Consider the following 223,429-nt stretch of genomic DNA (forward strand, 5'->3'; position numbering starts at 1 on the left):
GGATGTTCTCAAAGACCTTGACAAACAAAAACAGGTGTTGAACGGCTACCGAGGCAATCCTGCGATTGCGGAAGGTGTGCTGGACAAAGTGATTGCCCAGTTGGACCACTGCTTTACCTCCCTGAACGGACTTACCGGCAAGGCAGGTCAGTCGCTCACCGAGAATGACTGGCTCATGAGCATACGCAGCCGCGTCGGCATTCCGGGCGGAACCTGTGAATTCGATTTGCCCGCCTACTACGCGTGGCAGCACCGCGACGTATCGATCCGCCAGGCAGACCTGCAACGCTGGGCCTCCACCCTGGCCCCGCTGGCCGAATCCATACATTTGTTGCTGAAAATGCTGCGCGACTCCGGTGCCCCGCAAAAAGTGGTGGCGGTAGCTGGCCAGTTCCAGCAGAACCTCCCCCAGGGGCGCACGTTCCAATTGCTGCGCTTGGCGCTGGACCCTGCGCTGCAGATGATTCCCGAAATCAGTGGGAACCGGCTGATGGTGTCGATCCGCCTGATGCGCCACGACGCGGACGACCGTCTGCACTCCAGCGGAGAAGATGGCGCGTTCGAACTGACCTTGTGTTCTTGAACTGAGATTGGCAGGCCATGGCCCAGATGGAGACACCCAAGATCGTGCGCTGCCCCCAATGTGGCGGTGACAGCGTGTATGGCCCCAGCAATGTTTATCGCCCGTTTTGCAGTGAGCGTTGCAAGAACCTGGATTTGGGCGCCTGGGCCAGTGAATCGTTTCGCGTGCCCACAGAAGCGCCACCCGACGATCAGGTATTTGGCGACGCCAAACTGCAGTGAGACAGAGGCCATATAGGCCTCTAGCCCCCTAGGAATCTGCGCTAGCAGCTATGAAATGTGTAGCGCCCTGGTGCCCGCGTTCTGCGGCGAACCAGTCCAACACCGGCACTGTGCCGGGTAAAACCGGTTGCACCTGCACCGGCAACTGCTCCCAAGAACAGCTTTGTGCCTCACGCATTTGCAGTTCACCTGACCAATCAAACACTTTGCAGAAATGCAGGCGCACCAACGCATGGGGATAGTCAACCAGCTCCACCTTCCAGGGTGTGGCCGCGGCAATGGTGATGCCAATCTCTTCCTGCAACTCGCGGCGCAAGGCCTGCTCCACGGTCTCACCCGCTTCCAGCTTGCCACCCGGGAACTCCCAGTAGCCCGCATACGCTTTACCTTCAGGCCGCGACGTCAGTAGAAAGGCGCCATCGTCGCGCACCAATACGCCCACGGCGACCTCGACAGCCTTGCGGTCGGGGCCACCGTCACGCGCTGAGCCAGGATCAGCCACCAAAGGTCCGCTCATACGGGGTCGCGCCCCGCAAAATCCTTGGCGAACTGATAGGCAACCCGGCCACTGCGCGATCCACGCTCCAGCGCCCATAGCAGGGCCTCGGCACGGGCCGCGGCAATGCGCTCCTGGGCAATCCCTAACGCGCTGAGCCACTGGGCCACGATGGCCAGGTATTCGTCCTGGTTGAATGGGTAGAAGCTCACCCATAGGCCAAAGCGCTCGGACAGCGAAATTTTTTCTTCCACGCCCTCGCCTGGGTGCACTTCACCGTCTTCAGTGTGCTTGTAGGTCAGGTTCTCGGACATGTACTCTGGCAACAGATGCCGGCGGTTGCTGGTCGCGTAGATCAGCACATTGGGCGTGGCCGCGGCCACGGAGCCATCGAGTACCGACTTAAGCGCCTTGTAACCCGCTTCGCCTTCGTCAAAGCTCAGGTCGTCACAAAACACGATGAACTTCTCGGGTCGCTGCGCCACTAGATCTACGATGTCGGTCAGGTCGATGAGGTCGGCCTTATCGACCTCGATGAGTCGCAATCCCTGGGTCGCATAGGTATGCAGGCATGCGCGAATCAAGGACGACTTGCCCGTACCACGCGCACCAGTCAGCAGCACGTTGTTGGCCGTGGCACCGCGCACAAATTGGGCGGTGTTGCGTTGGATTTTTTCCTTCTGGTCGTCGATTTTTTTCAGATCGTCCAGACGCATCGCGCCCACATGCTGCACGGGCGTGATCGCGCCCTGGCCGGAGCGGCGGCGGCGGTAGCGAAACGCAATGGATGCGTCCCAGTCCGGCTGCTCCACGCTGTGTGGCAAGGAGGCTTCCACCCTAGCCATGAACAGTTCAGCACGTGCCAGAAAACTGGCCAACTCTTTGGTCAGGGTGTCGGTCATGGGGCGTCGCTCAGGAGCGGTAGTCGGCGTTAATGGTGACGTACTCGTGGCTGAAATCGCAGGTCCACACGGTCTCGGTAGCAGCACCCCGGCCCAAACCTACGCGCACAGTGATTTCGCTTTGCTTCATCACGCGCTGGCCGTCCTCTTCGCGGTAGCCGGGGTTGCGCCCACCGCGTGTGGCCACATAGACATCGTCCAGGTACAGCTCAATGCCTGTCTGGTCCAGATCGTCAATGCCGGCATAGCCCACGGCTGCCAGAATGCGCCCCAGGTTGGGGTCGCTGGCGTAGAACGCGGTCTTGACCAAAGGTGAGTGCGCAATCGCATACGCCACCTTGCGGCACTCTTCGGCGGTGCGCCCACCTTCGACCTGCACGGTGATGAACTTGGTGGCACCTTCGCCATCACGCACGATGGCTTGGGCCAACTGGCGTGCCACGCCAAGCATGGCAGCCTTGAGTGCCTGACCATCGGTGGACTGCAGCGAAGTAATTTCGGGGTTGCCGGCCTTGTTGCTGGCAATCACCACCAAAGAGTCATTGGTAGACGTATCGCCATCCACTGTCACGCGGTTGAACGAGCCCTCAGCCAATGCCAGCGACAGTTCATGCATCACGGCCTGACTCACGCAAGCGTCAGTGGCAATAAAACCCAGCATGGTGGCCATATTGGGGCGAATCATGCCCGCGCCCTTGCTGATACCGCTAACGCTGATCTGCTTGCCACCCATGGTGATCTGCGCACCGTAGGCCTTGGGCTGGGTGTCGGTGGTCATGATGCCCTCCGCCGCCTTGAGCCAGTTGTCCAGGCGCGCATCGGCAATCGCTGCATCCAAGCCCGCTTCGATGCGGTCAATTGGCAGTGGTTCCATGATCACGCCCGTAGAAAACGGCAGCACCTGCTGGGCCGCAATCCCCAGCTTGCCAGCCAAGGCCACGCAGGTACTTTGTGCACGGGCCAAGCCATCGGCACCAGTGCCCGCATTGGCATTGCCAGTGTTAATCAGCATGGCGCGCATGGACTGGCCGGACGCCAAGTGTTCACGGCACAGCTGCACCGGCGCCGCACAAAAGCGGTTCGAGGTGAACACGCCTGACACGCTGGCCCCCTCGTCCAGCAGCACCACGGTCAGGTCTTTGCGGCCAACCTTGCGCACACCCGCTTCGGTCACGCCAATGCGCACCCCGGCGATGGGAAACAAAGTAGCCACATCGGGCAGAGGAAGGTTCACAGGCATGGGGGCTCTCTCAGGTCAATTGGCCGTGGCAGTGTTTGTACTTTTTCCCGCTACCGCAAGGGCAGGCATCGTTGCGGCCCACGCGCGGCACATCGCCAGCGCTGGGTTTCACAGTCGTGTTGTCCACCGTAGTCTCTACCTCACCGGTTTCGGTAGGCGCGCTGTAGGTCACGTTGGCAATGCTCTCGCCACGGGCTTCCATGGCATCGGCGGCCTGCTCCAGTTGCTCGTTGGACTGGATCTTCACTGTCATCAGCACCTTGGTGACTTCGTGCTTCACCGAATCCAGCAACTGGCCAAACAGTTCGAAGGCCTCGCGCTTGTACTCTTGCTTGGGCTGCTTCTGGGCGTAGCCGCGCAGATGGATACCCTGACGCAGATAATCCAGCGCGCTCAGGTGGTCACGCCAATGGCTGTCGATGCTCTGCAGCAGCACCATGCGTTCAAACTGGGTGAAGTTCTCGGCCCCCACCAGATCGACCTTGACCTGGAATGCCGCATTGGCCGCTTCCACCACGGTTTCAGCCACTTCTTCATCCGTGATGGAGCTGGCTTCAAACACTTTTTTCTGCAAGTCCAGCTCCAGCTGGAAGTCATCTGCCAACGACTTCTCCAAGGCAGGTACATCCCACTGTTCTTCGACAGACTCGACGGGCACATACTGGCGCACCAAGTCTTCCACCGCACCTTCGCGCAGCGAGGTGATCTGGGCGGTCAAGTCTTGTGCATCGAGGATCGCATTGCGCTGCTGGTAAATCACCTTGCGCTGGTCATTGGACACATCGTCATATTCCAGCAGCTGCTTGCGCATGTCAAAGTTGCGCGCTTCCACTTTGCGCTGCGCGCTCTCAATGCTGCGCGTCACGATCCCGGCTTCGATGGCTTCACCATCGGGCATCTTCAGGCGGTCCATGATGGACTTCACGCGATCACCGGCGAAGATGCGCATCAGCGAATCATCCAGGCTCAGGTAGAAACGCGAAGAACCGGGGTCACCCTGCCGGCCCGAACGGCCACGCAACTGGTTGTCGATACGGCGTGACTCATGGCGTTCGGTCGCGATGATGCGCAAGCCGCCCAGCGCCTTGATGGCCTCGTGGTCTTGTGTCCACTGGGTGCGCACGGCCTTGATCTTTTCTTCCTTGGCAGCGGCATCCAGGCTCTCGTCGGCTTCCACCGTCTGGATGTCTTTTTCGATGTTGCCACCCAGCACAATGTCAGTTCCCCGACCCGCCATGTTGGTGGCAATGGTGATCATCTTGGCGCGGCCAGCCTGGGCCACGATGTCCGCTTCGCGCGCATGCTGCTTGGCGTTCAGCACCTGGTGTGGCAGTTTTTCTTTCTCCAGCAGCTGCGCGATGATTTCGGAGTTTTCGATCGACGTGGTGCCCACCAGCACGGGCTGGCCACGCTCGTAGCATTCGCGAATGTCCTTGATCGCCGCTTCGTACTTCTCGCGCGTCGTTTTGTACACGCGGTCCAGTTGGTCATCGCGGCGGCTGATGCGGTTGGGCGGAATCACCACGGTCTCCAGACCGTAGATTTCCTGGAACTCGTAAGCCTCGGTGTCGGCCGTACCGGTCATGCCCGAGAGCTTGCCGTACAGGCGGAAGTAGTTCTGAAAGGTAATGGAGGCCAGCGTCTGGTTCTCTGCCTGGATCTGCACACCTTCCTTGGCTTCCACGGCCTGGTGCAGGCCATCGCTCCAGCGGCGGCCCGTCATCAGGCGTCCGGTGAACTCGTCCACGATGACGATCTCACCTTCTTGCACCACATAGTGCTGGTCGCGGTGGTACAAGTGGTTGGCCCGCAGCGCAGCATACATGTGGTGCATCAGCGTGATGTTGGCCGGGTCGTACAGCGACGAGCCCGCAGGAATCAACCCCAACTCAGCAAAGATCTGCTCAGCAGACTCATGGCCTTGTTCGGTTAAAAAGACCTGGTGGCTTTTCTCGTCGAGTGTGAAGTCGCCGGGTTTGGTCACGCCCTCACCCGTGCGGGGGTCGGCTTCACCCTCCTGCTTCACGAGCTTGGGGATGGCCTTGTTGATAGCGATGTACAAATCGGTATGGTCTTCAGCCTGGCCGCTGATGATCAGGGGCGTGCGAGCCTCGTCGATCAGAATGGAGTCCACCTCATCGACGATGGCGTAGTTCAGGCCACGCTGCACGCGGTCTGCCACCTCGTAGACCATGTTGTCACGCAGATAGTCAAACCCGTATTCGTTGTTGGTGCCGTACGTGATGTCGGCGCGGTAGGCGGCCTGCTTGTCTTCACGCGGCGCCTGGGGCAGGTTGATACCTACGGTCAGGCCCAGGAAGTTATACAGGCGGCCCATCCACTGCGCGTCGCGGTTGGCCAAGTAGTCATTCACCGTAACCACATGCACACCCTTGCCACTCAGGGCATTGAGGTACACGGGAAGCGTAGCAGTCAGTGTCTTGCCCTCACCGGTGCGCATTTCCGAAATCTTGCCGTTGTGCAGCGACATGCCCCCCAGCAGCTGCACATCAAAGTGCCGCATCTTCATCACCCGCTTGGAGCCTTCGCGCACGACGGCAAAGGCTTCGGGTAGAACGGAGTCCAGTGTTTCACCCTTGGCGATGCGGTCCTTGAACTCCTGCGTCTTGGCACGCAGACCGTCGTCGGTCAACTGCTCGAACTGCGGCTCCAGCGCGTTGATCCGCACCACGACGGAGCGGTATTGCTTGAGCAAGCGGTCATTGCGACTGCCAAAGATTTTGGTAAGGATATTGGTGGCCATGCATGCAAGACTGGCCTGGTCCCCACCATGGGTTCACAGAACAGCGCAGTCCTTTTTCTAGTCTGGGTGAAATGGGGGCATTCCGGCAAAAGACAACCGCCATAGCGGACTGTCCGGCACCAGGAAAGCCAAACCCCGGATTTTAGCGTTGCGCGGCAGGCGCTTTGGCCTGCGCGACTTGGGTAGCCGGCAGATGGCGGCCCGCATTGAGAAATTTTTGTGGATCCTGGGGAACACCCTGCACCAACACCTCAAAATGCAGATGGGGGCCAGTGGAACGACCCGTGGTTCCTACCTCGGCAATTTTCTGCCCGCGCTTGATCAAATCGCCCTTTTTCACGAACACCTTGGAGGCATGGGCATAACGGGTAATGAGGTCGTTGCCATGGTCAATTTCGACCATATTGCCGTACTGCGAGTGGAATTCTTGGGTGACCACCACCCCGCCGGCCGCCGAATAAATCGGCGTGCCGGGCTCTGATGGGAAGTCCAGACCTGTGTGCAGCGCCGATCGGCCGGTGATCGGGTCAATGCGCCAGCCAAAGGTGGACCCCAGGTTAGCGTCGTGCACTGGCGCCTGCGTGGGCACCATCATCTTCTTGATTTTCTGTTCGAACAGACGTGACTCGATCACCGTCATGACATCAGTGCGCTGGTTCGCCAGCAAATCCAGGTCGGCCAAAGTAGCGTCCAGTTCCTGCAAGGTCAGGTCGCGGCCATTGACCAACGCGCCGCCCTGCCCCGGCTTGATTTTGATGTCCGCGGGGTTCACACCTGCCAAACCAGACACACGCTCGCCCAGCGATTCGAGCTGCAGCATCTTGGCCTGCATCTCGCCCAGCTTTTTGGCCAGGACCTCGATGTTTTCGCGCATGTAGCGGTCGCGCTGGGCAAACTCGTCTTTCACCACCAAGCGTACCAGCGAGCCCACAATGGGCCAACCTTCGCGGGCGCCTTTGAGAAACACCCAGTGGTATAGACCCGCAGAAACGAGCATCAGAACAAACGACAGCCCCAGCAGGGACAGAATCAGCTTGGCGCCACTCAAGTGGAAAGCCCGGCTCTTGGCCATCCACGCGTCCGTGATAATCACTTGCATTGATTCAAAACCTTTTCTCTTCCAAGCATGATCCGAAACCATCGCGCCGTCACGGTGTTGCAGGCGACCCAAGAGTCGCCCACACTGGCACGTTTGGCCGACATGGCCATGGAATCGTCCGCCAGACTGAAAAGCCTAGAAACCTTGATTCCGCGCGCACTGCGCCCCGCGATCAAAGCGGGGCCGATTGATGGCCCGGTATGGTGCCTGCTACTGGACAACAACGCGGTTGCGGCCAAAGTGCGGCAATTGCTCCCTGCAATGGAAGCGCATCTGCGCTCCAAAGGCTGGGAGGTTAACTCAATTCGGTTAAAGGTCCAAATGACGCCGACTGCCATACGGTGAATGGCAACGGGTGGGGGAATGGTGCCGCTTGTCGGATTCGAACTGACGACCTACCGCTTACAAGGCGGTTGCTCTACCAACTGAGCTAAAGCGGCACGGGCTGGATTCTACATCACGCGCAGAGCAGGTTTTGCCTGCCAGGCGCTTATTTCACACGTGTGAGCGAAGGACGACCACCAGAGGGGCGCGGCGTATCCGGCCCGCCATCGTCGGGCTTGACGGGCACGGGTGCAAGCGCCGAAGGTTTGGGCTCGATTGCCGGCGCCTTGGCTTCTGTTGCCTCTGGCAATGCCGACACGGGAAATGCCATGCCCTGCCCGTTCTCGCGCGCGTAAATGGCCAACACCCGGTGCACCGGCACCAGGATGTCGCGTGCCACACCACCAAAACGGCCCTTGAACTCGATGAATTCGTTACCAAGCTTCAGCGCACTGGTGGCGTCAAAGCTCACGTTCAGCACGATTTCGCCATCCTTGACGAATTCGTGGGGAACGCGCACAGAGTCGTCCACCTGCACAGCGATGAAAGGCGTGAACCCGTTGTCCGTGCACCATTCGTACAAGGCGCGAATGAGGTACGGGCGGGTGGAGTTAGTGTCTTGGGCGTCCATCATGGCAGTGCAGCGGCCGAGTTACTTGCGCATGACCTTTTCAGACGGCGTCAGCGCTTCAATGTACGCGGGGCGCGAGAAGATGCGCTCAGCGTACTTGAGCAGGGGCGCTGCGTTCTTACTGAGGTCAATGCCGTAGTAGTCCAGGCGCCACAGCAGGGGGGCAATCGCCACGTCCAGCATGGAGAAGTTCTCACCCAGCATGTACTTGTTCTTCAAGAACACGGGAGCCAGTTGCGTCAGGCGGTCACGGATGTGGGCGCGGGCTTTTTCCAGCGCTTTTTCGTTACCCTTGGAGGCACGGGCTTCCAGGGTCGACACGTGCACAAACAGCTCTTTTTCGAAGTTCAACAAGAACAAACGCACGCGGGCACGGTCCACGGGGTCACCGGGCATCAATTGAGGGTGTGGGAAGCGCTCGTCGATGTACTCGTTGATGATGTTGGACTCGTACAAGATCAGGTCCCGTTCCACCAAAATCGGCACTTGCCCGTAAGGGTTCATGACGCTGATGTCTTCGGGCTTGTTGTACAGGTCCACATCACGAATCTCAAAGTCCATGCCCTTCTCGAACAGAACAAAACGGCAACGGTGGGAGAAGGGGCAGGTTGTTCCTGAATACAGCACCATCATGGCGAGAGACTCCTAAAAAATGAAAAAGAGTGGGTCGCCTTGGCAAACCCACTCTGACACCATCACGCGCGGCCCAAAAGCCACGGGACAGTACGAACAGCAGTTATTTAACGTCTTTCCAGAACGCTGCGTTCAAACGCCATGCGAACAGGGTCAACACTGCCAAGAACAACAATACCCACACACCTACACGCACCCGGGTGTTCTGGGCAGGCTCGCCCATCCACTGCAGGTAGTTCACCAGATCGCCCACCGCTTGGTCATACTGAACCGACGTCATCGTCCCAGGGGTGATCTGCTTCCAGCCCGTGAACACATGCACTTCGTGGCCGTGTTGTTCCACGGTCTCGTACTGGGGTTCACGCTTGCCCTGCAATTCCCACAAGGCGTGCGGCATGGCAACGCTGGGGAATGCCATGTTGTTCCAGCCGGTGGCCTTGGTGTCGTCGGGGTAGTAGGTACGCAGGTAGGTGTAGAGGTAATCTGCACCGCTGCCGTTGGAGCCTGCGCGTGAACGCGCGATCACGGTCAAGTCAGGCGGGTTGGCGCCAAACCATTCCTTGGCTTGGCGGGGATCGATCGCAGCCTTCATGGTCTCACCGACTTTTTCAGTCGTGAACAGCAGGTTGTCCTTGATCTGCTGGTCGGTCAGGCCGATGTCTTTCAGGCGGTTGAAGCGCATGAACGCGGCCGAGTGGCAGTTCAGGCAGTAGTTCACAAACAGCTTGGCGCCGTTTTGCAGAGAGACCATGTCGTTGGTCTTGACCGGAGCCTTGTCCCAGGCGATACCGCCAGTGTTGGCCTGGGCACCAGCAACCAGGCCGAACGCCATGGCGAGTGTCATCAATACTTTTTTCATCTGTCTTTTCTCCGGCGCTCAGTGGGCAACGTAGGTGACGCGGGATGGCACGGGCTTGGCTTCACCCAATGCGCTCCACCAAGGCATCAGCAGGAAGAAGCCGAAGTAGCCAAAGGTGAACAGCTGGGACACGCGCTGCGCGACGTCCTGACCAGCCAAGCTGCCCCACACACCAGGTGCCTGGATACCGAGGTACCCCAGAATCGCAAACATGAACACAAAGGCACCATAGAGGTACTTGTGCCAGTCCGGACGGTAGCGGATGGACTTGACCGGGCTGTTGTCCAGCCAAGGCAGGAAGAACAGGATGATCACAGCACCACCCATTACCACCACGCCCCAGAACTTGGCGTCGATGGAGAGCATCAGCACGGCCACGACCACGGCAGCGCCGCCAATCAGTCCCTTGAAGATGGTGGGCATCTTGACCTTGAAGATGCCAAACGCTGCAGCACCCAGCACACTGGCGATCAATGCGTACATCATCTCGCTGGTGATGGCACGCAGCATGGAGTAGAACGGTGTGAAGTACCAGACGGGCGCAATGTGCGCGGGTGTCTTCAGCGGATCGGCCGGGATGAAGTTGTTGTACTCCAGGAAGTAGCCGCCCACCTCGGGTGCGAAGAAGATAATGGCAGTGAACACCATCAGGAACAGGCTGACACCGAAGATGTCATGCACCGTGTAGTAGGGGTGGAAAGGCACGCCATCCAGCGGGTGACCAGCTGCATCGCGGGGAGCGTCGGGGCCTTTGATTTCAACGCCATCGGGATTGTTGGAGCCCACATCGTGCAATGCCAGCAAGTGCGCCGCCACCAGGCCCAGCAGGACCAATGGCACGGCAATCACGTGGAAGCTGAAGAAGCGGTTCAGCGTAGCGTCACCCACCACGTAGTCGCCACGGATCAGCAACGCCAGATCAGGACCGACCAGAGGCACAGCCGCAAACAGGTTCACGATCACCTGGGCGCCCCAGTAGGACATTTGGCCCCAAGGCAGCAGGTAGCCCATGAAGGCTTCGGCCATCAGGCACAGGAAGATGGCGCAACCGAAGATCCAGACCAGCTCACGCGGCTTGCGGTAGCTGCCGTACAGCAGGCCGCGGAACATGTGCAGGTAGACCACCACAAAGAAGGCAGAGGCGCCGGTGGAGTGCATGTAGCGGATCAACCAGCCCCATGGCACGTCGCGCATGATGTATTCGACCGAACCGAATGCCAGCGCGGCATCGGGCTTGTAGTGCATGACCAGAAAAATGCCGGTCACGATCTGGATCACCAGCACCAGCAACGCCAGCGAACCAAAGATGTACCAGAAGTTGAAGTTTTTCGGAGCGTAGTACTCCGACATGTGCACCTTGTAGGCATCAAAAGCGGTGGGGAACCGGTTTTCAAACCAGTTGGTCACCTTTTCGCCAGCCGAGGCATTAGGAGAGATTTCCTTGAATGTCGCCATGTCTATGTTCCTCAGGCTTTCTTGTCTTCGCCGATCAGCAGCTTGCTGTCAGACAGGTACATGTGTGGTGGCACTTCAAGGTTGTCGGGCGCGGGCTTGTTCTTGAACACGCGGCCCGCCATGTCGAAGGTGGAACCGTGGCAGGGGCAGAGGAAGCCGCCATGCCAGTCATCGGGCAGCGAAGGCTGGGGGCCGACCTGGAACTTGTCCGAAGGCGAGCAACCCAGGTGGGAGCAGATGCCTACGGCCACGAGAAACTCGGGCTTGATGGAGCGACCTTCATTGCGGGCGTACTCGGGGGTCAGCTCACTGGGCTTGCGCTCGGATTTGGGGTCGGCCAACTGAGAGTCTGCACCGGAGAGGGCGGCCAATTGCTCAGGCGTGCGGCGCACGATCCAAACGGGTTTGCCGCGCCATTCGACGGTCATTTTTTCGCCGGGTTTGATGCCCGAGATGTCCACTTCCACGGCGGCGCCGGCGGCTTTGGCGCGCTCGGAGGGCTGAAAAGTGCTCACAAAGGGAATGGCGGTGGCAACACCGCCCACTGCGCCGGCGCAGCTGGAAGCTATCAACCAGGTCCGTTTGCTGGAGTCGATCTTTTTGCTGTCGACAGGAGTTTCACTCATGAGAATCCTCAATGAACATCGCTAGTAAGGGTAAGCCGGGATTGTAGCTGACGGCAGTAGGGGCATTCAACGTGGCGTTTGGCCCGGACACTCGCTTGGGACTCACTTTTGTGGGTAATACTGCGGGTCTTTCAACCTCAATGGAGCCAAGCGATGGGAATGATTCAGGAATTCAAGGATTTCGCGGTCAAAGGCAATGTGATTGACTTGGCCGTGGGTGTGATCATTGGTGGTGCGTTTGGCAAGATCGTGGACTCGGTGGTCGGTGACCTGATCATGCCGCTGGTGGGTGCCGTGATTGGCAAGCTGGACTTCTCCAGCCTGTTTGTGGTGCTGGGCGCCGTGCCGCCGGGTACTGATGCCACGCTGGCAGGGCTGAAAAAAGCCGGTGTGCCCGTGTTTGCCTACGGCAGTTTCATCACCGTGGCGGTGAACTTTGCGATTCTGGCGTTCATCATTTTCCTAATGGTTAAACAGATCAATCGCCTGAAGAAAGAAGCCCCAGCCGCCGAGCCAGCCCCCGCGGTGACGTCCGAAGACGTGCTACTGCTGCGTGAGATCCGTGACAGCCTGCGCAAGTAAGCATTCTCATCTGCGCAAAATGCTATTAATTCAGTAGCTGCCAGCGCAATGGATACGGGGGCTAGCGCCCCTTTTCTTCTTAAACGCCAGCTCCGCAGAGCTGGCGCGCCATGCGAATGGCAGCCAGCATGCTCGATGGGTCGGCGCGGCCCGTGCCTGCGATATCGAACGCCGTGCCGTGGTCCGGGCTGGTGCGCACCAGCGGCAAGCCCAGCGTCACGTTGACGCCCTGCTCCACCCCCAGGTACTTGACGGGGATCAGTCCCTGGTCGTGGTACATGGCCACCACCACATCAAATTCCCCCGGGTGCCCCGCCGCGTGGCGGGCACGCATGAACACCGTGTCGGGCGCGTAGGGCCCAAACACCTGGCAACCCTGGACCCGCGCGGCTTCCACCGCCGGAATCACCCTGTCCAGCTCCTCGCGGCCAAACAGGCCGCCCTCCCCCGCATGCGGGTTCACGCCGGCCACCGCAATACGTGGCACGCGGCCCAGCGTACGTGAGAGCGCGGCGTGGGTGATCAGAATGGTTTGCAGCACGTTGTCCACGGTGACGGCGGCCAGCGCGTCACGCAGCGAGACATGGATGCTGACCAGCACGGTGCGCAGCTCGTCGTTGGCCAGCATCATGCGCACGGGCATGGCATCCACCGCCACGCCGGCATGGCGCGCCGCGGCGGCCTGCAACATCTCGGTATGGCCCGGGTAGGCGTCGTAGGGTGCACCAGCGGCGGACAGAGCCTCCTTGTGCAGCGGCGCCGTCACCAGCGCAGCCACCTCGCCACGCATCGCGGCATCAGCCGCCCACAGCACGCAGCGTCCCGCAAACTCACCAGCGGCGGCGCTGACCTGGCCCCAGGCCACGGGCGGCAGGGCCTCGCCCACCTGCAACACGGGCAGGCAACGCGGGGGCAACTGCAGCACTTCGGCAGGGAAGCTGATCTGCACCACGGGCAGCGACACAGCGCCCTGCACCACGGCGAGTGCGCGGCGTATGGCTTGCACATCACCAGCTACAAAACAACCCTGCAGCATCTCGGGCTCGCGCAGGAACGACTGGGCGATGATTTCAGGGCCAATGCCGGCGGCATCGCCCAACGTCAGTGCAATGGGGAGAACGGCAGCATTCATGCGGGGTTGTCAATATCAATGAAGGCGTGGGCCAGGCCCAACTCAGCGGCCACGTGAGCGGCGACCGCGGGGGCGCCATAGCGCTCACTCGCGTGGTGGCCGCAGGCGATGTAGGCCACGCCGCATTCGCGCGCGTAATGGGCCTGGGGTTCGGAAATTTCTCCGGTGATAAAGGCGTCCGCTCCGGCGGCAATCGCGTCTTCAAAGTAACCCTGGGCACCGCCGGTGCACCAGGCAATGCGGCGCAGCGGCCGCGTACCACCAGGCACCAGGGTGACGGCACGGCCCAGCGCGGCTTGCACATGGTCGGCCAGCGCCTGGGCTGTGCCAAGGGCTGCAGGCACAGCGCCCAAAAAGCCCAGCTGCTGTTCGCCAAAGCGAGCGTCCGCCTGCAGGCCCAGCACGCGGCCCAACTGGGCGTTGTTGCCCAACTCGGGGTGCGCGTCCAGCGGTAGGTGGTAGGCAAATAGGTTGATGTTGTGCGCTAACAGCAGGCCCAGGCGCTGGCGCATCCAGCCCGTCACCCGGCCGTCGTAGCCGCGCCAGAACAGGCCGTGGTGCACGAGGATGGCATCAGCCTTGGCCGCAATGGCTGCCTCGATCAGCGCCAGGCTGGCGGTGACGCCAGACACCAGCGTGCGCACCTCGGTGCGGCCCTCCACCTGCAGACCGTTGGGGCCGTAGTCTTTGAAACGCTCGGGCTGCAGCAGCGCGTCCAGCGTGGAGAGCAAGGTGGTGCGGTCGGTCATGGGGTGATTGTCGGGGAGGATTCGGGCTGTAGCGTGCTGTCGCAGCCCTGCCCTGCTGCCACCCAGCGGCGCGCGGCGCGGTGCAGCACGGCCGTGGCCAGCGGCTGCACCCAGCGCAGGCCGCGGCGGCCAGCCCAGGGCAGCGCCGCTTGCACTACGGCTGCGGGCGCGGTGATGGCGCCACAGCGGTAGACGGCATCTGCCTCGTTCCAGCGCAGCGCGTCGCACGCACCGTGGCGCTTGGCGGACAACAGCATGCCCAGCGGGCAGGGCTCGACCAGGCAGCACACGCCACAGCCATTGCAGGCCGCGCCCAGTGCGGGCTTGCGCGGGGCTTCGGCATGGATGTGGATGGTGTGAGTGGGCGTTGGCATATGTCGTGATAGCACTGTAACGCGGGGGTGCTTGCCGCCTACAATTTGCCCCGTGCGGTGCGCCTGTGTGCTGCCAATGCTGGATTTACCGATGAAACGTCTCTGGTTGCTGTTTTCTCAAACCGCTACGGTGCTGCTGGCAGCGTATTTTGTGGTGGCCACGCTCAAGCCGCAATGGCTGGGCCACACGCCCAGCGTGGGCGGTGCGATTGCGCTGCTGGAGGCGCCGGCACTGGCACCCGGCGAAATCCCGCCGGGCAGCTTCCGCTTGGCAGCGCAAAAGGCGTCCGCGGCGGTCGTCAGTATCAGCACTAGCAAGGCCGCGGCCAAGAACCCGAATGCCAACGACCCCTGGTTCAAATTTTTCTATGGCGACCAGGGTGACGAAGCCCAGGGCGGCCTGGGCAGCGGGGTGATCGTCAGCACCAGCGGCTACATCCTCACCAACAACCATGTGGTGGAAGAGGCGGATGAGATGGAAGTGTTTCTGAACGACGGCCGCCACGCCAAGGGCAAAGTGATCGGCACCGACCCTGATAGCGATCTGGCCGTGGTAAAGATCGACCTGGACCGGCTACCCACCATGGTGCTGGGCAATTCCGACAACCTGCAGGTGGGCGACCAGGTGCTGGCCATCGGCAACCCGTTTGGCGTGGGCCAGACCGTGACCAGCGGCATCGTCAGCGCGCTGGGGCGCAACCAACTGGGCATCAACACCTTTGAGAACTTCATCCAGACCGATGCGGCCATCAACCCCGGCAACTCAGGTGGCGCGCTGGTGGACACCAACGGCCATCTGCTGGGCATCAATACTGCCATCTATTCGCGCTCGGGCGGCAGCATGGGCATTGGCTTTGCCATTCCCGTGACCACCGCCAAGCAGGTGCTGGACGGCATCGTAAAAGACGGCCGGGTCACGCGCGGCTGGATTGGCGTGGAGCCCAACGACCTGTCACCCGAACTCGCCGAGACCTTTGACGTGAAGACCAAAGAAGGCGTGATCATCACCGGCGTGCTGCAAAACGGCCCGGCCGCCCAAGCCGGCGTGCGCCCCGGCGACGTCATCGTGAGCATTGCCGACCGGCCGATCGCCGATGTGACGCAGCTGCTGTCAGTGGTGGCCTCGCTCAAGCCCGGCACCGCGGCACCCTTCACCATCGAGCGCAAGAACCAGAAGGTGCAGCTGAATGTGACCCCCGGCGTGCGGCCCAAGCCCAAGGCAGCGCCCCACTAGACGGCGCAGGCCCCATGCAAAAAGGCGACCCTGGGGTCGCCTTTTGCTATGAATTCAGGAGCTGCTCGCGCAATGTCTACGGGGGCTAGCGGCCCAAAAGGCTTAAGAACCCGGGGTGGGTGCCTCTTCAGGCGGTGCCTGGGTGTGCTTGATGAAAATCTGCGCCGCCCAGATGCCGATCTCATACAAGATGCACATGGGAATGGCCAACGCCAGCTGCGACACCACATCGGGTGGCGTAACGATAGCGGCCGCCACAAACGCCACCACGATGAAGTAACTGCGAAAGCCCTTGAGCTTCTCGATGCTCACCAGCCCCATGCGGGCCAGCACGATGACGACGATGGGCACCTCAAACGCCAGGCCAAAGGCCAGAAACATGGAGAGCACGAAGTCCAGGTAGGACTCGATATCGGGCGTGGCCGAAATGCTCTTGGGCGCAAAGCTCTGGATAAACTTAAACACCTGGCCGAACACGAAGAAGTAGCAAAACGCCACACCAATGAAGAACAGCAGCGTGCTGGAGATCACCAGCGGCAGCACCAGCTTTTTCTCATGGCTGTACAGGCCTGGCGCCACAAAGGCCCACACCTGCCACAGCACCACGGGCAGCGCCAGCAAAAACGCCGTCATCAGCATGATCTTCAACGGCACCAGAAACGGCGAGATCACCGAGGTGGCAATCAGCTTGCCACCCGCGGGCAGCGAGGCCACCAGTGGCGCGGCCAGGATGTCGTAGAGCGCGGCCGGACCGGGGAAGATCGCCAGCACGGCCAGCGCCACGCCCACGGCGATGGCGGCCTTGACCAAGCGGTCGCGCAGCTCCATCAAATGCTGCACAAAGGGCTGCTCGGTGCCGGCAAGCTCGTCTTGCGGATTGTTGTCTGATGCCATGGGGGAAGTTGGTGGTGCCGGTCAGCGCACGCGCGGCGGACGGAACCGTGCCACGCGGGCAGCGCCCGACTGCGCCCGGGTACGCACGCCAGCGCGCGCCTTGTACCACTGGGGCATGGCGCCTTGCTTGAGGCGCCAGTTCTTGTTCGGGTGCTTGTATTGGGGGGCTTGGGGCTCTAGCGCGGCGTCGGTAGCGTCGGACCACGATTTTTCGAAGTCGCTGGCCTGCGTCTGGATCGAGTTTTCCACGTCGCGGGCGGCACCCTCCACCGTTTCGCGCATCTTCTTGAGCTCGTCGAGCTCCATGGAGCGGCTGACCTCGGCCTTGACGTCGGCCACATAGCGCTGCGCCTTGCCGAGCAAGGCGCCTACGGTGCGGGCCACTTTGGGCAGCTTCTCCGGCCCGATGACGATCAACGCCACCGCGCCGATCAGCGCCATCTTCGATATGCCGAGGTCAATCACGCAGTGCTATCGCTTCAGTTTTTTTGCTTGGCTTCCACGTCGATCGTGGTTTTTTCAGAGGCGTTGGCCACTTGCTGTGCGGGGGCTGCAGGCTTGTCGTCAGCGGCAGATGCCGAGCCGTCCTTCATGCCGTCCTTGAAGCCCTTGACCGCGCCGCCCAGGTCAGAACCGATGTTCTTGAGCTTCTTGGTGCCGAACACCATGACCACGATCAGCAGAACGATCAACCAGTGCCAAATAGAAAATGAACCCATGATTTACTCCTAACGATGTATTGAATTCTAGTCGCCGTGTGTGAACGCAATTTTTCCGTGGGGCCACACTTCAGCCGCGCAGCCATGGACGTGGACCGCCCATGACATGGAAGTGCAGGTGGTGCACCTCCTGCCCACCCTCCACACCGGTGTTGGTCACCATGCGGTAGCCGCCTTCGGGATAGGGATTGCAACCCTCCTGCAAGGCCAGCTTGGGTACCAAAGCCATCATATGCCCCAACAGCGCAGCATGCTCCGGCCCCACGTGCGCCATGCTGGCGATGTGGGCTTTGGGCACCAGCAAGAAATGGACCGGCGCCCAGGGGTGGATGTCGTGGAAGGCGTAGACCTGCTCGTCCTCGTACACGGCTTTGGAAGGAATCTGCTTGGCGATGATCTTGCAGAAAATGCAGTTGGCGTCGTGCCCCGGAACGTGCTCGCTCATGGTGTACCTATCTCCTGGCCCTTGTTCATGGCGATGAAGCCGCTGATGATGCGATAGAGGAACCACAGCGACACCAGCCCCCAGGCGATATAGCCAGGAATGATGAGCAGCAGCCACAGGGGGGTGGTGACGATGTACAACAGCCCGGCCATCAACACCGAGCGGATGCGCCAGCGAAAATGCGAGGCGTGCCAGGTGCCCACCGCATCATCGCGCTTGACCATGTCCAGAATCAGCGCCGCCAACAGCAGAGCCACACCAAATTGACCACCAGGAATGAATGCGCTCACCGCCACGATCAGGTGCAACACATAGCTGATGGTGCCCACGGTGTTGAGCGACTGCAGCTTTTGCAAACTGGCAGCGTCGTTGGGGGTGGTGAAATTCTGGCTCATGCGCACTCCTGGTTCAGGGTTCGGCTTTGGGCTCCGCCTCACGCGCAATGACTTTGCGCAGGGCTTTTTCTTCCAGACCGCTGGTGCCCACCCGGCGCTCCAGCTCGGCAATCACGTCGGCGGGCGACAGGCCATAGTGCGACAGCGCCACCATGCAGTGGAACCACAGATCGGCCACTTCGTAGACGATCTTGCTGGCGTCACCGCCGTGGTCTGCGTCCTTGGCGGCCATCACCACTTCGGTGGCTTCCTCGCCAATTTTCTTCAAAAAGGCGTCGGGGCCCTTGTGCAGCAGGCGGGACACATAGCTGGCGTCCGGGTCGCCGCCATTGGCGACCTTGCGGCTTTCAATCACAGCAGCCAAGGCAGCCAGGGAGTCTTGAGAGATGGACATGTTTCTAACCCATTACTTATAGATGGACTCGGGATCTTTCAAGACCGGATCGACAGATTTCCACTCGCCATTTTCCAACACGCTGAAAAAACAGCTGTGGCGCCCGGTGTGGCAGGCGATCCCGGGCTCGTGGCCCAGCTGGGTCACCTTGAGCAGAATCACGTCGTTGTCGCAGTCCATGCGGATTTCGTGCACCTTTTGCACATGGCCGGACTCTTCACCCTTGTACCAAAGCTTGTTGCGCGAACGGCTGAAGTACACAGCCTGGCCCAATTCGGCCGTCTTTTGCAGGGCCTCGCGGTTCATCCAGGCGAACATCAGCACATCGTTCGTGCCCTGCTCCTGGGCAATCACCGGCACCAGGCCCTTGGAGTCCCAGCGGATGTGTTTGAGCCAGCTCACAGGCGGTGTGGGGGTGGGTTCCATGTGCTATCCAATTTATAGCTGCTCGCGCAGCGTTTACAGGGGCTAGAGGCCTAAAACGCTTAAATCCGCACGGGGATGCCGCGTTCGGCCATGCGGGCCTTGGCCTGGCCTACGGTGTACTCGCCGTAGTGGAAGATGCTGGCGGCCAGCACTGCATCGGCCCCGCCCTGCTGCACACCGTCGGCCAAGTGGTCCAGATTGCCCACGCCGCCAGAGGCGATGACGGGCACGCTGATGGCATCGGCCACGGCGCGGGTCAGCGCCAGGTCGAACCCGCTCTTGGTACCGTCGCGGTCCATGCTGGTGAGCAGGATTTCGCCCGCACCCCGGCGCGCCATCTCGGTGGCCCAGGCCACGGCATCCAGGCCGGTGTTTTTGCGGCCACCATGGCTGTACACGTCCCAGCCGGCGCCACGGGTGGCGGCGTCTTCGTCGGAACGGCGCTTGGCATCAATGGCCACCACGATGGCCTGCGAGCCGTATTTCAGCGATGCGTCTTCAATGACTTGCGGATTGGCCAGCGCCGCCGAGTTGAAACTCACCTTGTCGGCGCCCGCATTGAGCAGGCGGCGCACGTCCTCCACCACACGCACGCCACCGCCCACGGTAAGCGGGATGAAGACCTGACTGGCAACGGCTTCGATGATGTGCAGGATCAGGTCGCGCCCATCGCTGGTGGCGGTGATGTCGAGAAACGTGAGTTCGTCGGCGCCCTGGTCGTTGTAGCGGGCCGCGATTTCTACCGGGTCACCGGCGTCGCGCAGTTCCACGAAGTTGACACCCTTCACGACGCGACCGCCGGTCACGTCCAGGCAAGGAATGATGCGTTTGGCGAGCATCAGCCGTTGAGCTCGTCGGCGCGCGTCTGTGCAGCAGCAAAGTCCAAATCACCGCTGTAGATGGCACGGCCGCAAATCACACCTTCCACGCCTTCGTCTTCCACGGCGCACAGGGCTTCGATGTCGGCCATGTTGGACAGGCCGCCGGATGCAATGACGGGAATGGTCAGGGCCTGGGCCAGCTTGACGGTGGCGTCGATATTGATGCCCGACAGCATGCCGTCGCGGCCGATGTCGGTGTAGATGATGCCTTCGACGCCGTAGTCTTCAAACTTCTTGCCCAGGTCCACGACGTCGTGGCGGGTGAGCTTGCTCCAGCCATCGGTGGCGACCTTGCCATCGCGTGCGTCCAGGCCCACGATGATGTGGCCGCCAAACGCGGTGCAGGCGTCTTGCAAAAAGCCGGGGTTTTTGACCGCGGCGGTGCCAATGATGACGTAGCGCAGACCAGCGTCCAAGTAGCGTTCGATGGTGTCCAGGTCGCGGATACCGCCGCCCAGTTGCACGTCGATTTCGTTGCCCACTTCCTTGAGGATCTTGCGAATCGCCATCTCGTTTTTGGGATGGCCGGCAAACGCGCCGTTCAGATCGACCAGGTGCAGACGCCTTGCGCCCTTGTCCACCCAGCTGCGGGCCATGACCGCAGGGTCCTCGCCAAACGTGGTGGATTGGTCCATATCGCCTTGTTTGAGGCGTACACAGTGGCCGTCTTTGAGGTCAATCGCAGGAATTAAAAGCATGGTGCTTCAGGGTTGGGACGAAAAGAAAAGTCGCTTTACCAGCCGCCAAGGGACGGAGGGGAAGGTGAATCAAGGATTCCAGTGCAGGAAGTTACGGTAGAGGGCCAAGCCATGCTCAGCGCTTTTTTCAGGGTGAAACTGGGTTGCGAAAATATTATCGCGTGCAATCGCCGCTGAGAAGCGCTGGCCATAGTCCGTCTCACCTACGCTGTGGCGCGCATCAGACGGTTGGGCGTAGTAACTGTGTACAAAGTAGAAGTAGCTGCCATCGGGCACTTCGCCCCACACCGGGTGCCGGGGCGTGCCGGCGTGGCTGGTCTGCCAGACCTGGTTCCAGCCCATTTGCGGCACCTTGTAGCGGCTGCCGTCGGGCTGGATCTGCCCGGCCAGCTCGAATTTCACCACCTTGCCGGGGATCAGACCCAGGCTGGCAGTGTTCAGCTCATCGCTGTGGTCCAGCAGCATTTGCATGCCCACGCACACGCCCATGAGCGGCTTGTTCGCCGCGGCGTGCATCACGGCGTCATACATGCCGGAGTCGTGCAGCTCGCGCATGCAGTCGCGCATGGCGCCCTGGCCCGGCAGTACCACGCGTTCGGCGTCCATCACCTCTTGCGCGGTGCGAGCCCAGACCACGTCTACGCCGGCATCGGCCGCCACGTGCATCACCGCCTGGGTGACCGAACGCAGGTTGCCCATGCCGTAGTCCACCACCGCCACTTTTTTCATTACAGCGAACCCTTGGTGGAAGGAATCACGCCCAGGGCACGTGGGTCGAACTCGATGGCGGCGCGCAGCGCCCGCGCAAAGGCCTTGAATACGGTCTCGGCCTGGTGGTGGGCGTTTTCGCCCTTCAGGTTGTCGATGTGCAGGGTCACAAAGGCGTGGTTCACAAAGCCCTGGAAAAACTCGTGGGTGAGCTGCGTGTCAAACGCGCCGATCATGCCGCTCTTGAAAGGCACGTTCAGCTCCAGCCCTGGGCGGCCTGAAAAGTCGATGACCACGCGGGAGAGCGCCTCGTCCAGCGGCACATAGGCGTGGCCGTAGCGGCGGATGCCCTTCTTGTCACCAATCGCCTGGTGGAAGGCCTGGCCCAGCGTGATACCTACGTCTTCCACCGTGTGGTGGCCGTCAATGTGCAGGTCGCCATCGGCCTCGATGTCGAGGTCGATCATGCCGTGGCGGGCGATCTGGTCCAGCATGTGGTCGAAGAAGCCGATGCCGGTGGACAGGCGGCTCACGCCAGTGCCGTCCAGGTTGACGCGAACCTTGATCTTGGTCTCGGCCGTGTTGCGCGATACCTCGGCAATGCGGGGCGCGTAGGTCTGGGGCACTTCGGTGATGGGGTAGTTGGTAGTCATAGGGATTCCTGCAGGGCCTTCAACAGTTGCGCGTTTTCGGTGGCGGTGCCAACGGTGAGCCGCAAACATTGGGCCAGCAATGGGTGCATTTTAGAAACGTTCTTGACCAGAACGCCGCGCGCCTTGAGGCCATCGAACACTTTTTGCGCAGGATCGCCCTCGCCCGCGATGCGAACCAGCACCATATTGGCGTCGCTGTTCCAGGCCTTGACGCCCGGCAGCGCCCGCAATGCTCCTAAAAGCGTAGCGCGTTGCGCACATATTTCGCGGGCTTGGGCTGCAAAAGCCTCTTGGTTCTCCAGCGCAAATAATGCGCACTCGTAGTTCAGCACGCTGATGTTGTAGGGCGGGCGCACCTTGTCCACCTGGGCGATGAGCGCCTTGGGGCCCACCATATAGCCAATGCGCACGCCGGCCAGGCCGAACTTGCTCATGGTGCGCATCAGCAGCACGTTGGCGTTGGCGGCCGGGTTGGCGCGGATCACGTCCAGGTAGGTGCGGCTGGAAAACGGCTGGTAGGCCTCGTCGATGGCGACGATGCTGCCCGCGGCCTGGGCGGCGGCCACCACACGCACCATGTCAGCCTCGGCCCACAGGTTGGCCGTGGGGTTGTTGGGGTAGGCCAGGTAGACGATGGCGGGCTGGTGGGTCTCAATCGCCTGCACCATGGCCGGCACGTCCAGCTCAAAGTCGGCCGTGAGCGGCACGCCCACGAAGTCCAGCCCTTGCAGCTGCGCGCTCATGGCGTACATCACAAAACCCGGCAGCGGCGCCAAGATGGCGGGCTTGGGCTGACCGGGCGCAACGGGCACGTCGCAGGCCATGGCCAGCAGGCTGATGAGCTCGTCCGAGCCATTGCCCAGCATGATGTCAAAACCTTCGGGCATGCCTGCGTAGGCGGCCAGCGCCTGGCGCAGGTCGTTCACGCGGCCATCGGGGTAGCGGTTCAGTGCCAAGGCGCCCAGGCGGCGACCCAAAGCCTCTTGCAACTCTGCGGGCAGGCGGTGCGGGTTCTCCATGGCGTCGAGCTTGACCATGCCTTTGGAGTCCTGGACGTTATAGGCGTGCATGGATTGCACGTCCTGGCGGATGCGGCGCTGAATCAGCGCGTTCACGGTGCTATCGGTGGAAGCGGTAGAGGTCATGCGGGGACTTTCAAAGCTAAAAACTAGTCGGCCAGCGCCACATCGGTGGGCGTGGCGTGCAAGGGGCTGAGGATGGTGACGCCATCGATCTGCTGGCCGTGCTGCAGGTCCAGCGACAGCACATGGGTGGCGCCGCTTTGCGCAGCGGCGGCCACGATAAGGGCGTCCCAATACGGCAGGCCAAAGCGGGCCTCCACGCCCCAGGCGGTTTCCACGGTCTGGTGGTCGATCTGCCAAGGCTGCCAGAGCTGATAGCGGCGCAGCTTGGCGCGCGCATCGCCCTGGGGCATGGCGAAGTGCTGGGTGGCGCCCACGTAGTAGGCGTTCAGCACCTGGGTGCTGACCCGCCCGGCACGGCGCTGCCACAGCGCCTGCAACCAGTCGCGCACGCGGGCCTGGCGGGTGGCGTCAAAGGCATCGTCGGCCGCCAGCAACACATTCGTATCGACGAAAACAATGGCGCCGGAGGTGTCTAGCGGGCTAGCCATTTAGAGCCTCCCGCTGCGGGTAAGGCTTGCCGCCCGAGCTGAACGACGAAGTGTCCGCCACCCAGTCGCGCTGCGCGCGGGCGTAGGCGTCGTCGTGCTGCATCTTGTCGGTCAGCATCTCCCCGACCAGCCGCGACACGCTGGTATTGCGCCGGGCCGCTTCGATCCGCACCCACTCCAGCGTGGCGTCTTCGACGGTGATGGTGACGTTTTTCATGTTGAGGCCAGTTTACACGAATTTCGTGTTGCACTGAATTCGTGTGAATTAAAGTTAGCTGCACAAACCGGCAACGCCCAAACGACCCGCGCTATAGTGCGGCGAAAGTAAAGAACGGGAGGGTAGAAAAATGATGGCGATCCAAGCGCCAAAGCGCGCCCGGACTCTGCCGGGTTTACCGCTATCTTTATATGAGCAGCTTGCGCATATTCCACGGGGGCTGGAAGCCAATTTGGCGGGTAACCTTGCCAGAATATCCGGCAAGGCTTTGCGGTCTGCATTGCGTAGGCAGTAAGGATGACTTCTTGTGCGTGACCATTTCGAACACTACCGCCCACCCAAGAGCCGCGCCGAGCTTGAGAAGCGCTATGTCTTGGGGGAGCGCCGCTTTCCGAATACTGAGCTGAGTGACGCCGATCTGTCCGGCGTGGCGCTAGATGGCGCAGACTTTGAAAAGCACTCGTGGTTCGCTGATACGAATTTCTCGGGCGCCAGCTTGCGGGGCACCAGTTTTCGGGAATGCAACGTTAAATGCGCCAACTTTTCAAACGCTGACCTTACGGGCGCCATCTTCGAACTCGCCGCAATCGAGTCGATCAAGGCAACAGGTGCCATACGAGATGGAATTAAGGTCAAAGGCGCAACCTTCTACGGCTGCGAACTGGCCGAAGGCGACGAACTACCGTCATGGGAGCGGTGATGAGTGCGACGCAGCCCGCCAGGTTCTTCGAATGGTCCAACAACGGCGGCAAGCGTGGTCGCCATTCTTCAATGTTAAGTGCGCTGTTGTTGCCCACTCCCGGCCAACGTTGAGTTGCAAAGATGTCTCGTCCACGACCTCAAATATCGCCGCAACAGAAGCAGAATCTCGCGAACTTTTCGCGAGCGCAATCGCATGATGAAGCCGCGAGACGCAAACTTGAGGCAATGGGTCAAGAGTTGAACCGGAGTTTCGCCGAGGCAAGGGAGACTCTCGATAAAAATGCGGATGTGCTCGCCAAGCATTACGCTTGGTCCAATCGATACGGGCACTGGCTTGCCCGCGTGGCACTCCTTCCAATTGTTGTCTTGGCAATTGGAATGGTTGTTGTCGTGATCCTTGGCCTTTGGAATGGAGAAATCAAGGAGCTTCAAAAATACAGCAAGCTCCATGTGACTAGGACTGGCAATCCTATTGCGTATTGGGCGTCCGTGATTTGTCACAGCGCCCTCGCATCGTTCATTACCTGGATCACCGTGGTTGTATTTCGGGCGGCACGATTAGGGCGGAAAAATGCAACTTAACAGGTTTGGTGCGGACGTGCAGCAGCAAAAGACCGCTGCGTGGTGTGTGCTGCACGCCGGACAACGCCGACATTGGACGTCAGACGATTCGCTGGAGATCTGGTGTGGTTGATTGGATTGAGGTCAGCCGGGCCGCCCATCAGCTGAGCATTGATCACAGAGCTCGCGCGCATCTGTACGCGGCAAGATTGGCTGAAGAGGCTCGCCACAAACAAGAGTCAGATGATGCGAATTTCTGGGACGCCGTTGCAAAAACATTGGCCCCGCGCGAGACAGGTTCGCATGGCTAGTCCATTTGAATCGCCGCAAGCGCTGGCGTTGAAGTGCGATCACTGCACCTCGCCCGACTGGACATACCAGCGGACCGTCTACGCCGGCTACCGAATTTCAACACACAAGCCATGAAAAACTCCACCCATATTGCCTCCGCCATTCGAGTCGTAATCGCCTCACTACTCATGCTGATCCCGATCGTCGCTTTGGCTCAAACCGAAGAGCGGGCTCTGAAGATGGTGCAAGTACTGCGGCTCGGCGACAACCTGTCTGACATGACTTACCAGTTTGCAAAAAATACGACGACCTACAAAATTGTGGAAAAAACACTTGGGCCACAGAAAGCAGATGAACTACTTCGGGCGGAAATCGCAGTGGCTGTGCCGAAGCACCAGGATGAGTGGAATCACACTCTCGCTCAGGCATGGGCACCGCTGATGACAGCCGAAGAGTTCGATTCAGTGGTTTCAGAAAAACAGAAGTCGCCTTTTGCGCCCAAATTTATGTCTTTACAAGGTCAGGCCGGAGCGACCATGAAGGTCAGCGCCGAGCCACTGTTAAAAACAGTGTTGATGGAGGTGCTGACAGGCATCTTCGAAAAGTCTATGCCCAAAAAATGAAAAGTGCGCTTGCCTATTACTCAGCGTTGACAGGTCATTTCAGTTTGACACCTGAACACACCCGCGAAAGTCGACGTTGGCCCCGTGGAGGAATCGTGCTTGGCAAGCTGCTGGTCGTCGCGTGCCTATGGCCCCTTCCAGCGCTGGCGGGCTTGGACGTCACAGCCTACGAAAGACTGAGCATCGTCCCATCGCTGCAATTCGATAGCGATGGCGAACTAGAAGGCGAAAACCAGGTCCATTTGGCGCCGGGCCCGTTTCCTGAGCGCTTTGCAGGCCTGACGGCAAGCAAGGTATACCGCTACGAATCGGCCTTCGGATTTCGAGGCGGCCCCTACTCTTGGTACAACTACTGGAGAAATGAGTTGGCAAAGCTCGCTGGCAATGCGCAGACGCTATACAAAACATTCGATGGAAAAACTGAACTTCGGTACGACGCTACCGTTTGGAAAAACAAAAAAGGGCCATTCTGGGAGCTGATCGACTTCTCTGACTCCGAAGGCGTGATCGGCCCCATCGCGTGCAAACGGGTTCACAAAGACTTCGTTCAGTACCAAGACGCTGCCTCAAAGCACCCTGACGAGTATTTCCGGGCTTCCTACCAAGACTGGATGAAAGCGTTTTCCAAGTGCGCCAATGACGGAGCTATCGTTTTTCATTGACAACGCCTCACCCCATCACCCCACGTCGACCTCGCCTAGAAAATCGCGCCAGACCGACAAGTTAAAACATTAACACCTGAAATTTGGGCATGCTGTATTTGATCGTTGCTGTTCTGGTTCTTTCGGTCGGACTAACACTGTGGTTTGTCGGATCACTGGTGGCAGTGTTGACCGCTCTGGGGAATAAGCAATGGTTTTGGGGTATCGGAATGCTCTGTTTTTTGCCGTCATCCATTGTCTACTGCTGGGTCCAGAGAGAGATAGCGGCATACCCCCGAAAACTGGTTTCGATAGGATGGGCACTGGTTTTGGCTGACGCATTGGCAGTCCTACTTTGGCAGGCCGGAATAAATTGATCCGACGCTCCAACCGCGTACACCTTGGTCACGCACAGGAACCAATACCCCGCGCTATAGTGCGGCGAAAGCAAAGAACGGGAGGGTAGAAAATGATGGCCATCAAAGCGTCAAAGCGCGCCCGGACACTGCCGGATTTACCGCTATCTTTATATGAGCAGCTTGCGCATATTCCACGAGAGCTGGAAGCCAATTTGGTGGGCAACCTTGCCAGAATATCCCGCAGTTTTTGCGGCAAACATTAAGTTATACCGATTCCCAATGACTGCAGAAATTCACGCCACTCGTGGCGACATCACGAAGATAGGGGTTGAGGCAATTGTGAACGCCGCCAATTCATCACTGCTTGGCGGTGGTGGTGTTGATGGTGCGATTCATCGCGCGGCCGGTCCGGATTTGGTGCACGAGTGCCGCCTGTTGGGTGGTTGCAAAACCGGTGATGCAAAGCTCACGAAAGGGTATCGCTTGAGCGCCAAGTACATCATTCACACGGTCGGACCTGTATGGCGTGGTGGCACAAATGGTGAACCTGAGCTCTTGGCTTCGTGTTACAGCCGCTCGATGGAGATCGCGTCCAAGAAGGGTATTCCCAGTGTTGCTTTCCCAAGCATTAGCACAGGGATTTATGGATATCCGATTGAGCTGGCAGCTGAAGTTGCAATCGCCACAGTGAGATCAGCGACCCAAAAATTCGCCAATATTCAAGAGGTTGTGTTCTGCTGCTTTTCCGACAGTGATCTTGCTGTTTACCAAGGACTACTTCATGCCCCATCTGTATAACTGGTCGGCCCACGCGGACACACAGCAGCAGGTTGCCGCTACGCGGCGGTTGCTGCGTGCCAGTGGCCTCCAACGTTGAGGTTGTAAAAAAACCTTTTCAGAGAAATTCCCTATGGATCGCACCAAAAGTCGACGCATCAGAACGACGTATACGCCACGATATCAAGTAAGGGAAGGGTTCGAGTACCCCCGTAATCGGGATGTCGCTACGCCCGCGATGGTTTGTTTACAGCCTCATTAGGGAGCCTCAATGACATCCGTCGCCAGAGGAACGGCCTTCGAAGACAAAGTCTTTGCAGCAGTTCAACGAGAGCTACAAAGCGATCGCCTGGGTATCTCCCCTGCCCTTTCGAGGCCGTTCAAGAAGAAGGGCTACTACTCACGCGATCGAGACGCAGAGATCATTGTGGATGTCTCCGTTGAAGTCTGGCTACCAGATGCCGATCGATGGTCAATATTGTGGGTATGCGAATGCAAGGACTACGCAAGCTCTGTCCCAGTAGATGACATAGAGGAGTTCAAGGCGAAGCTTGATCAAATTGCTGGCGCAAACAAGAAAGGCGTTGTGGCGGTATCCGGAGCTCTACAAGCAAGCGCGCTCAAGTTCGCTCGTGCAAACGGCATAGGTGTCGTCCGCCTTCTACCAAATGCACAGGTTCAGAACGTGCTGTACCAACTCCCGATCGGGGCTACCAAGCACGTCGAATCATTGAATCCGGAAGAGTTTCAACGGGCATTCGTAGAACCAGATTTCGTCGGTCTGAACCGAGCCTTCTACGCTGAGCAAGAGAATCGCGTACTCGGAAGCTGGTCAGCCCTACTAAAGAGCAGCATTGGTACTGAGCCGCCAGCGCCCTAACTCAAACGTAAAACACCCATGCGGTCAAAACTCGCCACGCTAGTCATCTTCACATCCCCACTTCTTGCGCTTGCAGGCCAATGGGAAATTTGCGACTACACCGTCCAAATAGAAAGCTCTGCGCTATCGGGCGTGCGCGCCACAGTGAAAGAAGCCACCCTCAAAAATCCGGAGTTGTGCGAAAAAATCGGCACTAGCCTGAGCTTCTCGCCCGAGTCTGAGGACTACCAAAGCGTGCTGCCGAGAAAGCGCTGGCCCAAGGTGGGGACGATTACAGCACTGCGATACCGTCAGTTGACGGGGTTTTGCAAGCGTGACGGTGATACCCAGCCGTGCACGATCCGGCACTACTCCGTCTTGACCCGCACCGCACAGGTGCCCAGAAGTTTGACGCGCTGGTAGGCGAGCACGCGCGCATTGGCGCAAACGCCGCCCTGGGACCAGGAAGTTTCAACCGCCTGAGTGTTGCAATTTCTTACTCTCCGCGGCCGGTTATGGACGCCATCGCACAGAACGCAAAGGCAGAAAAACTCACAGTAGGCGGGTGTTTCACTCTCTCTACAAGGAAGCCTCTGCCATGCAACCTTTCCAATCTTCCTCGCCCTTGCGGCGCACAGCGGGCCTGTTGCTGGCCGCCGCCGCCCTGGTATCCAGCGGCCTGGCCCTGGCACAGAACACCACGACATCCACGGATGGCACTAGCGCCAATTCAAGTTCAGGCTCCGGCCTGGGGTGGAACAACATGCGTGCGCCGGGCTCCAGTTATTTCGGCCTCAATGCCGGTACGGCTGACCTGTCACGTCCGATCACCGGCTTTGGCACCTGGGGGGGCAGCAACCAGTCCAACGCCTACGGCCTGTATCTGGGCAATTACTTCAACAACCGGAATTTCGGCGTCGAAATCGGCTACACCGACTTTGGTTCGGTCAACCGTTCCGGCGGCACCACCAAGGTGGATGGCATCAACCTGAGCCTGATTGGCCGTGCGCCCATTAGTCCGAACTTCAACCTGCTCGGGAAGTTAGGGACCACTTACAGCCGCACCGACGTATCCGCCAGTGCGGCCTCCGGTGTGCAGACTGGCACAGAACGTGGTTTTGACTGGTCGTACGGCGTGGGCGCTGAATACAAATTCACCAGCAATTGGTCTGGCCTGCTGCAATACGACGAACACTATGTGAAGTACCCCGGCAAGACCGAGCGTGTGAGCGACACCACGCTGGGCGTGCGCTACAACTACTAAGCCCCGCCTTACCCCTATGCGCTAGCAGGGGTAGACGGTGGTCAGCGCATTGGTCAGCACCAGCTGCACCGGCATGTCGGCTTCATAGAGGTCGGCGTTGCGCTTGAGCTCGGTGGTGTACAGGTTCTTGGCCATGCTGGGTTCCAGGCGGCGGCCGTTCAGGCAGATGCTGGGTTTGGCGCCGTTGCGCACGTCTTGGGTGTGGGCCTCGATGGCGCCCTCCATGACACCGACCAGGTAGTAGTCGGTGTAGGTAGCGCCTTGTTTCTCAGTCTTCTCCAGGGCGCGCATCTCGCGGATGGTCATGGCGTTGGCGGTGACCATGCCAGCGGCAAGGAGGGCCAGGACCGTGGCGGCCCGTTGGAGAGAGGTGCGGGGTGAATGGATGTGCATGGGATTTAGTCGTCCGTCTGCACGCATTCTTACTTCAATCGCATTTCCGCCGCACGCGCGTGGGCTTGCAAGCCTTCACCATGCGCCAGCACCGAGGCAATCTGCCCCAATGTCTGTGCGCCCTGCTCGCTCACCTCAATCAGGCTGCTGCGCTTCTGGAAGTCATACACACCCAGGGGGCTGCTGAAACGCGCCGTACCGCTGGTGGGCAGCACGTGGTTGGGGCCGGCACAGTAGTCGCCCAGACTCTCGGACGTATAGGCACCTAGGAAAATGGCGCCGGCGTGCTTGAGCAATGGCTCCCACTTGTGCGGAGCGTTGCTGGACACTTCCAAGTGCTCGGGCGCAATCCGGTTGCTGATCTCGCAAGCCTCTTCCATGCTGCGCGTGTGGATCAGAGCGCCGCGGCCGGTGAGGCTCTTGGCAATGATTTCGGCGCGTGGCATTTCGTTCAGCAGGCGGTTGATGCTATCTTGCACTTGGGCGATGTAAGCCGCATCAGGGCACAGCAAAATGCTCTGCGCTAGTTCGTCGTGCTCGGCCTGGCTGAACAGGTCCATCGCCACCCAATCAGCGGGCGTGCTGCCGTCGGCCAGTACCAGAATCTCGCTGGGACCGGCAATCATGTCGATGCCCACGGTGCCAAACACGCGGCGCTTGGCGGCCGCCACATAGGCGTTGCCGGGGCCGGTGATCTTGTGCACGGCGGGAATGCTCTGCGTGCCATAGGCCAGCGCGGCCACGGCCTGCGCACCGCCGATGGTGAAGGCACGTGTGACTCCGGCCACGTAGGCGGCGGCCAGCACCAGCGCGTTCTTCTCACCCTTGGGGGTAGGCACCACCATGATGATTTCGCCCACACCGGCCACGTGAGCGGGGATCGCGTTCATCAATACGGACGAGGGATACGCGGCCTTGCCGCCGGGCACATAAATGCCCACGCGGTCCAGCGGAGTGACCTTTTGGCCCAGCAGCGTGCCGTCTTCGTCGCGGTAGCTCCAGCTCTCGCCACAGGCCTTCTTCTGCGCCTCGTGGTAACTGCGCACGCGTTTGGCGGCGGATTCCAATGCCGTGCGTTGCGCAGCGGGAATGCTGTCAAACGCTGCCATGAGTTCGGCCTGCGTCAGCTCCAGCGCCTGCATGTTCGGCACGGTCAGCCCATCAAAGCGGGCGGTGTACTCCAGCACAGCGGCGTCGCCGCGCTGTTGCACGTCCGCCAGGATGTCGGCCACGCGCTGCTCGATGGCCGCATCGGTGTCGGCTGACCAGTGCAGGCGCGCCTTGAATTGGGCATCAAACTGGGCGTCAGCCGTCGTCAACAGTGCGGGAGCAGCTACAAAAGTCATAGCAAATTGAATGAGGGGGTTACTTGCCCACCGCGCCAGCAAAGGCGTCGATGATCTTGCGGATGGGCTCTTGCTTAAGCTTGAGCGCGGCCTGGTTCACCACCAGGCGGGAGCTGATGTCCATGATGCGCTCCACCTCCACCAGGTGGTTGGCCTTGAGCGTATTGCCGGTGGACACCAAGTCCACGATTGCATCGGCCAAGCCCACCAGGGGCGCCAGCTCCATGCTGCCGTAGAGCTTGATCAGGTCCACGTGCACGCCCTTGCTGGCGAAAAAATCGCGTGCAATGGCCACGTATTTGGTGGCCACCTTGAGGCGCGAGCCCTGCTTGACGGCGGACGCATAGTCAAAGTCGGCGCGCACCGCCACGCTAATGCGGCACTTGGCAATCTGCAAATCCAGCGGCTGGTACAGGCCCTGGCTGCCGTGCTCCAGCAGCGTGTCCTTGCCGGTGATACCGAGGTCGGCCCCGCCGTACTGCACATAGGTAGGCACGTCGGTGGCGCGCACCACCAGCAAGCGCACATGCGGCTGGTTGGTGGCCAGAATCAGCTTGCGCGATTTCTCGGGGTCGTCCAGCACCTCGATGCCGGCGGCTTTGAGCAACGGCAAGGTTTCTTCAAAGATGCGGCCTTTGGACAGGGCCAGGGTGATCATCTCGGCTGCCATTACTTGATTCTTTCGATATCTGCGCCAATGCCGCGCAGCTTGGCTTCCATCTGGTCATAGCCGCGGTCCAGGTGGTAGATGCGGTCCACCACGGTTTCACCGTCGGCCACCAGACCGGCAATCACCAGGCTGGCAGAGGCGCGCAGGTCGGTCGCCATCACCGTGGCGCCGGACAGTTTGGGCACGCCCTCGATCACCGACACCTTGCCGTCGATCTGGATGTGCGCGCCCAGGCGCACCAGTTCGTTCACGTGCATGAAGCGGTTCTCAAAAATGGTCTCCGTCACCTTGCTGGGGCCGTGCGAAATGGCATTGAGCGCCATGAACTGGGCCTGCATGTCGGTGGGGAAACCGGGGTACTCGGTGGTGCGGAAGCTCTGTGCCTTCAGTCGGCCTTGCGACTTCACGCGGATACCGCCGTCGATTGCTTCCACCGTGGCGCCTGCATCGCGCAGCTTGTCCACCACCGCGTCCAAATGGTCGGCACGGCCGTGCTTCAAAACGACGTCACCACCGGTGGCCGCCACGGCGCACAAGAAGGTCCCGGTCTCAATACGATCAGCCACCACCTGGTGGGTGCAGCCATGCAGTTTTTCCACACCCTGGATGCGGATACGGCTGGTGCCATGGCCTTCGATCTTGGCGCCCATCTTGATGAGCATCTCGGCCAGGTCAGGAATCTCGGGCTCTTGCGCAGCGTTCTCCAGAATGGTTTCGCCCTCAGCCAGCGCAGCGGCCATGAGGAAGTTTTCGGTGCCGGTCACCGTCACCATGTCGGTGGCAATGCGCGCGCCCTTCAGACGTGTCCAGCCTTTGGGCAACTTGGCGATCATGTAGCCGTGCTCGACCACAATTTCGGCGCCCATGGCCTGCAGGCCCTTGATGTGCTGGTCCACGGGGCGCGAGCCAATGGCGCAGCCACCAGGCAGGGACACCGTGGCCTCGCCAAAGCGCGCCAGCAGCGGGCCCAATGCCAGCACCGAGGCACGCATGGTCTTCACCAGTTCGTAGGGCGCTTCAGGGTTGGTCAGTCCGCCCGCGTTCGCCAGCACCGAGCCATCGTCGCGCCGCTCGATCTGCACGCCCATGTTGCGGATGAGCTTGAGCATGGTGGACACGTCTTGCAGGCGCGGCACGTTCAACAGCGTGACCGGGTCGGCCGTGAGCAGCGTGGCACACAGTTCGGGCAAGGCGGCATTTTTGGCGCCGGAGATCAGCACCTCGCCTTGGAGTTGGCGGCCACCACGAATCAGGAGTTTGTCCATAAGAAGTCTTTTAAGCGGATTGCGCTGCCCATTCGGCAGGCGTATAGGTTTTCATCGACAGGGCATGCACCTCATCGGTATGCATGCGGCTGCCCAGGGTGGCATAGACCTGCTGGTGGCGCTGGATCAGGCGCTTGCCCTCAAACGCGCTGGACACGATGGTGGCATACCAATGGCGGCCATCGCCTTCGAGCGTGCAGTGTTCGCAGGCAATGCCCGCGGTAATCAGGGCTTGGAGTTGGTCAGCGGTCATAAAAATCAGTGGCGGATCTTGTAGCCGGTGCGCAGCAGGTACACGGCCACAGCGCTGGTCACGGCCAGCGCGATGCCGACGATGCCAAGGCTGAGCCAGGGCGATACGTCGCTCACACCGAAAAAGCCGTAGCGGAATCCGTCGATCATGTAGAAGAAGGGGTTGAGGTGGCTCACGCCCTGCCAGAACGTGGGCAGCGAGTGGATGGAATAGAACACGCCGCTCAAAAACGTCATGGGCATGATGACAAAGTTCTGGAAGGCGGCGAGCTGGTCAAACTTCTCGGCCCACAGACCGGCAATCAGCCCCAACGTGCCCAGCAGGACAGCACCAAAGATTGCAAACGCCAGGGCCCACAGGGGCGCCACAAAACTAATGGGGGTGAAAAATGCGGTGACCACAAACACCCCGGCGCCCACCACCAGTCCCCGCGCAATACTGGAGCCCACATAGGCGAAGAACCAGTTCCAGTGCGACAGTGGGGTCAACAGCAAAAACACCAGGTTGCCCATGATCTTGCTCTGGATCAGCGAGGACGAGCTGTTGGCGAACGCGTTTTGCAGCACGCTCATCATCACCAGACCGGGCACCAAAAAGGCGGTGTAACTGATGGTGTCGTACACCTTCACATGGTCGCCCAGCGCATGGCCGAAGATCATCAGGTACAGCAGGGCCGTGAGCACGGGCGCAGCTACGGTCTGAAAGCCCACCTTCCAGAAACGCAATGTTTCCTTGTACAACAGGGTTTGCCAGCCGTTCATGCGCCCACCTCTTCCGTGTTGCCCATCACGTCCAGGAACACGTCCTCCAGGTCCGCCTTGCGGATCTCCACATCCTCCACCGTCACACCGGCCTGGCGCACGGCAGCCAGGTACTGCTCGATCTCCAACGCGTTGTGCGCGGGCAGCTGCACGATACGGCCCGTGATGCGCGCGCGCGCCGCCAACTCGATAGGCAGCGCATCACCCGTCTTGAAGCGCAGCACATTGCTGCTGGCAGCCTTGAGCAGATCGCTGGTCTTGTCCAGCGCCACGATGCGGCCGGTCTTGAGCATGGCAATGCGGCCACACAGGGCCTCGGCCTCTTCCAGGTAGTGGGTCGTCAGCAAAACGGTGCTGCCCTGCTTGTTCAGGTTGGCCACGAACTGCCACAGCGTCTGGCGCAGCTCCACGTCCACACCGGCAGTGGGCTCGTCCAGCACAATGACCGGGGGCTTGTGCACCAGCGCCTGTGCCACCAGCACACGGCGTTTCATGCCGCCCGAGAGCTGGCGCATATTGGCATTGGCCTTGTCGGTCAGGCCCAGTCCTCCGAGCAGCTCGTCCACCCAGGCGTCGTTGTTCTTGACGCCAAAGTAGCCGGACTGGATGCGCAGCATTTCGCGCACATTGAAAAAGGGGTCAAACACCAGTTCCTGCGGCACCACGCCCAGCTTGCGGCGCGCATCGGCATAGTCGGTCTGCACGTCGCTGCCCAGCACCGTGACGCGGCCGCTGCTGGCGCGGGTCAGGCCGGCCAGAATGCTGATCATGGTAGTTTTGCCCGCCCCATTGGGACCCAGCAAACCAAAAAACTCACCCTCCTCGATGTCGAGGCTGACGTGGTCCAGTGCTTGGAAGGTGGAGCCTTGAGGCCCTCGGGGGGAGGGGTAGGCTTTGGAGACGGATTGGAATGAGATGGCAGGCATGAGAGCCCGCGATTTTACGCTGAGGGGCTCAGGAACCGGCCAGCAGGCCGTCAATCCCGTACAAAGTAGCTAGATCGCGCAACCGGGCTGGCAGGCCCTGCACGGCAAACTGCTTGCCGATGCGTGCGCACTCGCGGCGCAGCTCCAGCAATACGGCCAGCGCCGAGGAATCAAAACGCTGCAAGGACGCACCGTTCACCACGATACGCTCTGGCTCCTGACCCAGCCCCGAGCGCAATTCGGCCAGACAAATCTGGGCAACGTCTTGCGTCAAGGTGGCGGGCAGGTTCAGCACATCAGCCTTTCTTGGCGGCATTGGCCTTGTTTTGCTCGGCCAGCGCGTCAATCAGGCCGTCCAAGCCCTTGGTGTTGATCTGCTGTGCGAACTGGCTGCGGTAGGTTTCCACCAGCCATACACCGAGCACATTCAGGTTGTAAATTTTCCAACCAGCACCCACGCCGGGCGTTTTCTCCAAGCGATAGTCCAACTGGATAGGATCACCGTGCCCTTTGACCTCGGTGCGCACAATCACTTCCTTGTCCTCGGGCGCAGCGCGCAGAGGCTTCATGGCAACGGTCTGGTCGCTGACCTGGGCCAGGGCGCCTGCGTAGGTTCGCACCAGCAGGATCTTGAATTCATCTTGCAGACGTTTTTGCTGCTCAGGGGTGGCCTGACGCCAGCCGGGGCCGACCGCCGAAGCCGTCATGCGCTGAAAGTTGACATTCGGCATGATGCGGTTGTCCACCAGCGCCACCACCTTGGCCATATCGCCTGCGCGAATGGCTTTATCGCCCTTGATGGTGTCCAGCACATCCACCGACAGGCGCTTGATCAGGGCATCCGGTGCCTCGTCCTCGGCGCGCACCAAAGGCGCCCACGTCAGACTTCCGGCCACCAAAGACCAGGCCATCGCTGTCAATACACTTCGCTTGTTCCACATGGTTGGGTTCACTCCTGTCGCACGATTATGTACCGCACTGCCCCTTTTGTATCGGCATGGCAGAACAGCCCCTTAAGGCTCGGTGCCATCTTCCTCGGGCGGGTTACCGTCGTATTGTTGGTTGCGCTGACGCTGAAAATATGCGTCGCGTGTAAAGCTGTAGCGGTCCAGCGCCGCACCTTCCACCACATCGCCCGCCCGCAGGTACTTGGCGCGGGTATCCACGGCGTTCAGGACGGTCAGCCCGGTGCGCGTACCTTCGTCTGGAATTTGTGACACCAGGTTGCCCTGCTGGTCGACCGGAATCGCGACCACCTCGCGCAAGGTGTACGACCCCAACAAAGGCAGCACCACATACGGCCCGGGCCGCACGCCCCAGCGCCCCAGCGTAAGACCAAAATTACCCGGGTGGCGCTCGATATTGAGGTCACTAGCTACGTCAATCACACCGCCCAAGCCAATGGTAGTGTTCACCATGAACCGGCCCAGGTTATCACCCATGTCACGGCCACGTAGCTGCAAGCCGTTGTTAATGGCGGACCAGAAGTCTTCCAGGTTGCCAAAGAAATTGCCCACGCCTTTGCGCACCAGCTCTGGCACCACGCCGCGGTAGGCTGTGGCTACCGGCTTCAGCACGGCCTTGTCCACCACATCGTTGAAACCGAACATGCTGCGGTTGAACGACTCAATGGGGTCACGTGGGTCCGGGTTCTTGACCGTGGCGCAGGCTTGCAGCAGCACAACACAGCCCAGCAAGGACCACAACGCGACACGGCGCAAGGAGATGCCCAGGGTCATTTGGCTGCCTTCTCCGACGAGGGACCATCCGCGGCCTTGCTGTACAAGAACTGGCTGATCAGGTTTTCCAGCACCACGGCCGACTGGGTGGTGCCAATGCTGTCGCCCGCAGCCAGGTTGGCCGAATCGGCACCCGCTTCGATGCCGATGTACTGCTCGCCGAGCAAACCACTGGTCAGAATCTTCAATGAGCTGTCTTTGGGAAAGGCAAAGCGCTTGTCCATGGACAACACCACTTTGGCCTGGAAGCTCTTGTCGTCAAAGCTGATGGAATCCACGCGCCCCACGACGACGCCGGCGCTTTTGACCGCAGCCTTGGGCTTCAAGCCACCAATGTTGTCGAACTTGGCGCTGACCGCGTAACCGCGTTCGAAGTTCAGCGACAGCAAATTGGCCGACTGCAGGGCCAGAAACAACAGTGCCGCCGCGCCCAGCAGCACAAACAGGCCCACCCACACATCTTTGCCAGAACGTTGCATTTGCAATCCCCTAAATACTGAACATCATGGCGGTCAGGACAAAGTCCAGACCCAACACGGTCAACGACGCCACCACCACGGTGCGCGTGGTGGCATGGGCCACGCCCTCGGGTGTGGGCTGGGCCTCATAGCCCTGCAGCAGTGCAATGAAGCTCACCGCAAAACCGAACACCGCACTCTTGAGCACGCCGTTGCCCACATCCAGCCACACATCCACCCCACCCTGCATTTGGCTCCAAAACGAACCAGCGTCAATGCCGATCATCAAAACACCCACGACCCAGCCGCCAATAATGCCCACCGCGCTGAACACAGCCGCCAACAACGGCATGGCAATCACGGCGCCCCAGAAGCGTGGCGCCAGAATCCGCTGCACCGGGTCCACGGCCATCATCTCCATGGCACTGAGCTGCTCGCCCGCTTTCATCAAGCCAATCTCGGCCGTGAGGGACGTACCTGCCCGGCCTGCGAACAGCAAGGCCGTAATCACCGGGCCCAGTTCGCGCACCAGGCTTAGCGCCACCAGCAGGCCCAAGGCCTCAGACGAGCCATAGCGTTGCAGGGTGTAGTAGCCCTGCAAACCCAGCACAAACCCCACAAAGATGCCAGACACCGCAATGATGGCCAGCGAGTAATTGCCCATGAAATGGATCTGGTCGCGTACCAGGCCCGGGCGCCGCACCACGGTACCCACAGACGCCAACAGGCGGCAAAACAGGCGCGCGCCATAGCCCAGGTCCGCCAGCTTGGAGCGAACGGCCAAGCCCACATCGGCGGGGTGGTACCAGCTCATCGTCCAGCCCCTAGAGAAAAATCAGCATCCACACTGGAGCCCGGGTAATGGAAACGCACCGGCCCTTCGGGCAGCGCGTTGACAAACTGGTGCACCAACGGATCGGTGCTGTGGCGCACCTCGTCGGGCGTGCCCTGGGCAGCAATCTTGCCGTTGGCCAGGATGATGACTTTGTCGGCAATGTGGAAGGTTTCTTCGAGGTCGTGCGAGACGATCACGCTGGTCAGGCCCATGGTGTCATTAAGCTGGCGGATCAGGCGGGCCGCCGTGCCCAGCGAAATCGGGTCCAGCCCGGCAAAGGGTTCGTCGTACATCACCAGTTCGGGGTCCAGGGCAATGGCACGGGCCAGCGCCACACGGCGGGCCATGCCACCGGAAATTTCGGCCGGCATCAGATCGCGTGCGCCGCGCAGGCCCACGGCGTTGAGTTTCATGAGCACGATGTCGCGCACCAGCGCGGGGGACAGGTTGGTGTGCTCGCGCAGCGGAAAGGCCACATTGTCGAACACACTGAGGTCGGTAAACAGGGCGCCAAACTGGAACAGCATGCCCATGCGGCGCCGGGCTGTGTAGAGCTGTTGCGCGTTGGCCAAGCCCATGTCTTGCACGTCCTGCCCCTGCTGTGCGCCGTGCAAAAGCAATTTGCCTTTTTGTGCCCGGTGCTGGCCGCCGATCAGGCGCAGCACCGTAGTCTTGCCACCTCCCGAGGCGCCCATGAGCGCCGTGACCTTGCCACGCGGGATGGACAGCGTCACGCCGTCCAGGATCAGGCGTTCGCCGTAGCCAAAGGACAGGTCCTGGAGTTCAACAAGAGAATCAGTTGGGTTTTCGGCCATACAAGCAACAAGGCCGGGATTACCCCGGCCTTGGAATCATAAGGGATTACCCGGGATCAACGGGGCAAGTCGCTGAAGCCCATCAGGAACTCGTCGACCGATCGCGCGGCCTGACGGCCTTCGCGGATCGCCCACACCACCAGGCTCTGGCCGCGGCGCATGTCGCCAGCGGCAAACACCTTGGGCACGTTGGTGGCATAGCCGCCGATGAATTCGGTGCTGGCCTTGGCGTTGCCACGGGCGTCCTTGTCCACGCCAAACACGTCCAGGATGGTCGCCACCGGATTCACAAAGCCCATGGCCAGCAGCACCAGATCGGCCTTGAGCACTTTTTCGGTACCAGGCACATCGACCAGTTTGCCGTCCTTGAACTCGACCTGCACGGTCTTCAGGCCGGTGACCTTGCCTTTTTCGCCGATGAATTCCTTGGTGGAAATCGAGAACACGCGCTCGCAACCCTCTTCGTGGCTGGAGCTGGTGCGCAGTTTCAGCGGCCAGTACGGCCAGGTCATGGGGCGGTTTTCTTCTTCGGGTGGCTGAGGCATGACCTCGAATTGGGTGACGCTGACTGCGCCATGGCGGTTGCTGGTGCCCACGCAATCAGAGCCGGTGTCGCCACCGCCAATGACGATGACATGCTTGCCATCGGCGCGCAACTGGCCCTTGAGCTTGTCGCCCGCGTTAACCTTGTTTTGCTGGGGCAGGAACTCCATCGCGAAGTGGATGCCGTCCAGGTCGCGGCCGGGAACGGGTAGGTCACGCGATTGCTCAGAGCCGCCAGTCAACAGCACGGCGTCAAAGTCTTTCTTCAGCTGGTCCGCAGAGATAGTTTCCTTGGCCCAGTTGGTGACCTTGGAGCCCTTGGGCATCTCCCCCACCAGCACGCTGGTGCGGATGGTCACGCCCTCGGCCACCATCTGCTCAGCACGGCGGTCGATGTGGGACTTCTCCATCTTGAAGTCGGGAATGCCATAGCGCAGCAGGCCACCGATGCGGTCGTTCTTCTCGAACAGCGTCACGTCGTGGCCGGCGCGGGCCAGTTGCTGGGCCGCGGCCATACCGGCAGGGCCGGAACCCACCACGGCCACCTTCTTGCCGGTCTTGACCTTGGCGGGCTGGGGCTTAACCCAGCCTTCCGACCAGGCGCGGTCGATGATGGCGTGCTCGATGGACTTGATGCCCACGGCGTCGTCATTCACGTTCAGCGTGCAGGCGGCCTCGCAGGGCGCGGGGCAGATGCGGCCGGTGAACTCGGGGAAGTTGTTGGTGCTGTGCAGCGTGTCAATCGCTGCCTTCCAGTTGTTCGTATAGACCAGGTCGTTGAAGTCCGGAATGATGTTGTTGACCGGGCAGCCGTTGTTGCAAAACGGTGTGCCGCAGTCCATGCAGCGCGCAGCCTGCTTGTTGGCCTGTGCATCGTCCAGACCCACCACAAATTCCTTGTAGTGCTTCAGACGCTCGGTGACGGGTTTGTAGCCCTCTTCGAGGCGCTCAAACTCCATGAAGCCAGTGACTTTTCCCATGATTTTTCCTTCTTACTTGGCGGGAGCCGCTTCTTTTTTGATAGCTGCTGACGCAGATTTGACGGGGGCTTTGGCCACTTTGCGTGCATGGATCTCGCCCAGGGCACGTTTGTACTCGTTGGGGAAGACCTTGACGAACTTGGCGCGGGAGGCATCCCAGTTGTCCAGCAACTCGCGGGCACGCTTGCTGCCGGTCCAGCGGTTGTGGTCTTCCAGCAGCTTCTTGAGCTGGGCTTCATCGCTCTCGCTACGGTGCCACACAGCCTTGTCGATGCTGGCTTCCTGCTCCTTGGCAGTCAGCACTTTTTCCAGGCTGACCATGGCCGTGTTGCAGCGCTTGGCGAACTGGCCGTCTTCATCAAACACATAGGCAATGCCGCCGCTCATACCGGCTGCAAAGTTGCGGCCGGTCTTGCCCAGCACAGCCACAGTGCCGCCGGTCATGTATTCGCAACCGTGGTCGCCTGTGCCTTCGACCACTGCGGTGGCACCCGACAGGCGTACTGCAAAGCGTTCGCCACCGACACCGCTGAAAAAGGCCTCACCCGCGGTGGCGCCGTACATCACGGTGTTGCCCACGATGGTGTTGCGGATGGCTTCGCCGCGGAAGTCGATGCTGGGGCGCACCACTACGCGGCCACCGGACAGGCCCTTGCCGGTGTAGTCGTTGGCATCGCCGATCAAGTACAGCGTAATGCCGCGGGTCAGGAAGGCGCCAAAGGACTGGCCGCCTGTGCCTTCGAGCTGGATGCGGATGGTGTCATCCGGCAGGCCCTCGGGGTGCACCTTGGTCACTGCGCCGGAGAGCATGGCGCCCACCGAGCGGTTCACGTTGCGGGCCACTTCCATGAACTGCACGCGTTCACCCTTGTCGATGGCAGCGCGGCTCTTGGCGATCAGCACGTTGTCCAGGGCTTTTTCCAGACCGTGGTCTTGCGTCAGCGTCTGGAAGCGGGGTACATCGGCGGGCACTTGCGGCTGGGCAAACAGGCGGGCAAAGTCCAGGCCCTGGGCCTTCCAATGTTCAATGCCCTTGCGGGTGTCGAGCAGGTCCGAGCGACCAATCAGGTCATCAAACTTGCGAATGCCCAACTGGGCCATGATCTGGCGCACTTCTTCGGCGATAAAAAAGAAGTAATTGACCACGTGCTCGGGCTTACCCGAGAACTTGGCGCGCAACACGGGGTCTTGTGTGGCCACGCCCACGGGGCAGGTGTTCAGGTGGCACTTGCGCATCATGATGCAGCCTTCGACCACCAGCGGTGCGGTGGCGAAGCCGAATTCATCGGCACCCAGCAAGGCACCAATGGCGACGTCGCGGCCGGTCTTCATCTGGCCGTCGGCCTGCACGCGGATACGGCTGCGCAGGCGGTTCAGCACCAGGGTCTGCTGGGTTTCGGCAAGGCCAATTTCCCATGGCGAACCGGCATGCTTGATGGACGACCAGGGCGAGGCACCAGTACCACCGTCGTGCCCGGCGATCACCACGTGGTCGCTCTTGCACTTGGCCACACCGGCGGCAATGGTGCCCACACCGATTTCAGACACCAGCTTCACGCTGATGGAGCTGTGGGGTGCCACGTTCTTCAGGTCGTGGATTAACTGGGCCAAATCCTCGATGGAGTAGATGTCGTGATGCGGCGGGGGCGAAATCAGGCCCACACCAGGCACCGAGTGGCGCAGCTTGCCGATGTAGTCGGACACCTTGCCACCGGGCAGCTGGCCGCCTTCACCAGGCTTGGCACCCTGGGCCATCTTGATCTGAATCTGGTCGGCACTGTTCAGGTACTCAGCCGTCACACCGAAGCGGCCGGAGGCGACCTGCTTGATGCGGGAGCGCAGGCTGTCGCCAGCGTTCATGGGGATATCCACTTCCACCACGTCTTTGCCGATGATGTCGGCCATGGTCTGGCCCTGCTTGATCGGGATGCCCTTGAGCTCTTGGCGGTAACGTGCGGGGTCTTCACCGCCCTCACCCGTGTTGCTCTTGCCGCCGATGCGGTTCATGGCAATGGCCAGCGTGGCGTGGGCTTCGGTAGAAATCGAGCCCAGGGACATGGCGCCGGTGGCAAAGCGCTTGACGATTTCCTTGGCGCTTTCCACTTCGTCCACCGGAATGGCTTTGGCAGGATCGATCTTGAACTCGAACAGGCCGCGTAGCGTCAGGTGGCGCTTGCTCTGGTCGTTGATGATCTGCGCGTATTCCTTGTAGGTGTTCCAGTTGTTGGCACGTGTGGAGTGTTGCAGCTTGGCAATCGCATCGGGCGTCCACATATGGTCTTCGCCACGCACACGCCAGGCGTATTCGCCACCGGTTTCCAGTGCGTTGGCCAGCACAGGGCTGTCGCCAAAGGCCAGTTTGTGGGTGCGGATGGACTCTTCGGCGATCTCGAAGACGCCGATGCCTTCCACACGGCTGGGCGTGCGGGTGAAGTACTTGTCGATGGTCTCGGTGTTCAGGCCAATGGCTTCGAACAGCTGGGCACCGCAGTAGCTCATGTAGGTAGACACGCCCATCTTGGACATGATCTTGGACAGGCCCTTGCCGATCGCCTTGATGTAGTTGTAGATGGCCTTGTCGGCGCTCAAGTCGCCAGGCAGGTCCTTGTGGATGCTGGCCAGGGTCTCCATCGCCAGGTAGGGGTGCACGGCTTCTGCGCCGTAACCCGCCAGCACGGCAAAGTGGTGCACTTCGCGGGCCGTACCGGTTTCCACCACCAAGCCTGCGGTGGTGCGCAAACCAGCACCGACCAGGTGCTGGTGGATGGCCGACAGGGCCAACAGCGCGGGAATCGCCACCTGGGCGGCCGACACGCCACGGTCGCTGATGATCAGGATGTTCTTGCCACCCTTGATCGCGTCCACGGCTTCGGCGCACAGCGACGCCAACTTGGCTTCCACACCCTCGTGGCCCCAGGCCAACGGGTAGGTGATGTCCAGCGTGTGACTGCGGAACTTGCCCTGGGTGTGCTGCTCGATGTTGCGGAGCTTGGCCATGTCGGCAAAGTCCAGAATCGGCTGCGCCACTTCCAGCCGCATGGGCGGATTGACCTGGTTGATGTCCAGCAGGTTGGGCTTGGGGCCGATGAAGGACACCAGCGACATCACGATGGCTTCGCGGATCGGGTCGATGGGCGGGTTGGTCACCTGCGCAAACAGCTGCTTGAAGTAGCTGTACAGCGGCTTGTTCTTGTCGCTCAACACGGCCAAGGGGCTGTCATTGCCCATGGAGCCAATGGCTTCTTCGCCAGCACTGGCCATGGGGGCGATCAGGAACTTCAGGTCTTCTTGTGTGAAGCCGAATGCCTGTTGGCGGTCCAGCAGAGACACTTCGCTCTCGGAGAAAGAGGCAGGCTCACCGCCGCCCTGCACGTCGTCCAGCTTGATGCGCAGGTTTTCAATCCACTGCTTGTAGGGCTTGCTGTTGGCCAGGTTGGCCTTGAGCTCTTCGTCGTCGATCATGCGGCCCTGTTCCAGATCGATCAGGAACATCTTGCCGGGCTGCAGGCGCCATTTGCGCACGATCTTGTTTTCGGGCACGGGCAACACGCCGGACTCGGAGCCCATGATGACCAGATCGTCATCGGTGATGCAGTAGCGCGAGGGACGCAGGCCGTTGCGGTCCAGCGTGGCTCCGATCTGGCGGCCGTCGGTGAACACGATGGAGGCCGGGCCGTCCCAGGGTTCCATCATCGCGGCGTGGTACTCATAGAAGGCCTTGCGGCGTTCGTCCATGGTGGTGTGCTGCTCCCAGGGCTCGGGGATCATCATCATCACGGCCTGGCTGATGGGGTAGCCCGCCATGGTCAGCAGTTCCAGGCAGTTGTCGAAGGTCGCGGTGTCGGACTGGTCGGCAAAGCTGATGGGGTAGAGCTTTTGCAGGTCAGCGGCCAGCACAGGCGAGGACATGACGCCTTCGCGCGCCTTCATCCAGTTGTAGTTGCCCTTGACGGTGTTGATTTCACCGTTGTGCGCCACATAGCGGTAGGGGTGGGCCAGCGGCCACTCGGGGAAGGTGTTGGTGGAGAAGCGCTGGTGCACCAGGCCCAGGGCCGACACGCAGCGCGCATCTTCGAGGTCCTTGAAGTACACGCCCACCTGATCAGCCAGCAGCAGGCCTTTGTAGACCACGGTGCGGCTGGACATGCTGGGCACGTAATACTCTTTGCTGTGCTTGAGCTGCAGGTTCTGGATGGCGGCGCTGGCGGTCTTGCGGATCACGTACAGCTTGCGCTCCAGCGCGTCCTGCACGATCACGTCATTGCCACGGCCGATGAAGACCTGGCGCAGGACGGGTTCCTTGGCGCGCACGGTGGGCGACATGGGCATGTCGCGGTTGACCGGCACATCGCGCCAGCCGAGCAGCACCTGGCCTTCGGCCTTGATGGCGCGTTCCATTTCCTGTTCACAGGCCAGGCGGGAGGCGTGTTCCTTGGGCAGGAAGATCATGCCCACGCCATATTCACCGGGTGGTGGCAAGGTCACGCCCTGGGCCGACATCTCCTCGCGGTACAGCGCGTCGGGCAGTTGGATCAAAATGCCAGCGCCATCGCCCATCAGAGCATCGGCTCCCACGGCACCCCGGTGGTCCAGGTTTTCGAGAATCTTCAGGGCGTTCTTGACAATGTCGTGGCTCTTTTCACCGCGAATATGGGCCACAAAACCCACGCCGCACGCATCGTGCTCATTGGCGGTGGAATACAAACCGTGGTCTTTGAGGTGTTGGATTTCGGCTGCCGTGGTCATGGCGCACTCCTGAAAATTACAGTGGAAGCGAAGAATACTGCAATGCAACAAGAGTGCCAAGCACAATAAATGGGGTCAGATTCCAATTATTTGTTGAACGTTTTTATCGAGAAATAAATAGGGACATATTAAAAATGATAGCTATTAGCGCAGCAAATACGGGGGTTAGAGTCCGATTTCACACCTAACTTTCGGCGCTGGACGGTCTACCAGGACTGCTTTTGCTTAGCCGGCGGGGTGTTTTCTTTTGAAGTTCAGACAGAAACCCCTCCTCGCCCAGCGCCCAACCGCGCAACACTGCGTCGGTCAACGCCGCCTGTTGCCCCTGGCTGATGCCGTCTTGCACCAATTGGGCGTACGCAGCCTCGCGCGCAAACGGCGTGTTGCCAAGGTTCCAAACCAAGGGGTGGGGGGTGACCAGCTTGTCGGCCTGCAAGCCGCTGTAGTGACCGTGGCTGGACCAGGGATAGTCCCTCGCCTGCGCTACCAGGCCGGCTCGCACGGGGTTGAGGTCGATATAGACCATGCAGGCCAGCAAATAGCGGTCTGTCTCGATCAGGGTGGACTTGTAGCGCCCTTCCCACAGGGTGCCGCTGCGCTGGTAGCGGTCGTTGAAGTAGCGCACATAGCTGCGCCCCACGGCCTGCATCATCTTGGGCAAGGCTTCGTCGGTAGACGGTGTGGCCAACAGGTGGAAGTGGTTGTCCATCAGCACATAGGCGTGAACAGACACGCCGAACTTGCGCGCGTTCTCGTAAAACAGCGTCAGCAGGAACTGGAAATCTGCCGTGTCCAAGCAGATGGGCTGGCGGTTATTGCCCCGCTGGATAACGTGGTGCGGGTAACCCGCCAGGGTCAAACGAGGAAGCCGTGCCATCGCATGAGTTTGCCTGAAAACAAGCGGTAGCCATTCAAAGACGGGCGTGCGGCAGCTGGTACTGGGGAGTCCCCATCAGATCAATGCCGCAGGACAAGGTCTCCAGCCAGTCCAGCAACTGGCCAATCGCCTCCCCTTTCAGCGGTGCTCCGTGTTGGGGCACGATCATGGAAATGTCCAGATCCCGCACCATGCGTACCCAGAGTTTCAGAATCTTGTTGCTGACCATGTAGCGGCGGTGAAATGCCTCCATGCCCGGCGGCATAGGCGCGAGGCTGGTCACGCTCTGCTGTGCCTCGTAGCCGCTGACCAGAGAAACACCAAGGTCACCGGAGAACAGGATTTTGCTGATGGGGTCGTAGAACTGGAAGTTGCCTTCGGAGTGCAAAAAGTGGGCAGGCAACAGCCACAAGTCCGCCTTGCCATACCGCAACCGGCCTCCCTCGTCAGGGATACCGATGATGCGGTCTTCGGTCTTGCCGATCTTGCAGAAATGCGGAGCAAAGCGGGCCCACAACTTGGAAATCACCAGCTTGGCCTGGGTGGACGTCATCCAGCGGTCCAGCGAGGCAATGATGTCTGGGTCGGCGTGCGAGGCCAGGATGTAGTCCAGATGCTGCGGCGCGATGTAGCGTCGCATGGTGAGATTCAGCTCGTTGTACGTCATGTTGCCCCCGGGATCGAGGATGACGCCGGAGCCGTGGTTGACGATCAGAAACTGGTTGGCCTGCACGGCCTCGGTTTCATCGGACACCAGATCGGTGAACATGACGCAGCAGTGGTTGGCGTCTCGGTAGAGCTCTATCGGCATACAAGGGGCCCAAAACACAGCGAGCGCACCCGTGCGCTCGCTTAGCCCCGATTGTGGGACGCCGAACTGGCGGCGGCCTTGATCTACGTCAGCTTACTTGGGCGCCTTGGTCACGCGCACCTTGCCACCGGTGGTGACGATGATCACAGAGTCGCCAGCCGCGAGCAGCTCACTGCCCTTGGCTTGCACGATGGCACGGCGATCGCCGCCCTTGAGTTGCACGAGGATTTCCACCGCGTCTTCTTTGGTGGAAAAGCGCTCGATGGCATTGCCCGCGGCGGCACCGGCCACACCCGCGAGCACGCCCAGCACCTGGGCTTCGCGCGACACGCTGCTGCCGCTGTAACCGCCAATGGCACCCACCACACCACCAACCGCAGCACCCGCGCCAGTCTGGCTGCCATCCACCACCACATTGCGCACCGACAGCACCACGCCGTCTTGCACCTGGGCCATGCGCTGGGCGTCGCCGCGCTGAACCACATCGGGGCTGCTGGTGGCGCAAGCGCCCAAGACTGCCACCACGGCCAGGGTACCCACCAATTTCATCCAAGTTTGCATTGATCTCTCCAAATCTTTCATTCCAAACGCAATCTGCCCATAACGCCTCAGGCGGGCAATGCGTTGTCTTCCAGATTGTCTTCTGGCAATGTAAACCGTGTGTCAAGCAGGGCCAACAGGCCAAATTCCTCCAATATGGCGCGCAAACGCTGGGCCGCGGCCCGCTTACGCTGCCCGGTGTAACGGGCCAGGATGAGCTCATTCTTCATGCTGTGCTCCCAGCCCACCAGCTCGGTCACAGTGACCTGGTAACCATGGGCCTCCAGGTACAGGCAGCGCAGCACATTGGTGATCTGGCTACCCATTTCACGCGTGTGCAGCGGGTGGCGCCACAGCTCGGCCAGCGGTGTGCGCGTGAGCGACAAGGCCTTGCTCTGGCTCAGGTGGCGCGCCACTTCGGCCTGGCAGCAGGGGACGAGCACAAAGGCGCGCGCTTTCTTTTGCAGGCCAAAGGCAATCGCGTCGTCGGTGGCCGTGTCGCAAGCGTGCAGCGCGGTCACCACATCGATCTGGTCAGGCAAGGCCGCGGACTGCGTGGATTCGGCGACGCTGACATTCAGAAACGACATGCGGCCAAAACCCAGCTGCTGGGCCAGGGCCCGCGACTTGTCCACCAGCTCGGTGCGCGTCTCGATGCCATACAGATGGCTGGTCGGCAGGTTCTTGAAATACAGGTCGTACAGGATGAAGCCCAGGTAGGACTTGCCGGCGCCATGGTCGGCCAAGGTGAGCGCACGCCCCTCTGCGGCGGGCAGCTCCAGCATCAGCTTCTCAATGAACTGGTAGAGGTGGTAGACCTGCTTGAGCTTGCGGCGCGAGTCCTGGTTGAGCTTGCCCTCACGGGTGAGGATGTGGAGTTCCTTGAGCAACTCCACCGACTGGCCGGGACGCACCTCATCGGCCAGGGGATGCGCGGCGGGATTTTGCGCGGCGGTGGCCTTGGGCGGGCGCTTGGCAATGTTGGGGCGGGAGGTCATGGAAAGGCTTTCTCAGTGGACGCCGGGCGGGGTGTGCAAGCCCAGGGCGGCCCAGCCGGCGTGGCCCAGGTCTTCCAGCGTCTGCATGTTTTTCTCGAAGATCGCTTCGGCCTCGGGGAAGGCTTGTACGGCCCGGTCCAGACTGTCTTCGCGCAGCAAATGCAGGATGGGGTATGGCGCGCGGTTGGTGTAATTGGTAATGTCGTCCGGCTCGGTGCCGGCAAACTGGAACTGCGGATGGAAGCTGGCGATTTGCAGCGTGCCCACCAGCTTGTGCCGACGCAGCAGCGCATCGGCCGAGGCCAGGAAGTCGTTGAAATCCAGAAAATCCGGGTGCAGGGTCGGCGCGATCAGCAGGGTCGTATCCCGCTGCTCCGGGTCGGCCGCGTGCAGGGCGAGCAGCTCAGCCTCGAGCTGGTCCAGCACCGTTTGCGCATCACTGCTGTCGCAGACCACGTAGTGGATCTGGCCTTTGACATGCACGGCCTTGGCAAACGGGCAGAGGTTCAGGCCAATGACGGCGCGCTCCAGCCACTGCTGTGTCGCGGCGACAACTGTGTCTGGCGCTTCCTCGCGGTCTTGGTTGCTCATGCCCTACTCCACCAACAGGCGCCGCCCGGTCAAGCGTTCATGCTCACGCAGCGCAAACCGGTCCGTCATGCCCGCAATGTAGTCGGCAACGGTGCGATGGAAGGCACTGGCATCGCCCGCGGCTTGCTGGGCAGCCAGGGCGTGGGCACCGGCACCGCCCTGCATATGCGCAGGGGTCTGGCCGTAGGCGTCAAAGAGTTCGCGCACCACCTGCTTGGCCGCGTCCATGGTCTGCACGACCTGGGGGTGGCGGTACAGCTGGCGAAACAAAAAGGACTTCAGCACCTTGGACTGCGCCCGCATGTCGGGGCTGAAGCCGACCAGCGCACGGCCAGCCCGCACGTCCTGCACGCTTTGCGGCTTGTGTTCATCGATGGCCGCCTGCGTGGCCGCCATCACGTCGTACACCTGGTCACTGAGCATGAGGCGGATGGATTCGTACAGCAGGCGGCGCGCCTGCCCAAGGTCTGCCAGCGAGGGATGCTGGCGCAGCGCCGCCTCGCAATAGCCGTCAAACAGCGGCACCTCGCGCATCTGCGCCAAGGTCAAGAGGCCGGAGCGCACGCCATCGTCAATGTCGTGCGCGTTGTAGGCAATTTCGTCGGCCACATTGCACAGCTGCGCCTCCAGGCTGGGCTGGGTGTGGTTCAAAAACCGCTGCCCCACTCCGCCTGCGCCATCGGCAAACGCGGGCTCCTGGGCCTCCAGCAGCTCAGCGTTGGTGCGGGAGCAGTGTTTGAGAATGCCCTCGCGCGATTCGAAGCTCAGGTTCAGACCGTCAAACTGCGGATAACGCTCTTCCAGGTGATCCACTACGCGCAGGCTTTGCAGGTTATGTTCAAACCCGCCAAACGGTGCCATGCAGTCATGCAATGCGTCCTGCCCGGCGTGACCAAACGGCGTGTGACCCAGGTCATGGGCTAATGCAACCGTCTCCACCAAATCCTCACTCAGGCCCAAAGTGCGCGCGATGGAGCGGCCCAGTTGCGCCACCTCCAGCGAATGGGTCAAGCGCGTGCGAAACAGATCACCCTCGTGGTTGATAAAAACCTGGGTTTTGTAGACCAAGCGGCGGAATGCCGTGGAGTGCACGATGCGGTCGCGGTCACGCTGGAACGCGGTGCGCGTGGGTGCCTGCGGTTCCGCAAAGCGCCGGCCGCGCGACTGGGTCGGATCGCAGGCATAGGGCTGCAGGTTCATAGAGAAATCAGGCCCTAGCCCCCATGGACATTGCGCAAGAAGCTATCATAACCATAGCAATCAGCCTGCACAGCAAGCATCGATCACCTCACGCACCAGGGCATCAGGCGCACCGCGTACCGATGCGCGCGCGGGACCGTCGATCACCACGAAGCGGATGTCACCCGCCTCGGACTTCTTGTCCAGGCGCATCAGCTCCAGGTAGCGGCCCGCGTTGTCCTTGGCGTCCAACTGCGGCCCCACGATGGGCAGGCCCGCCTTTTTGACCAGCTGCGTCAGGCGCTCCACAAAGGCGGCGTCCACCAGGCCCAGCTTGTGCGACAGATGCGCCGCCATGACCATGCCACAGCCCACAGCCTCCCCGTGCAACCATTCACCATAGCCCAGGCCCGCTTCGATGGCATGGCCAAAGGTGTGTCCAAAGTTCAGAATGGCGCGCAGGCCGGCTTCGCGCTCGTCCTGCCCCACCACCCAGGCCTTGATCTCGCAGCTGCGGCGTACCGCGTGGGCCAGCGCCACGGGGTCGCGGGCCAACAGGGCATCCAGGTGGGCCTCGATCCAGTCCAGGAAGGCCATGTCGGCAATCGGACCATACTTGATGACTTCGGCCAAGCCCGCACTCAGTTCACGCGTCGGCAAGGTCTTGAGCGTGTCCAGATCGCAGACCACCAGCTGGGGCTGGTAGAACGCGCCGATCATGTTTTTGCCCAGGGGGTGGTTGATGCCGGTCTTGCCCCCCACCGAAGAGTCCACCTGCGACAGCAGCGTCGTCGGCACCTGCACAAACGGCACACCGCGCATGTAGCTGGCCGCGGCAAACCCGGTCATGTCCCCCACCACACCGCCGCCCAGGGCAAACAGGATGGTCTTGCGGTCACAGCCTTCGGACAGCAGTGCATCAAAAATCTGATTCAGGGTTTGCCAGGTCTTGAAGACCTCGCCGTCAGGCAGCGTGACTAACTGCACATTGGCGTAGCGCGGCTTCAACGCTGCGAGCAGCGCCTCGGCATACAAGGGCGCAACTGTGGTGTTGGAAACGACCACGGCATGGCTGGCTTTTGGCAGTGCGACGTACACATCAGCCGTGCCAAGCAGGCCGGTGCCCACTTGAATAGGGTAGCTACGCTCGGCCAAAGCGATATCTACGGTGTGGAAATTCGGGGATGTCATACCCCCGAGTTTAGAGGTTTGGAACCAAGGGATGGTTCATGCACCAGCCATGGCACACGTGTGCTTTTTCAGCAGGTAGGCAAATGCCCTGACAGTTCGAGCTGCATCACCACCATATTGACCAAAGTCGCAACCGAAGGACGCCCAGTCTCTAACGTGAAATGGGCCGTTTCACGGTACAGCGGGTCGCGGATCGTAAAGAGTTCGCGCATGCGCGCCAAGGGATCCGCCACCTGCAGCAAGGGACGGCTCACATCATGGCGCAACCGTCGAAACAGCTCTTCAGGTGTGGACTTCAGATAAACCACATGGCTTCTGCCATGCAAATGTGCGCGATTGCCCTGCCGCAGCACGGCACCTCCGCCCGTGGAGATCACGCACGCAGGATCTTGGGTCAAGGTCTCAATCACCTCTTCCTCAATATCGCGGAAGCGGGCTTCACCTTCGCGATCAAAGAACTCGCGGATGGAACACCCCAGTCGCGCCTCAATCGCCTGATCAGAGTCCACAAAGGGCAACCGCAACCGGCGCGCCAACTGCCGTCCTACGGTGGTCTTGCCCGAACCAGGCAATCCCACAAAACTAATGCGCAACTCCGAATTCAAACCATCCATCCAACCCGCATCAACGACCGATGGCCTTGTCTGCCAAGGTTTTGGGCGTGATGAAAACCAGCATTTCGCGTTTGGTGGTCGAACGCGCACGGTTGCGGAACAACACACCAAGGCCAGGCAAGTCCCCAAAGAAAGGCACCTTGGTCTCGCTCTCAGTCTGATCTTCGGTAAAGATGCCACCGATGACGACGGTGCCGCCGTTTTCCACCAAGACTTGCGTTTGGACGTGCTTGGTATCGATAGCGAAACCAGCGGGCGTAGATTGACCGACCGTGTCCTTGGTGATATCCAGGGCCAAAATAATGTTGCCTTCTGGCGTAATTTGAGGCGTCACTTCCAGCTTCAAATTGGCTTTGCGGAAGGCAATGGAAGTTGCACCACTCGAAGACGCGACTTGGTAGGGGAGCTCTGTACCTTGTTCGATCAACGCTTTGATCTGATCGGCGGTGACTACGCGAGGACTGGACACCACTTTGCCTTTACCGTCAGCCTCCAATGCGGAGATTTCCAGATTCAAGAATCTATCAGCAGCAGCTCCAAAGATCGAGAACGCGATCTGTCCTGGTGTACTCGAACCCAATGCACCAGTAGAAGGTAAGTTAACAAAATTACCCGAAGTGGTTGCTGCAGAACCCACTACGTAACTGGAACCAATCGCTATACCTGGCTGATCGCCTGAAGCAGCGGCAGTGCCTCCGCCCCCCAACTTCACACCCAATGATTTACCGAAACTATCAGATGCCTCAACGATGCGCGCTTCAATTAACACTTGGCGTACGGCAATATCGATTTTGGCAATTAGTTGTTGCACCTGCTCCAACTTGCTGGGTATATCCGTCACAAAGAGTTGGTTAGTTCGGTTCTCATAAATCACACTGCCTCGGTTGCTGAGAATACGACTAGGAGTAACGCCAGCACCGGGACCAGAGCCAGCTGCAACGAGACCGGCCGCAATATCCGAAGCTTTGCCGTAGTTGATTTGAAAGGACTGTGTTCGCAAGGGCTCTAGGTTCTGCACTGCAACCACAGTTTCCAAGTCCAACTTTTCCTTGGCGGTGATCTCGTCTTTAGGGGCGACCCAAAGTACGTTGCCACTCTTGCGCATGCCCAAGCCTTTTGCCTGCAGAATAATATCCAGTGCCTGATCCCATGGGACATCCTGCAATCGCAGGGTCACTGAGCCCGACACTGAATCCGACGTCACAATGTTGAAGTTCGTGAAGTCGGCAATGACTTGCAACAGCGAGCGAACCTCAATATTCTGAAAATTAAGCGACAGTTTCTGGCCGTTGTAACCCGTACCCTGGGTCAACTTCTTCGGGTCTACCTTAACTTCTTTCACTTCAATAACAAACTGTTCATCACTTTGATAAGCACTGTGCTCCCACAATCCTTGGGGCTCGATCACCATTCGAACGCGATCGCCTGATTGGGATGACGTAACCGTCTTCACCGGAGTTCCAAAATCGCTCACATCCAAGCGACGACGCAAACCCTCTGGCAACGTGGACTTCATGAATTCAACCACCAGGGTTTGCCCCTGCTGTCGAATATCCACACCAACTTGGTTGTTTGGCAAAGAGACCACGATCCGCCCGGCACCATCGCCGGTGCGGCGGAAGTCCAAATCTTTGATAGGTGCCGTGTCTCGGCTACGGTTCTCAGCAAATGCCGTGGCGGGTGCGACATTTGTAGACACAGCGGTTTCCAGAGAGACAAGCAGCGATTTACCTTGAATTTCAGCTTTGTATGCAGCAGGCGTCTTGAGATTCAAGACTACACGGGTCCTATCGCCTGCTTGAACGACGCTCACCGAGCGTAAATTACCTTGGTTAATTTCAATTGTGGAGCGGCCCATAGCATTCGCTACACCGGGGAAGTCCAGCGCAATCCGAGCCGGCGACTGAATGGCGAATCCTGTAGGTAGGGCTGCAAGCGGTTGCGACAAATCAATCCGTACAACTTCCGCGCCGCTCTGGACGGTGCCAGTAACAGATTCAATAGCGGTTTGTGCGTGCGCAAACCCATTGAGACACAACAGCAACGCAACCCACAAACTTCTGAACATTCCAAATCCCTGCAAAAAATTCTGGTTCATCATTTCGACCTCTCTTGCAACTCTAGTGTTGCAGCGCGTTCAATCCATTCGCCTGCGGCGTCCTGCACGATTTCACGCAGCGTCACGACGGTCTCGCTGATTTTGGTAACTCGCCCATAGTTTTGTCCGAGATAATTACCTACCTTCACTTGGTAGAGCAAGTTGTCGACCTTGATCAAAGCCACGGGTTGCCCAGCTTTCACAAGACTTCCGACAAGAGCGGCGGAATCCAAGGGGAAGGCCTCCAACGGTTCCTTGCGTCTTGCCAATTCAGGCGCAACAAGAGCACCATTCGCAACGGTCTGCGATGAGTCACGCTTCAGCGCTTGGGTCAACTTCTGGTTGCTAAACGGCTCAACAGATGCATTGCTGCTATAAGCCTCTGGAACAAATTGCTTGGGTGCAGGTATCGGCGCGACTTTAGGACGCGTTTGATTACGTTCATCGACCATCCATTGCCGAATTTCGTCTTCACTGGAAGATCCACATCCAGCCAACAACGCAAGCAAAAAAAGGGAAATTGATACCCGTACAAGCATCATTTTTTTGCCCCTGTTGTCGCCTTGCGCTGCGCATTCACTTCATCTTTATCCAGGTAGCGGAAGGTCTTCGCAGTGGAGTCCAGAGTCAAGGTATTGTCTGGTCGAGGTGCAATTGTTAAATTGTTCAAGGTCACAATACGCGATAAATTCGCGATGTCTGATGCAAAAGCGCCAATATCATGGTATCGCCCAGTGACTCTGATTGTGATCGGCAGCTCCGCATAATATTCTTTCACTGCAATTTGGCCTGGTCTAAACAGGTCAAATTGCAAACTGCGCCCAAGCCCCGCTTGATTGATGTCCGACAACAAAGCGTCCATTTCCGCTTTGCTGGGGAGTTGCTTCTCAAGCTGCGTCACATACTGCTGCACTTGTTCACGCTGCTTTTTCAGGACATCCAAATTGACCGCCTTGGTCAATTTCGTTTTGTAGTCGTCACGCAATTTAGTCTCTTTTTCTTGCTCCTGCCGCAAAGTCTCTTCAGAGCCACCAAGCCATGCAAACCAGAGAGCGACAACAATCACTACACTGGTAAACGCAAACAATGCGTACTTGGGTATCGTCGGCCAAAGCGAAGGATCTTTGGGATCTAGATCGCGGAACTGATTCAACAGTTTTTCTTGGAAAACTGCGAAATCAAAAGACTTGGGGAGACTAGTTGCCATAGCGGAGTTTTCTATTTTTTAGCATCTAGACTGGCCGAAGCTGCTGCCGTTGCCATGGGGGTAGAAGATGCCGTGACTGCAGTTTTTGCAGCCTCACTGGAACGCACCAGCCGAACTTTGATTACAAAATTGGCAACCCGCTTTTGCTCCTTGGCAGATACCGCCACAGAACCAGAAACAATCTCAACCAACTCAGGCTTGGCGAACCAAGGGGTGTTATTCGCCAAATTCCTCAACAATTCAGACACTCGCTCATTGGATTGCGCTACGCCGTTGAGAGTGACCGACTGATCAACCTGGGCCATCTTGTTGATATAGACGCCATCTGGCAACTGATTAACCAGCTCGGTCAACAAATGCACAGGAAGGTTCCGATCAGACTGCAAATCCTCCACAGCCTGTTGGCGCGCTCTCAGAGCAGCAATCTCCCCTTCCAAGGTAGCAATATCCTTGATCTGACCTTCCAGCTTTTTAATCTCGGTTTCGAGAATCAAATTGTTCGACTGCTGCGAAGCTATGGCCGCTTGGTACCACAGGAAAATAGAGCCCGCAACCAGTCCGCCCAAGAGCGCAGAAGCCCCCAGAGAAACATTGAATACATCGCGCCGCTTTTTGCGCGCAGCCTCGCGGTGCGGCAGTAAGTTAATCAAGATCATTGCGAAAACCTCCGCAATGCCAGGCCACAAGATGTGAGATAGGACGGTGCTTCACGGGTCATGCGCTTGAGGCGCACGCCATCGCCAATTTCCATACCATCAAATGGATTGAGCAGGCTGCAGGGGAAGGTCGTATGCTGGGTAACCACCGTGGTTAGCCCAGGCAGGGCTGCGGAACCACCGGCTAGCATGATGTAGTCCACCTTGTTGTGCGGCGTACTGGTGAAAAAGAATTGCAAGGCACGCCCCAACTCCTGCACCATCGTGTCGATAAACGGTTTCAGGACCGCAGACTCATAGTCCTCCGGCAACTCGCCACTGCGCTTCTTGCTTTCAGCCTCTTCTTGTGAAAAGCCGTATTGACGAACAATCAGCTGCGTCAGTTGGGCACCACCAAAGGCTTGATCGCGGTCATACAGTACTTCTTCATCGCGCAACACCTGCATGCTGGTCGTTAAGGCGCCGATTTCGAATAAGGCAACGATTAAACCTGCACCTTTGCTGGGCAAGTTCTCAATCAACCGGCCCGCTGCCAAGCGGGACGCATAGGACTCCACGTCAACAATCACTGGAACTAAACCTGCAGCTTCCGCAAGTCCCTGGACATCCTGAACCTTTTCGCGGCGAGAAGCGGCGATGAGAACTTCAATGTCACCAGCAGAGGAGGCGCTGGGACCAACCACACAAAAATCGAGACTCACCTCATCCAAAGGGAACGGGATGTATTGATTGGCTTCCGACTCCACCTGGGCTTCAAGATCCAAATCGGTCATTCCGCCTGGCAGAATGATTTTTTTGGTGATCACTGCGGATGGCGGCAACGCCATCGCCACATTTTTTGTTTTAGTGCCGCTTTTCTTGACCAGACGGCGAACCGCATCGGCGACTTCATCGAACTTTTCGATGTTGCCGTCGGATATCCATCCGCGCTCCAAAGGCTCAATGGCGCAACGCTCCAACACCAAATTCCCCGCTTTGTCACGGCCCAGCTCCACCAGCTTGACACTGGACGAACTAATGTCCAACCCCAACATGGGAGCTGGCTGTCGACTGAATAACGACCCCAATGAGATCAAAACGGTCCCCTGAAACAGCCCGACAAATGGCCAGGCAAACTTAAGAAATCACTTGAATGCTATCAGTAAGATCCTTGTCCGGCAAAGGTTTTTCGGAAATTTGATTTATAGGAACGTTGCCAAAAGCAGACGTTTTCTGCTCCTTTTTACATAGCGGTCGTCGAGAATACCTGTGACCGTGGCTTGCAGCCGACTTTGGGGTGCATGGCATTTGCCACCCGCCCGGCCCTCGCCCAAAAGCGCATTTTTATAATGCCTACGCGAACTTACCGAATGTTTTATGTCCACCTCCAGCCCCTCTAACGAAAAAAGTAGCAAGCCAACTCCTCCACGCAAGGCATTGCACTGGTCGGTGCGCATCCTTTTGTGGATCGCGGGGTTGGGCTTGGCAGGGCTGGCATCCGTGCTGATCCTGGTGGCATTGGCTCTGTCGATGGCGTTTCCCAACCTGCCGGATATCTCGGACCTGTCGGACTACCGCCCCAAGTTGCCATTGCGGGTTTTTTCTGCGGACGGTGACCTGATCGGAGAATTTGGCGAGGAACGTCGCAACCTGACGCCCATCAAAGAAATCCCCAAGGTCATGACCGACGCTATCCTGGCGGTGGAAGATGCCAGGTTCTACCAACACGGCGGTGTGGACTACCTCGGAGTGATCCGGGCCGGCCTGGCCAATGTGGGACGGGTCAAAAGCCAGGGCGCCTCCACCATCACCATGCAGGTGGCGCGCAATGTCTACCTGTCGTCCGAGAAAACCTTTACTCGCAAGATTTACGAAATCCTGCTGACCTTCAAGCTGGAACACGCACTGACCAAAGACCAGATTCTGGAAATCTATATGAACCAGATTTTTCTGGGAAATCGGGCGTATGGCTTTGCAGCCGCGTCCGAAACCTACTTTGGCAAGCCGTTGAAAGACATCACCGTGGCCGAAGCAGCCATGCTGGCCGGCCTCCCCAAGGCACCATCGGCCTACAACCCAATCAGCAACCCCAAGCGGGCCAAAATCCGCCAGCAGTACATCATCGACCGCATGCTGGAGAACGGCTTTATCAACGACCAGGAAGCGGAGACTGCAAAAAAACAGGAGTTGAAGATCAAGACCGGGCCGGCAGCCAACCAAGTGCATGCCGAATACGTGGCCGAAATGGTGCGCCAGCTGATGTTTGCCCAGTACGGCGAAGAAACCTATACCCGCGGGCTGAATGTGCAAACCACGCTGCGCACAGACCAACAGATCGCGGCCTATAAGGCGCTGCGCCGCGGCATCATGGATTTCGAACGGCGGCAGGTATACCGCGGACCCGAAAAGTTCATCAACCTGTCCAACAACCCGCAAGAAATCGAAGACGCGATCGATGAGGCGCTTGACGAGCATCCTGACAACGGTGACGTCATGTCCGCCGTAGTACTTGAGGCTGACACCAAGCACATCAAAGCCATCCGGCAGAACGCAGAATTGGTTGAAATTTCGGGCGATGGCCTCAAGCCCGCCCAGTCCGGCCTGTCTGAGAAAGCGCAGCCCAATATCAAAATACGCCGCGGCGCCATCATCCGTGTTGCCAAGACGGTTAAAGGCACATGGGAAATCACCCAGTTGCCGGAAGTCGAGGGCGCATTTGTCGCGATCGACCCCCGTGATGGATCGATCAAGGCCTTGGTCGGTGGCTTTGACTTCGCCAAGAACAAGTTCAACCACGTGATCCAGGCGTGGCGCCAGCCAGGCTCCAGCTTCAAGCCTTTTATCTACTCGGCATCGCTGGAAAAGGGCTTCACGCCAGCTACGGTCATTAACGACGCCCCACTGTTCTTTGACGCGGGCGTGACCGGAGGACAACCCTGGGAGCCCAAGAACTACGACGGCACCTTTGAAGGCCCCATGACCATGCGCCGCGGCCTGGCCAAGTCCAAGAACATGATCTCAATCCGCATTCTGCAAAGCATTGGCACGCAGTACGCCCAGGACTGGATCACCAAATTCGGCTTTGATGCAGAAAAGCACCCGCCCTACCTGACGATGGCCTTGGGCGCCGGCAACGTGACGCCTATCCAGATGGCCGCTGGTTATTCGGTGTTTGCCAACGGCGGCTACCGCGTCAACCCCTGGCTGGTGTCCAAGGTCAGCGAGCAGCGCGGCAAGGTATTGGTGGAATCCACCCCGCCTGTGCTGGCCGATTCAGAGCGCGCGATTGACGCGCGCAACGCCTTCATGATGTCCAGCCTGTTGCAAGAAGTCACCCGCTCGGGTACCGCTGCACGGGCACAAGCCACGCTGAAGCGCCCCGACCTCTACGGCAAGACGGGTACCACCAATGACTCCATGGACGCCTGGTTTGCGGGCTACCAGCCCACGCTCACCGCGGTGACCTGGATTGGCTACGACACACCGCGCAAGCTGGGCGACCGGGAAACTGGCGGAGGGTTGAGTCTGCCGGTATGGATCAGCTTCATGGAAACCGCGCTCAAGGGTGTGCCCGTGATGGAGCCTGTGGCGCCTGAAGGCGTAGTGCACCTGGGCAACGAATGGTTTTACGAGGAGTACGCCAAGGGCGCTGGCATATCCAGCCTGGGCTTGAGCGACAAACCGGAAGAAACGCCTGAGTCTTTGCCAGCGGCCGATGAAAAGAAAAAGATCATCGACCTCTTCAAAAACTAATCAGGCTGTGAAAACCAATGCCAAGCCGCTCTGCGCGCTGGCATTGGAGGTCAAAGCCGCAAAGAACTCGCCCTGCCCCTTGGTGTCCTGCCACTGCCCGTCTACCCAGCGGTAGTGGTAGCCGCCGGATTTGGCAGCCATCCACACTTCATGCAGTGGTTTTTGCAGATTGATGATGATCTGGCTGCGGTTGGCAAAGGTCAGCGTGATCATGCCGCCGACGCGCTGGTTGTCCACGTCAGCATCGGAATCGTCGTTAATGCGGTCGCAACACTGCTCCACTGCCTTGAGCAAGGTTTCTGCGCGGTCCATGAATTCCGGGTCGGTCATTACAATTTCACCATGTTGAAAGCAACGCAAATTCTAGTCAGTCGCCTTGTCCTTGCCGCCAGTGTGCTCACTGTGGCGGCCTGCGGGCAGACGGGCTCGCTGTATTTACCCTCCTCACAAGCTGCGCGCAGCACCAAGGCCACTGCGGCCCCGGTAGCCGCACCTGCAGCCACCAGTACCACCACGAACACCACCCCATGAGCCAGCCCACGCTTCCCGGACACCCCCATATTCACTACGCCAACGGCCAGCTCCACGTTGAAGGCACTGCGGTCGCGCAGCTGGCCCAGCAGCATGGAACGCCTTTGTTCGTGTACTCCAAAGCTTCGATGTTGGCTGCACTGGCGGCCTATCAAAAGGGCTTTGCCGGTCGCAATGCGCAGATCTGCTACGCCATGAAGGCCAACTCCTCGCTGGCCGTGTTGCAGCTTTTTGCCAAAGCCGGCTGCGGCTTTGACATCGTTTCGGGTGGCGAACTGGCCCGCGTGCTGGCGGCCGGCGGCGATGCCAGCAAGATCATCTTCTCGGGCGTGGGCAAGACCCGTGCAGAAATGCGCGAGGCCCTGCGCGTGGGCATTGGCTGCTTCAACGTGGAAAGTGAAGCCGAGATCGACGTGCTCAACGAAGTGGCTGTGAGCGTAGGTACCCAGGCACGCATCAGCATTCGCGTGAACCCCAACGTCGACCCCAAGACGCATCCCTACATTTCCACCGGGCTCAAGGGCAACAAGTTTGGCGTCGCGCATGAGCGCACGCTAGCCACCTACCAGCGCGCGGCCGCCCTGCCCGGCCTGCAGGTCGTGGGCATTGACTGCCACATCGGCTCCCAGATCACCGAAGAGACGCCCTACCTGGACGCCATGGATCGCATGTTGGATTTGGTGGAATCCATCGAGGCCGCAGGCATCCCCATCCACCACATCGACTTTGGCGGTGGCCTGGGCATCAACTACAACGGCGACACCCCGCCCGCTGCCGATGCCCTGTGGGCCAAGCTGCTGGCCAAGCTGGACGCACGCGGCTTTGGCCAGCGCCAGCTGATGATCGAGCCCGGTCGCTCGCTGGTGGGCAATGCGGGCATCTGCGTAACCGAGGTGCTGTACATGAAACCCGGCGAACAGAAGAGCTTCTGCATTGTCGACGCCGCCATGAACGACCTGCCCCGACCCGCGATGTACCAAGCGTTCCACGGCATCGTGCCGCTGGACGGTGCCAAGCTGGCGACCCCGGGTAGTGAAGTGTTTGATGTCGTAGGCCCCGTATGTGAAAGCGGCGACTGGATTGGCCACGACCGTGCGCTGAACGTGCAGGCCGGCGATCAGTTGGCTGTGCTGTCGGCAGGGGCCTACTGCATGAGCATGGCCAGCAACTACAACTCGCGCGCCAAGGCGGCAGAGGTCTTGGTGGACGGCGACCACAGCCATTTGATCCGCGCACGCGATACCCTAGCAGACCAGATGCGGGGCGAGAAGCTGCTGTAATTTGCTACAAATTCAGTAGCTACTCGCGCATATTCCACGGGGGCTAACGCCGCTTTTTCTTTATAAACTGCACGAGGCGCCAACCCAGCAACGTACCCAGGATGGCGGCATACACCGCCACCTCGGCAAAGTTGTGCTTGCCAGCACGCATCCAGAAGAAATGCAGAATGGCCAGCCCGGCCACAGCGTACACCGACCGATGCAGGGCCTGCCAGCGCTTGGCGCCCATGGCCTTGATCACGCGGTTGAACGAGGTGGCGGCCAGTGCGGTCAGCAGCAGCAAAGCTGTGAACCCCACCAGAATGAAAGGCCGCTTAGCGATGTCAGCGGCAATGTCTGGCACGTCCAGCCCCATGTCGAACCAGCTGTACGACAGCATATGCAGCACCGCATAGGCAAAGGTCCACAGCCCTAGCATGCGCCGCAGCCGGGCCAGTGAGGGCCAGCCCGTGATAGTGCGCAGCGGCGTTACCGTCAGCACCACACACAGCGCGCGCAGGGTCCAGTCACCCGTGGCACGCACCAGCGCTTCAGCGGGGTTGGCGCCCAGACGATCGGCAAACGCCGCGTACACCAGCCAGAGCAGCGGCAAAGCGGCAAGGCAAAACACCACCGGCTTGGCCGCGCGGTGGGCCAACCAAGAGTTCACGATCGCCACGGGTCAGTAGAACTTTTTGAGGTCCATGCCGGCGTACAACTGCCCCACCTGGGCCTCGTAGCCGTTGAACATCAGGGTCTTGCGCTTCTTGGCAAACAGGCCATCTTCGCCAATGCGGCGTTCGGTCGCCTGACTCCAGCGCGGGTGGTCCACATTGGGGTTCACATTGGAATAAAAACCGTACTCATTGGCCGCGGCCTTGTTCCAGGCCGTGCCGGGCTGCTTCTCGGTAAAGCGTATCTTGACAATGCTCTTCCCGCTCTTGAACCCGTATTTCCAAGGCACCACCAGGCGCACCGGCGCACCGCTCTGGTTCGGCAACACCTCGCCATACATGCCAAAGCTCAGCAGCGTCAGTGGGTGCATGGCCTCGTCCAGGCGCAGGCCTTCGGTATACGGCCAATCCAGAATGCGGGAACCCACAAACGGCATGGTCTTGGGATCGGCCAGCGTTACAAATTCCACGTACTTGGCGTTGCCCAGCGGCTCCACTTTCTTGATCAGCTCGGCCAGCGAGTAACCCACCCAGGGGATCACCATGGACCAGCCCTCCACGCAACGCAGGCGGTAAATACGCTCCTCCATGGGACTGAGCTTGAGCAGGTCCTCCAGCGCCAACTTGCCCGGCTTCTTCACCAGCCCTTCGATCTCGACCGACCAGGGCGAAGTCTTCAGAGTGTGGGCATTGACACCAGGGTCGGCCTTGTCAGTGCCGAATTCGTAGTAGTTGTTGTACGAAGTGGCGTCTTTGTAGGCCGTCACCTTCTCCATGGCCAGCGCGGCAGCCACGGTAGACGGCTTGGAAGCCAACGGGGCCAGCTTGCCAGGGCGATCCCCCCAAGCACTGCTCTCGGCCAGTGCCTGGCGCGAAGCCCAACTGGCCATGCCAGCGCCCGCCACCCCTAATGCCATCTGCTTGAGCAGTGCCCGGCGACCTTCGTAAGCCCGTAGCGGGGTGATGTCACTGCTGACGGCGTGTTGAACGGGTTTTGATCAGCATGGGGACTCCTTGTGTGGTCGTTGGTCGTCCGACAGCGCTTTTTCTTACAAAGTTCCGTAGCTGTGCAATCCGCTCAGGAACATATTCACACCGATGAAGGCAAACGTGGTCACCGCCAAACCACCCAGTGCCCACCAAGCTGCCACGGTACCGCGCAGGCCCTTCATCAGGCGCATGTGCAGCCAGGCCGCGTAGTTCAGCCAGACGATCAGCGCCCAGGTCTCTTTCGGGTCCCAGCTCCAGTAACCGCCCCAAGCTTCGGCCGCCCACAGCGCGCCCAGCACGGTGGCGATGGTGAAGAAGGCAAAGCCCACGGCGATGGACTTGTACATCACGTCGTCCAGCACCTCAAAGCTCGGCAACTTGGCCGCCAGGCGTTTGCGGCCAAACAGGATGCTGGCCACGATCAGCGCAGAAATACCAAAATAAACCGCCCAGTAATCGCTCATACCCAGCACCGCCGACTTGCGGAACACCACCGGCTCAAAGCACAGCACCACGCCCAGCAACCACAGCGGTGCCAGCTTGTACCAGCGCGACTCCGTGGCCTGCTGTTTGATCAGGTAGGCAAACGCCACCATGGCCGCCAAGGCAAAGGTGCCATAGCCAATGAAGTTGGCGGGCACATGCAACTTCATCCACCAACTCTTGAGCGCGGGCACCAGGGGTTGAATCTCGTGCGCCTGACGCACGACGGTGTACCAGAGCAGGAAGCCCACCGCCGCACTCACCACCAGCATGACGAACGCACCGAGGGCGCGGGTTTTGTACTGGGCTTCAAAGTACAGGTAAAAGGTGGCGGTAAGCCAGCAGAACAGCACAAACACTTCGTACAAATTACTGACGGGGATGTGGCCGATATCGGCACCCAGCAAGTAGCTTTCGTACCAGCGCACCATCGTGCCCGTCAACGCCAACGTCACAGCGGCCCACACCAAACGCGAGGCCACGCTCTCCACGCCATCGGCCCGGCCCTTGGCAAACACGCCAATCCAGTAAAACGCGGTGGCCATGAAGAACAACATGCTCATCCACAAGATGGCCGACTGGCTGGACAGGAAGTACTTGAGCCAAAACACCGTCTCAGCCCGCTCCAGTGCGCCCTGGTAGGACGCAATGCCCAACAGGGAAAGGCCCGCTACGGTCAGCATCAGTACCTGCAGCGGGCGCCAGAACCAGCCCATCCAGATGGCCGCTGGCATGGCAGCCAACAGAATGCCTTTTTCGTAAACATCCATGCTCTCGTGGTAGCGGCCCAGGGCAAACACGCCGCCAGCCACTACGATGAGCGCAAACAACCACTCGCCCCAGGCCCGCTGAGAAAAGTAGCCGGCGTTCAACGTCACGCTCGCGCCGGGAGTTGCCGTGGCGCTATTTCCAGAAATCGTAGTCATTCAGAGTCCTTCAAACCTAACAAGCGGGATTTCAAATGCTCGAACTCCCGGTCTCCATCCATGGTTTTGCGGTTGGTAGAAAGCGCCATGGTCGCCTGAACCTGATCGGACGATTGGACATCGGGTGCCAACCATACCCACAGCCGCCGCTCCCGCACATAGAGCATGGCAAACACACCCAAAATCAACAAGGCACAGCCCAGATAGACAACGGTCTTACCAGGCGCGCGCGCCACCTGGAACACGCTGGCCTGTACCTGCGTAAAGTCCGACAACAAGAGCGCCACCGGTGCAGGGTACAGCGGCACGTCGCTAAGCGCCAGCACGGCCTGTGTCATGAAGGCCTGGCCACGCGCATCAGGCTCGAACGCGGGCAGGTCGGCTTTTTCCCGTGCCACCTGCTCCAGTTCAAACAGCGTCCCATTCAGGATACGCACCAACACCTCGCCGGCCTTGTTGCGCTCCGCCTCGGGAACATTGGCCTCAATGAAATCTGCAATGGCCTGCAAACCGGCCACCGGCTTGGCCGGGTTACGGTTCTCCAGACCCGCGAACAGCGCCAGCGCGCGCGCGGCAGATGCGCTGAGTTGTTGCGCCAATTCGGGCCGTTTGGCATCCACGGCTTTGGAGGCATAGCGTTTCACCGCCTTGTCCCTCAGGGCGGCATCTGACAGGGCATTGCTCAGACGCACGAACTCGTCGGGCGTACCCTTCTCATCTGCAGGAATGCGCAGGTAGCGGAACGGCTCGGCCGGGCTCTCACGCATGCCCAGCAAGAACAGCGGCACGCCATCGCCCATATCCACCGGCAGCATGTAATTGTTGAACTCACGCGCCTGACCTGCTGCATCGCGCAGCTTGTAGCTCACGCTGGGCCCCACATTGCGCAGGTTTTTCTTGTCTTTGGTTTTGTTGGCCGCCCCCAGTTGGGCATCCATGGCCGAGCGCAAATCCACGGCACGCACATCGGTACCCGCAGCGGGGTCACCTGCAAAATTTTCCACGTTGATGACGCGCAGCCCGGTGTACTCCACAGTCAGCGCCTGCGCGCCAGCACCCTTGGTCAGCTGCGATGCGCCGCCCACGGTGCCCTCCAGCTCGAAAGGCTGCACCTGGCCATTCAAAGACATGGCGTGCAAACGCAGGCTGGAGCCGCCGTCGTCAAAGCTCGACTGGTAAATCTCGACCCCGCGGTAACTCGCGGGGTGGTTCACCTCCACGCGCGCGGGGATCTTTTCACCGGTCTCTTTGTCGTGGATCACGATGTCACTGGCAAACAGCTTGGGCATGCCGGTGGAGTAGTACTCCACAATGAACTTCTTGAGCTCTACGGCAAAGGGCAGCTCCTGCAACAGAATGCCGTCCGACTGGTTCACGATGGCCGTGCTGGACTGGGTGCCCTCGGCGACCAGCAAATTGGCTCGGAATGTGGGGTTGCGTTCGCTGAGCCGGTGCTGGGGCGCCACATCAGCAATCATGCCGCCACCGGTATAGGGCGTTTTGCCCCCCAGCAGCATTTGGGCACGAACAATCAAGTCCCCATCCAGCAGCCCGCCCAGGCACACCAGCACGATGGCGCTATGCGCGGCGATATAGCCCACCTTGTTCACCGCACCAGCCTTCGCCGCCACCATCCAGCCCGGGCCACTAGGCGTATCGCGCTGCTGCAGCTTCACGCGCCAGCCACCGCTGACCAGCAACTGGCCAATGCGGTGGGCAGCGGGTTCCGCGGCCTCTTGCAACGTGGCCTGGGCGCGATGGCCAAAAGCCTTGAGGCTCTGCTCGCGGATGTTTTCCTTGTACGACTTCAGGTCACTGATGATCTTGGGCGTGTTGCGGATCACGCACAACGACGTGCTGAGCACCAAAAAACCCAGAATTAACAGGAACCACCACGCGCTGTAGACGTTGTACAGGCTGACAACGCCAAAAAATTCGGTCCAGAAAGGACCGAACTGGTTGACGTAGTTGTTCAGAGGCTCATGCTGCTTAAGAACGGTACCAATCACCGAGGCGATACAAATCACCGTCAGCAGGGAGATGGAAAACCGCATGGACGACAGCAACTCCACCGTGGCACGCCAAGTGCGCGAACCGGATTGCATTTCAAAACCTTCGGTGGAGACAGTCATAGGGGCAGAGTCAACAACTCAAAAAAAAAGGCAGGCCATCGAAGGATGGTCCCGCCCAGTTAGGGTGAATTCACACGCTTTGGTTCCGCAGAACCGGTGAACTCTTTCCCCGATTAGCGCAAGCCGGCCACATAGTCCGCCACGGCCTTGATCTCGCGGTCGTTCATCTTGGCAGCTACTTGGGTCATTTGCACGCTGTTCTTGCGTCCGCCATCACGGAAGGCGGTCAGCTGGGCCACGGCGTAATCCGCATGTTGGCCGCTCAAACGGGGATATTGGGAAGGAATGCCAGCACCGTTGGGGCTGTGGCAGCCGGCGCAAGCGGGCACCTGACGGTCAGCAATGCCACCGCGGTAAATGCGTTCGCCCAAAGACACCAGTTCCTTGTCTTTGGCAAATCCGGATTTGGCTTTTTTGGACGTCACCCAGTAGGCTATGTTTTTCATGTCCTCGTCGCTCAATGCTGAGGCAAAGCCTTTCATGACGGCGTTGTTACGCTTGTCAGATTTGAACTCTTGCAATTGCTTGACTAGGTATTCCGGGTGTTGTTGCGCCAGCTTGGGGTATGCGGGGGTGCCTGAATTGCCATCTGCACCGTGGCAGGCGGCGCATACTGCGCCAAAGCTTGCCTCGCCCTTTGCCAAGTCGGGCTTCACCACCTTGGCGGCCTCGTGCTTGGCTTCTTCCGCAAAGGAAGAAACAGAAATAACGGCAACAGCGGCCGCGAAAAACATGTGGGCAATCAACTTCATAGGGATGTTGTGTCTGGTGAGCAAAACAGCGCCATTCTACAATGCGGCTCTGGGTTTACCTTCCAAATCAATGACCAACACCTCAAACCCACCCGGCACGCCGCCCGTTAAATCGGTCGCTGACGCCTCCGCCAAATCCCCCGCCGTCGTGGCCATGGGCTGGCTGCACACGGCGCGCTTCCTCACTACTGCGCCCCAATTGCACTTTTTGCCTGAACTGGACGTGCCGGAAATTGCCTTCGTGGGCCGCTCGAACGCGGGTAAATCCACCTGCATCAATACGCTGACCCAGCAGAAGCAGTTGGCTTTCGCTTCCAAAAAACCGGGCCGCACCCAACACATCAACCTGTTTGCTTTGGGCAAACAGGGGGTGACAGATGCAGTGCTGACCGATTTGCCGGGCTACGGCTACGCCGCAGTGCCCAAGCAGGACAAAATTCGCTGGCAACAGGTGATGGCCAACTACCTGGTCACACGCAAGAACCTGCACGCCATTGTGCTCATGTGCGACCCGCGCCATGGCATGACCGAGCTGGACGAGATCTTGCTGGACGTGATCCGTCCCCGGGTGCAGGCGGGCCTGAAATTTCTCGTCATCCTGACCAAGGCCGACAAGCTGACCCGCGCGGAAGCCGCCAAGGTCCTGTCGATCACCAAGCTGCAAGCCGGCGGTGGCGAAGTCAAATTATTCTCCGCCCCCAAGCGCATTGGCATAGAAGATGTGGCCCAGTTGCTGTGGCAATGGGCACACCCCACTGACAGCCCTGTTGCAACGCCCCCGGAGTCCGCCCAAGAGGCCTAACTCAATAGGGTGCTGCCTCGCCCGCGGGCCGGTCCTTGAAACGCTTGTGCACCCAGTAGTACTGAGCAGGCATGGCGCGGATGTAGTCCTCCAGACGCCGGTTCATCAATGCTGTATCAGCCTCCAGGTCCTCACTGGGAAAATCCGTCCACGCCGGGTGGACCTCCACCTCATAGCCCTGCGGCACCAGCCGCGTCACGATGGGTACCACCTTGGCCCGCCCCAGCTTGGCGAAGCGGGACAGGGAAGGCACCGTGGCAGCGGAGACACCAAAGAACGGCACAAACAGAGACTCGCGCGGATCGAAATTCATATCCGGCAGCAGGTAGAGCGGCTCGCCCTTGCGCATTGCCGCCACGATAGGCTTGACCCCGGCCAGCCGCGCGACCAGCTCGGGTTCGCCAAAGCGCTGGCGCCCGCCCAGAATCCATGCGTCCATCGCAGGGTTGAGCTGTGGCGAATAGATAGTGGCAAAGCGCCGCGGAATCTGCTGGGTCAGCGCGGTCCAGGCTGCATCCAGCCCCATGAAATGCGGCGCAAACAGCACCACAGGCTCATTCCCCTCCAGCGCATCCAAGGCACCAGTCAGCCGCACGCGGGACTGCACCACTGCGGGCGGTGCATGCCACAACCAGCCCCGGTCCAGCCAGGCCTGGGCAAACACCACGAACACCTCGCGCACCACACGCTGCCGCTGGGATCGGCTCCAATGCGGAAAACACAGTGTCAGATTGGTCTGTACTACCCGCCTGCGCGAGCCCACGAGCAGGTACAGCGCAACACCCAAAGCCACGCCCAGCGCCCGCACCATCGGCAAGGGCAGACGCCCCTGGGCCACGATGAGTTTCACAATCCAGTTACGCATCACCCTTTGACCTCAGGTCGCCTCGCGAGGCGTTTTGTAGCGGGCATAGCCCCACAAGTATTGCTGCGGGCACTGGGTGATCAGGGATTCCATGGCCGCATTCAGCTGCGCGGCAGCAGCGGTCAGATCCGCGTCCAAGGGCTCGCTCAAGGGCTGCACATGCACCACGTAGCCACGCCCGAGCGGCAAGCGCTCGCCCCAAGCCAACAACACGCTGGCACCGGTCTGTTGGGCCAACCGCGCCGACAAGGTCATGGTGTAGGCCGACTTGCCAAAGAAAGGGACCCACACACCCTGCGACTGTGGCGGCACCTGGTCGGGCAGCAAGCCCACGCACTGGCCCGTCTTCAGCGCCTTCAGCATCTGTTTGACACCTGCCAAGGTGGTCGGCGCGGTGTGCATGCCAGGACGCGCGCGCGAGCGAGTGACCACCTCACGCAGCCAGGGCTGGCGTGGGGGACGGAACAGCACGGTAATAGGCTGATCACCTTGGCCAAATTGCTGTGCGTAGGCCTGCGCCGTGATTTCAAAACAGCCCAGGTGCGGTGTCAGAAACACCACGCCCCGCGCGGCGTCCAACGCGGCCTCCACGTGTTCGCGCCCCTGCCATTGCACGGCAACCGGACGACCCAACCACAGCCGCGGCAGTTCGACCGCCAACTGGCCGGACTGGCCCACGGCACGCCGCCACTGGCTACTGGTCAACCCCGCTTGGCGAGCATTGGCCAAGAAGCGTGCGCGGTAGGTGGCGGACCCCAAAAAAGCTAGCCAACCCACGCCCCAGCCCAGCCCGTGCAGCAGCCACAGCGGAAAGACGGAAAGCAATTTAAAAACAAGGGCCATTGGCTGGGATAAAATCACGGGTGTCGCTGAGTTACGGAACTACTTGCAGGGCGACACCCACAGGGCGGTCCCGAAAGGAACGCCATTGTGCCTCGTCAATTCTGGCGAATCTGCTAAAGCGTTCGCTGTAAGCTCCAAAGCCCAAGCAACGCGACTTGATGTTTATTTTGGAGACCTAGCTATGGCGAACGATTTTCTCTTTACCTCCGAGTCTGTTTCTGAAGGCCACCCTGACAAAGTCGCCGACCAGATTTCCGACGCAATCCTCGACGCGATTTTCAAGCAGGACCCCAAGTCCCGCGTGGCTGCCGAAACGCTGACCAACACCGGTCTGGTCGTGCTGGCCGGCGAAATCACCACCAATGCGCATGTGGACTACATCCAGGTGGCACGCGACACCATCAAGCGCATCGGCTATGACAACACCGAGTACGGCATCGACTACAAGGGTTGTGCGGTGCTGGTCGCCTATGACAAGCAGTCCAACGACATTGCCCAGGGCGTGGACCATGCCAGTGACGACCACCTGAACACGGGTGCCGGTGACCAGGGCCTGATGTTCGGCTACGCCTGCGACGAAACGCCCGAGCTGATGCCCGCGCCCATTTACTATGCCCACCGCCTGATGGAGCGCCAGGCCCAACTGCGTAAGGACGGCCGCCTGCCCTTCTTGCGACCCGATGCCAAGAGCCAGGTGACCATGCGTTATGTGGACGGCAAGCCCCACAGCATTGACACCGTGGTGCTGTCCACCCAGCACAGCCCCGACCAGTCGGAAACTCAGCACAAGATGAAAGCCTCGTTCACCGAAGCCATCATCGAAGAGATCATCAAGCCCGTGCTGCCCAAGGAATGGCTGCAGAACACCAAGTACCTGATCAACCCCACCGGCCGCTTTGTGGTGGGTGGCCCCCAAGGTGACTGCGGCTTGACCGGACGCAAGATCATTGTGGACACCTACGGTGGCGCCTGCCCCCACGGCGGTGGCGCATTCTCCGGCAAAGACCCCTCCAAAGTGGACCGCTCTGCCGCCTACGCCGCGCGCTATGTGGCCAAGAACGTGGTGGCGGCCGGTTTGGCCAAGCAGTGCCAGGTGCAAGTGGCTTATGCCATCGGCGTGGCCAAGCCCATGAACATCACGGTCTACACCGAAGGCACCGGCGTCATTGCCGATGACAAGCTGTCGGCTATCGTTGCCGAGGTGTTTGACCTGCGCCCCAAGGGCATCATCCAGATGCTGGACCTGCTGCGCCCCATCTACGAGAAAACTGCGGCTTACGGCCACTTTGGCCGTGAAGAACCCGAGTTCACCTGGGAACGCACCGACAAAACTGCCGCTCTGCGCGCAGCCGCTGGCCTGTAAAGCCAGCCCCTGCCAGTGGCGCAGGCCTGCGCCACTGGCACAATGCCAACCCGATGAAACTCCACACACAACGATTCATAGACCGCTGGGTTGGCCAACTGCTGTGCGGCGCGGTGTCTGGCTGGGAGAAATTCAGCGGGCTCTGGAGTGCGCCGGCCCGCATGGGCAAAGCGCCGAAACATATTCTGGTGATCCTGCTCTCCGAGATGGGCAGCATCGTCTTGGCAGGCCCCATGTTTGCAGCCCTGCGCCGGCAGTACCCGGGTGCGGCCATCCACATCCTGCAACTCAAGAAGAACCAGGAAGTCTCCAAACTGCTCTCACTCACCGAGCCCCAGTACATGCACACGCTGGACGACAGCTCCGGTGGCGCGCTGATCGGTGACATCCTCAAAGTGAGCCTGGCCATGCGCAAGCTGGGCCTGGATGCGGTGATCGACTGCGAGCTGTTCTCGCGCGTGAGCGCCCTGCTCTCCTTCAGTACCGGCGCGCCGGTGCGCGCAGGCTTTACGCCGCACACGCAGGAAGGCCTGTACCGCGGCAGCTTCATTAACCACAGCATTCCGTACAACCCCTACCAGCACATCAGCAAGCAGTTCCTCTCGTTGGTCGATGCGCTGGAGTCGCCCGAAGGCATGCCGCGCAACCGCGCAGGCCCCATCCGCGAAATACCGGCGGAACCCGATCTGTCCGTCGCCTTCACGCCCGAGGAACTCGCCGCCTACCGCAGCAAGGTGGAGACCGACCACCCGGTGACCAAGGCACACCCGCTGGTGCTGGTGTATGCCGGCGGTGGCATCCTCCCCGAGCGGGCCTGGCCCGCCAGCCACTACGCCCGCGTGGTGCAGGGCCTGTGTGCTGCGGGCTATGCCGTGGGGCTGATTGGCCTCAAAGACGACGCGGTACTGGCCCGCGACCTGCAATCCCAGGTCGGCCACGCGGCCTGCATCGACCTCACTGGCTACACCAAGAGCATCCGCGAACTGCTCATGCTCATGCATGCCAGCGCCCTGCTCATCACCAATGACGGCGGGCCCAGCCACTTTGCCACCGTCACCCCCATCCAGACCATGGTGTTCTTTGGACCCGAAACCGGCAAGCTGTATGGTCCATTGGGCCAACGCACCATCATTCTCGAATCGGGCATTGCCTGCTCACCCTGCCTGACCGCCTACAACCACCGCCTGACTTTCTGCGATGGGGACAACCAGTGCCTCAAGCGCATTGCGCCCGACCCGGTGCTGGACCAGGCCCTGGCTTTTTTGCGCAGCAGCGCAGGCGCTGCAGCATGAGCACCGTGCAGCGACTGGTGCTGTGGGCCCTGGGCTGGATGGAGCGCTACCGCTACATCAAATTCGGCATCGTGGGCGCCAGCGGTACCGTGGTGAACCTGGTGGTGCTGCACCTGGGGCACGAGTTCCTGTTCAATGAACTCGAAGCTGCCTACAACAAACCCTACTTCTCCCTGGCACTGGCCATTGCCGTGGCGACGCTCAACAACTTCACCTGGAACCGGCTGTGGACCTGGTCGGACCGCGTAAAGACGCTGGAAGCCGAAGAAGCCCAACCGGTGAGCCTGCGCCTGCTGGGTTTGGAGTTTGGCCAGTACATCACGGCGTCGGCCTTCGGCAGTGGCCTGCAGTATGTGCTGACACTGCTGCTGTCGGGCAGCATGGACTACCGCGTGGCCAACATCATCGCCATCGTGGCGGCCAGCGTGAGCAACTTTCTGGCCAACGACCGCTGGACCTTCAAGCGCAACACCGACTGAGCGTGTTCAGCGGCACCATGCAGGCACACGCTTTGTCACACCGCGCCCCAACCTGGCCCTGGCTGGTACTGGTGGCTTTGGCGGCGGCCCTCTACCTCTTCGGCCTGGGCAGCTTTTATGCGCCCACCAATGGCGACGAGATGGTCTACATCCACATCGCCCGCATGACGGCTGAGAGCGGCCACTGGCTGCCACTGCAGTCCGAGCTGGTGGGCACGCGCAATACCAAGCCGCCGCTGCTGATCTGGCAGGCCATGGTGGCCGGTGGCTGGGGCCAGCACTGGAGCCTGTTCGCGCTGCGCCTGCCCAGCATCGCCTACACCTTCGCCACCACCGCCCTGCTGGCCTTCTTTGCGCACCGCATGGCACCCGCGCCCGGCAAGCTGCGCACCGCCTGCATTGCCGCGGCGCTGTACCTGCTGTTTTTCTCCACCTTCCGCTACGGCCGGGTGTACCTGACTTCCGCACCCGAGACCTTCTGGCTGGCACTGCCCATGTGGTGGCTGCTGTGGCTGCACCTGCGTGGCAGAACGGTGGCGTCCCCGGCCCACCAACTGGGCGCATGGGCCTACACGCTGATAGGAATCGCCATGGGCCTGGGCGCGGCCTACAAATCGTTTGCGCTGGTGGCGCCCACGGCGGCTGCACTCTGGTGCGCGGTGCTGCTGAGCGAACCCTGGAACTGGCGCCCCGCAGTGCGCACGACGGTGGGTGTGACCTGGAGCGCGTTGCTGGGCCTGGGCATCTTCGCACTGTGGTTTGTGCTGGACCCCAACCCCGCCGAGGTGTGGCAAGAGTTTGTGGTGGCCGAGAACGCGGGCAAGATGTCCAGCAGCCTGGGCTACTGGCAGGCCGCGCTGTACGGCGCCTACCCCATGTGGACGCAGCTGCTGGCCTACCCGGCCAATGGCGGCCTGCTCGCGTTGCCGGTGCTGGGCTTTTGCCTGCACGCGCTGGCGCGTGGCTGGCGGCCCCGGTACTACGCACACCTCAGCCCCGCACTGTGGGTGCTGTTGGCCTGGCTGGTGGTCTGGCTGGTGGTGTTCACCATCCCCAACCAGCGTTCCGAGCGCTATGTGATTCCCGCCATGCCCGCGCTGGCCATCGCCATGGCACTGCTGTGGGACCGGCTGCACCGCGTCTGGTTCGCCGCCACGCTGCTCATCACCGTGCCAGCGCTGGTCATGCTGGGCCGCATTGCCTGGGTAATGGGCAGCCTGGGCATGGCCAGCCCCACCGAAGTTGCTATGACTTTGCTAGCTGCTGGCGCAGGACTGGCGGGGGCTATCGCCGGATTTGTTCGATTTTCCTGGGTGCGCAATGCCACACTGCTGGCCTGCCTGGCAGTGCTGGGCTGCTTCACACTCATGGTGCAGCCGATCTCGGGCGATGCCGCCGGCTATAGCACCACGGTGCAAAGCCAGATGAAGGGCCAACGCCTAGCCGTGCCCAACGGCTTCACCGGCCAGTACGAGCGCTTCCACTTCGTTCTGCCCGGTGCGCGCATCACGCCCTACGACGCGGAGGGTCGCAACACCGGCGCGCTGTACCCCGAGATGCCAGCCCCGCAACGTCTGGACCGCTTGCTGAAAGAATTTGACGCCGTGGTGTGGCTACAAGACGACTTGAATGAACAACCCAGCTGCTTACCCCACTGCAGGCTGGTAGCCCAGCGCTGGCATGTCAAAAGCCGCCACAAGGACGGCGAGGTGACGCTGGACAACCTGTGGCAACCCCAGCTGTGGTTGTTCCGCCGGGAGTGGCTGCTGACCCCCGCAGCGGGCGGCTGATCAGTATTGCAGCGTAGCCACTGCCCGCAGCTCCTCGGGCGTGGTGCTGGGCAGGCCAAAGAACTCCAGGTAGGCCGGGATCTGCTCGAACAGCATGTCCGAGCCCACCTGTACCCTGCAACCCCGAGCGATGGCCGCTGCCAGAAAGGCGGTGGTCTCGGTCTTCATGACCACTTCACCCACAAAGGTGCTGGGCGAGAGGCGCGTCACGTCCAGTGGCATGGCGTCGCCCTCGTTCATACCCAGAGGCGTGGCGTTCACCACCAGGTCGAAGCCCACTGGGTCAGTGGAACCGGTCAGCACCTCCAACTGCGGGTAGTGCTGGCGCAGGCGGGCAGCCAGGCCATCGGCTGCGGCGGCATTCACGTCAAACACGGCCAGTGCCGACAGCCCTTCGGCAGCCAGCGACGCGGCGATGGCCGACCCCACACCCCCACTGCCCACCACCAGCGCACGTGCGCCTTGCAGCTTCAGTCCCTTGCGCAACACCCCGCGCACAAAGCCGGCACCGTCAAACATATCGCCCTGCAACTGGCCCTGGGGGCCCAGGCGCACCGCGTTGCAAGCGCCGGCAATGGCGGCCGTGGGCGACAGTTCGTCCACCAACCCCGTAGTGGGCACTTTGTGCGGCATGGTGATCAGCGCGCCACGGATGTTGGAGAGCTTGAATACGCTGCGCAGAAACTCGGCGTAATCGGGGCTCTTGCAGCCCATGGGGACCACCACCACGTTGGCCCCGGCTTTCTCAAACCAGGGGTTGTAAATCATGGGCGCCTTGAAGGCATGCGTGGGAAAGCCCAGGTGGGCAATAACTTCGGTATTGCCGTTGATGATCATGGTTGTGCTGCCTTGGCCGCCTGTGCGGCGTTGACGCCGGCGCGCAAGGCCAGCAAATAGCTGTCCGCACCAAAGCCGGCAATCTGGCCTTTGACGATGTCGGCGAACACCGACTTGTGGCGAAACGCTTCGCGTGCATGGATGTTGGACATGTGCAGCTCCACGACGGGGCAGGTCAGAATGGCCAGCGCATCGCGGATGCCGTAGCTGTAATGGGTCCACGCCCCTGCGTTGATGAGCACCGCATCCACCTGCTCGGTAAAGCCCTGGTGGATGCGCTCACACATCTCTTGCTCGCTATTGGTCTGAAAGGTCTGCACCTGAACGCCCAACTCCGCACCCAGCACATGCAAGCTGGTATTGATTTCATCCAGCGTGGTGGTGCCGTACTGTGCGGGGTCCCGCTTGCCGAACATATTGTGGTTAATGCCGTGCAGCATCAGAACGTTCATGGTGGTCCTTGTGCTTACTTGCGCAGCTTGGCCAGCTCGGCCTGCACTTCGGCGACCACGGGGCCCACCAATGCGCTGTGTTTGTCGATCACGGGCTTCATCTTTTCACGCAGCTTGGCGACTTCGGCAGCAGGCAGCGCAGAGATGGTCATGCCGTTTTTCTTCAACAGCTCCAGGTTGGCGGCCACGGAGGCCCGCGCCGCTTCGCGCTGGCTCTTGGTGGCTTCATCGGCAGAGTCGTCAATGATCTTTTTCTCGGCGGGGCTCAGGCTGTCCCAGATCTTCTTGCTGAAGATTACCGATTGCGGGTTGTACTGGTGGTTGGTCAACGCGACGTTCTTTTGCACTTCCCAGAACTTGTTGGCGGCGATTACGGAGATCGGGTTTTCCTGACCGTCAATGGCGCCCTGCTCCAGCGCGGCATACACCTCGGTGAATGGCAGAGGCGTGGGGTTGCCTCCCAGAGCCTTCACCCAATCCACGTTGATGGCGTTGGGAATCACGCGCAGCTTCAGGCCTGCAATGTCATCCACCTTGGTGATGGCTTTCTTGCCGGTGGTGATGTTGCGAAAGCCCAGCTCCCAGTACGACAGGCCCACAATGCCCTTGTCAGCCAGGGCCGCGTGCATCTTCTGGCCAATCGGGCCGTCCACAATGGCGTCCGCCTCTTTCTCGTTGTTGAACAGGAAGGGGAAATCAAACACCTCCAGCGCCTTCACTTCGCTAGCCAGAATGCCGGAATTCATCACCGCCATTTCCACAGTGCCGCCCTTCACCGCCGACAAAGTAGCCTGGTCGCTGCCCAGTGCCCCGTTCAGGAACAACTGCACCTTCATCTTGCCGCCGGACTTGGCAGCCACGGCCTCGGCAAACTTCTTCATGCCAGCCACGGCGGGGTGGCCCTCGGGGCCATTGAGGCCGAACTTGAGCGTGCGCTCCTTGATGTCCTGAGCCGACACCAGGCCCATGACCGCCAACGCGGCGCAAGCCACTACCGATTTAATGAACAGTCGTTTCATAGTTGTCTCCTGAATAAAAGTAAGAACGGGAACGCAATCAATAGAACCAGCGCGCGGGCACCATCACCAGCTGCGGGAACGCCACCATGAGGAACATGATCAGGAACTGGGCGATCATGAAAGGCACGACGCCCTTGGTCACCTCGTCCATGCTGACCTTGCCCACACCAGCCACCGCATTGAGCACCGTGCCCACAGGCGGCGTGATGAGGCCAATGGCGTTGTTGATGATGAAGAGCACACCGAAGTACACCGGGTCAATGCCCGCGGCCTTCACCACCGGCATCAGCACCGGGGTCAGCAGCAGAATGGTGGGCGTCATGTCCAGCGCCGTGCCCACCACCATGGTCAGCACCATGATGGCCAGCATCAGCATCTTGGGGCTGTCCAATAGCGGCTGCAGCAGCGACACCACCTGTCCAGGCAAATCCGCCACCGTGATCAGCCACGCAGACACCATAGCCGCCGCAACCAGGAACATCACCACCGCACTGGTCTTGGCCGCCATGACAAACAGCGGCACCAGCTTCTTGAAATTGAGCTCACGGTAAATCACTGTGGACACAAACAGCGAGTACACCGCGGCCACTACGGCAGCCTCAGTCGGCGTAAAGATGCCAAACTTCAGGCCGAACACAATGATGAAGGGCAGCACCAGCGCCCAGGTCGCCAGGCGCAAGGATTCCAGCACTTCAGCGGCAGACTTGCGGGGTGGAGGCACCACGACTTCCTTGCGCACCAGCCACCACCAGGTCGCCACCAGCGACAGCGCCAGCCACACGCCCGGGAAAATGCCGGCCATGAAGAGCTTGGAAATAGACACGTTGGCCGCCACCCCAAACACCACAAAACCAATGCTGGGCGGGATGATGGGGGCGATGATGCCGGCCGACGCAATGAGACCGGCCGAGCGGGCCTTGTCGTGGCCGGCCGCCACCATCATCGGCAGCAGCAAAGCCGTCAGCGCCGCAGCGTCAGCCACCGCAGAGCCCGACAGCGAGGCCATGATCACCGCGGCCACGATGGTCACATAACCCAGACCGCCTTTGACGTGGCCCACCAGCGCCATGGCGAAGTTCACGATGCGGCGCGACAGGCCACCGGCATTCATGATCTCGCCGGCCAGCATGAAGAACGGCACGGCCAGCAGCGGAAAGCTGTTGGATCCCTCGAGCAGATTTTGCGCGAGGATTTGCGCGTCGAACATATTGAGGTGCCACATCAGCGCAGCACCGCACAACAGCAGAGAGAAGGCGATGGGTACACCCAGAGCCATGGCAGCCATCAAGGAGCCCAGAAAAACAATAATCGTCATGTCAAATACTCTTGGGATCAGTGGGCGGCTTCTTCGGATTCCTGAATCAGCATCAGGTCTTGGTCGGCAATCTGGCCGGTGAGCAGGCGAAACAGCTCCAGCGCCAGGATGGGAAAGCTCAGCAGCGAGAACACCATGCCGCCAGCGTAAAACCAGCCCATGGACACCTCCATCACCGGGCTCTCGGAATCCTTGTTGACCATGAACTGGTCGTAGGTGCCCTTGAAGATCAGCCACAGGCAAACGAGCATCAGCACTAGCGAGATGCCCATGAACACACGTTTTCCCTTGGGGCCAAACTTGCTCACCAGCATGTCGGTGCCCAAGTGGGCGTTGTCGCGCAACGCAATCACCGCACCCATAAATGTCACCCAGACAAACAGCCAGCGCGACAGCTCTTCGGACACCGTAAAGCCCGAGTTGAATGCGTAGCGCATGAACACATTGCCGAACACCAGCACCACCATGACCGCCAGGGCGGCGGCAATCAGGTAGCCAATGACTTGGCAGTACCCGTCAATGATTTTTTTGACCACGTATGTCTCCAAATGTTCGCGTCTTGTTAATGTACGAACTAGTTAGTTTTTTAATGCGCGGGTTTTCCCTAGACCTGCTGCGCATAGCAGGGAAAGCTGTTATGCCGAAAATGAATTACTTGCGCACAAATCGCACCACCATCTCGGTGATGCTGGCGCGGCGCGCGGCAGACTGCGCGTTGTGCGCCTTGTCCTTGAAGATCAGCCCGAAGGTGTGGCGGTTGGAGACGTTGAAAAACGTCAGCGCCGAGATGGAGGCATGGATGTCCACCGGATCCAGCCCCGGGCGAAACACGCCCTGCTGCACCCCCCGGTCGTACAGCTGGCGAATCGCCTGGATGGCGGGCACATTGAGCTCCTGGATGGTCTTGCTCTGCGCCAAGTAGGCGCCCTGCTCGATGTTCTCGTTCATTACCAGACGGATGTAGTCCTCGTGGTCCGCATGGTGGTCGAAGGTGAACTCCACCAAGCGGCGCAACGCCGCCTCGGGCTCCAGGTCTTCCAGGTGCTGCTTGGCCTCGATCTGCCGCATGCGCCGGTACTGGTCCTCCAGCACCGCCACGTACAGCCCCTCTTTGCTGCCGTAGTAGTAGTAAATCATGCGCTTGCTGGTGTGCGTGGCCTCGGCGATCGCATCGATGCGCGCGCCGCTCAAGCCCTTGGCCGCAAACTCCTTGGTCGCCACCGCCAAGATGCCGGCCATCGTGCGCGCCGGGTCGTTGGTGCGCGCTTTGGCTGGGGCTTTGGGGGTTCCCGCGGAATGTACTGACTGGTTCATTCCACAAGTATAGGAGGCTGCGCTGGGCCATGGCAGTCCTCAGGCCAGTGGAACCGTCAGCGCCCGGATCACGATCGCAGTGCCCGGTCGCACGCCGCGCCACCAGGCAAAAGCTTCGGCCGCCTGCTCAGCCAGCATGCCCACGCCGTCGGCCAGCTGCGGAGCACCCGCGTTTTGGGCCAGCCGCAAGAAGGGGGTGAGGCCTTTGCCATACGCCAACTCATACGCCAGACAGGCCTCTGCAAACACCTCGGCCGGCACCGGCGGCAACTCGGCGCGCAGACTCGCGGAGGTCGCGTTGAACACCACGTCAAACCGCTGGCCTGCCAGATCCAGGTAGTGACAGGCTTGCACCCGACCCTTGGCCGCCCCGATCTGCGCCAACTCGTCTGCCTTATAGCGCGTGCGATTGGCGATCACCAGCAAGGCAGGTTCCTCGGCCAGAAATGGGAGCAAGGCCCCGCGCGCCGCACCGCCTGCGCCCAGCATCAGCACATGCTTGCCTTTCAGGGCCACTTGCAGGTTATGCGTCACGTCACGCACCAACCCGACTCCATCAAAGTTCTCTGCGATCACGTGCTCGCCTTCGAACTTCATGGCATTGGCGGCCCCCGCCAGCTTGGCCCGCTCGGAGTGCTCCGTGGCATAGGCATATGCGTCCAGTTTGAAGGGTGCGGTGATGTTCAGCCCAAGCCCACCGCTGGCACGAAAGGCGTCCACCGTCTCCGCGAACTGGCCCAACGGGCCTTCAATCTTGGTGTAGTCAATGTCCTGGTCCGTGGCCGCGGCAAAGCTGCTGTGGATAAAGGGGGATTTGCTAAACCCAATCGGGTTACCGATCACGGCGTATTGGTCCGTCATGCAGCACCTCCCGAGTGGCTGAACAAGACGCCATCAGCCTGCATGGCCGCAATATCGGCCTCAACAAAGCCCAGGCTGGCGGCGATCTCCGCGTTGTGCTGGCCCAGGTCGGGCGCCACCTGGGTGATGCTGGTGTCGCAGCCCGAAAAATGAAACGGCAGATTGGGCAGCCGGATCTTGCCGATGACCGGATGGTCCTGCTCCACCACCATGCCGCGCGCCTGGATCTGCGGGTCCGCCAGCACCTCGTCAATGCGCTGCACCTTGGCGCTGGGTACGTCAATGCTGTCGAGCAAAGCCAGCACTTCGCGCACGGAGCGCGCAGCCACCCACGGCTTCACCACCGCCAGAATCTCCAGCCGCTGGGCGTTGCGGCCCGTGTTGGTGTGAAAGCGTGCATCCGCACCAAAGCCTGTAGGGCCGCCATGCGTTTCCACCAAGGCGGCAAAACGCTTCCACGCATCGTCCACCTGTGCAGCAATCACCAGGTCGCCATCATTGGCGCGGAACACGCCGTAAAGCGTACTGTTGGGCATATCGTGCCCGGTCTGCACCGGCACCTCTTTGCCGCCGGAGAGTGTGTAGCACTGCACCGCGTATTCGTGCATGGAGACCAGCGTGTCATACAGCGCCATGTCGATGTGCTGGCCCTTGCCACTCTTCACCCGGCCCAAGAGAGCGGCATTGATGGCAGCCACCGCGTGGATGCCGGTGTACATATCGCCCAGCGAGATGCGCAACAGCGGTGGTGCTTCGCCGGGGTTGCCCACCATCTGCATGATGCCGCTCTTGGCTTCGGCAATCAGGCCGAAACCCGCGCGGTGCGCGTCCGGCCCGGTGTGGCCGTAGGCGGAGATGGAGCAGTACACCAGACCTGGGTTGCGCTCGGCCAGCGCGGCATAACCCAGGCCCAGCTTATCCAGCGCGCCGGGGCGGTAGTTCTCGATGAATACGTCGGCGCTGTCCACCAGCTTTTGCATCAGCGCGCGGCCACGTGCGTCTTTGGTGTTCACGCACAGGCCTTTCTTGCCCATGTTCTGCTGCAAAAAATAGCCGCTGTAGGCGTGGTCGTCGCCCACAAACCAGGCGTGTTGGCGGCCCGCGTCGCCAGTGCCGGGTCGCTCCACCTTGATCACCTCGGCCCCCATGGCAGCCAGGCAGCGGCCCACATAGGGCCCCGCCAGAAAGTGGCTGTAGTCGATGACGCGGATGCCTTCCAAAGGACGCGCTTGCTGAGAATTGTGAGTCATATTGGCCTCTAGCCCCCGTGTTTATTGCGCGAGCAGCTATCAAATAAGTAGCAATTAAAAGGAACCGGGGCGGCGCGGAATCATCAGGCGGTGCTCGCCCTTTTGCACCACATCACCGTTCTGGTTGATGAGTTCGCTGGGCAGGATGACGATGCCCCAGCCCGGGCGGCTCTTGGAGGCGCGCAGGCCGCTGACAGTGAACTGGACGTGCAACACGTCATTCACCTTGATAGGCAGCACAAAGTCCCAGGTCCAACCCAGCGACATGCCGGGTAGAAAGCGGTAGTCGCTTTGCGTCTTCAACCCATCGGCAATCGACAGGCCAAACAGGCCATGCGCCACGATGCAGCCAAAGTGGCTGGCGTTGGCATAGGCCTCGTCCACGTGCACGGGCGTGTGGTCGCCCGTCAGGTCGGCGTAGGCCAGGATGCGTTCTTTGGTGACGGTGTAGCGGGGGCTGATGCAGACGTCGCCATCGCGGGCATCGTCCCAGTATTTTTCGGGGCTCATCGGGGTTCCTTTTGAATGCAATCTTTCAGGCGCGCGGGTTGATAGACAGGGCCTGCGCCACGGTGCCAGCGCTGGCCTGGATGAATTCCACCGCCAGACCATCGGGCAGGCGCAGCCAGTTGCGGCCCTGTGGCATCTCGGTCACGCCAAAGGCTTGGGCGGCTTGCAGCGCGTACTCCAGGTCTTCGCACATCACGCCGATGTGGCCCAGTCGGCCTTCAGGCGCGCTGTGGTCGGGCTTGGCCATGAACTGCATGCCGCCCAGCGTCCAGTACTGCACGGGGTCTTCTACAGTGCCCTGCACTTCGCGCATGGTCATGCCGCACACGGTGTGAAAGAACCGGATGTGCCACTGGATGTCTTTCACCCAGATGGCCACATGCTCCACATAGGCGCGGGGGATGGATGAGGCGGGAGAGTTCGTGTTCATGGAGCTTCTTTCAGAGCGCGCTCGATGCCCTTGATACAGGCCACCAGCGTGGCATTCACCGGCGTGGGCACACCCAGGGCGGCGCCGCGTTCGACCACGGCGCCGTTGATAAAGTCGATTTCGGTGGGCGAGCCTTTTTCCAGGCTCTGCAGCATCGAGGCTTTGAATGCGTAGGGCAGCCCGGCCGCTGCTTTGCGCCAGGCGTCCACGCCGTGCTGGTAGCTCAGGGTGATGCCGCTGGCACGGGCCACGGCCATGGCCTCTTCCACCGCAGCCACTGCACAGGCCTCTACCTGCGGCTCCTGGTACAGCGCGCCATACGGCAAACGGGTAATGCCGCTGAGTGCGCCGGTGGCCACGTTGATGAGCAGCTTGTCCCAGATGGTGCCCATGATGTCTTCACACACTTGGGTGCGCAGGCCCGCGGCGTTGAACACTGCCGCAATGCGGTCAGCCCGCGACGAACCCTTGGCCTGCAGCTCGCCAATCAACGTCTCTTTGCCCTGGGTGCCGGCCACTACCACACCGGGGGCCACCAGCACGCCCCCCACATAGGTTTTGCCGGCCAGCACGCGCTCTGCACCCACCAGTTCGGCTAATACGTCCTCGTGGCCCAGACCGTTTTGCAGAGACAGCACCACGGTGTCCGGCCCCACCAAGTTCAGCCCGCCCAGCATGGCACTGCGGGTGTCAAAAGATTTGACCAACACAATGACCAGGTCCATCACGTCCAGGCCCTCGCAGCGAGTGGCGGCATGCACGCCCACCCGCGTATCAACGCCACCCTCGCGCAAGATCAGGCCCTGGCTCAAAATCGCATGGACCTGCTCCACACGGCGGTTAATCAGGGTGACATCCGCCCCGGCACGCGCGAGGGTGCCGCCTATGGCGCAGCCCAACGAACCGGCACCCAACACTGCAATTCTCAAATCGCTCTCCTTGCTTGGGAGCGAATGTAGGCAGCGCAGCCCCTATCGTCTATGCAATACATAAAATAGATTGCATTGCATATTTTTATAAAGGGGTGCGACCATGGACACTGCGCACGAGACCACCGAGCTGCTGGACACCAAGCTATTGCGACTGCTGGACCTGCTCTACAGCACCGGCAGTGTGACCCGCGCCGCCGAGCTGTTGGGGCAAAGCCAGCCCACTGTCAGTATCTGGTTGGCCAAGCTGCGCGAGGCCTTGCACGACCCACTCTTCGTGCGTACACCGGCAGGCATGCAAGCTACGCCGCGTGCACAGGCGCTGATCGAGCCCACGCGCCAGGCGCTGGCCGCGCTGCGGCAAATATCGGAATGGCAGCCAGACTTCAACCCCGCCACGGCACAGCGCAAGTTCCGTATCTGCATGACCGACGCCAGCCACATCACCCTGCTGCCACAACTGCTCGCCCATGTGCGCGCCGCAGCCCCGCAGGTGGCGCTGGAAGCCACACGCATCGATGCGGACACGGCCCGCCTGCTGACAGCGGGCGAAGCCGACCTGGCTGTGGGCCTGATACCGGATCTGGAAACCGGCTTTTACCAACAAACGCTGTTTGAACAGCAGTGGGTGTGCCTGGCCAACGCGCGCCACCCGCGCATTGGCAAAACCCTCACCCTCAAGCAATACCAGGCCGAGGCCCATGCCGCCATCGCCTCAGGTACGGGCAGTGGCTTGCTGGCCGCGGCACTCAAGCGCCAACAGATCGAGCGCAAGGTGATTCTGGAAATTCCCGGCTTTTTAGGCCTGCCCGCCATCCTCTCCACGACCGACCTGATCGCCACGCTGCCGCGCCAGATCGGCGAGACGCTGGCCAAGGTCACTGGCTTGGCGGTGCACACCTGCCCGGTGCCCATTCCCGGCTTCACCGTGAAGCAGCACTGGCATGCCCGCTACCACCATGACCCTGCGAATCGCTGGCTGCGTGGGGTCTGTTCTGCGCTGTTCTTACAAAATAAATAGCCTTCTAGCCCCCGTAAACATTGCGCCAACAGCTCCTTATTTCATAGCAATCGCAGACAAAGGCTTAACCCCACAGTACCGAGCGCATGGAAATGGACGCCGACTGGAAGCCCGTATTGAAGAAGCGCGGCATCTCGCTGGAGCGCGCAGCACCCGCCGCGTAGAGCAGCGGCAGGTAGTGGTCGTGGGAGGGGTGGGCCTGCTGCGCCACAGCGCCCAGCGACTGGAAGTTTTGCAGTGCGTCCAGCTGCCCCTTCTTGATCTGGTTTTGCACCACGGCGTCAAATTCGGTGGCCCAGTCGTAGGCCTCGTTGGCGGCGGTGCCGTCGCGCGTGGCGCGCAGGTTGTGCACGATGTTGCCGCTGCCCACGATCAATACCCCACGCTCACGCAGCGCCTGCAACTGTCGGCCCAGCGCGTAATGCTCGGTCGGCGCGCGGCTGTAATCCATGCTGAGTTGCAGCACAGGAATATCCGCTTTGGGAAACATGGGCTTGAGCACCGACCAGGTGCCATGGTCAAAACCCCATTGCTGGGTGTCCACCCCCAGTGCCGCCCCCGTGGCGGGCGACTTAAGTGCGCTGGCCAAGCTGCGTGCCACCGCAGGCGCACCGGGCGCGGGGTACTGCTGGTCCATCAATGCCTGGGGGAAGCCGCCAAAGTCGTGAATGGTTTTGGGGCTTGCCATGCCCGTGAACTGCCAGCCGGGCGTGAGCCAGTGGGCCGAAACGCACAGAATGAGCTGCGGCCGCACGCCGCGTGCCAGCAACTCGGTGCCCATGGCCTGCCAGCTGCGCCGCCAGGCGTTGTCCTCGATCGCGTTCATCGGGCTGCCATGCCCCACAAACAGCACCGGCATGCGCGGCGAGGGTTTGAGCGCCTGCAGCAGGGGCTGACTAGCGGCGCTGGCCAGCGAGGTGGTGATGAGGCTGGGGAGTGCGGCCAGAGCGGCCAGGGTGCTTCTGCGTTGCATGGGTGGATGGAGCACGGCCAACGGGCGAAGTTCCCGCATCGGCACATCTTGCCCATCCAACGGCCTTGCGCAGACGCAAAAAAGCCGACCCGAGGTCGGCTTTTCTTAGCGAGAGCTAATGCGAGGTTAGCGCTTAGTAGCGGTTGCCACCGCCGTAACCACCACCGCCACCTTCGCGACGGCCACCGCCACCGCCACCACCAAAACCGCCGGTGCGGGGTTCCATGGGACGGGCTTCGTTGACGACCATGTCACGGCCATCCACGTTTTTGCCATTCATGCCGCTGATAGCCGCTTGGGCTTCTGCGTCGCTGGACATTTCCACAAAGCCGAAGCCCTTGGAGCGGCCGCTGTCGCGGTCCATCATGACCTTGGCCGACGACACGGTGCCGAAGTCGGAGAAGTTTTGGTTCAGGGATTGGTCATCTACCGAGTAGGAGAGATTGCCGACGTAAAGTTTCTTGCCCATGGTGGGATCTTTCAAAAGGCGCCGGCAGTTTCAATGAACCGCGCGACGCAGGGGGAATGACGGTCTTGGTTAAAAACCATCGCATGCTGGAAGACCAAAGTCTCTGCGCCGGAAGTGCATCCGGTGCTCGGGCTCAGGTCAGGAATTTTGGTAAGGAGGAAAAATAAAACCGGAGTAAAGCTCGCCGCTGGGGGAGTTTGACAACCGGAGGGGCCGAGATGATCGGCCAAAAAGGTGCGGAGGCGGCGCAAGGCGTGCCGCAGACCGTGTCAGACTGCAGACGCTACAAAGGTAAGCAAATTGCAGCGTCACCCGCGATTTTACCCTTGATCCGGTGGGCAGCCCGGATTACTTGTGTACGCGGCCATGAAATCACCCGTTTGGGGGATACCGGAATCTCGCGGCACCCCCTAGACTACCGAGCGCTCACGCATGCGCTCGCCTCTGAGCATGTAGTCCGCAGCATTCGCTGGAACACTACGTTCCATCACCCAAAACGGAACGTCAGCCCAGGCGATGGAAACCCCTTGCCATCGATGTTGAATTCATTTTTTTCAAACTTCTACACAGTCACAACACCACATGACCAGGTCCCTCACTTTCTTCTTCGGCATTTTTATCGGGCTTGTCGCCCAGTTCACCCAAGCAGCGGATCTATTTCCCAAAGGTGTGTCGCGCTCTTTTCAGCGTCTGGATACCTTGGAAGACGACGCAACCATCGGTGGCTACGCGATGTACCAAGGTGGCAGGACCTGGAAAACTCTGGCCATCCAGGACCAGACCAACAACATGAACATCCGAATTGGCACGGCCCAATTTGTCAGCCCTGTGGGGAATAACTTCTTTGCCGAAATGCGCGTTGTCGCAAGCCTCTCGGGCGCAGAGGAATACGGCTACTTCTCTGCCGACGTTTGCAGCCCTGCCAAAGCGCATCTGTTCGTTTCCAAGAAAGCGGGTGGCACGATGGACAACTGCCTCACGATTGATCCCTATGCCGCCAATATTGGAGGCCGCGATCTCGTGACGTTGGTCGTCAACGTTCGAAATTCCCAGAGCAACTGGCGGCTGTACGACACAACGATCTACCTCAATCTTGCCTATCTTGGCTATACAAACACCACGATTTCTGACTGGAGCGCCACCGCCGTTGCCAACGACGCAGGCAAGGGAAAACTCATAGAGAAAGTGGGAAGCTGGGCCAAGCAACTGCAAGATGGCGTGAATACCGCGATTGCCTACCGCAAGCCGCAAGACGCGTTTGCTTCGGTGCCTCCGCTGAGTAGCCTCATGGTATGGGACGAAACTGCGCTGAAAGCCCCGTCCCAAAGCAGGAACGCCGGCAGCAGCTATGTTTTCTGCGAAAGTTCAAAAACGATGGTCCTGGAAGGAGCCAAAGACTGCCCCTAAAAAGGCAAATTCAGTAGCGCCGCAACACCACCCGCACCAGATAGCCATGCAGCCCCAGCCAGAGCCAGGGGTCCAACACGGCGTCCCACACGTTGCCGGTGGGCAGGCGCAGCGCCACAAAGGCCACCACGGCCAGCGGCACGGCCCAGGCCACGGGCCGGCTACCGACCTGGGTGCTGGACAGCACCAGCCCCAGGCTCACCCAGGCCACCAGCGCCACCGCCAGCGGGCTAAAGCCCAAGGCGTACAACGAGACGGGCAAAGACAACAGCGCAAAAGAATCCAGCAACAGTGCCCAGCCCAGCAGCACGCCAACAAACGCCAGCGGTGCTAGCCCCCGCGTGGGTTGTGGCGCGCGGCGCGTGGCCCAGGGCGGCGCGGGTTTGCGCAGGCACCGCAACAGCAAGCGCGTGCTTAGCAGTACCAGCACCAGGCTGGGCTGCTGGAAAGCCAGCCCCAGCCAGTAGGCCGGTGACCAGGGATCGGGCAACCACATGCTAGCCAGCAGCACCGCAGCCACCGTGAGGAAGGCGGCGCGGTGCGGTTGCCACCACCCCACCAGTACACAGCCCAGCCAGGCCAAAACCATGCCCCAGCCCACATGCAGCCACAGCTGCGTCAGCCCCAGGGCAGGCAGGCTGGGCGTGTCAGTGGCCACCATGGCGGTGGCCAAATGCAGCAATCCGCTCCATAGGCTGTCCGGGCTCATGGCTTGCCTCCGGGGGTGGGGGCAAAGCGTTGCCAGGCCAGGCGTTGCCGGTCCACGGTGTAGCTCACCCACAGGTTGCCATCGGCCCAGGCCAGCGCTGGGTAGGAAAACTCGGCTTCGCCAGCGCCCTTCTCCAGTGTCTGCAGCAGGGTCCAGTGCACGCCATCGGCGCTGTGGCTCAGGTCGAGCTGGGCGCGCGTGCCGGGGGAAGAGTTGTGTGCCAACAGTAGTTGCCCCGGTGCCAGCGCCAGGCCGCCCACGGAGGCGTCGGGGTTGTCCAGCGCCAGATCCGGCAGGTCGTTCCAATGCCTGCCGCCATCCTCCGTTTGCGCGGCCAGTACCTTGCCCTGCGCACGTTCGTCGCGCAGCAGCGCCAACCACTGCGTAGGCGTTTTCGCCAGCAGCGTAGGTTGCAGCGCGTAGGGCCGTGACGACATCCGCACCATGCCCTTGAAATTGCCATCAGCGTCAAAGCGCAGGGCCGCCGGGTACTTGATGCCAAGTTCGAAATGCACGGGCAACACCATGCCCCCATCGGCCAGTGGCAGCGGCGCATTGCGCACCAGGTAGCTGGTATTCCACAACCAGGACAGCGGCAGTACACCTACGGGCTCAAAACTCAGGTCAGACAAACCTTGTTGCGCGCTGCTCTGGCGCAAGTGCAGCACGCGACTGGCGGCCCAGCCGCCCCAGCCCGTGGCCACCACAAACAAATGGATGCGGCCCTGGCCATCGCGCCAGGCCACAGGGTTACCCAGGCGGCGCAGGCCAAACCCGATGTCATCCCCCATGCTGTGGCGGTTCACCACAAAGCGCGGGGGCGACCAGGCCTGCGTGGCGCGGTCCCACTGCGAAGCGGCAATCTGCACCAACGGCCCACTCTCGCGCTCGCCGGAAAACCAGAACACCGTGAGTGCGGACGAACTGTCGGGCGGCATCACGAGCAGGCTGCTGGCATGGGCTGCCTCGGTACCCACCGGCATGGGAATAAGCCCCTGCGCCACGCGGTGGAGGCTGGCCGCCACAGGGACCACGCCGGTCGCTGCGGGCAGCACGGCCTGCGCGACACCCGGCATGGGGGGTCGCTGCACCAGCTCGGCGGCCAGCACCGCCGCAGCGATGGCCAAGGCACCCAGCCCGCGGAAAAAACGCGATGAAAACAACATCCGCCGATCTTAGTGGCAGGGATGTGGGCATTCTGCAAGGCGTCGGCAAAAAGCCGCGCGGCCAGAGACAATGGCAGTCTTCCTGCCGTCTCAAACCATTCTCGACGCCTTTCACCTGGGGTTCTCTGCATGTCCACCATCCTCTCCGTCGCACCGCTGGGTTTTCCCTGGCAAACGATCGACCCATTTTTGTTCTGCGTGCACCACAACGATGCCTACCCGGCAGGTGACGCCAATATGGCGCCCCAAGCCTCATTGGCCGGCCGCAATATTGGACAAGACTTTGCCGGCAAGGACGGCTGGAGCATGTACCACGGTGACACGGTGCCGGGCTTTCCCTCGCACCCGCACCGTGGGTTTGAGACGGTCACCATCGTGCGCCGCGGGCTGATCGACCATTCCGACTCGCTGGGCGCCACCGCGCGCTTTGGCGGCGGCGATGTGCAGTGGCTGACCGCCGGCAAAGGCATCGTGCACTGCGAGATGTTCCCGCTAGTCCACGCCGACCAGCCCAACCCTACCGAGCTGTTCCAGATCTGGCTCAACCTGCCCGCCAAAAGCAAGATGGTGGAACCGCACTTCACCATGTTCTGGCACGAAAGCATTCCCCGCACCACGGCCATCGATGCGAACGGCCGCACGACCGAGGTGGTCTGCATTGCCGGCACGCTGGGCGACCAGCGCGGTCTGCCGCCCCCTCCCGACTCTTGGGCCAGCGAGGCCGACAGCGACCTGGCCATCTACACCATCAAGCTGAGCCCCGGTGCCAGCTGGACCCTGCCCGGCGCAACCCACGCAGCCACGCGGCGCCAACTGTATTTCTTCCAGGGCAACACGCTCACCGTGGCGGGCGAGTCGGTGCCCGTCAAGTCCGTTCTGGAAGTGCGTGCGACCGACGATTGCACGTTGGTGAATGGTGATGTGGAAAGCGAACTGCTGGTGCTGCAGGGCCGCCCGATTGGCGAGCCCGTGGCGCAGTACGGCCCGTTTGTAATGAACACCCAGCAGGAGATTCATCAGGCCTTTGCCGACTACCGCCGCACCGAGTTCGGCGGCTGGCCCTGGGGTGCCAACGACCCCGTGCACCCGCGCGACCAAGGCCGCTTTGCCAAGCACGCGGATGGCAAGGTGGAAGAGCGCTAAAAGCGCGGGGCCTGCCTCATGTTCACTGCATCGTGAGATTCAGCTCGGCCTGGGGCTTGGCGTCCGCGGCATGGCCAGTCGTCTTGATGGCGCCCAGGAACAGGCGCTCGGTTGGCACCTTCTGGGTGGCGAGGTAATCCTTCACCACCACGCTGCGCTGCAGCGCCAGCTCGCGGATGGTGTCGTCGGTGACCGTGATGTTGGCCAGCAGCAGCGCCTCCATATCGGGCACCTCGATGTCTTTGGTGAGGCCCACCAGGTTGCGCGGCTTGGTGATGTCGGCGCGGCGGTACACGGCGCGCAGCAGCACCGGCATTTCTTCGGCGGTGTAACTGTTCACGGCCGCCGCGTCCTGGCCCTGGCCGCTGGCGCGGCGGCGCTTTTCAGCCAGCAATAAGCCCTTGAGTTTCTCGCGCTTAACGGCTTCTCGCTCGGCCTCCAGCTGGGCCTGGCCCACCACCGTGAGCTTGAGTGCGGGGCGCTCCACCAACGCCTTGGCCACCTTGTCCAGCCCGGTGCGTGCGGCATCACTCAGGGCACCACTGCCCGGCGCAAACGCCACGGTGCTGAGCTCGGCACTGCCGCCACCACCCAACGCATTGGCCAGCAGACTGAACGGCGAGGTGATGGCCTTGACCACCAGGTTGGTGATGACCTTCCAGATGACCGGACCGATGCGGAACTGCGGGTCGTTCAACGAGCCGCTGATGGGCAGGTCCAGGTCGATCACGCCGTTGCGGTCGGCCAGCAGGGCCACCGCCAGTTTCACGGGCAGGCTGTTGGGCGCGCCCTCCACCTTGTCGCCAAAGCTCAGTTGGTTCAGCACCAGCTTGTTGCTGGCGGTGAGCTGGCCATCAGGTTGCACCGCATAGTGCACGTCCACACTGAGCTTGCCGCGCTCGATGCCGTAGCCCGCGTACTTCACGGCATAGGGCGAGAGCGGGGGCAACTCCAGGTCACGGACCTTGCCTGCAATATCCAGCGCCAGCGGTTTGGCCAGCGGGTTGAGCTTGCCGGTGATCTCGAGCGAGGCGGTGCCCTCAGCGCGGCCCCGCAGCTCCAGATCGGCCAGCCGCACCGCGCCATTGCTGGGCTGGCTGGAGAACTGGCTGAGCTTGCCGGTCAGGTCGCTCAGGTCGGCCGTGTAGTTGGGCTGGATAAAGCGGTCAGAGAACAGCACCTTGCCATTGACCACGCTGATGGGGCCCATGGTGACGATGGCGTCTGGCGCCGCGCTGGGTCCCGGTGCCGCGGGGCCGGTGCTTGCGGCCGCATCGGCCTGTGCAGGCGTCTTCATCAGGTCCTGCAGATTCAGGCGCCCCGTGGGGCTGACGATCAGGCGGGCATAAAAATCGGACAGCGCCGCTTCACGCACGCTGACGCGCGTGGCCGCACCGGGCACCATGGCCAGGTCGATACCGGGCACGTTGAGCGCCTTCCAGCTCAGCAGCTCTTCGGCAATGCCGCCGCTGGGGCCCTGCACGGTATTGGCGCGGAAGTCTTCGAGTTGGGCATCACCCTTGAGCGCCACCTCGGGCCCCTTGGGCGTGCTGGCAAAGCGCAACTGCCCCTTGAAGCTGGCGTCTGCGCGCAGCACGTCCAGATTGATCTGCTCGGCAAAGTACGGCACCAGCGCATGCAGCGGCAGCTCCAGCAGCTCCACACTGCCCTGCGCCTGCACCGGGTCCCAGGCGGCGGTGCCTTGGTAGCGCAGGCTGCCGGCCTCGGCCTGGCCGGACTTCATATGCGCACTCAGCGTTACCGGCACCGGTTTTTTGCCATCCAGCTGCGCGTCTTTTACCAACAGGTTCAGGGCCGACAGCTCCAGCCGCACCGGGCGAGCATGGGTGCGGTCGGAGAACACGGCGCTGGCGTCCTGCACACTGAGTTCACCCAGTGCCACCTTCCAGGGCACGGCAGGCGCCGCGGACTTGTCTGCGGGGGCGGCCGGTGCGGGTGTGGCCGCCGGCTTGAGCCAGCTTTGGAACATCCACTGCCCATCCGCATCCCGCCGTATGCCGGTGCTGGCACGGGCCAGCAGCACTTTGCCCACACGGGCGGTACGCGCCGCGGGGTCGGCCTGCACGTCGGTGATTTCCAGCAGCTTGAACTGCGGCAGGTCGGACGACGAAGGGCCGTTCACGCCACGGGCCGTGCCATCGCCTGCCGCGGGCTTGCTGGCCACCAGACCCGCATCGCGCACAACCAGGCGCTGCGCAGTAGCCTTGACTTGGTCACCCTGCCAGCTGGCGCCCAGCTGGGCGTCCAGCAGGCCGCGCACACCTGGCTCCAGAAACTGGGCCGTATAGGGCGCGGCCAGCGCCAGGGGCAGGTCGCTCACCGTGGCCTGGGCACTGCCCTGCTGCAGCGTGCCGTCCAACTTGAAGCCCAGGCGGGCCGATGTGCCCTTGCCTGGCAGCGTGGCCGAGCCTTCGGCGGTCACCGGCTTGTCCATGGGCCACTGCAGACTCTGGGCGGTAAACGCCACGTCTGCCAGTGCCAGCTTGGCGGCGGGCTGGGTTCGCTGGTCCAGCCAGTCCACGGTGCCGCCCGTCAGGGCCAGCTGCTCCAGTTGCAAGGTCCAGGGCGCTGGGGTGGCTGCGGCAGGTGATTGCGCATCTTTTTGGCCTGTAGCCCCCGTGGAATCTGCGCGAGCAGCTCCTTTTTTAGGAGCAACGGCTGCAGGCGTGGCAGACGCCAGGTCCAGATTCAGGTGGCCGTTGCGGGCGCGCACCACCTGCAGACGCGGGTTGGTGATGGTCAGGGCTGAGAGCTTGACGATCTGCTCCAGCGGGCGCACGTCGGCCAGCTCGGTGCGCACGGTGTCCGCTGCCAGCAGCGGCGCGCCGGCCGCGTCATTCACAGCCAACTGGCTGACCGTCACCACGCCCGACAGGCTTACCGCCGTTTGGGGCGTCTGCACAAAACCGATCTTGAGCTCGGCGTCCACCACCGCGCTCTGCGGCTTGACCGGCAGGCTGGCGGGCAGGTAGGCCAGGTAGGGCTTGAGGTCCAACTGGCTGACTTTAATCTGTGCCTCGCCCTTGCGGGCCTGGGCAAACGGCGTGCCTTCGGCCGCCGTGTCAAACGCGCTGCCGTTGAGCACAAAAGCCAGGCGCGGCGAGACCAGCACATCGCGCTGCGAATCAAAGTTGCTTAAAAAGGGAACGCTGAGCTGCAGGTCGCGCAGCGTGTGCTGGCGCGGCTGGCCCTGCAGGCTCTGGTCCGCATAGTCCACGCTGCCGCCGCTCAGGGTGACGTTGTAGACCGCAAAGCGCGGCAGCGGACCGGGCGGCGTGTCCGACGGGGCGCTCAGGCGCTGCAGGATGTCGTCAATGTCATAGCGGCCATCACCCAGGTGGGTGAGCTGCAGCGTGGGGCCCTCCACCGCGACCGCGTCCACCACGGGTGCCAGGCGCAGCACCGACTGCAGCTCGGCATCCACATAAATGCGTGCCACGCTGAACTGGGGACCACTGCCGTCGGCCTTGGCCACGGCCAGGTCGCGCAGCGTAAGCTCCAATGACCACGGCGCAAAGTCCACCGCCCCTACGGTGACGGTGCGGCCCAGCAGCGCCGACAGGCGGGTTTGCGCCTGGCTTTTGAGCAACGGAGGCACGGCCAGCCACGCCAGGACCCAGAGCAGCACCAGTGCTGCGGCCGTCCAGGCCAGTCGGCGCAACCAGGTGAGGGTACGGGGAGAAAAAGAGGTCATGGCACAACGGTTCCTAAAGGCTTGGACACGGCACCACCGTGCCCAGCCACGATGGTAACGGGCCGCCACGACAACCACAGCCATTGACCTGCATCAAGTGCACAGGCCACCTGCCGTGGGAAGCTTGCGCTGCCCACTCCGGAGACCCGCCATGCCCCAGAACAGCCTGCAAACCATCAAAGACGAACACGCGGCCCTGCGCGCCATGCTGCAATCGCTGCTGCTCATGCTGGACCGCGGACCGGGTGACGAACCAGAGTGCTTTTTTGACGTGCTGCGCGCCATGCTGTTCTATATCGACGAGTTTCCCGAAAAGTTGCACCACCCCAAGGAGTCCGACCTGCTGTTTCCCCGCGTGGCGCGGCTGGCGCCGCAGACTATGGAAGTGATCGTGCAACTGGAGCAGGACCACGCCCACAGCGAAGCCGCGGTGCGCGAGCTGCAGCACCTGCTGCTGGCCTGGGAATTGGTGGGCGACAGCCGCCACGCCGCCTTTGATACCGCCGTGCGTCGCTATGTGGCGGCCTACCTGACCCACATGAAGCTCGAAGAAACTGCCATCCTGCCTGTGGCACAGGCGGTGCTGGGCGAGGCAGACTGGGCCGCGCTGGACGCCGCCTTTGCCACCAACTGCGACCCGCTGACGGGCAAGCAACCGCGCGACCCGATCTACGACCGCCTGTTCACCCGCATCGTCATGCACGCACCCGCCCCCATTGGCGTGGGCGAGGGCTGAACACCGCGCCGCACTACCGCACCAACTTGAGCCCCAGCACCTGCTGGGCCACGCAGCGCCCCTGCACCTTGCCCCCTTCAATGCCGCTGCGGAAGTGGATGCCCGCGTACATCCGCGAAATGGCCGCCTCGTCGGCCGCCACACGGAAGCTGGCAAAGGTGCGCGGGCCCCAGCCCCGGTCGTTGTGGGTGTTGTCGGTAAACGGTTTGTTCGCCCCAAACGCATCGTCCAGAATGCCAGCTGCGGCGCTGGACTGCACCGAGTGGCCCGAGGGGTACTCGGGAAACGGTGGCGTGTGCATCAGCGTGGGCACCCAGTTGCTGTCGATCACCAACTGCACATAGGTCACCGGTCGCAACAGGCTCACCGTGTACTTGGTCTTCCAGCCCGCAATGAAGGCGTCAGCCATGGCCATGTTCAGGCGCACCAGGGTTTGGGCGGCCTGGGCCAGGCTGGCCTTTTGCTGCTTGAGCAGATCGTTGGCAATGTAGAGCCAGTGACCTGCCGGTGTAGGAGTCTTGAGCGGGTCATCCGCCCAGTACAGGGCGACTTGGCGTTGCTCTTGCGTGGCCTTGTTGCTGACCTGGTAGACCTCGTTCGCCTCTTTGTAGAAAGCCGAGCCGGGGCTTTCGGAATAAGGCGGGGGCATGGGTGCGGCGCAAGCGCTGCTGGTCTTGAGCACAAAAGGCCGCACATCGCCCCACCAGGGCAAGAGCGCAGGCGCAAATGCCGGGGGTGTGGCCGACCATTGACCTTCGCCGCTCGGGGGCACGTAGTTTTGCTGGCTGCGGCGCAGCGGGCCCCAGGCCTCGTGCCCGCCGTCGGTGCGGGCCCAGGTCATGATGGCCATGGCCATGAGCTTGCCGAAGGTCTCCGAGCGGTTGGTGATCTCGGGCGTGACCGTGTTGGGGTCAAAATCCTGGCTGTACTTGAGCGGCAGGCTGCGTTCCAGCAGGTCGATGCGGGCGCGGTTTTCGGCGCTGGCCGTGGGGAACATCATGCGTGTCATTGTGGCCAGCGAGGCATTGGCCACGGTGGGCCAGTGCAGCACCTCGTCGGGTTGCGCCCAGGGCAAGGACTGCAGCTCGTTGAGCTGGCCCGCCAGGCTCTGGTTCTGCGGCATGCCGGGCACCACCGATTCATACAGAGCCAGCCCCAGGTAGGCAAAGGCCCGCGACGCGACGGGCGGGCTGAAGCCCGGCGTCTGCTGGGTCAGCAGCAGCGCCAGGCTGAACCATTCGTTGGCCACGCTAGCGCTGTAGGCACTGGCCGGGCGGGCTTCGGGCGCGGCCTGCTGGGCATGCACGGGCAATAGCGCGCTGGTCCAGGCGCAGGCCCAGGCCAGGCCCAGGGAGAGCAATCGGTGTTTCATGGGGCTTTCCAGTTCACGAGGCCTTGGGGGCTGAGGGTATAGAAGGCGTCCGCCTTGGCGGGCATCCAGTCGCTCCAGCCGCCGTGCGGCCACTGCACGCGCAGTTGGGCGTTAGCCGCGCTACCCAGGCCAAAGTGCATCCAGCCCAGGTGGCCACTGGCGTGGCCACCACCCACGGTGAGCTCCTGCCGGACCACGCGCGCAGTTTCTCCTTCACCCAACCTCACCTCGACCCAGGCGCCAATGGCATCGCGGTTGCCATCGGGCTGTTGCAGGCGCAGCTGCAACCAGTGGCTGGCCTCGGCTGGGGCTCCGCTGCTGGTTTGACGCCACACCTGCGCCTTGTCCCAGCGGTTCACCACCAGCACGTCCAGCAGGCCATCGCCATTCAAATCCACCACCATGCCGCCGCGCCCGCGCTTGAAGCTGGCCAGGCCCGCCTGGCTGCCTGCTTCCACAAAGTTGCCGTCGGTTTTTTGCAGCAGCAGGTTGTTGGGGTCCAGCGTCGCAAAATCAGGCATGGTGGACACATTGCCCTTGACCACAAACAGGTCCGTCAAGCCGTCGTTGTTCATGTCGGCAAACTGCGCGTGCCAGGCGGTGCTGGGGTGCACGTCGCCGCCCACATAGGGCCGGTGCGCGGTCACGCCGCGCTTGAACGCCATGTCGGTGAAGCGCGGCTGGGCGGCGCCAGCTTCCAGTGTTTGCAACTTGTTGTCGGACATGCTGGTCAGAAACACGTCCGGGTAGCCATCGCCGTTGAGGTCGTGGCTGGCAATGCCCATGCCCCAGATCTGCAGCGGCTTCCAGCCCTGGGCGGCGGTGTAGAGCGTGGGCGCGGCACCTGCGGGCATCTGCCAGAGCTGCTCTTCGCCGCCTTTGTAGTACTCGCGGTCATTGCTCACCCGCAGCGCGGCCGTGCCTGAGCGGTTCCAGTCCGAGAACAGCATGGACAGCGCGCAGTGGCCCGGCACCAGCGGTGTGGCTTGCTGGTAACCGCCGCCCTCTTTGGGCCGCAGCAGCAGGCCGGGTGTGCAACTACCCCAGGGAAACTCGGGTTTGCTACGGTCCGTGTAGGTGCCTATGGCCAGCGTGGGCCAGCGCTGGCCCTGCTCCCAGGTGGCAGAAAACGCGGTGTGCCAGCCGTTGCCGGTGTGGATGGACCAGGCATCGTTGGCTTTCTCGAACTTGCATTGGCCCAGGCCCTTGAACACCTGCACCTCGCCCACGCGCAGCACCACCAGGTCAATCTGGCCATCGCCATCGATGTCCAGCGGGTAGGCGCCAATGGCGTTGGTCAGCTCCAGGCCCGAACGCTCCTCCTGCAGCTTGAGCGCGCCACCACGGGCGCTGCGGTTGCGCAGAAACTTGGCCTTGTTGACGCCGGCGGTGACATAGACCTCGGGCAGGCCATCGCCGTCGCAATCGAAGGTGGCGACGCCGCCGCCCACCATGTACTCGCCCTCGCCTTCAAAACGGCTTTGCAGGCCGGCCGCGTCCGTCTCTTCGACAAAACGGGGCGTGGCAGGGACTGACATATCGGCCGCCCAGGCCCAGGGGACCAGGCACAGCCCCACCATGACACCGCGCACCGCGGGCCGGGAAATCCAATCCAGAGGGTGCACGCGGGAATCCTTTGTGAAAAATGAAAGAACGTGGTGATCTTATTAAGTTTGATGATTAAACTATGTCGGGTTTATCCCTATTCGCACCGCCGTCGAAGTCCCGAACAATTAGTTTGTCGTCCTTACTAAATGCACCGTGCTGCATTTATGGCAGCACGATGGCTCTGAAGAGCTTTTCCAAAACCATAGGCCTGACACAGGCCAAATCACCGGAGACATTGATGAAACTGAAGACAACACTGACCGCCCTGGCGCTGAGCCTGGCTGCCGCTGGCGCGTTTGCCCAAGTCGTGGGCGTGAGCTGGTCCAACTTCCAGGAAGAGCGCTGGAAAACCGACGAAGCCGCCATCAAGGCCCAGCTGGCCAAAGACGGCGCCAGCTACATCAGCGCCGACGCTGGTGGTTCCCCCGAGAAGCAACTGGCCGACATCGACAGCCTGATCGCCAAGGGCGCCAAAGCCCTGATCATCCTGGCCATGGACAAGGACGCGATTCTCCCCGCCGTGAACAAGGCCAACCAACAAAAGATTCCCGTGGTGGCCTATGACCGCCTGATCGAAGCGCCCGGCGTGTTCTACATCACCTTCGACAACGTGGAAGTAGGCCGCATGCAGGCCCGCGCCATTTTGGCGGCCAAACCCAAGGGCAACTACGTGATGATCAAGGGCTCGCCCACCGATCCGAACGCCAACTTCCTGCGCGGTGGTCAGCAAGAAATCATTGATGCCGCCGTCAAGAAGGGCGACATCAAAATCGTGGGCGAGGAATACACCGACGGCTGGAAGCCCGAAGTCGCCCAAAAGAACATGGAGCAAATCATCACCAAAACCGGCGGCAAGATTGACGCCGTGGTGGCCTCCAACGACGGTACCGCCGGTGGCGTGGTGGCTGCGTTGACCGCCAAGGGCATCAAAGGTATTCCCGTATCCGGCCAGGACGGTGACCACGCCGCGCTGAACCGCGTGGCTCTGGGCAGCCAGACCGTGTCGGTCTGGAAAGATGCACGCGACCTGGGCCGTGACGCAGCGGCTGCAGCCGTCGTGCTGGCCAAGGGCCAAAAAGTGGCTGCCGCCCAAACCTGGAGTGGTGGCGAGAAGAAAGTGGCCCTGCAGGCCCAGTTTCTCAAGCCCGTGCCTGTGACCGCTGCCAACCTGGACCTCGTGGTCAAGGCCGGCTGGATCAAGAAAGAAGACCTGTGCAAGGGTGTGGACGCCGCCAAAGGCCCCGCAGCTTGCAAATAAATCGCGTTTTCCTTTGAGTTAGTTGAAGCCCTTGAACCGCGGGCTGGGGTCGGCCCGCGGTTTTTTTATGTCCTGCGGAGAACGCATGTGAATCCCGTTTTGAATTCGCTCAAACAGGCCGCCATCGACTGGCGCCTGGTGATGATGGGCACGGTATTGGCAGCCATTGCCATCGTGTTCAACATCCTGTCCGGCGGACTGTTTATGTCCCCCGAAAACCTCTACAACATTGCGCAACAAACGGCCGTGGTCGGCATTGTGGCCACCGTCGTCGTGCTCATCATCGTCGCCCGCCACATCGACCTCTCAGTGGGTTCCGTTATGGGCTTTGTGGGAGTGCTGATTGCCACCCTGATGTACACCGCTGGCTGGCACTGGGTGTCGGCCTCGCTGGTAGGCTTGGCCGTGGCCATTGCCGTGTCGCTGTACCAGGGAGCGCTGACCGCCAAGCTGGGTGTGCCCTCTTTCGTGGTCACGCTGGGCGGCCTGATGTCATTTCGCGGCGCCGCCTTTTTGGTGGCCGATGGCAAGACCCAACCTGTGAACGACGCATTTTTTCAGCGCCTGGGTGGAGGTTTTGACGGCGCCATCGGCGTGAGCGCCAGCTGGATGCTGGCTGGCGTGATCGTGCTGGCCCTCATGGTGCAAATGTGGGCCAAGCGCCGCGCCAAAGCGTCGTACGACGTACCCAACAACCCGCTGTGGCTGGACACCGCCATCGTGCTGGTGCCCGTGGTCATCGTGCTGGCCTTTGTGGCCTCCATGAACAGCTACCAAATCATGAATAAGGACGTGCCCCAGGGCGTGCCGATTCCCGTGCTGATCTGGGGTGCTGTGGCCCTGGTGTTGTCCTTCATCGTGCACCGCACGCGCTTTGGCCGCTATGTGTTCGCCATGGGCGGCAACCCCGAGGCCGCCGCGCTGGTGGGCATTCCCGTGCGCCGCGTCACGCTCATGCTGTTTGCGCTGATGGGTGTGCTCATCACCATCGCCGCCATGGTGTCCATTGCCCGCCTGAACGCCGGCACCAACTCGCTGGGCACCAGCATGGAGCTGTATGTGATTGCCGCCGCAGTCATCGGCGGCACCGCACTGGCCGGTGGCAGTGGCTCGATTCTGGGCTCTGTATTGGGCGCCCTCATCATGCAAAGCATTGACAGCGGCATGCTGCTGCTCGATGTGTCCATTGGTGTGCGCTACGTGATCATCGGCCAGGTGCTGATAGCCGCGGTGGTGTTTGACGTGATTTACCGCCGCCTGACAGGAGACACCGTATGAGCGCCGTGAACGAAAAACAGGCGCTGGTCGACATGCGCAACATTGGCAAGTCCTTTGGTGGCGTGCATGCGGTGGACGACGTGAGCATCAAGCTCTACCCTGGTGAAGTGGTGGCCCTGCTGGGCCACAACGGCGCAGGCAAGTCCACGCTGATGAAAATGCTGGCCGGGGCCTACCCCATCGACAGCGGCGAGGTGCTGATCAGCGGCGAAAAAGCCCACATCCGCACGCCCGTCGATGCGCAACGCTGTGGTATCGAATCCATCTACCAAACCCTGGCGCTGGCGGACAACCTGGACGCCGTGGCCAACCTGTTTTTGGGCCGCGAGCTGCTGACCCGCTGGAACACGCTGGACGACCACCGCATGGACGCCGACGCCCGCAAGGTGTTCCACCGCCTGAACAAGAACTTCAAGAACGTGCGCACACCGGTGCGCCGCCTCTCGGGCGGTCAGCGCCAAGTGGTGGCGATTTCGCGGGCGATTTACTTCAACGCCAAGATCCTCATCATGGACGAGCCCACGGCAGCCTTGGGGCCGGAGGAAACCGCGATGGTGGGCAACCTGGTGCGCCAGCTCAAGGCCGATGGCGTGGGCATTTTCCTGATCACCCATGACATGCCCGACGTGTTTGGACTCAGCGACCGCCTGGCCGTGATGAAAAACGGCAAATTAGTAGGTACTTACCGCACGACAGACGTGGTGGAAGACGAAGTTCTTGGCATGATCATCGCTGGCAAACAACCCGAGGGCAAAGCGCAGACCCACCACCTGTGAGGCACAGCGCGCCAGCCATCCCACCATGAAAACCACCGGCGACCAACAACTTGTCAAACGTATCAACCGCAGCGTGTTGCTGCGGCTGCTGCGCAGCCAGGGCGGGCTCTCCCGCGCCCAACTGGCCAACGAGAGCGGACTGACCAAGTCCACGGTCAGTCTATTGGTGCGGGAGCTGATCGACGAAGGCTGGCTCACTGAAAACGACGTGACTGCGGCCCAAGGCCTGGGTCGCCCCTCCACACCGCTGCAGATTGACGGTCGCACCCGCGGCATGATCGGCGTGGAAGTGGCGGTGGAAGCCCTGCGCGTGGTGGGCGTGTCCCTCACCGGCCAGGTGCTGTGCGCACTCGAGGAGCCGCTGACCGGCACCCAGGTGGAAGACGTGTGCCGCCAGGTAGCACGCTTGGTAGCCCGCACCCGCACACAGCTCAAGCGGCGCAGCGTGCAGCTCTCTGGCGTGGGCGTGGGCTTGCCCGGTGCGTTTGACGAAGCCACCGGCATGCTGCGCTTTGCGCCCAACCTGGGTTGGCGCAATGTGGACTTTGTGCCCCTGATCACCAAGGCCCTGGCCCAGGCCGGTATGCCGCCGGTGCCCGTGCATGTGCAGAACGAAGCCGACACCGCGGCGCTGAGTGAATACGAATTCTCCGAAGGCGATGCCAAAGACTCGCTGATCTTTGTGACCTGCGGCGCCGGTGTGGGCGCGGGCATTGTGCTCAACGACCGCCTGTTCACCGGCATCCAGGGCATGGCCGGCGAAATCGGCCACAGCATTTTGCAGATTGACGGGCCGCTGTGCTCCTGTGGTCGCAAGGGCTGTGCTGAAACGTTTTTTGGCGCGCGCACCCTGAGCAAGCTCAAGCAACCCGCCCAGGGCGGCCACTACCTGGGCGTGGTGCTGCAAAACCTGTGGACCACCTTCAACCCCAGTGCGCTGGTGGTGGGTGGCCCTTCGTGTGAACAGTACCCTGGCATTGTGGAAGTGGCCAAGGCCACGCTGCAAAGCTATGCAGCCAGCGCCGGCATGGCCGCGCCAGCGGTGCGCACCGCGCGCTACGGGCTGCTGGCGTCCGCCGTGGGTGCCGCCGCCCTGGTACTGCACCACGACCTGCGCCCCATGCACACCCGCTCCCCCGCGTCGGTGGCCCAGCCCAGCGACGCGACCGACCCGATTTCCTCTACCACCACTGAAACTGCATAACCATGTTTATCGGCATTGACATCGGCACCTCCGAAGTGAAGGCGTTGCTCCTAGCCCCTGACCACACCGTGGTTGGCTCGGCCGGCACTGCGCTCACGGTGCAGCGCCCGCACCCCGGCCACAGCGAACAGAACCCGCAAGACTGGTGGGCTGCCACGCAGTCTGCCTTGGCACAGCTGCGCGCCGCACACCCGAAGGAATATGCGGCCGTGCAGGCCATTGGCCTGTCGGGCCAGATGCATGGCGCCGTGCTGCTGGACGCGCAGGACCAAGTGTTGCGCCCCGCCATTTTGTGGAACGACACACGCTGCGCCCTGGAATGCACCGAAATGATGGCCGAGCTGCCCACACTGACCGACCTGGCCGGCAGCCTGGCCATGCCAGGCTTTACCGCGCCCAAGCTGCGCTGGGTGGCCAAGCACGAGCCCGCCATCTTTGCGCAAGTGGCCAAGGTGCTGTTGCCCAAAGACTATGTGCGCCTGAAGCTGACTGGCGAGTACGTAAGTGACATGTCCGATGCCAGTGGCACGCTGTGGCTGGACGTGCAAAAGCGCACCTGGTCGGACGCGCTGCTGGCGCTGACCGGCCTGACGCAGGCGCACATGCCGCGCCTGGTGGAAGGCAGCGCGCCCGGCGGCTACTTGAAAGCCGATGTGGCCGACGCCCTGGGCCTACCCAAGGGCATCGTGGTGGCCGGTGGCGCCGGTGACAACGCGGCCAGCGCCGTGGGCATGGGCGCGGTGGATGCGGGCCAGGGCTTTTTGTCGCTGGGCACCAGTGGCGTGCTGTTTGTCGTCACCCCCAGCTACCAACCCAACGCCGCCAGTGCCACGCATGCGTTTTGCCACGCCGTACCCGGCCGCTGGCACCAGATGAGCGTGATGCTCTCGGCCGCCAGCAGCCTGCAGTGGGTGACCGACCTGCTGGGTGCGCCCAACGCCGGTGTGGTGGCAGGCAAGGCGGCCGACCTATCGCTGGCCGACCGTGCCACGTCGCCCCTGTTTCTGCCCTACCTGGGCGGTGAGCGCACCCCGCACAACGATGCGAATGTGCGCGGCAGCTTTCACCAACTGAGCTTTGACACCGACGCCGCCCGCCTGGGCTTCGCTGTGATCGAAGGCGTGACCTTTGGCCTGAAAGACGGCCTGGCCGCGCTGAATGCTGCTGGCAGCAGCGTGAAACGCCTGTCTCTGGTAGGCGGTGGTGCACGCAGTGCCTTCTGGGCGCAGCAACTCGCCAGCGCGCTGGATGCCGAGGTGGTGACGCATGGCAGCTCCGCCGTGGGCGGCGCCCTGGGTGCCGCGCGCCTGGGCTGGCTGGCCACCGGTGCCGCGCAAAGCAGCGTGTGCCTGAGCCCCGAGGTGGAAGCGAGCTACCGCCCCGACGCCGCCGAACAAGAGCTGCTGGCTACGCGTTACGCGACCTTCCGCAGCCTGTACCAACGCACCTGAAACACCACGCCCTCCGGGGCGGACAACCGATTATTTAATTCGATCACACAACTAAGCAACCCAAGGACGCACCATGAGCCACTACTTTTCCACCGTCTCCCCCATCGCCTACGAAGGCCCTACTTCCGACAACCCACTGTCCTTCAAGTGGTATGACAAAGACCGCATCGTGCTGGGCAAGCGCATGGAAGAGCAGCTGCGCTTTGCCGTCTGCTACTGGCACAGCTTCTGCTGGAACGGCCTGGACCCGTTTGGCGGCGACACCTTCCAGCGCCCCTGGCAGCACATGGCCGACCCCATGGCTGCGGCCAAGGCCAAGGCGGATGTGGCGTTTGAATTCTTCAGCAAGCTGGGTGCGCCCTACTACTGCTTCCATGACCGCGACGTGGCTCCCGAAGGCGCCACCCCACGCGACAGCGTGAACAACCTGCGCGAGATGGTGGACGTGCTGGCGGCCAAGCAGGCCCAAACCGGCATGAAGCTGCTGTGGGGCACGGCCAACCTGTTCAGCCACCGCCGTTTCATGTCGGGCGCGGCCACCAACCCCAACCCCGAAATTTTTGCGCTGGGCGCGCTGCAGGTGAAGGAAGCCATGGACGCCACGCTGAAGCTGGGCGGTGCCAACTATGTGCTGTGGGGCGGCCGCGAAGGCTACGAAACCCTGCTGAACACCCGCATCGGCCACGAGCTGGACCAGATGGGCCGCTTCCTGAACATGGTGGTGGAATACAAACACAAGATCGGCTTCAAGGGCACCATCCTGCTCGAACCCAAGCCGCGTGAACCCTCCAAGCACCAGTACGACTTTGACAGCGCCACGGTGTATGGCTTCCTGTGCCGCTACGGCCTGGAGAAGGAAATCAAAGTCAACATCGAGGCCAACCACGCCACGCTGGCCGGCCACAGCTTCGAGCACGAAATCGCCACCGCGGTGGACCTGGGCATCTTCGGCTCCATCGACATGAACCGCGGCGACATGCAGTGCGCGTGGGACACCGACCAGTTCCCCAACAGCATCCCCGAGACCGCGCTGGCCATGTACACCATCATGCAAGGTGGCGGCTTCGTCAACGGCGGCGTGAACTTTGACGCCAAGGTGCGCCGCCAGTCCATCGACCCCGAAGACATGTTCCATGGCCACATTGGCGGCATGGACGTGACGGCCCGCGCGCTGCTGATCGCCGAAAAAATGATCGCTGACGGCAAGCTGGCCAAGCTGGTGGACGACCGCTACGCGGGCTGGAAGGCACCCTTGGGCCAAAGCCTGCTGGACGGCAAGATGAGCCTGGAGGCAGTTGCCGCCCATGTAGTGGACCGCAACACCGACACGATGCCCGTGTCGGGCCGTCAAGAGCATCTGGAGAACTTGCTGAACTCGTACATCTAAGCTTTGACTCGCGAGAGTAGCAGTACGCCGCCCCAAAGCGACAATGGGCAACGGTGGATTCAAAGTCACATTGCAGGCATTAAAGGCAGCAAATGGCGGGCACAAAAAACTGTTGTATGGGCAATAAAACTGCCCTACACTGATTCCGTGCCTTAACACCAAATCGCTGCGAGGCGATGCCTGAGATCCAAGAGCAAAACACGAAAAAGGACTGGCAGGCATCTAACACATTGCTATAGGGAGGGGCTATGCATGTATGTTTGTTGCCGCGTACGCTCCTCCTATGTCTTGCCTGTCAATTTGGACTCTGCGCGCAGGCAGCGTCGGTAAATTCTAAAAATTTGGCCGATCTTAGTTTTGAGGAATTGGCGAACCTTGAAATTACGTCGGTCTCCAAACGGGCGCAACGGCTTTCCGACGCCGCGGCCTCTATATTTGTCATCACGTCTGAAGACATCCGGCGTTCTGGGGTAACCAGCCTGCCTGAGGCATTGCGTCTTGCTCCCAATTTGCAAGTCGCCCAAAGTAGCGCGACTGCGTATGCCATCAGTGCGCGCGGCATGAACAACAACACAGCCAACAAGCTCTTGGTCATGATTGACGGGCGTTCGGTCTATACGCCACTGTATTCAGGTGTGTTCTGGGATGTGCAGGATGTCGTATTGGAAGACGTGGAGCGGATAGAGGTCATCAGCGGGCCGGGCGGTACCCTGTGGGGAGCCAACGCCGTCAACGGCGTCATCAATATCATCACGCGCTCGGCCAAGGACAGCGAAGGAGGCTTGATCACGGCCGGAGCCGGCAATCGAGAATCCGGCAGCACCGTCCGATATGGCGGTTCCCTGGGGACGGAAGGCAGTTACCGCATCTATGCCAAATATTTTGACCGCAGAGCGACTGAGAAGCTCAGTGGTAGCTCAAAGGCCGACGGTTGGTACAAGTCCCAGGTTGGATTTCGTGCGGACTGGGAACTCCCCACGGACAACATCATGCTGCAGGGCAATGCTTACAACGGGTCCGAGGCACAACTGAGTGCAAACCCAGTCAGTGTTTCAGGATTCAATGTAACAAGCCGATGGGAGCACGCGCTGTCCGCAGACTCCAGTCTGTCGGTGCAAGCCTACTTTGACAGAACCGAACGCACCATTCCTTTGGTATTTGGTGAACACCTGGACATTGTTGATCTGCAGATTCAGCATTCGTTGGTGATGGCAAATGCGCACACGATCAGTTGGGGCTTAGGGTACCGATTGGCGGAGGATCGTGTTAGCAACACCCCGGGGTTTGGCTTCTTGCCTGCCAACGTCGATCAACACTGGTCCAACATGTTTGTGCAAGATGAAGTAAGCCTTACCCGCGACTTGCAACTGACCGTTGGTGCCCGTGTCGAACGTAACGACTACACCGGCAACGAGTGGTTGCCCAACGCCCGTTTGGCTTGGAAATTCGCACCAGAACATTTGCTGTGGACCGCGGTCTCGCGCACGGTGCGAGCCCCGTCGCGGCTGGATGTCGACACCTATGTACCCGCCACACCACCGTTTCAACTGGCAGGTGGCCCCAGTTTTGTATCCGAAGTGGCCAAAGTGGTGGAGCTGGGCTATCGGGGACAACTTAGTCAATCCATGTCGCTGTCTGCAACCGTTTTTCGCGCGGACTACGACAACCTGCGCACACTCGAACTGGGCCCGAGCGGGACTTTCGTTACGCTAGGCAATGGCATGCAGGGCGTTGTCCAAGGTGTCGAAATGTGGGGGACTTACAAGGCGTCTGATACGTGGCGCATCAGTGCGGGCATGACCGCCATGAGCGAAGACCTGCAAGTCAAGGCGGGCAGTACCGATACGACATCGGTGAACGCCCAGGCTGGCCTTGACCCACGGCAGCGCTGGATGTTTAAGTCTTCTTGGGATTTGTCAGGTGGCAGTGAATTGGATTGCATTGTGCGCAGTGTTTCCGCGCTTGCAAATCCGGATGTTCCAGCGTATGTGGCGCTGGACCTGCGGTATGCGTGGAAGCCGCGCTCTGGCCTGGAATTTTCCGTAACCGGGAAGAACCTTGGCGGGAGTCACGGCGAGTTTGCAAACGCTTCGACACGTGCGGAATTGGCTACAGCGGTATTTTTCAAAATGGTCGCCCGGTTCTGAATCGCAATCTGAAGGGCAGTCAACATGCTTGATCCCACGACGAACGGTTTGAAATCCGCTGACTGCAGCACCTCACGTCGCTCTTTGCTTGCGCGCGCAATAGCGTCTCTGGCGCTGGGGCATTGGGATGCCGGCTCCGCGCAAACCGAGTCATTGCTGGCTGAGTACAAGGTCAAGGCTGCTTATATTTATAAGTTTGCAAGCTACGTTCAATGGCCGACCACAACTTGGGATGCCCCCGAGACGCCTATGGTGATTGGGCTGCTCGGCGCGGACCTTCTAGCCGACGAACTAACGCAAATGGTGACGGATCGACGCGTAGACAACCACCCACTGCATGTGCGCAAGTTGCGTCGGGGCGATCCCTTGATGGGTGTGCACATCTTGTTCATGGGGCGTGGTGAAAGTTCCACCGCGCACGCTGTGTTGGCATCAGCACGTGGCAAGCCGGTGTTAACGGTGACGGAATCCGAACCCGACTTCGCCGCCGGCAGCATCGTCAACTTCGTCGTCCTAGACAACAAAATTCGTTTCGATGTGGCTCCACGGCAGGGGGAGTTGGCTAACCTGAAGATCAGCGCCAGATTGCTCACCGTCGCACGCAAAGTCATAGGAGAGACCTCGTGAGCTTGGTAGCACTCAATTCGCTTCGCACCAAGTTCTTGGCGGCCATGCTGCTAACAACGCTCGTTGCAGTCATGGCGGCAGTTGTTGCGATGATTACTTATGACTTGAACCTCTATAGCGAAAGCTGGATTTCCGACATGGACACGCAGGCCGAACTGCTAGGACAGACTGCGGCGCCTGCCCTGGAGTTTGATGATCGCACCTTGGCATCGGAGAATTTGAACCTGCTGCGATTGCGGCCACAGATACGTTCAGCCGCCATCTACACAGCACGCGGTGTGCAGTTCGCCAGCTACCGCGCAAATACTGCGGGCACCGATGCCCCAAAACTCCCCGGACCCGATGGTGTCAATGTGGATGGCAGTTCCCTTGCAATCTTCAAACCCATTTTGAAAAATGGTGAAATTCTGGGCAAGGTCTATATCCGCGCCGACTACTCCCTATACGACCGGATGTTGGGGTACACAGGTATTGCAGCAGTGGCCGCATGCGTTGCCATGCTGATTGCGTATCTGATTTCTACGATGCTGCGCAACGTTGTGATACGCCCCATTCTGTCGATCAATGAGGTAGCACGCGAGGTTGAGCAAAAAAGAGACTATTCACTGCGCGCAATCAAGAGCAGTGAAGATGAGGTCGGACATTTGGCCGATTCATTCAATAACATGTTGGCCGAGATTGAGCGGCGCGCCAACGACAACCGGCAGGCAACCCAGGCCCTTGCCCAAGAAGTGGCCGAGCGCAAGCGCAGCGAGGATGAAGTCGTCCAATTAAATACGCAACTGGAGGAGAGAGTTGCCAAAAGAACCCAGCAATTGGAGGCCATCAACCAGGAGTTAACCATCGCACGCAACGATGCGGACAACGCCAATCACGCCAAGTCCGAATTCCTTTCGCGCATGAGTCACGAGTTGCGCACCCCGTTGAATGCGATCCTCGGCTTTGGTGACATTCTTGTATCCGACAAGATCGCGTCGTCACCGCAACAAAAGTCTGAATTTACCCAGCAGATATTGAAAGCGGGTCGGCATTTGTTGGCGTTGATCAACGAGATACTGGACCTGGCCCATGTTGAATCAGGCAAATTGACGCTTTCCATCGAGACGGTTCATGTGGCCGATGTTCTGGCGGAATGCCAGGCCATCATGGAGCCACTGGGCCACCAGAGTGGAATCCGGCTGATGTTTCCTGAAGATCATGGATTGAATGCGCTTGCCGACCACATGCGAGTCAAGCAGGTCATGCTCAACTTGTTGTCCAACGCCATCAAGTACAACCGCCAAGGTGGCGCTGTTGTCGTAGATGTGGCAAGTCTAGGACAGGATCGCTTGCGCATCTCGGTGCAAGACACAGGTATTGGATTGCAGCCGACTCAGGTGGAAGGGCTTTTTCAAGCCTTCAATCGCCTGGGCCAGGAAAATGGAGCCGTTGTGGGCACTGGCATCGGTTTGGTCTTGACCAAACGATTGGTGGAATTAATGAACGGAAGAATCGGCGTGAGCAGCACGCCGGGGATAGGAACTATATTTTGGGTCGAATTGCCTGCAGCTGCACCGACTGCGTCAGCGGTCGTCGAATCGAGCTATCAGGTTTCGACGTCGGTTCAACAACAGGAAACCGTCGTGCCGACCTTGCTCTACATCGAAGACAACCCCGCAAATTTGCGGTTGATTCAGGAAATACTCGGTTTTCGTACAGACCTGCGTTTGCTGTCTGCCCCAGACGGCAAACTCGGCCTGGACTTGGCATTTGCACATCTGCCCAACGTGGTTCTGCTAGACATCAATCTACCAGGGATGAATGGCTTTGAAATTCAAAAAACATTGCAGGCCGACCCGCGCACCGCTCAAATCCCCGTCATTGCACTGACCGCGAACGCCATGCAGCGTGAGGTGGAACGCGGCTTGTCCGCAGGATTTTTTCGCTACCTCACCAAACCCATCAACCTGGAAGAGTTCGCGGCGGCCATTGAGGCTGCACTCGACGCCAATCCCAAGCATCTACCAGGCCCCAAAAACAGGAGTAGTGCCACATGATCGCAATAAACGATATTTTCGAGGCCAAGTTATTGATCGTTGATGACCAGCCAGCCAATGTCATGTTGCTGCGGCACATTCTGGTGGGCTCAGGCTACAAGGCAGTATCCAGCACAACCAACCCACTGGAAGTTTGTGATCTACAAAAGAAAGAGCACTTTGATCTCATTTTGCTGGATCTGAACATGCCCCTAATGGACGGTTTTCAGGTCATGGCCGCACTCAAAGAAGAAGGTATCGACGACTATCTGTCTGTGCTTGTCTTGACGGCTCAACCGGACCACAAGTTGCGTGCGCTCGACGCGGGCGCGCGTGATTTTGTTTCCAAGCCTTTTGACAAAACCGAGGTTTTGACACGCATTCGCAATATGCTGGAGGTTCGCCTTTTGCACAAGGAATTGCACAAACACAACGAGTTCCTTGAACACCGTGTGCAGGAACGCACCGTGCAACTCCGAGAAAGCTATCGTGAAACGATTCATACACTGGCGAGTGCCGCAGAACACAAGGATTCGGACACCGGCCTGCATGTTCAACGCATCAGTTACTACTGTCGAGAGCTGGCAAGCCAGTTGGGTATGGATACCGAATTTTGCGATCAAATCTTTTATGCCAGCCCACTTCACGACGTTGGAAAAATAGCGGTGCCCGACCATATTTTGCAAAAACCCGGTACGTTTACCCCCGCAGAGTGGGAGATCATGAAAGGGCATGTGACTGCAGGCAACGATATCCTTATAGGGGGCCAATCGCCTTACCTCAAGATGGGGGCGAATATCGCGTTGAACCACCACGAGCGTTGGGATGGAGGGGGCTACCCCAGGGGTCTTGTTGGCGATGCCATTCCGTTGTCGGCCCGCATCATGAATATTTGCGATATTTACGATGCATTGCGCAGCGCGCGTCCCTACAAGGTGGCATTTGATCACGCGCTCGCAATGGACATCATTACTCGCGGAGATGGTCGCACGGTCCCCTCCCATTTCGATCCACAGATTCTTCAGTCCTTTACACGCAACGCGCATGTGTTTTGCGAGATCTTTGAAACCCGGGTGGTCGCTGAGCCACCCACATTGACCTGACACAAAAACAGCGGCGATTTGCAGCACTCCGAAAACACGAAGAACCTGGTTACCCCTCTATGGCAGTTGTGCGCCAGCAGACTCACTTGGCCGTCGGCATCACAAACTCGGCGCCCTTGCCAATGCTTTCGGGCCAGCGCTGCATGATGGACTTTTGCTTGGTATAGAAGCGCACGCCCTCTTCGCCATAGGCGTGCATATCGCCAAACAAACTCTTCTTCCAGCCGCCAAAACCATGCCAGGCCATGGGCACGGGAATCGGCACGTTGATGCCCACCATGCCCACCTGCACGCGGCGGCTGAATTCACGCGCCACATTGCCGTCGCGGGTGAAGCAGGCCACGCCGTTGCCGAACTCGTGGTCATTGATGAGCTGCAGCGCCTTGGCAAAGTCGGGCACGCGCACGCAAGCCAGCACGGGGCCGAAGATTTCCTCTTTGTAGATGCGCATATCGGGCGTCACGTGGTCAAACAGCGTGCCGCCCAGCCAGAAGCCTTGGCCGCAGCCCTCGCCCGCCTGCTTGCCATCAAAGCCGCGGCCGTCGGCCAGCAGCTTCGCGCCTTCTTGCACGCCCAGGTCGATATAGCCGCTGATGCGCGCATGCGCCGTGGGCGTGACGATGGGGCCCATCTCGGCGGCCAGGTTGGTGCCGTTGAGTACCTTGAGCGTCTTGGTGCGTTCCAGCAGCTTGGGAATGACCTTGTCGGCCACATCGCCCACCAGCACCGCCACACTGATGGCCATGCAACGCTCGCCGGCCGAGCCATAGCCCGCACCAATCAGGGCGTCCACCACTTGGTCCACGTCCGCATCGGGCATGACGACCATATGGTTCTTGGCGCCGCCGAGGGCCTGCACGCGCTTGCCATGGTGGGCGCCGGTCTCGTAGATGTAGTTAGCAATCGGCGTGGAGCCCACAAAGCTCACGGCCTTCACATCGGGGTGCACCAGCAGTGCGTCCACGGCTTCCTTGTCACCCTGCACCACGTTGAACACGCCATCGGGCAGGCCCGCTTGCTTGAGCAGCCCAGCCATGAAGAGGCTGGGCGACGGATCAATCGGGCTGGGCTTGAGCACAAAGGTGTTGCCCGCTGCAATGGCGACCGGGAACATCCACATGGGCACCATGACAGGGAAGTTGAACGGCGTGATGCCAGCCACCACACCCAGTGGCTGGCGCAGGGTCCAGTTGTCGATGCCGGTGGACACTTGGTCGGTGAAGTCACCCTTGAGCAACTGGGGAATGCCGCAGGCGAATTCCACAATGTCGATGCCGCGGGATACCTCGCCCTGCGCATCGGTGAACACCTTGCCGTGCTCAGCGGTGATGAGGTGGGCCAGTTCGTCCTTATGCAGGTTCAGCAGCTCCAGGAACTTGAACAGCACCCGCGCACGGCGGATGGGCGGTGTGTCCGACCATTTGGGGAACGCCGCTTGGGCAGATGCCACGGCAGCGTTCACGTCGGCCACATGGGCCAGCGCGACCGAGCCGGTGACCTTGCCGGTAGCGGGGTTGAAAACATCCTGGGCGCGCCCGCTGGTGCCAGGGGTGACCTGGCCGTGGATGTAGTGAGATATGGCGGTGACAGGGGAGGTAACTTGGGACATGCAGTGTGTTTCTAAAAAGGATCAGGTGCTGGCAGCCGGGGCCAGCATCCATTCGTGGGCCGGGTCGTTCTTGAAGACCCAGAAGCGGTTGGGGCCTGCCATCACATTGAGGTAGTACGAGTCATAGCCATGGGGTACCACCACCGGGTGGTAGCCCTTGGGCACCATCACCACGTCGTGGTTCTCCACAGCGCAGGCCTCATCGATGCTGCGGTCGTCGGTGTAGATGCGTTGGAAGGCAAAGCCCTGCGGTGGGTTCAGGCGGTGGTAGTAGGTTTCCTCCAGCAGGGTCTCTACCGGCGGCTGCTCTACATCGTGCTTGTGGGGCGGGTAGCTGCTGCTATGGCTGGCCGGTGTACGCACCTCCACTACCAGTAAATGGGCAGCGGTGGGGTCGTCGTGCGGCAGGATGTCGCACACATAGCGCGTGTTGGTACCCTTGCCGCGCACACTGCGGCGCATGGTGGCCGGATCGATCACGCGCACGGCCCGGTCTTGCGCATCGCTGGGCGCACTGCATAGGCCGACTTCGGCGTTGCGTACCGCGCGCACCGTCACCGTCTTGCCAGCGGGTACGTAGACAGCGGCTGGCGACTTCTCGTCAAACACGCTGTCGCGTGTGCCCAGATTGGCGTAGGTGGTGCCGTCGATGGTGACATCCACAGAGCCCGTAAGCACGACAACGCACATTTCACGTGCGCCAGTAGCTACAGTTTCGATAGCACCAGTTTCCAGGCGCACGGCCCGAAAGCCCACATGCGTCCAGCCCGCGCGCTCGGGGGTGACATTGACAATCTCGCGGCCCGTAGGCGCGGCTTTGGCTAATAAGGGGCTGACCATAGGTGTCTCCTTTGCAGATCAGGCCAGGCTCTTCACCAGGCCGCTCAGGGTCTCAAAGCCCTTCTTGGCGTACTGGTAGCTGGGGGCGACGGCGGGGTCCTGCTCGGCCTCGACCACCAGCCAGCCTTCGTAGCCGGCTTCGCGCAGCACCTTGAGCGCGGCGGCGTAGTCAATGCTGCCGTCGCCGGGCACGGTGAAGGTGCCGTTGATCACACCGTTCAAAAAGCTCCAGCCATCGTTGCGCGCCTGGGCAATCACTGGGGTACGCACGTCCTTGCAGTGCACATGCACCACGCGCTTCACATGCTTCTTCAGCAGAACCACCGGATCAGTGGCACCACCAAAATAAGCATGGCCGGTGTCAAACAGCAAGAAGACTTTGGCCGGGTCGGTCAAGGCCATGAGCTTGTCCACATCCGCAGGCGACTCCACATAGGCGCCCATGTGGTGGTGGTAGGCCAACTTGATGCCATAGGTCTGGAGTAAATGCTCGCCAAACGCATTGAGGCGCTCCGCATAACCCTGCCACAGCGCCTCGTTCTGGAACTTGGGGCGCTTGCCCACGGGGGTGTCGATCTGGCCCTGCACGGTGCCTGCGCATTCACCATAGACCACGACTTTCACACCGTTGTACTGCAGCTTGCTCATGTGCGCTTTGCAGCGTTCGATCTCGGCAGCCACTGCGTCTGCATTGCTTTGGCCGGCGCCTACCTCGGCCAGAAAACCGGAGTACCAGCCTGACACGCAAGCCAGGCCGAACTCATCCAGCTTGGCCTTGAGGCCGGGGCCGTCTTTGGGAAACTTGTTGCCCAGCTCAAAGCCTTCGTAGCCAATTTCCTTGCCTTCGCGCAGCGCAGTTTCCAAAGGGGTTTCACCGCCCAGCGAAGGCAGGTCGTCGTTCATCCAGGACAGGGGGTTGATGCCAATGCGGACATTCCAGGTCATAGTAGGTGCTCTCAGGTAAAAGAATGTGTGGTGAAGAAAAGCAGGTTCAGACGCGTTGTTGGGTCTGGGCCTTGACGTAGCTGGCGTGGGCCTCATGCACCTCGGTGCGTGTGGAGACTTCGGGGATCGCGACCTCCCACCAACAGCCGCCATCCGTGATGCGGTGGTGGGTGGTGTCAATCACGATCACCTGCGTGCGCTTGGATCGACGGGCTTTGACCATCGCGGTCTTGAGCTCGGCCACGTCCTTGACGTGCACCGCATCAGCGCCCATGGCGCGCGCGTGCATCGCGAAATCAATCGTGCTGCGCTCACCGCCCTCCGGCACACAGTCGTCGAGCATGTTGTTAAAGCCCGGACTGCCCGTCTTGATCTGCAGGCGCTCGATGCAGCCGTAGCCCCGGTTGTCCAGGATCACGACGATGATCTTCTGCCCCAGCAGCACAGAGGTGGCCAGCTCGGAGTTGGCCATCATGTAGGAGCCATCCCCCACCATGACGATGGACTCCTGGTCGGGGCGCGCCATCTTCACACCCAGGCCACCGGCTACCTCGTAGCCCATGCAGGAGTAGCCGTATTCCATGTGGTAGTTGCCGGGCAGACTTGCACGCCAGAGTTTGTGCAACTCAGCCGGCAGCGTGCCGGCGGCACACAGGGCCACGTCACGCGTGCCGCTGTCCAGGCCCAACTCGGTGGCCGAGTCGCGCACCGCACCGATGACTTCGGCATCGTAGGGCAGCACATCTTTGGGGATATTCGTGGTCAATTCGGTGATGCGTGCGTTGGCCGCCGCGGCTTGCTGCTTGGCACGTGCTGTCCAGGTTGCCTCCGCAGCCCAGCCGCCCAGGCCGGCTTCAAGCTGACCCAGACCCACGCGAGCGTCGGCTACCAGAGCCATGCCGCTCCACTTGCCGGCGTCATACGGTTGCACGTTCAGGCTCAGCAGTTTGGCCTGCGGAAACAGGGCATGAGACCCGGTGGTGAAGTCCTGAAGGCGGGTTCCCACAGCAAACACGACATCTGCTTCGCGTGCCATGTCGTTGGCCCAAGACACGCCATCGACACCGATGGCGCCCAGGTTCAGCGGGTGGTCCCAGGGCAGGCTGCTCTTGCCACCATGCGACTCGACCACCGGTACACCATGGGCGTCGGCAAAGGCGCGCAACTCTGCCCACGCCTGGCTGTAGAGCACGCCGCCACCAGCCACGATCAGTGGTCGCCTGGCCGTGCGCAGCAGCGCCATGGCATTGACAAGCTCACGCGCGTCAGCGGGCGGGCGACGGAAGCGCAGTACGTCGGGGTGGAGGAAATCCTCGGGGCAGTCAAAGGCCATGGCCTGCACGTCCTGCGGCAGCGAAAGGCAAGCCGGGCCACAGTTGGCCGGGTCCGTCATCATCTGGATCGCGCGGGGCAGCGCAGTCAGGATGTGCTCAGGGCGTGTGAGGCGGTCAAAGTACCGCGTGACCGGACGGAAACAATCGCTGGCGCTGACGTCGCCTTGGCCGAAGCTCTCGATCTGCTGCAGCACCGGGTCAGGGCGGCGGGTGGCAAACACGTCACCGGGCAACAGCAACACCGGCAGACGGTTCACGTGCGCCACTGCGGCGGCAGTGACCATGTTGGTCGCACCCGGGCCAATGCTGGTGCTGACGGCCATGATGCGCTGGCGGAACTGCGCCTTGGCGAACGCGATCGCGGCGTGCGCCATGGTCTGTTCGTTATGGGCACGGTAGGTGGTGAGCCTGTCACGCTCGGCGACCAGGGCCTCGCCCATGCCCGCCACATTACCGTGGCCGAAGATGGTGAAAACACCGCCGCAATAGGCTTGGACGCTGCCGTCGTGCATTTCCACCCGCAAGGCCGCCAGATGCTTGACGAGGGCCTGCGCAAGGGTGAGTCGTTGGGTTGTTGTCATGACTAGGTTTTACCGAAAATTCAGGCCACTGCACGCAGCATGGTGCGCCGATTGCGCCACGCATCCACCAGCACGGTGAAATTGCGGGCCACCTCGCCAACAAACGCTTGGTCGTCGATGTCGCCAGCCAGCCAGCGCAGCGAGGCATCCACCCAAAGGCTGCGCCCCACCATAAAGCCCTTGACCACCGGATTTGTGGCATACCTGAAGCTGTCCACCAAATGTGCAATGGGTTGATTCAGCCCCAGGATCACGGCGCCGCGGCAGTAGGGGTCGCGCTCAGCCAGCATGGCCTCCAGGGCGGCCCAGCCTTTGGGCTGCATGGGGGCCAGCTTCCACCACTCGGGCTTGACACCCAGGTTGTAGAAACGTTTGACAGCGCGCAACACGGCGGCGTCTTCCTCACCAGGCACGATGAGCGTCTTGGGCAAAATAATTTCCAGCAACAGCTCGTTGCCACTTTCGCGCGTGGCTTCCCACAGCTCCAGTACCTTTTGCTCCTGCTCCAGGCGCAGCGCACAGGCGTCATCGGGGTGGTAATGCACCAGACACTTGACCACATGTTCGGTCGGCCAATGAATCAGCGCACTGCCAATGGAGCGGGTGCCGTCAAAACGCAGTGGGCGCGAGCCGGGTAGCTCTACCGGGCGCCCCACCCACCAGCCGCGCCCCGTAGCGCTAGCCAATGCATCGCGACCATAATCGCCGCCGTCAATCAACACGCCGGTGTAGCCTTGCATCTTGCGGCTCTCTTCGACCTGCCCGGCGGCTTGCACCAGCAACTTCTTGAGAGCAGGGATGCGATCGTCCGAGGCGCCTGCCTCCTGGGCCAGTTCGTAAAACTGGCTGCGGTGGTCAAAGGCCATGACACACAGCTCGTCCCACTGCGGGCGGGCGACACTGACGCGGTGCAGGTGGGCCAGTTGTTCGTCGGCATCCACCTTGGGGTTGCGGCTACCGCCAAACCAATGCGCCAGTTCTTCACGTGTGGGCATCGCGGCTGAGCACGCGTGGCGGGAGACCACGATGGCACCGCAGGCGTTGGCCATGCGGGTGGCTTCCGTCCAGTTTTTTCCCTGTAGCAAGCCGGTCATCAGGCCCGACAAAAAGGCATCGCCAGCACCCAACACATTCAACACTTCCACGCGCTCGCCTTGGTACGTCGGTGCGGCATCGATATCGTTCGGCACAGCTCCCTCAATCACGCAGCACCCCAAAGCCCCGCGCTTGACCACCAAAGTAGCGGCGGTCAATGCGCGCACTGCCCGCAGGCTGGCGACAATGTCGTTGGCAACACCACCGGCAATAAAAAACTCTTCTTCCGTGCCCACCAAAAGGTCGAACTCGGGCAACACTTCCTGCAACTGGCGAGTGACGTTGGCATCCGCCACATAGCGGTTTTCGCCGGCACCACGGCTTGTCAGGCCCCACAGCACGGGGCGGTAATCAATATCCAGCACCCGCACTGCGCCGTGTTTGCGGGCATAGCCCAGAGCGGTCAGCGCCGCGGCACGGGTACCAGGGGTGGACAAGTGGGTTCCGGTGATGGCCAAGGCGCGGCACTGCGCCAGGTAGGACTCCTGGATTTGCGCCGCGTCGATGGCCATGTCCGCGCAGTTTTCGCGCATGAACAATAGCGGGAAGGTGTCGCGGTCTTTCAAACCCAGCAGCACCTGCCCCGTCAAACGCTCGGGGTCGATCTGGATCTGGCTGACATCGCAGCCTTCGTTCTCCAGGGTTTCGATCAGAAAGCGGCCCATCTGTTCATTGCCCACGCGGGACAACATGCCACTGCGTAACCCCAGGCGCGCCACGCCGAATGCCAAGTTGGCAGAACTGCCACCCAGGTACATCGCCATGCTGCGCGCATCTTCAAGGCGACTGCCAAATTGCTGTGCGTAAAGGTCAACCGCTAGGCGGCCCAGGCATGCCAGGTCGATGGGGCGGCCGGAAGGAAATTTGAGGGTACTCATCGGGTACGGGGTCCAAAGGACATGTTAATGACTCGCGGAAGCTGCGCGAAACAGCAACGTGAACAGCGCAGGCGCTTTTACCGTTTCGGAGACTGTAAAGTATAAAGAAATAAATTTCGCTAGGTGTAATCACTTAGAAATAATTTTCGTTTTTTAATTACAGTTCAGTCCGTGGCAAGGAAATGTCCTGTGTACGACCAAGCCCGACAACAGGTGACATTCCGTCATCCGTTACTACAACCTAGTTAGGAGATACATCAACATGAAAAAGCTTTTGATTGCAGCCGCCGTCTCTTCCGCCGCCCTGGTGTCCCCCATGGCAGCCCACGCGCAAAAAGTCGGCTTGGCAATGGCCCAGCTGGACACTTTCCTGACCATTCTGAAAAACGGCACCCTGGAAGCCGGCAAGAAGGCAGGCGCCACCGTGCAAGTAGAAGACGCTGGCAATGACGTCGGCAAGCAGCTCAGCCAAATTCAAAACATGATTGCGCAAAAGTACGACGCCATCATCGTGAACCCTGTGGATACCGACGCCACACCCAAGATCACAAAAATGGTGTCGGACGCTGGCATTGCTTTGGTGTATGTCAACCGCAAGCCCGTGGATTTCGAAAAACTGCCCAAGGGCGTAGCGTTTGTGGCCTCTGACGAAAAAGTGTCCGGCACGCTGCAAACCCAGGAAGTCTGCCGTTTGCTGAAGGGCAAAGGCCAAGTTCTGGTGTTGATGGGCGAGTTGTCTAACGAAGCTGCACGCACACGCACCAAGGACATCGAAGAAGTGGTCGCCACCAAAGACTGCAGCGGCATCAAGATCGCCGACAAGCGTGAAGGCGCCTGGGACCGTACCAAGGGCCAGGACATCACCACCAACTGGTTGTCCTCCGGTGTGAAGTTTGACGCCATCATCGCCAACAACGACGAAATGGCCATCGGCGCCATCAACGCGTTGAAAGCTGCCAAAAAGTGGACACCTGCCAGCATCGTGGCCGGTATCGACGCGACACCTGACGCGTTGGCTTCCATGAAGGCCGGCGACCTGAAGGTCACCGTGTTCCAAAATGCAGCAGGCCAAGGTTCTGGCGCAGTAGAAGCGGCCATCAAGCTGATCAAGAAGCAACCGGTGGACCGCTTCGTGAACGTGCCTTTCGAATTGGTGACCCCTGCTAACCTGAGCAAGTACTCCGGCAAGAACTAAGCATTTGCCCTTGCATGCAATGCAACCCGGTGGGTTGCATTGCTGTTTGTTTTCAATATGAGAAATCAGGATGTCTGAAACTGCCACTTTGGAAGCACCCGCACTGCCCACGCAGGCTGGTGAGCCCCCTCTTTTAGAAATCCTCGGTATCCGCAAGGGATTCCCCGGGGTGGTTGCCCTGGACGGCGTAGGCTTCAAATTGCGCGCGGGTACAGTGCACGCCCTGATGGGTGAAAACGGTGCGGGCAAGTCCACACTGATGAAGATCATTGCCGGTATCTACATACCAGACCAAGGTCGAATCAGCCTCAAAGGTCAACACATCACGCTCAAATCTCCGATCGATGCGCTAAACAAAGGCATCGCCATGATCCATCAGGAATTGAACCTGATGCCCCACATGACCGTGGGTGAAAACGTCTGGATCACGCGCGAACCCAAGAACGCATTCGGTTTTGTAGACCATACGGCCCTGTACAAGCAGACGGCCGATCTCTTTAAAACGCTGAATATCGATATTGACCCGAAGGCGGAAATTCAAACCCTCTCGGTCGCCAACCGGCAGATGGTGGAGATCGCCAAGGCCGTCTCTTACAACTCCGACGTGCTCATCATGGATGAGCCCACCTCCGCCTTGACCGAGAAAGAGGTGTCGCACCTGTTTGCCATCATCCGCAACCTGCGGGCCAAGGGCAAGGGCATCATCTACATCACCCACAAGATGAATGAGCTCTTCGAAATTGCCGATGAGTTCTCTGTCTTCCGTGATGGCAAATACATTGCCACCAAGCTCTCCACCGAGGTGACGCGCGATGACATCATCAAGATGATGGTGGGCCGCGAGATCACCCAGATGTTCCCCAAACAAGAGGTGCCCATCGGCGAGGTGGTGCTCTCCATCAAGAACCTGACCCTGAATGGTGTGTTCAGAAATGTGAGCTTCGACGTACGTGCGGGCGAAATTGTCGGCATGGCAGGCCTGGTGGGCTCCGGCCGCTCCAACGTGGCCGAGACGCTGTTCGGCGTCACGCCCGCCAATTCAGGAACCATCAGCATTCACGACAAAGAAATCCGCATCGACACACCTGCCAAGGCGATGCAATGCGGTATGGCGTTTCTCACTGAAGACCGCAAAGACACAGGCTGCTTCCTGGCCCTCAACATTCAGGACAACATGGACAGCGCCGTGCTCAACAGCCGGTATGTCTCCAATGGCTTTGTACAGCGTAAGCAACTGCACGAAGACTGCATTGCCATGGCCAAACGCCTGCGCGTCAAAACACCGGACATGAATGAAATCATTCAAAACCTGTCCGGTGGCAACCAGCAAAAAGTGCTGGTGGGCCGATGGCTGCTGACAAACCCAAAGATTTTGATTCTGGATGAGCCAACCCGCGGCATCGACGTGGGCGCTAAGGCGGAGATTCACCGCTTGGTGTCCGAGCTAGCGGGTCAAGGCGTTGCCATTCTGATGATCTCTTCAGAGATGCCAGAGGTGCTCGGCATGAGTGACCGCATTGTCGTGATGCACGAAGGCACAGTCACCGGCATTCTGGACCGCAAAGATGCAGATCAGGTGTCCATCATGGACCTGGCTGCCAAGTAATTTCCCGAAAGACGCAACCATGACTACTTCCACCGTCCCAGCCTCCGCCTCAATAGGCAATGCGCCCAAATTCAAGCTTCCGCCGGAAGCCAGCATCCTGATGGTGCTGATAGGTATCAGTCTGTTTTTCGAAGCACTGGGCTGGTACGTCAACGGGCAGAGCTTCATCTTCAACCTCGAACGACTGCAGATCATCATCCTGCAAATGTCTGTCATCGGCATCATTGCCGTGGGCGTGAACATGGTCATCATCACCAGCGGCATCGACCTGTCCTCGGGCTCTGTGGTGGCCGCCGCCGCTGTGGTGTCGGCCAGTCTTGCACAGGTGTCAGACTTTCCGCGGGCCATCTTTCCGGGGCTGACGGATCTGCCGCTAATCTGGCCCATCCTGGCAGGCATGACCACCGGCTTGTTGATCGGCTTACTCAATGGCTCCTTGATTGCATACACGGCTATTCCACCGTTCATCGCAACCTTGGGCACCATGGTGGCAGCACGCGGTTTTGCCAAGTGGTTCACTGGTGGTATGCCGGTGAGCATGTTGACCGATGAGTTTGCGTGGATCGGCTCCGGCGCGAACCCGGTTTACATCTTTCTGATCATTGCAATGATCTTCCACATCGTGCTGCGCTACACCCGCTTTGGCAAGTTCACCTACGCCATCGGCGCCAACCGGCAAGCTGCGCTGGTGTCCGGCATCAATGTGAACCGCCACCTGATCTGGATTTACGCCATTGCCGGTCTGCTCAGCGGCATTGCGGGCAGCGTTACGGCTGCACGCGCCATTTCCGGCCAGTCCGGCATGGGCGTCATGTATGAGCTGGACGCGATTGCAGCCGTGGTCATCGGTGGCACCTCGCTGGTGGGTGGTTTGGGTCGAGTGACTGGCACCGTCATCGGCGTCTTGATTCTGGGCGTAATGATGTCCGGTTTTACCTTCATCCGTATTGACGCCTACTACCAGGAGATGGTGAAAGGCGCCATCATCGTCATCGCAGTGATTGCGGACCAGTACCGTAACAAGAAGCGCGGCCGCTAAGCCTGCCCTGCTTTCGATCTCAAGGCCACCGTCAGGTGGCCTTTTTCATGGTATTTACAGCACTACACGTTAGCGGCGGTATAGGTGTGAAACGGCAGTGCTGCCAGGCCCAACGGGCGCTCCCCGGCCACTGCGCCCACCATGCGATCTACCAGTCGCTGCGCCATGGCCTCACGGGGATGAGAGAGGACGACCGTGGCCTGTCCCTCCAGCAACGCGCGCCGCGTAATGTCCGTCAAGTCGTGGCACACCGTGATCAGGCCGGGAATCGCAGCCTCGCGCAGTGCGTCCAGCACGCCTTCAATGCCACCACCAGCCACATACACCCCCACAAGATCCGGGTGACATAGCAATAGCTCCAGGGTGGCTTTGCGCGCCAACTCCACGTCTTCCAGACTGACCAAGGTCTCCAGCACTTGGAACTGCGGCGCGTACTCGCGCAGGTAGGAACGGAAACTGGCCTCGCACTCTTCCTGACACACATAGCGGTGACTGCCCAATAGCAACCCCACCTTGCCGGGCTGCGGGCACAGCTGCGCCACCGACCAGGCGGCCATCCGGCCCATCTTGCGGTTGTCGACACCCACATAGCCACTGCGGGTGGTGGAGGTCAAATCTGTCACCAAGGTGAACACCGGTACGCCAAGTCCCCGCACCTGCTCGACTGCGTGGTTGATCACGGGATGGTCGGCCGCCACCAGCGCCACCGCATCCACCACTGCTGCCACGGCGTTCAAACGCTCGGCGACATGTCGAGGGGTGAACTCCTCCATGAACTCAATCACAGGTGTGCCTACGGCCGGACGCCGACTTAGCACTTGCTGGCGCAGGGCCTGCCCCAACGCGCGGTAGAAAGGGGACGCTTGGCTCTGCAACAAAAAACCGAGCCGGACGGTGCGAGCTTCTTGTTGCACCCGGCGTTCTATCAACCCCGATCGGTGGAAGCCCAGGTCTTTGGCGGCCTGCAACACCCGCTGGCTTGTCGCGGGCCGAACCGCCGCTCTGCCGTTGATAACCCGGTCCACGGTTGCCACCCCAACACCAGCCAATCGGGCCACATCTTGCATGGTTGGGTTTGTCATCTCTCGCCTTTGATAGATCTATCAATCTTAATTTTACCGACTTGATAGCTCTGATATGCGATTCACTTGAAATACCAAATTTCATAGACAAAACGGAAATAATTTTCAGACCGAGATGAGGTAACTGCTTGTGCAAAGCAAATACCTCCATTTGATAGGTTTATCACAACAACAACCAGAACCAGGAGACAAAGATGAAGATAGCCCTAGACCCGTACATGATCCGGCACCTGTCGCTGCCCGAGCTGTGCCGTGCCACCGCCGAGCTGGGTTACGACCAGATCGAACTCTCCCCCCGCTCCGACTTTCTGGACTGGTGGGTCATGCCCCGTGCCACCAAGGAGCGCATGGCGGACTTCAAGGCCGCCATGAAGGCTTGCGGTGTGGGCCTTGCCAGTCTGCAACCCATGTACCGCTGGGCCAGCCCGTTTGAAGACGAGCGCCAATGGGCCATGCGTTGCTGGAGGAAGGCCATCGAAGTCTCGGTAGAGATGGGCTGTGAACTCATGATCTCCGAGTTTGGCCGGGGTGCCTCGCCCGAACGCTCTGTCGGTGAGCGCCCAGGCGCCAACACCAAAGAGATGTGCGAAGCCGCCTGGTTCCGCTCCATGGACGAGCTGCTGCCGATCTTTGAGCGCGAAGGCATCACGCTGTCCGTAGAACCCCATCCCGAAGACTGGATCGAGACCATGCAGCCAGCGGCTGACATTGTGAAGAACATCGGCTCCAAGGCTTTGAAGCTGTCCTATATCGCGCCGCACACCTTTTATTACGGCGATGACATGGCGGCCCTGATCCGGGAAGCCGCTCCCGTGCTAGCCCATGTGCGGGTGGCGGACACCTTCAACCACAAGAAGAGCAGCCAGCTGCGCTACATCGTCAACCCACCGGGTTCTACGCAGATCCGGGTGCACCAGCACCTGGACATGGGCCAGGGGGAGATTGACTGGGATGTGTTCTTCCAAACGTTGGCAGACGTGAAGTTTGATGGCGTGCTCTCTTCTTGCGTCTTTGCTTGGGAAGAGCGGGCCGAAGACTCCTCCCGTTTCATGCGCGCAGAGATGCAGCGATTGATTGACAAATACCCCCGCGCATAAGCGCACCACTACGAGAAAAAATGAGTATTCACATCATGAGCGCGCCCTGCTGCTGGGGCGTGGACGACGTCAAGAACCCGCACCTGCCCCACTGGACCAGCGTGCTGCGTGAGGCGGCAGAAGCCGGCTACCAAGGTCTGGAGCTGGGCCCCTATGGCTACATGCCGCTGGACATTGGTACCGTATCTGCCGAGCTGGACAAAAACCACCTGCGTATCGTGGCAGGCACCATATTCGACGACCTGGTAGCGGCCGGAAACGGCGACAACCTGCTGCGCCAGACCCACGAAATCTGCGCGCTAATCCGCCAGCTTCCCAAGCTTCCTACGGAAGAAGGCCAACGCTTTGCCGCCCCTTACCTGGTGGTGATGGACTGGGGCCACGATGAGCGTGACTACGCCGCCGGCCACAGCGACCGTGCCCATCGCCTCAGCCCTACGCAATGGAACACCATGGTGGACCACATCCGCGCGATTGCAGAACTTTCGTGGAAGGAGTACGGCATCCGCACTGTGATCCACCCCCACGCCGGTGGCTACATCGAGTTTGCGGATGAGATAGACCAGATCATGGCCGACATTCCGCACGAAGTCGCAGGCCTGTGCATAGACACCGGGCACAGCTACTACGCGGGCATGGACCCGGCTACTTGGCTGCGTAAATACGCGCACCGGATCGACTATGTGCACTTCAAGGACATCGACCGCACGGTGTTCAACACCGTGCTGGCCAAACGCATCCGCTTCTTTGAAGCTTGCGGCGAGGGCGTGATGTGCCCCATCGGCAAAGGCGTACTGAACTACGACAACATTCGCCAAACCCTCATAGACATCAATTACCACGGCTACATCACCGTAGAGCAAGAGCGCGATCCGCGCAACAAAGGCTCTGTGATGCAAGACGTCAAAGTCAGCCGCGACTTTTTGCGCAGCGTCGGATTCAACTGAAGGAAAACACATGATCAACGGAGAAAACCTCGTTCCCACCTCTATCCCTTGGGGCATGGTCGGGGGCGGTCGCCAGAGCCAGATCGGCTACATCCACCGCTCCGCCGCCCTGCGCGACGGCGTATTCAAGCTGGTGGCCGGTGCATTTGATATCGACGCCCAGCGCGGCCGAGACTTTGGCACTGCCATCGGCGTGGACGCCGATCGCTGCTATGCCGAATACAAGACGATGTTCGCTACGGAGGCACAACGTCCGGATGGCATCCGTGCCGTATCCATTGCCACCCCTAACGGCACCCACTTCGCTATCAGCAAAGCTGCGCTCGAAGCCAGACTGCATGTGGTGTGCGAAAAACCCCTGTGCTTCACGACTGCGGAAGCCGAGGAACTGCGTGCGCTAGCTGCATCCAAAAACAAGATTGTGGGCGTGACTTACGGCTATGCAGGCCACCAGATGATCAAACAAGCGCGCGAGATGATCGCCGCCGGTGAGCTGGGTGACATCCGCATTGTGCAAATGCAGTTTGCACATGGCTTCCACAACGAGGCTGTCGAAGCCGCCAACCCCGCTACCCAATGGCGCGTGGACCCCAAAATGGCCGGCCCCAGCTATGTGTTAGGCGACATCGGAACGCACCCGCTGTACCTGAGCGAGGTCATGCTGCCAGCGCTCAAAATCCGACGCCTGATGTGCTCACGCCAGAGCTTTGTGAAGAGCCGCGCACCGCTGGAGGACAACGCCTTCACTATCATGGAATACGACACGGGCGCAGTGGGCTATGTATGGTCTTGCGCGGTGAACGCCGGCTCCATGCACGGCCAGAAAATCCGCGTGATCGGCAGCAAGGCCAGCATCGAGTGGTGGGACGAGCGGCCCAACCAGATAACGTACGAGGTGCAAGGCAAACCTCTGCAAGTGCTGGAGCGCGGCATGGGCTACCTGCACCCCACAGCACTCGCAGACGATCGCATCGGCGGTGGCCACCCCGAGGGCCTGTTTGAAGCCTGGTCCAATCTCTATGTGCGCTACGCCCAAGCGATGCTCGCCAGCGACCGGGGCGATGCAGCGGCACTGGCCGCCATCCACTACCCCGGTATCGAAGCAGGTATTGAGGGCGTGCGCTGGGTGGAAAACTGCGTCCGATCCGCCGACGCGGGGGCGACTTGGGTGGACTACACCTGATCAGACGTTCTCGGAGGTATATAGCTCAAAAGGCTGTACAAAGGGCTGGCCAAAGGCCACGGAGTGGCCAGGCACCAACGCACGCAGCAGCACCGATACGGCCGTGTCAGCAACCGGACCTACGGGTGTCTGAATCACCAGGTCAATGATGCCGTCAACCAGCGCAAGCCGGTGTTCGGGTGTGAGGCCGTGGGCCACCACCACAATGCCACGGCCCGCACCTTCCTCTCGCAGTGCCCGCACGATGCCGCGCATAGCACCGCCTCCAGTGTCGTACAGGCCCACCAAGTGCGGATGGCGCGCCAGCAGTCCCAAGGTGGCTTCATAGCCGATCTGTTCATCCTCCAGGTTCACCTGAGCATCCAGCACACGCAATGTCGGAGCCTGCTCGCGCAGCGCAGCACGGAACGCCATTTCGCTGATTTCTTGCCCCAGGTAGCGGTGGCTGCCAATAAACACCGCTACCTCGCCCTCCCTGCGCGCCAGGCGGCGCACGGCCCAGGCGGCCATGCGCCCGCGCTGCCGGTCGTCGATGCTGACGCAACCCAGGCGCAGCGGCGAACTCAAGTCGCTGAGCAATGCCAAGCAGGGATGGCCTTCTTCGTGCAGCTGTGCCACCGCAGCGTTGACATGCGGATGGTCCAACGCCACCACGCCCAGCGCATCGCAGCGTCGCCCCAAATCCAGCAGCTTCTCACCAATGATTCCCGGCTCCAGGTCGTCCACAAACTCGATCACCGCGGTGCCACGCCCGTCAGTCTGGCGTGCCACCGCGTCACGCAATGCCTGCGCAAATGCTTGGTAGAAGGGCGAAGAGCGCTTTTGCAGACAAAACCCCAAGCGCCGCCTGCCCCCACTCGCGGGCAAGCGCTGGCGCATCACATGCACTGCGTGGTAGCCCAGCCGATCTGCGGCCTCAATCACGCGCAAAGCCGTGCCCTCGCGCACCGGCAAACGGCTGTTGAGCACGCGGTCCACGGTCGCAGTGCTCACGCCTGCCGCTTCCGCAATGGCTTGGATAGTGATCTTGGGTTTCATACGTACTTTTGCCAGTAATGCAAGTTCCTACAACTTCATTTTGCTAGTTTTTGATGTAATTTGATGTTGTCATATTGGAAATATTTTTCAAATCATGGACATTAGTAGAAACCAATAAGGAGACTGCTTTTCATGACCCCCGCAAGGCCCAGTACCACTGCTTCCCCACCAAACCGATCCGCCAATGACTACCGCCTGATAGGCGGCGCCGGCGAACGCGCCGAAGCCGCTGGCCTGGTGAATGCCCAGTGGTACCAGTGCCAGGTGCCACGCGCCGAGCTCAAGGCGCTGATGAAGCGCGACGACACCCACGCCCTGCGCGACACCGCGCTCTGGTACGGCCTGATTCTGGGCACCGGCGCACTGTTCGTGCACGGCTGGGCGGCCAGTTGGAGCAGTTGGGCGCTCACGCTCGTCTACCTGCTCTATGCCACGCTTTACAGCAGCCCGGCAGACAGCCGCTGGCACGAATGCAGCCACGGCACGGCCTTCAAGACACGCTGGATGAACGATGCGCTCTACCAACTCGCGTCCTTCCAGCTCACACGCCGACCCACGCGCTGGCGGTGGAGCCACGCGCGCCATCACACCGACACCCTGGTGACTGGTCGCGACCCGGAATTCAACGTCACGCTGCCGCCCGACATCCCAGCGTTGCTGCTGAATGTCTTTGCCATTAAAAATGTGCCGCACGAGCTGTGGACCGCGCTGCGCCACGCCGCCGGTCACCTCAGCGCGGAAGAGAAGACCTACATTCCCGAGATGGCGTGGCCGTCGGCGGTGCGTACCTCGCGGGCCTGGGTGCTAGCCTACGCACTGATCGTGGGTACAGCCATAACCACGCAAAGCTGGCTGCCATTGTTACTGCTGGGCCCACTGCCTAGCATGGCCGGCGCGTGGCTGATGCACACCCTGGGCCTGACGCAACATGCTGGCCTGCCCGAGAACGTGCTGGACCATCGGCTTAACAGCCGCACCATCCTGATGGGGCCCGTACTGCGTTTCCTCTACTGGAACATGAACTACCACGTGGAACACCACATGTTCCCGCTGGTGCCTTACCACGCACTGCCAAAGCTGCACGCGCTGATGAAGCACGACTGCCCACAGCCCTACACCAGCACACCACAAGCGTTGGCTGAAATCCTGCCCGCCATCTGGCGCCAGCGCCATGACATCGGATTCTTCATCGCCCGGCCGTTACCGGTCAACGCGTGAAAGCCACCACCATTTATCAGAGAAAACCTCATGAACCATTGGACCGATGTCTGCGCGTTTGACGCGATAGACGACGAAGACGTACTGCGCTTTGACCACGCAGGCAAGACCTACGCGGTGTACCGCGTCGAAGACCGGGTCTACGCCACCGACGGCCTGTGCTCCCACGAGAAGATCCACCTGGCCGATGGCCTAGTGATGGATCACGTGATCGAATGCCCCAAACACAACGGTCGCTTCGACATCCGCAATGGCCAGGCGCTGGGCGCACCAGTGTGCGTGAACCTGCGCACCTGGCGGGCCCGTGTGCACGAAGGCCGGATACAGATCCAGCCGGAAGAGAGCTGAACCCATGCACAGCCCCCTATCTGCAGGCATGGTCATCATCGGTGCCGGCCACTGTGGCGGCCGCGCGGCCCAGGCGCTGCGCGAAGCCGGCTGGACAGGCCCCATCCATCTGGTGGGTATGGAGCGCCACGCACCTTACGAGCGCCCGCCGCTTTCCAAAGAACTGCTGACCGGTGAGAAGACCGCAGAGTCCTGCCAGCTGCGCAGCATGCAAACCATCATCAACGACGGAATTCGCCTGCACACACAGCGCGTGTCCTCCATCGACACCGCCGCCCACTACATCACACTCGCCAACGGCCAGGTGCTGCCTTACTACCGCCTGCTGCTAGCCACCGGCGGCAGCGCGCGTTGCCTGGACATTCCCGGTGCGAACCAGCCCGAAGTGTTGACACTGCGCACCGTAGACGACGCACTACTGCTCGCGCAGCGTCTAGGCGCAAACAGACACCTACTGGTCATTGGAGGCGGTTTCATCGGGTTGGAAGTGGCAGCCTCCGCACGGCGCATCGGCATGGCGGTGACGCTAGTCGAAGGTGCACCGCGCCTGCTCGGCCGCGCCGTGCCTGCCGATGTGGCAGCCTCCGTGCTGGCCTTGCACCAAGCTCGGGAGGTGGACGTGCGGCTGGGCGTGCTGCCTACGGCCATCGCGCCGCACCCGCCTGGCGGCGTGCGGGTGCGTCTGAGCGACGGCCAGCACATTGATGTCGACACCGTTTTGGTCGGCATCGGCATGAAACCGACCACCGATCTGGCACGGGCTTCAGGTCTGGCGGTGGCACAAGGCATCTTGGTCGATGCAAACTTGCGCACCAGCGCACCTGATGTTTTCGCAGCTGGCGATGTGGCCGAGTTTCCAAGTCCGTTCTCAGGCCTGCCGATGCGGCAAGAGACCTGGTTCAACGCCGAGACACAAGCGCGCGTGGCCGCGCACAACATGCTTGGCGGCCAAGAGTTGGCCCACCAGCCACCCTGGTTCTGGAGTGACCAATACAACCACCAACTGCAGGTGTGCGGCGAACCCGCGCTAGGCACACAAATGGTGGTGCGCGAGCTCGGCGAAGGCGACCACGTCACCTTCCATCTGAACGCGCAAGACCGCGTGGTAGGCATGAGCGCCTGGGGTCTGACACCACGTTGCCTGAAAGAGTTCAAGCTCGCACGCCTGCTGGTGGAGAGGCATGTCAGCGCTAACCCGGAGGAATTGCGCAATCCGGCCGTGAAACTCAAAGCCCTGGCATCCGTTACGGCGATAGCGGCATGACAGCATCTAAAGCACTGTCCATTGGCATCAACCTCGACGGCGTACTAGTGCACGACGGCCTATCCACGCCCGACACCCCCACGCGCCTGCGCTGGGTGCGCGAGGCCGGTGTGTTTGACTACATCGAAAAAAATATCGACCCACGCGAGGACTTTGCGCCCTACCGCGACTGGACTGCAGAACACGGCGTACCCATCGGCGTGTTTGGCGGCATCTTCTGCGCCGGCCGCGATGAGGCGCTGATGCACTGGGGCTTGCGCACCGGCGGCGAGCTGGGTGCACGGCTTTTCAATATGCAGCTGTTCGCGCGCCACGCCGACGGCCACACACTCAGCGACCGCGAGGTAGCTGACTGGTTTCTGGATGGGATGGAGCACGGCACCGCTGCGGGCTGCTTGCCTGCGATGGAAGTGCACGTGGACATGTGGAACGAGCGCTTCCATCGTGTGGAGGCGGTAGGCGAGCTGCTGGCGCGCGCGAATGTACCCCTGCGCCTGACACTGGACCACTCCCACCTGATTTTCAAAATTGATACCCTGGAGGAGGTCGCGGCCAGCGGCCTGCAGGACGCCACCGATGGCGGACGGGCACTGCTAGCCCCAGGCCAGGCAAGCACGCTCTACCGCCAGTGGCTGGCACGCGGCTGGGTGGTGCATGCGCACACACGTAGCGTGGCGCCCGGCTTACCAGGAAACGCCGCCATGCAGCGCAGCGACGGCCGGCCGGGCCGCGCGATCCAATACCCCTTCATCGAACCTGTACCAGGAACCTTCCACCGCGATTGGGACGCACAGGCACTCACTATCTGGAAGACGGCGGTGGTGGAGCTACTGGACTGGATGAAGACTCACCCAGCCCACGCGCCACGGCAAATCAGCTGCGAGTTCATCCCCTTTCCAGACTACGGCGGCGGCGGGCGCTACGATATCTGGCAAAACAACATCGCCTGCGCACGGTGGCTACAGGAGGAATGGCGGCGGCGCTGATCGACTGCGGTGATTCATGCGGTTTCTGCAAACAGAAAAGGCCAGCTCACACTGGCCTTTTCAATTAGGGCCCGGGAAACTCAGGCAGCAACCTGCTCGCGAATCCAGCCGATGCTGTCTGCCAATGCGGCTTGCGGGTCAGCCAGCTCTTGCACTTCTGTTGCAAAGGGTTCAAAGCTGAACGGGCCCGTGTAACCCGCAGCTTGCAGCGCACGGATCTGGAATACGTTGCCCAGGCGGTCACGCTTGTCCACCAGCACGCGGTGGGCGTCGAGCATCTTGTCCACGGACACGTCCGCATCGGCCACGCCGGAGATGTGCACCAGGCCCGTCCACTCGGGGAAGAACTCGGTTTCGCTCGCTAGGTGGTGATGGAAGGTATCGTGCACCAACTTGAACAAGCCTTCGCCGCCCGCTTCCTTGATGGCTGCAATCGCATCGGCCTTGCGGCGCAGGGACGACACAGGGAAGCCCAGCGGCTCCACCAAGCCGGTGATGCCGCGCGACTCCAGGATTGGCTTGATCGCCTTGAGTGCGGTCACTACATCGGCTTGCGACACGGGGGTGCCATCATTGAGCGGGCACATGACCAGGGCCTTGGCGCCGGATGCTGCGGCGTAGTCGGCCAGCTTTTCAGTCTGGGCACGGCGCTCGTCGTTCCACACGTTGAAGGGGTACAGCGCGTTGATGGACAGCAGGTTCACGCCCGCCGCCTTAGCCGCTGCTTTCACATCAGCCGGCGCCAGGGTACCAACCACATTGGGGGTGTCGTTGCGGATTTCTACATCGGTCACGCCGAGGGCGCGGGCCATGGCGAAAAACTCTGCAGGCGATTGGCGGGGGGCCAGAATATGGCTCAAGGAAAAACGCATGGTGTTCTTTCAGGTAAAGAGAGATTGATTTACGCGTACAGCGCAGGACGGGGAGGCAGCTCAATGGCGACGGCTTGGCCGTTGCTCTCTTGCGCCTGCACGCAGGCGTCGGAGGTGACTGCGGCGGCATAGCCATCCCAGGCACTCGGGCCAGTGGCGCCGCCTTTAGAAGCGGCGGCGATAAAGTCGTTCAGTTCCACGTCGTAGCTGGCCACGAAGCGGTCTTTCCAGTCAGTGAGGATGGTGCTCTGGCGCTTGGCGCCCAGGCGCATATCGACCGTCATGGGCTCGGGCAAGCGAGCCGTTCCTTCTTCACCCACCACTTCGCACTGGATATCGTAGCCGTAGGCACAGTTGACGAAGATCTCCACATCAATCAACACACCCTTCTTGGTCTCCAGTACCACCACCTGCGGGTCGCGCAGCTTGGTGTGGCTGCGGGCCGCGTTGCGGGGGTAGAGCACGCGGGCAGACACGTAGTCGTCGTTCAGCAACCAGCGGAACACGTCGATCTCATGGATCATGGTGTCGTGGATGGCCATGGGCGTCACATACGCCTCTGGAACGGCGGGGTTGCGGTGAGCGGCGTGCACCAAGATAGGCGCGCCGGTGTGGTTTTCCACAGCGTGCTTGAGCGCCACGTAACCGGCGTCGTAGCGGCGCATGAAGCCGACCTGCACCAATCGCTTGCCGAACCTCACTTCGGCATCGACGATGCGGCGCGCCCCCTCAGCGGTAGTAGCCAGTGGCTTCTCGCAGAACACGGGCTTGCCAGCTGCAATGGCGGCCAGCACATAGGGTTCGTGGGTAGCACCCCAAGAAGTGACCAGCACTGCCTGCACTTCAGGCGCAGCGATCAGGGCTTCACCCGTGTCATACAACTTGGCGTTGGGCGCGAGGTCCTTGCGTACGGTTTCGGCGCTGGCCACGTTCACGTCAGACAGGGCTACCACTTCAGCGCCCGCGAGCACCTGTTGAATACGACGTGTGTGGTCGCGGCCGATCATGCCGGTGCCAATGACACCAATTTTCAAAGTCATGAAATATCTCCGGAGGGTTACTGGTTAGAAAACTTGTCGAGGTATCGCTGCATCTCTGCGCGCATGAAACGGGAGGAGTCTTCGGCCCGCTCTTCCCAAGCAAAGACGCAAGAAGAGAGCACGCCATCAAACTTCACGTCTGCCAACGTTTGGAAGAACACATCCCAGTCAATCTCCCCCTGGCCCATGTCCAGGTGCTGGTGCACCCGGATCTGCGTAGAACCCGGTGGGTTGACGATGTAGCGCAGCTGGCTGCTCTTCTTGTGGTTGAAGGTGTCCGCCACCCGCACATGGGCCAGCACGGGAGCGGCTTCCCGGATCAGGGCCGCCATGTCATCGCCGTAATAAAAGGTGTGCGGCGCGATATAGGACAGCTTCAAAGCCTTGGAGCCGATGTTCTTCACAATGTCAGCCGCTGGCTGCATGGTCTCGATCCAGTCTTCGGGATGGGGTTCTACGGACAGCGTGATGCCTTCGCGCTCAAAGATCGGCAGCAATTCATCCATGGAGCGGAACCAGGCGGCTTCGCACATCTCTTTGGTGTTGGCGCCTGGGCGCTCACCGACAGAGCGTTCGGGCGAGGCACCCCGGCCAAACTCGGAGATCATGAGTTCACAGCCCATCTCTACCGAGACTTCGATGGCCTTCCTCCAGCAACGCATGGCCCATTGGCGCTCGTCTTCAAACGGGCTGGCCCAGCGGTACATGGGTTGCAGACTGGCAAGGCCCACACCGCAAGCCTTCATGGCGGTCTTGAAGTCCGCCATGCGCTCCTTGGTGGCACGGGGCATGACCCACCAGTCCAGAAAGTCGGAGCGGGGGGAGAGTTCGATCTGGTCGTAACCCAGCTCGGCGGTGGCACGGCACAGCTCGGGCAGCGACAGGTGCCGGATCATGTACGGGTCTAGGGCTATCTTCATCTTTGTCTCCTGGTCGTATCGCGGCTGCCAACGCAGCACGGCCTGCGCAATGTAGGTTCCAGTGACCCAAAAGACTGCGTAATAATTGACGAAAAATCGTCAAATTATGGTTAACCCTAGTCGTAGAAAAAAGACCGCTCGCTTTGCCGAGATCGCAGCGCTTGCCGGTGTCAGCGTCGCCACCGTGGACCGGGTGCTCAATGAGCGCGACACCGCGTCGGTCAAGACGCGGGAGAAGGTGGTGCAGTCCGCGCGCCAGTTAGGTGTGCCGCGGGTGTTGCCCGAAACCCGCCATGGCTTGGTTCACATCGACATCGTGCTGCCAGACAACCCCTCCCCCTTCTTTCAGCGACTGAACCAGGCGATGCAACGTGGTGTGGCCATACTCGACAAGCGGCTCGTCGTCCACCGCGTGACGACGCCAGAGGAAGACGAGACAGCACTGGTGCACGCTTTAGCGCCGCGCCGCTACAAACGCCAGGCGCTGATCGTGTCGGCACCGGATACCCCGGCCGTGCGCCAGGCATTGCAGCAGGCACGTGCCAACGGCGAGCATGTGGCCATGGTGGTCACACGGGTGAACGGTGTCCCGCAGGCCGACTACGTGGGCATCGACAACCATGCCGCTGGCCGCACCGCGGGCTACCTGCTGGGACGCCTGTGCCACCGCGAAGGCCGCATCCTGATCCTCTCCAGCCGACTTGATTACCTGGGCCACATCGAACGTAGCGGCGGCTGCCGCGAGGTGCTGGCCGCACAGTTCCCGCACCTGCGCTGCGACGGTGAAGTGGCCGAGACCCACGACGATCCGGACCGCTGCTACCTGGCCCTCAAAAAAGCCTTGCAAGGCAAAAGTGACGTGGTCGGCATCTACAACACGGGTGCCGGCTCGCCGGGCATCTACGCCGCGCTACAACGCTTTGCCAAAGAAAAGACCTGCTGGATCACCCACGAGATTTCTGACGACCACCGACAGTACTTGCAACAGGGCGTCTTGGACGTGGTGATCGACCAAGACCCGGACACCCAAGCCATCCGCGCCCTACAGCACGTGATGGCCTCGCTGGGCATGGCCCCCGCGTCTCTCAGCCAGCCGGGAAAGCCCGGTGACTTTCGGCTCCATTTCGCCGAAAACATGAGCCAGCAACCCTATCTCGCCTGACAAAACAAGCGTCTCCCGCGGGAAGCACCTGAGTAAAAAGAACGCTGTTTTCAATCAGAATACGGGGAGAAATTGTTTTCCACGACGGGCATCCTCCCATACGACCTAAGAAAGACTCAGGACATGGCATCCAAGGGCAACGACAAGACCCCCGTCGATCAGTTCATCGCACGCATCACGGCGGAGTACGACACGCTGAGCAAGCAGCTCAAAGTGATTGCCAAATACGTGGAGCAGCACCGCGACCACATCGGCATTGAAGGCATCCAGCAGCTGGCCGCCAGCTGCCAGGTACAACCCTCGGCGGTGGTGCGCTTTGCCAAGCACTTCGGCTTCTCCGGCTTCTCCGAGATGCAGGTCGTCTTCCGCGAGGGTTTGACGCGCCAGTTGGCCCCCAGTCGCAACTACCGTGCACGCATTCGCGACATCATCGACTCCGGTGCGGGCAGCCTCTCCAGCGTCGAAATTGCGCGCGAGTTTTTGGCTGGCAGCCAGGCCGCCATGCACGAGCTGGAGGCCAACCTGGATGAGACTACCTTCAAAAAAGCCGTAGACATGCTGCGCAAGACCGACTGCATCTGGATCGCGGCGTCACGCCGGTCGTTTCCCATTGCGGTCTACCTGGACTACGCGCTGCAACACACCGACAAACGCGTGTGCCTAATGTCGGCCCTGGGCAATATGCATTTGGGACAGATGCGCTCGGTGCGCACGGGTGACGTGATGCTGGCCATTTCGTTTGCACCCTATGCGGAAGAGACACTGGCAGCCGTGGCCCTGGCGCAAGAACGGGGGGCGCGCGTGATCGCCATCACCGACAGTCGCATGAGCCCGCTGGCCAAGGACGCTGAAGCCATCCTGATCGTGCAGGACAACTCGACCTTCGGCTTCCGGGCACTGACCAGCACCATGGGCCTGGCCCAAAGCCTGTTCATTTCCCTGGCCTACGCGCTGGAGCTGCCTTACCGCCCAACCTCGGCCCCCGCACAGACCTGACACAAGAAAATAAATTAATATTTCACTTTAAATTTATTTTGGAAAAATATTTCCATTGGCGGTAATTTTTCGTATAGTCCTGTCTTCGCGTCACGCGCGACGAGATATCCCATAAACATACGGAGACAGGAACTTTCATGAAGCACGTTGCAGTGTTCGGCGCTGGTCGCATTGGCCGCATTCACGCCACCAACCTTGCCGCCCAATCGGGCGTGCAACTCAAGTACATCTGCGACGCCGTACCCGCTGCTGCTGCCGATCTGGCCCAACACCTGGGTGCCCAAGTGGCCGACATCGACACGGTCTTTGCCGACAAGAGCATCGATGCCGTCGCCATCTGCTCGCCCACCACGACACACAGCGACCTGATCGCACGCGCCGCGGCTGCCGGCAAACACATCTTCTGCGAAAAACCCGTGGACTTGTCGGTACAACGCGCCGAGGCAGTGGCGCAAGCCGTGTCGGCCGCCGGTGTGGCCTGCATGATCGGCTTCCAGCGCCGCTTCGACCCCACGTTCAACGAGGCCAAAACCCGCCTGGACCGGGGCGACATCGGCAACCCCGAGATGCTGGTCATCACCAGCCGCGACCCCGGCGCTCCGCCGGTGGAGTACATCCAGCAGTCCGGCGGCATCTTCCGCGACATGCTGATCCACGACTTTGACGTGTTCCGTTGGATTCTGTGTGGCGATGGCGACCGCGCGGCCTGGCTCAGCGCTACGGGTTCGTGCCTGACCGACCCCGCCATCGGCAAGGCTGGCGACTTTGACTGCACCGCCGTCACCATCAAAACCGTCAAGGGCCGCCTGTGCCAGATCAACACCACGCGCCGCGCCGCCTATGGCTACGACCAGCGCTTTGAAGTGATTGGCTCCAAGGGCATGCTGCAATGTGGCAACCACCGCCCCAGCGAAGTGACCCAGGCCACCGCCCAAGGCACCGCGCAAGACAACCCCGAAGCCTTCTTCCTGCAGCGCTATGCCGCGGCCTACCGTCTGGAGATCGAACACTTCTTTACCCAGCTGCAAAACGGCGGCAGCTTCCGCACCACGGTGCAGGACGGCGTGGATGCGCAAATCCTGGCCGATGCCGCCGCACAGAGCGCCGCCAGCAACCAGATCATCACGTTCTGAGCCGCAGCATGACCACCTCTTTGCGAATTGGCATCGTGGGTCTGGGCCGCCTGGGCCAACGCCACGCACAAGCCCTGGCATTTGGCACCCGCAATTGCACCCTGACCGCCGCCTGCAGCCCGGTAGAGTCCGAGCGTGTCTATGCGACAGAGCAGCTCGGCATCGCGCAGGTTTACAGCCGCTATGAAGACCTGCTGGCCAACCCCGACATCGATGCAGTGGTGCTGGTCACCCCCACCTCCCTGCACGCCGACCAAGCCATTGCAGCCTTGCAGGCGGGCAAGCACGTGTTCGTAGAAAAGCCCCTGGCCCTGAACCTGCCCGATTGCGAACGCGTGCTGGCCGAAGCGGCCAAACACCCGGAGCTGGTAGCCATGGTGGGCTTTGTGCGCCGCTTTGACCCCAGCTACCGTGCGGCCCAGGCCAGTATTGAGGCAGGCGAGATCGGTCGCCCCTTCATCGTGCGTTCGCAAACCTGCGACCAGAATGACCCCGATGGCTTTTTCGTGAAGTTCGCCCCCACCTCCGGCGGCATCTTCATGGACTGCAGCGTGCACGACATTGACCTGGCACGCTGGATGCTGGGCCGCCCCAAGGCGCTGCGTGCCTACGCCACCGGCACCATCGCCCTGCACCCCGGCCTGGCCGAGTTTGGTGATGTAGACAACGGCCTGGCCATCGTCGACTTTGAGGGCGGCGCCAAGGCCGTCTTCTACGCCTCGCGCACCATGGCCCACGGCCATGAGACCACCACGGAAGTCATTGGCACCGCTGGCAAACTGCTGGTAGGCGAACATGCCGCCCGCGACCGCGTGGTGCGCAGCGACGCGCATGGCGTGCGCCACGCGGTGCTCAAGGACTTTTACGAGCGCTTTGAGACAGCGTTTGCGGCCGAGATGGGCGACTTTGTAGCGGCCTGCCGCGGCGAGCGCGCCCTCACGCTCACGCTGGACGACGCCATGGAGGCCACGCGCATTGGTCTGGCCATTTCCCGCTCCCTGGCCAGCGGCATGCCGGAGGTCATTTAGCCCTCCGGACCCCGTGAAATATGCGCGAGCAGCTACAAAATAAGTAGCATGCTCGTGCCTTGCGCACCGGCACCGGGCCCTATGCCACCACGTGTGTCACCCGCACTTCCACCGCATGGTTCTGCAGATCGTCCACCAGCATCACAGCCGCGGCGGCCTGCTCTTCACCATCCAGCCACACACGCACCCCGGCCTGCGTGCCATCCACCTTGTTGACCACGATCGCATACATGGTGCTCTGGCAGCGGTAGCGCAGCGTGAACCCTGGCCAGCCCGCAGGCAGGCAGGGTGCAAAGTGCAAGAGCCCCGCCTCCAGCCGCACACCCAGCAGCGACTCCAACACCAGGCGGTACATCCAGCTGGCCGACCCGGTGTACCAGGTCCAGCCACCGCGGCCGCGGTGCGGGTCCACCGCGTACACGTCGGCCGCCACCACATAGGGCTCCACCTTGTAGGTGGCAATGGCCGCGGCCGTGCTTCCGTGGTGCACCGGGTTGATCAGGTCAAAGCACTCCCAGGCACGGCGCGCGTCGCCCGAGGCTGCAAACGCCATGGCGGTCCAGATGGCCGCGTGGGTGTATTGCCCGCCGTTCTCTCGCACGCCGGGCACATAGCCCTTGATGTAGCCGGGGTTGAGGTCCGAGGTGTCAAACGGCGGCGTGAGCAGTTGGATCAGCGCATCGTCGCGGCGAACCAGGCGCTGGTCTAGCGCATCCATGGCCAGGCGTGTGCGCGCCGGGTCGCCAGCCCCTGACAACACCGACCAACTCTGCGCCACCGCGTCTATCTGGCATTCGGTATTTTGCGCAGAGCCCAGTGGCGTGCCGTCGTCAAAGTAGGCGCGCCGGTACCAGCCACCATCCCAGCCATGTTGGTCGATGGCGTGGCGCAACTGGTCAGCTTCTGCCAGGCACTCCTGGGCAAACGCCTGGTCGCCATGCGCGCGCGCCAGGCTGCTGAAGCGCACCAGCGTGTCGTACTGGAAGAAGGCCAGCCACACGCTCTCCCCTTTGCCCTGGTGGCCCACCATGTTCATGCCGTCGTTCCAGTCCCCCGCACCCATCAGGGGCAAGCCCCGCTCACCGCGGGGCAGCCCCCGGCGGATGGCGCGCACACAGTGCTCGTACAGCGTATCCACCTGGGTCGATGGGGTTGGCAAGTCGTAGTACGACTCGTCCTCGGGGTTGACCGGGCGGCCCTCCAGGAAGGGAATGCGCTCCTCCAGCACCTGACGTTCGCCGGTGGCCAACACATAGCGGCACACCGCTTGCGCCAGCCACAAGAAGTCGTCAGAGCAATGGGTGCGCACGCCACGCCCTTGGGGCGGGTGCCACCAGTGCTGCACATCGCCATCCACAAACTGGTGCGCCGCACAGCGCACGATGTGCTCGCGCAGCAGCTGTGGCTGCGTATGCACCAGCGCCATGCAGTCTTGCAACTGGTCGCGAAAACCAAAGGCGCCGCCCGATTGGTAGTAGCCGCTGCGTGCCCACAGGCGGCAAGCCATGGTTTGGTAGACCAGCCACCCATTGGCCAGCACATTCAGCGCAGGGTCCGGCGTTTGCACCTGCACCGCGCCCAAGGTGTGGGCCCAGTAGGTGTGCACAGCCTGCAGGGCGCCCTGCACGGCCTGCGGTTCACGCAGATGCAGCGCCATGGCGGTGGCATCGTCCAGCCCCCTGCGCCCTGTGGCGCCCAAGCGGAAAACAATCTCGCGCTCCTGACCATCCACCAGCTCAAACGGCACTTGCAGCGCCGCACAGGGGTCCATGCCCGCGCCCACGCGGTTGGAGAGTTGGGTGCGCCCCATGGCCGCCGGATTTTTCAGGGTGCGGTTGCGACCCAGAAACTCGCGACGGTCCCCCGTGAAGCTGACGTTGGCACCGCGTGTGGCGCCATCGGCATCGAAGAAGGCCACGCGGTCTCCAAAGTCAGGGTTGTAGGGATTGCGCGCCAGAATGGCGCCCGTGGTGGGCTCCACCTCGGTGCTGATGTACATGGCAGCCCTCGATCGCAGGTCGCCCATCACCCACTCCACATAGCCAGTGGCCGACAACTTGCGCGCACGGCCAGACTGGTTGCGCACCTTCAGCACCGAGAACTTGATGGCGGCCTCCAAGTCCACAAACACGGTCAGCGCACTGTGAATGCCGTCTTCTTCATGCTCGAACACGCTGTAGCCAAAGCCATGGCGCGTGACATAGGGCGTAGGGCCGCCACAGGGCAGCAGCGTGGGCGACCAGAAGGCCCCGGTCTCCTCATCGCGCAGGTAAATGGCTTCGCCACTGCCGTCGCCCACGGCGTCATTGGCCCACGGTGTGAAGCGGAACTCATGCGCGTTCTCGCTCCAGGTGTAGGCCGAGCCACTTTCTGAGATCACCGTGCCAAAGCGGGCATTGGCAATCACATTCACCCATGGCGCCGGCGTGGTCTGCCCACGGCGGGAGGTGATGACGTACTCACGTCCATCCGCCGAGAAGCCGCCCAGGCCGTTGAAGAACAAGCGCTCGCCTGCGGTTGCGTTGGGCGACAACATAGGCTCGGCGCGGCGGACGCGGCCGGACGGCAAACGGGCCAGCTGCGCTTCGCGCGGCTCCTTGGTGCTGCGCCGGTTGACCTGGTCGGCCAGCGTGCCCCGTGTGTCGGTGATGACCACACGCGCCACGGTCAGGAACAGGGTGCGGTCTTCGCTGGAGATTTGCTCGGCAGCGCGCACAAAAATGCCGCCGGGCCGATCGGTGAAGTTAGCCTCCATGCCCGCCGCAATCAGACCCATGATCTGCTCTTGAAGCAGCTGGCGGTAGCCCGCGTGGTCCTCGTTCCAGATGACCAGGTCCACGGACAACCCTTTGAGGCGCCAGTAGGCATGGGCCTGCACCAGTTGGCGCACCAGCTCGATGTTGGCCTGGCTGCCAATTTGCAGCAACACAATGGGCAGGTCACCCGAGATGCCGTAGCCCCACAGGCCTGACTGCCCGCGGCGGTTGCGCGCCTGCACGACCGCATCCGCGCGTTGCGTGGGGTTCACGTAAATCACCGAACTGGCCAGCCGCGCATACAGCTGCGCGTCCGATTCGGAGGCGTTGATCTGCTGCAGATTGACCCAGCTGTGGGTCCAAGCCAGGTCAAACACGCGGTCGGCCAGGTGCCGGTCGCGGTACTTGCCAACCAGACCCTGCGCAGCGTCGCGCGTGTCGGCCACGCCGTACACCATGTCGATGGTCACAGTCTGCTGCGGCTCCAGCAGGATTTGCTTGCGAATGGCCACACAGGGGTCCAGCACGGCGCCCTGGCTGTTGGAGAGCGCAGCCATGCCTTCCATGGCCTGGGGTGCATCCACGCCCCGAGTGCGTCCCACAAAGCGCATGCGGTCCGTCTCATAGGATGCAGCGCCAGACTCGGCCCCATGCACCGCCATCAGATGGAACATCCACGGCGCATGCTCGCCGTTAGAACGTGGGCGCCGGTTGCACAGAATGGCCTGCCGGTCTTGCAGGATTTCGGTTTGCACAAACAGGTTGCTGAAGGCCGGATGTGCCGCGTCTGCCGCAGCCGCGCCCAGCACCACCTCGGCATAGCTGGTGACCTCGATGAAGCGACGTGTGCGCGATCGGTTGGTGATACGCAGGCGCCGCAGCTCCATGTCGTCTTCGGGCGACACCACGATTTCAGTGTGGGTTTCAAAGTCGTGGTCGCGCCGGCGAAACTCGGCGCGGCCTTCGGAAAAAATGGCCTCGTAGCTGTCGGCCTTCGCCAGCGTGGGCTGGTGGGCGGTGGACCAGAATTCACCAGTACCCACATCGCGCAGGTAGCAGAAGTTGCCCCAGTGGTCGGTAGTGCCATCCTCGCGCCAGCGCGTCACCGCGATGTCTTTCCAGCGGCTGTAGCCACCGCCCGCCTGGCTGACCATCACGTGGTAGCGCCCGTTGGACAACAGCTGCACCTCGGGAATGGCCGTATCGGTATTGCGCAGCACGCGCATGGGCATTTCGGGGCCGGTGGAGAGCGTGCGCACATCGGCAATCTCGGGGTTGCGCACATGGAATGCTACGGCGCCCGGCGTGCGCTCCTGCAGCAGCAGGTCCGTGGCACGGAACATGGGGTCGGCCTGGAAGCGCTGCTGCATGGGCTGGTCCAACAGCACATAGGCCATGGCCAGAAAGCCCATGCCCTGGTGGTGCACCATGAAGGACCGCACCACGGCACTGGACTGGGCGCGCGGCAAGCGCGCCAGCGTGTAGTCCACCGCCTCGTACATGCCGTAGTCGCCCTTCAATCCCATGGCCGTCAGGCGCTCCAGGTTCTGGCAGGCAGCCTGGGGGTTCACCATCAGCGCCATGGCGCTGGCATAGGGTGCAATCACCAGGTCTTCGGCCAGCCCCCGCTTGAGGCCCAGCCCCGGCACGCCAAAGGCGCGGTACTGGTAGTTCAGCGCCGCATCCACGGCGTTGTAGCCCGACTCGGAAATGCCCCATGGCACACCGCGCGTGGCGGCGTAGGCCATTTGCCGCTTCACCACGGCCTGGCAGGTCTGGTCCAGCAGCGTGTTGGCGTAGGTGGGCATCACCAGCATGGGCATGAGGTACTCAAACATGGAGCCACTCCACGACAACAGGGTGGGCTCGCCACCCGACACCGTGAGCAGGCGCCCCAGCGCAAACCAGTTGTCCTGCGGAATGTCACCCTGGGCAATGGCCAGGAAACTGCACAAGCGCGCTTCCGACGCCAGCAGGTCATAGTGCGCGGCGTCACGCCGGTGCTCGTCCACGTTGTAGCCGATGGTCAGCAGGTGGCGCCCCGTGTCGTACAGCAGGGCGTAGTTGGCGCGCGCCAGCGTGGTGGCCTGAGCCGACAATGCCTCCAGGCTGGCGATGCGCTCTCGGGCGCGCTGGCTGGCCAGCGCCACTTGCGGCAACAGGTCGGCCACCCGCGTGTCTTGGGGCAGTTGACTCAGGGCATGGCTCAGTGTGTCCTGCAGGGCAGCCAGCTCGCGCAGCGTGGCCATGGCGCCCAGGCCGGGCAAGGCCGGCAAGCCTGCGGGCAGCGCCTTCCAGGGCACCAAAAAATCCAGCTCTGCCCCATGCGCCTCGCACTCGGCGCGCAAGCTGGCAGACCAGGCGACCAGATCCGGGCGCACCTGCCCGGCTGCGGGCTGGCCCACCGCCTGGTCCAACGCCACGCAAGAGGCCGCAATGGTCTCCAGCCAACGCCGCGCCGACGCGACGGTGGCGGGCTTGGCGTCGCAGGCCGATTCGATGTCGGTCTGCACCTGGGTCACCGCCTGGCTCAGCGCAAAAGGCACGTCGGTGCCTAGCGCTTCGCGCAAATTGGCCAGTGTGTGCCCCAGCCCGTCGAACAGGCGGGGGTTCAGGACGGGCTGGTCGGCCAGGCCGTTGAGGCCGGCGCGCAGGGTCAGCAAATGCCCTGACAGGTTGCCACTGTCCACCGATGAGATGTAGCGCGGCGCCAGCGGGTTCAGCGTCAGGGTGTCGTACCAGTTGTAGAAGTGGCCTTCATACCGCTCCAGGGTCTGCATGGTCCGCAGGGCGTCAGCCGTGCGCGTGAGCAAGCCGCCGGTGGGGATGTAGCCGAAATCGTACGCGGCCAGATTAGCCAGCAGCGCCAGCCCCATGTTGGTGGGAGACGTGCGGTGCGCCACCACGGCCACCGGGTGCTCCTGAAAGTTGTCAGGTGGCAGCCAGTTTTCCTCGGCATTCACAAAGGTGTGGAAGTAGCGCCAGGTTTTGCGCGCCAGGGTGTGCAGGAACTGCACCTGCTCCGGCTTGAAGCGCGCAGACCGCTCTGGCAGCGGCCGGCTGAGCCACCAGGCCAGTACCGGAGAGACCAACCACAGCACCAGCACGGGTGCCGCCACCCACAAGGCCATCGCCCGGGTATTCAGCAGCAACACCGCAAGGCCCAGAGCGAGCACTGGGCCAGCCCACATGGTGGCCCAGGTCTGCACAAGATCGCGCACCCCACCGGGCCGCGACGACTGGCTGGATGACGCGCCCGAGGGGCTCCACTCCAGCAGTTTGCGGTGCGTGAACTGCATGCGTGCGATGGTGCGGCCTATGGCGTCGAGGCTGAAATAGGCCTCGTAGGGCAGCGTGGCCAGCGTGAGCGTGGCCTGAGCCAGTCGGCGCAGCGTCGATTGCCACACCGCCATAGCGTGCTGCCCCAGGGACAGGCCCTTGGGCTTGCGTACCAGGCTCACCACAGTGCTCAGCGCGGGTTCAAAAAACAGAATACCCAAAAGCGCAGCGGTCCAGGGCCCAAACGCCACCATCTGGGTCCACCCCAATACCAGCAGGCCCACCACGCTCGCAGGCACCAGGCTGCGCCGCAGGTTGTCCATGATCTTCCATTGCGACAACCGGGACAGCGGGTTGCGCACCCGCTGGGCGCCAGGCCCTGGCACGCGGGAGAGCAGCCAGGCGGCGATCTGCCAATCGCCGCGCGTCCAGCGGTGGCGGCGCTGCATGTCCGCGTCATAGCGCGTGGGGTAGTCGTCGTAGAGCTGCACATCGCTGAGCAGGCCGGCACGGGCGTAGCAGCCCTCCAGCAGGTCGTGGCTGAGGATGCGGTTCTCGGGGAAGCGGCCATTGAGCGCGCGCTCGAAGGCGTCCACATCGTAAATACCCTTGCCGATGAAGGAGCCTTCATGGAACAGGTCCTGGTAGACATCCGACACCGCGCGGGTGTAGGGGTCCATGCCGGGGTCGTTGCCGCACAGCTGGGCATAGCGCGAGCGGTTGGTGCCCGGCAGGCTCACGGCCATGCGCGGTTGCAGAATGCCGTAGCCCTCGGTCACGCGCTGCAGGTCCACGTCGAAATGCGGCCGGTTCAGCGGATGGGCCAGGGTGCCGGCAAAGGCACGCGCCGCATCGCGCGGCAGCTGCGTATCAGTGTCCAGCGTGATCACGTACTGCACCTGCTGCAGCACGGTGGTGTCGCCCACCACCAGAGAGAATGCCTGCGCAGAGCCGCCGCGCAGCAGCGCATTGAGCGCAGCCAGCTTGCCGCGCTTGCGCTCATAGCCCATCCAGAGGCGCTCCTGCGCGTTCCAGCAGCGGGGCCGGTGGAACAGGAAGAACACATCGTTGCCCGGGCGCGGGTACTTGGCATTCAGGCCCGCTATGCCCAGCGCCACCCGTGCCTCCAGCGCCGCGTCGCTCTCCAGCGATTCCTGCGTAGCATCCAGCAAGTCCGTGAGCAAGCCGAAATGCAGGCAGTCGTCCTGGTTGGCCAGGTAGCGCACCTCCAAGTCTTGCAGCAGCGCATCAATGCTTTCGCCGGTGTTCAGCATGGTGGGCACCACGACCAGCGTGCGGGACGATGGCGCAATGCCTTTGGAAAAATCCATGCGTGGCAGCGTGCGCGGTACGGTGATGAGCGTGGCCAGCCAGTTCACCAGCGTGACTGCCAGCTGGCTGGTTGCCAGCACGGTGGCTACGCCCACGCCGGCCAACATCCAGAGGTTCAGGCCCTGCCCATGGGCACGGACCAGCAGGCTCCAGGTGAACCATGCCGTAAGCAGCCCTATGCCCCCCAGATACACCGGCACCGGAAACCTGCGCACCAACCGGACCACACTCTCGCCCAGTCCCAAGGGTGCCTGCGATGCCCGCTCCAGCTGGGCTAGCCCCTTGTCCACCAAGAAATAGCCCACGTGGCTGCGCCGCACATCGCCCGAGGCATGGGATGTCACTGGCTGGTATGCCAGTTGGATGGCTTTGCGTGCCACATCGGTTTCGGACAGATGGGTACGGCGCGCAATCTTCTCCACCGCGTGGCGGTAGCGGTCGCGCGTGTGGAAATCCATCTGGGCATAGACCCCACCGGGGTCTTCGCGCAGCTTGTGGTCCACCATGCTCATGGACTCGACGAACTCGCGCCAGTCCATGGCCCCCAAAAAGCGCAGGCTGCCAATGGTGTTGCTCATGCACACCTGGTTGATGGCCTGGTTCTGGGTTTCCGCGTGCACCATCTGCTCGGTGGTCTGGCCCGACTCGTACAGGCGCTGCTCTATCCAGGTGAGTGGCAGGGCCAGCGCTGAGCTATGCCCCTGCAGGCGGCGCGCCAGCTCGGCCACAAAGGCGTTTACCAACGGTGGGTTGGACCGCGCCATGTCGGCAATCACCAGGATCAGGCTGCTGGGGTCGCGTTCGGCCACCTCCATCATCTGCTCAGCCCAGGTGGCCGCCAAGCTGCGCTCCACCATGGACTGCGCCACCCGCGCACTGATGCGGCGCAGGTTCTCGATCAGCGCCAGGCGCAGCATGATGGGAATGGCCCACAACTCACCGAGCTTGAGCACCGAGCTCTTCTGGTAGGCCGCCACGAAGCGGTTGAGGTTCTCGGGGTCCACCCGGCCGTCACCATGCGAGATCACCTCTAGCGCAATGTCATACACACGCGGCAGCCCCTTGGAGGGGCCGCTGGCGAGCAACGGCAAACCGCGGCTGTAGCCCTTGGGGAAGTGCACACGCGCGGTCAGCACCTGTTCTTCAATGAGGTAGAAGTTGTCCAGCAGCCATTCGCCAGCGGGGGTAATGCGGCGCCCGGTTTTGACTGCGTCCATCAGCAAGTCGCAGGCCTCGTGCAGCACGTCGTCGTTGTCGGCCAAGCGGTCCAGCAGCTGCTCCCGCCCACGGCCACGCAGCAAGGAATGGCTGGCGGCCAGGGTTTTGCCGTGGCGCTCCATTTGCTCGGCGTTGAACAGCTCGGCCCGCAGGGGGGCCTCGGCGGCGACGGTGTTGCGTCCACCTGCCAGGGTTTGCACACGCGCAATACCGCGGGTAATGGCGGCGCGCAGGTCCGGGTAACTTGCTTTCAAGGGTCAGGGCCTCTCACGGGTAGACAGCCGGTTGACCTGCGTGGGAATCACGACAAGACCCGTTGCAGTCTCCAGGCCAGCGTAGTCAGCGCCCGCTCCGGGGTCTGTGCGAGCACGCACAGACCCGATGCCGGTTGGGGCCGACAGTGCCTCCATCCCCCAACTTCACAAGGAACCACCATGCCTGCTCGCGCGCCATTCACCCTCACCTCCATTGCCTTTGGCCTCGCGCTGTCCGCTGGTCTTGCGCTCTCGGTCATGGGGTGCTCGCCCAAGGCCGACACCCCGGTGGCCACCACGGCACCCGAGACCACCGTGGGCACGGAAATCGACGACACCGTGGTCACCACCCGGGTCAAGTCCGCGCTGATTGAGCACGACGAGACCAAGGGCTTTGACATCAAGGTGGAGACCCGCAAGGGCACGGTGCAACTCAGCGGCTTTGTGGACAACCGTGCCCAGGCCGACCGGGCCATCTCCATTGCCCGTGGGGTGGAAGGGGCCAAGGCCATAGTCGACGCCATGACGATCAAGGAAGGTCAGGCCACCATCGGAAACGCCGTGGACGACACCGTGGTCACGGCGCGGGTCAAGGCCGCCCTGCTCGCCGATCCGGCGATCAAGAGCTTTGAAATTGCAGTGGTCACCCGCAAGGGCGAAGTGCAGCTCAGCGGCTTCGTCGCTACCCAGGCACAGATCGACCACGCCGTGGACGTGGCCCGTAGGGTGGAAGGCGTGCAGACGGTGGTGAATCAGATCGCCATCCAGAAGTAAGCCCCAGCAGTCAGCCCATGCAGAAAAGGCACCCTTGGGTGCCTTTTCTATACAAAATCAACCGCAAGCCCTTATGAAATATGCGCTAGCAGCTATTAATTTGATAGCTACTGCGCGGGCGTCACCGTCTTGGTGCCCGACATTTCTACTTCCACACGGCGGTCTGGCTGCAGGCAGGCAATCAGCTTGGCGCTCTTGCGGCCCTTGCAGGCTGCGGTCTCGGTGGTTGGCTGGGTTTCGCCCAGGCCCTGGGCTGCAATCACGTTGGCGCCCACGTTCTGACCAATCAGGTAGTCACGCACGGTCTGCGCGCGTTGCTCCGACAGCTTCTGGTTATAGGCATTGCTGCCCAGGCGGTCGGTGTGGCCGGTGACGGTCACCTTTTCGTAGGTGGCGCCCTGCAGCTCGCGGACCAGATCGTTCAGCACGGTCTTGCCTTCGGGTTGCAGCGTGGCCTTGTCAAAGCCAAACAGGGCATCTCCGGAATAGCGCAGTTTTTGCGCGACCGGTGCAATGGGCGCGGGCACTGGCGCGGGCATGGGTGCAGGGGCCACCTCAGGTGCCGGCTGGGGCGCCGCTGCGGCCACGGCCTTGATCACGGGGTCACAGGGCTCCATGGCCAGCGCCGGTGTCCAGGCGCCTAGGCGCCAGCACTCGCCCGACGCATTCTTGACAAACTCACCACCGCCATCGACCAAGTAGCCATTCACAGGTTGTGCAGGCGGTGCCGCGAAGACATAGAGAGGGGAGAGGGCAATGGCAGTCGTTGCGACGGCCAGAAGGGTTGAGAGTTTTTGCATGGAGCATCCTTGGTTAATTTGAAAATGGAAAACAAACCACTCGCAATGCACACACTGTCGGGGGTAGGCGAAGACTATGGCGCCGCCCGCCGAGCGTCTGTGCGATGGCATACCCAATGGACTATGTCTTGTATGCGCTAGCGCACGGACAGCAAAACCCACCCGGCGCAAGCTGTGTTCTCCTCCCCGTGAACGCACGTGAAGAAAAGGACACCATGCAAACCCAAACTGCTGCGTGGGCGCGCTGTACCAGCGCAGCCTGTACCTCACCCGCTCTGAGCACCCCTGGCTGGCCGTAGCTTGCGGGGAGTGGATACCGGCCGGAAAGGGCAGCCCGATAACCTGAACCTCACCATCACCTCGCTGGAAAGGCGGGCCATGGAGGCAGCGGAAGATGTGCGAGGTCCGGGCTGCCAGTGAAGAGTCATGGGAGAAGATGGGGGCAGAAATGGACAAGGTGCGCGACAGCTTTGTCCAGGCCTTCAATTTCTTCAAGACCCAGCTTTGATATCCCAAGCGGCAATGCACCCAAGGGGCATTGCGCATTCAGCGGCGGCGCACCACCCATCCCAGCAGCAAGCCAGACACCAGCGCCACACCCACCGAGGTGAGAGGGTTCTTTTGGACGAGGTTGCGGCATTCCGCGGTGACGCGCGACTGGGCGTCCTGGAGCTTATGGCCCGCCAGTTCCAGTTTTTCACCCGTCTGTGCGGCAACGCCTGCGAGGCGGTCAATGGCGCCATGGACGCTGGTTTCAAGGGAGCCGGCTTCGTGGGCGATGCCGTCACTCAGGTGGTTCAATTCAGTCATGGGTTGGACTTTCATAAAAATGGAAATAGATTTCAGTTCTGGCCAAACTTGGCTTTGGCATCCTTGATGCAATTGGCCTTGACATCGCTGGCGAAGGCATCGCATTTCTCTTTGGCCAGCGCATAGGACGCTTCCTGCTTGTCCATCGCAGCGTTCTTCTGCGCAACAGCATTCTTGTCATCCGCAACGGTCTTGGCGCCGTCCATCGTCTTGCGGGCCTCGGCGTTGTTTTCTGACTTGGTTTCGCTCAACTTGGCATCGGCCTTGGCGGCCACATACTGGCTCTTGGCTTCCTTGCGGCATACGTCCTTGGCATTGCCGGTGGCGTCATCGCATTTCTCCTTGGCCACGGCAAACGCAGCATCGGCCTTGGCAATGCGCACGTCGTAGCTGTGCTTTTCCGAGGGGCTATAGCTCACCTCAAGCTCAGCCTTGGCCACCTTTTCGCGGCCTTTGGCTTCTTCAATGCAAATGTCTTTGGCATTGCCCATGCTGGCACTGCAGGCCGTCTTGTCGGCACTGTACTGGGCAGAAATCGCCTCCTTGGCGGTTTTGTATTCCACCTTGGACATGGGGGCCGCGAATACGCTGCTACTGATGGCCAGCAGCAAGACAAAAGGTAGGGCTAGGGTAGTGAATTTTTGCATGTGTGTTCTTTCAAAGAGTAGAGGGTTGCTGCGATGGCGCAGTGGATGGGGCTCTGGGCTCCACCTTAAAAGGCTGGGTGCGAGAGGTCTGTGCGTCAACTCACATACACCAGGATCGACACCAAAATGGCTCGAACGGCCAGCGTGCGTCAGCGTACAGACCCATCCCAGGACAGTACCTATGCTGGAATGCATCTGGAGACACCAGCAACCTTGCGGAGCACGACATGAAGCACCTGTTGAATCAGGCCACGGCGCATCCCGCCGCGGATCACACCGTGCTGGACCGCATCCGCAAACCCATCTTCCTCATCGATATGAACCGGGCCATTCGGTCTTGCAGCCCGGTGGGGCCTGCGCTGTTGCAAGCGGCGCTGACACTGACACGGTCGCCAGCCTGTCTTCGGTCTGACGCGGTGGCGTTACTGCCGGATGAAATCCAGCAGGTCTTCGCTGAGCCGGTGCTTGTCCGTGGCGAACAGGCCATGGGGCGCACCGTCATACTCGGTCAACGTGGATTTGGCAATGCCCACATACGCAGCCTTGGCAGAAGCCGCGATGGGAACGGTCTTGTCCGCCGTACCATGGAGGATGAGCGTGGGCACCTGGAACGCGGCCAGGTCCGTTCGGAAGTCGGTGGTGGAAAACGACTTCACGCATTCCAGCGTGGCGCGCAGGCTGGCCTGCATGGCCTGCGCCCGTGCCCAATCGATCAATTCGTTGCTCACCGGATGGGTCAGCATGCCCACCCCAAAGAAGTCCTTGAAGAAACCGGCAAAAAACTGCGCTCGGTCCTCCCGAATGCGTGCGGCCATGGCATCGAAAACGGACTGCTCGGTGCCATCGGGGTTATCGTCGGACTTCAACATGCAGGGCACGACAGAGGACACCAGCACGGCCTTACTGACTGACTTGCCAGCGTGGCGGGACATGTAGCGGGCAACCTCGCCACCGCCCATCGAGAAGCCCACCAGCATGGTGTCTTCTGCGCCAGTTTGCTGGATCACCGTGGCCAGGTCATCCGAAAGCGTGTCGTAGTCATAGCCGCCCCAGGGCTGGGATGAGCGTCCAAAGCCACGCCGGTCGTACGCAATAACACGATAGCCCGACCCGGCCAGCACCAGGGCCTGGTCGTCCCAGCTGTCGGCACTCAGGGGCCAGCCCGCGAGCAGGATCACCGGTTTTCCGGTGCCCCAGTCCTTGAGGTAGAGCGTGGTTTTGTCGGGCATGGTGACGTGGTGCATGGTGTACCTCCGTGGGTGTAGTGACGCCCCATCATGCGATTGGCCTGCAGGCAGTTCAGTGCGCCATCACACGGACCTCAGCGCACATCGTCTGCACACTGCACCCAAATACAGCACACCACCTCAAGGAGATCCATGGGCGACACCGTGCTTTCCCGCGTGCCGCTGCTAGAGCGTGTCGGCCGCAACACCGAAGCCCTCTGGAAACAGGCTTTCACCATGCTGGGCTTTCTGGGCGAAAACACCATGGCGCTGGCAGCTTGGCTGCGCCACCCCTCTTTGGTGCGATGGCGCCCCATACTCTTCAACCTGCGCAGCGCGGGCTTTGATGCCCTGCCCATCGTCGGCCTGCTTTCGTTTCTCTTGGGCATCGTGGTGGCCTACCAGGGGGCGGACCAGCTGCGCCAGTACGGCGCGGGGATTTACGTCACGGATTTGGTGGGCTTGTCCATGCTGCGCGAGTTTGCTCCGCTCATGACTGCCATCATCATTGCCGGACGCTCTGGGTCCGCCTATGCCGCACAGATAGGCACCATGGCCGTGACCCAGGAGATCGATGCCATGCGCACCCTGGGCATTGCACCGCTGGACATGCTGGTCCTCCCCAAAGTCATTGCTTTGGCCATTGCACTGCCCTTGCTCACCGTGTTTGCCGACGTGCTGGGCGTCGTTGGCGGCATGCTGATGGCACGCGTGCAGCTGGGCATTCAGTTCAGTGATTTTTTGGACCGTTTTCCCCACGCCGTCAGCACCACCTCGTACCTGGTGGGCCTTGGCAAGGCACCGGTGTTCGCCGTCATCGTTGCCATGGTGGGGTGCTTTCAGGGTTTTCGCACCCAGGGCGGTGCGGACGGTGTGGGGCTGCAAACCACGCGCGCCGTGGTGCAAGCCATCTTTCTGGTCATCCTCGCCGACGCCCTGTTCTCGGTGGCCTTCAGTGTGCTGGGCCTCTGACATGGCGCCCCCTACACCCGCCACAGATCTGGTGATCCATATGCAAGGCGTAGTAACGCGCTTTGGCAGCCATGTGGTGCATCAGGGTGTTGACCTCGAAGTGCGCAGGGGAGAAATCTTTGCGGTGATTGGTGGCAGCGGAACCGGCAAGTCCACGCTGTTGCGGGAAATGATCCTCTTGCACACCCCCAACGAAGGCAGCGTACGGGTGCTGGGCACCGACCTGGCCCACATCACCGCTGCGGCCGCACTGGCGCTGCGCCAGCGGTTTGGGGTGCTGTTCCAGCAGGGGGGCTTGTTTGGCTCGCTGACGGTGCTGGAAAACATTGGCCTGCCCTTGCGGGAGCACCGCCGGTTGAGCGATGCAGAGGTCGATGCCATTGCGATGTCCAAGTTATTGGCCGTAGGGCTTCAGGCTGAAGTCGGCCAGCAGCTGCCATCCGAAATCAGCGGCGGCATGCTCAAACGGGCTGCACTGGCCCGGGCGCTGGCACTGGAACCAGAGCTACTGTTTCTGGATGAGCCCACCGCAGGACTGGACCCGCACAGTGCTGCGGGGCTGGACGCCCTGTTGCTGAACCTGCGAGCGGAGTTTGGCTTGTCCGTCGTGATGATCACCCACGACCTGGACCTGCTCTGGCAGGTGGCTGACCGCGTGGCCGTACTGGCCGACGGCACCGTGCAGGGCGTGGACTCCATGGAAGCACTGGCCCAAGTAGACAAGCCTGCCGTGCGCGCTTTTTTTGAAGGTCCACGCGCGCATGCGGCGCAAACCCGGGAGAAACCGCCATCGAAACCAAAGTGAACTATGCGCTGGTGGGAGCCTTTGTGCTCACGCTGGGCGCCGTGCTGGTCGCCGGCCTGCTCTGGCTGGCGTCGGGGGGCGCGTGGCAAACCCAGTACGACGTGTACCTGGCCGTCGAGGACGAATCGGTGTCCGGGCTGAATCTGGACGCACCGGTCAAGTACAGCGGCGTGAATGTGGGCAAGGTGCAGTCCATCCAGCTGGACCCCAACCACCCCCAACGCGTCAACCTGCTCTTCGCCATCGAACGGGGCACGCCGGTCAAAGAGGACACGCTGGCCGTCCTGAAGACCCAGGGCCTGACCGGCATTGCCTATGTGGAACTCAGTGGCGGCAGCGCCGCGTCCCCGGCTTTGCGGCCCCAGGCAGGGGCGCCGTATCCGCAGATCAAGACGGCCCCCTCATTGGCGGCCCGACTGGAAAACGTGCTGACCAGTGTGCTGGCCAAGCTGGACAGCACCTCCAACAACATCAATGCGATTCTCAGTCCGGACAACCAGGCCGCGCTGCGCAGCACCCTGGCCGATATGGCCGTGGTGGTGCATACCGTGGCTACCCGCAAGGACAGCATCGACAGCAGTCTGTCCGATGCGGCCACGACCCTGAAGAACACAGCCCGTGCCAGCGGCAAACTGGAGGGGCTGGCACAGCGCATCGGCAGCAGTGCAGACGCAGTACAAAAAATGGGGACCGAAGTTGCCAAAACCAGCATCAGTACGGGCCAGACGGTGGACGTGATTGGTGCTGACGTGAAACGCTTCAGCGCCGAAACACTGCCTGAGTTGGAGCGCCTGCTGGGCGAACTGAGCACCCTGAGCAGCTCGCTGCGCCTGTTGTCCGAACAAACCCGTCGCGACCCCAGCGGCCTGATCTTCGGGCGCCCTCCGGTCCCCAACGGCCCGGGGGAATTAGAGGACAAACCATGACCGCATCCGAATACCCATCCACACCCCACCGCATTGCACGCATCCTGCTTCTGCTGTGTTGTGCAGCCACCCTGGGTGCATGCAGCTCGCTGCGCCCCGACAGTGCCAAGCCTCCGGCCTTTTATTCATTGGATGTACCGCCAGTTGCCACACTGGGCGCTTTGACCGCCGCCCCATTGCAAGCACGCCCCACCTTGGTAGTGACCCCCACGCGCGCAGCCTCGGGTTTTGACAGCCAGCGAATCATTTTTATCCGTACAGACCACCAGTTGGAGTACTTTGCCCACAGCGAATGGGTGGACACACCCGCCCGCATGCTCAGGCCCTTGCTGGCCTCGGCGCTGGAGCGCACAGAGGCTTTTTCCGCAATTGTGTTGACCCCTGCCAGCGCCACAGGCGATGTGCGACTGGACACCGAAATCATTCGGTTGCAACACAGCTTTCGCACCAGTCCCAGCCGCGTGCAGTTCGTGCTGCGTGCCTACCTGGTGGATGACAAGACCCGCAAAGTGCTGGCCTGGCGCGAGTTCCAGAGTGACGTGCAGGCCCCCGCAGAAACACCGCAAGGCGGAGTGGCCGCAGCCAACGCCGCCGTGCAGGAGGTGTTGGCACAACTCGCCGGCTTTCTGGTGCAACACAAAGCAGTGACACCATGAAAATACCGATAGCATTGCGCGCCCTCGCCAAAGTGGTGGGCACCCTGGTGGCCGTGGTACTGCTGGGCGTGCTGACCATCGCACTCCTGGGCTGGAACTGGTTGCGTCCACCACTGGAGCGTTTTGTGCTGCACAAGACCGGCCGCGAACTGGTGATCCAGGGAGACCTGAGCGCGCAATGGGGCTGGCCGGCGGTCCATTGGCACGCGGCCGGCGTGAGGTTTGCCAACCCCGTATGGGCCAAGGAGCCGCAGATGCTGGTCGCAGAAGGGGTAGGCGTGTCCGTGGATGTGCTGCAACTCCTGCAGGGCCAGGTGGTGTTTCCCGAGGTGGCGCTGGAGCAGGCGACGGTCTTCCTGGAACACGCTAGCGACGGCCGCAAAAGCTGGCTGCTGGACCTGGACCAACGGGACGAAAGCGCACGCATGGTGGTCGGGCGTGTGGAAGTGGCCCAAGGCACGTTGGGCTATGACGACGTGGCTCAAAAGACCCATCTGCATGCGGCGCTATCCACCTCAGAAAACATCGCCACGCCGCTGAGCTTTACCGTGCAAGGCCACTACAAGGGCCTGGCCGTCAAGGCGCAAGGCAGCGGGGGCCCGGTGCTGGCGTTGCGCGACACCAACCACCCTTACCCGCTCACGCTGGACGCCACCGCGGGCCGCACCCGTGTGCGACTGGACGGCACGGTGACTGGCCTGCTGGCGCTCACCGCCGTGGACATGCACATGAAGCTGCAGGGGGACAGTCTGGAACAGTTGTACCCGCTGCTGGGCATCGCGTTTCCCACCACGCGCGCCTACGCGACCGAAGGCCATTTGCTGCGCAGTGGCGCCACCTGGCGCTATGAAAAGTTCTCCGGGCGTGTGGGGGCCAGCGACATCGCCGGTTTTGCCCAGGTGGTCACCGGCGGCCAACGTCCCGCGCTGACGGCGGACTTGCGCTCCGAACTGCTGGCACTGGATGACTTGGGCCCGGTGATTGGCGCACGGGCTGAATCCGGCACTGCCACCACCGCGCCCCAAGCGACAACGTCAGGCCACGTCTTGCCAGACCTGCCCTTCCATGCCACACGTTGGGATTCGGTGGACGCCGAAGTGCAACTGCGGGCCAAGACCTTGCTACGCGCCAAAGCCCTGCCACTGGAAAATCTGGATGCCCATCTGCAACTGCGCGATGCAGTGCTGACGCTGGACCCGCTGAACTTCGGCTTGGCGGGCGGGCAGTTGCACGGCAAGATCGCGCTGGATGGGCGTAGCAACCCGATCAAGGCACACGCCCAGGTGCGTGCCCGCGGCGTCACTTTGTCCAAACTCTTTCCCACCATTGCGGCCAACCGCAACAGCGTGGGCCAGGTCTATGGCGACCTGGACCTGACGGGCACCGGCAACTCGGTGGGCAGCATGCTGGCCACCTCCAGCGGCACACTGGGCCTGGTGGTGGACGGTGGCCAGATCAGCCAGCTGATGATGGAGAAGGTGGGCTTGCATGTGTGGGAAATCGTGGCCCTGAACCTGACGGGCGACCGGCTGGTCAAGCTGCGATGCGCCGTGGCCGACTTTGCAGTCACGCAGGGCAAGATGCAAACCCAGGCGCTGGTTCTGGACACCCAGGTCACCACCGTGCTGGGCACGGGCAGCATTGACCTGGCACAGGAGCAACTGGACTTGACCCTGAGCCCCAAAACCAAGACCACCAGCCCGCTGGCCCTGCGCAGCCCGCTGTATGTGCGCGGCAGTTTTTCGCAGCCCAAGGTGACGGTGGACAAAGGCCGCGTAGCCTTGCGCGCAGCGGGCGCTCTGGCCCTGGGGGTGATCAACCCGCTGCTGGCATTGATTCCGCTGGTCGACGCGGGCCCTGGCAAGGACAGCGACTGCGCACAGCTGGTGCGCGAGGCCAACGCCCAGCAATAGAAGCGAAAGGCATTGGCCATACAAGGCAGATCAGCGCAAGCTAACCGTGCCGCCTTTCCAGGCCGGGTCCTGCCAGCGATAGAAGACGCTCAAGTTTCCGGGTTTGTCAGCCTGCTTTTCCACCTCCAGCGTGCTGGTGCGCAGCACTTCAAAGCTGCTCTTGAAACGGCCATCCACCTTGGCTTCACGGGCCGCCAGCATTTGCGTGTTGCCAGGTACCCAGCCTGCAAACTCTACATACCCCAGGCTGGGGTTGTCCAATCCAGGGGGAACTACGCTGGCGCTCCAGCCAGCAGGGCCTTGCTGAAACACCCACATCTCACGCCAGGTGTCCAGCGGCTGCACCGCCAATGCCACAGCAGTGCCCTGCCGGTTGAAGCTCACCGAGGCGGGCCACACCACCCCGTAGGTGCAGCGCGTCAGCAATGGGGTTTTCATATCGTGCTTGGCATCTACCAAATGCACGCAGGTCTCTCCCGGCTGGCCGGCGCTCAGGCGCACCGATAGCTTGGTTATCGGTTGCTTGGACTGCGCCGCCAGCTCTAGCGCTATGCCCCAACGGGATGCCCCCACGCGAACGGCTGCGTCGCTGTAGGCATAGGCGTCATAGTCGCCCAGCTCGGCTTTGTTGACTCCCGCCAACTCCTGCACCGCACGACTGGCTGCTGCTTGCACAGCCGTTGGCGCAATGTCTGCACGGCGAGCTCGCTGGTAGGCCAGACTGGCCCACACACCGGCCTTGCGCAGATGCAACCGGTTCTTCAGTACCTCAGGCAAATCACGCATCTCCACCCGGTCCAGCACCTCCGCACGCCAGTTGTCCTGTGCAAAGCGCTCCACCGGCGTCAGGCTGGGGGCCACGCAGTCATGCCGGGTCAGAGCCAGCGCTGCGGTGGCCTTCTGCGCATCCGTGGCGGGTAGAGCGAGCACACGCCGAAAGGCATCGCCGTTGTAGCAGAGCTGCACTTGTCCATCGCGCTCAAAACTCTGCATTTCCACCCCGTAGCCTGCGGCTACGTCCAGATGGGCTGCCAGCGCATCCCCACTGGCCTTGCCTTGGCGGGCTGACGCACGGCGCGCCAGTCGCTCAGACAACGTGCCCAATGCATCAAACGCCTCACCGTTGATCGCCTCGGGCGGAGCGGCACGCAGGTAAGCCGCGGCATAGGCGATGCCCAAGGCTTCCGACCCCGGTGTATCGCGCAGAAAGCGCACCACGGACAGCAGCTCTGGCGCAGCTTGGGGTGCAAGCGACTGGCTGCGCACCTGTGTGGCGCGCACATAGCCCGCACGCTCGCGGCGGTGGTCATAGACCTGCAGGTAGTCCCCCTTTTGACCGCGAATTTCCAGGCTGTCGCCCTGCGCCAGCATGACTTGCTGGGGCGCTGACTCGCGCGGTGCGGAACGCAGGGCCGATTGGTCTTGGGTGACGATGGCCACCACCAGCAATGCAGAGGCCAACATGTTATTGCGCTCCTTCGGTGGTGTCTTGTGCAGTGTCAGCGCCGCGCACCAACTGTGTCGAGTCCTGCTTGCCTGTGCCCAACAAACCCGAACCAATAAAGCCACCACTGACCGAGGGGGGCGCAATGATCACCGTGATCTTGTCCGACAGCTTGTCGGCCATGGTCTTCTGGATTAGCAAGGGGTTCTTGGAAATCAGCGCCCCATCGCGCGCCAGCTGTTCGCTGGTGATCTTGCCAATGCGGTCCTGGCGATAGGCTTCGGCATCGGCCAGGTTCTTGCGCGAGTCGGCCTCGCCCGAGGCTTCAATACGGCGGGCCTGCGCAGTGCCTTCTGCAGTCTTGATGCGAGAGACCTTCTCAGCTTCGGCTTCCAGCGCACGCTGCTCAATCTGCTTTTGCTTGAAAGGCAGCACATGCTTCATGGCCTCGGCTTGGGCCTTGGCAGCAATGATCTGCTCCTCGCCCGCGGCCATGGCGGACGTCTCACGGCGCACCTTGTCAGCCTGGGCCTCCAGTTCCGTCTGTTTGACCTGCTTTTCTTTCAACTCCAGCGTGTAGCGCATCTTCTCGGTGGCCAATTCTTCGGCCAGCAGGTGTTCCATGCCCGCCTTGTAGTCGGGGGGAAGGTCTACTTTCCCCATGGTCACGGCTTCGAGCTTGATCCCGTCCTTGGCCAGTCGGGGTTTCAGTTCGGCTTCGATCACTTGCTGAATTTCCTGGCGTTTGCCGGAGAAAATTTCGCGCACGGTGTAGCGCGCCAGGGTCTTGTAGAGGACACCTTGCACCACAGGCTCCACGATTTCGCCATTGATGTTGTCCGGCAGATCGCGCGCCATGGCGGCGATCTTGGCTTCGTCCAGCGCATAGCGCACCGAGATGTCCACCCCAATGGACAGCCCTTCCACCGACTGGAACGGCGCGGCGCCACTGGCACTGGTGTTGGCCGTAGGGCGGTACACCTGGTCACGCAACGAGAAGCGACGCAGCTCATGTAGACCGGGGACGATCAGCACCGCACCATCGCGCACTTCGGTGGACGAACCGGTCAGCTGGTTCAGACGCATGCCCACTTCGCCGCGCCCGATGCTTTGCATGGGAGGGTGGGCATACAGCGCATAACCGCCTGCGGCCAACAGGCCCAATGCAATCACAGCGCCCCGGCCGGGCAGGCAGGCCAGGGTCTTGCGCGACACTGCGCCGGTGCCGGCCGCAACCTTGCGCATGGTGCCCTTGAAACCGTTGATGAGGTGATTGACACGATCCGACATGGTGAATTCCTTGGTTGTTGACTGGGACTCCATGGTCTGCCCAGGGGCCAAGAGCAATCAATGCCGTCGTGGGGCGGGACTGCTCCCGCGGCGTGAAGAAACACTCACACCGGGCCAGCGCCAGCGGATCGCAGACGGGAGATACTTGCGCCATGAAGGAAGCCCCCATGACCAAGGTTGCCGTCATCGAAGATGACCTCCCCACCAGCCAACAGCTCACCGAATGGATACGTGCTGCGCGCCCCGGCATTCAGGTGGACACCTGGTTCACCCGCGACGAGGCAGAGGCCGCCATTGCCCGCGAGGCCTACGACATGGTGGTGCTGGACATTGAGCTGGGGCGCGAGCGCAATGCAGGCATTGCCATCATCAACGCCATCAACAAAGGCCATCAAGGCACGCCCGTGCTGGTGGTGTCGGCCATGCCGGCGGCGATTTACCGCAGCATCATGAAGGCGCTGGACGCGTGGGATTACCTGCAAAAAACCACCTTTGCCGAGAGCGACTTTGTCGATACCTTTCTGGAAATCCTGCGTGCCACCCGCGACCGCGGCGCGGCGGAAGCGCCCACCCCGGCCAGCGATGAGTTGTCCATTGACCCGCTGCGCCAGCGTAGTGCCCTGTGGCGCGGCAAGCGCATCAACCTGCCACTGACGGCGCAGCGCATTCTGGCCACGCTGTACCAGCAACGCGGCCAGGTAGTGTCGTACGACGACCTGTTTGAGGTGGTGAAGAGCGGGCGCAACCGCGACAACATCCGCAAGCACATCAGCACCATCCGTGAAGCCTTTCGCGAACTGGACGAAGGCTTTGACCGCATCGAGAACATCCCCATGCGCGGCTTTCGCTGGTCGGATGCACCCACGGGCAACGCGCCGTGAACGCAGTGCTGCAGAACGGCCTGACCTGGCTCGCGTCGTTCCGGCTGCGCGTTCTGTTTCGCAGCGCATTCCTGCTGTTGGCCCTGGCCACGCTGGTGATGGCGGTGGTAGTGCTGCAGGAAGAAAAGCAGCGCAGCTATGACAGCTACCAGCAAAGCTTTGCCAAGACCAAACAGCAAATTGCCGCGCAGCTGCGCCATCCCACGGGTCAATTGGCTCTGCTCAACCCATCGGATGCACTGGCACCCGTTACCCCGCTGCACCCGGTGCTGCTGCCGTTTTCAGCCATCGACTTTGACGACCAGAGCAAGGTGCGCAACGCGGTGGAAATGACCGGTTGCCTGGTGCAGTACCCGCACTACGGCAGCCTGTGCGTGGCAATAGGCAACAACCCATGGGCGGGCGGCTTCATCTATGCGGCTGGTACCTTTGCCAGCCCCGCGCTGGTACCGCATACCGTGGGCGACAAGATCCTGGACACCGCACACCGCTTGCGGGTGGAGGTGAACCTGCGTGGCCAAACGTACCGCTGGATTGCACCGTTCGAGCCCCTGCCCGCCCCCAGCAACCCGCAGCGCGAAGGAGTACGCGGGCGCTTCACCGGTTATGTGGACATTGGCAGCCGCGACTACACCGGTGCGCGCACGGTACGTGACTTCCGTGGCTGGGTCTGGCAGGGCAGTACTTGCCTGGACAACGCGGCAGTACTCACCGACGACTGTGAGAAGAAGTCATTCTTCTCTTTGCGGCTTCCGGTGGATGTACTGCGTGATGCGTTGTTTCTGAAGGAAAAACCTGTGTGGCCTCCGGCCGACCTGGCGCAGATGCAGGTGCGTGTGGAGGTGCTGGCGCCGGGTGAGGCTGGTGTGGTGTTTGACAGCAACGCAGAAGGCGCAGTGCCACCGTTCTCGCTGGGGGACCTGCGCGCCCAGTTGCTGCAGGGAGAAACACTACGCATCCGCAAAAGTGCCTCATCCAATGGCACGCTTAACGCACCCGACCTCGTGCGCTTGCAAGGCAGCGAGTCATCCGCTGCGGAGTCGTCCCCACTGCTTACCCGCTTGATTCGCCGCCTGCCGGTGGACAGTTACGACGCACCCATTGCGCTGCAGGAGGATGTGGCCACACCCCTGGGCAACTACACGATTGATTTGCACGGCGATGCGCGCAGCGTGAACAAAAGCTTGAGCGCCGTGGCCACCCGGTTGTCGTGGTTTGTGGGGGCCATGCTGCTGGCGATTGGTTTGGCCTGGCTGGTGATTGAGGTGGGCATCATCCGGCGCATCGCTCGGCTGACCAAGCGCTCACGCGAACTGTCCAAAACCGTCAAGACCACAGGCGGGCTGGAGCACTTTGACCTGGCCGATTTGCGCGGCAACGACGAACTGGGCATCTTGGCCAATGGCCTGAACGACCTGCTGCGCCGCGTGAAGGAAGACGCCGAGCGCGAGCGCATTCGGGCCGAGCAGGAGAAAGACATGTGGCACGCCGTGGGCCACGAGATCATGTCACCGCTGCAATCACTCATGGTGCTACACCGCAGCGACACCGACCCCAGCTTGCGCTATGTGAACCGTATGCAGCAGGCGGTGCGAATTTTGTACGGCAGCGCCAGCCCCAGCGAGGCCTTCCAGAGCAGCGCGCTGGCCGTGCAGACCGTGGAACTGCACGCGTTCCTGCAAACCGTGGCCGCCAACTCCGCCAGCGTGAGTATTGCCCATGTCCAATACACGAGCGACCACGGTACCGTGCTGGTGCGCGCCGAGGAATATGCGCTGGAAGACGTGGTGACCCACGTGCTGCACAACGCCAACCGTTGCCGCACCCCGGGTAGCGCCATCTTGCTGGCCCTGCACACTACGGAAACCGAAGCCACGGTAACCATCCACAACACCGGCCCGCAGATTGCACCGGAGTTGCTGGACAAGATTTTTGAATACGGCGTGTCAGACCAGCCAGAATCCGCAGCCAACGGCAATCGCGGCCAAGGCCTGTTTGTAGCCAAAACCTATATGGCGAAGATGGGCGGAACCATTGCTGCACGCAACGAGGACGATGGGGTGACGCTGGTGTTGGGGTTACAGCGATCAGTAGCGACGTGATCGGTTGGTTATATGGATGCTCCTGACCACCCTCCACCGTCTGCCCTGTTGATCCGCACCGCGACCGCCCACGACGCGCCGGCAATCGCAGAGATTCACGTTCAGACCTGGCAGCATGCCTATCGCGGCATTCTTCCTGCCGAATTTCTGTCTAAGCTTTCTGTCGCAAAGCGCACGTCCATGTGGGATGAATCCATTGCCAACGGCCATGCCCATGTCAGCGTCGCCGAAATCGACGGTCAGGTGGTCGGCTTCTCCGCACTGGGACTGCGCCGTGATGGCGATGGAGTTTTGCAAAGCGATGAGCTGTTGGCGCTCTACTTGTCGCCCCTTCACTGGTCTAAAGGCATAGGCCGCCAGCTCTGGCTTACATCCCGTCTCCACTCCATGGAACACGGTGCAAGCAGTGTCAGCCTGTGGGTGCTTGCAAAGAATCAACGGGCCATTGCGTTTTACACATCGGCTGGCTTTGAGGCGGTAGCAAACTCTTCAAAGACGTTGGACGTGGGCGGCGCTCAAGTCGAGGAAATACGCTACACACAGCAGCTCGGCGGCTGACCTACTATGCCAACTCAGAGTCGATGTGGATCTCGCCGCTGAGCAGTTTGTGGATCGGGCATTTGTTGGCGATCTCCAGCAGACGTTGTCGATCCTCCTCGGCAATGTCACCTTCGATGAAGATGCGGCGCTGCATTTGGTAGCGCACACCACCCTGGTCGTTCTTCTCTTCTACCCGGTCGACCGTCACGCGCACATCCGTAACTGGCATCTGGCGGCGGCGAATATAGAGTTCCAGCGTCAAGGTGGTACAGGCCGCCAGGGCCGAGTCCAGCAAGTCATGCGGATCGGGGGCCCGGTCATCAGAACCCAAGGCTTTGTCCACATCGGCGTTCCAGACATGCCGTCCGTTGCTCAGGGTGGTGAGGGCGCCGTTGGCGCGATGGAGTTTGGCTTCTATGGTCACGAAATTTCCTCAGAGCTTCAAGAATATTAGTTCGCTAGCCTCCATGGATATTGCGCCAGCAGCTACTAAAGTAATAGCGGGGTTGATTCAACCTTTCTCCACCTGCTGCTTCGCATACGTCGCTCCTGGGCCACTCGGAGCCAGCTCCAGATACGTGGAGAAGGCCTTCTTTGCCTTGTCCGCATTACCGGCCTTGGCATGTGCATCACCCAGATTCAGGTAAGCCACGGCGCGGGACGGGTCGATCTTGACGGTGTTCTCAAACCAGCGAGCGGCCTCGGCAAATTTGTCCTGCTTGTAGTACACAAAGCCCAGGTTGTTGGCGGCCAGCGCAAAGTCGGGGCGCAGCTTCAGTGCTTCGGTGAACTGGGCTTCGGCCAGCGCGTACTGCTTTTCCTTGTAGAGCTGCAAGCCGCGGTCGTTGGCGCGCTGGGCCAGTTGGCGCGTGGACGACGGCACGGCCACGGGGGTGACAATTTTTTGCTCACCGCCCTGCAGGTCTTTCACCACCACCGTGGTGGTGGCCGGTGCGGCAGCGGGCTTGTCACCGCTGGCCGGCACTGCTGGCGGACGCGTGGCGTCCAGCTTGCTGTTGAGGGCAATGGCGTCGCCCGACAGTTGGGTAGTTTGGCCGCTCAAGAACTCTCCGTCGGCCGGCAGTTCAAACACAAAGTCACCGCCCTCTGACCCAGGCAAACTGCCAAACGCCGGCGTCTGGCGCGACACCGCAGCCACGGCCGGGGCCACATAGGCGGCAAGCTCGGTCGCCGTAATGAGGCCATCGCCATTCAGGTCACCTTTGCCGGCCAGGCCCTGCAACAGGGTCCAGGTGAATACCGAGTGCCCGTTGGGTCCACCGTCGGCCACCAGTTGGTCCGCACCGCCGGCGGTCAGCATCTGGCGGCCCATGCGCTTGGCGTTGTCACGCAGGAAGTTGCCCGAACCACCACCACGGGTGAGCCCCAGGCCGCTGTAGCAGGCGTCCATCACAAACAATGCGTGCTTGGCGGTCAGGCTCTCCGCAATGTTCTGCAACTCGGTCATGGGGATGGCGTCGGTGGCAATCTGGTTGGGGTCCGAGTCCACGGGAATGATGTAACCCAGGTCGCGCCCGGAGCTGAGCTGGCGCGTGGCGCCGTGACCCGCAAAGAACACGAACAAGCGGTCGTTCTTCTTCATGCCGCTGTGCGCCAGCCTGTCATGGAAGGCCGCCAGGATACCGGTGCGCGTGGCCTCCTTGTTGGTGAGCGACACGATGTGCTCGGTGGGAAAGCCGAACTTCTGGATCAGGGTCTCGCGGATGGCCTGCGCGTCCCGCGCGGCGTATTGCAGCTTGGGCCACTTGGCGTAGTCGTCAATGCCGATGACGATGGCCCAGGAATCGCTGTAGCCGGGGTTGACCGCCACCGGTGTGGGCGCAGGTGCAGCGCCTTTGGACACCACAAAGCCTTTGCCATCCCAGCCGGCAAACTGGTAACCCTCGGCCACCAACCGGTCCAGCACGGCGGGCAGAGCTTTGACGGTGCGCTCATGAATGTCATGGAACAGCACGATGCCGCGCCCCTCCTTGGCCACGGTTTGCAGCACGCGGTCGGCAATGGAAGACGGCACCGGGTCGGCCCAGTCCAGCGAATCGATGTTCCACATGATGGAGCGCAGATGCGCAGTGGCCAGCAGGTCCAGCCCCTCCTCATTGCGCGCGCCGTAAGGAAAACGGAACAGGGCCGAGCGGCGTGCGTCGACCGCGGTGAGCAGGGTGTCGGTTCCCAGGATCTCGGTCTTGAGGGCATCGCCGCTGCGCTTGGACAGTTGGGCATGCGTCATGCTGTGGTTCGCCAGGGTGTGCCCCGCGTCCAGCAGCTTGCGGCTCACATCGGCGGTTTTGGCATTGAGCTTGGCCTTGCCATCGGCACCCACCACGCCCAGGTTGCTGCCCACTTGAAAGAAGATGGCCGGTGCGCCGTATTGTTTGAGGATGGCGGCTATTTCAGCGGTGTACACGCCATGCGGGCCGTCGTCGAAAGTGAGCACGATGGTCTTGGGTGGCAGGCTGTTGCCAAATACCTCGCCCTCGTCTTCATTCTTGCTCTTGCGGGCCACTTCCTTGGGTGCCGGGTAAGGCAACACCACACCATAGTCCTTAAGGATTTTTTCGCGGCTGTAGAGCTTCTTCAAGCTGGCCAGGTAGTCTTCCCAACGTTCACGTTTGAGGTCGATGGCGCGCGTGTCAAAGCGGCCAAATACCAGGCGAATTTCCTTCTCGTAGTTGCGCTCGATCTCGGCCATAGCGTCCAGGTCTTCACCCATGCGCTTGTGCAGTTTGATGGCGGGCAACGAGGAATCCTTTGCCACACTGGCCTGCAGGCTGCGCAGCAGTTCGCGGAATGCCAGGCGGTCGGCATCAAACAGCCCGGCGCCGCTCTCCACATAGTCCAGCACGCCAGCAATCGCGTCAAAGCGCTGGGGGTTGCCCGAGCTGGCCCAGGTATCCCAATGGGCTTCCATGTCCACCACGCGCTGGCGGTTTTCATGGAACAGGCCCTGCCCCACCTGGTTGGCCACCGTGCGCTCGGCGGGGCTCAGTGTTTTCTCGTCGGCAAACAGCACGATGATCTTGCGGTAGGCCGCCAGCACGTCCTGCAGATTGGCCATTACCGCCGTGGTGTCTAACGGCGCGGCAGCAGCAGTGGGCGTTGGGGCCATGGGTGCCTCTTTCGGCGCGGAGCGCCACGCCCAGCCCGCCGCCAACACCAACGCAACCAATACCGCGAGGGCGGCAACCCAAATCCGTGGTTTATTCATCGTGCCAACCACCCCACTCAACCGAAGGACGCCACCGGGGTTGGCAGGGCGTCGTCCAGGTACAGCTCGTACTCGTCCCACTCGCCAGCGCCAAAGTTCTCATCGCATTGCAGCGCCGTGTCCTCAAAGGAGGTGAACTCGGTGCAAAACATCAGGGTGCTGAACACGCGGCTAAACGGGCGGCCCGCGTCATCGCGCAGATCGCCATCGGGTCTCATCACGATCTGGCAGCAATGCACCCAGACATACTCGCCCGCCAGCGCAAGTTCCACCTGCCGCGCACTGAGCGCATCTTCGTCCTCTGACGGGTCGGCCATGGGCCGGGTCAGGCGGTAGGTGCGGCCATGGCAAGGATGGTGGGGGTCCAGTTCCAGATCGATGGTCTGCCAGTCCGGAGAGATCTGGTCCGCCACCTCGATGAGTTCCTGCTGGGTGATGTCGCCCTCCCAGTAGACGTCGGTGATGTGGATGGACTTGCCGACGTCTCCAAACCAGAGGCTGGCCTTGTGTTTCATGGTGTCAGGGTGCATGCGTGGGCTCCAAAGTACGTGGGCAGACTGTACCGCTCTTCAGTGAAAGTCTCGGCTGGTGGTGATCAACTCGCCCAACATGGGGGTCAGGTCCACCAGGCGCTTGGCCACCACGTGGCGCACCTGACCACCGCTCTCGTCGTCGCGCTGCCACACGCCATAGACCGCCATGAGCCGCGCGCGGTACACCTCTTGGCGAAACTGCTCGCGCACGCTTTTCCACACAATCACATTCACGCTACCGGTCTCGTCCTCCAGCGTCACAAACACCACGCCCTTGGACGTTTGCGGCTGCTGGCGCGCGGTAACAATGCCGCAGGCCCGCACCAGCCGACCCGTGGGGTAGTCGCGCATCTGCGCGGCCGTCAGCAACTTCTTTTGGAATAGCTGCTCGCGCAGCAGCAGCAAGGGATGAGAGCGTAAGGTGAGTCCCACCGCGGCGTAGTCAAAGGTCACCTCTTCGCCCTCGCCCGCCGCGGGCAGTGCCAGATCGTCTTCGTCAATCGGAACGCCTTGCAGCAGCGCGGGTGCGGGCAAGAGTGCCGAGGCGTCCCACACCTGCTGGCGGCGGTGGCCGCTGAGGGACTGCAGCGCATCGGCACTGGCCAGGGCCTTGAGATCGCCCGCGTCGAGCTGGCAGCGCAGCGCCAAGTCTTGCGTGCTGGTGAAGGGGGACAGCAGGCGTTGCTGGGTGATGCGCTCTGCCACCGGCTTCGTGAAACCACTGACCAGCCGCAGGCCAAGGCGCACCGCGCTTGAACAGATGGGGTCAGAGCACGCACTTTGCTGTGCAAAGCGGTGGTCTGACCCCATGGTTTCAAGTTTGCAATCCCAATCGCTGTGTGCCACATCCACCGCGCGCACCGTCACGCCGTGGCGCTGCGCGTCCTGCACCAACTGGGCTGGACCGTAAAAGCCCAGCGGCTGGCTGTTGAGCAGGGCGGCCAGAAAGCAGGCGGGCTCATGCCATTTGAGGTAACTACTGATGTAGACCAGCAGTGCAAAGCTGGCCGCGTGGCTTTCGGGGAAACCGTATTCGCCAAAGCCTTCCATCTGCTTGAAGATGGCCTCGGCAAACTCCAGCGGGTAGCCACGCTCCACCATGCCGCCCACCAGCCGGTCGTGGTACTGGCTCACATTGCCATTGCGCTTCCACGCCGCCATGGAGCGGCGCAGCGCATCGGCCTCGCCGGGCGTGAACCCGGCAGCCAGCACGGCGATCTGCATGACCTGCTCCTGAAAGATCGGTATGCCGTGTGTACGCTCCAGCGCTTTCTCCAGAGCCGGATACGGTGACTTGGCAGCTTCAGGGTCTTTGCGCGCCTTCAGGTACGGATGCACCATGCCACCCTGAATGGGCCCGGGCCGCACGATGGCCACCTCCACCACCAGGTCGTAGTAGGTGCGCGGCCGCAGCCGCGGCAGCATGCTCATTTGCGCGCGGCTCTCGATCTGGAACACGCCCACGGTGTCGGCCGCGCAGATCATGTCGTAGGTGGCCTCGTCGCCGCGTGGAATGTCCTGCATGCGCAACGGCTGTGCCAGGCCGCGCCGCTGCGTCACCATCTCCAGGCAGCGGCGGATGGCGCTGAGCATGCCCAGGGCCAGCACATCCACCTTCATCAGGCCCACGGCGCTCAGGTCGTCCTTGTCCCACTGGATGATGGAGCGGTTTTTCATGGCCGCGTTCTCCACTGGCACCAGGCGGGTCAGCGGGCCCTGGGTGAGCACAAAGCCGCCCACGTGCTGGCTCAGGTGGCGCGGGAAGCGCTGCAGCATGATGCTCAGCTCCAGCCACAGCTGCAGTCGCCGCTCCGAAGGAAATTCGGCTGCAGCCCCCGTTACATCTGCGCTATCAGCTACTCTTTTCATAGCATCCTGCAATCGCCCGGCCAGCACCTCGCGGCTGTACATGCCGGGGTGCTCCTTGGCCAGCGCGGTGATCAGGTCCTCGGGAATCTCCAGCGCATGGCCCACATCGCGCAGCGCGCTGCGTGGGCGGTAGTGAATCACCGTGGCCGCAATGGCGGCGCGCTCGCGGCCGTATTTGGCGTAGATGTACTGGATCACCTCTTCGCGGCGCTGGTGCTCAAAGTCCACGTCGATATCGGGCGGCTCGTTGCGCTCGCGGCTGATGAAGCGCTCGAACAGCAGCGAGGTCTCATGCGGGTTGGCCTCGGTGATGTGCAGGCAGTAGCAGACCACCGAGTTGGCCGCTGAACCGCGCCCCTGGCACAGGATGTGGACGCTGCGCGCAAAGCGCACGATGTCGTGCACGGTGAGGAAGTACATCTCAAAGCGCAGCTCGACAATCAGCGCCAGCTCCTTCTCCACACGAGCGCGAATGTCCTCGGGCACACCGTTTGGGTAGCGTTCCTGCGCGCCCTCTTCCACGTAGTGGCGCAGGGTCTGTTCCGCCGTCTGCCCCGGCAACACCGCCTCCAGCGGGTAGTGGTAGGCCAGCTCGTCCAGGCTGAAGTGGCAGCGCTGCGCCACGGTCAATGTATTGGCCAGCCAGTCAGGCGGGAACAACGCGGCCAGCCGTGCACGTGACCGCAGGTGTGCCTCCGCATTGGCCAGCAGCGCAAACCCACAGGCCGACACCGGTTGGCCCAGGCGCACGGCGGTCAGCACATCGTGCAGCGGCTTGCGCGAACGCACATGCATGCGCACCCCGCCCGTGGCCAGCACCGGCAGGCCGCTGAGCGCGGCCACCTGCTGCACGCGCATACGCTGCGTGGCGTCCCCCGCCACCAGCCCCACGCTGGCCGCCAGCCACACATGGGTGCCAAACAGGCACCTAGCCCGCATGGATATTGCGCAAGCAGCTTCTGTTTTGATAGCAGAGGGAAAGGCCAGGAGCACCTCGCAGTCCGCCAGCAGGGCCCAGGGCGACTCGGCCCAGGTGGTGCGGTACTGCCCCTTGGGGGCGGCCATGCGGGCCTGGGTGATGAACTCACACAGGTTGCCCCAGCCCAGCAGCGAGTGTGGCAGCGCGACCAGCGTGAAGTGGCCGCCGTCGGCCAGTGCCACGGAAAACTCGGCGCCCGGCAGCAGCTGCAGGCCCAACTCCTTGGCCTTGGCATGCGCACGTACCACGCCGGCCACTGAGCATTCGTCGGTGATGGCCAGCGCGCGGTAGCCCAGCGCGTGGGCGCGCTCCACCAGCTCTTCCGGCTGCGAGGCACCACGCTGGAAGCTGAAGTTGCTGATGCAGTGCAGCTCGGCATACGGCGGCGCACGGCGGTCAGGAGGTGGGGCGGAGGCCATAAATACTGTTTAAATAAACAGTATACAGAACCCTCCGCGTTTTCGCTGGTTTTAGAGCGCCTTGGGGTGGAAGTAGGGGTCGCCCTGCACCGCAGTCAGTGGCAGCACCAGGTTTTTGACGGGCTCCATCGGGGGTGGGCCATCGTGGGGTTCGTCCTCGTCATCTGGGTCGGCCGAGCGCACGCGCGGCTTGCCGGGCAGCAGCACGGGGGACACGCAAACATTGCGGATCTCGTCCACCAGCGCTTTGGGCAACGCATCGCGGCTGCCAAAACGCTGGCCGTCCACCTTCAGCTGGCCGTCCTGAATCTTCGCCACCAAGTTCAGCGGCGGGCGGGCCTGCTGGGTGTTGAAGCCAATGCGCACCATGCCCGCGCCACCCTGGGCGGTAGGCAGCTGGTACTGGGTGACGCGCAGCTGCAGCGGCTTGCCACGGGCGTCCATCTCCACATGGCCGATGTAGAAGTAGCGCGCCGCCGCACGCTCCATGGGCGGGAGCTTATAGCTCTCGGCCCAGCTGTGGTTGTCATCGCCAAACAGGGGGCGCAGTGTGCGCGGGGGCTCGGCCGTGGTGGACACGCCGAACACCGGCGCATTGGCCTCGCCCAGCGTGTAGCCGTGGAAGTCAAACACCACGTCTTTGCCCTCGGTGGGTTTGGAGAACGCGGGGAAGTTCGTCTTCTGCGGCAGCCGCACCTCCTGGATCTGCACGCCAGCGTCCTTGCCCGGCAGGGCCTTCCAGCGGCCGGCCACCATCATGTCTAGCGCGCCGCCCATGAAGCGAAAGCAAAAGGTGTTGTCGTCCAGCAGCATGAGCTGGCTTTGCGTATCCACCGAACTCTGGGTGTAGCCGCCCGGGTAGGGACGCTCGGCCGGAGTGAGCGCGTGGGCCTGCGAGAGCAGCACCAACCCCAGCCCGAGCAGGCAGGCGCCTGCGGGTCGTTTCATCATAGTTGTCTCCCTCTTATTGAGCGCCAACTATAGGCCACGCCATGCCCCTTTTGCCCACGCAGGAAAGGCGTGCGCGCTCGGCGCCGTGGAATAATGCGCCATGCATTTGTTCAAGCTCCCGGCCATTCCCGTGTCCCCCGCGCTGCACGCTGAAATCGAGGCGCTCCTGGGTCCGCGCGAGTCTCTGTCCGGCTTTGTTCAAAGTGCCATAGAAGAAAGCCTGGCGCGCCGCCGCCAGCAACAGGTCATCGACCACGCGCAAGCCGCGCTGGCCGTGGCCGCCCTGCCCCTGAGCGTGCTGGTGGTGGACGATGATGAATTCAGCCACACCCTGCTGCGCGAGGTGCTGGCCAGCCTGGGCGTGCACGCCGTGCACAGCGCCATGGACGGCCGCAGCGGCGCCCAGGTGCTGGACCAGATGCAGCGCGCGCCCGACTTTGTGATTTGCGACATGCTGATGCCAGAGACCGATGGCATCGACTTTTTGGGCCAACTGGCCAAGCGCCAGTACCAGGGTGGGGTCATCCTGCTCAGCGGGGAAGACAGCCTGATGCTGTCCATCGCCGCCGAGGTGGCCGTGTCAGACGGCCTGAAGGTGCTGGGCTCGTTCTCCAAACCCCTGCGCCGCCAGGACCTGGCCGACCTCATGGGCCTGGCCCATGAGGCCTGAGCGCCTGGCCTAGACCGGCGAAGCGCGCCAGCGCTTGACGGCCTGCACGATGGCCGGGCCGTACATGATCATGGCCAGTGCGCCGCCAATCAGCGGCAATGCCAGAAACACCCAGCCGGTCAGCACTTCCTTGCCAATCAGCACGCCCACTACCAGCGCCACGGCGGGGTTCACAAACGAGTAGCTGCCCGCCACGGCGGCCGTGGTGTTTTGCAGCAGCCACAGGTAGGCGTTCAGCGCGATCAGCGTGCCAAACACCAGCAGGTACCACCAGGCCAGCCAGCCCTCATGCGTCACGTTGCTGAGCGCACCCTGCGGTTCGATCAACGATGCCGCCACCACGCCCATCAACCCACCGGCCAACCATTCGGTGGCGGATGCCATGGCCGGGCCCGGCAAGTCCAGCTTGCGGGAGGCATACGAGCCCACGCTCCAGCATAGCGGTGCGCCAAAGGCGGCCAACGCACCCAGCCAGCTGGCCGAGAAATCGCCCTCCAGAGCCAGCAGCAGCGCACCGGCCACGCCCAACACCAAGCCCACCCAACTCGTCATAGGCACACGCTCGCCGCCCAGGCGGGTCCACAGCGCCAGCCACATGGGCATGGTGGTGATGACGGTGGCCATCAGGCCCGAGCCAATGCCCTGCTTTTGCGCAAACACCACCAGGTTCATGGCCATGAAGGCCATCAGTCCGCCCACCAGCGCCGCATTGCGCCACTGGCGCCAAGTGGGCAGCTTCTCGCCACGCCACAGGGCCCAGGCCAGCATGATCACGCCGGCCAGTGTGAAGCGCGTGGCGTTCATCCACAGCGGGGGAAAGCTGTGCACCGCAATGCCGATGGCAAAGTAGGTGGTACCCCAGACGATGTAGACCAGCCACAGCGCCACCATGAGACGCAAAAAAGGAGACAAACGCCAGCCGTGCTGAATATTGAGTGCCGAAATCATGAATAGTCCGTAAAATTTACGGCAACAAGCGCCGATAGGCGTGATATTACTGAAAAATCCGCCCAATGCAAGTAATTATTCAGACAGATGCCATCGACGCCAAAATTCTTACGGCCCTGGGGGAAGATGGCCGTCGTTCTTACGCCGAAGTGGGCGCCGAGGTGGGCCTATCCACCGCCGCTGTGCATGAGCGCGTGAAGAAGATGCTGGAGCGCGGCGTGATCCGCCGCTTTTCCATCAGTGTGGATCCGCTGACCGTGGGCCTGAACTTCACCGCGTTTGTGGCTATTCGCAACGACGGCGGCGCGCACTGCCGCGACATTTCGGCGCGCCTGCGCGAGGTGAGCGCAGTGCAGGAACTGCACAGCGTGGCGGGTGAATACGACTTGCTGGCCAAGGTGCGCACCGCGCATGCGCGTGACCTGGAGGCCGTGCTGCTGCAAATCAAGGCCATTCCTGGCATAACGCGCACCACCAGCACCGTGGTGCTGAACACTGAGTTTGAAGACCAGCCCTTGCGCCTGGGCGAAGGCTAGGCAGTCAAACCAACCACTGCTGCATATCTACCGTGGTGCGCTGGCCGACAGCACCGGCGTGGGCGTCCAGCCACTGTTGCCCGCGCAGCAGGCCCTGGTCGTGCAGCAGGTTCAAAAAAGGTGCGTGCGCCAGCATCTTGGTCTCTCTGCGCTGCAGGCTCTCCAGGTTGCTGGAGTCAATCATGTGAAAGCGCACGCTTTGCAAGCGCTGCTCCAAGGGGCCCTGGTGCTGGGTGACGTGGACCGCGTCCTGGGTGCGGGCAAACATCTGCATCTCGCGCATGAAGTGGGCCTTGAAACCCAGTTCCTCCATGCGCGCCTCGATCTCGTCCTTGGTGTGTGGCGTGCCCTGGTGCTTGAGCGGCGCCAACAACACCAGCAGCACATCGCCCGCAGCGCAGTCGTAAAACAGCGGAAATACTGCAGGGTTGGCCGCAAAGCCGCCGTCCCAGTAGGGTTCGCCGTCGATCTCCACCGTGTGGTGGATCTTGGGCAGGCAGGCCGAGGCCAGCAGCATGTCCACCGTTAGCTCATGTTCGCGAAACAGGCGCAGCTTGCCGGTGTTGACTTGGGTGGCGCCCACAAACAACTTGAACGGGCTCTCGGCGCGCAGGCGTTCGAAGTCGATCTGGCGCTTGAGCAAGCTGCGCAGCGGGTTGATGGCCAGCGGGTTCAACTCGGTGGGAGAAAAGAACCCCGCCCACTGCGCCAGCATCTTGGTGGCGGGCGACAGGCTGATGGCATCGCCCCCGCCCGTGGTCAGCATGCCCCAGGGCAGTTGCTGGCTCACCTCGGTCCAGAACTGGGCCAGGGCTTCACGGGCACCGTCACGGCCACCGGTCATCCAGCCCTGCGCCATCACCACCGCATTCATGGCGCCGGCGCTGCTGCCGCTGATGCCTTCGAAGTGCATGCGTGGGTCTTGCAGCAGCGCGTCCAGCACACCCCAGGTGAAGGCACCGTGCGCACCGCCGCCCTGCAGGGCCAGGTTCAGCCGGGCAGGAGAAGGGGGGCTAAGCCGCGTACGCCACAACCGCTTGAACAGACGGCTGCCGACCGAAGGCAGCAGGCGCCGGGCAGAGGTGGGGAGGTCGATCACAGGAGTCCTTTCGGTGCACAAGAGGACATGCAGTGCGGACCAGTATAGGGTTATCCCTTAGATTGTGCCGCTGGGCCGGGTCTGGCGAAATTTTTGCTCCAGCTCGTGGCGCAGCTGCTTGCGCAACTGGGCGGCCTCAAAGCGGCGCACCTCGTCGGGGGTCTCGGGTTGCAGCGGCGGCACGGGGGCGGCCTTGCCGTGGTCGTCCACCGCCACCATGGTGAAGAAACAGCTGTTCACATGGCGCACTTCCTGGGAGCGGATGTTTTCGGCAATCACCTTGATGCCGATCTCCATGGACGACTTGCCCGTGTAGTTGACGCTGGCCAGAAAGGTGACCAGCTCCCCCACATGGATGGCCTGCAGGAACAGCACCCGGTCCACACTGAGCGTGACCACATAGCGCGACGCATAGCGGCTGGCGCAGGCATAGGCCACTTGGTCCAGCAGCTTGAGAATGGCGCCGCCGTGCACGTTGCCGGAAAAATTGGCCATGTCGGGCGACATGAGCACGGTCATGCTGAGTTGGTGGGTAGGGAGGTTCATGGTGCGGTGCGGCAAAAAATGAGAAAAACAAGTAATTGTTCACACGAACCCCGCGGGGTGATCCGACTGGACTAGTGCAAAGCGGATAGCAAAGCCCGACAATACATTTAGTTACAAACCGAATGCCTACAGACCTGCCATGAAGAAATTCCCCGCTATTTTCGCCGCCTTTGCTCTGGGTCTGTTGTCCTTTGGTGCGCAAGCCGCCAATTCATTGACATTCCAGGGAGTCACTTTTGCGTCCCGCGCCATCGATGCCGACACGCTGGAGTTCTCCATCCTCAATGCCACCCACGCCACCGGCAACTGGGCGGGCGCCAGCTTTCTCAAGGGCTTTGAAATCAAGGAACTGGGCTCGTTCGAAGTCACCGGAGCCACCATCGTGAGTGGCCCCGCTGGTTTTGTCACGGATGTCGCGCATGGCGGCGTGAACGGCAGCAGCCTGGGCTGCAGCAGCAACGGCAATACCAAAGGCGCATGCTTTTCCAGCGGCGCGCCTTTGGCACTGACCGACAGCCTGGTGTGGCGGATTGACTTCACTGCCAATGGTGCGTTGAGCCTGACTGCCCCCCACATCAAAGTCCAGTTCCTGGACAACGTGGGCGACAAGAAAAAAATGGGCGACCTGCTGTCCATGACCCTGCCCGTCACGGCCGTGCCTGAACCCGAAACCTACGCCATGCTGCTGGCTGGCCTGGGGTTGATGGGCTTCATCGCCCGCCGCCGCCGCGCTGCCTGAGCCCTTGAGCGCTCGCAGACCAAAGGCCCCGCTGGGGCCTTTTTACATGGCCGCACCACACGGGTGTACCCTTGTGCCAGCGTGAGGGACTTGCATGAAGACTCGGTGCTATCTGCTACTGGTGAGCGCGGCCTGCGTGCCTTGGGCTGCGTGGGCTGACGCGGGGCCGCCAGACGCGGGCGCACTCTGGGTCAACCTGGGCGGATTCTCCAGCCACGTGAACCGCGACAAGGACTACAACGAAAACAACGTGGGCATGGGCGTGGAGTACCGGCTGCAGCCCGACGTGGCGCTGATGGCCGGCGCCTTCAACAACAGCATTCGCCAAACGACCACCTATGCCGCCGTCAGCTGGCAGCCCCTGTCGCTGGGCGGCTGGAAGCTGGGTGCCGCGCTGGGCGTGATGAACGGCTACCCCGGCATTGCCCACGGTGGCGCCTTTCTGGCCGCGCTGCCCATGGCCAGCTACGAAGGGACGCGCTTCGGCATGAACCTGGGGCTGATTCCCAGCATCAACAACAAGGTGGACGGGGCGTTTGTCATCCAACTCAAGTTCCGGATGCGCTGACGGAACCACGCTCCTCCTCAGGCAAACAGACCGTGCAGGTACCAGGCCTGCGCCCCCATGCGTTCACGAAACACCCACACCAGCCCGGCCTGCGGGCTGCGCGCCACAAAGTAGTCGCGCAGCGCAGGCTCGCCCTCCAGCCAGCCGGTCTCCAGCCGCTGCGGCCCGGCCAGCAGCGTGAGAGGCCCCTGGTACTGCGGGCACTGCTGGCGCACCACCAGGCGCTGCGGCGTGGGCAGCAGCCAGGTGGGGTATAGCGCGGCAGCTTCACCCAGTAACTCAGAGTCATTCAGGCCTTTAGCCCCCGTATTCATTGCGCCAGCAGCTCCTGATTTAGGAGCATTCTTGTTTGCCTGCGGCGCCTGCCACGGCACCCAGCGCTGCATGTGTTCGGGCCGGTGGTCGGCCAGCGGCTGGGCGCACAGCACCTGCTCGGGCCCCAGCCGCGCGCCCAGGCGCTCCAGCGTCTGGTGCAGACTGTCGCCCTTGCGCAGGTCGTCGGGCAGCAGGCTGTGGCTCTCGCCGGCCATCGGCTGCGTTTGCAGGCTGCGCAGGCGCAGGGTGAGCACGGGCGCGGGCAGGGTCACGCGCGCCAACTGCTCGCCCAGCAAGCGCTGCAGGTGGGCCATGTCCTGCGTGGACTGGGCGGTGCGCAGCTCCAGCCGGCCCTGCTGGCCACCGGCGTGGTGGGCGTCCACATGGCGGGTGTTGGCGCGGCGCGCATCCAGCTCCCACAGCAACTCCAATGCCAGCACACCGCGCTGGCGCGCGCGCAGCCACACCAGCAGCTGCGCCAGCAAACGCCGCGCGCCAAACAGCAGCGCGGGGGCGGACTCCACGCTGGCGGCCAGCTCCAGCGGGGCGTCAAATACCTCGGGCAGCGTGCACCAGGGGTAGACCTCGGGCCGCTGGCCATAGGCGCGGTCCAGCGCATCCACCAGCTCCGCGCCAAAGCGGCGCACCAGCCCGCCGCGCGGCAGCGCACGCAGTTGGCCCCAGGTGCGCACGCCCAGGCGCGCCAGCGTGGGCAGGTGTGGTCGCGTGGCGGCCAGGGTGTAGACCGGCAGGGCGTCGGGCGTAGCCTGGGTTTGGCTCCACAGCCGCGCCATTGCTACTAAAGATGTAGCACCTTGCGCGGTTTCCACGGGGGCTAGCAGCTCATTTGGTATCAAAAACTGCTGCACCAGGGCCTGGCGGCCGCCAAACAGCCGCTCGCTGCCGGAGACCTCCAGCACCAGCGTGTCCTCCACCTGCGCCACCAGCGGTGTGAAGCGCAGCGCCCACCAGGCCAGCGCGGTCAGCGGGTCGGCCAGTGCTGACGCGTCGGGATGGGCCGCAGCATCAGGCTGCAACCGCAATGCGATCCAGTGCATGGTCGTGCGCCTCCTGCGTTGCGGCGGGTGGCTGGCCCGGCAGTTGGCTGGCCGCCAGCCACACGGCCAGGCGCGCCGGGCGGGCCTGCAGCACCAGCGGCTCTGCCAGCGGCGGACCGCGGCGTTTGAGGATGTGCACGGCCAAGGTGTCGCTGCCCGCGGCCTGCGCCTGCGTCGGAGCCTGGGGCACCAGCTGCAGGCGCAGGAGCGCAGGCGAGGCATCGGCCTGTGTCTGCTGCGCGCGCATGACGAAGAGCAGCTTGTGGTGATCGGCCGCGGCCATCTGCAGGCGGCGCAGCTGGTCGCCCCGGGCCTGGGGCAGCCAGGCCAGGACCGCGTCCACCTCGGCGCAGCGCAGCGCTTGCTCGGCCGCCCACAGCCGCGCCGTAGCGGCCTGCGCCGTCACCCACACCAGCCGCGCCACGGCCAGCCCCTGCGCCGCCAGCGCGGGCACAAACGGCAGCTGCGGCGCCCCCACCAGCACCACCGGGCCCTGCCCGCTGCGCGCCAGCGCCGGCAGCAGCAGACGCCATTCGCTATGCACACCGGCGGGCTGCAGCAGCTCGATCAGCGCGCCCACGGGCCAGCCGCCGCCGGGCAGTTGGGCGTCCAGCCGCGCGTCGCCCGTGGGCTGCACGGCCTGCGGCGCAGAGGCCAGGGCGTGCGCATGCCAGACATCGGCGTGGATGCCTTGCAGGTCCGAAGAATCGGAAGAGGAAATGCGCGCAACGCTAGCCATGGCAAGGGGTTTAACGGGAAACTGTATTTATAAACAGTATATGGAAAACGCCCCTGCTATCAAAATCGAGAACAGCCCTGTCACAAACCATGCGGCTTCCCCGTCTAATGACTTTATGGAAGACACCCAGCACACTTTCACGCGCCTGCGCCCTCGGCTCAAAGGCATTGCCTACCGCATGCTCGGCTCCACCGCCGAGGCCGAGGAGGTGGTGCAGGACGCCTGGCTGCGCTGGCATGAAGCGGCGCCGGCCACGGTGGACAACGCCGAGGCCTGGCTGGTCACCGTGACCACGCGCATCGCCATTGACCGGCTGCGCGCCGCCAAGGTGGAGCGCGAACACTATGTGGGCACCTGGCTTCCAGAGCCCCTGCTGTCCGAGCCGCCGGCCACGCCCGAACAAATGCTGGAGCGTGCCGACGATGTGTCGATGGCCTTCCTGAGCCTGCTGGAGCGCCTGGCGCCCGAGGCGCGCGCTGCCTACCTGATGCGCGAGGTGTTTGAAGCCGGCTATGACGAAGTGGCGCACATGTGGTGCCGCGCGAAACCCATTTGCGCCTGCTGCGCAACTTTGCCGAGGCGTCGGTACGCGGCGACTTTGTGGCCCTGAAATCGCTGCTGGCCGAACAGGCCGAGCTGATTGGCGACGGTGGTGGCAAGGTGCCCAGCTTTGGGCGCACGCTGCTGGGCGGCACGCGCATTGCACAGCTCTACCTAGCTACCGGCCTGCGCAACGGCAGCGCGCTGCGCGTGGAGCTGGCCAACATCAACGGCGCTTGGGGCCTGCTGCGTTTCATCGATGGTGTGCTGGAGTCGGCACAATCGTTCGAGACCGATGGCGAGCGCATCGTGCGCATCCATGTGCAGCGCAATCCCGACAAGCTGGCGACCACCTGGCAGCAAGGAACATCGCAATCGACACACTGATGGCGATGGGTCTGTCACAAACCGCATGTGGCAGCCGTCTTCAGGGTATGTGCATCTCAATGTCGAGTCACTGAACCCTGAAAGACCACCATGAACCAAGCCCGACTCCCCTGGACCCAACTGGCTCCCAAACCCTACCAGGCCATGGCCGGCGTGAGTGCCGCCACCGCGGCCTCCACACTGGGTCTGCCCCTGATTGAACTGGTGCAGACCCGTGTGTCCCAAATCAACGGCTGCGCCTTTTGCCTGGACATGCATGTGCGTGATTTGCGCAAGTATGGCGAGACCTGGCAGCGCATCAACAGCCTGCCCACCTGGCGCGAAACCAGCTTCTACACCCCGCGTGAACGGGCGGCGCTGCAATGGGCCGAAACCCTGACCCGGTTGGCCGACACCCATGGCGACCACGACAGCGCCTTTGCCGGCCTGAACGGCCATTTCACCGAGCAGGAAATGGTGGAACTCACATGGGCCGTGGCGCAGATCAACGCGTGGAACCGCATGGCCGTGGGCATGCGCCAACCGGCTGCCGAGCAGCCACTGGAATAAGCGCACGGCGGGGCCATCGCGCCCCGTGACCACCCTGCCCGCTTTCTGTACCCCACCGCGGCCTGGTCTCTAGCAACACCAACCCTGGGCCGTCCACACCTGCCTTTTGCAAAATCGCCTATCTACGCATAATCTGGGTTCTGTTCCCATAAAAAAGACATTGGACACCCCATCAAAGGTGCGTTGGAAGGATTCCGTTCATGGACGACATTCGCATTGGTGGCAGCCGCAGATTAGCCCGTTGGCGCAGCACCATTCTGTTTTGCAGCTTGCTTACCCTTGTAGGCCTTTGTGGCGCTCAATCTGTTCTGAGGATTGCCCGTATCGAAAATGTCCCCGACCAGCAGGTCGGTGCCGAGATTCTTACCGTTGTCTACAGCAAGCTGGGCATCCAGCTTCAGTTCGTGGACGGGCCTGCCAAGCGCTCACTGCTGGAGTCGAGTGAAGGCCGCCTCGATGGCGAGATTCAGCGTGTGCTTGATGTGCAGAACGAATACCCCACCCTACTTGCCGTTCCGGTGTCCATCAACTACATCGAACCCACAGCTTTCACCAAACGCGCCAGCTTTGCTGTGACCGGATGGGACTCGCTTCGCCCCTACAAAATCGGCATCGTGCGAGGTGTGGGTTCGTCGGAACGGGGGACCGCTGGAATGCCACAGGTAGAGCCGACGACCAACATGGAACAGATGATGCTTATGCTCAATGCAGACCGCACCGACGTGGCCGTCAATGATCTGTTCAGTGGCATGCTGATCTTGCACAGGCTTGGGCTTCAGGAAGTCATCCATCCCCTGCTACCTGTGCTGCAACGTATCGAGCTTTATCATTTTCTCAACGAACGGCATCGTGCCCTCGTGCCTCGGGTCGAGGCGGTCATTCGACAAATGAAGTCGAGCGGCGAATTGGCCAGTTTGCGCAAAAAAATAACTGACCGTTTGCTCAGTGAAATCTCAAAATAACCCGTAATTTGATCCAATGCGCCACCCGCTGATTTCCACCGAAATCTGAACCTGGCCGAGGCAAAAAGGTTTACTCCAGTCCTCACATTTTTTTGTGATGCACCCTAGTCGCCACCACGGTTGGCGTAGTGCTGCTTCATCTTGCCAACCAGCAGCCCCCCATCGGTATCCAAATTGGTTTGTGCAGTTTCCCCACTCCCGAACAGCAAGCCCAGAATATTGGCGTCACGCACTTCGGCAATATGGGTGAAAAGCAATTCCACGCGTTGGTCTTTGTAGTGTTGGTACGTGTTGTTCTGGTAAGAGTTGCCCAATGGCAGTTGCCAGAGGAAAAATGGCTTGCCTACCGCCAGCGAAACGTCCTTCACCCACGCCAAAAAGGTGGTCATCTTGGCCACATCCCAGTCATGACCAGACTGTCCTTGCACGAGACGGTACCAATCCGCATCGCGGTCACTGGGGTCAGCCACCAGAAAATCGCCCTGCCCCGCCCCTATGGCATTCATGAAGTTCGCCCAGGAAATAGCGTCGCCCGCACTGGTGTAATTCCAGGGAGATACATGCAAACCCACTGTGGCATTGGGCGCATAGACGCGCACCATGTGAATCAGACATTTGACATAACCGGCGGCGTCGTTGGTGTATCCGGCACCGCAGTCCGTGGGATTGCTGAGCGCCACCTTGGCAGGCACTGCACTGGGCAGGCTCGTTGTTTGCGCGGCTTTGGCTTTCAGGTACCCAAACAAGTCCGGCTCAACATGCAGCATGGCTTGATCGGTCCCGATTTTCTGCAACAAGAATCGCCAGTCATCAAAGTAATTGGTCAAAAACGTTTGGTCGTCCAGCGCGGCCGTTTCTGTGATGCCCTCGGCAAGTCCCGACGCCGGTAGCACCATGTAGTAGGTGAAGAACGGAATCTGCGGGCGGGTCACGCCGTTCCAGGTGCGCGCCTTGGCGCTACCAACAAAGCGCCCGGCATACAAACCCCGCGTTGTGCTGTTCTCCTGCCAGGCGACCCATCCTTTGCAATCACTGAAAGGAGACGTGCCGTTCAAACAATTGGCATGGTTATAAGTAGCACCCCAGACACCTGAATTGAAGTACTGGTATTGCATGTCGAAGGGGGCTGCGTTTCCAGCACTTCCGGAGAATCCAATCATCACCTTGGTGTGCCCCAAGAAAGGGGTACTCAACGCAGAGTTGGTTGGTGTGGTGCTCACACTGAAGTCCATGGTGGTAGTGCCGCCTCCCGACGAACCACCACTGCCACCACCGCCTCCGCAACCCACCAGAATCAAGCCCAACCAAAGTACGCCAACACGCATGCCGCCCCCAAAATGCAATGAAAATCCAGACGCCTACACAAGGCCCGTATTCACGCATAAACGGCGAATTTAATATATTCCTATTACATATAGATACGCTGCAAGTGCCAGCGTTGTGCAAGCCAGGTACCGAGTCGCACGCGGGTCATTTCGACACTCAAACATTGACAACATGCTGCCCAATCTCCGGCCACTTCCGCCGGATAAACACCCAGGCTCCCAGCCCCAGGCACATCATCAGCACCGATGATGCGGCCAGTGCCACGGTGGAGTGCATGACCAGCGGCGAGATGACACCGGCCACGAGGCCATTGGCCGTGGACCCCACAAACATCTGCAGGCTGGACGCCATGCCGCGGCGGTCCGGGTGCAGGTCCAGCACCAGCAGGGTCACTACCGGGACCATCATGGCCCAGCCAAACGCGAAGATGGCGATGGGGAACAGGGCCCAGCTCACATGCGCCTTGAAGACCAGGTTGGCCGCCAAATTCAGCAGACCGATGATGAGCATGATGAGGAAGCCGTTGCGGATCTGCCTCTTGGGGCTGATCTTGCCGGCCACGCGGCCGCTGACAAAGGCGCCGCCCATGATGCCGCTGATGGTGAGGATGAAGAACCAGAAGAACTGCTGGGGTTGCAACCCCAGGTGGTCGCCCAGAAACACAGGCGCGCTGAGCACATACAAAAACATGCCGTTGAACGGAATGCCGCTGGCCAGCGCCAGCAGCACAAAGCGCGGGTCCGAGCCCAGCTTCCAGTAGCCCGCCATCAGGTTCTTGATGTGGAAATGCTGGCGCTGCGTGGGGTGCAGGGTCTCGGGCAGCAAGAAGAAATTGGCTAACCACAAGAAGACGCCCACGCCGGTCAGGAACCAGAAGATGCCGTGCCAGCTGGCGTGCACCAGCAGCCAGCCACCCACCATGGGCGCAATGGCGGGGGCCACGCCAAAGAAGATGGTGACCTGGCTCATGACCTTTTGCGCCTGCGAAGGCGGGTACACATCGCGGATGACCGCGCGCGACACCACAATGCCTGCACCGGTGGACAGGCCCTGCATGGCACGGAAGAAGATGAGCTGGCCAATGCTTTGCGCCAGCGCGCAACCGACGGACGCGATGGTGAACGCGGCCAGCCCCCACAGCACCACGGGCCGGCGGCCAAAGCTGTCGGAAAACGAGCCATGGAACAGCGCCATGAAGGCAAAGCCGAACAGGTAGGCCGACAGCGTTTGCTGCATCTGCACCGGCGTGGCGCCCAGCGACTGGCTGATGCCTGCAAACGCAGGAATGTAGGTATCGATGGAGAACGGCCCCAACATACCCAGCAGGGCCAACAGGATGGAGAACGCCCATTGCGGGGCGCGCCAGAGTTTGAGGGCTTCGGGGTTCATGAGGGGGTCGCAGTTGGGGCCAAAAAAGCAGCATACTCCGCAAAGTTGGAAATCCCCGAACCCACCACAATGAAAAGAATGGAATGAAACGATTCATATCCGCCTTGTTGGGCCTGACATGCGCTATGGCAGCGTGGTCCATGGACATCACCGTGTTTGGTGGTGATAGCTCTGCACCCAAGATGTTCCTGCATGAAGGCAAGCCTCGCGGCATCCTGATCGACATTCTCAAATACGCCGACCAGGAGTTGCGTGAGGACAGCTTCAAAGTCGAGCTGTACCCCTGGGCTCGCTCCTACCGCTATGCCAGCGGCGGCGTGGGCGGCATCGTGGGCTTGTCGTGGACACAGGAGCGCGCTGCACTGTTTGATTACTCCGACCCGGTATACGTAGACGATGTGGTAATCGTGGTGCACAAGGGCCGAGAATTCAGCTTCAAGGAGATGGCTGACCTGCGGGGCAAACGTGTGGGCCTGGGGCGCGGCGGCAGCTATGGAGAGGCTTTTGAAAAAGCCGTGGAGGCTGGCGTGTTTACGGTAGATGGTGACGGCGGAGCGGTGGAGCGCCTGAACAAACTGGTGCTCGACCGCATTGACTGTGCATTGTTCAACGCGGGCAAGGCCGGATTTGAGGAAATCCTGCGTGCCAACAAGGGACTGGAGCCCTTGCGCGATGCATTGGTGGTGCTTCCCGTACCGCTGCGCAGCGACCCCAACTTTCTGGCCTTCCCCAAAAACATGCAGATGAAAACCTGGTTGAACGATTTCAACCAAATCATCAAAAAAGGCTACGGACGCGGCGAGATCCAGAAGCTCATCGCGCAGAACCTGGGCTCCTGAACCCGCCACCGTATGCGGATGTTTTTGCAGGAGGGGCAAAGCCGCGGCATCTTCATCGACATCCTCAAATACGCCGACCAGGCCTTGCCGGACAACAACACAGTGAAGGTGGCGCTGCGTAGCGAGCCGAACTTTTTGGCGCTTCCCAAAACCATGCAGATGAAAACCTGGCTGGCTGAGTTCAACCAGGTCATCAAGCGTGGCTATGCCAGTGGAGACATCCAGCGGCTCATTGCGCAGAACCTCAGCGTAGCGCCTGAGGCGACGCGCAGCGCTGCCACACCCGCCGAAAATCCCGCGCCGAGCCAAACCCACAGGCCTGGGCCAAGCGCTCTTGCGACAGCGTGGGGTTGTGCGCCAGCATCTCTTGCGCCCGGGCAATGCGCAGCTGCTGCTGATAGGCCACAACGCTGATACCGGTGTGCAGCGCAAACAGGCGGCTCAGGTGGCGGGCGCTCACACAGGCCACCTCGGCCAGCTCTTCCAGGGTCCAGGCGCGCTCGGGCTCGCGCGCCACGGCGTCTTGCGCGCGGTGCACCGCGGGGTGCATATGGTTGCGGTGCGCCAGCCAGGGCGACATTTGCGGGTCGTGCGCGCCACGGCGCTGGTACATCACCAAGCGGCGTGCCACACGGGCGGCGAGCTCGGGGCCCGCCGCCTGTTCGACGATGTAGAGCGCCAGGTCAATGCCGGTGGTGATGCCGGCACTGGTGAGCACGCGGCCATCGTCGACAAAGATGCGATCTGTCACTACCTGAGCGGTGGGTGCACAGGCCTGCAGATCGGCAATCAGCGTGTGGTGGGTGGTGCAATGCCGCCCGTCCAGGCAACCCGCCTGCGCGAGCAGCAGCGCGCCCGAGCAGATGCTGGCCAAGCGTGTGTCGGCCAGCGGTGCGGTCTTGAGCCACTGCACTACAGTGTGTGCGGCCTCGGTGGCGTAGTCCACCACCTCGTTGCTATTGCCCACGATCAGCACCAGGCTCCGCGGCGGCAGCTGTGCGGGCAAAGGCTCCAGGCCCGACAGACTGGTGCTGAGCGAGGTGGTGATGTGCGCCTGCGGCCCGCAGGTGTGCAGCGCAATGGGGGCGCCCATGTCACGCGCCATGCGCAGCGCCTCGGCCGGGCCTGCGTAGTCCAGCATCAGCACATTGGGCGTGAGCACCAGGTAGATGGAAAGCTTCAGGTCTTCCATGCTATTTCCTTGATGCGGGCGAACAGCGGCGCACCAAACACATTGACCAGCAGTCCCGCCATCAGCAACGCACCGCCCGCAAAGTGGATGGGGCGCAGCGCCTCGCCAAACACCACCCAACCCGTGGTCAACCCCACGATGGGCACCAGCAGTGTGAATGGCGCCACGCGGTTGGTAGGGTAGCGGGACATCAGGTGCGTCCACAACCCATAGCCCAACAGCGTGGCGGCCCAGGCCAGGTAGGCGATGGCCCCCACGGCGGCCAAGTCGATGTGCCGCAGGGCCAGCAGCATGGCGTCCGGCCCTTCCAGCCAGGCAGAGAGCGCCAGAAACGGCAACGGCGGCACCAGGCTGGCCCAGACCACAAAGGCCAGTTGGTTCATCGGGCCGTAGCGCCCTACCGCGCGGGTAACGATATTGCCGCAAGCCCACATGACTGCCGCGGCAATAGTGAGCAAGAAGCCCAGCAGGGGCATGGACACGCCATTCGCCGCACCACTCGCACTGCCAATCAGCAACAACCCCAGGGCGGCCAGCAACAGCCCGGCCATCTGGTTGGCCTGCCAGCGTTCCTTCAACCACCAGGCCGCCAACAACAGCGTGAAGAACGATTGCGACTGCAACACCAGCGAGGCCAGACCCGAGGGCATGCCCACGTGGATGGCGCTGAACAAAAACGCAAACTGCCCCACCGAGATAGTGAGGCCATAGGCCAGGTACAAACGCAGCGGCACTTTGGGTGGTTTGAGGAACAGCAGCGCGGGGAACGCTGCCAGCATGAAGCGCAGCGCCCCCAGCAACAGCGGCGGAATCCCCACCACACCGACCTTGATCACCGCGAAGTTAACGCCCCAGACCAGGATGACCAGCAAGGCCAACCCCAGGTCTTTGGGCCGCATGGGCAAACTGACGCTCATGCGGTCACCGAGGCGGGCTGGGGTGGTGTGACGCATCCTTGGGGCTTGAACACACGCGTGGTGGACGGAGGGTTGTTCGCCAGCTTCCCCGCAGGGCGAATGGGGCGTGGCACAAAACCACCGCCGCAGTTGGGGCACACGCCCAACAGGCGCGTGTCTACACAGTCCGCACAAAACGTGCATTCAAACGAACAGATGCGGGCGTTAGACGCTGCGGGCAGCAGGTCGACATTGCAGCATTCACAGTTGGGGCGCAGTTGCAGCATGGGGCTCTCCTTTAGGTGGCCAGATCGGCCAGGCAAGTATCCACATCAACGATGCGCGCAAAGCGGTCCGCCAGGACCAGCTCGGTACGGGTGGTGATTTCCTCTGCGCTGAAGGTACGGCCGCTTCCTTCGTGCGTCATGGGGAATGTGAGCGTAGCTTCGGACACAAAGTCCACGTCGTAACCCAGGTCCGAGCCCACACGGGCCGTGGTCTCGCAGCACTGCTCGGTGCGGATGCCGCTGATGATGAGTTTGGTGACGCCTTGGCGGCGCAGCCACAGGTCCAGGCCAGTGTCAGTAAACGCGTTGTGCGTGTGTTTGTCAAAACGCACAGAGGGGTTGCCTGGCAACCAAGGCAAGGGTTTAACAAAGCCGGACTCAGGCAAGAACGGGCCTGCACGCCCCACATGGTAGACGTGTACCACCGGCACATCGGCAGCGCGAGCACCTGCATCCAGCTTCAATAGCGCCTGCTGAAATGGCGCATGGATGCCCTGCGACCAGAAGGGCATCTGGGCAAAGGACTCTTGCACGTCGATGATGATGAGAGCAGATTTTGTTTTAACAGAGGAGGACATTTGAGGACACCAGTGAGTTGCGATGTCCTTACTGTAGCCCTCTTGGTGTTGGTGCAAAAGGTCCACCATCGCCAACTTTCGGACAAAAACCGCCAAACATTATTCAACCAGACTAAATCAGGGCGTCCGCCTGCAATTCGCGCTTGGCATAGGCGTAGTACAGCGGTGCAGAGACCAGTCCGGCAACGCCAAAAATCGCCTCGCCTACAAACATCACCGTGAGCAGTTCCCAGGCCGAGGTGCCGGTGCGCTTGCCCACTACCTTGGCGTTGATGAAATATTCAAACTTGTGGATGGCCACCAGAAACAGCAGGCAAGCCAGCCCCACGGTGGGCGAAATGGATACGCCGGCCAGCGTCAACACGCTGTTGCACAGCAGGTTGCCCACTATGGGAATGAGCCCGGCAAAAAAGGTGAGCGCGACCAGCGAGCTGGCATAAGGCATGTTTACGCCAAACTGGGGCAGCGCCACCATCAGGAACACGCCAGTGCACACGGCGTTGAAGGCTGCAATCCAGAACTGCGCGATCACGATTTGGCGGAACGATTCCATGAAATGTGTGGCCCGTTCACGCATCTGCAGACGCAGGGGTGCGTAGCTCACCGCAGACGGCGTGCCCACAATGAGCGCACCAATCACCAGCCCCACGTACACCAGCAGGCCGCCATGCAAACCGGCCGAGCCAATGCCGGTGAGTGCGTGGGCTTGGGACTGCAGGTAGCTGGCCAGCCAGGTTTGCGCGGCCACCAGTTCATCGGGCAGGTGGCTGGCTAGGTCGGGCGGAAGCTTTTGCCGGATTTCGAGCACCGTGCCAGCCAGGTGGCGCAGCAGCGCCTGGTACTGGGTGACCGCACCGAACACCATGCCTTTGGCGTTGGCCATGAAAAAGCCGATGGCCACGATGGGCATGAGGATGACCAGCGCGGCCGCCCAGATGGGCGAGAGGCGCAACCGCCCTACACCGCGCCAGCGGGCCAGACCCGCCGTGGCCAGAAAGCCCACACACACCGCCAGCAGGCCCGGCAACAGCCCATACACCAGCACTGCCAAACACAGCAGTGCGGTCAGTACCTGGCTGGAGACCTTGACGATAGGAACGGAGAGGCTGGGGCGGTAGGCGTTGGCAGTGGGTTTGGGCATGCGTGGCTCAAAGAGGGCAGAAGCTGCGAATCTAACCGACCGCGGACGCTTAGTTGTCCCAGTCGTTCGAACCACCGTCCATAGAGCCACCATCGTCCCATGCGTTGCCGTCGGTTACGCCAAAGTCCTGCCCGCCCATATCGGTATTGCCGGCCATGGGCTGGTAGCCATCGCCCGACAGGCTGTCCGGCGACAGCGTGGAATGGCGTTCGCCCATCAGATTGCGGCCTATGGCCTCGGCCGCCATGACGCCAGCACCCACAGCCAAGCCGGTGGCCACACCGCCCAGAATCTTGCCGCCAAGCCCGCTGCCAGCGGGTTGGCCGTAGGGCGTAGGGCCGTAGGTGGGCGACGTGCCCGCACCGCTGCCAAACAGCTGTGGGCCATTCAAGCCTGAGCTATAGCCTGCGGGTTGCAGGGGTGTGACCGGGGGACGCCGGCGAAACAGGAAGTACCCCACTACCAGCACCAGACCGGCCAGCAACGCCGGCAACAGCCAATTGGCAGACGCGGTTTGTTGGATCGCAGGGGCAACGGCATATTTTTGCGCCGGGTTCGCCACCACAGCAGAGGACAAAGCAAGTTGCGCGCGCAGGGATCGTACGGCCTCAGGCTTGGCAAAGGGCAGGCCCGGGGCCAGCTGCTCAGCTTTGGCCAGCGACTCTTGGGCGCGAGCCCGGTTGCCCTGGCGTGCAAACAGCTCACTCTGCACAAAGTAGGCCTTGGCACTGCCGGGGTGCGACACCAGTACCTGCTGCATCATTACCTGGGCTTGGTCGATCTTGCCGGCTTGCGCCGTGGCATAGACCTCGTTAAGCGTGGGTTCAGCTTGGGCCATGGCCAGGCCGGCGCCCAGGCACAGCGCGATGACCATTCCTCGCAGTGCGCGTTGAACCAGGGACATGTATTGCATAAGCGTTCCTCACAAAGTTGGCTGATTGCATCCAGCTAATTGATGGCCCGCCCTGAAAATTCAAGCCGCGTCGAGGTGAAGCTTGTGTAAAGCCCGCGCACGGGTACCATGCAGGGCCCCACCATGACACGCTCCCGCTTTCTCCCCGACAACTTCACCCTGACCTTGCTCGCCGTCGTCGCTGTTGCCAGCGTGTTGCCAGCGCAAGGCGCGGTGGCCCACGGCTTTGAGATTTTGACCACTGCAGCCATTGCGCTGCTGTTTTTTTTGCACGGTGCCAAGCTGTCGCGGGCTGCCGTGGTGGCGGGTCTGAGCCACTGGCGGCTGCACCTGCTGGTTCTGCTGTGCACATTTGCGATATTCCCCATCCTGGGGCTTCTGTTGCGGCCGGTATTCAACCTGGCACTCACGCCCGACCTGGCAACAGGCATGCTGTTTCTGTGCGCTCTGCCAGCTACGGTGCAGTCCGCCATCGCGTTCACCGCCATGGCACGTGGCAATGTGTCGGCAGCAGTGTGCAGCGCATCCGCGTCCAGCCTGATTGGCGTGTTTGTCACACCGCTGCTGGTGGGCTGGTTGGTCGTGCCCGGTGGTGTGTCAGGCGCCAGTGAGCTGGAGGCGGTCCTCAAAATCATGCTGCAACTGATGCTGCCTTTCGTTGCGGGTCAACTGCTGCAGCCCTGGGTGGGTGGCTTTGTGAAGCGCCACGCTGCAGGCTTGAAATTTGTGGACCAAGGTTCCATCCTGCTGGTGGTCTACACGGCCTTCAGTGCCGCGGTCATTGAGGGGCTGTGGAAGCAGGTACCACTGCCGGTGTTGGCAGGTCTGGTGGTGGCGTGCTGCATCTTGCTAGCCCTGTCGCTGGCCGTCACCACGTGGACTAGTCGTGCTCTTGGCTTTAACAAGGAAGACGAAATCACCATCGTCTTCTGCGGCTCCAAGAAAAGCTTGGCCAGTGGCGTGCCCATGGCCAAGGTGCTGTTTGCCGCGCCCGTTGTGGGCGTGATGTTGCTGCCACTCATGCTGTTCCACCAGATCCAGCTCATGGTGTGCGCCGTGCTGGCGCAACGCTATGCCAAACGGAAAAGCTGAGTAGCAAAACTGCCTGCCCTGCACTTTGTGTCAAAATTTATCCCACCCCTTTATTTTCTGGAGTATTAGATTGAACAAAGCTGGATTGATTGAAGCCCTGGTCAAAGAGACCGACATGTCCAAGGCCGCCGCAGGCCGCACCATTGATGCCCTGGTACAAATCATCACCAAGACCGTGGCCAAAAAAGAAGACGTGCAGCTGATTGGCTTTGGCACCTTCAAGGCCACCAAACGCGCCGCACGCAAGGGCAAAAACCCACGCACCGGCGAAGCACTGAAGATTGCCGCCGCCACTGTGCCAAAATTCAGCGCCGGAGCAGCCTTCAAGGCCGCGGTGAATAAAAAGAAGTAAACCGGTCAGTTTCAAACAGAGGGGCGGCAGTGGTACATCATCACTGCCGCCTTTTCTTTTGATGGCGTTTAATAATGTTTCAGGACTACCATCTTCTGTATGAGCTCATTGATCAATTCCCTCAAGTCTGAAATCGCCCGTGTTGCCCGCAAAGAGCTCAAAGACGAGCTGCTGGCCCTGCGCAAAGCGACGACAATCCATCGTTCGGAAATCGCCGCATTGAAACGCCAGGTCAAGTCCTTGGCCTCGGCGCTCAAGGCCACGGTCAAAGCATCCCGATCCAACGACAGTACGACCTCGGCAGGGAACGCGTCAGCTGCAGCGGCTGGCATCCGCTTCAGCGCCAGCCGCTTGGCTGCCCTGCGCGCCAAGTGGGGAATCACCCAAGCCCAGATGGCGGCTGTACTGGACGTGTCCTACCTGTCGGTACACAAATGGGAAGCGGGTGCAGCCAAGCCGCGCGCTGCACAGCTGCAGAAAATTGCCGCAGTCATGAAGATGGGCAAGCGCGAAGTACAGAAGAAGCTGCTGGGATAACTGTGCTGCAGCGTTACGGGCATTCATGATCTTCAGGGCCATTCACCCCACTTCGAATCAAGCGCATTTTGGGGCACTGCTCGTACTCACGGTCTCCGCGGCACTTGGTGCGCTAGCAGGCTGTTCCACCCCCCCGCAGCAAACGGTTGAAGCGAAGCCACCGACAGTCGTCGCCTCTCGGCTCACGGCAGAGCAGGCCAATGAGGTCACGCTCATGGCCATTGGACTGGTGGGCACGCCGTACCGCTACGGGGGCAACACGCCCGCGGGAGGATTCGACTGCAGCGGCCTCATTGCGTACGTCTACAAACACAGGGGTGGTGTACTCGCCCCGCGCTCCGTCGCTGCCCTTGTGGGCTGGGGGCAGGCGGTGCAGGCGGACGCCATCCGCACCGGCGATCTGGCCATCTTTACGGAGGGTGGCCGTGCCACCCATGCAGGCATCTATGTGGGCGAAGGGCGCTTTGTGCACGCGCCGTCTACAGGCGGCGAAGTGCGGCTGGACCAATTGCAGTCCAAGTACTGGTCCAAACAACAGGTGAGTTTTCGCCGACCTTGACCCTGTTCAGCTCAAGGCTATTGCTGTCACAAAGCCGGCTTTGACAACCAGCCAGGTCAGCAAGACCAACAGCCAAGTCTTCCACTTCACACGCGGGGTGTTGAACTTGTTTTCGCAGACTGTAAAAACCACGGCCGCAACCACGCCAAACAAGATGCCGAGTACCACCTGAATGGCCTTGAGTTCCCAGTACTGGGAGGGGTCTTCTTGCACCGGCTGGAACAAGCCTACGACAATGCCAAACACCAGCCAGCGCACGAGATAGCCCCACCAGCGGGTCCATAGCCCTGTGCCAACCTGTGGCCAGTGTTCCTTGCTTGCGTCTGCATTGTCCATAGGCAGAGTCTACAAAAGCATTCGGCGTCGCTAGGCCTCGCAAGCAAAAAATCTCGATCCTTCGTATAATCGACCCATGTTTTCTATCCAAGATTTGATCCTCACCTAGCCTTACCGCTCTGTCGGCAAGGCTATTTGTCTTGCCGGTCTTTGAACCTCAAACCCCGGCAGTTTTTCTGTGCGGGGTTTTTGTTTTTTGCGAGTATTTCCTATACGTACCTTTGACAAGCTGATTGCCACAATTCATTCACACCAGTGGATGGTGGGCTTGCGCTCGTCCATTGGTGCCCCCGCCTCAGCGCAAGACTTGAGCCCCTAGTTTGGGGTTTTCTCAATGGGCTGATTGCCAGGCAATCGCCCCAGAAAACCCTGGTTCGCACACACAACGACCAGGGTTTTTGTCTTTTAGGAATACGACTATGAACAAGCGACAACTTCGCAACATCGGCATCATTGCGCACGTGGATGCCGGCAAGACCACCGTTAGCGAACGGATTCTTTATGTCACCGGCGCCATCCACCGCACCGGTGAAGTCCATCTGGGCAACACCACGATGGATTACGACCCGCAGGAACGTGCACGCGGCATCACCATTAACAGTGCGGCGACCACGGTGGTTTGGTGCGCGCACCAGATCAACCTGATCGACACCCCTGGCCACATCGACTTCAACATCGAAGTGAACCGCTCTTTGCGGGTGCTGGACGGCGCGGTTGTCGTGTTTGACGGTGTTGCTGGCGTGGAGCCGCAGACGGAAACCAACTGGCGCCTGGCAGACCAATACGGTGTGCCTCGGATCGCCCTGATCAACAAACTGGACCGCACCGGTGCGGACTTTGCGCGGGTCGTGGCGATGATGGCGGAGCGCCTGGGCGCCAAGCCCTTGGTCATGCAACTGCCCTTGGGCCAGGAGGCCGAGTTTGAAGGCGTGATCGACCTGGTCAGCATGCAAGCGCTGCGTTGGCCGCGCAATGGACACGGCCAACCTGAGCTGACGCGCGGGGGCATTCCCGAGCCCATGCTGTTGGCCGCGCAGGCAGCGCACGACGCTTTGGTCGACAGCGCGGTGGAGCAGGACGACACGGTATTGGCCGCCTATTTGGATGGCCAGGACGTGTCGGAAGCACAGCTGCGCGCGTGTATCCGCCTGGGTACCTTGAAGCAGGCCTTTGTGCCGGTGTTTGCAGGCTCCGCGCTGAAGAACAAGGGCGTTGAGCCTCTGCTGGACGCCGTGGTGGACTACCTGCCTGCGCCAGAAGATCGCGCACAGGCGCTTGGCGATGGGGACGGCTTTGCTGCGCTGGTGTTCAAAGTAGTCCATGACGAGCATGGAGCGCTCAGTTACTTGCGCGTGTACCGTGGGCAGGCGCAGGCCGGCAGCATGGTGCTCAACAGCAGCACCGGCCACAAGGAACGCCTGTCGCGCGTGGTGCAAATGCACGCCAACCAGCGTGAGGAGCTGGCCCACGCCATGGCCGGTGACATTGTGGCCGTGGCCGGGCTCAAAGGCAGCAAGACGGGCCACACCTTGTGTGATCCGGAGCAGCCGCTGGTGCTGGAAGAGATTCACGCACCCGAGCCCGTCATCACCATGGCGGTGGAGCCCATGTCGCGAGAAGACCAGGCCAGCTTCTCCAAGGGACTGCACACCTTGGTGGACGAAGACCCCAGTCTGCGACTCAGCCAAGACAACGAGTCTGGGCAAACCTTGCTGTCGGGCGTGGGCGAGCTGCAGCTGGAGGTGACGCTGGAGAAACTGCGCAGCCGCTTTGGGGTAACGGTACACACCGGGCAACCTCAGGTGGCTCTGCGGGAAACCGTAACCCGGGAAGCCTCTGTGCGCTATGTGCACAAGAAGCAGTCCGGTGGGCCTGGGCAGTTTGCCGAAGTGGCGCTGCGTATCGAACCGTTGCCACGGGGTGACGGTCTGCGCTTTGCGAACGAAGTGACCGGTGGAGCGATCCCCCGGGAGTTCATTCCCAGCGTGGAAGACGGCGTTCGACGTGCGGCGCGCGCTGGCGTGCTGGCAGGCTACCCGGTGGTGGACGTGCTGGTGGTTCTGGAAGACGGCAGTTTCCATGACCGGGATTCGTCCACACTGGCCTTCGAATTGGCAGGCAGTGCGGCCTTTGCACAAGCGCAAAGGGATGCGGAATCCGTCATGCTGGAGCCGGTAATGGCGGTGCAGGTGACGACGCCACTGGACTACGTGGGCGACTGTATTGGTGACCTGAACCGCCGGCGCGCCCTGGTGCGCCAGCAAGACCAGGTGGGCAATGCGGCGGTGATCCATGCGATGGTGCCGTTGCAGAACCTGTTTGGCTACATCGGCAGCTTGCGCGCGCTGACTTCGGGGCGGGCCAGCTATTCGATGCAGTTTGACCACTATGCAGAAGCGCCCAGGGCGCTAGCTGCCGCGGCCTAAGGCCGTGGATGAAGGGCGAATCCGTTGGGTTCGCCCTTTTTTCTTGCCTCTCACCCCTGCTGCAACAACGCCGTATTCGCGGCTGCCAGTACTTTGCGCGTCAATCCGTCGAGCAGCGACGATGTCGCGCGGGCCTGCTGCCAATACAAAGGAACATCCATGGCGTTGTTGGGCACCAGTTCAACCAGCGTCCCGTCCTTGAGGTGCTCCTGAATCAAGGCCTCGGGATGCAGGCCCCACCCCATACCGGTAACGGACGCTGCGACGAAGGCATGGGATGACGGCAAGGTGTGCCGCGGCAACTCTACATGTTGGTGACACAGGCGCTGCACCCAACGCGACTGCAACTCGTCCTTGGCGTTGAACAAGAGACTGGGGGCCACCGACAAACTTTGAGCACCCACTCCCGTGGCAAAGTACCTCTCGACGAAAGCTGGGCTTGCTGCGGCCAGATACCGCATGGAGCCCAACGACCGCACATTGCAACCCGAGGACGGGCGTGCAGTGCCCGTGACGGCGGCCAGTACCGTGCCCGTGCGCATCCATTCAGCGGTGTGGTCCTGGTCATCGACTGCGACGTCCATGAGCACAGGCGCATCGGCCGCAAAGGCTGTCAAAACGGGGGCAAACCAGGTCGCGAGGCTGTCAGCGTTCACGGCAATGGGCAAGGGCACGCGCGCGCCGCCCTCTTGCTCCAGTGCGGGCAGTTCACCGTGCAACTCGTGCTCCAGCAAACGTACGCGGTCCACATGCTGGCACAGCCGACGCCCCGTTGCCGTGGCGCGGCAAGGTTGCTCCCGGATGACCAGGGCACAACCGACACGCTCTTCCAACAAGCGGATGCGCTGCGAGACCGCCGAAGGCGTGACATGCAGGGCATGGGCAGCACGCTCAAAGCTGCCTTCGCGCACCACGGCGGCCAGCGCTGACAACGAGGCATAGTCCAGCATAAATTAGGAATTCTTAATTAAACATAGAAAAGATAGTTTGCCTTCATTGCAGGGTGGCGGCAAGCTTGGGGCATGACAAATCTGCCCCACACCTTTACCAACGTTTTGCCTGTATTTATTCAAGGCCTGGGCCTGAGCCTGGGACTCATCGTGGCCATAGGCGCCCAAAATGCCTTTGTGCTCCGGCAAGGTCTCCGCCGCGAGCATGTGGGCGCAGTGGTGTTGTTCTGCGCCTTGGCGGACGCGTTGCTCATCACTGCCGGAGTGATGGGTATGGCGCAGGCACTGGGCGAGCGCCCGGACGTTGCACGTGCATTGGCACTGGCAGGAGCCCTTTTTTTGGCTACCTATGGATGGCAAGCCCTGCTACGTGCGCGGCAAGCCAACCAGTTGCGCGCGGCAGAAACGGGCACCGTTTTGAGCCTAGCTGGTGCCATGGCACAGGCCGCTGCGTTCACGCTGCTCAACCCCCATGTGTACCTGGACACCGTATTGCTGGTGGGCAGCATTGGCGCGCAACAGTCCGCGGCGTTACGCCCCTGGTTTATCGCAGGCTCCAGTGTTGCCAGCCTGTTCTGGTTCGGTCTGCTGGGATTCGGTGCGCGTTGGCTGGCGCCCTGGTTTGCACGGCCCAAAGCCTGGCAAATACTGGATGGCCTGATTGGTTTGACCATGTGGGCCATTGCCTTTTTGCTGGTGCGGCAGGTATGGGCTGGCTTCTAGAACCGGGGGAAGCGCCCACAGCACCGAAGCTTTACAAAAAAACATCCTTTTCCTATCCAGGACATTGAACCAAGCAATTAGCACTCACTCATACAGAGTGCTAATATTTGCGCTACGAACACAAGGAGGTTCTGAATGTCCGCTTTGCTTGCTACCCCCCAAACCGCTCTGGCCACGGCCAATCCGTGGTCGCTGGTACCGCCGCTGGGGAACCTGGACGCCTATATTTCCGCCGCCAACCGCCTGCCCATGCTCACGCTGGAAGAAGAGCAGGAGTTCGCCCGCAAGTTCAAGAATGACAATGACCTTGAAGCCGCCGGTAAGTTAGTGCTCTCTCACTTACGCCTGGTGGTCTCCGTATCGCGCCAATACCTGGGCTACGGCCTGCCCCACGGCGACTTGATCCAGGAAGGCAATGTGGGCCTCATGAAGGCCGTCAAGCGCTTTGACCCCGACCAAGGTGTGCGCCTGGTGAGCTACGCGTTGCACTGGATCAAGGCTGAAATCCACGAATACATTCTGAAGAACTGGCGCATGGTCAAGGTGGCCACCACCAAGGCCCAGCGCAAGCTGTTCTTCAACCTGCGCTCCATGAAGCAGCGCTTCAAGAGCGACGATGCGGCCGCTGACCTGGGCACGCACCGCGATACGCTGAACCCCGAGCAGATCAACGCCATGGCGCGTGAGCTCAACGTCAAGCCCGAAGAAGTCATCGAGATGGAAACCCGGCTGTCGGGCGGCGATGTGCTGCTGGACCCCAGCCCTTCCGACGACGGTGAAGACGCGTTTGGCCCCATCGCCTACCTGACCGACACCAACCACGAACCCGTGGCCATGATCGAAGCGCGCCAGCGCGACGTGCTGGCCACTGACGGCATTGCCACCGCGCTGGCCAGTCTGGACGAGCGCAGCCGCCGCATTGTGGAAGAGCGCTGGCTCAAGGTGAATGACGACAATTCTGGCGGCATGACACTGCATGACCTGGCGGCCGAATACGGCGTGAGCGCCGAGCGCATCCGCCAAATTGAGGTGGCGGCCATGAAGAAAATGAAGGCTGCGCTGGCCGAATACGCCTGAGCACAACGCCGCGGCACCCGGTGTCACGCACTTGGTAGACAATGCCCCCTGCTGGCTTCGGCCTCAGGGGGCATTTTTCCGACTGGAGACTTCTTTCATGCGACGCAACGCTGCCACGATTGCTACACTTTTAGTAGCTGCCTGCGCACTATCTACGGGGGCGATAGCCCAAAAAGACACTGAAACCGCCGCGCCATGGCCGAACCGACCACTGCGCATCATCGTGGGTTTCCCAGGCGGCTCGTCGCCGGACCTGACCGCCCGCGCCTTTGCGGATCCGCTGTCCAAGGCACTGGGCCAGCCGGTGATTGTGGAAAACAAGGTGGGGGCGGCGGGCAACATTGCCGCCGACTACGTGGCCAAGGCCACTGACGATCACACCATCGGTCTGATGATCAACGGCAATATGACGATTGCCAAGCTGCTGAACCCCAAGCTGCCCTACGACCCGCTCAAGGACCTGCAACCCATCAGCCTGATTGGTGTCTCGCCCCTGGTACTGGTGGCGCCCCTGAATGCGCCTGGCAGCAACGCTGCCGAGTTTCTGGCCGCGGCGCGCAAGTCGGGTGACAAATGGAACTACGGCACACCCGGCGTGGGCACGGTTGGCCACCTAGGCATGGAGTTGCTGAAGGCCAAGGCGAAAATGGCCCCCCTACATGTGCCCTATGCGGGCTACCCGCAGGTGGCCACGGCGCTGATTGCGGGCGACCTGCAGCTCAGTCTGCTGCCACCAGCGCTGGCCAATGCACAAATCAAGGCCGGCAAGCTCAAGGCCATTGGCGTCACTGCCAGCGTGCGCAGCCCGCTGGCGCCCGAAATTCCCAGCCTGTCAGAGGCGGGGGTGAAAGACTTCAATTTGGAGATCTGGAACGCGGTCGCCGCGCCCCACAACCTGCCCAAGCGGGAAGCGGTGCGGCTGGCCAGCCTGTTCAGTGAGATTGCCCGCTCACCCGAGATGCGGCAAAAGCTGTTTCAGCAGGGTTGGACCGTACTGGGCACCTCGGCCGAGGGTCTGAGTAACCGCGTGAAGGCCGACACAGCATTGCTGGGTGGCATCATCACCAGTCAGAAAATCACTATCGACTAATGGCACGGCAGCGGGGTACACCCCTGCCGTTTTATGCCGCCAAGGCCATGGGCAAGAGGCGGCGGTATTCTTTCTTGGCGACTGCGTAGCACTCGCAAGTCTGTTTTTCCAAGCGCGGGCGGTCCAGCACCACGATGTGGCCGCGGTGGTAGCGGATCAGCCCGGCCTCTTGCAGCTTGTGCGCGGCAATGGTGATGCCCTCGCGGCGCACCCCCAGCAGATTGGCAGCCAGCTCGTGGGTCATTTCTATTTCATCTGAATACGAGCGGTCCAAGCCCAGCAACAGACGCCGGCATAGTTGCTGCTCGATGGAGTGGTAGCGGTTGCACACCGCGGTTTGGGCCACCTGCCCCAGCACGGCTTGGGCATAACGCAGCATGACCTTGGCGATGGCGCCAGAACGGTCCATCTCGCTTCTCAGGAAGGAAGCACTGAGTCGAAGGGCCAGACCCGAGCTCTGCACGACCGCTTCACTGGGTGCGGATCCGCCGCCCAGCAACAGCGAAACGCCGACCATGCCGTCATTGCCGACAACGGCCACTTCGGCGGATGCCCCCTCTTGCGTGAGGTACACCAAAGACGCAATGCCGGTGATGGGGAAGTACACGTACTCCGGCACGCTGCCAGCGGCACAAAGCACCTGGCTGCGCGTCAGCTCCACCGGCTCCAGCTGACCGCGCCAACGGTCTGCATCAGCTTGGGGCAAGGCGGCGAGCAAGTGGTTTTGCTTGATATCGCCGAAATAACGGTATGCGGTGTTCATGGGCTCTCCCTGTAAGGATGGATGGCCCTATGGTCCCGAATTCGGGTTACTACGGATATCAGCGTTGGCCGCTTGCTGGGGTCGGTCTAGTCCTACAAGCAGCCGCTGCGCTCAGGAGGTTTGCTTGAAGAGCTGCGCGATATCTGCCGCCAGCACCTTGGCGCCGCTGCCGTAGCGGGTGAACAGGCGCAGGCGGCCCTGGGTGTCGTACACATAGCTACCCGCAGAGTGGTCCATGGTGTAGCTGGTGGGGGTCTTGCCGTCCACCTTTTTGTAATAGACCTTGTAGTCCTTGGCCAGTTCGGCCAGCTTGTCGGGCGTGGTGGTCAGTGCCAAAAAGGTAGGGTCGAAGTTGCCCATGTAGCCCTTGAGCACCTCGGGCGTGTCACGCGCGGGGTCTACCGTGACGAATAGGCCCTGCAGGCGGTCGCCATCCTTGCCCAGCAGCTGCTTCACCTCGGCCAACTCCGCCATGGAGGTGGGGCAGACGTCGGGGCATTGCGTATAGCCAAAGAACATGACCACCACCTTGCCCTTGAAATCCGCCAGGTGGCGCAGCTGGCCGTTGTGGTCGGTCAGCGCAAAGTCTTGCGCGTAGGTGGCACCGGTCACGTCGATGGACGCGAACGAGGGCTTTTGCTCAGAACACGCAGAAAAAAGGCCTGCAGCCCCCGCAACCATTGCGCTAGTAGCTATGAATTTAATAGCATTTCGTTTATTCATCACAGGGCTCACAACAGGTAGTGGTCCAGCAGCAGTGCAGCAAACAACACACTGAGGTGGATCAGGGAGAAACGGAAGGTGGCGCGCGACAGCTCGTCGGAATAATTGCGCAGCAGGCGCACGGCGTACCAGCAAAAGCCCAGGCTCAGCACCACGGCCACCACCAAGTACAGCCACGAGCTCATGCCATATACAAACGGCAGCAGACAGGCCGCCAACAGCATGAAGGTGTAGAGCAGGATTTGCAGGCGGGTGAACTCGCTGCCATGGGTCACGGGCAGCATGGGCAGGCCGGACTTGCGGTAGTCCTCCACGCGGTACAACGCCAGCGCCCAGAAGTGTGGCGGCGTCCACAAGAAGATGATGAGGAACAGGATCAGCGCCTCCGGCCCCACATCGCCTGTCATGGCGGCCCAGCCCAGCACCGGCGGCATAGCGCCCGAAGCGCCCCCGATCACGATGTTTTGGGGCGTCAGCGGCTTGAGGATCACGGTGTAAACCACGGCGTAGCCCACGAAGGTGGCAAAAGTCAGCCACATGGTCAGCGGATTGACCCAGACATACAGCAGCACCGAGCCCGCAATGCACAGCGCCGCCGAGAAGATCAGTGTCTGTGTATCACTGAGCTCACCGCGCGCCGTGGGGCGCCAGGCGGTGCGCTTCATCTTGGCGTCGATGCCTTTTTCCACAATGCAGTTGAAGGCCGCCGCCGCACCGGCCACCAGGTAGATGCCCGCACAGGCGATGGCAGCCAGGCCAATCTGCGGGAACGTGGGAACGCCGGGCACGGCCAGCACCATGCCAATCAGTGCGCAAAACACGATGAGCTGGATCACCCGGGGCTTGGTGAGCGCGTGGAACTGGCGCAGCACCGAGGGTGGGGCAAGAGAAACATTCACAGTCATTCAGGAATTCCAGTTGAAGGAGACGTAGCCGCCCGGGTGCCTATCCACACCAAGGTGACCAGCAGGGCACCAGCGCCCCCGGTGTGCATCACGGCAGCCAGCAGCGGCCAGCCGAGCACTACATTGCTCAAACCCGTGGCCAGCTGCAACAGCAGCAAACCACCCAGCCAGCGCGCCGGGCGCCGCAACGCCGCAACGTGGCGCAGCCGCCAGACAAGCCCGCCCAGCACCAGCACCATGGCCCCCGCCAACAGACGGTGCGCCCAGTGGATGGCGGTCAGCGCCTGAAAGCTGATGGGAGTGCCATCCTGCGATAGACCCAGGGGGCGCCACAGCGTAAAGCCGCTTGCAAAGTCCATGGGCGGCCACCAGCTGTTCTGGCATTGGGGAAATTCGGTGCAGGCCAGCACCGCGTAGTTGGTGCTGACCCAGGCGCCCGAGGCGGCCTGCAGCACCAGCATCGCCAGCGCTGCCCAGGCGGCAGGGCCCACCCACGACGGCATTCGCCCCGGCACTGGGGCACCACCACGTGCCACCTGCAGTGTCAGCAATGCCAACAGCACATAAGCGCCTAGCAGGTGCAGGCTCACGATGGCGGGAAACAGTTTCATGGTGACGGTGAGCGCACCAAACGCGCCTTGCACGCAGACCCACACCAGCGTGAGTGTGGGCATCCAGGGCCCCGGCGTGGACCAAAGGGGCCGTGTGCGGCCAAGCCAGGCCGTCAGTGCCAGCACCAGAATCAAACCGCCTACCCCGGTGGCCAGGTAGCGGTGCACCATCTCGATCCAGGCCTTGCTGTGTGTCACCGGACCGGTGGGCATGGCCTGCTGGGCACTGGCAATGTCGGCATGCGCACCCAGCGGGCTCGCACTGCCGTAGCAGCCGGGCCAATCGGGGCAGCCCAGGCCACTGTCGGTCAGGCGGGTAAACGCGCCAAACAGCACCAGGTCAAACGTGAGAAACAGCGTGATGATGGTGAGCGCCTGAAAACGCTCGACCGGACTGCTGCGGCCATGGCGCAGCAGTACCCACAGCAGCGGACCCGAGGCCAGCAAAGCCCCCACCAGCAGCACACGCAGCAGGGGTGAGAGGTCGTACAAAGAAGCTTGCATGCGGGGTTCAGGCGCCGTTCAACGGCCCGCCTTGTCCCACGACGCGGCAGCGCGCAGCAGGCGGTCCATATCGCGCTTGGCCTGGGGCGCGTTCTCCGGCGTCAGGTTAGGCGGAAAACGCATCATCAGGTTGCCGATCGGGTCCACCAAATACAGGTGCTCCTGGAGCTGGGCGCCCTCTTGCGGCGGCAACCACTGCGCCAGCGCGTCCACAGGCAGGCGCACCACGGTGGCACCCTGCAAGGCGGGCCGCAGGGCCTCGGGCACGGGGGCTGCGTCGTTGACCAACCAGACCCAGTCCACCCGGTCTTTTTCCTTGCCCAGGGTTTCACGCAGCTGGCGCTGCAGGTATAGGCGCTGGGCGCAGGCGTCATCGCACGCGGCGCCCGCCACGCTGATGAACAGCCATTGGCCCTTGAGGTCGCGCAGGTTCACGGGTTTGCCGTCCAGGGCGGTGCCCACTAGGTCAGGCAAGGGGCGCTGGGGTTCGATCAGCGCACCAAAGTTGCGGCGGCCTTCGGGACGTACCACGTAGTAGGTGAAATACGAGGCCACCACGGGCGCCGCACACACCAGCATCACCAGCATCATCTTCCAGCGGCCCATGCGCGTGCGCACGACGGCCTGGGTCAACCCCTGGTCGGCCAGCGGCATGGAGTGCACAGTCATCCCCAGTGGGTGGTCGTCTTGGGGGTTGGCGCTAGACATGGGAATCCTTGATCACTTGAAAATACGGTCGAATTTGAAACCAGGCAAACAGCACCACGATCAGCAAAGCCAGCGCAAACCATTGCGCCGCATAGCCGTAGTGCTTGTCCACACCCAGGTTGATGGCAGGCCAGTCGCGCAGCAGCCCTTCGCTGGCCTCGCCGGTTTGCTGCAGCGTGATGTCGGTGCGCAACGGCAGGCCCGTCTCGGTGCGGAACTGGTCCAGGTCGAGATTTTGCCGGATTGCGCCCAGCGCAGGCGCGCCGGGCTCGTAAAGCTTGGAAGGCGGGGGGGCAATACGGCCGTGAACTTCCACAACACCCCCTGGGGTCGACAACGCGGGGAGTTTGGCGCGGTCTTCAAAGTTGCGCGGCAACCAGCCACGCTGCACCATCACCACGGTGTCCGAGCCAGCCAGCCGCAACGGCGTGAGTGCAAAGAAACCCACTCGGGCCTGCATTTGCCGGTTGTCCAGAAACATGGTGTGCTGGGGCACCCAGGTCCCGGTGAGAACGGCAGAGCGATGTACCAAGGCCTGCACCTCCGGGCCGGGGCTGGCTGCCATCAACTGGGCGTTGGGCAATGGCGCCAGCGCTCCCTGCTGCTGGATGGAGGCGGCCAGCGCCTCCTTTTGCGCGACCCGGTCCAACTGCCAGCGGCCCAGCGACACGGTCACGCCCACCCCCAGTAAGGCCGCCAGGCCCACCAGTAGCAAACGTCTGCGCGCACTCATCCGATAATCCTGTTCATGACCTACCTCGTAATCTTGGCGTTCATCGCCATCCTGGGCAGCCTGGCCGCCGCGCTGTACTTCATGCTACGCGGAGGTAAAACCGCCACCGCCAAGTCCCGCGGCATGGCGCGCGCGCTGGCGTTCCGTGTGGGATTTTCCATTCTGCTGTTTGTCTGCATTCTGGTGGCCTGGCAGTTGGGCTACATCCACCCTACCGGCATTCCACCGGGCCGGTGAACGGCAAGCGCCCTACCCGACAAACCTCCATTAAAAAAGGCACCGCATGCGGTGCCTTTTTTTGTTGTGCCGTTGGCAGCTTAGAACCAGTACACCAGGATGTACAGGCCCAACCACACCACGTCCACAAAGTGCCAGTACCAGGCAGCGCCTTCAAAACCAAAATGCTTTTCAGGGGTGAAGTGGCCCTTTTGCAGGCGCAGGGTGATGAACAACAGCATCAGCATGCCCACGAAAACGTGGAAACCGTGGAAACCGGTCAGCATGAAGAACGTGGAGCCGAACACACCGGAGCTCAACTTCAGGTTCATCTCGGTATAGGCTTCGTGGTACTCATAGCCCTGCAGGCACAGGAAGAGAACACCCAACAGCACGGTGACCCACATGAAGCGAATCGTCTTGCTGCGGTTGCCGTCGATCAGCGCGTGGTGGGCAATCGTCAGCGTCACGCCGGACGACAGCAGCAACGCCGTATTGATGGTGGGAATGGGCCAAGGACCCATGGTCGTGAACGACTCCACAATGCCACCAGGCGATGCCGTCGCACCGGCAGCCAAGCTGGGCCACACGGCCTTGAAGTCGGGCCACAGCAACGCGTTGTCCAGGCTACCCAGTGCTGGCACCGAGTGCGAACGGGCCCACCACAGCGCCGTGAAGAAGGCCCCGAAGAACATCACTTCGGAGAAGATGAACCAGCTCATGCTCCAACGGAAGGAGATGTCGATCTTGCGACCGTACTGGCCGCCTTCGCTTTCGCTGATGGCGTCACCAAACCATTGGTACAACACGGCCAGCCACCAGACCAAGCCCAGCGCCAGCGAGTACTTGCCCCAATCGGCACCGTTCACCCATTGGCCTGCGCCCAGAATCACAAAGAACAGTCCGGCCGCCGCCATGACCGGGTGACGCGAAGGACCCGGTACAAAGTAGTACGGCGTGCCACCATGTGTTGTTGAACTCATTTTTGCTCCATTCCTTCTCTAATCCAAATCTCTGAAATCGGACGGGCGCTCGCTTAGGAGGCCACAACCCATTTCGCCAAACTGATCAAAATGACGACCAGCAACAACGCGCCCACGATGCCCACCACCACCACATGCATGGGATTGACCTTGGCCAAATCGTCGCGGTAACCCTTGTTGCTGCGAATACCTAAAAACGACCACGCCACCAGCTTCACACTGTGAAGAAACGAGGCCTTGGCCTTGACTGGCACTTGGGGCTCCATCACGAGCCCGCGCTTTCCACCGCGGGCACCTTCACACTGGCCACGGGGGCAGCGGGCGTTTTACCGCCCACCTCGAAAAAGGTGTACGACAAGGTGATGGTGCTCACGTCCTTGGACAACTTCGGGTCGATCACAAACACCACGGGCCAGGCCTTCTTCTCACCGGGTTCCAGCGTGTACTGGTTAAAGCAGAAGCACTCCAGCTTGTTGAAATGCGCAGAGGCTTGCAGCGGCGCGTAGCTGGGAATAGCCTGGGCCGACATGCGGCGATTCTGAATATTCTGAAACTCGTACATCACCGTGGTGATTTCACCGGGGTGCACCTGCACCGAGCGCTGCGCGGGCTTGAAATCCCAAGGACCGCGCGAGTTCGCATCGAACTCCACCGTGATGGTGCGCGAGGTATCCACCTGCGTATTCACCACATTAGCCTTTTGCCCCGACACCACTTGCTCGCCCAGGGCCAGGATGTTGATGCCGGTCATTTCGCAAATGCTTTTGTAAATCGGTACCAGCGCGTAGCCGAATGCGAACATGCCAACGGTGATCACCGCCAGCTTGCCCACCATCCGGGAATTTTCGCGCTTCAAGCCCATCGCTTATCTGCTCAGCAAAATCATCTTGGCCATGAAGCCAATGAAGAACACCGCTGCCACCGAGGCCAGAATCAGGCCCAGGCGCACATTGGCTTTCTTTTGCTCTGGTGTGGACATCAGCCGATCACCTTGGTCGCGGTTGCGTCCAGCTTGGGCGGGTTTTCAAACGTGTGGAACGGTGCGGGCGACGGCACTTCCCATTCCAGGCCTTCGGCCGCTTCCCAAGGTTTTTGAGGCGCTTTTTCGCCCTTACCCAACATGATGGGCAAGACCACAAACAGGAAGAAGTAAACCTGCGCTAGGCCGAAGGCGAAAGCGCCAACCGAAGCCACGGCGTTGAAGTCGGCAAACTGCATGGGGTAGTCGGCGTAGCGACGGGGCATGCCGGCCAGACCCAAAAAGTGCATGGGGAAGAAGGTCACGTTGAACGCGATCAACGACCACCAGAAGTGGATCTTGCCGCGGGTTTCGTTGTACATCACACCAGTCCACTTGGGCGACCAGTAGTAGAAGCCTGCGAACATGGCGTACAAGGAGCCAGCCACCAGCACGTAGTGGAAGTGGGCCACCACGTAGTAGGTGTCTTGCAGTTGGATGTCGATAGGTGCCATGGCCAGAATCAGGCCGGTGAAACCACCCATGGTGAACACGAAGATGAAGCCGACCGCAAACAGCATGGGGGTTTCAAATGTCATGGAACCTTGCCACATGGTGGCGATCCAGTTGAAGATCTTCACGGCGGTCGGCACGGCAATCAGCATGGTTGCGTACATGAAGAACAGCTGGCCTGTCACCGGCATGCCGGTGGTGAACATGTGGTGGGCCCACACGATGAAAGACAGGATGGCGATCGACGACGTGGCATACACCATGGAGGCGTAACCGAACAGCTTCTTGCGTGCGAACGCGGGAACGATCTGGCTCACGATGCCGAAGGCCGGCAAGATCATGATGTACACCTCGGGGTGACCGAAGAACCAGAAGATGTGCTGGTACATGACGGGGTCACCGCCACCGGCGGGGTTGAAGAAGCTGGTGCCGAAGTGACGATCCGTCAGCGTCATGGTAATTGCGCCAGCCAGAACGGGCATCACAGCAATCAGCAGGTAGGCGGTGATCAGCCAGGTCCAGGCGAACATGGGCATCTTCATCAGCGTCATGCCGGGAGCGCGCATGTTCAGGATGGTCACGATGATGTTGATCGAACCCATGATGGATGACGCACCCAGGATGTGCATGGCAAAAATGCCGGCATCCATGGACGGGCCCATTTGCAGGGTCAGCGGCGCATACAAAGTCCAGCCAGCAGCGGGTGCGCCACCGGGCATGAAGAACGAGCCCACCAGCATCAACGCCGCAGGAATCATCAGCCAGAAGCTGAAGTTGTTCATGCGAGCAAAGGCCATGTCAGATGCGCCGATTTGCAGCGGGATCATCCAGTTCGCAAAGCCCACGAAGCCCGGCATGATGGCGCCGAACACCATGATCAGACCATGCATTGTGGTGAGCGAGTTGAACAACTCTGGGTTCACCAGTTGCAGACCGGGCTGGAACAGCTCGGCGCGAATCAGCAGGGCCAGAATGCCGCCGATGATCAGCATCGTGAAGCTGAACAACAAGTACAAGGTACCGATGTCTTTGTGGTTGGTCGCAAACACCCAGCGCTGCCAGCCCGTGGGGGCGTGGTGGTGGTCGTCATGGGCGTGGTCGTGATGGTCTAGTACGGCGCTCATTCTGCTGTCCTTCTCAATTCTCTTCGTTCAGTCTGGGGAACATTACTTGCGCAATGCCAACACGTCGGCTGGCTGCACCAGTTGACCCGTCTTGTTAGACCAGTTGTTCTTGGTGTAGCTGATAACCGCCGCGATGTCGGTGTCGCTCAAGGCCTTCCAGGAAGGCATGGCACCGTTGTTCTGGCCATTCAGCAGAACCGCGATCTGTTTGTTCTTGTCAGCATCGAGCACCACGGCAGCACCATCCAGGGGCTTGACCGGGCCAGCGCCCTTGCCGTTGGCCTGGTGGCAGGCCGCGCAGTTTTGTGCGTACACTTTTTCGCCGCGCTTGGTGATGTCATCCAGCGTCCAGACCTTGGTGGGGTCATCGGCCTTGGCGGCCATCTTCTTCTGCTCCACAGCCACCCACTTGGAGTAGTCCTCAGCGGACAGCACCTTCACGTGGATGGGCATGTAGGCGTGTTCCTTGCCGCACAGCTCGGCGCACTGACCGTAGTAGTCGCCCACTTTTTCAGCACGGAACCAGGTGTCACGCACGAAGCCGGGGATGGCATCCTGCTTGATACCGAAAGCGGGCACCATGAAAGCATGGATCACGTCATTGGCGGTGGTGATGATGCGGATTTTCTTGTCCACGGGAACCACCAGCGGGAAATCCACCTTCAGTAGGTAGTTGTCGACCGACTCGCCCTTCTTGGGACCGCCGGCGTCGGACATGGCGCGCTGGTCGCTGTCCAGGGTGGAGACAAAGCCGATGCCTTCGCCTTCGCCCTTCAGGTAGTCATAGCCCCACTTCCACTGCATACCGGTGGCCTTGATGGTCAGGTCGGCGTTGGTGGTGTCTTTCATGGCCACCACCACCTTGGTGGCAGGCAGTGCCATCAAGATCACGATGACAAAGGGGACGATGGTCCAGATGATTTCTACAGTCACCGACTCATGGAAAGTGGCGGCCTTGTAACCTTGTGACTTGCGATGCTTCCAGATGGAATAGAACATCACCGAGAACACGGCCACGAAAATGACCGAGCACATGATGAGCATGAACCAGTGCAGCCATTGCTGCTCGCGGGCAATGTTGGTCACCGCGGGCGCCAGGTTCAGCTGGTTCACTGCCGGCCCGCCGGGCAGGTCGTTGACGGCATGCGCCAGGGTGAATGCTGCAGTGCCAGCCCATGCACCTGCTGCCAGCAGCAGTGAAGCCAATTTGTTCAATATGCTCTTCATCGTGTTCACTTTTCTAAGCCCCAAAATTACCAAATGCGCAAAGCGTGCAGGCCCATTCAGGCAGCACGCAGGGCAAGCCGGATTTCACGGGCCAGCAGCGGTCGCAGCTCTGGCCGAATGAAACGCCCTACCTGGATGGTTCTACCCCGTCCGGACAACTCGATCAACGATCCGTCCCCCGCACGCGGCTCCACCCTGACCCAATCCCTCTGAAATTCGGCACGTTCGAGTTTGCCGGCACTCTCCCACTCGACCACAAGCTGCCCCTCCTGCAAGGAGATGCGCTCGCCATCGGTGGCATGCCGGGCATACACCACAAACGCCAACCCCACTGCCATCAGTTCGAGTGATGCAAAGGGCATCACCAGTGTCGCGCCCTGGGACCAGAAAAGCATTCCGATACCCAGAGAAACTACACACAGTGACACATACAGCCAGACCAGTTGAACCGGCGTGACTGAACAGTTACGCCTAAGAAACCACTGAACGTGCCGCCCTTGTACCGTCGCAAAGCGAAAAACCAGATTCGTCATGCGTCTTGCCCGAAATGGCCCAGCCAATCACTGGCCGAGTCGAGACTGCAGGGGAAATGCCGTTACCTCTAATCCACGCATTGTAGTCGAGCCGACCTCTGAATCCGCCCCAAAAAGGCAAAACTGCGCCCCGGGATCGTCGCTCAGGCGCCGGTTTTGGCGCCCGTTGGGCCGTGCTTGAGAACGGATCGCATCTGTTCCAGCGAAACCGTGGTCTCGGGCTGCACCTTCAGCCGCGGCCGCGGTTTGAAGGCATGGCCGTAGACGATTTCGAAGGTGACCTGCAGCCGCCCATCACCCGCGGGCGTGGCCAAGCCTTGCGACAAGGCGGCATGCAAACGCGCCAGCCAGGCGCGCGAACGCAGGCCGGCAAAACGCTGCGGATGCAGATTGCGCCCCAGGCCGCGCAGTTCGGCCAGCAGGCTCTGCGGCGTGGAGTAGGTCAGCGTGATGCGCTCCATATCCATCACCGGCTCGGCAAAGCCGGCGTGGACCAGCATGTCGCCCCAGTCGTGCATGTCGGTGAACTCATGGCCGGGCACGGGCCAGCCCATGCGCGCGTAGACCGCATGCAACTCACGGAGGGTGTCGGGCCCCAGGCAGGAGAACATCGCAAAGCCTTCAACCGACAGCAGGCGGTGCCACTCGCCAATCAGGGCCTCGGGGTCGGCGGCGGTGTGCAGCGCCATGTTCGCCCACAGCATCTGCACCGGCTGTGCGGGCGCGGCAAAGTGCAGCTTGGGGCCACGCCAGCGGGCCGGTTGCCACCAGGGTTTTGCTATCAAATCATGAGCTGCTCGCGCACGTTCTACGGGGGCTTCGAGCACAAAACACTCGGAATCAGGGTAGCGCTGGCTCAGCAGCGCCTGGGCCTGCACACCACCCTGCAACGGGCCCCAGTGCACCCATTGTTTGGGCTTTTGCACGATCCACTGCAGGCGGTCTTCCATGCGGCGGGCTACTTCCTCATGCAGCCAAGGCGACGTCTCACCGGGCACCGGGCGCCGTTGGGCCCAACGCGTGGCGGCAACGGGGTCGATGGTGGGGGGGCGCTGGGTGCTCATGGGGAGGGGACAAAAGGCGGTCGCGAGTATATTGCCTGCATGTTCCGCCAGCTGTTTCAGGGGGTATCGCGGCGGCTGCCCAGCCGGTGCGCTGTGTGCCATGCCTGGCCCGCCCAGGCGGTCTGTGAAGACTGCGTCGCGCAGTTTGCACAACCCGTGCACCGCTGCGCGCACTGTGCCCTGCCGCTGCCTGCGAGCATGCCGCGCTGCGGCGCCTGTATCACCACCCCACCGCCCTGGGATGCGGCCCTGGCCGCAGTGGGCTATACCTACCCGTGGTCCGGTCTGGTGGTGGACTTCAAATTTCAACAATACCCGGCCTGGGCCGGCTCCCTGGCCACGCTGCTGCACAGTGCACCTTGGGTGGAGCCCGCGCTGGACGCGGCCGACCTCGTGTTGCCCCTGCCCTTGTCACGGCAGCGCCTGCAAAGCCGCGGCTTCAACCAATCGCTAGAGCTGGCGCGCCGCCTGGCACCGCACAAGCTGCGCACCGACCTGCTGCTGCGCGTGAAAGACACGCCACCCCAAAGCAGCCTGCCGCGTAAAGAGCGGCTGCACAGCGTGCAGGGTGCGTTTGCGGTGGAGCCGCTGCGCGTGGGCGAATTGCGCGACCGGCGCGTGGTGCTGGTAGACGATGTGATGACCAGCGGCGCCTCACTGCACGCGGCCAGCACAGCCCTGCGCGCTGCGGGCGTAGCGCATATCACCGTGCTGGTCTTTGCGCGGACCGAGTAGCCGGTCCGCGGGGGTCGCTCAGTGCAGGGTTTCGATGGCCAGGCGGTGGTAGCGCTCGGCCAGCACAAAGGACACGTGGTGGATGGCATCCTTCACGCGCTCCGCGCTGGCCTCGTCGGGCGTGGCCAGAATCAGGAAGGTGGCACCGTCGTGGGCCGCGTCCAGAAACGCCTGCAGGGTCGAGAGGCTGGTGCCCAGACTGGCCAAAAAGCCTGCCTCGTGAATGTTTCTTTCCGCAAACTCGGCCATCTGCTGCGGGAGTAGCTCCATGGAGTCGCTCGCCGCCAGCCCCTGCGCGCGCAGCTCTTGCAGCACTTGGTGCGCGTCCTCCAAGTCCTGAAACGCGACCACCGTGTGGCCCGTGGGATAAAACGCACCAAAGTCTTTGTGCAGCTGGTCCAAGGTTTTCATGGCACACCCCGAAGTGATGACACTTCCATAGTAGGCAATATTCTGGAAATTCTCCAGTTCGGGCACGCGACAATACCGGCCATGTTCCATATCGTTCTGGTCGAGCCCGAGATCCCCCCCAACACGGGCAATGTCATCCGCCTGGCAGCCAATACGGGTTGCACACTGCACCTGGTGGAACCGCTGGGGTTCTCCATGGACGATAAACACATGCGCCGCGCTGGGCTGGATTACCACGAGTACGCGGCGCTCAAGCGCCATGCCGACTGGCAAACTTTTCTGGACACCGAACAGCCCATGATTGAGCGCATGTTCACGCTGACCACGCGCGGCACGCGCAGCCCCTACGCAGTGGCGTTTCAGCCTGGCGACTGGCTGGTGTTTGGCTCAGAAACCAAAGGAATCTCGGACACGGTGCGCGCCGCGTTTGATGCCCAGCGCAGCCTGCGCCTGCCCATGCTGGCTGGGCAGCGCAGCCTGAACCTGTCCAACGCGGTCGCTGTGACGGTGTTTGAGGCCTGGCGGCAGCAGGGCTTTGCCGCGGCTACCGCCTAAGGGTACTGGCGCACCAGCGATTCGGCCACGCAGACCGGTTTGGGTGCACCCTCGCACTCCACGGTCACTTCCCAGGTCTGCTGGCGGCCACCGTTGTCGATGGGGTCGCTGGCCAACAGCTTCATGTTCGCGCGCAGCCTGCTGTTCACCGGCACCGGGGCGATGAAGCGCACCTTGTTGAGCCCATAGTTCACGCCCATGCGCGCTTCGGTCACCGTGATGGCGCTTTCGAAGAACTGCGGGATCAGCGACAGCGTCAGAAACCCATGCGCAATGGGTGCGCCAAACGGCCCCGCCTTGGCGCGCTCCACGTCCACGTGAATCCACTGGTGATCGCCCGTGGCCTGGGCAAACAGGTTGATGTGTTCCTGGGTGACAGTGGTCCACTCGCTGGTGGCCACGTGTTGGCCCACCAGGGCGGAGAGTTCGGCAAGGGTGGCAAAGGTTTTCATGCCGCCCACTGTAGCCAGCCGCGCAGCACCGGCGTGTCCGCCGCGTGACAAACAGATCCAAGTGACTACTTGGCGTCCAGCCAGTGACAGATGGGCTGCCACTGCGCCAGGTCGCGCTCTACGCGGCCCGGCGTGACGTCAAACACCGTGAGCCCGCGGGCGGCCAGCTGGATGTAGTTTTGCGTGTCGCGCACAAAGCCCAACACCGGCAGACCCAGGCCCTGCACAAAGGTATGCAGCTGGTCGGCCGCACGGGTGCGCTCGTCCACGCGCATGCCCACGATGCCGATCTGCGTTTTGGCGGCCTGGGCGCTGTCGGCCAGTTCGTCCAAAAAGGCGCGGGTGGCAAAGATATCGAACACGCTGGGCTGCAGGGGCACCACCACCTTGTCGGCCAGCTTCAGCACTTCTTTCAGGCGCTTGCCATGCAGGCCGGCCGGGGTGTCCAACACCACGTGGGTGGTGCCCTTGGGCGGCTTGGCAATCTGGTCGTCGCCCACGTCCCAGCTGGCAATGGGCCGGGCCGCCGTGGGCCGCAGCGTGAGCCAGAGCCGGGAGGACTGTTGCCGGTCGGCATCACCCAGCATGACGGCATGCCCCTGGGAGGCAAAGTAGCCCGCGATCTGGGTGGACAGGGTGGACTTGCCCACCCCGCCTTTGGGATTGGCGACAACAACCACGGGCATACACGACTCCTTGGAGGGTGGAACTGCGCTATGTTATCGGGATGGACACCGAACACCAAGCACCGCCCGCGACAGCGCCCAACCCCGCCCGCCCCATCTATGTGGTGGCGGCCCACCCCAACTGGCGTGAATCCCGGGTCAATCGGCGCCTGCTGCAGGCCGCGCGCGCCGCCGACACAGCCACCGTGTGCGACCTGTACGCGCACTACCCGGACTACCACATCGCTGTACCGACCGAGCAGGCCCGGCTGCAAGACGCCCAACTGGTGGTGCTGCTGCACCCGGTGCAGTGGTACTCCATGCCCGCGCTGCTCAAGCTCTGGTTGGACGATGTGCTGGCCCACGGCTGGGCCTATGGCGGTGGTCATGCGCTGCAGGGCAAGGACCTGTGGCTGGTGGCCACCACCGGCGGGCCTGAGGGCTCGTACCACCCGCAGGGCTACAACCGCTACTTCTTCGACGCCTTCATGCCGCCCTATGAGCAGACGGCCGCGTTGTGCGGCATGCGGTTTTTGCCGCCCATGGTGCTGCACGGCGCGCATAGCGTGGACGCGGCCGAGGTGGACGCCCATGTGGCCATGTTTGCCGAGCGCCTGGCCAACTACCCGCAGTGGCCCGAGCTGGACGAGATGGAAGGTTGCCCCGCCTGCGTGGTGCCCGACACCGACCGGCCCACGCACGAAACCGTGGGAGCCCAACACTGATGGAACACGCACCCACCTGGCTGATCAACAGCTTTATCTACCTAAGCGCGGCGGTGATTGCCGTACCGCTCTCCAAGGCCGTGGGCCTGGGCTCCATCATTGGCTACCTGGCTGCCGGCATTGCCATCGGACCCTGGGGCCTGGGTCTGGTGACCAATGTGGAAGACATCCTGCACTTTGCCGAGTTTGGCGTGGTGCTGATGCTGTTCCTGGTGGGCCTGGAGCTGGAGCCCAAACGGCTGTGGAACCTGCGCCGCTCCATCTTTGGCTGGGGCAGCATGCAGGTGCTGGGCTGTGCGCTGCTGCTCACCGTGGTGGCCATGGCCTGCGGTGCGGGCTGGCGCCTGGCCGTGGTGGCCGCGATGGGCCTGGCCCTGTCCAGCACGGCCATTGCACTGCAGGTGATGGGTGAGCGCAACCTGCTGCCCACCAGCAGCGGGCAGGCGGCGTTTTCCATCCTGCTGTTCCAGGACGTGGCGGCCATTCCCATCCTGGCGCTGCTGCCGCTGCTGGGCGTGGTTTCTGCAACCAATGAGGCTTCAGCCCCCGTAGAATATGCGCAATCAGCTATAAAAATCGTAGCAGTCATTGCTGGCATCGTGCTCGGTGGTCGGCTGCTGCTGCACCCGCTGTTCCGCTGGATAGCGCGCTCCAAGACGCCCGAGATCTTCACCGCCGCGGCGCTGATGCTGGTGGTCGGCATTGCCGGGCTGATGCAGTTTGTGGGCCTGTCGATGGCACTGGGCGCCTTTCTCGCCGGCGTGCTGCTGGCCGAGAGCGAATACAAGCGCGAGCTGGAGACCGACATCGAACCCTTCAAGGGCCTGCTGCTGGGCCTGTTCTTCATCGCCGTGGGCATGAGCATCGACTTTGGCGTGCTGCTCGCTTCGCCCTGGCTGATGGCCGCCGTGGTGGTGGGTTTTCTGGCCATCAAGGCGGCGGTGATCTACGCACTGGCGCGCCATATCCAGCTGCCGTTTCAGGAGCGCCCGGTGTTCACGCTGCTGCTGGCGCAGGGCGGTGAGTTTGCGTTTGTGGTGTTCCAGGCCGCAGCGGGAGCCAACGTGTTACCGGCGCAAACGGCATCGCTGCTGATTGGGGCGGTGGCCGTGTCCATGCTGCTGAGCCCGCTGATTCTGGTGGCGGTGGACCGGCTGGTGCTGCCGCGGTACGCCCACTGCGGTGTGCCGCAGTTGGAGGAAATCTCCGAGCAGCAAGAGGCGCCCATCGTACTTGCCGGTTTCGGCCGCTACGGGCAGATCATTGCGCGCGTGATGCTAGCCGAGGGCATTCCGGCCACCGTGCTGGACCACGACGCCGAGATGATCGAGGTGGCGCGCAACATCGGCTACCGCGTGTTCTACGGCGATGCCACCCGGCTGGACCTGCTGCGCACCGCCGGTGCGGCTACGGCCAAGGTGCTGGTGGTGGCCGTGGACGATGTGGAGCAGTCGCTGGAAATCGTGGACCTGGCACAGGCCCACTTTCCGCAGCTACAGATCGTGGCGCGTGCGCGCGACGTGATCCACTGGAACAAGCTGCGCGACCGCGGCGTGATGCTGGTGGAGCGCGAGCTGTTCGAGTCCAGCCTGCGCAGCGCGCGCAGTGTGCTCGAGCTGCTGGGCCAGGAACCCCACGCCGCGCGCCAGACCACTATGCGCTTTCGCCAGCACAACCTGGAACTGTTTGAAAAAATGCATCCGCATTACAAAGACAGCTCCAAGCTGATTGCGGTGATCAAGCAGGGCCGCCAGCAGTTGGAGGAGCAGATGGCGCAGGAGCGTGCTGAAAATGAAAAGCGGCGCCCCCACGGCTGGGACAACTAGGGCCAAAGTCCTGATTCACTCTTTTGGGGGATGGCCGCAATGCCAGATCCCCGATAGCATCGGAGCGCTTTTTCAAAACAAGGAGACACATTGCGCTTTTCCCCCACCGTCCAGAGCCTCTGCGGCTTCGGCATCACCGTCGTCACATCCCTTTCCACCCCCGCTTTTGCGCAGGTCCCCTACGACAAAATTGAAATCGGAACCACGCTGGATGCAACTGGCATTGCGCTGGGCATGTTCAGCAAACCAATTCCTTTGCCAGAGGGCAAATGGAGCGTGGTTGGCAAGCGAGAAGAATCGTTGCCCCTCAGTGGCGGCCGTTCCGACAGCCCGTCCAGCACCCCCAGGGTTTCACTTACCCTGCACAACACGGACCGTCAGGATTCGCCTCTGTTTGCCATGGTGGTGAGCTTCACCCCCAACTCCATTCCCATCAACTGGGGCAACCGCAAGTGCGTAGCCAATGGCCCTTTGGGCTTGGTCGATGACTTTGGCATGAACCCCGACGCCATGCTGTACGTCTGTGCACGCGCGGAAGCGGGCTACAACTTTCGCCAAACCGTGATCACTGCCAATGAAAGCGTGTCTCCCTGGGTCAGAAATTTCATGCCGGCCTTGGCCCCCTTTGCCAGCGAAATTCCAACCAACGTGGTCATGGTCGATATCTATGGCAACAAATTCCGCGGCAAATCGATGGGCATTACTTACCTATTGCGGGCCGACGCCAATGCAGACGTGAACCAAGCCTACCGCAGCCATCTCACCACCTGGATGAACGCAACCGGCCTGCGCTGGGCCAAGGTTTTGAACAATGACGCCACTCAGTTGGACGGCCCAGCCACCTATTGGGCGTCCAAATAAATCGGAACGTGATGGGCTGGCTCAGGCCAGCCCATCCCACAGCAGCTTGACGCCGGTGAGGAACATGCCTGCGTACAGGAAGCGGTAGAACAGCTGCTGGCTGATGCGCCGGGCTAGACGCACACCGATCCACACGCCAACCGGAGCGATGGGCAACAGCACCAGGCTGGTGGCCATGTTGCGCAGGTCCAGCAAGCCCAACAGGCCGTAGGGAATCCATTTGCTCAGGTTCACCACAAAGAAGAAAAACGCCATGGTGGCGGTGAACTTGACGGGGCTGAGCTTGAGCGGGATCACATAGGCGTTGATGGGTGGGCCGCCCGCGTGCGCGATGAAGCTGGTGAAGCCCGAGGTGGCGGTGAGGATCGCTCCCAGCCAGCGTGGCGGCGGTGCGCTGTCGGGCTTGGGCGGAAACAGCAGGCGCTGCGCCAAAAACAGCAGCGTGAAGCCGCCCACCAGGGCCGCCACCGTGTGCGCATTCAGCACCTTGAACAGCAGCGCCCCAATGCCAATGCCCACCAAGCCACAGGGGATCAGGAATTTCAGCAGCGTGAGGTCAAAGTCCTTGCGAAACGCCGCCATGCCCAGCACATCCATCACAAACAGGATTGGCATCAGAATGGCTGCAGCCTCGGGTACGGTCACGGCCAGCGCCATCATGGGCACGGCCAGCGAGCCAAAGCCCGCGCCAAAGCCGCTTTTGCTGATGCCCAGCAGCAGCACGGCGGGGATGGTGACGGCGTAAAAAAACAGATCGGTGATCAGGGGGAAGGTCATGGACATGAATGCTTTGGGACTATAGCCTTCGCATGCTAACCTTGGCCCCATGTTCAGCCCCTCCCAAGAAGACGTACGTCGATTTTTTTGCGCCACCTACGCCAAGGCCCGCTCAGGCGTTGCGCTGGAAGCTATTGAAACCATAGCAGCCCAATGGATGGACGAGCACCCCGAGTACGCCGCCGATTTTGCCGATGTGGACTTGGCACTGACCACCCTATACGAGGCGACCGAGGGCCGCACCAACCCGTTTCTGCACCTCAGCATGCACCTCTCCATCAGTGAGCAGTGCAGCATCGACCAGCCACGCGGCATCCGCCAGGCGGTGGAGCTGCTCACGCACAAGCGCAACTCGCTGCACCAGGCGCACCACGAGGCCATGGAGTGCCTAGGCACCATGCTGTGGGAAAGCCAGCGCGCCGGCCGGCCGCCCGACGGCGATGCCTACATCGCCTGCGTGCAGCGGCACGCCACCAAAGATTAGCAAGCAACAAAAAAGCCGCTCAAGAGCGGCTTTTTTGGGGACAGGGGGCGCGGCTTAGCGAAAACGGCTTTGCGGCACCACCTTCAACTCGCTAGGCAGGCTGCCCATGTAGTTGGCCAGCTCCTTCAACTCAGCGTTAGAGAACTGCTTGGCCACGCCGCCCATGATGGCGTTGCCGCGGCCGATATTGGCGTTGCCTTCGGTCTTGTAGGCCTTCAGCGCGACAAACAGGTAGTCGCTGTGCTGGCCGGCAATCTTGGGGTAGGTGGGGTCGATGGGCTTGCTGAAAGAGTCACCGTGGCAGGAAGCGCAGTTGCCCTTGGTTAGCAGCGCGTTCACTTTGTCGGAACCGGCAGCGGCCTTTTCAAGGGCGGGGGCGCCTTGCACGGCACCACTGGCTTCGTAGAAGGCAGCCAAGTCGGCGATGTCCTGGTCAGACAGTGAATCGGCAATGCCGCGCATGGTGGGGTGCTTGCGCTCGCCTTTTTTGTAGGCATTCAGGGCGGAGGCAATGTACTTACCGCCTTGGCCCGAGATCTTGGGAACCTTGTGGATTTCAGGGAAGCTGGCTTGGTAACCCACAATGCCGTGGCAGCCAATGCACATGGCGTTCTTCTTTTCGCCAGCCTTGATGTCACCCTGGACGCCCTCGGCGTGGGCAGCGAAAACGGTCACAGAGGCGACAAGCGCAGCGGACAGGGACAAGAGGAATTTGTTCATTTTGCGGGGACAATCAAGACGGTGATTGGTATAAATCAGCTAGCCGATTATATCGACCGCCACCTGCGCCCTTTGCAGCCTTTCTGCATTGTTTGGTCCGACCACCCCTTGCCCTGCCCGCCCACGCCATGAAATTCCACGGAACCAAGAACTACGTCGCTACCCAGGACCTGATGTTGTCGGTCAACGCGGCCATCACGCTGCAGCGCCCGCTGCTGGTGAAGGGTGAGCCCGGTACCGGCAAAACCATGCTGGCCGAGGAAGTGGCGCAGGCGCTGGACATGCCCCTGCTGCAGTGGCATATCAAGTCGACCACCAAGGCGCAGCAAGGCCTGTACGAGTACGACGCCGTGAGTCGTCTGCGCGACTCGCAGCTGTCCGACATCGACGGCGGCGAACGCGTCAAGGACATCCACAACTACATCATCAAGGGCGTGCTGTGGCAGGCCTTTACCGCCGACAAGCCCGTTGCGCTCTTGATCGACGAGATCGACAAGGCCGACATCGAGTTCCCCAACGACCTGCTGCGCGAAATCGACCGCATGGAGTTTTACTGCTACGAAACGCGTGAACTGATCAAGGCCAAGCACCGCCCACTGGTGTTCATCACGTCCAACAACGAGAAAGAACTGCCCGACGCCTTCTTGCGTCGCTGCTTCTTCCACTACATCAAATTCCCCGACGCCACGACCATGCAAAGCATTGTGGAAGTGCACTTCCCTGGCCTGAAGAAAGAGCTGCTGGCCGCGGCCATGAAGACCTTCTTTGAAGTGCGCAACCTGCCCGGCCTGAAGAAAAAGCCCTCCACCAGCGAACTGCTGGACTGGCTGAAACTGCTGCTGGCCGAAGACATTCCGGCCGAAGCCTTGCAGACCAAGGACGACAAGATGGCGGTGCCCCCACTGGTGGGTGCGCTGCTGAAGAACGAACAGGACACCACGCTGTTCGAGAAGCTGATGTTCATGCAACGCAACAACCGCTAAGCCGCGCATGAAAAACAATCCTTTGATCGAAGGCGTGTCCGACGCCGTGGGCTTTGTCGGCGGTGCGCTGCTGGGCTTCTGGATAGGCCGCCTGATCGGCTGGGACATCTTTGCACCGGGCTATGGCAATGCCAGCATTGGCGGCATTGTGCTGGTGGGCTTTGGCGGCGGCCTGGGCCTGCAGTTGGCTCGCCGCTGGCGCAGTCGCCAGAACAGCAACAAGGAGTAGACCCGCATGGCATTTGTAGAACCCGTCACCCTGGCCGCCCGCGGCGTGAAGCTGGTCCCGCTGGGCCTGGAGCATGAAGCCGGCCTGCGCGCCGCCGCTGCCGATGGCGAGCTGTGGACTCTGCGCATCACCTCGGTGCCCGAACCCGAGCAAACCCGCAAGTACATCGAAGACGCGTTGGCTATGCGAGAGGCTGGCAACCGCTTTGCCTTCGCTGTGACCGACGAGGCCACCGGACGCGTGCTGGGCAGCAGCAGTTACCACGACATCCTGCCCGCCGTGAAGCGCGTGGAAATTGGCTACACCTGGTATGGCAAAAGCAGCCAGCGCAGCCATGTCAACACCACCGCCAAGCTGCTGTTGCTGACCCATGCGTTCGAAACGCTGGGCTGCCACGTGGTGGGCTGGCGCACCGACAACTTCAACTTCGCATCCCAAGCCGCCATTGAGCGCCTGGGTGCGAAGAAAGACGGCATCATCCGCGGCCACGCACTGCGCCGCGACGGCACCATCCGCGACACCGTGATGTACAGCATGCGCAGCGGCGAATGGCCCGAGGCCAAGGCGCAGCTGCTGTATTTGCTGGACAAGCCGCGCACCTGACGCGCACAAGGAGCCCGCCATGCTGCTGGACTTTTTCTACACCCTGCGCTCCGCCAAGCTGCCGGTTTCGGTCAAGGAATACCTGACTCTGCTGGAAGCCTTGCAAAAAGGCGTGGTGGGGCCCAACGCCGCGCAGCCTGACGACGACACTGAGCCCAGCGGCTACAAGATTGATGACTTCTACTACCTGAGCCGCACCACGCTGGTGAAGGACGAGAAGCACTACGACAAGTTCGACCGCGCCTTTGCCGCCTACTTCAAGGGCGTGGAGATGATTGCGGATTTCACCAAGGACATTCCGCTGGAATGGCTGCGCAAGAATCTGGAGCTCAACCTCAGCCCAGAAGACAAGGCCAAGATCGAAAAGATGGGCTGGGACGAGCTGATGGAAACGCTCAAAAAGCGCTCTGAAGAGCAGAAGGAACGCCACGAGGGCGGCAGCAAGTGGATAGGCACAGGCGGCACCAGCCCGTTTGGCGCCAACGGCTACAACCCACAGGGCATCCGCATCGGGCAGGACAAAGGCCGTAACAAGAGTGCGGTGAAGGTGTGGGACCAGCGCGCCTACAAGGATTACGACGACACCCAGGAACTGGGCACGCGCAACATCAAGGTGGCACTGCGCCGCCTCCGCAAGTTCGCGCGCGAGGGCCATGAGGACGAGCTGGACCTGGACGAAACCATCAGCAAAACGGCGGCCAATGCGGGCTACCTGGACATCAAGATGCGGCCCGAGCGCCACAACAATGTGAAGGTGCTGCTGCTGATGGATGTGGGCGGCACCATGGACGAACACATCGCGCGCGTGGAAGAACTGTTCAGCGCGGCCAAGACCGAGTTCAAGCACCTGGAGTTTTATTACTTCCACAACTGCGTGTACGACTACATGTGGAAGAACAACCGCCGCCGCTTTGCCGAGAAGTTCGCCACCTGGGACATCCTGCGCAAGTACAACAAAGACTACAAGCTGATCTTTGTGGGCGACGCGACCATGAGCCCCTACGAGATTCTGCAGCCCGGTGGCAGTGTGGAATACAACAACGAAGAGGCCGGCGCCGAATGGCTGCAGCGCCTGACCAGCACCTTCCCCAAGTTCGCCTGGATCAACCCTGAGCCGCAGGGCGTGTGGCAGTACCGCCAGAGCATCAGCGTGATCCAGCAGCTGATGCACAACAAGATGTACCCGCTGACCCTCAAAGGTTTGGAAGAGGCCATGCGGCAGCTGACCAAGTAGCGCGAACCGCGGCCCTTACAATCGCCGCTCGCTGGTCTTCGTAGTTCAATGGATAGAACGGCCCCCTCCTAAGGGGCAGATACAGGTTCGATTCCTGTCGAAGGCACCAGCCTTCTCCCATATTGCTATCTAATTCATAGCTTCCAACGCAATGAATACGGGGGCTCAAGACCAACTTATCCCTCAAACTCTGCTGCGTAGTGTCCGACTGGGCATCATCACTGGGATCAGCCCCACCAGCGCCAGACACGGCAGCGCGGCTTCGCCGAGGCGTTCGTCGCGCGCCAAGTGAAGGCAGCCGACACCGAGGCCGAAGCCGATTCACCCGAAGCACCTCGGAGTATTGGGCAAAGAGCTGGTCGCTTAGGGCGATTGCGGCGTATGAGCCTGACAGGTTAGAAAGTGCAGAAGCTACCTAGGAATCCGGTGCGGGCTGGCCAGCGCCGACGAGCGCTCTTGTATCAGGATCGGCGTCGAACGCTGACTCTGCCAGCACCCAAGCCGGGGCGGTGTCTGCGTCAATCAATAGTTCCACGGCCCGCCTACGACAAGTAGAGCATGGCGAAAGCTCATACACATAAAGCAGGCATTCAAGCGCATCCATGCCCTTGTGTGCTTCGCACAAGTCCAGCAGTTCCCCGACGAGATGGTGGGCTTCGTCCGCGTCGTCGAGCGCTTTCAGATGCCCGGCGCACAACGCGAAGTCGTTCGCTTCAAAGTTGTTCACAAGGAGGGTAATGCCGTTCGCCATGTCGCCATCAGCAATCAGACGCAAGGCGGCTTGCCGCAACTCAATTTGCTTGGTCGGCGCCATGGCTCGCACAGCCGCCCACCGAACCAGCTCGTCGGGATCGGCAATCCATCGGAGCAGACGGTTATCGAATCTCGGGACGCCCGTCTTCGTAAAGCATCTGAACAGACGCTTCACATGCTCGGGCTCGTCCGACGCCAGCAGCGCCGCGAAAACCATTTCGCGCTGGTCGCTAGACGCTTGCGCGCCCCACCGCCGGAACCAATGACACTGATCCTTCGGGTTCTTTTTGACGTGCTCAACGATCTCGGCGCCGGTGTAGGCGGCGGCGCCGAAATGACTAGATGAGCCGCTCTGGCTCTCCAGCGTTCTGCGCATGCCCGCAAGGTAACTAGCGACATCCGGATCGACCTGGGCCTCGCGTTCCAGCGCCGCAAGTCCTCCCTCACTACCATTGGATGCATCGAACTGCGCACTGAGCCAATCATCAACCCAGAAGTCAGGATCGGCCTGCAACCAACGTCC

Annotated in this window: 220 protein-coding genes, 2 tRNA genes and 3 pseudogenes (2 of these 225 cut by a window edge); 86 read left to right on the top strand and 139 right to left on the bottom strand. The window is 61.5% G+C overall.

Translation table 11 applies throughout. From position 1 onward, the window contains the following. On the top strand, positions 1 to 583 hold the 3' portion of the coding sequence (gene zapD / locus J2X15_RS04620; protein ID WP_310339869.1) for a cell division protein ZapD. 173 nt of this gene lie to the left of the window's left edge; 583 of the gene's 756 nt are visible here — the last part of the coding sequence; the start codon falls outside the window, past its left edge; its stop codon occupies positions 581 to 583. Positions 584 to 600: 17 nt separating this feature from the next. Further along, a complete protein-coding gene (locus J2X15_RS04625) occupies positions 601 to 804 on the top strand; it encodes a DNA gyrase inhibitor YacG (RefSeq protein ID WP_310339871.1) in 204 nt (67 codons plus the stop codon). A 28-nt stretch (positions 805 to 832) separates the two neighbouring features. On the opposite strand, the gene J2X15_RS04630 is transcribed toward J2X15_RS04625, so the two are convergent. The 5 genes from J2X15_RS04630 to J2X15_RS04650 form a co-directional block, all read right to left on the bottom strand. Beyond that, entirely contained in the window at positions 833 to 1,321 is a 489-nt protein-coding gene (locus J2X15_RS04630; protein ID WP_310339873.1) for an NUDIX domain-containing protein, read from the bottom strand. Next, entirely contained in the window at positions 1,318 to 2,202 is an 885-nt protein-coding gene (locus tag J2X15_RS04635; protein ID WP_310339874.1) for an ATP-binding protein, read from the bottom strand. The genes J2X15_RS04630 and J2X15_RS04635 overlap by 4 nt, the downstream gene beginning before the upstream one ends. A 10-nt stretch (positions 2,203 to 2,212) precedes the next feature. Beyond that, a complete protein-coding gene (gene argJ, locus J2X15_RS04640; protein WP_310339875.1) occupies positions 2,213 to 3,442 on the bottom strand; it encodes a bifunctional glutamate N-acetyltransferase/amino-acid acetyltransferase ArgJ in 1,230 nt (409 codons plus the stop codon). Positions 3,443 to 3,452: 10 nt separating this feature from the next. Beyond that, positions 3,453 to 6,206 carry a preprotein translocase subunit SecA gene (gene secA, locus J2X15_RS04645; RefSeq protein WP_310339876.1) on the bottom strand — a complete coding sequence of 918 codons (2,754 nt, stop codon included), beginning with the start codon at positions 6,204 to 6,206 and terminating at the stop codon, positions 3,453 to 3,455. Between the two features lie 142 nt (positions 6,207 to 6,348). After that, on the bottom strand, positions 6,349 to 7,305 hold the full coding sequence (locus J2X15_RS04650) for a M23 family metallopeptidase (RefSeq protein ID WP_310339878.1): 957 nt from the start codon (positions 7,303 to 7,305) through the stop codon (positions 6,349 to 6,351). A 27-nt stretch (positions 7,306 to 7,332) separates the two neighbouring features. Between J2X15_RS04650 and J2X15_RS04655 the strand changes: the two genes are divergently transcribed. Then, positions 7,333 to 7,650, top strand: a complete 318-nt coding sequence (locus tag J2X15_RS04655) for a hypothetical protein (protein WP_310339879.1) — start codon at positions 7,333 to 7,335, stop codon at positions 7,648 to 7,650. Positions 7,651 to 7,669: 19 nt separating this feature from the next. Here the strand turns inward: J2X15_RS04655 and J2X15_RS04660 are convergent. The 6 genes from J2X15_RS04660 to petA all read right to left on the bottom strand — a co-directional run bounded on the left by J2X15_RS04660 (position 7,670) and on the right by petA (position 11,833). Next, a tRNA-Thr gene (locus J2X15_RS04660) sits at positions 7,670 to 7,745 on the bottom strand. A gap of 50 nt (positions 7,746 to 7,795) precedes the next feature. After that, positions 7,796 to 8,260: a ClpXP protease specificity-enhancing factor gene (locus J2X15_RS04665; RefSeq protein ID WP_310341206.1), complete on the bottom strand. Its 465-nt coding sequence runs from the start codon at positions 8,258 to 8,260 to the stop codon at positions 7,796 to 7,798. 21 nt (positions 8,261 to 8,281) lie between these two features. After that, on the bottom strand, positions 8,282 to 8,893 hold the full coding sequence (locus tag J2X15_RS04670) for a glutathione S-transferase N-terminal domain-containing protein (protein WP_105262683.1): 612 nt from the start codon (positions 8,891 to 8,893) through the stop codon (positions 8,282 to 8,284). Between the two features lie 103 nt (positions 8,894 to 8,996). Then, positions 8,997 to 9,752, bottom strand: a complete 756-nt coding sequence (locus J2X15_RS04675; protein WP_310339880.1) for a cytochrome c1 — start codon at positions 9,750 to 9,752, stop codon at positions 8,997 to 8,999. Positions 9,753 to 9,770: 18 nt separating this feature from the next. Further along, positions 9,771 to 11,207, bottom strand: a complete 1,437-nt coding sequence (locus J2X15_RS04680) for a cytochrome b (RefSeq protein ID WP_310339881.1) — start codon at positions 11,205 to 11,207, stop codon at positions 9,771 to 9,773. An 11-nt stretch (positions 11,208 to 11,218) separates the two neighbouring features. Next, positions 11,219 to 11,833 (bottom strand): ubiquinol-cytochrome c reductase iron-sulfur subunit, encoded by a 615-nt coding sequence (petA, locus tag J2X15_RS04685; RefSeq protein WP_310339883.1) that lies wholly within the window; start codon positions 11,831 to 11,833, stop codon positions 11,219 to 11,221. 153 nt (positions 11,834 to 11,986) lie between these two features. Between petA and mscL the strand changes: the two genes are divergently transcribed. After that, entirely contained in the window at positions 11,987 to 12,415 is a 429-nt protein-coding gene (mscL, locus tag J2X15_RS04690; RefSeq protein ID WP_310339885.1) for a large conductance mechanosensitive channel protein MscL, read from the top strand. Positions 12,416 to 12,494: 79 nt separating this feature from the next. On the opposite strand, the gene pdxA is transcribed toward mscL, so the two are convergent. Genes pdxA through J2X15_RS04705 form a run of 3 tightly spaced genes read right to left on the bottom strand, consistent with a single transcriptional unit; the run spans position 12,495 to position 14,670 of the window. After that, positions 12,495 to 13,547 (bottom strand): 4-hydroxythreonine-4-phosphate dehydrogenase PdxA, encoded by a 1,053-nt coding sequence (gene pdxA, locus J2X15_RS04695; protein ID WP_310339886.1) that lies wholly within the window; start codon positions 13,545 to 13,547, stop codon positions 12,495 to 12,497. Beyond that, positions 13,544 to 14,296 carry a Nif3-like dinuclear metal center hexameric protein gene (locus tag J2X15_RS04700; RefSeq protein ID WP_310339887.1) on the bottom strand — a complete coding sequence of 251 codons (753 nt, stop codon included), beginning with the start codon at positions 14,294 to 14,296 and terminating at the stop codon, positions 13,544 to 13,546. Before J2X15_RS04700 ends, pdxA begins: the two co-directional genes overlap by 4 nt. Continuing rightward, entirely contained in the window at positions 14,293 to 14,670 is a 378-nt protein-coding gene (locus J2X15_RS04705; protein ID WP_310339889.1) for a hypothetical protein, read from the bottom strand. The genes J2X15_RS04700 and J2X15_RS04705 overlap by 4 nt, the downstream gene beginning before the upstream one ends. Before the next feature lie 91 nt (positions 14,671 to 14,761). Between J2X15_RS04705 and J2X15_RS04710 the strand changes: the two genes are divergently transcribed. Next, a complete protein-coding gene (locus J2X15_RS04710) occupies positions 14,762 to 15,904 on the top strand; it encodes a S1C family serine protease (protein WP_310339891.1) in 1,143 nt (380 codons plus the stop codon). A 102-nt stretch (positions 15,905 to 16,006) separates the two neighbouring features. On the opposite strand, the gene tatC is transcribed toward J2X15_RS04710, so the two are convergent. From tatC to J2X15_RS04780, 14 genes are all read right to left on the bottom strand, one after another. Beyond that, entirely contained in the window at positions 16,007 to 16,798 is a 792-nt protein-coding gene (gene tatC / locus J2X15_RS04715; protein ID WP_310339892.1) for a twin-arginine translocase subunit TatC, read from the bottom strand. Between the two features lie 21 nt (positions 16,799 to 16,819). Then, positions 16,820 to 17,263: a Sec-independent protein translocase protein TatB gene (tatB, locus tag J2X15_RS04720; RefSeq protein WP_310339894.1), complete on the bottom strand. Its 444-nt coding sequence runs from the start codon at positions 17,261 to 17,263 to the stop codon at positions 16,820 to 16,822. Between the two features lie 14 nt (positions 17,264 to 17,277). Further along, positions 17,278 to 17,517 carry a Sec-independent protein translocase subunit TatA gene (gene tatA, locus J2X15_RS04725; protein ID WP_310339896.1) on the bottom strand — a complete coding sequence of 80 codons (240 nt, stop codon included), beginning with the start codon at positions 17,515 to 17,517 and terminating at the stop codon, positions 17,278 to 17,280. Positions 17,518 to 17,587: 70 nt separating this feature from the next. Further along, the gene (locus J2X15_RS04730) at positions 17,588 to 17,962 is read right to left on the bottom strand and encodes a histidine triad nucleotide-binding protein (protein ID WP_310339898.1); all 375 of its coding nucleotides are present in this window, start codon (positions 17,960 to 17,962) and stop codon (positions 17,588 to 17,590) included. After that, on the bottom strand, positions 17,959 to 18,357 hold the full coding sequence (locus J2X15_RS04735; protein ID WP_310339900.1) for a DUF4870 family protein: 399 nt from the start codon (positions 18,355 to 18,357) through the stop codon (positions 17,959 to 17,961). The genes J2X15_RS04730 and J2X15_RS04735 overlap by 4 nt, the downstream gene beginning before the upstream one ends. A gap of 13 nt (positions 18,358 to 18,370) precedes the next feature. Further along, on the bottom strand, positions 18,371 to 18,751 hold the full coding sequence (locus J2X15_RS04740) for a phosphoribosyl-ATP diphosphatase (RefSeq protein ID WP_310339902.1): 381 nt from the start codon (positions 18,749 to 18,751) through the stop codon (positions 18,371 to 18,373). A 12-nt stretch (positions 18,752 to 18,763) separates the two neighbouring features. Further along, complete coding sequence (gene hisI / locus J2X15_RS04745; RefSeq protein ID WP_310339903.1) at positions 18,764 to 19,177, bottom strand: phosphoribosyl-AMP cyclohydrolase; 414 nt, start codon at positions 19,175 to 19,177, stop codon at positions 18,764 to 18,766. 59 nt (positions 19,178 to 19,236) lie between these two features. Continuing rightward, a complete protein-coding gene (hisF, locus tag J2X15_RS04750) occupies positions 19,237 to 20,016 on the bottom strand; it encodes an imidazole glycerol phosphate synthase subunit HisF (RefSeq protein ID WP_310339905.1) in 780 nt (259 codons plus the stop codon). Further along, positions 20,016 to 20,756 (bottom strand): 1-(5-phosphoribosyl)-5-[(5-phosphoribosylamino)methylideneamino]imidazole-4-carboxamide isomerase, encoded by a 741-nt coding sequence (hisA, locus tag J2X15_RS04755; RefSeq protein WP_310339907.1) that lies wholly within the window; start codon positions 20,754 to 20,756, stop codon positions 20,016 to 20,018. The genes hisF and hisA overlap by 1 nt, the downstream gene beginning before the upstream one ends. A gap of 69 nt (positions 20,757 to 20,825) precedes the next feature. Further along, on the bottom strand, positions 20,826 to 21,485 hold the full coding sequence (gene hisH / locus J2X15_RS04760; RefSeq protein ID WP_310339909.1) for an imidazole glycerol phosphate synthase subunit HisH: 660 nt from the start codon (positions 21,483 to 21,485) through the stop codon (positions 20,826 to 20,828). Beyond that, complete coding sequence (hisB, locus tag J2X15_RS04765) at positions 21,485 to 22,117, bottom strand: imidazoleglycerol-phosphate dehydratase HisB (protein ID WP_310339911.1); 633 nt, start codon at positions 22,115 to 22,117, stop codon at positions 21,485 to 21,487. The genes hisH and hisB overlap by 1 nt, the downstream gene beginning before the upstream one ends. Continuing rightward, positions 22,114 to 23,262: a histidinol-phosphate transaminase gene (hisC, locus tag J2X15_RS04770; RefSeq protein WP_310339912.1), complete on the bottom strand. Its 1,149-nt coding sequence runs from the start codon at positions 23,260 to 23,262 to the stop codon at positions 22,114 to 22,116. The genes hisB and hisC overlap by 4 nt, the downstream gene beginning before the upstream one ends. 23 nt (positions 23,263 to 23,285) lie before the next feature. Further along, a complete protein-coding gene (locus J2X15_RS04775) occupies positions 23,286 to 23,750 on the bottom strand; it encodes a PIN domain-containing protein (protein WP_310339914.1) in 465 nt (154 codons plus the stop codon). Beyond that, positions 23,743 to 23,967 (bottom strand): CopG family transcriptional regulator, encoded by a 225-nt coding sequence (locus J2X15_RS04780; RefSeq protein WP_310339916.1) that lies wholly within the window; start codon positions 23,965 to 23,967, stop codon positions 23,743 to 23,745. Before J2X15_RS04780 ends, J2X15_RS04775 begins: the two co-directional genes overlap by 8 nt. A gap of 307 nt (positions 23,968 to 24,274) precedes the next feature. On the opposite strand from J2X15_RS04780, the gene J2X15_RS04785 reads away from it, so the two are divergent. From J2X15_RS04785 to J2X15_RS04820, 8 genes are all read left to right on the top strand, one after another. Then, the gene (locus tag J2X15_RS04785; RefSeq protein ID WP_310339918.1) at positions 24,275 to 24,667 is read left to right on the top strand and encodes a pentapeptide repeat-containing protein; all 393 of its coding nucleotides are present in this window, start codon (positions 24,275 to 24,277) and stop codon (positions 24,665 to 24,667) included. Positions 24,668 to 24,789: 122 nt separating this feature from the next. After that, positions 24,790 to 25,251, top strand: coding sequence for a hypothetical protein (locus J2X15_RS04790; RefSeq protein WP_310339920.1), 462 nt, complete (start codon positions 24,790 to 24,792; stop codon positions 25,249 to 25,251). Positions 25,252 to 25,652: 401 nt separating this feature from the next. Continuing rightward, complete coding sequence (locus tag J2X15_RS04795; protein ID WP_310339921.1) at positions 25,653 to 26,144, top strand: hypothetical protein; 492 nt, start codon at positions 25,653 to 25,655, stop codon at positions 26,142 to 26,144. Then, a complete protein-coding gene (locus J2X15_RS04800) occupies positions 26,141 to 26,806 on the top strand; it encodes a hypothetical protein (protein ID WP_310339922.1) in 666 nt (221 codons plus the stop codon). The genes J2X15_RS04795 and J2X15_RS04800 overlap by 4 nt, the downstream gene beginning before the upstream one ends. Positions 26,807 to 27,254: 448 nt before the next feature. Then, a complete protein-coding gene (locus J2X15_RS04805; RefSeq protein WP_310339924.1) occupies positions 27,255 to 27,407 on the top strand; it encodes a hypothetical protein in 153 nt (50 codons plus the stop codon). A 16-nt stretch (positions 27,408 to 27,423) separates the two neighbouring features. Next, on the top strand, positions 27,424 to 27,942 hold the full coding sequence (locus J2X15_RS04810) for an O-acetyl-ADP-ribose deacetylase (RefSeq protein WP_310339926.1): 519 nt from the start codon (positions 27,424 to 27,426) through the stop codon (positions 27,940 to 27,942). Positions 27,943 to 28,192: 250 nt separating this feature from the next. After that, positions 28,193 to 28,801, top strand: coding sequence for a restriction endonuclease (locus J2X15_RS04815; RefSeq protein ID WP_310339928.1), 609 nt, complete (start codon positions 28,193 to 28,195; stop codon positions 28,799 to 28,801). A gap of 577 nt (positions 28,802 to 29,378) precedes the next feature. After that, entirely contained in the window at positions 29,379 to 30,044 is a 666-nt protein-coding gene (locus tag J2X15_RS04820; protein ID WP_310339929.1) for an outer membrane beta-barrel protein, read from the top strand. 21 nt (positions 30,045 to 30,065) lie between these two features. On the opposite strand, the gene J2X15_RS04825 is transcribed toward J2X15_RS04820, so the two are convergent. The 28 genes from J2X15_RS04825 to J2X15_RS04960 all read right to left on the bottom strand — a co-directional run bounded on the left by J2X15_RS04825 (position 30,066) and on the right by J2X15_RS04960 (position 57,612). Next, complete coding sequence (locus tag J2X15_RS04825) at positions 30,066 to 30,437, bottom strand: hypothetical protein (protein WP_310339930.1); 372 nt, start codon at positions 30,435 to 30,437, stop codon at positions 30,066 to 30,068. A 29-nt stretch (positions 30,438 to 30,466) separates the two neighbouring features. Further along, positions 30,467 to 31,783: a histidinol dehydrogenase gene (gene hisD / locus J2X15_RS04830; RefSeq protein WP_310339931.1), complete on the bottom strand. Its 1,317-nt coding sequence runs from the start codon at positions 31,781 to 31,783 to the stop codon at positions 30,467 to 30,469. Between the two features lie 19 nt (positions 31,784 to 31,802). Then, on the bottom strand, positions 31,803 to 32,441 hold the full coding sequence (gene hisG, locus J2X15_RS04835) for an ATP phosphoribosyltransferase (protein ID WP_310341208.1): 639 nt from the start codon (positions 32,439 to 32,441) through the stop codon (positions 31,803 to 31,805). 11 nt (positions 32,442 to 32,452) lie between these two features. Beyond that, complete coding sequence (murA, locus tag J2X15_RS04840; protein WP_310339933.1) at positions 32,453 to 33,718, bottom strand: UDP-N-acetylglucosamine 1-carboxyvinyltransferase; 1,266 nt, start codon at positions 33,716 to 33,718, stop codon at positions 32,453 to 32,455. Positions 33,719 to 33,728: 10 nt separating this feature from the next. Then, positions 33,729 to 33,971 (bottom strand): BolA family protein, encoded by a 243-nt coding sequence (locus J2X15_RS04845; protein WP_310339934.1) that lies wholly within the window; start codon positions 33,969 to 33,971, stop codon positions 33,729 to 33,731. 5 nt (positions 33,972 to 33,976) lie between these two features. Then, entirely contained in the window at positions 33,977 to 34,732 is a 756-nt protein-coding gene (locus J2X15_RS04850; RefSeq protein ID WP_310339935.1) for an ABC transporter permease, read from the bottom strand. Continuing rightward, positions 34,729 to 35,658: an ABC transporter ATP-binding protein gene (locus J2X15_RS04855; protein WP_310339936.1), complete on the bottom strand. Its 930-nt coding sequence runs from the start codon at positions 35,656 to 35,658 to the stop codon at positions 34,729 to 34,731. The genes J2X15_RS04850 and J2X15_RS04855 overlap by 4 nt, the downstream gene beginning before the upstream one ends. Positions 35,659 to 35,686: 28 nt before the next feature. Continuing rightward, entirely contained in the window at positions 35,687 to 35,953 is a 267-nt protein-coding gene (locus J2X15_RS04860; RefSeq protein WP_310339938.1) for an STAS domain-containing protein, read from the bottom strand. A gap of 1 nt (position 35,954) precedes the next feature. Continuing rightward, positions 35,955 to 36,569, bottom strand: a complete 615-nt coding sequence (locus tag J2X15_RS04865; protein ID WP_310339940.1) for an MlaC/ttg2D family ABC transporter substrate-binding protein — start codon at positions 36,567 to 36,569, stop codon at positions 35,955 to 35,957. A 102-nt stretch (positions 36,570 to 36,671) separates the two neighbouring features. After that, on the bottom strand, positions 36,672 to 37,397 hold the full coding sequence (locus tag J2X15_RS04870) for an MlaA family lipoprotein (RefSeq protein ID WP_310339942.1): 726 nt from the start codon (positions 37,395 to 37,397) through the stop codon (positions 36,672 to 36,674). Continuing rightward, positions 37,394 to 37,876, bottom strand: a complete 483-nt coding sequence (gene mlaD, locus J2X15_RS04875) for an outer membrane lipid asymmetry maintenance protein MlaD (protein ID WP_310339943.1) — start codon at positions 37,874 to 37,876, stop codon at positions 37,394 to 37,396. Before mlaD ends, J2X15_RS04870 begins: the two co-directional genes overlap by 4 nt. A 10-nt stretch (positions 37,877 to 37,886) precedes the next feature. Then, positions 37,887 to 38,669, bottom strand: a complete 783-nt coding sequence (mlaE, locus tag J2X15_RS04880; RefSeq protein ID WP_310339944.1) for a lipid asymmetry maintenance ABC transporter permease subunit MlaE — start codon at positions 38,667 to 38,669, stop codon at positions 37,887 to 37,889. Then, on the bottom strand, positions 38,666 to 39,505 hold the full coding sequence (locus J2X15_RS04885) for an ABC transporter ATP-binding protein (RefSeq protein ID WP_310339945.1): 840 nt from the start codon (positions 39,503 to 39,505) through the stop codon (positions 38,666 to 38,668). Before J2X15_RS04885 ends, mlaE begins: the two co-directional genes overlap by 4 nt. Positions 39,506 to 39,561: 56 nt before the next feature. Continuing rightward, a complete protein-coding gene (locus tag J2X15_RS04890; RefSeq protein WP_310339946.1) occupies positions 39,562 to 41,028 on the bottom strand; it encodes a glutamate synthase subunit beta in 1,467 nt (488 codons plus the stop codon). 12 nt (positions 41,029 to 41,040) lie between these two features. Beyond that, positions 41,041 to 45,774, bottom strand: a complete 4,734-nt coding sequence (locus tag J2X15_RS04895; RefSeq protein WP_310339947.1) for a glutamate synthase-related protein — start codon at positions 45,772 to 45,774, stop codon at positions 41,041 to 41,043. A gap of 184 nt (positions 45,775 to 45,958) precedes the next feature. After that, positions 45,959 to 46,651 (bottom strand): REP-associated tyrosine transposase, encoded by a 693-nt coding sequence (locus J2X15_RS04900; protein ID WP_310339948.1) that lies wholly within the window; start codon positions 46,649 to 46,651, stop codon positions 45,959 to 45,961. A gap of 34 nt (positions 46,652 to 46,685) precedes the next feature. After that, complete coding sequence (locus tag J2X15_RS04905; RefSeq protein WP_310339949.1) at positions 46,686 to 47,462, bottom strand: oxygen-binding di-iron domain-containing protein; 777 nt, start codon at positions 47,460 to 47,462, stop codon at positions 46,686 to 46,688. A gap of 93 nt (positions 47,463 to 47,555) precedes the next feature. Beyond that, positions 47,556 to 48,023: a hypothetical protein gene (locus J2X15_RS04910; RefSeq protein WP_310339950.1), complete on the bottom strand. Its 468-nt coding sequence runs from the start codon at positions 48,021 to 48,023 to the stop codon at positions 47,556 to 47,558. 47 nt (positions 48,024 to 48,070) lie between these two features. Next, positions 48,071 to 49,000, bottom strand: coding sequence for a class I SAM-dependent methyltransferase (locus J2X15_RS04915; RefSeq protein WP_310339952.1), 930 nt, complete (start codon positions 48,998 to 49,000; stop codon positions 48,071 to 48,073). A 12-nt stretch (positions 49,001 to 49,012) separates the two neighbouring features. After that, positions 49,013 to 49,591, bottom strand: a complete 579-nt coding sequence (locus J2X15_RS04920; RefSeq protein ID WP_310339954.1) for a DUF1415 domain-containing protein — start codon at positions 49,589 to 49,591, stop codon at positions 49,013 to 49,015. 3 nt (positions 49,592 to 49,594) lie between these two features. After that, positions 49,595 to 50,791, bottom strand: coding sequence for a deoxyguanosinetriphosphate triphosphohydrolase (locus J2X15_RS04925; protein WP_310339955.1), 1,197 nt, complete (start codon positions 50,789 to 50,791; stop codon positions 49,595 to 49,597). Between the two features lie 60 nt (positions 50,792 to 50,851). Next, positions 50,852 to 51,961, bottom strand: coding sequence for a 3-dehydroquinate synthase (gene aroB / locus J2X15_RS04930; protein WP_310339956.1), 1,110 nt, complete (start codon positions 51,959 to 51,961; stop codon positions 50,852 to 50,854). A gap of 68 nt (positions 51,962 to 52,029) precedes the next feature. After that, entirely contained in the window at positions 52,030 to 52,554 is a 525-nt protein-coding gene (locus J2X15_RS04935; protein WP_310341209.1) for a shikimate kinase, read from the bottom strand. Positions 52,555 to 52,585: 31 nt separating this feature from the next. Beyond that, positions 52,586 to 54,673 carry a type IV pilus secretin PilQ gene (locus tag J2X15_RS04940; RefSeq protein ID WP_409034256.1) on the bottom strand — a complete coding sequence of 696 codons (2,088 nt, stop codon included), beginning with the start codon at positions 54,671 to 54,673 and terminating at the stop codon, positions 52,586 to 52,588. Beyond that, positions 54,673 to 55,212, bottom strand: coding sequence for a pilus assembly protein PilP (locus J2X15_RS04945; RefSeq protein ID WP_409034257.1), 540 nt, complete (start codon positions 55,210 to 55,212; stop codon positions 54,673 to 54,675). The genes J2X15_RS04940 and J2X15_RS04945 overlap by 1 nt, the downstream gene beginning before the upstream one ends. After that, the gene (locus J2X15_RS04950) at positions 55,212 to 55,880 is read right to left on the bottom strand and encodes a type IV pilus inner membrane component PilO (protein WP_310339958.1); all 669 of its coding nucleotides are present in this window, start codon (positions 55,878 to 55,880) and stop codon (positions 55,212 to 55,214) included. Before J2X15_RS04950 ends, J2X15_RS04945 begins: the two co-directional genes overlap by 1 nt. Positions 55,881 to 55,891: 11 nt before the next feature. After that, positions 55,892 to 56,536, bottom strand: coding sequence for a PilN domain-containing protein (locus J2X15_RS04955; protein ID WP_310339959.1), 645 nt, complete (start codon positions 56,534 to 56,536; stop codon positions 55,892 to 55,894). Then, positions 56,533 to 57,612 (bottom strand): pilus assembly protein PilM, encoded by a 1,080-nt coding sequence (locus J2X15_RS04960; RefSeq protein ID WP_310339961.1) that lies wholly within the window; start codon positions 57,610 to 57,612, stop codon positions 56,533 to 56,535. Before J2X15_RS04960 ends, J2X15_RS04955 begins: the two co-directional genes overlap by 4 nt. 280 nt (positions 57,613 to 57,892) lie before the next feature. Here J2X15_RS04960 and J2X15_RS04965 point away from each other — a divergent pair, with 280 nt between their 5' ends. Next, entirely contained in the window at positions 57,893 to 60,268 is a 2,376-nt protein-coding gene (locus J2X15_RS04965) for a penicillin-binding protein 1A (protein ID WP_310339963.1), read from the top strand. On the opposite strand, the gene cyaY is transcribed toward J2X15_RS04965, so the two are convergent. Next, positions 60,269 to 60,598, bottom strand: coding sequence for an iron donor protein CyaY (gene cyaY, locus J2X15_RS04970; protein ID WP_310339964.1), 330 nt, complete (start codon positions 60,596 to 60,598; stop codon positions 60,269 to 60,271). Between the two features lie 12 nt (positions 60,599 to 60,610). Here cyaY and lptM point away from each other — a divergent pair, with 12 nt between their 5' ends. Both lptM and lysA read left to right on the top strand, forming a co-directional pair. Further along, complete coding sequence (lptM, locus tag J2X15_RS04975; RefSeq protein WP_310339965.1) at positions 60,611 to 60,799, top strand: LPS translocon maturation chaperone LptM; 189 nt, start codon at positions 60,611 to 60,613, stop codon at positions 60,797 to 60,799. Continuing rightward, positions 60,796 to 62,079 carry a diaminopimelate decarboxylase gene (lysA, locus tag J2X15_RS04980; RefSeq protein ID WP_310339966.1) on the top strand — a complete coding sequence of 428 codons (1,284 nt, stop codon included), beginning with the start codon at positions 60,796 to 60,798 and terminating at the stop codon, positions 62,077 to 62,079. The genes lptM and lysA overlap by 4 nt, the downstream gene beginning before the upstream one ends. 43 nt (positions 62,080 to 62,122) lie before the next feature. Here the strand turns inward: lysA and J2X15_RS04985 are convergent, their stop codons facing one another. The 5 genes and pseudogenes from J2X15_RS04985 to J2X15_RS05005 form a co-directional block, all read right to left on the bottom strand. Next, positions 62,123 to 62,728 (bottom strand): protein-methionine-sulfoxide reductase heme-binding subunit MsrQ, encoded by a 606-nt coding sequence (locus J2X15_RS04985; protein ID WP_310339967.1) that lies wholly within the window; start codon positions 62,726 to 62,728, stop codon positions 62,123 to 62,125. 12 nt (positions 62,729 to 62,740) lie between these two features. Continuing rightward, positions 62,741 to 63,715 (bottom strand): annotated as a pseudogene (gene msrP / locus J2X15_RS04990) (protein-methionine-sulfoxide reductase catalytic subunit MsrP); the annotation flags it as partial. 66 nt (positions 63,716 to 63,781) lie between these two features. Then, positions 63,782 to 65,131, bottom strand: coding sequence for a c-type cytochrome biogenesis protein CcsB (gene ccsB, locus J2X15_RS04995; RefSeq protein ID WP_310339968.1), 1,350 nt, complete (start codon positions 65,129 to 65,131; stop codon positions 63,782 to 63,784). Further along, a complete protein-coding gene (locus tag J2X15_RS05000; RefSeq protein WP_310339970.1) occupies positions 65,128 to 67,263 on the bottom strand; it encodes a cytochrome c biogenesis protein ResB in 2,136 nt (711 codons plus the stop codon). The genes ccsB and J2X15_RS05000 overlap by 4 nt, the downstream gene beginning before the upstream one ends. 113 nt (positions 67,264 to 67,376) lie before the next feature. Further along, positions 67,377 to 68,015, bottom strand: a complete 639-nt coding sequence (locus J2X15_RS05005) for a c-type cytochrome (protein WP_310339973.1) — start codon at positions 68,013 to 68,015, stop codon at positions 67,377 to 67,379. Between the two features lie 70 nt (positions 68,016 to 68,085). Between J2X15_RS05005 and yihA the strand changes: the two genes are divergently transcribed. After that, entirely contained in the window at positions 68,086 to 68,817 is a 732-nt protein-coding gene (yihA, locus tag J2X15_RS05010) for a ribosome biogenesis GTP-binding protein YihA/YsxC (protein ID WP_409034251.1), read from the top strand. A 1-nt stretch (position 68,818) separates the two neighbouring features. Here the strand turns inward: yihA and J2X15_RS05015 are convergent, their stop codons facing one another. Then, the gene (locus J2X15_RS05015; protein WP_310339975.1) at positions 68,819 to 69,682 is read right to left on the bottom strand and encodes a lysophospholipid acyltransferase family protein; all 864 of its coding nucleotides are present in this window, start codon (positions 69,680 to 69,682) and stop codon (positions 68,819 to 68,821) included. 12 nt (positions 69,683 to 69,694) lie between these two features. Further along, entirely contained in the window at positions 69,695 to 70,525 is an 831-nt protein-coding gene (locus tag J2X15_RS05020; RefSeq protein ID WP_310339976.1) for a lysophospholipid acyltransferase family protein, read from the bottom strand. 181 nt (positions 70,526 to 70,706) lie between these two features. Between J2X15_RS05020 and metK the strand changes: the two genes are divergently transcribed. The 4 genes from metK to J2X15_RS05040 are packed head-to-tail and all read left to right on the top strand — an operon-like array spanning position 70,707 to position 75,449. Next, positions 70,707 to 71,888 carry a methionine adenosyltransferase gene (gene metK / locus J2X15_RS05025; protein WP_310339978.1) on the top strand — a complete coding sequence of 394 codons (1,182 nt, stop codon included), beginning with the start codon at positions 70,707 to 70,709 and terminating at the stop codon, positions 71,886 to 71,888. 53 nt (positions 71,889 to 71,941) lie between these two features. Continuing rightward, complete coding sequence (locus J2X15_RS05030; RefSeq protein ID WP_310339979.1) at positions 71,942 to 73,180, top strand: glycosyltransferase family 9 protein; 1,239 nt, start codon at positions 71,942 to 71,944, stop codon at positions 73,178 to 73,180. Beyond that, complete coding sequence (locus tag J2X15_RS05035) at positions 73,177 to 73,659, top strand: GtrA family protein (protein ID WP_310339980.1); 483 nt, start codon at positions 73,177 to 73,179, stop codon at positions 73,657 to 73,659. The genes J2X15_RS05030 and J2X15_RS05035 overlap by 4 nt, the downstream gene beginning before the upstream one ends. Positions 73,660 to 73,661: 2 nt before the next feature. Further along, complete coding sequence (locus tag J2X15_RS05040; RefSeq protein WP_310339981.1) at positions 73,662 to 75,449, top strand: ArnT family glycosyltransferase; 1,788 nt, start codon at positions 73,662 to 73,664, stop codon at positions 75,447 to 75,449. Here the strand turns inward: J2X15_RS05040 and J2X15_RS05045 are convergent, their stop codons facing one another. The 11 genes from J2X15_RS05045 to J2X15_RS05095 all read right to left on the bottom strand — a co-directional run bounded on the left by J2X15_RS05045 (position 75,450) and on the right by J2X15_RS05095 (position 84,366). Then, entirely contained in the window at positions 75,450 to 76,283 is an 834-nt protein-coding gene (locus J2X15_RS05045; protein WP_310341220.1) for a shikimate dehydrogenase family protein, read from the bottom strand. Then, a complete protein-coding gene (gene aroQ / locus J2X15_RS05050) occupies positions 76,283 to 76,738 on the bottom strand; it encodes a type II 3-dehydroquinate dehydratase (RefSeq protein WP_310339983.1) in 456 nt (151 codons plus the stop codon). The genes J2X15_RS05045 and aroQ overlap by 1 nt, the downstream gene beginning before the upstream one ends. Before the next feature lie 14 nt (positions 76,739 to 76,752). After that, positions 76,753 to 77,757 (bottom strand): TRAP transporter substrate-binding protein, encoded by a 1,005-nt coding sequence (locus tag J2X15_RS05055; RefSeq protein ID WP_310339984.1) that lies wholly within the window; start codon positions 77,755 to 77,757, stop codon positions 76,753 to 76,755. A 37-nt stretch (positions 77,758 to 77,794) separates the two neighbouring features. Then, entirely contained in the window at positions 77,795 to 79,072 is a 1,278-nt protein-coding gene (locus J2X15_RS05060) for a TRAP transporter large permease subunit (RefSeq protein ID WP_310339985.1), read from the bottom strand. A 17-nt stretch (positions 79,073 to 79,089) separates the two neighbouring features. Further along, on the bottom strand, positions 79,090 to 79,608 hold the full coding sequence (locus J2X15_RS05065; protein ID WP_310339986.1) for a TRAP transporter small permease: 519 nt from the start codon (positions 79,606 to 79,608) through the stop codon (positions 79,090 to 79,092). A 115-nt stretch (positions 79,609 to 79,723) separates the two neighbouring features. Beyond that, positions 79,724 to 80,386, bottom strand: coding sequence for a TetR/AcrR family transcriptional regulator (locus J2X15_RS05070; RefSeq protein WP_310339987.1), 663 nt, complete (start codon positions 80,384 to 80,386; stop codon positions 79,724 to 79,726). A 39-nt stretch (positions 80,387 to 80,425) separates the two neighbouring features. Further along, positions 80,426 to 81,247: a shikimate dehydrogenase gene (aroE, locus tag J2X15_RS05075; RefSeq protein ID WP_310339989.1), complete on the bottom strand. Its 822-nt coding sequence runs from the start codon at positions 81,245 to 81,247 to the stop codon at positions 80,426 to 80,428. After that, on the bottom strand, positions 81,244 to 82,497 hold the full coding sequence (locus J2X15_RS05080; protein WP_310339990.1) for a CaiB/BaiF CoA transferase family protein: 1,254 nt from the start codon (positions 82,495 to 82,497) through the stop codon (positions 81,244 to 81,246). The genes aroE and J2X15_RS05080 overlap by 4 nt, the downstream gene beginning before the upstream one ends. 54 nt (positions 82,498 to 82,551) lie before the next feature. Next, complete coding sequence (locus J2X15_RS05085) at positions 82,552 to 83,007, bottom strand: MaoC family dehydratase (RefSeq protein ID WP_310339991.1); 456 nt, start codon at positions 83,005 to 83,007, stop codon at positions 82,552 to 82,554. Positions 83,008 to 83,032: 25 nt separating this feature from the next. Beyond that, complete coding sequence (locus tag J2X15_RS05090; protein ID WP_310339993.1) at positions 83,033 to 83,437, bottom strand: VOC family protein; 405 nt, start codon at positions 83,435 to 83,437, stop codon at positions 83,033 to 83,035. Further along, a complete protein-coding gene (locus tag J2X15_RS05095; protein WP_310339994.1) occupies positions 83,434 to 84,366 on the bottom strand; it encodes a ketopantoate reductase family protein in 933 nt (310 codons plus the stop codon). The genes J2X15_RS05090 and J2X15_RS05095 overlap by 4 nt, the downstream gene beginning before the upstream one ends. A gap of 103 nt (positions 84,367 to 84,469) precedes the next feature. Between J2X15_RS05095 and J2X15_RS05100 the strand changes: the two genes are divergently transcribed. Further along, complete coding sequence (locus J2X15_RS05100; protein ID WP_310339996.1) at positions 84,470 to 85,387, top strand: LysR family transcriptional regulator; 918 nt, start codon at positions 84,470 to 84,472, stop codon at positions 85,385 to 85,387. A 64-nt stretch (positions 85,388 to 85,451) separates the two neighbouring features. Here J2X15_RS05100 and ygiD read toward each other — a convergent pair whose 3' ends face one another. Together ygiD and J2X15_RS05110 are read right to left on the bottom strand one after the other, a co-directional pair. Next, positions 85,452 to 86,360, bottom strand: coding sequence for a 4,5-DOPA-extradiol-dioxygenase (gene ygiD, locus J2X15_RS05105; protein WP_310339997.1), 909 nt, complete (start codon positions 86,358 to 86,360; stop codon positions 85,452 to 85,454). Between the two features lie 133 nt (positions 86,361 to 86,493). Next, positions 86,494 to 86,829 (bottom strand): RNA recognition motif domain-containing protein, encoded by a 336-nt coding sequence (locus tag J2X15_RS05110; protein WP_310339999.1) that lies wholly within the window; start codon positions 86,827 to 86,829, stop codon positions 86,494 to 86,496. A gap of 582 nt (positions 86,830 to 87,411) precedes the next feature. Here J2X15_RS05110 and J2X15_RS05115 point away from each other — a divergent pair. Beyond that, positions 87,412 to 88,236, top strand: a complete 825-nt coding sequence (locus tag J2X15_RS05115) for a hypothetical protein (protein WP_310340000.1) — start codon at positions 87,412 to 87,414, stop codon at positions 88,234 to 88,236. 10 nt (positions 88,237 to 88,246) lie between these two features. Here J2X15_RS05115 and J2X15_RS05120 read toward each other — a convergent pair whose 3' ends face one another. Both J2X15_RS05120 and J2X15_RS05125 read right to left on the bottom strand, forming a co-directional pair. Beyond that, entirely contained in the window at positions 88,247 to 88,945 is a 699-nt protein-coding gene (locus tag J2X15_RS05120; RefSeq protein ID WP_310340001.1) for a hypothetical protein, read from the bottom strand. Then, the gene (locus J2X15_RS05125) at positions 88,942 to 90,111 is read right to left on the bottom strand and encodes an exo-alpha-sialidase (RefSeq protein ID WP_310340002.1); all 1,170 of its coding nucleotides are present in this window, start codon (positions 90,109 to 90,111) and stop codon (positions 88,942 to 88,944) included. The genes J2X15_RS05120 and J2X15_RS05125 overlap by 4 nt, the downstream gene beginning before the upstream one ends. 129 nt (positions 90,112 to 90,240) lie before the next feature. Between J2X15_RS05125 and J2X15_RS05130 the strand changes: the two genes are divergently transcribed. Continuing rightward, complete coding sequence (locus J2X15_RS05130) at positions 90,241 to 91,254, top strand: pirin family protein (RefSeq protein ID WP_310340004.1); 1,014 nt, start codon at positions 90,241 to 90,243, stop codon at positions 91,252 to 91,254. Positions 91,255 to 91,276: 22 nt separating this feature from the next. On the opposite strand, the gene J2X15_RS05135 is transcribed toward J2X15_RS05130, so the two are convergent. Then, the gene (locus J2X15_RS05135) at positions 91,277 to 94,969 is read right to left on the bottom strand and encodes a DUF748 domain-containing protein (protein ID WP_310340006.1); all 3,693 of its coding nucleotides are present in this window, start codon (positions 94,967 to 94,969) and stop codon (positions 91,277 to 91,279) included. A gap of 151 nt (positions 94,970 to 95,120) precedes the next feature. On the opposite strand from J2X15_RS05135, the gene J2X15_RS05140 reads away from it, so the two are divergent. Continuing rightward, on the top strand, positions 95,121 to 95,705 hold the full coding sequence (locus J2X15_RS05140) for a hemerythrin domain-containing protein (protein ID WP_310340008.1): 585 nt from the start codon (positions 95,121 to 95,123) through the stop codon (positions 95,703 to 95,705). A gap of 13 nt (positions 95,706 to 95,718) precedes the next feature. Here J2X15_RS05140 and J2X15_RS05145 read toward each other — a convergent pair whose 3' ends face one another. Both J2X15_RS05145 and J2X15_RS05150 read right to left on the bottom strand, forming a co-directional pair. Further along, a complete protein-coding gene (locus tag J2X15_RS05145; RefSeq protein WP_310340009.1) occupies positions 95,719 to 97,077 on the bottom strand; it encodes a vanadium-dependent haloperoxidase in 1,359 nt (452 codons plus the stop codon). Then, positions 97,074 to 98,702 carry a CRTAC1 family protein gene (locus J2X15_RS05150; RefSeq protein ID WP_310340010.1) on the bottom strand — a complete coding sequence of 543 codons (1,629 nt, stop codon included), beginning with the start codon at positions 98,700 to 98,702 and terminating at the stop codon, positions 97,074 to 97,076. The genes J2X15_RS05145 and J2X15_RS05150 overlap by 4 nt, the downstream gene beginning before the upstream one ends. A gap of 221 nt (positions 98,703 to 98,923) precedes the next feature. On the opposite strand from J2X15_RS05150, the gene xylF reads away from it, so the two are divergent. From xylF to J2X15_RS05200, 10 genes are all read left to right on the top strand, one after another. Further along, positions 98,924 to 99,943 (top strand): D-xylose ABC transporter substrate-binding protein, encoded by a 1,020-nt coding sequence (gene xylF / locus J2X15_RS05155; RefSeq protein WP_310340011.1) that lies wholly within the window; start codon positions 98,924 to 98,926, stop codon positions 99,941 to 99,943. 141 nt (positions 99,944 to 100,084) lie between these two features. Next, the gene (locus tag J2X15_RS05160; protein ID WP_310341222.1) at positions 100,085 to 101,221 is read left to right on the top strand and encodes a sugar ABC transporter permease; all 1,137 of its coding nucleotides are present in this window, start codon (positions 100,085 to 100,087) and stop codon (positions 101,219 to 101,221) included. Beyond that, positions 101,218 to 101,997: an ATP-binding cassette domain-containing protein gene (locus J2X15_RS05165; RefSeq protein ID WP_310340013.1), complete on the top strand. Its 780-nt coding sequence runs from the start codon at positions 101,218 to 101,220 to the stop codon at positions 101,995 to 101,997. Before J2X15_RS05160 ends, J2X15_RS05165 begins: the two co-directional genes overlap by 4 nt. 25 nt (positions 101,998 to 102,022) lie before the next feature. Then, positions 102,023 to 103,201: an ROK family transcriptional regulator gene (locus J2X15_RS05170; RefSeq protein ID WP_310340015.1), complete on the top strand. Its 1,179-nt coding sequence runs from the start codon at positions 102,023 to 102,025 to the stop codon at positions 103,199 to 103,201. 2 nt (positions 103,202 to 103,203) lie between these two features. Then, positions 103,204 to 104,652, top strand: coding sequence for a xylulokinase (gene xylB, locus J2X15_RS05175; protein WP_310340016.1), 1,449 nt, complete (start codon positions 103,204 to 103,206; stop codon positions 104,650 to 104,652). Positions 104,653 to 104,725: 73 nt separating this feature from the next. Continuing rightward, a complete protein-coding gene (gene xylA / locus J2X15_RS05180; RefSeq protein WP_310340017.1) occupies positions 104,726 to 106,039 on the top strand; it encodes a xylose isomerase in 1,314 nt (437 codons plus the stop codon). Positions 106,040 to 106,380: 341 nt separating this feature from the next. Next, the gene (locus J2X15_RS05185) at positions 106,381 to 108,186 is read left to right on the top strand and encodes a TOL_0244 family TonB-dependent receptor (protein ID WP_310340019.1); all 1,806 of its coding nucleotides are present in this window, start codon (positions 106,381 to 106,383) and stop codon (positions 108,184 to 108,186) included. A gap of 24 nt (positions 108,187 to 108,210) precedes the next feature. Beyond that, positions 108,211 to 108,813 carry a TOL_0243 family YfiR-like periplasmic protein gene (locus tag J2X15_RS05190; protein ID WP_310340020.1) on the top strand — a complete coding sequence of 201 codons (603 nt, stop codon included), beginning with the start codon at positions 108,211 to 108,213 and terminating at the stop codon, positions 108,811 to 108,813. Beyond that, a complete protein-coding gene (locus J2X15_RS05195; RefSeq protein WP_310340021.1) occupies positions 108,810 to 110,849 on the top strand; it encodes a sensor histidine kinase, YfiR-like protein-associated in 2,040 nt (679 codons plus the stop codon). The genes J2X15_RS05190 and J2X15_RS05195 overlap by 4 nt, the downstream gene beginning before the upstream one ends. Continuing rightward, positions 110,846 to 111,931, top strand: a complete 1,086-nt coding sequence (locus J2X15_RS05200) for an HD domain-containing phosphohydrolase (protein WP_310340023.1) — start codon at positions 110,846 to 110,848, stop codon at positions 111,929 to 111,931. The genes J2X15_RS05195 and J2X15_RS05200 overlap by 4 nt, the downstream gene beginning before the upstream one ends. A gap of 82 nt (positions 111,932 to 112,013) precedes the next feature. On the opposite strand, the gene J2X15_RS05205 is transcribed toward J2X15_RS05200, so the two are convergent. From J2X15_RS05205 to J2X15_RS05225, 5 genes are read right to left on the bottom strand one after another with little or no spacing between them, the layout of a single operon-like run. Continuing rightward, positions 112,014 to 113,540 (bottom strand): CoA-acylating methylmalonate-semialdehyde dehydrogenase, encoded by a 1,527-nt coding sequence (locus J2X15_RS05205; protein ID WP_310340025.1) that lies wholly within the window; start codon positions 113,538 to 113,540, stop codon positions 112,014 to 112,016. A 21-nt stretch (positions 113,541 to 113,561) separates the two neighbouring features. Then, on the bottom strand, positions 113,562 to 114,380 hold the full coding sequence (gene iolB / locus J2X15_RS05210) for a 5-deoxy-glucuronate isomerase (protein ID WP_310340026.1): 819 nt from the start codon (positions 114,378 to 114,380) through the stop codon (positions 113,562 to 113,564). Between the two features lie 18 nt (positions 114,381 to 114,398). Next, on the bottom strand, positions 114,399 to 115,325 hold the full coding sequence (gene iolE, locus J2X15_RS05215) for a myo-inosose-2 dehydratase (protein WP_310340027.1): 927 nt from the start codon (positions 115,323 to 115,325) through the stop codon (positions 114,399 to 114,401). A gap of 46 nt (positions 115,326 to 115,371) precedes the next feature. After that, complete coding sequence (gene iolD / locus J2X15_RS05220; RefSeq protein WP_310340028.1) at positions 115,372 to 117,240, bottom strand: 3D-(3,5/4)-trihydroxycyclohexane-1,2-dione acylhydrolase (decyclizing); 1,869 nt, start codon at positions 117,238 to 117,240, stop codon at positions 115,372 to 115,374. 20 nt (positions 117,241 to 117,260) lie between these two features. After that, positions 117,261 to 119,213, bottom strand: coding sequence for a bifunctional 5-dehydro-2-deoxygluconokinase/5-dehydro-2-deoxyphosphogluconate aldolase (locus tag J2X15_RS05225; RefSeq protein WP_310340030.1), 1,953 nt, complete (start codon positions 119,211 to 119,213; stop codon positions 117,261 to 117,263). 262 nt (positions 119,214 to 119,475) lie between these two features. Between J2X15_RS05225 and J2X15_RS05230 the strand changes: the two genes are divergently transcribed. The 3 genes from J2X15_RS05230 (at position 119,476) to J2X15_RS05240 (ending at position 123,053) form a co-directional block, all read left to right on the top strand. Beyond that, positions 119,476 to 120,408 (top strand): sugar ABC transporter substrate-binding protein, encoded by a 933-nt coding sequence (locus tag J2X15_RS05230; protein WP_310340032.1) that lies wholly within the window; start codon positions 119,476 to 119,478, stop codon positions 120,406 to 120,408. A 70-nt stretch (positions 120,409 to 120,478) separates the two neighbouring features. Continuing rightward, positions 120,479 to 122,014 (top strand): sugar ABC transporter ATP-binding protein, encoded by a 1,536-nt coding sequence (locus J2X15_RS05235; protein ID WP_310340034.1) that lies wholly within the window; start codon positions 120,479 to 120,481, stop codon positions 122,012 to 122,014. A gap of 19 nt (positions 122,015 to 122,033) precedes the next feature. Continuing rightward, positions 122,034 to 123,053, top strand: coding sequence for an ABC transporter permease (locus J2X15_RS05240; RefSeq protein WP_310340035.1), 1,020 nt, complete (start codon positions 122,034 to 122,036; stop codon positions 123,051 to 123,053). Positions 123,054 to 123,115: 62 nt separating this feature from the next. Here the strand turns inward: J2X15_RS05240 and J2X15_RS05245 are convergent, their stop codons facing one another. Next, on the bottom strand, positions 123,116 to 124,135 hold the full coding sequence (locus J2X15_RS05245) for a LacI family DNA-binding transcriptional regulator (RefSeq protein WP_310340036.1): 1,020 nt from the start codon (positions 124,133 to 124,135) through the stop codon (positions 123,116 to 123,118). A gap of 194 nt (positions 124,136 to 124,329) precedes the next feature. Here J2X15_RS05245 and J2X15_RS05250 point away from each other — a divergent pair, with 194 nt between their 5' ends. Genes J2X15_RS05250 through J2X15_RS05260 form a run of 3 tightly spaced genes read left to right on the top strand, consistent with a single transcriptional unit; the run spans position 124,330 to position 127,362 of the window. Then, positions 124,330 to 125,232: a sugar phosphate isomerase/epimerase family protein gene (locus tag J2X15_RS05250; protein ID WP_310340038.1), complete on the top strand. Its 903-nt coding sequence runs from the start codon at positions 124,330 to 124,332 to the stop codon at positions 125,230 to 125,232. A gap of 20 nt (positions 125,233 to 125,252) precedes the next feature. After that, entirely contained in the window at positions 125,253 to 126,179 is a 927-nt protein-coding gene (locus tag J2X15_RS05255) for a sugar phosphate isomerase/epimerase family protein (protein WP_310340041.1), read from the top strand. A 10-nt stretch (positions 126,180 to 126,189) separates the two neighbouring features. Next, entirely contained in the window at positions 126,190 to 127,362 is a 1,173-nt protein-coding gene (locus J2X15_RS05260) for a Gfo/Idh/MocA family protein (RefSeq protein ID WP_310340043.1), read from the top strand. On the opposite strand, the gene J2X15_RS05265 is transcribed toward J2X15_RS05260, so the two are convergent. After that, positions 127,363 to 128,400, bottom strand: a complete 1,038-nt coding sequence (locus J2X15_RS05265) for a LacI family DNA-binding transcriptional regulator (protein ID WP_310340045.1) — start codon at positions 128,398 to 128,400, stop codon at positions 127,363 to 127,365. Positions 128,401 to 128,532: 132 nt separating this feature from the next. On the opposite strand from J2X15_RS05265, the gene J2X15_RS05270 reads away from it, so the two are divergent. The 4 genes from J2X15_RS05270 to J2X15_RS05285 are packed head-to-tail and all read left to right on the top strand — an operon-like array spanning position 128,533 to position 132,216. Continuing rightward, positions 128,533 to 129,618: a fatty acid desaturase gene (locus tag J2X15_RS05270; RefSeq protein WP_310340046.1), complete on the top strand. Its 1,086-nt coding sequence runs from the start codon at positions 128,533 to 128,535 to the stop codon at positions 129,616 to 129,618. Between the two features lie 30 nt (positions 129,619 to 129,648). Next, positions 129,649 to 129,966 (top strand): MocE family 2Fe-2S type ferredoxin, encoded by a 318-nt coding sequence (locus tag J2X15_RS05275; RefSeq protein ID WP_310340047.1) that lies wholly within the window; start codon positions 129,649 to 129,651, stop codon positions 129,964 to 129,966. 4 nt (positions 129,967 to 129,970) lie between these two features. After that, complete coding sequence (locus tag J2X15_RS05280; protein ID WP_310340049.1) at positions 129,971 to 131,230, top strand: NAD(P)/FAD-dependent oxidoreductase; 1,260 nt, start codon at positions 129,971 to 129,973, stop codon at positions 131,228 to 131,230. Next, positions 131,227 to 132,216: a xylose isomerase gene (locus J2X15_RS05285; RefSeq protein ID WP_310340050.1), complete on the top strand. Its 990-nt coding sequence runs from the start codon at positions 131,227 to 131,229 to the stop codon at positions 132,214 to 132,216. The genes J2X15_RS05280 and J2X15_RS05285 overlap by 4 nt, the downstream gene beginning before the upstream one ends. An 80-nt stretch (positions 132,217 to 132,296) precedes the next feature. Here the strand turns inward: J2X15_RS05285 and J2X15_RS05290 are convergent, their stop codons facing one another. Genes J2X15_RS05290 through J2X15_RS05300 form a run of 3 tightly spaced genes read right to left on the bottom strand, consistent with a single transcriptional unit; the run spans position 132,297 to position 135,048 of the window. Further along, positions 132,297 to 133,088, bottom strand: coding sequence for a TIM barrel protein (locus J2X15_RS05290; protein WP_310340051.1), 792 nt, complete (start codon positions 133,086 to 133,088; stop codon positions 132,297 to 132,299). Between the two features lie 29 nt (positions 133,089 to 133,117). Next, the gene (locus tag J2X15_RS05295; protein WP_310340052.1) at positions 133,118 to 134,128 is read right to left on the bottom strand and encodes a Gfo/Idh/MocA family oxidoreductase; all 1,011 of its coding nucleotides are present in this window, start codon (positions 134,126 to 134,128) and stop codon (positions 133,118 to 133,120) included. Positions 134,129 to 134,145: 17 nt separating this feature from the next. Beyond that, on the bottom strand, positions 134,146 to 135,048 hold the full coding sequence (locus tag J2X15_RS05300) for a sugar phosphate isomerase/epimerase family protein (RefSeq protein ID WP_310340054.1): 903 nt from the start codon (positions 135,046 to 135,048) through the stop codon (positions 134,146 to 134,148). Between the two features lie 106 nt (positions 135,049 to 135,154). Here J2X15_RS05300 and J2X15_RS05305 point away from each other — a divergent pair, with 106 nt between their 5' ends. The 4 genes from J2X15_RS05305 to J2X15_RS05320 all read left to right on the top strand — a co-directional run bounded on the left by J2X15_RS05305 (position 135,155) and on the right by J2X15_RS05320 (position 139,367). Beyond that, positions 135,155 to 136,210, top strand: a complete 1,056-nt coding sequence (locus J2X15_RS05305) for a LacI family DNA-binding transcriptional regulator (RefSeq protein WP_310340055.1) — start codon at positions 135,155 to 135,157, stop codon at positions 136,208 to 136,210. A 123-nt stretch (positions 136,211 to 136,333) separates the two neighbouring features. Continuing rightward, positions 136,334 to 137,206 (top strand): MurR/RpiR family transcriptional regulator, encoded by an 873-nt coding sequence (locus J2X15_RS05310; protein WP_310340056.1) that lies wholly within the window; start codon positions 136,334 to 136,336, stop codon positions 137,204 to 137,206. A gap of 137 nt (positions 137,207 to 137,343) precedes the next feature. After that, entirely contained in the window at positions 137,344 to 138,339 is a 996-nt protein-coding gene (gene iolG, locus J2X15_RS05315) for an inositol 2-dehydrogenase (RefSeq protein ID WP_310340058.1), read from the top strand. Between the two features lie 8 nt (positions 138,340 to 138,347). After that, positions 138,348 to 139,367 (top strand): Gfo/Idh/MocA family oxidoreductase, encoded by a 1,020-nt coding sequence (locus J2X15_RS05320; protein WP_310340060.1) that lies wholly within the window; start codon positions 138,348 to 138,350, stop codon positions 139,365 to 139,367. 79 nt (positions 139,368 to 139,446) lie between these two features. On the opposite strand, the gene J2X15_RS05325 is transcribed toward J2X15_RS05320, so the two are convergent. Further along, complete coding sequence (locus J2X15_RS05325; RefSeq protein ID WP_310340062.1) at positions 139,447 to 148,206, bottom strand: GH36-type glycosyl hydrolase domain-containing protein; 8,760 nt, start codon at positions 148,204 to 148,206, stop codon at positions 139,447 to 139,449. A gap of 180 nt (positions 148,207 to 148,386) precedes the next feature. Here J2X15_RS05325 and J2X15_RS05330 point away from each other — a divergent pair, with 180 nt between their 5' ends. Further along, complete coding sequence (locus tag J2X15_RS05330; protein WP_310340063.1) at positions 148,387 to 148,980, top strand: BON domain-containing protein; 594 nt, start codon at positions 148,387 to 148,389, stop codon at positions 148,978 to 148,980. Positions 148,981 to 149,087: 107 nt separating this feature from the next. Here J2X15_RS05330 and J2X15_RS05335 read toward each other — a convergent pair whose 3' ends face one another. The 4 genes from J2X15_RS05335 to J2X15_RS05350 all read right to left on the bottom strand — a co-directional run bounded on the left by J2X15_RS05335 (position 149,088) and on the right by J2X15_RS05350 (position 152,481). Then, entirely contained in the window at positions 149,088 to 149,780 is a 693-nt protein-coding gene (locus tag J2X15_RS05335; RefSeq protein ID WP_310340064.1) for an OmpA family protein, read from the bottom strand. A 546-nt stretch (positions 149,781 to 150,326) separates the two neighbouring features. Beyond that, positions 150,327 to 150,590: a hypothetical protein gene (locus tag J2X15_RS05340; RefSeq protein WP_310340065.1), complete on the bottom strand. Its 264-nt coding sequence runs from the start codon at positions 150,588 to 150,590 to the stop codon at positions 150,327 to 150,329. Between the two features lie 32 nt (positions 150,591 to 150,622). Further along, positions 150,623 to 151,237, bottom strand: a complete 615-nt coding sequence (locus J2X15_RS05345; protein ID WP_310340066.1) for a hypothetical protein — start codon at positions 151,235 to 151,237, stop codon at positions 150,623 to 150,625. Between the two features lie 422 nt (positions 151,238 to 151,659). After that, positions 151,660 to 152,481 (bottom strand): alpha/beta fold hydrolase, encoded by an 822-nt coding sequence (locus J2X15_RS05350; protein WP_310340068.1) that lies wholly within the window; start codon positions 152,479 to 152,481, stop codon positions 151,660 to 151,662. 135 nt (positions 152,482 to 152,616) lie between these two features. Here J2X15_RS05350 and J2X15_RS05355 point away from each other — a divergent pair, with 135 nt between their 5' ends. From J2X15_RS05355 to J2X15_RS05375, 5 genes are read left to right on the top strand one after another with little or no spacing between them, the layout of a single operon-like run. Then, the gene (locus J2X15_RS05355; RefSeq protein ID WP_310340070.1) at positions 152,617 to 153,435 is read left to right on the top strand and encodes an MlaE family ABC transporter permease; all 819 of its coding nucleotides are present in this window, start codon (positions 152,617 to 152,619) and stop codon (positions 153,433 to 153,435) included. A 1-nt stretch (position 153,436) separates the two neighbouring features. After that, positions 153,437 to 154,240 carry an ABC transporter ATP-binding protein gene (locus J2X15_RS05360; RefSeq protein ID WP_310340072.1) on the top strand — a complete coding sequence of 268 codons (804 nt, stop codon included), beginning with the start codon at positions 153,437 to 153,439 and terminating at the stop codon, positions 154,238 to 154,240. Continuing rightward, a complete protein-coding gene (locus J2X15_RS05365; RefSeq protein ID WP_310340074.1) occupies positions 154,237 to 155,166 on the top strand; it encodes an MlaD family protein in 930 nt (309 codons plus the stop codon). The genes J2X15_RS05360 and J2X15_RS05365 overlap by 4 nt, the downstream gene beginning before the upstream one ends. Then, entirely contained in the window at positions 155,163 to 155,822 is a 660-nt protein-coding gene (locus J2X15_RS05370) for an ABC-type transport auxiliary lipoprotein family protein (protein ID WP_310340075.1), read from the top strand. Before J2X15_RS05365 ends, J2X15_RS05370 begins: the two co-directional genes overlap by 4 nt. Continuing rightward, the gene (locus J2X15_RS05375; protein WP_310340077.1) at positions 155,819 to 157,735 is read left to right on the top strand and encodes an AsmA family protein; all 1,917 of its coding nucleotides are present in this window, start codon (positions 155,819 to 155,821) and stop codon (positions 157,733 to 157,735) included. Before J2X15_RS05370 ends, J2X15_RS05375 begins: the two co-directional genes overlap by 4 nt. Before the next feature lie 30 nt (positions 157,736 to 157,765). On the opposite strand, the gene J2X15_RS05380 is transcribed toward J2X15_RS05375, so the two are convergent. Next, positions 157,766 to 159,199 (bottom strand): SH3 domain-containing protein, encoded by a 1,434-nt coding sequence (locus J2X15_RS05380; RefSeq protein ID WP_310340079.1) that lies wholly within the window; start codon positions 159,197 to 159,199, stop codon positions 157,766 to 157,768. Between the two features lies 1 nt (position 159,200). After that, a complete protein-coding gene (locus J2X15_RS05385) occupies positions 159,201 to 160,469 on the bottom strand; it encodes a prohibitin family protein (RefSeq protein WP_310340081.1) in 1,269 nt (422 codons plus the stop codon). A gap of 167 nt (positions 160,470 to 160,636) precedes the next feature. On the opposite strand from J2X15_RS05385, the gene J2X15_RS05390 reads away from it, so the two are divergent. From J2X15_RS05390 to J2X15_RS05400, 3 genes are read left to right on the top strand one after another with little or no spacing between them, the layout of a single operon-like run. After that, positions 160,637 to 161,350 (top strand): response regulator transcription factor, encoded by a 714-nt coding sequence (locus tag J2X15_RS05390; RefSeq protein ID WP_310341225.1) that lies wholly within the window; start codon positions 160,637 to 160,639, stop codon positions 161,348 to 161,350. Beyond that, the gene (locus J2X15_RS05395) at positions 161,347 to 163,452 is read left to right on the top strand and encodes a sensor histidine kinase (RefSeq protein ID WP_310340083.1); all 2,106 of its coding nucleotides are present in this window, start codon (positions 161,347 to 161,349) and stop codon (positions 163,450 to 163,452) included. The genes J2X15_RS05390 and J2X15_RS05395 overlap by 4 nt, the downstream gene beginning before the upstream one ends. Positions 163,453 to 163,500: 48 nt before the next feature. Beyond that, the gene (locus tag J2X15_RS05400; RefSeq protein WP_310340085.1) at positions 163,501 to 164,010 is read left to right on the top strand and encodes a GNAT family N-acetyltransferase; all 510 of its coding nucleotides are present in this window, start codon (positions 163,501 to 163,503) and stop codon (positions 164,008 to 164,010) included. A gap of 4 nt (positions 164,011 to 164,014) precedes the next feature. Here the strand turns inward: J2X15_RS05400 and J2X15_RS05405 are convergent, their stop codons facing one another. The 5 genes from J2X15_RS05405 to J2X15_RS05425 form a co-directional block, all read right to left on the bottom strand. Continuing rightward, positions 164,015 to 164,416 (bottom strand): OsmC family protein, encoded by a 402-nt coding sequence (locus J2X15_RS05405; RefSeq protein ID WP_310340086.1) that lies wholly within the window; start codon positions 164,414 to 164,416, stop codon positions 164,015 to 164,017. An 87-nt stretch (positions 164,417 to 164,503) separates the two neighbouring features. Next, positions 164,504 to 167,119, bottom strand: coding sequence for a polysaccharide deacetylase family protein (locus J2X15_RS05410; RefSeq protein ID WP_310340087.1), 2,616 nt, complete (start codon positions 167,117 to 167,119; stop codon positions 164,504 to 164,506). Between the two features lie 116 nt (positions 167,120 to 167,235). Next, on the bottom strand, positions 167,236 to 167,748 hold the full coding sequence (locus tag J2X15_RS05415) for a hypothetical protein (RefSeq protein WP_310340088.1): 513 nt from the start codon (positions 167,746 to 167,748) through the stop codon (positions 167,236 to 167,238). A 39-nt stretch (positions 167,749 to 167,787) separates the two neighbouring features. Further along, positions 167,788 to 171,018, bottom strand: a complete 3,231-nt coding sequence (locus J2X15_RS05420) for an error-prone DNA polymerase (protein WP_310340090.1) — start codon at positions 171,016 to 171,018, stop codon at positions 167,788 to 167,790. Between the two features lie 51 nt (positions 171,019 to 171,069). Further along, entirely contained in the window at positions 171,070 to 171,969 is a 900-nt protein-coding gene (locus J2X15_RS05425) for a hypothetical protein (protein WP_310340092.1), read from the bottom strand. Positions 171,970 to 172,069: 100 nt separating this feature from the next. Between J2X15_RS05425 and J2X15_RS05430 the strand changes: the two genes are divergently transcribed. Then, entirely contained in the window at positions 172,070 to 172,639 is a 570-nt protein-coding gene (locus tag J2X15_RS05430; RefSeq protein WP_310340094.1) for a YlcI/YnfO family protein, read from the top strand. Between the two features lie 9 nt (positions 172,640 to 172,648). Here the strand turns inward: J2X15_RS05430 and J2X15_RS05435 are convergent, their stop codons facing one another. After that, positions 172,649 to 173,587 carry an EamA family transporter gene (locus J2X15_RS05435; RefSeq protein ID WP_310340095.1) on the bottom strand — a complete coding sequence of 313 codons (939 nt, stop codon included), beginning with the start codon at positions 173,585 to 173,587 and terminating at the stop codon, positions 172,649 to 172,651. 65 nt (positions 173,588 to 173,652) lie between these two features. Here J2X15_RS05435 and J2X15_RS05440 point away from each other — a divergent pair, with 65 nt between their 5' ends. Continuing rightward, positions 173,653 to 174,123: an Lrp/AsnC family transcriptional regulator gene (locus J2X15_RS05440; protein ID WP_310340096.1), complete on the top strand. Its 471-nt coding sequence runs from the start codon at positions 173,653 to 173,655 to the stop codon at positions 174,121 to 174,123. Between the two features lie 4 nt (positions 174,124 to 174,127). Here the strand turns inward: J2X15_RS05440 and J2X15_RS05445 are convergent, their stop codons facing one another. Next, complete coding sequence (locus J2X15_RS05445) at positions 174,128 to 175,168, bottom strand: patatin-like phospholipase family protein (protein ID WP_409034258.1); 1,041 nt, start codon at positions 175,166 to 175,168, stop codon at positions 174,128 to 174,130. A gap of 111 nt (positions 175,169 to 175,279) precedes the next feature. Beyond that, positions 175,280 to 175,768: an acyl-CoA thioesterase gene (locus tag J2X15_RS05450; protein ID WP_310340099.1), complete on the bottom strand. Its 489-nt coding sequence runs from the start codon at positions 175,766 to 175,768 to the stop codon at positions 175,280 to 175,282. A gap of 646 nt (positions 175,769 to 176,414) precedes the next feature. Between J2X15_RS05450 and J2X15_RS21220 the strand changes: the two are divergent. Continuing rightward, positions 176,415 to 176,507, top strand: a pseudogene (locus J2X15_RS21220) (FxDxF family PEP-CTERM protein); the annotation flags it as partial. Between the two features lie 94 nt (positions 176,508 to 176,601). Then, positions 176,602 to 177,075 (top strand): hypothetical protein, encoded by a 474-nt coding sequence (locus tag J2X15_RS05460; protein WP_310340102.1) that lies wholly within the window; start codon positions 176,602 to 176,604, stop codon positions 177,073 to 177,075. Between the two features lie 17 nt (positions 177,076 to 177,092). Here J2X15_RS05460 and J2X15_RS05465 read toward each other — a convergent pair whose 3' ends face one another. Then, the gene (locus tag J2X15_RS05465; RefSeq protein WP_310340103.1) at positions 177,093 to 178,448 is read right to left on the bottom strand and encodes a Y-family DNA polymerase; all 1,356 of its coding nucleotides are present in this window, start codon (positions 178,446 to 178,448) and stop codon (positions 177,093 to 177,095) included. Beyond that, positions 178,417 to 179,187: a translesion DNA synthesis-associated protein ImuA gene (imuA, locus tag J2X15_RS05470; RefSeq protein ID WP_310340105.1), complete on the bottom strand. Its 771-nt coding sequence runs from the start codon at positions 179,185 to 179,187 to the stop codon at positions 178,417 to 178,419. Before imuA ends, J2X15_RS05465 begins: the two co-directional genes overlap by 32 nt. A 115-nt stretch (positions 179,188 to 179,302) precedes the next feature. On the opposite strand from imuA, the pseudogene J2X15_RS05475 reads away from it, so the two are divergent. The 3 genes and pseudogenes from J2X15_RS05475 (at position 179,303) to J2X15_RS05485 (ending at position 181,625) form a co-directional block, all read left to right on the top strand. After that, positions 179,303 to 180,114 (top strand): annotated as a pseudogene (locus tag J2X15_RS05475) (sigma factor). A gap of 90 nt (positions 180,115 to 180,204) precedes the next feature. Then, entirely contained in the window at positions 180,205 to 180,663 is a 459-nt protein-coding gene (locus J2X15_RS05480; protein ID WP_310340107.1) for a carboxymuconolactone decarboxylase family protein, read from the top strand. 200 nt (positions 180,664 to 180,863) lie between these two features. Next, a complete protein-coding gene (locus tag J2X15_RS05485; RefSeq protein WP_310340109.1) occupies positions 180,864 to 181,625 on the top strand; it encodes a substrate-binding periplasmic protein in 762 nt (253 codons plus the stop codon). Between the two features lie 104 nt (positions 181,626 to 181,729). Here J2X15_RS05485 and J2X15_RS05490 read toward each other — a convergent pair whose 3' ends face one another. Next, entirely contained in the window at positions 181,730 to 182,857 is a 1,128-nt protein-coding gene (locus J2X15_RS05490) for a hypothetical protein (RefSeq protein ID WP_310340110.1), read from the bottom strand. A 250-nt stretch (positions 182,858 to 183,107) separates the two neighbouring features. Then, on the bottom strand, positions 183,108 to 184,340 hold the full coding sequence (locus tag J2X15_RS05495; RefSeq protein ID WP_310340111.1) for a multidrug effflux MFS transporter: 1,233 nt from the start codon (positions 184,338 to 184,340) through the stop codon (positions 183,108 to 183,110). 83 nt (positions 184,341 to 184,423) lie between these two features. Between J2X15_RS05495 and J2X15_RS05500 the strand changes: the two genes are divergently transcribed. Then, positions 184,424 to 185,179 carry a substrate-binding periplasmic protein gene (locus J2X15_RS05500; RefSeq protein WP_310340112.1) on the top strand — a complete coding sequence of 252 codons (756 nt, stop codon included), beginning with the start codon at positions 184,424 to 184,426 and terminating at the stop codon, positions 185,177 to 185,179. Between the two features lie 244 nt (positions 185,180 to 185,423). Here the strand turns inward: J2X15_RS05500 and J2X15_RS05505 are convergent, their stop codons facing one another. From J2X15_RS05505 to J2X15_RS05530, 6 genes are all read right to left on the bottom strand, one after another. Continuing rightward, on the bottom strand, positions 185,424 to 186,371 hold the full coding sequence (locus J2X15_RS05505) for a GlxA family transcriptional regulator (protein ID WP_310340113.1): 948 nt from the start codon (positions 186,369 to 186,371) through the stop codon (positions 185,424 to 185,426). Then, positions 186,359 to 187,270, bottom strand: coding sequence for an EamA family transporter (locus tag J2X15_RS05510; protein WP_476453981.1), 912 nt, complete (start codon positions 187,268 to 187,270; stop codon positions 186,359 to 186,361). Before J2X15_RS05510 ends, J2X15_RS05505 begins: the two co-directional genes overlap by 13 nt. A 14-nt stretch (positions 187,271 to 187,284) precedes the next feature. Next, on the bottom strand, positions 187,285 to 187,554 hold the full coding sequence (locus tag J2X15_RS05515; RefSeq protein WP_310340116.1) for a DUF1272 domain-containing protein: 270 nt from the start codon (positions 187,552 to 187,554) through the stop codon (positions 187,285 to 187,287). An 11-nt stretch (positions 187,555 to 187,565) separates the two neighbouring features. Further along, a complete protein-coding gene (locus J2X15_RS05520; protein ID WP_310340118.1) occupies positions 187,566 to 188,132 on the bottom strand; it encodes an isochorismatase family protein in 567 nt (188 codons plus the stop codon). Positions 188,133 to 188,244: 112 nt separating this feature from the next. Beyond that, a complete protein-coding gene (locus J2X15_RS05525; protein WP_310340120.1) occupies positions 188,245 to 189,273 on the bottom strand; it encodes an AI-2E family transporter in 1,029 nt (342 codons plus the stop codon). A gap of 49 nt (positions 189,274 to 189,322) precedes the next feature. Further along, positions 189,323 to 190,186: a hypothetical protein gene (locus tag J2X15_RS05530; RefSeq protein WP_310340122.1), complete on the bottom strand. Its 864-nt coding sequence runs from the start codon at positions 190,184 to 190,186 to the stop codon at positions 189,323 to 189,325. A 123-nt stretch (positions 190,187 to 190,309) separates the two neighbouring features. Between J2X15_RS05530 and J2X15_RS05535 the strand changes: the two genes are divergently transcribed. The 4 genes from J2X15_RS05535 to J2X15_RS05550 all read left to right on the top strand — a co-directional run bounded on the left by J2X15_RS05535 (position 190,310) and on the right by J2X15_RS05550 (position 192,726). Continuing rightward, on the top strand, positions 190,310 to 191,278 hold the full coding sequence (locus tag J2X15_RS05535; RefSeq protein ID WP_310340123.1) for a bile acid:sodium symporter family protein: 969 nt from the start codon (positions 190,310 to 190,312) through the stop codon (positions 191,276 to 191,278). A gap of 70 nt (positions 191,279 to 191,348) precedes the next feature. Next, positions 191,349 to 191,630, top strand: a complete 282-nt coding sequence (locus J2X15_RS05540; RefSeq protein ID WP_310340125.1) for an HU family DNA-binding protein — start codon at positions 191,349 to 191,351, stop codon at positions 191,628 to 191,630. Between the two features lie 99 nt (positions 191,631 to 191,729). Beyond that, a complete protein-coding gene (locus J2X15_RS05545; protein ID WP_310340126.1) occupies positions 191,730 to 192,167 on the top strand; it encodes a helix-turn-helix domain-containing protein in 438 nt (145 codons plus the stop codon). Between the two features lie 214 nt (positions 192,168 to 192,381). Then, positions 192,382 to 192,726, top strand: a complete 345-nt coding sequence (locus tag J2X15_RS05550) for a C40 family peptidase (protein WP_310340128.1) — start codon at positions 192,382 to 192,384, stop codon at positions 192,724 to 192,726. 6 nt (positions 192,727 to 192,732) lie between these two features. On the opposite strand, the gene J2X15_RS05555 is transcribed toward J2X15_RS05550, so the two are convergent. Continuing rightward, positions 192,733 to 193,062: a hypothetical protein gene (locus tag J2X15_RS05555; protein WP_310340130.1), complete on the bottom strand. Its 330-nt coding sequence runs from the start codon at positions 193,060 to 193,062 to the stop codon at positions 192,733 to 192,735. 419 nt (positions 193,063 to 193,481) lie between these two features. Here J2X15_RS05555 and fusA point away from each other — a divergent pair, with 419 nt between their 5' ends. Then, positions 193,482 to 195,488: an elongation factor G gene (gene fusA, locus J2X15_RS05560; protein ID WP_310340132.1), complete on the top strand. Its 2,007-nt coding sequence runs from the start codon at positions 193,482 to 193,484 to the stop codon at positions 195,486 to 195,488. A gap of 50 nt (positions 195,489 to 195,538) precedes the next feature. Here fusA and J2X15_RS05565 read toward each other — a convergent pair whose 3' ends face one another. Then, positions 195,539 to 196,438, bottom strand: coding sequence for a LysR family transcriptional regulator ArgP (locus J2X15_RS05565; protein WP_310340134.1), 900 nt, complete (start codon positions 196,436 to 196,438; stop codon positions 195,539 to 195,541). A gap of 72 nt (positions 196,439 to 196,510) precedes the next feature. On the opposite strand from J2X15_RS05565, the gene J2X15_RS05570 reads away from it, so the two are divergent. The 3 genes from J2X15_RS05570 (at position 196,511) to J2X15_RS05580 (ending at position 199,328) form a co-directional block, all read left to right on the top strand. Next, on the top strand, positions 196,511 to 197,161 hold the full coding sequence (locus J2X15_RS05570; protein ID WP_310340135.1) for a LysE/ArgO family amino acid transporter: 651 nt from the start codon (positions 196,511 to 196,513) through the stop codon (positions 197,159 to 197,161). A gap of 135 nt (positions 197,162 to 197,296) precedes the next feature. After that, positions 197,297 to 198,238 carry an RNA polymerase sigma factor RpoH gene (gene rpoH, locus J2X15_RS05575; RefSeq protein WP_310340137.1) on the top strand — a complete coding sequence of 314 codons (942 nt, stop codon included), beginning with the start codon at positions 197,297 to 197,299 and terminating at the stop codon, positions 198,236 to 198,238. Between the two features lie 97 nt (positions 198,239 to 198,335). Then, positions 198,336 to 199,328, top strand: coding sequence for a Bug family tripartite tricarboxylate transporter substrate binding protein (locus J2X15_RS05580; RefSeq protein ID WP_310340139.1), 993 nt, complete (start codon positions 198,336 to 198,338; stop codon positions 199,326 to 199,328). A 31-nt stretch (positions 199,329 to 199,359) separates the two neighbouring features. On the opposite strand, the gene J2X15_RS05585 is transcribed toward J2X15_RS05580, so the two are convergent. The 6 genes from J2X15_RS05585 to J2X15_RS05610 form a co-directional block, all read right to left on the bottom strand. Continuing rightward, positions 199,360 to 200,091: a Crp/Fnr family transcriptional regulator gene (locus J2X15_RS05585; RefSeq protein ID WP_310340140.1), complete on the bottom strand. Its 732-nt coding sequence runs from the start codon at positions 200,089 to 200,091 to the stop codon at positions 199,360 to 199,362. A 111-nt stretch (positions 200,092 to 200,202) separates the two neighbouring features. Next, positions 200,203 to 200,814 (bottom strand): SCO family protein, encoded by a 612-nt coding sequence (locus J2X15_RS05590; protein ID WP_310340142.1) that lies wholly within the window; start codon positions 200,812 to 200,814, stop codon positions 200,203 to 200,205. Positions 200,815 to 200,822: 8 nt separating this feature from the next. Further along, complete coding sequence (gene cyoE / locus J2X15_RS05595; protein WP_310340144.1) at positions 200,823 to 201,719, bottom strand: heme o synthase; 897 nt, start codon at positions 201,717 to 201,719, stop codon at positions 200,823 to 200,825. Then, on the bottom strand, positions 201,716 to 202,834 hold the full coding sequence (locus J2X15_RS05600; protein WP_310340145.1) for a COX15/CtaA family protein: 1,119 nt from the start codon (positions 202,832 to 202,834) through the stop codon (positions 201,716 to 201,718). The genes cyoE and J2X15_RS05600 overlap by 4 nt, the downstream gene beginning before the upstream one ends. A gap of 18 nt (positions 202,835 to 202,852) precedes the next feature. Beyond that, positions 202,853 to 203,542, bottom strand: coding sequence for a hypothetical protein (locus J2X15_RS05605; RefSeq protein WP_310340146.1), 690 nt, complete (start codon positions 203,540 to 203,542; stop codon positions 202,853 to 202,855). Continuing rightward, positions 203,535 to 204,275 (bottom strand): SURF1 family protein, encoded by a 741-nt coding sequence (locus J2X15_RS05610; RefSeq protein WP_310340148.1) that lies wholly within the window; start codon positions 204,273 to 204,275, stop codon positions 203,535 to 203,537. Before J2X15_RS05610 ends, J2X15_RS05605 begins: the two co-directional genes overlap by 8 nt. Positions 204,276 to 204,290: 15 nt before the next feature. On the opposite strand from J2X15_RS05610, the gene J2X15_RS05615 reads away from it, so the two are divergent. Next, the gene (locus J2X15_RS05615; RefSeq protein WP_310340150.1) at positions 204,291 to 204,512 is read left to right on the top strand and encodes a twin transmembrane helix small protein; all 222 of its coding nucleotides are present in this window, start codon (positions 204,291 to 204,293) and stop codon (positions 204,510 to 204,512) included. An 80-nt stretch (positions 204,513 to 204,592) separates the two neighbouring features. Here the strand turns inward: J2X15_RS05615 and J2X15_RS05620 are convergent, their stop codons facing one another. From J2X15_RS05620 to J2X15_RS05655, 8 genes are all read right to left on the bottom strand, one after another. Beyond that, a complete protein-coding gene (locus J2X15_RS05620; protein ID WP_310340152.1) occupies positions 204,593 to 205,474 on the bottom strand; it encodes a cytochrome c oxidase subunit 3 in 882 nt (293 codons plus the stop codon). Between the two features lie 53 nt (positions 205,475 to 205,527). Next, positions 205,528 to 205,740 carry a DUF2970 domain-containing protein gene (locus J2X15_RS05625; protein WP_310341227.1) on the bottom strand — a complete coding sequence of 71 codons (213 nt, stop codon included), beginning with the start codon at positions 205,738 to 205,740 and terminating at the stop codon, positions 205,528 to 205,530. After that, positions 205,740 to 206,336, bottom strand: a complete 597-nt coding sequence (locus J2X15_RS05630; protein WP_310340154.1) for a cytochrome c oxidase assembly protein — start codon at positions 206,334 to 206,336, stop codon at positions 205,740 to 205,742. Before J2X15_RS05630 ends, J2X15_RS05625 begins: the two co-directional genes overlap by 1 nt. Before the next feature lie 3 nt (positions 206,337 to 206,339). Beyond that, entirely contained in the window at positions 206,340 to 206,453 is a 114-nt protein-coding gene (locus tag J2X15_RS05635) for a cytochrome oxidase small assembly protein (RefSeq protein ID WP_310340155.1), read from the bottom strand. Then, positions 206,453 to 208,069 carry a cytochrome c oxidase subunit I gene (gene ctaD / locus J2X15_RS05640; protein WP_310340156.1) on the bottom strand — a complete coding sequence of 539 codons (1,617 nt, stop codon included), beginning with the start codon at positions 208,067 to 208,069 and terminating at the stop codon, positions 206,453 to 206,455. The genes J2X15_RS05635 and ctaD overlap by 1 nt, the downstream gene beginning before the upstream one ends. A gap of 42 nt (positions 208,070 to 208,111) precedes the next feature. Next, positions 208,112 to 209,296, bottom strand: a complete 1,185-nt coding sequence (gene coxB, locus J2X15_RS05645) for a cytochrome c oxidase subunit II (RefSeq protein WP_310340158.1) — start codon at positions 209,294 to 209,296, stop codon at positions 208,112 to 208,114. Positions 209,297 to 209,352: 56 nt separating this feature from the next. Continuing rightward, the gene (locus J2X15_RS05650) at positions 209,353 to 209,829 is read right to left on the bottom strand and encodes a DUF2244 domain-containing protein (RefSeq protein ID WP_310340159.1); all 477 of its coding nucleotides are present in this window, start codon (positions 209,827 to 209,829) and stop codon (positions 209,353 to 209,355) included. 143 nt (positions 209,830 to 209,972) lie between these two features. Then, entirely contained in the window at positions 209,973 to 210,893 is a 921-nt protein-coding gene (locus J2X15_RS05655; RefSeq protein ID WP_310340161.1) for a class I SAM-dependent methyltransferase, read from the bottom strand. Between the two features lie 39 nt (positions 210,894 to 210,932). On the opposite strand from J2X15_RS05655, the gene J2X15_RS05660 reads away from it, so the two are divergent. Next, on the top strand, positions 210,933 to 211,628 hold the full coding sequence (locus J2X15_RS05660) for a phosphoribosyltransferase family protein (protein WP_310340162.1): 696 nt from the start codon (positions 210,933 to 210,935) through the stop codon (positions 211,626 to 211,628). A gap of 18 nt (positions 211,629 to 211,646) precedes the next feature. On the opposite strand, the gene J2X15_RS05665 is transcribed toward J2X15_RS05660, so the two are convergent. Further along, the gene (locus tag J2X15_RS05665) at positions 211,647 to 212,039 is read right to left on the bottom strand and encodes a hypothetical protein (RefSeq protein WP_310340164.1); all 393 of its coding nucleotides are present in this window, start codon (positions 212,037 to 212,039) and stop codon (positions 211,647 to 211,649) included. 81 nt (positions 212,040 to 212,120) lie between these two features. Between J2X15_RS05665 and trmL the strand changes: the two genes are divergently transcribed. Beyond that, a complete protein-coding gene (trmL, locus tag J2X15_RS05670) occupies positions 212,121 to 212,594 on the top strand; it encodes a tRNA (uridine(34)/cytosine(34)/5-carboxymethylaminomethyluridine(34)-2'-O)-methyltransferase TrmL (RefSeq protein ID WP_310340165.1) in 474 nt (157 codons plus the stop codon). Here trmL and J2X15_RS05675 read toward each other — a convergent pair. Then, positions 212,591 to 213,046: a MaoC family dehydratase gene (locus tag J2X15_RS05675; protein ID WP_310340167.1), complete on the bottom strand. Its 456-nt coding sequence runs from the start codon at positions 213,044 to 213,046 to the stop codon at positions 212,591 to 212,593. The two genes, trmL and J2X15_RS05675, sit on opposite strands and share 4 nt — an antisense overlap. 65 nt (positions 213,047 to 213,111) lie before the next feature. Beyond that, a complete protein-coding gene (locus tag J2X15_RS05680) occupies positions 213,112 to 213,732 on the bottom strand; it encodes a ParA family protein (protein ID WP_310340169.1) in 621 nt (206 codons plus the stop codon). Positions 213,733 to 213,773: 41 nt separating this feature from the next. Between J2X15_RS05680 and kefF the strand changes: the two genes are divergently transcribed. The 3 genes from kefF to J2X15_RS05695 all read left to right on the top strand — a co-directional run bounded on the left by kefF (position 213,774) and on the right by J2X15_RS05695 (position 217,123). Then, complete coding sequence (kefF, locus tag J2X15_RS05685; protein WP_310340171.1) at positions 213,774 to 214,436, top strand: glutathione-regulated potassium-efflux system oxidoreductase KefF; 663 nt, start codon at positions 213,774 to 213,776, stop codon at positions 214,434 to 214,436. Beyond that, positions 214,436 to 216,262: a glutathione-regulated potassium-efflux system protein KefC gene (kefC, locus tag J2X15_RS05690; RefSeq protein ID WP_310340173.1), complete on the top strand. Its 1,827-nt coding sequence runs from the start codon at positions 214,436 to 214,438 to the stop codon at positions 216,260 to 216,262. Before kefF ends, kefC begins: the two co-directional genes overlap by 1 nt. A 90-nt stretch (positions 216,263 to 216,352) precedes the next feature. Beyond that, on the top strand, positions 216,353 to 217,123 hold the full coding sequence (locus tag J2X15_RS05695) for a hypothetical protein (RefSeq protein WP_310340175.1): 771 nt from the start codon (positions 216,353 to 216,355) through the stop codon (positions 217,121 to 217,123). A gap of 21 nt (positions 217,124 to 217,144) precedes the next feature. Here J2X15_RS05695 and J2X15_RS05700 read toward each other — a convergent pair whose 3' ends face one another. Continuing rightward, positions 217,145 to 217,900: a sulfite exporter TauE/SafE family protein gene (locus tag J2X15_RS05700; protein WP_310340176.1), complete on the bottom strand. Its 756-nt coding sequence runs from the start codon at positions 217,898 to 217,900 to the stop codon at positions 217,145 to 217,147. A 49-nt stretch (positions 217,901 to 217,949) separates the two neighbouring features. On the opposite strand from J2X15_RS05700, the gene J2X15_RS05705 reads away from it, so the two are divergent. Then, on the top strand, positions 217,950 to 218,384 hold the full coding sequence (locus J2X15_RS05705) for a DUF1841 family protein (protein ID WP_310340177.1): 435 nt from the start codon (positions 217,950 to 217,952) through the stop codon (positions 218,382 to 218,384). 54 nt (positions 218,385 to 218,438) lie between these two features. On the opposite strand, the gene J2X15_RS05710 is transcribed toward J2X15_RS05705, so the two are convergent. Next, complete coding sequence (locus J2X15_RS05710; protein WP_310340178.1) at positions 218,439 to 219,104, bottom strand: c-type cytochrome; 666 nt, start codon at positions 219,102 to 219,104, stop codon at positions 218,439 to 218,441. Between the two features lie 128 nt (positions 219,105 to 219,232). Between J2X15_RS05710 and J2X15_RS05715 the strand changes: the two genes are divergently transcribed. From J2X15_RS05715 to J2X15_RS05735, 5 genes are all read left to right on the top strand, one after another. Further along, positions 219,233 to 220,087: an AAA family ATPase gene (locus J2X15_RS05715; protein ID WP_310340179.1), complete on the top strand. Its 855-nt coding sequence runs from the start codon at positions 219,233 to 219,235 to the stop codon at positions 220,085 to 220,087. A 7-nt stretch (positions 220,088 to 220,094) separates the two neighbouring features. Beyond that, on the top strand, positions 220,095 to 220,316 hold the full coding sequence (locus J2X15_RS05720; RefSeq protein WP_310340181.1) for a hypothetical protein: 222 nt from the start codon (positions 220,095 to 220,097) through the stop codon (positions 220,314 to 220,316). A gap of 6 nt (positions 220,317 to 220,322) precedes the next feature. After that, positions 220,323 to 220,919 (top strand): GNAT family N-acetyltransferase, encoded by a 597-nt coding sequence (locus J2X15_RS05725; RefSeq protein ID WP_310340183.1) that lies wholly within the window; start codon positions 220,323 to 220,325, stop codon positions 220,917 to 220,919. Between the two features lie 19 nt (positions 220,920 to 220,938). After that, positions 220,939 to 222,153 (top strand): vWA domain-containing protein, encoded by a 1,215-nt coding sequence (locus J2X15_RS05730; protein ID WP_310340185.1) that lies wholly within the window; start codon positions 220,939 to 220,941, stop codon positions 222,151 to 222,153. Between the two features lie 34 nt (positions 222,154 to 222,187). Beyond that, a tRNA-Arg gene (locus J2X15_RS05735) sits at positions 222,188 to 222,262 on the top strand. A 306-nt stretch (positions 222,263 to 222,568) separates the two neighbouring features. On the opposite strand, the gene J2X15_RS05740 is transcribed toward J2X15_RS05735, so the two are convergent. Continuing rightward, positions 222,569 to 223,429: the 3' portion of a hypothetical protein gene (locus J2X15_RS05740; protein WP_310340187.1), read on the bottom strand. 381 nt of this gene lie beyond the right edge of the window; 861 of the gene's 1,242 nt are visible here — the last part of the coding sequence; its start codon lies beyond the right edge, outside the window — the gene reads right to left on this strand; its stop codon occupies positions 222,569 to 222,571.

This window comes from Rhodoferax saidenbachensis (genome assembly GCF_031457975.1).
In the GTDB taxonomy this organism is placed as follows: Bacteria; Pseudomonadota; Gammaproteobacteria; order Burkholderiales; family Burkholderiaceae_C; genus Allorhodoferax; species Allorhodoferax saidenbachensis_A.

Excerpts from the sequence above, each read along its gene's own strand:
- J2X15_RS05615 (WP_310340150.1), top strand. The coding sequence starts at position 204,291 with ATGACCTACCTCGTAATCTTGGCGTTCATCGCCATCCTGGGCAGCCTG.
- iolD (WP_310340028.1), bottom strand. The coding sequence starts at position 117,240 with ATGACAACAACCCAACGACTCACCCTTGCGCAGGCCCTCGTCAAGCAT.
- J2X15_RS05320 (WP_310340060.1), top strand. The coding sequence starts at position 138,348 with ATGACCACCTCTTTGCGAATTGGCATCGTGGGTCTGGGCCGCCTGGGC.
- J2X15_RS05710 (WP_310340178.1), bottom strand. The coding sequence starts at position 219,104 with ATGAACAAATTCCTCTTGTCCCTGTCCGCTGCGCTTGTCGCCTCTGTG.
- J2X15_RS05255 (WP_310340041.1), top strand. The coding sequence starts at position 125,253 with ATGAGTATTCACATCATGAGCGCGCCCTGCTGCTGGGGCGTGGACGAC.
- tatA (WP_310339896.1), bottom strand. The coding sequence starts at position 17,517 with ATGGGTTCATTTTCTATTTGGCACTGGTTGATCGTTCTGCTGATCGTG.
- lptM (WP_310339965.1), top strand. The coding sequence starts at position 60,611 with ATGTTGAAAGCAACGCAAATTCTAGTCAGTCGCCTTGTCCTTGCCGCC.
- J2X15_RS05375 (WP_310340077.1), top strand. The coding sequence starts at position 155,819 with ATGAAAATACCGATAGCATTGCGCGCCCTCGCCAAAGTGGTGGGCACC.
- xylA (WP_310340017.1), top strand. The coding sequence starts at position 104,726 with ATGAGCCACTACTTTTCCACCGTCTCCCCCATCGCCTACGAAGGCCCT.
- J2X15_RS05505 (WP_310340113.1), bottom strand. The coding sequence starts at position 186,371 with ATGGAAGACCTGAAGCTTTCCATCTACCTGGTGCTCACGCCCAATGTG.
- J2X15_RS05115 (WP_310340000.1), top strand. The coding sequence starts at position 87,412 with ATGACCAGGTCCCTCACTTTCTTCTTCGGCATTTTTATCGGGCTTGTC.
- J2X15_RS05360 (WP_310340072.1), top strand. The coding sequence starts at position 153,437 with ATGGCGCCCCCTACACCCGCCACAGATCTGGTGATCCATATGCAAGGC.
- kefC (WP_310340173.1), top strand. The coding sequence starts at position 214,436 with ATGGAACACGCACCCACCTGGCTGATCAACAGCTTTATCTACCTAAGC.
- coxB (WP_310340158.1), bottom strand. The coding sequence starts at position 209,296 with ATGAAGAGCATATTGAACAAATTGGCTTCACTGCTGCTGGCAGCAGGT.
- J2X15_RS05030 (WP_310339979.1), top strand. The coding sequence starts at position 71,942 with ATGAAACTCCACACACAACGATTCATAGACCGCTGGGTTGGCCAACTG.
- J2X15_RS05005 (WP_310339973.1), bottom strand. The coding sequence starts at position 68,015 with ATGAAGTTGATTGCCCACATGTTTTTCGCGGCCGCTGTTGCCGTTATT.
- J2X15_RS05435 (WP_310340095.1), bottom strand. The coding sequence starts at position 173,587 with ATGATTTCGGCACTCAATATTCAGCACGGCTGGCGTTTGTCTCCTTTT.
- J2X15_RS05000 (WP_310339970.1), bottom strand. The coding sequence starts at position 67,263 with ATGACTGTCTCCACCGAAGGTTTTGAAATGCAATCCGGTTCGCGCACT.
- J2X15_RS05170 (WP_310340015.1), top strand. The coding sequence starts at position 102,023 with ATGAAAACCACCGGCGACCAACAACTTGTCAAACGTATCAACCGCAGC.
- J2X15_RS05675 (WP_310340167.1), bottom strand. The coding sequence starts at position 213,046 with ATGAAAACCTTTGCCACCCTTGCCGAACTCTCCGCCCTGGTGGGCCAA.
- argJ (WP_310339875.1), bottom strand. The coding sequence starts at position 3,442 with ATGCCTGTGAACCTTCCTCTGCCCGATGTGGCTACTTTGTTTCCCATC.
- J2X15_RS05145 (WP_310340009.1), bottom strand. The coding sequence starts at position 97,077 with ATGAAACACCGATTGCTCTCCCTGGGCCTGGCCTGGGCCTGCGCCTGG.
- J2X15_RS05610 (WP_310340148.1), bottom strand. The coding sequence starts at position 204,275 with ATGAGTGCGCGCAGACGTTTGCTACTGGTGGGCCTGGCGGCCTTACTG.
- J2X15_RS05260 (WP_310340043.1), top strand. The coding sequence starts at position 126,190 with ATGATCAACGGAGAAAACCTCGTTCCCACCTCTATCCCTTGGGGCATG.
- J2X15_RS05620 (WP_310340152.1), bottom strand. The coding sequence starts at position 205,474 with ATGAGTTCAACAACACATGGTGGCACGCCGTACTACTTTGTACCGGGT.
- J2X15_RS05600 (WP_310340145.1), bottom strand. The coding sequence starts at position 202,834 with ATGCAAGCTTCTTTGTACGACCTCTCACCCCTGCTGCGTGTGCTGCTG.
- J2X15_RS04910 (WP_310339950.1), bottom strand. The coding sequence starts at position 48,023 with ATGCAAACTTGGATGAAATTGGTGGGTACCCTGGCCGTGGTGGCAGTC.
- J2X15_RS04700 (WP_310339887.1), bottom strand. The coding sequence starts at position 14,296 with ATGACCGACCGCACCACCTTGCTCTCCACGCTGGACGCGCTGCTGCAG.
- J2X15_RS04870 (WP_310339942.1), bottom strand. The coding sequence starts at position 37,397 with ATGACCCTGGGCATCTCCTTGCGCCGTGTCGCGTTGTGGTCCTTGCTG.
- J2X15_RS04680 (WP_310339881.1), bottom strand. The coding sequence starts at position 11,207 with ATGGCGACATTCAAGGAAATCTCTCCTAATGCCTCGGCTGGCGAAAAG.
- J2X15_RS05450 (WP_310340099.1), bottom strand. The coding sequence starts at position 175,768 with ATGAACCTCCCTACCCACCAACTCAGCATGACCGTGCTCATGTCGCCC.
- J2X15_RS05530 (WP_310340122.1), bottom strand. The coding sequence starts at position 190,186 with ATGCAATACATGTCCCTGGTTCAACGCGCACTGCGAGGAATGGTCATC.
- J2X15_RS05555 (WP_310340130.1), bottom strand. The coding sequence starts at position 193,062 with ATGGACAATGCAGACGCAAGCAAGGAACACTGGCCACAGGTTGGCACA.
- J2X15_RS04925 (WP_310339955.1), bottom strand. The coding sequence starts at position 50,791 with ATGAACCTGCAGCCCTATGCCTGCGATCCGACCCAGTCGCGCGGCCGG.
- J2X15_RS05120 (WP_310340001.1), bottom strand. The coding sequence starts at position 88,945 with ATGAGCCCGGACAGCCTATGGAGCGGATTGCTGCATTTGGCCACCGCC.
- J2X15_RS05440 (WP_310340096.1), top strand. The coding sequence starts at position 173,653 with ATGCAAGTAATTATTCAGACAGATGCCATCGACGCCAAAATTCTTACG.
- J2X15_RS05110 (WP_310339999.1), bottom strand. The coding sequence starts at position 86,829 with ATGGGCAAGAAACTTTACGTCGGCAATCTCTCCTACTCGGTAGATGAC.
- xylB (WP_310340016.1), top strand. The coding sequence starts at position 103,204 with ATGTTTATCGGCATTGACATCGGCACCTCCGAAGTGAAGGCGTTGCTC.
- J2X15_RS05565 (WP_310340134.1), bottom strand. The coding sequence starts at position 196,438 with ATGCTGGACTATGCCTCGTTGTCAGCGCTGGCCGCCGTGGTGCGCGAA.
- J2X15_RS05070 (WP_310339987.1), bottom strand. The coding sequence starts at position 80,386 with ATGAACCAGTCAGTACATTCCGCGGGAACCCCCAAAGCCCCAGCCAAA.
- iolG (WP_310340058.1), top strand. The coding sequence starts at position 137,344 with ATGAAGCACGTTGCAGTGTTCGGCGCTGGTCGCATTGGCCGCATTCAC.
- J2X15_RS05125 (WP_310340002.1), bottom strand. The coding sequence starts at position 90,111 with ATGTTGTTTTCATCGCGTTTTTTCCGCGGGCTGGGTGCCTTGGCCATC.
- J2X15_RS04855 (WP_310339936.1), bottom strand. The coding sequence starts at position 35,658 with ATGCCTGCCATCTCATTCCAATCCGTCTCCAAAGCCTACCCCTCCCCC.
- J2X15_RS04920 (WP_310339954.1), bottom strand. The coding sequence starts at position 49,591 with ATGAGCAACCAAGACCGCGAGGAAGCGCCAGACACAGTTGTCGCCGCG.
- mlaE (WP_310339944.1), bottom strand. The coding sequence starts at position 38,669 with ATGAGCTGGTACCACCCCGCCGATGTGGGCTTGGCCGTTCGCTCCAAG.
- J2X15_RS05265 (WP_310340045.1), bottom strand. The coding sequence starts at position 128,400 with ATGAAACCCAAGATCACTATCCAAGCCATTGCGGAAGCGGCAGGCGTG.
- J2X15_RS05415 (WP_310340088.1), bottom strand. The coding sequence starts at position 167,748 with ATGCACCCTGACACCATGAAACACAAGGCCAGCCTCTGGTTTGGAGAC.
- kefF (WP_310340171.1), top strand. The coding sequence starts at position 213,774 with ATGGACACCGAACACCAAGCACCGCCCGCGACAGCGCCCAACCCCGCC.
- hisB (WP_310339911.1), bottom strand. The coding sequence starts at position 22,117 with ATGACTACCAACTACCCCATCACCGAAGTGCCCCAGACCTACGCGCCC.
- hisI (WP_310339903.1), bottom strand. The coding sequence starts at position 19,177 with ATGGAACCCACCCCCACACCGCCTGTGAGCTGGCTCAAACACATCCGC.
- J2X15_RS04915 (WP_310339952.1), bottom strand. The coding sequence starts at position 49,000 with ATGACCTCCCGCCCCAACATTGCCAAGCGCCCGCCCAAGGCCACCGCC.
- J2X15_RS05385 (WP_310340081.1), bottom strand. The coding sequence starts at position 160,469 with ATGTCGGATCGTGTCAATCACCTCATCAACGGTTTCAAGGGCACCATG.
- J2X15_RS05160 (WP_310341222.1), top strand. The coding sequence starts at position 100,085 with ATGATGGGCACGGTATTGGCAGCCATTGCCATCGTGTTCAACATCCTG.
- ctaD (WP_310340156.1), bottom strand. The coding sequence starts at position 208,069 with ATGAGCGCCGTACTAGACCATCACGACCACGCCCATGACGACCACCAC.
- J2X15_RS05655 (WP_310340161.1), bottom strand. The coding sequence starts at position 210,893 with ATGAGCACCCAGCGCCCCCCCACCATCGACCCCGTTGCCGCCACGCGT.
- J2X15_RS05235 (WP_310340034.1), top strand. The coding sequence starts at position 120,479 with ATGTCTGAAACTGCCACTTTGGAAGCACCCGCACTGCCCACGCAGGCT.
- J2X15_RS05705 (WP_310340177.1), top strand. The coding sequence starts at position 217,950 with ATGTTCAGCCCCTCCCAAGAAGACGTACGTCGATTTTTTTGCGCCACC.
- rpoH (WP_310340137.1), top strand. The coding sequence starts at position 197,297 with ATGTCCGCTTTGCTTGCTACCCCCCAAACCGCTCTGGCCACGGCCAAT.
- J2X15_RS04950 (WP_310339958.1), bottom strand. The coding sequence starts at position 55,880 with ATGGCAACTAGTCTCCCCAAGTCTTTTGATTTCGCAGTTTTCCAAGAA.
- J2X15_RS04945 (WP_409034257.1), bottom strand. The coding sequence starts at position 55,212 with ATGCTTGTACGGGTATCAATTTCCCTTTTTTTGCTTGCGTTGTTGGCT.
- J2X15_RS05020 (WP_310339976.1), bottom strand. The coding sequence starts at position 70,525 with ATGGCCCTTGTTTTTAAATTGCTTTCCGTCTTTCCGCTGTGGCTGCTG.
- J2X15_RS04900 (WP_310339948.1), bottom strand. The coding sequence starts at position 46,651 with ATGGCACGGCTTCCTCGTTTGACCCTGGCGGGTTACCCGCACCACGTT.
- J2X15_RS04790 (WP_310339920.1), top strand. The coding sequence starts at position 24,790 with ATGTCTCGTCCACGACCTCAAATATCGCCGCAACAGAAGCAGAATCTC.
- J2X15_RS05720 (WP_310340181.1), top strand. The coding sequence starts at position 220,095 with ATGAAAAACAATCCTTTGATCGAAGGCGTGTCCGACGCCGTGGGCTTT.
- hisC (WP_310339912.1), bottom strand. The coding sequence starts at position 23,262 with ATGACCTCTACCGCTTCCACCGATAGCACCGTGAACGCGCTGATTCAG.
- J2X15_RS05250 (WP_310340038.1), top strand. The coding sequence starts at position 124,330 with ATGAAGATAGCCCTAGACCCGTACATGATCCGGCACCTGTCGCTGCCC.
- J2X15_RS05245 (WP_310340036.1), bottom strand. The coding sequence starts at position 124,135 with ATGACAAACCCAACCATGCAAGATGTGGCCCGATTGGCTGGTGTTGGG.
- ygiD (WP_310339997.1), bottom strand. The coding sequence starts at position 86,360 with ATGCAACGCAGAAGCACCCTGGCCGCTCTGGCCGCACTCCCCAGCCTC.
- metK (WP_310339978.1), top strand. The coding sequence starts at position 70,707 with ATGGCGAACGATTTTCTCTTTACCTCCGAGTCTGTTTCTGAAGGCCAC.
- J2X15_RS05460 (WP_310340102.1), top strand. The coding sequence starts at position 176,602 with ATGAAGACTCGGTGCTATCTGCTACTGGTGAGCGCGGCCTGCGTGCCT.
- J2X15_RS05425 (WP_310340092.1), bottom strand. The coding sequence starts at position 171,969 with ATGATGAAACGACCCGCAGGCGCCTGCCTGCTCGGGCTGGGGTTGGTG.
- J2X15_RS04630 (WP_310339873.1), bottom strand. The coding sequence starts at position 1,321 with ATGAGCGGACCTTTGGTGGCTGATCCTGGCTCAGCGCGTGACGGTGGC.
- J2X15_RS04705 (WP_310339889.1), bottom strand. The coding sequence starts at position 14,670 with ATGCCAACGCCCACTCACACCATCCACATCCATGCCGAAGCCCCGCGC.
- J2X15_RS05310 (WP_310340056.1), top strand. The coding sequence starts at position 136,334 with ATGGCATCCAAGGGCAACGACAAGACCCCCGTCGATCAGTTCATCGCA.
- J2X15_RS05060 (WP_310339985.1), bottom strand. The coding sequence starts at position 79,072 with ATGACGATTATTGTTTTTCTGGGCTCCTTGATGGCTGCCATGGCTCTG.
- J2X15_RS05225 (WP_310340030.1), bottom strand. The coding sequence starts at position 119,213 with ATGAGTACCCTCAAATTTCCTTCCGGCCGCCCCATCGACCTGGCATGC.
- J2X15_RS05545 (WP_310340126.1), top strand. The coding sequence starts at position 191,730 with ATGAGCTCATTGATCAATTCCCTCAAGTCTGAAATCGCCCGTGTTGCC.
- J2X15_RS05330 (WP_310340063.1), top strand. The coding sequence starts at position 148,387 with ATGCCTGCTCGCGCGCCATTCACCCTCACCTCCATTGCCTTTGGCCTC.
- murA (WP_310339933.1), bottom strand. The coding sequence starts at position 33,718 with ATGGACAAACTCCTGATTCGTGGTGGCCGCCAACTCCAAGGCGAGGTG.
- hisF (WP_310339905.1), bottom strand. The coding sequence starts at position 20,016 with ATGCTCGCCAAACGCATCATTCCTTGCCTGGACGTGACCGGCGGTCGC.
- J2X15_RS05725 (WP_310340183.1), top strand. The coding sequence starts at position 220,323 with ATGGCATTTGTAGAACCCGTCACCCTGGCCGCCCGCGGCGTGAAGCTG.
- J2X15_RS05055 (WP_310339984.1), bottom strand. The coding sequence starts at position 77,757 with ATGAAACGACTGTTCATTAAATCGGTAGTGGCTTGCGCCGCGTTGGCG.
- hisA (WP_310339907.1), bottom strand. The coding sequence starts at position 20,756 with ATGCTTTTAATTCCTGCGATTGACCTCAAAGACGGCCACTGTGTACGC.
- J2X15_RS05080 (WP_310339990.1), bottom strand. The coding sequence starts at position 82,497 with ATGACTCACAATTCTCAGCAAGCGCGTCCTTTGGAAGGCATCCGCGTC.
- J2X15_RS04775 (WP_310339914.1), bottom strand. The coding sequence starts at position 23,750 with ATGGCTAGCCCGCTAGACACCTCCGGCGCCATTGTTTTCGTCGATACG.
- J2X15_RS05380 (WP_310340079.1), bottom strand. The coding sequence starts at position 159,199 with ATGTTGGCCTCTGCATTGCTGGTGGTGGCCATCGTCACCCAAGACCAA.
- J2X15_RS04820 (WP_310339929.1), top strand. The coding sequence starts at position 29,379 with ATGCAACCTTTCCAATCTTCCTCGCCCTTGCGGCGCACAGCGGGCCTG.
- J2X15_RS05205 (WP_310340025.1), bottom strand. The coding sequence starts at position 113,540 with ATGTCCCAAGTTACCTCCCCTGTCACCGCCATATCTCACTACATCCAC.
- J2X15_RS04955 (WP_310339959.1), bottom strand. The coding sequence starts at position 56,536 with ATGATCTTGATTAACTTACTGCCGCACCGCGAGGCTGCGCGCAAAAAG.
- J2X15_RS05085 (WP_310339991.1), bottom strand. The coding sequence starts at position 83,007 with ATGAGCCCCGAAAAATACTGGGACGATGCCCGCGATGGCGACGTCTGC.
- J2X15_RS05650 (WP_310340159.1), bottom strand. The coding sequence starts at position 209,829 with ATGACGAATCTGGTTTTTCGCTTTGCGACGGTACAAGGGCGGCACGTT.
- J2X15_RS05340 (WP_310340065.1), bottom strand. The coding sequence starts at position 150,590 with ATGACTGAATTGAACCACCTGAGTGACGGCATCGCCCACGAAGCCGGC.
- J2X15_RS05100 (WP_310339996.1), top strand. The coding sequence starts at position 84,470 with ATGGACACTGCGCACGAGACCACCGAGCTGCTGGACACCAAGCTATTG.
- J2X15_RS04795 (WP_310339921.1), top strand. The coding sequence starts at position 25,653 with ATGAAAAACTCCACCCATATTGCCTCCGCCATTCGAGTCGTAATCGCC.
- J2X15_RS05570 (WP_310340135.1), top strand. The coding sequence starts at position 196,511 with ATGACAAATCTGCCCCACACCTTTACCAACGTTTTGCCTGTATTTATT.
- xylF (WP_310340011.1), top strand. The coding sequence starts at position 98,924 with ATGAAACTGAAGACAACACTGACCGCCCTGGCGCTGAGCCTGGCTGCC.
- J2X15_RS05230 (WP_310340032.1), top strand. The coding sequence starts at position 119,476 with ATGAAAAAGCTTTTGATTGCAGCCGCCGTCTCTTCCGCCGCCCTGGTG.
- J2X15_RS04670 (WP_105262683.1), bottom strand. The coding sequence starts at position 8,893 with ATGATGGTGCTGTATTCAGGAACAACCTGCCCCTTCTCCCACCGTTGC.
- J2X15_RS05485 (WP_310340109.1), top strand. The coding sequence starts at position 180,864 with ATGGACGACATTCGCATTGGTGGCAGCCGCAGATTAGCCCGTTGGCGC.
- J2X15_RS05585 (WP_310340140.1), bottom strand. The coding sequence starts at position 200,091 with ATGAACACCGCATACCGTTATTTCGGCGATATCAAGCAAAACCACTTG.
- J2X15_RS04865 (WP_310339940.1), bottom strand. The coding sequence starts at position 36,569 with ATGGCCTGGTCTTTGGTGGCCGGAAGTCTGACGTGGGCGCCTTTGGTG.
- J2X15_RS05135 (WP_310340006.1), bottom strand. The coding sequence starts at position 94,969 with ATGACCTCTTTTTCTCCCCGTACCCTCACCTGGTTGCGCCGACTGGCC.
- J2X15_RS05200 (WP_310340023.1), top strand. The coding sequence starts at position 110,846 with ATGATCGCAATAAACGATATTTTCGAGGCCAAGTTATTGATCGTTGAT.
- J2X15_RS04650 (WP_310339878.1), bottom strand. The coding sequence starts at position 7,305 with ATGCAAGTGATTATCACGGACGCGTGGATGGCCAAGAGCCGGGCTTTC.
- J2X15_RS05730 (WP_310340185.1), top strand. The coding sequence starts at position 220,939 with ATGCTGCTGGACTTTTTCTACACCCTGCGCTCCGCCAAGCTGCCGGTT.
- J2X15_RS05605 (WP_310340146.1), bottom strand. The coding sequence starts at position 203,542 with ATGTCTAGCGCCAACCCCCAAGACGACCACCCACTGGGGATGACTGTG.
- J2X15_RS05165 (WP_310340013.1), top strand. The coding sequence starts at position 101,218 with ATGAGCGCCGTGAACGAAAAACAGGCGCTGGTCGACATGCGCAACATT.
- J2X15_RS05370 (WP_310340075.1), top strand. The coding sequence starts at position 155,163 with ATGACCGCATCCGAATACCCATCCACACCCCACCGCATTGCACGCATC.
- cyaY (WP_310339964.1), bottom strand. The coding sequence starts at position 60,598 with ATGACCGACCCGGAATTCATGGACCGCGCAGAAACCTTGCTCAAGGCA.
- J2X15_RS05295 (WP_310340052.1), bottom strand. The coding sequence starts at position 134,128 with ATGACTTTGAAAATTGGTGTCATTGGCACCGGCATGATCGGCCGCGAC.
- ccsB (WP_310339968.1), bottom strand. The coding sequence starts at position 65,131 with ATGACTACGATTTCTGGAAATAGCGCCACGGCAACTCCCGGCGCGAGC.
- J2X15_RS04655 (WP_310339879.1), top strand. The coding sequence starts at position 7,333 with ATGATCCGAAACCATCGCGCCGTCACGGTGTTGCAGGCGACCCAAGAG.
- aroQ (WP_310339983.1), bottom strand. The coding sequence starts at position 76,738 with ATGAACGTTCTGATGCTGCACGGCATTAACCACAATATGTTCGGCAAG.
- J2X15_RS04810 (WP_310339926.1), top strand. The coding sequence starts at position 27,424 with ATGACTGCAGAAATTCACGCCACTCGTGGCGACATCACGAAGATAGGG.
- J2X15_RS05465 (WP_310340103.1), bottom strand. The coding sequence starts at position 178,448 with ATGCACTGGATCGCATTGCGGTTGCAGCCTGATGCTGCGGCCCATCCC.
- J2X15_RS04815 (WP_310339928.1), top strand. The coding sequence starts at position 28,193 with ATGACATCCGTCGCCAGAGGAACGGCCTTCGAAGACAAAGTCTTTGCA.
- J2X15_RS05410 (WP_310340087.1), bottom strand. The coding sequence starts at position 167,119 with ATGGCCCCAACGCCCACTGCTGCTGCCGCGCCGTTAGACACCACGGCG.
- J2X15_RS05035 (WP_310339980.1), top strand. The coding sequence starts at position 73,177 with ATGAGCACCGTGCAGCGACTGGTGCTGTGGGCCCTGGGCTGGATGGAG.
- J2X15_RS05550 (WP_310340128.1), top strand. The coding sequence starts at position 192,382 with ATGGCCATTGGACTGGTGGGCACGCCGTACCGCTACGGGGGCAACACG.
- J2X15_RS05700 (WP_310340176.1), bottom strand. The coding sequence starts at position 217,900 with ATGACCTTCCCCCTGATCACCGATCTGTTTTTTTACGCCGTCACCATC.
- J2X15_RS04710 (WP_310339891.1), top strand. The coding sequence starts at position 14,762 with ATGAAACGTCTCTGGTTGCTGTTTTCTCAAACCGCTACGGTGCTGCTG.
- J2X15_RS05515 (WP_310340116.1), bottom strand. The coding sequence starts at position 187,554 with ATGCTGCAACTGCGCCCCAACTGTGAATGCTGCAATGTCGACCTGCTG.
- J2X15_RS05130 (WP_310340004.1), top strand. The coding sequence starts at position 90,241 with ATGTCCACCATCCTCTCCGTCGCACCGCTGGGTTTTCCCTGGCAAACG.
- J2X15_RS04675 (WP_310339880.1), bottom strand. The coding sequence starts at position 9,752 with ATGAAAAAAGTATTGATGACACTCGCCATGGCGTTCGGCCTGGTTGCT.
- J2X15_RS05305 (WP_310340055.1), top strand. The coding sequence starts at position 135,155 with ATGGTTAACCCTAGTCGTAGAAAAAAGACCGCTCGCTTTGCCGAGATC.
- hisH (WP_310339909.1), bottom strand. The coding sequence starts at position 21,485 with ATGAAAAAAGTGGCGGTGGTGGACTACGGCATGGGCAACCTGCGTTCG.
- iolB (WP_310340026.1), bottom strand. The coding sequence starts at position 114,380 with ATGGTCAGCCCCTTATTAGCCAAAGCCGCGCCTACGGGCCGCGAGATT.
- J2X15_RS04805 (WP_310339924.1), top strand. The coding sequence starts at position 27,255 with ATGATGGCCATCAAAGCGTCAAAGCGCGCCCGGACACTGCCGGATTTA.
- J2X15_RS04825 (WP_310339930.1), bottom strand. The coding sequence starts at position 30,437 with ATGCACATCCATTCACCCCGCACCTCTCTCCAACGGGCCGCCACGGTC.
- J2X15_RS05345 (WP_310340066.1), bottom strand. The coding sequence starts at position 151,237 with ATGCAAAAATTCACTACCCTAGCCCTACCTTTTGTCTTGCTGCTGGCC.
- J2X15_RS05350 (WP_310340068.1), bottom strand. The coding sequence starts at position 152,481 with ATGCACCACGTCACCATGCCCGACAAAACCACGCTCTACCTCAAGGAC.
- J2X15_RS05525 (WP_310340120.1), bottom strand. The coding sequence starts at position 189,273 with ATGCCCAAACCCACTGCCAACGCCTACCGCCCCAGCCTCTCCGTTCCT.
- J2X15_RS05490 (WP_310340110.1), bottom strand. The coding sequence starts at position 182,857 with ATGGACTTCAGTGTGAGCACCACACCAACCAACTCTGCGTTGAGTACC.
- aroB (WP_310339956.1), bottom strand. The coding sequence starts at position 51,961 with ATGACATCCCCGAATTTCCACACCGTAGATATCGCTTTGGCCGAGCGT.
- J2X15_RS05355 (WP_310340070.1), top strand. The coding sequence starts at position 152,617 with ATGGGCGACACCGTGCTTTCCCGCGTGCCGCTGCTAGAGCGTGTCGGC.
- J2X15_RS05280 (WP_310340049.1), top strand. The coding sequence starts at position 129,971 with ATGCACAGCCCCCTATCTGCAGGCATGGTCATCATCGGTGCCGGCCAC.
- J2X15_RS04965 (WP_310339963.1), top strand. The coding sequence starts at position 57,893 with ATGTCCACCTCCAGCCCCTCTAACGAAAAAAGTAGCAAGCCAACTCCT.
- J2X15_RS04780 (WP_310339916.1), bottom strand. The coding sequence starts at position 23,967 with ATGAAAAACGTCACCATCACCGTCGAAGACGCCACGCTGGAGTGGGTG.
- secA (WP_310339876.1), bottom strand. The coding sequence starts at position 6,206 with ATGGCCACCAATATCCTTACCAAAATCTTTGGCAGTCGCAATGACCGC.
- trmL (WP_310340165.1), top strand. The coding sequence starts at position 212,121 with ATGTTCCATATCGTTCTGGTCGAGCCCGAGATCCCCCCCAACACGGGC.
- J2X15_RS05420 (WP_310340090.1), bottom strand. The coding sequence starts at position 171,018 with ATGGCCTCCGCCCCACCTCCTGACCGCCGTGCGCCGCCGTATGCCGAG.
- cyoE (WP_310340144.1), bottom strand. The coding sequence starts at position 201,719 with ATGACTGTGAATGTTTCTCTTGCCCCACCCTCGGTGCTGCGCCAGTTC.
- J2X15_RS04635 (WP_310339874.1), bottom strand. The coding sequence starts at position 2,202 with ATGACCGACACCCTGACCAAAGAGTTGGCCAGTTTTCTGGCACGTGCT.
- J2X15_RS05680 (WP_310340169.1), bottom strand. The coding sequence starts at position 213,732 with ATGCCCGTGGTTGTTGTCGCCAATCCCAAAGGCGGGGTGGGCAAGTCC.
- J2X15_RS05300 (WP_310340054.1), bottom strand. The coding sequence starts at position 135,048 with ATGAAGATAGCCCTAGACCCGTACATGATCCGGCACCTGTCGCTGCCC.
- J2X15_RS05715 (WP_310340179.1), top strand. The coding sequence starts at position 219,233 with ATGAAATTCCACGGAACCAAGAACTACGTCGCTACCCAGGACCTGATG.
- J2X15_RS05430 (WP_310340094.1), top strand. The coding sequence starts at position 172,070 with ATGCATTTGTTCAAGCTCCCGGCCATTCCCGTGTCCCCCGCGCTGCAC.
- lysA (WP_310339966.1), top strand. The coding sequence starts at position 60,796 with ATGAGCCAGCCCACGCTTCCCGGACACCCCCATATTCACTACGCCAAC.
- imuA (WP_310340105.1), bottom strand. The coding sequence starts at position 179,187 with ATGGCTAGCGTTGCGCGCATTTCCTCTTCCGATTCTTCGGACCTGCAA.
- J2X15_RS04740 (WP_310339902.1), bottom strand. The coding sequence starts at position 18,751 with ATGTCCATCTCTCAAGACTCCCTGGCTGCCTTGGCTGCTGTGATTGAA.
- J2X15_RS04625 (WP_310339871.1), top strand. The coding sequence starts at position 601 with ATGGCCCAGATGGAGACACCCAAGATCGTGCGCTGCCCCCAATGTGGC.
- J2X15_RS05500 (WP_310340112.1), top strand. The coding sequence starts at position 184,424 with ATGAAACGATTCATATCCGCCTTGTTGGGCCTGACATGCGCTATGGCA.
- J2X15_RS05290 (WP_310340051.1), bottom strand. The coding sequence starts at position 133,088 with ATGCGTTTTTCCTTGAGCCATATTCTGGCCCCCCGCCAATCGCCTGCA.
- hisG (WP_310341208.1), bottom strand. The coding sequence starts at position 32,441 with ATGATCACCCTGGCCCTGTCCAAAGGCCGCATCTTTGAAGAAACCTTG.
- J2X15_RS04940 (WP_409034256.1), bottom strand. The coding sequence starts at position 54,673 with ATGAACCAGAATTTTTTGCAGGGATTTGGAATGTTCAGAAGTTTGTGG.
- J2X15_RS04895 (WP_310339947.1), bottom strand. The coding sequence starts at position 45,774 with ATGACCACGGCAGCCGAAATCCAACACCTCAAAGACCACGGTTTGTAT.
- J2X15_RS05090 (WP_310339993.1), bottom strand. The coding sequence starts at position 83,437 with ATGAACACGAACTCTCCCGCCTCATCCATCCCCCGCGCCTATGTGGAG.
- J2X15_RS05495 (WP_310340111.1), bottom strand. The coding sequence starts at position 184,340 with ATGAACCCCGAAGCCCTCAAACTCTGGCGCGCCCCGCAATGGGCGTTC.
- J2X15_RS05630 (WP_310340154.1), bottom strand. The coding sequence starts at position 206,336 with ATGGGCTTGAAGCGCGAAAATTCCCGGATGGTGGGCAAGCTGGCGGTG.
- J2X15_RS05335 (WP_310340064.1), bottom strand. The coding sequence starts at position 149,780 with ATGCAAAAACTCTCAACCCTTCTGGCCGTCGCAACGACTGCCATTGCC.
- J2X15_RS05270 (WP_310340046.1), top strand. The coding sequence starts at position 128,533 with ATGACCCCCGCAAGGCCCAGTACCACTGCTTCCCCACCAAACCGATCC.
- iolE (WP_310340027.1), bottom strand. The coding sequence starts at position 115,325 with ATGACCTGGAATGTCCGCATTGGCATCAACCCCCTGTCCTGGATGAAC.
- J2X15_RS04885 (WP_310339945.1), bottom strand. The coding sequence starts at position 39,505 with ATGGCCGAAAACCCAACTGATTCTCTTGTTGAACTCCAGGACCTGTCC.
- pdxA (WP_310339886.1), bottom strand. The coding sequence starts at position 13,547 with ATGAATGCTGCCGTTCTCCCCATTGCACTGACGTTGGGCGATGCCGCC.
- J2X15_RS05285 (WP_310340050.1), top strand. The coding sequence starts at position 131,227 with ATGACAGCATCTAAAGCACTGTCCATTGGCATCAACCTCGACGGCGTA.
- J2X15_RS05635 (WP_310340155.1), bottom strand. The coding sequence starts at position 206,453 with ATGTCCACACCAGAGCAAAAGAAAGCCAATGTGCGCCTGGGCCTGATT.
- aroE (WP_310339989.1), bottom strand. The coding sequence starts at position 81,247 with ATGACGGACCAATACGCCGTGATCGGTAACCCGATTGGGTTTAGCAAA.
- J2X15_RS05665 (WP_310340164.1), bottom strand. The coding sequence starts at position 212,039 with ATGAAAACCTTGGACCAGCTGCACAAAGACTTTGGTGCGTTTTATCCC.
- J2X15_RS04800 (WP_310339922.1), top strand. The coding sequence starts at position 26,141 with ATGAAAAGTGCGCTTGCCTATTACTCAGCGTTGACAGGTCATTTCAGT.
- petA (WP_310339883.1), bottom strand. The coding sequence starts at position 11,833 with ATGAGTGAAACTCCTGTCGACAGCAAAAAGATCGACTCCAGCAAACGG.
- mscL (WP_310339885.1), top strand. The coding sequence starts at position 11,987 with ATGGGAATGATTCAGGAATTCAAGGATTTCGCGGTCAAAGGCAATGTG.
- J2X15_RS05535 (WP_310340123.1), top strand. The coding sequence starts at position 190,310 with ATGACACGCTCCCGCTTTCTCCCCGACAACTTCACCCTGACCTTGCTC.
- J2X15_RS05275 (WP_310340047.1), top strand. The coding sequence starts at position 129,649 with ATGAACCATTGGACCGATGTCTGCGCGTTTGACGCGATAGACGACGAA.
- J2X15_RS05520 (WP_310340118.1), bottom strand. The coding sequence starts at position 188,132 with ATGTCCTCCTCTGTTAAAACAAAATCTGCTCTCATCATCATCGACGTG.
- J2X15_RS05190 (WP_310340020.1), top strand. The coding sequence starts at position 108,211 with ATGCTTGATCCCACGACGAACGGTTTGAAATCCGCTGACTGCAGCACC.
- fusA (WP_310340132.1), top strand. The coding sequence starts at position 193,482 with ATGAACAAGCGACAACTTCGCAACATCGGCATCATTGCGCACGTGGAT.
- tatC (WP_310339892.1), bottom strand. The coding sequence starts at position 16,798 with ATGGCATCAGACAACAATCCGCAAGACGAGCTTGCCGGCACCGAGCAG.
- J2X15_RS05590 (WP_310340142.1), bottom strand. The coding sequence starts at position 200,814 with ATGAATAAACGAAATGCTATTAAATTCATAGCTACTAGCGCAATGGTT.
- J2X15_RS04905 (WP_310339949.1), bottom strand. The coding sequence starts at position 47,462 with ATGCCGATAGAGCTCTACCGAGACGCCAACCACTGCTGCGTCATGTTC.
- J2X15_RS05015 (WP_310339975.1), bottom strand. The coding sequence starts at position 69,682 with ATGCGTAACTGGATTGTGAAACTCATCGTGGCCCAGGGGCGTCTGCCC.
- J2X15_RS04665 (WP_310341206.1), bottom strand. The coding sequence starts at position 8,260 with ATGGACGCCCAAGACACTAACTCCACCCGCCCGTACCTCATTCGCGCC.
- J2X15_RS04850 (WP_310339935.1), bottom strand. The coding sequence starts at position 34,732 with ATGAACGGCTGGCAAACCCTGTTGTACAAGGAAACATTGCGTTTCTGG.
- J2X15_RS05625 (WP_310341227.1), bottom strand. The coding sequence starts at position 205,740 with ATGGAGCCCCAAGTGCCAGTCAAGGCCAAGGCCTCGTTTCTTCACAGT.
- J2X15_RS05480 (WP_310340107.1), top strand. The coding sequence starts at position 180,205 with ATGAACCAAGCCCGACTCCCCTGGACCCAACTGGCTCCCAAACCCTAC.
- J2X15_RS04890 (WP_310339946.1), bottom strand. The coding sequence starts at position 41,028 with ATGGGAAAAGTCACTGGCTTCATGGAGTTTGAGCGCCTCGAAGAGGGC.
- J2X15_RS05580 (WP_310340139.1), top strand. The coding sequence starts at position 198,336 with ATGCGACGCAACGCTGCCACGATTGCTACACTTTTAGTAGCTGCCTGC.
- mlaD (WP_310339943.1), bottom strand. The coding sequence starts at position 37,876 with ATGCAACGTTCTGGCAAAGATGTGTGGGTGGGCCTGTTTGTGCTGCTG.
- J2X15_RS04730 (WP_310339898.1), bottom strand. The coding sequence starts at position 17,962 with ATGAGCGAGCACGTTCCGGGGCACGACGCCAACTGCATTTTCTGCAAG.
- J2X15_RS05660 (WP_310340162.1), top strand. The coding sequence starts at position 210,933 with ATGTTCCGCCAGCTGTTTCAGGGGGTATCGCGGCGGCTGCCCAGCCGG.
- J2X15_RS05510 (WP_476453981.1), bottom strand. The coding sequence starts at position 187,270 with ATGCGGCCCAAAGACCTGGGGTTGGCCTTGCTGGTCATCCTGGTCTGG.
- J2X15_RS04845 (WP_310339934.1), bottom strand. The coding sequence starts at position 33,971 with ATGACCGCTGACCAACTCCAAGCCCTGATTACCGCGGGCATTGCCTGC.
- J2X15_RS05140 (WP_310340008.1), top strand. The coding sequence starts at position 95,121 with ATGCCCCAGAACAGCCTGCAAACCATCAAAGACGAACACGCGGCCCTG.
- yihA (WP_409034251.1), top strand. The coding sequence starts at position 68,086 with ATGACCAACACCTCAAACCCACCCGGCACGCCGCCCGTTAAATCGGTC.
- J2X15_RS05240 (WP_310340035.1), top strand. The coding sequence starts at position 122,034 with ATGACTACTTCCACCGTCCCAGCCTCCGCCTCAATAGGCAATGCGCCC.
- J2X15_RS04735 (WP_310339900.1), bottom strand. The coding sequence starts at position 18,357 with ATGAGCCAGAATTTCACCACCCCCAACGACGCTGCCAGTTTGCAAAAG.
- J2X15_RS05390 (WP_310341225.1), top strand. The coding sequence starts at position 160,637 with ATGACCAAGGTTGCCGTCATCGAAGATGACCTCCCCACCAGCCAACAG.
- hisD (WP_310339931.1), bottom strand. The coding sequence starts at position 31,783 with ATGACTTTTGTAGCTGCTCCCGCACTGTTGACGACGGCTGACGCCCAG.